General features: G+C 69.3%; 212 protein-coding genes, 3 tRNA genes and 3 pseudogenes (2 of these 218 cut by a window edge). 116 read left to right on the forward strand and 102 right to left on the reverse strand.

The features are described from left to right. The 4 genes from JJ685_RS09790 to JJ685_RS09805 all read right to left on the reverse strand — a co-directional run. On the reverse strand, positions 1-511 hold the 5' portion of the coding sequence (locus JJ685_RS09790) for an ABC transporter ATP-binding protein (RefSeq protein WP_201674061.1). 245 nt of this gene lie to the left of the window's left edge; 511 of the gene's 756 nt are visible here — the first part of the coding sequence; the start codon lies at positions 509-511; its stop codon lies off the left edge, out of view. Next, on the reverse strand, positions 508-1,491 hold the full coding sequence (locus JJ685_RS09795) for a branched-chain amino acid ABC transporter permease (protein ID WP_330901739.1): 984 nt from the start codon (positions 1,489-1,491) through the stop codon (positions 508-510). Before JJ685_RS09795 ends, JJ685_RS09790 begins: the two co-directional genes overlap by 4 nt. Positions 1,492-1,585: 94 nt before the next feature. Further along, positions 1,586-2,440, reverse strand: a complete 855-nt coding sequence (locus JJ685_RS09800; protein WP_201674062.1) for a branched-chain amino acid ABC transporter permease — start codon at positions 2,438-2,440, stop codon at positions 1,586-1,588. 6 nt (positions 2,441-2,446) lie between these two features. Beyond that, positions 2,447-3,703 (reverse strand): ABC transporter substrate-binding protein, encoded by a 1,257-nt coding sequence (locus tag JJ685_RS09805; RefSeq protein ID WP_201674063.1) that lies wholly within the window; start codon positions 3,701-3,703, stop codon positions 2,447-2,449. A 225-nt stretch (positions 3,704-3,928) separates the two neighbouring features. On the opposite strand from JJ685_RS09805, the gene JJ685_RS09810 reads away from it, so the two are divergent. The 9 genes from JJ685_RS09810 to JJ685_RS09850 all read left to right on the forward strand — a co-directional run bounded on the left by JJ685_RS09810 (position 3,929) and on the right by JJ685_RS09850 (position 17,111). Beyond that, positions 3,929-4,396, forward strand: coding sequence for a (2Fe-2S)-binding protein (locus JJ685_RS09810; RefSeq protein WP_201674064.1), 468 nt, complete (start codon positions 3,929-3,931; stop codon positions 4,394-4,396). After that, on the forward strand, positions 4,393-6,750 hold the full coding sequence (locus JJ685_RS09815; protein WP_201674065.1) for a xanthine dehydrogenase family protein molybdopterin-binding subunit: 2,358 nt from the start codon (positions 4,393-4,395) through the stop codon (positions 6,748-6,750). Before JJ685_RS09810 ends, JJ685_RS09815 begins: the two co-directional genes overlap by 4 nt. A gap of 50 nt (positions 6,751-6,800) precedes the next feature. Beyond that, positions 6,801-7,910 (forward strand): MBL fold metallo-hydrolase, encoded by a 1,110-nt coding sequence (locus JJ685_RS09820; protein ID WP_201674066.1) that lies wholly within the window; start codon positions 6,801-6,803, stop codon positions 7,908-7,910. Positions 7,911-8,034: 124 nt separating this feature from the next. Beyond that, positions 8,035-8,286: a hypothetical protein gene (locus tag JJ685_RS09825; protein WP_201674067.1), complete on the forward strand. Its 252-nt coding sequence runs from the start codon at positions 8,035-8,037 to the stop codon at positions 8,284-8,286. A 128-nt stretch (positions 8,287-8,414) separates the two neighbouring features. Further along, complete coding sequence (locus JJ685_RS09830; RefSeq protein WP_201674068.1) at positions 8,415-8,756, forward strand: DUF2946 family protein; 342 nt, start codon at positions 8,415-8,417, stop codon at positions 8,754-8,756. A gap of 66 nt (positions 8,757-8,822) precedes the next feature. Then, complete coding sequence (locus JJ685_RS09835; RefSeq protein WP_201674069.1) at positions 8,823-10,040, forward strand: TolC family protein; 1,218 nt, start codon at positions 8,823-8,825, stop codon at positions 10,038-10,040. Between the two features lie 10 nt (positions 10,041-10,050). Beyond that, entirely contained in the window at positions 10,051-11,325 is a 1,275-nt protein-coding gene (locus JJ685_RS09840) for an efflux RND transporter periplasmic adaptor subunit (protein WP_201674070.1), read from the forward strand. Positions 11,326-11,333: 8 nt separating this feature from the next. Beyond that, positions 11,334-14,510, forward strand: coding sequence for a CusA/CzcA family heavy metal efflux RND transporter (locus JJ685_RS09845; RefSeq protein WP_201674071.1), 3,177 nt, complete (start codon positions 11,334-11,336; stop codon positions 14,508-14,510). Positions 14,511-14,534: 24 nt separating this feature from the next. Continuing rightward, a complete protein-coding gene (locus JJ685_RS09850; RefSeq protein ID WP_201674072.1) occupies positions 14,535-17,111 on the forward strand; it encodes a heavy metal translocating P-type ATPase in 2,577 nt (858 codons plus the stop codon). A 12-nt stretch (positions 17,112-17,123) separates the two neighbouring features. On the opposite strand, the gene hutG is transcribed toward JJ685_RS09850, so the two are convergent. The 10 genes from hutG to JJ685_RS09900 are packed head-to-tail and all read right to left on the reverse strand — an operon-like array spanning position 17,124 to position 27,924. Next, positions 17,124-17,945 (reverse strand): N-formylglutamate deformylase, encoded by an 822-nt coding sequence (gene hutG, locus JJ685_RS09855; RefSeq protein WP_201674073.1) that lies wholly within the window; start codon positions 17,943-17,945, stop codon positions 17,124-17,126. Further along, positions 17,942-19,333, reverse strand: a complete 1,392-nt coding sequence (locus JJ685_RS09860; RefSeq protein ID WP_201674074.1) for a formimidoylglutamate deiminase — start codon at positions 19,331-19,333, stop codon at positions 17,942-17,944. Before JJ685_RS09860 ends, hutG begins: the two co-directional genes overlap by 4 nt. Continuing rightward, positions 19,330-20,547 carry an imidazolonepropionase gene (gene hutI, locus JJ685_RS09865; protein ID WP_201674075.1) on the reverse strand — a complete coding sequence of 406 codons (1,218 nt, stop codon included), beginning with the start codon at positions 20,545-20,547 and terminating at the stop codon, positions 19,330-19,332. The genes JJ685_RS09860 and hutI overlap by 4 nt, the downstream gene beginning before the upstream one ends. A 10-nt stretch (positions 20,548-20,557) precedes the next feature. Continuing rightward, entirely contained in the window at positions 20,558-21,157 is a 600-nt protein-coding gene (locus JJ685_RS09870) for a HutD/Ves family protein (RefSeq protein WP_201674076.1), read from the reverse strand. Beyond that, positions 21,158-22,882: a urocanate hydratase gene (gene hutU, locus JJ685_RS09875; protein WP_201674077.1), complete on the reverse strand. Its 1,725-nt coding sequence runs from the start codon at positions 22,880-22,882 to the stop codon at positions 21,158-21,160. Positions 22,883-22,902: 20 nt separating this feature from the next. Then, positions 22,903-24,456, reverse strand: a complete 1,554-nt coding sequence (hutH, locus tag JJ685_RS09880) for a histidine ammonia-lyase (protein ID WP_201674078.1) — start codon at positions 24,454-24,456, stop codon at positions 22,903-22,905. A gap of 52 nt (positions 24,457-24,508) precedes the next feature. Then, positions 24,509-25,300, reverse strand: coding sequence for a histidine utilization repressor (gene hutC, locus JJ685_RS09885; RefSeq protein WP_201674079.1), 792 nt, complete (start codon positions 25,298-25,300; stop codon positions 24,509-24,511). A gap of 7 nt (positions 25,301-25,307) precedes the next feature. After that, the gene (locus JJ685_RS09890; RefSeq protein WP_201674080.1) at positions 25,308-26,090 is read right to left on the reverse strand and encodes an ABC transporter ATP-binding protein; all 783 of its coding nucleotides are present in this window, start codon (positions 26,088-26,090) and stop codon (positions 25,308-25,310) included. Next, positions 26,087-26,938: an ABC transporter permease gene (locus JJ685_RS09895; RefSeq protein ID WP_236598861.1), complete on the reverse strand. Its 852-nt coding sequence runs from the start codon at positions 26,936-26,938 to the stop codon at positions 26,087-26,089. The genes JJ685_RS09890 and JJ685_RS09895 overlap by 4 nt, the downstream gene beginning before the upstream one ends. Before the next feature lie 20 nt (positions 26,939-26,958). Beyond that, positions 26,959-27,924 carry an ABC transporter substrate-binding protein gene (locus tag JJ685_RS09900; protein ID WP_201674082.1) on the reverse strand — a complete coding sequence of 322 codons (966 nt, stop codon included), beginning with the start codon at positions 27,922-27,924 and terminating at the stop codon, positions 26,959-26,961. A gap of 352 nt (positions 27,925-28,276) precedes the next feature. Here JJ685_RS09900 and JJ685_RS09905 point away from each other — a divergent pair, with 352 nt between their 5' ends. Beyond that, entirely contained in the window at positions 28,277-29,116 is an 840-nt protein-coding gene (locus JJ685_RS09905; RefSeq protein ID WP_201674083.1) for a transporter, read from the forward strand. A gap of 30 nt (positions 29,117-29,146) precedes the next feature. On the opposite strand, the gene JJ685_RS09910 is transcribed toward JJ685_RS09905, so the two are convergent. Genes JJ685_RS09910 through JJ685_RS09920 form a run of 4 tightly spaced genes read right to left on the reverse strand, consistent with a single transcriptional unit; the run spans position 29,147 to position 31,342 of the window. Next, a complete protein-coding gene (locus JJ685_RS09910) occupies positions 29,147-29,812 on the reverse strand; it encodes a DsbA family protein (RefSeq protein WP_201674084.1) in 666 nt (221 codons plus the stop codon). Then, the gene (locus JJ685_RS09915) at positions 29,809-30,279 is read right to left on the reverse strand and encodes a disulfide bond formation protein B (RefSeq protein WP_236598862.1); all 471 of its coding nucleotides are present in this window, start codon (positions 30,277-30,279) and stop codon (positions 29,809-29,811) included. The genes JJ685_RS09910 and JJ685_RS09915 overlap by 4 nt, the downstream gene beginning before the upstream one ends. Positions 30,280-30,323: 44 nt before the next feature. After that, complete coding sequence (locus tag JJ685_RS29755; protein WP_236598863.1) at positions 30,324-30,557, reverse strand: GDCCVxC domain-containing (seleno)protein; 234 nt, start codon at positions 30,555-30,557, stop codon at positions 30,324-30,326. Between the two features lie 5 nt (positions 30,558-30,562). Further along, complete coding sequence (locus JJ685_RS09920; protein ID WP_330901741.1) at positions 30,563-31,342, reverse strand: FCD domain-containing protein; 780 nt, start codon at positions 31,340-31,342, stop codon at positions 30,563-30,565. 227 nt (positions 31,343-31,569) lie between these two features. Between JJ685_RS09920 and JJ685_RS09925 the strand changes: the two genes are divergently transcribed. The 5 genes and pseudogenes from JJ685_RS09925 to JJ685_RS09945 all read left to right on the forward strand — a co-directional run bounded on the left by JJ685_RS09925 (position 31,570) and on the right by JJ685_RS09945 (position 39,144). Beyond that, a complete protein-coding gene (locus JJ685_RS09925) occupies positions 31,570-34,341 on the forward strand; it encodes an FAD-binding and (Fe-S)-binding domain-containing protein (protein ID WP_201674086.1) in 2,772 nt (923 codons plus the stop codon). A gap of 44 nt (positions 34,342-34,385) precedes the next feature. After that, positions 34,386-36,029 (forward strand): annotated as a pseudogene (gene lldP / locus JJ685_RS09930) (L-lactate permease); the annotation flags it as partial. Positions 36,030-36,150: 121 nt separating this feature from the next. Continuing rightward, a complete protein-coding gene (locus JJ685_RS09935; RefSeq protein ID WP_201674088.1) occupies positions 36,151-36,942 on the forward strand; it encodes a (Fe-S)-binding protein in 792 nt (263 codons plus the stop codon). Between the two features lie 16 nt (positions 36,943-36,958). After that, positions 36,959-37,675 (forward strand): LutC/YkgG family protein, encoded by a 717-nt coding sequence (locus JJ685_RS09940; RefSeq protein ID WP_201674089.1) that lies wholly within the window; start codon positions 36,959-36,961, stop codon positions 37,673-37,675. Next, positions 37,672-39,144, forward strand: coding sequence for a LutB/LldF family L-lactate oxidation iron-sulfur protein (locus JJ685_RS09945; RefSeq protein WP_201674090.1), 1,473 nt, complete (start codon positions 37,672-37,674; stop codon positions 39,142-39,144). The genes JJ685_RS09940 and JJ685_RS09945 overlap by 4 nt, the downstream gene beginning before the upstream one ends. A gap of 18 nt (positions 39,145-39,162) precedes the next feature. On the opposite strand, the gene JJ685_RS09950 is transcribed toward JJ685_RS09945, so the two are convergent. Next, complete coding sequence (locus JJ685_RS09950) at positions 39,163-40,542, reverse strand: TAXI family TRAP transporter solute-binding subunit (protein WP_201674091.1); 1,380 nt, start codon at positions 40,540-40,542, stop codon at positions 39,163-39,165. Between the two features lie 216 nt (positions 40,543-40,758). Here JJ685_RS09950 and JJ685_RS09955 point away from each other — a divergent pair, with 216 nt between their 5' ends. The 4 genes from JJ685_RS09955 to JJ685_RS09970 all read left to right on the forward strand — a co-directional run bounded on the left by JJ685_RS09955 (position 40,759) and on the right by JJ685_RS09970 (position 44,439). Continuing rightward, positions 40,759-41,034 carry a hypothetical protein gene (locus tag JJ685_RS09955; protein WP_201674092.1) on the forward strand — a complete coding sequence of 92 codons (276 nt, stop codon included), beginning with the start codon at positions 40,759-40,761 and terminating at the stop codon, positions 41,032-41,034. 130 nt (positions 41,035-41,164) lie between these two features. Further along, positions 41,165-42,316 (forward strand): AI-2E family transporter, encoded by a 1,152-nt coding sequence (locus JJ685_RS09960; RefSeq protein WP_201674093.1) that lies wholly within the window; start codon positions 41,165-41,167, stop codon positions 42,314-42,316. 300 nt (positions 42,317-42,616) lie between these two features. Continuing rightward, entirely contained in the window at positions 42,617-43,123 is a 507-nt protein-coding gene (locus JJ685_RS09965) for a FixH family protein (RefSeq protein ID WP_201674094.1), read from the forward strand. After that, complete coding sequence (locus tag JJ685_RS09970) at positions 43,120-44,439, forward strand: cytochrome-c peroxidase (RefSeq protein ID WP_330901742.1); 1,320 nt, start codon at positions 43,120-43,122, stop codon at positions 44,437-44,439. The genes JJ685_RS09965 and JJ685_RS09970 overlap by 4 nt, the downstream gene beginning before the upstream one ends. Here the strand turns inward: JJ685_RS09970 and JJ685_RS09975 are convergent. Further along, positions 44,390-45,217, reverse strand: coding sequence for a helix-turn-helix domain-containing protein (locus JJ685_RS09975; RefSeq protein ID WP_201674095.1), 828 nt, complete (start codon positions 45,215-45,217; stop codon positions 44,390-44,392). The two genes, JJ685_RS09970 and JJ685_RS09975, sit on opposite strands and share 50 nt — an antisense overlap. 154 nt (positions 45,218-45,371) lie before the next feature. Here JJ685_RS09975 and JJ685_RS09980 point away from each other — a divergent pair, with 154 nt between their 5' ends. Both JJ685_RS09980 and JJ685_RS09985 read left to right on the forward strand, forming a co-directional pair. After that, positions 45,372-47,045: an AMP-binding protein gene (locus JJ685_RS09980; RefSeq protein WP_201674096.1), complete on the forward strand. Its 1,674-nt coding sequence runs from the start codon at positions 45,372-45,374 to the stop codon at positions 47,043-47,045. A 104-nt stretch (positions 47,046-47,149) separates the two neighbouring features. After that, the gene (locus JJ685_RS09985; protein WP_201674097.1) at positions 47,150-48,166 is read left to right on the forward strand and encodes a GNAT family N-acetyltransferase; all 1,017 of its coding nucleotides are present in this window, start codon (positions 47,150-47,152) and stop codon (positions 48,164-48,166) included. A gap of 6 nt (positions 48,167-48,172) precedes the next feature. On the opposite strand, the gene msrA is transcribed toward JJ685_RS09985, so the two are convergent. From msrA to JJ685_RS10010, 5 genes are all read right to left on the reverse strand, one after another. Next, positions 48,173-48,853 (reverse strand): peptide-methionine (S)-S-oxide reductase MsrA, encoded by a 681-nt coding sequence (gene msrA, locus JJ685_RS09990; protein WP_201674098.1) that lies wholly within the window; start codon positions 48,851-48,853, stop codon positions 48,173-48,175. 61 nt (positions 48,854-48,914) lie between these two features. Then, a complete protein-coding gene (locus JJ685_RS09995) occupies positions 48,915-49,376 on the reverse strand; it encodes a hypothetical protein (protein ID WP_201674099.1) in 462 nt (153 codons plus the stop codon). Positions 49,377-49,385: 9 nt separating this feature from the next. Next, entirely contained in the window at positions 49,386-49,754 is a 369-nt protein-coding gene (locus JJ685_RS10000; protein ID WP_201674100.1) for a hypothetical protein, read from the reverse strand. A 268-nt stretch (positions 49,755-50,022) separates the two neighbouring features. Then, positions 50,023-50,715: a potassium channel family protein gene (locus JJ685_RS10005; RefSeq protein ID WP_201674101.1), complete on the reverse strand. Its 693-nt coding sequence runs from the start codon at positions 50,713-50,715 to the stop codon at positions 50,023-50,025. 85 nt (positions 50,716-50,800) lie between these two features. Continuing rightward, positions 50,801-51,172, reverse strand: a complete 372-nt coding sequence (locus tag JJ685_RS10010) for a hypothetical protein (protein WP_201674102.1) — start codon at positions 51,170-51,172, stop codon at positions 50,801-50,803. Positions 51,173-51,275: 103 nt separating this feature from the next. Between JJ685_RS10010 and JJ685_RS10015 the strand changes: the two genes are divergently transcribed. Continuing rightward, on the forward strand, positions 51,276-52,412 hold the full coding sequence (locus JJ685_RS10015) for an MBL fold metallo-hydrolase (RefSeq protein WP_201674103.1): 1,137 nt from the start codon (positions 51,276-51,278) through the stop codon (positions 52,410-52,412). A gap of 21 nt (positions 52,413-52,433) precedes the next feature. Here JJ685_RS10015 and JJ685_RS10020 read toward each other — a convergent pair whose 3' ends face one another. Next, positions 52,434-53,723, reverse strand: a complete 1,290-nt coding sequence (locus JJ685_RS10020; RefSeq protein WP_330901743.1) for a PQQ-dependent sugar dehydrogenase — start codon at positions 53,721-53,723, stop codon at positions 52,434-52,436. Between the two features lie 105 nt (positions 53,724-53,828). On the opposite strand from JJ685_RS10020, the gene JJ685_RS10025 reads away from it, so the two are divergent. Next, positions 53,829-54,584, forward strand: coding sequence for an IclR family transcriptional regulator (locus JJ685_RS10025; protein WP_201674104.1), 756 nt, complete (start codon positions 53,829-53,831; stop codon positions 54,582-54,584). A 63-nt stretch (positions 54,585-54,647) separates the two neighbouring features. Here the strand turns inward: JJ685_RS10025 and JJ685_RS10030 are convergent, their stop codons facing one another. From JJ685_RS10030 to JJ685_RS10040, 3 genes are read right to left on the reverse strand one after another with little or no spacing between them, the layout of a single operon-like run. After that, positions 54,648-55,481 (reverse strand): anti-sigma factor family protein, encoded by an 834-nt coding sequence (locus tag JJ685_RS10030; RefSeq protein WP_201674105.1) that lies wholly within the window; start codon positions 55,479-55,481, stop codon positions 54,648-54,650. A gap of 10 nt (positions 55,482-55,491) precedes the next feature. Next, the gene (locus JJ685_RS10035) at positions 55,492-56,001 is read right to left on the reverse strand and encodes an RNA polymerase sigma factor (RefSeq protein ID WP_201674106.1); all 510 of its coding nucleotides are present in this window, start codon (positions 55,999-56,001) and stop codon (positions 55,492-55,494) included. 35 nt (positions 56,002-56,036) lie between these two features. Then, positions 56,037-56,474, reverse strand: coding sequence for a nuclear transport factor 2 family protein (locus JJ685_RS10040; RefSeq protein ID WP_201674107.1), 438 nt, complete (start codon positions 56,472-56,474; stop codon positions 56,037-56,039). A gap of 447 nt (positions 56,475-56,921) precedes the next feature. Between JJ685_RS10040 and JJ685_RS10045 the strand changes: the two genes are divergently transcribed. After that, positions 56,922-58,007, forward strand: coding sequence for a sensor histidine kinase (locus JJ685_RS10045; protein WP_201674108.1), 1,086 nt, complete (start codon positions 56,922-56,924; stop codon positions 58,005-58,007). Positions 58,008-58,177: 170 nt separating this feature from the next. On the opposite strand, the gene JJ685_RS10050 is transcribed toward JJ685_RS10045, so the two are convergent. Further along, positions 58,178-58,408: an SPFH domain-containing protein gene (locus tag JJ685_RS10050; protein ID WP_201674109.1), complete on the reverse strand. Its 231-nt coding sequence runs from the start codon at positions 58,406-58,408 to the stop codon at positions 58,178-58,180. Positions 58,409-58,796: 388 nt separating this feature from the next. Here JJ685_RS10050 and JJ685_RS10055 point away from each other — a divergent pair, with 388 nt between their 5' ends. After that, positions 58,797-59,015: a cold-shock protein gene (locus JJ685_RS10055; protein ID WP_201674110.1), complete on the forward strand. Its 219-nt coding sequence runs from the start codon at positions 58,797-58,799 to the stop codon at positions 59,013-59,015. Positions 59,016-59,045: 30 nt separating this feature from the next. Here the strand turns inward: JJ685_RS10055 and JJ685_RS10060 are convergent, their stop codons facing one another. The 4 genes from JJ685_RS10060 to JJ685_RS10075 form a co-directional block, all read right to left on the reverse strand. After that, positions 59,046-59,378: a hypothetical protein gene (locus JJ685_RS10060; protein WP_201674111.1), complete on the reverse strand. Its 333-nt coding sequence runs from the start codon at positions 59,376-59,378 to the stop codon at positions 59,046-59,048. A 225-nt stretch (positions 59,379-59,603) separates the two neighbouring features. Beyond that, a complete protein-coding gene (locus JJ685_RS10065) occupies positions 59,604-60,575 on the reverse strand; it encodes a Bug family tripartite tricarboxylate transporter substrate binding protein (RefSeq protein ID WP_201674112.1) in 972 nt (323 codons plus the stop codon). Between the two features lie 25 nt (positions 60,576-60,600). After that, positions 60,601-61,809: an acyl-CoA dehydrogenase family protein gene (locus JJ685_RS10070; RefSeq protein ID WP_201674113.1), complete on the reverse strand. Its 1,209-nt coding sequence runs from the start codon at positions 61,807-61,809 to the stop codon at positions 60,601-60,603. 11 nt (positions 61,810-61,820) lie between these two features. After that, positions 61,821-63,395: an acyl-CoA synthetase gene (locus JJ685_RS10075; protein WP_201674114.1), complete on the reverse strand. Its 1,575-nt coding sequence runs from the start codon at positions 63,393-63,395 to the stop codon at positions 61,821-61,823. Positions 63,396-63,477: 82 nt separating this feature from the next. Between JJ685_RS10075 and JJ685_RS10080 the strand changes: the two genes are divergently transcribed. Continuing rightward, on the forward strand, positions 63,478-64,506 hold the full coding sequence (locus JJ685_RS10080; RefSeq protein ID WP_201674115.1) for a LysR family transcriptional regulator: 1,029 nt from the start codon (positions 63,478-63,480) through the stop codon (positions 64,504-64,506). A 288-nt stretch (positions 64,507-64,794) separates the two neighbouring features. Here the strand turns inward: JJ685_RS10080 and JJ685_RS10085 are convergent, their stop codons facing one another. Continuing rightward, positions 64,795-65,715, reverse strand: a complete 921-nt coding sequence (locus JJ685_RS10085; protein ID WP_201674116.1) for a LysR family transcriptional regulator — start codon at positions 65,713-65,715, stop codon at positions 64,795-64,797. Between the two features lie 131 nt (positions 65,716-65,846). Between JJ685_RS10085 and madL the strand changes: the two genes are divergently transcribed. From madL to JJ685_RS10130, 9 genes are read left to right on the forward strand one after another with little or no spacing between them, the layout of a single operon-like run. Continuing rightward, on the forward strand, positions 65,847-66,263 hold the full coding sequence (madL, locus tag JJ685_RS10090; RefSeq protein ID WP_201674117.1) for a malonate transporter subunit MadL: 417 nt from the start codon (positions 65,847-65,849) through the stop codon (positions 66,261-66,263). 5 nt (positions 66,264-66,268) lie between these two features. Next, complete coding sequence (madM, locus tag JJ685_RS10095) at positions 66,269-67,033, forward strand: malonate transporter subunit MadM (protein WP_201674118.1); 765 nt, start codon at positions 66,269-66,271, stop codon at positions 67,031-67,033. Between the two features lie 8 nt (positions 67,034-67,041). Continuing rightward, the gene (gene mdcA, locus JJ685_RS10100; RefSeq protein WP_201674119.1) at positions 67,042-68,724 is read left to right on the forward strand and encodes a malonate decarboxylase subunit alpha; all 1,683 of its coding nucleotides are present in this window, start codon (positions 67,042-67,044) and stop codon (positions 68,722-68,724) included. Positions 68,725-68,734: 10 nt separating this feature from the next. Then, on the forward strand, positions 68,735-69,067 hold the full coding sequence (gene mdcC / locus JJ685_RS10105; RefSeq protein WP_201674120.1) for a malonate decarboxylase acyl carrier protein: 333 nt from the start codon (positions 68,735-68,737) through the stop codon (positions 69,065-69,067). Beyond that, positions 69,064-69,981, forward strand: a complete 918-nt coding sequence (locus JJ685_RS10110) for a biotin-independent malonate decarboxylase subunit beta (protein WP_236598865.1) — start codon at positions 69,064-69,066, stop codon at positions 69,979-69,981. The genes mdcC and JJ685_RS10110 overlap by 4 nt, the downstream gene beginning before the upstream one ends. A 9-nt stretch (positions 69,982-69,990) precedes the next feature. Then, complete coding sequence (mdcE, locus tag JJ685_RS10115; RefSeq protein ID WP_201674121.1) at positions 69,991-70,689, forward strand: biotin-independent malonate decarboxylase subunit gamma; 699 nt, start codon at positions 69,991-69,993, stop codon at positions 70,687-70,689. 5 nt (positions 70,690-70,694) lie between these two features. Next, the gene (gene mdcG, locus JJ685_RS10120) at positions 70,695-71,363 is read left to right on the forward strand and encodes a malonate decarboxylase holo-[acyl-carrier-protein] synthase (RefSeq protein WP_236598938.1); all 669 of its coding nucleotides are present in this window, start codon (positions 70,695-70,697) and stop codon (positions 71,361-71,363) included. Continuing rightward, positions 71,360-72,274: a triphosphoribosyl-dephospho-CoA synthase MdcB gene (gene mdcB / locus JJ685_RS10125; protein WP_201674123.1), complete on the forward strand. Its 915-nt coding sequence runs from the start codon at positions 71,360-71,362 to the stop codon at positions 72,272-72,274. Before mdcG ends, mdcB begins: the two co-directional genes overlap by 4 nt. Beyond that, positions 72,271-73,182 carry an acyltransferase domain-containing protein gene (locus JJ685_RS10130; RefSeq protein ID WP_201674124.1) on the forward strand — a complete coding sequence of 304 codons (912 nt, stop codon included), beginning with the start codon at positions 72,271-72,273 and terminating at the stop codon, positions 73,180-73,182. Before mdcB ends, JJ685_RS10130 begins: the two co-directional genes overlap by 4 nt. Before the next feature lie 31 nt (positions 73,183-73,213). On the opposite strand, the gene JJ685_RS10135 is transcribed toward JJ685_RS10130, so the two are convergent. Further along, positions 73,214-73,819 (reverse strand): DUF1326 domain-containing protein, encoded by a 606-nt coding sequence (locus JJ685_RS10135; protein ID WP_201674125.1) that lies wholly within the window; start codon positions 73,817-73,819, stop codon positions 73,214-73,216. Positions 73,820-73,926: 107 nt separating this feature from the next. Between JJ685_RS10135 and JJ685_RS10140 the strand changes: the two genes are divergently transcribed. Then, the gene (locus JJ685_RS10140; protein WP_201674126.1) at positions 73,927-74,679 is read left to right on the forward strand and encodes a DUF2182 domain-containing protein; all 753 of its coding nucleotides are present in this window, start codon (positions 73,927-73,929) and stop codon (positions 74,677-74,679) included. Between the two features lie 424 nt (positions 74,680-75,103). Here the strand turns inward: JJ685_RS10140 and JJ685_RS10145 are convergent, their stop codons facing one another. Next, a complete protein-coding gene (locus tag JJ685_RS10145; RefSeq protein WP_201674127.1) occupies positions 75,104-75,259 on the reverse strand; it encodes a hypothetical protein in 156 nt (51 codons plus the stop codon). Positions 75,260-75,426: 167 nt separating this feature from the next. On the opposite strand from JJ685_RS10145, the gene JJ685_RS10150 reads away from it, so the two are divergent. After that, a complete protein-coding gene (locus JJ685_RS10150) occupies positions 75,427-76,137 on the forward strand; it encodes a Bug family tripartite tricarboxylate transporter substrate binding protein (RefSeq protein WP_201674128.1) in 711 nt (236 codons plus the stop codon). Here the strand turns inward: JJ685_RS10150 and JJ685_RS10155 are convergent. After that, positions 76,035-76,244, reverse strand: a pseudogene (locus tag JJ685_RS10155) (hypothetical protein); the annotation flags it as partial. The gene JJ685_RS10150 and the pseudogene JJ685_RS10155 overlap by 103 nt on opposite strands. Positions 76,245-76,386: 142 nt before the next feature. On the opposite strand from JJ685_RS10155, the gene JJ685_RS30260 reads away from it, so the two are divergent. The 5 genes and pseudogenes from JJ685_RS30260 (at position 76,387) to JJ685_RS29770 (ending at position 79,420) form a co-directional block, all read left to right on the forward strand. Next, complete coding sequence (locus JJ685_RS30260) at positions 76,387-76,512, forward strand: hypothetical protein (RefSeq protein ID WP_330901757.1); 126 nt, start codon at positions 76,387-76,389, stop codon at positions 76,510-76,512. Further along, positions 76,509-76,904 (forward strand): hypothetical protein, encoded by a 396-nt coding sequence (locus tag JJ685_RS29765; protein ID WP_236598866.1) that lies wholly within the window; start codon positions 76,509-76,511, stop codon positions 76,902-76,904. The genes JJ685_RS30260 and JJ685_RS29765 overlap by 4 nt, the downstream gene beginning before the upstream one ends. Before the next feature lie 72 nt (positions 76,905-76,976). Next, complete coding sequence (locus JJ685_RS10165; protein ID WP_201674129.1) at positions 76,977-77,630, forward strand: trimeric intracellular cation channel family protein; 654 nt, start codon at positions 76,977-76,979, stop codon at positions 77,628-77,630. A gap of 21 nt (positions 77,631-77,651) precedes the next feature. Continuing rightward, positions 77,652-78,932, forward strand: a complete 1,281-nt coding sequence (locus JJ685_RS10170) for a M20 family metallopeptidase (RefSeq protein ID WP_201674130.1) — start codon at positions 77,652-77,654, stop codon at positions 78,930-78,932. Between the two features lie 21 nt (positions 78,933-78,953). After that, positions 78,954-79,420, forward strand: a pseudogene (locus JJ685_RS29770) (sugar dehydrogenase complex small subunit). Positions 79,421-79,492: 72 nt separating this feature from the next. Here JJ685_RS29770 and JJ685_RS10185 read toward each other — a convergent pair. Together JJ685_RS10185 and JJ685_RS10190 are read right to left on the reverse strand one after the other, a co-directional pair. Beyond that, complete coding sequence (locus JJ685_RS10185) at positions 79,493-80,989, reverse strand: catalase (protein ID WP_201674132.1); 1,497 nt, start codon at positions 80,987-80,989, stop codon at positions 79,493-79,495. 43 nt (positions 80,990-81,032) lie between these two features. After that, the gene (locus tag JJ685_RS10190) at positions 81,033-81,794 is read right to left on the reverse strand and encodes an isochorismatase family protein (RefSeq protein ID WP_201674133.1); all 762 of its coding nucleotides are present in this window, start codon (positions 81,792-81,794) and stop codon (positions 81,033-81,035) included. A gap of 205 nt (positions 81,795-81,999) precedes the next feature. Between JJ685_RS10190 and JJ685_RS30080 the strand changes: the two genes are divergently transcribed. Continuing rightward, the gene (locus JJ685_RS30080; protein WP_269117388.1) at positions 82,000-82,122 is read left to right on the forward strand and encodes a hypothetical protein; all 123 of its coding nucleotides are present in this window, start codon (positions 82,000-82,002) and stop codon (positions 82,120-82,122) included. A 147-nt stretch (positions 82,123-82,269) separates the two neighbouring features. Here the strand turns inward: JJ685_RS30080 and JJ685_RS10195 are convergent, their stop codons facing one another. Genes JJ685_RS10195 through JJ685_RS10210 form a run of 4 tightly spaced genes read right to left on the reverse strand, consistent with a single transcriptional unit; the run spans position 82,270 to position 84,729 of the window. Then, complete coding sequence (locus JJ685_RS10195) at positions 82,270-82,827, reverse strand: hypothetical protein (RefSeq protein ID WP_201674134.1); 558 nt, start codon at positions 82,825-82,827, stop codon at positions 82,270-82,272. Beyond that, on the reverse strand, positions 82,824-83,612 hold the full coding sequence (locus JJ685_RS10200; RefSeq protein WP_201674135.1) for a DODA-type extradiol aromatic ring-opening family dioxygenase: 789 nt from the start codon (positions 83,610-83,612) through the stop codon (positions 82,824-82,826). Before JJ685_RS10200 ends, JJ685_RS10195 begins: the two co-directional genes overlap by 4 nt. Then, complete coding sequence (locus JJ685_RS10205; protein ID WP_201672198.1) at positions 83,612-84,067, reverse strand: DoxX family protein; 456 nt, start codon at positions 84,065-84,067, stop codon at positions 83,612-83,614. Before JJ685_RS10205 ends, JJ685_RS10200 begins: the two co-directional genes overlap by 1 nt. Positions 84,068-84,096: 29 nt before the next feature. Then, the gene (locus JJ685_RS10210) at positions 84,097-84,729 is read right to left on the reverse strand and encodes an NADPH-dependent F420 reductase (RefSeq protein ID WP_201674136.1); all 633 of its coding nucleotides are present in this window, start codon (positions 84,727-84,729) and stop codon (positions 84,097-84,099) included. Positions 84,730-84,854: 125 nt separating this feature from the next. Here JJ685_RS10210 and JJ685_RS10215 point away from each other — a divergent pair, with 125 nt between their 5' ends. Then, positions 84,855-85,754 (forward strand): LysR family transcriptional regulator, encoded by a 900-nt coding sequence (locus tag JJ685_RS10215; RefSeq protein WP_201674137.1) that lies wholly within the window; start codon positions 84,855-84,857, stop codon positions 85,752-85,754. Between the two features lie 147 nt (positions 85,755-85,901). Here JJ685_RS10215 and JJ685_RS10220 read toward each other — a convergent pair whose 3' ends face one another. The 3 genes from JJ685_RS10220 to JJ685_RS10230 all read right to left on the reverse strand — a co-directional run bounded on the left by JJ685_RS10220 (position 85,902) and on the right by JJ685_RS10230 (position 88,381). Further along, positions 85,902-86,066 (reverse strand): hypothetical protein, encoded by a 165-nt coding sequence (locus JJ685_RS10220; RefSeq protein WP_201674138.1) that lies wholly within the window; start codon positions 86,064-86,066, stop codon positions 85,902-85,904. Next, positions 86,056-86,931 carry a hypothetical protein gene (locus JJ685_RS10225; protein WP_201674139.1) on the reverse strand — a complete coding sequence of 292 codons (876 nt, stop codon included), beginning with the start codon at positions 86,929-86,931 and terminating at the stop codon, positions 86,056-86,058. Before JJ685_RS10225 ends, JJ685_RS10220 begins: the two co-directional genes overlap by 11 nt. Positions 86,932-87,397: 466 nt before the next feature. After that, positions 87,398-88,381 carry a universal stress protein gene (locus tag JJ685_RS10230; protein WP_201674140.1) on the reverse strand — a complete coding sequence of 328 codons (984 nt, stop codon included), beginning with the start codon at positions 88,379-88,381 and terminating at the stop codon, positions 87,398-87,400. Positions 88,382-88,936: 555 nt separating this feature from the next. Between JJ685_RS10230 and JJ685_RS29775 the strand changes: the two genes are divergently transcribed. The 4 genes from JJ685_RS29775 to JJ685_RS10250 all read left to right on the forward strand — a co-directional run bounded on the left by JJ685_RS29775 (position 88,937) and on the right by JJ685_RS10250 (position 91,766). Then, on the forward strand, positions 88,937-89,122 hold the full coding sequence (locus JJ685_RS29775; RefSeq protein ID WP_201674141.1) for a DUF2970 domain-containing protein: 186 nt from the start codon (positions 88,937-88,939) through the stop codon (positions 89,120-89,122). A 73-nt stretch (positions 89,123-89,195) separates the two neighbouring features. Next, positions 89,196-90,632, forward strand: a complete 1,437-nt coding sequence (locus tag JJ685_RS10240; RefSeq protein ID WP_201674142.1) for a cytochrome ubiquinol oxidase subunit I — start codon at positions 89,196-89,198, stop codon at positions 90,630-90,632. After that, positions 90,622-91,632 carry a cytochrome d ubiquinol oxidase subunit II gene (gene cydB / locus JJ685_RS10245; protein ID WP_201674143.1) on the forward strand — a complete coding sequence of 337 codons (1,011 nt, stop codon included), beginning with the start codon at positions 90,622-90,624 and terminating at the stop codon, positions 91,630-91,632. The genes JJ685_RS10240 and cydB overlap by 11 nt, the downstream gene beginning before the upstream one ends. Next, positions 91,632-91,766: a DUF2474 domain-containing protein gene (locus tag JJ685_RS10250; RefSeq protein ID WP_201674144.1), complete on the forward strand. Its 135-nt coding sequence runs from the start codon at positions 91,632-91,634 to the stop codon at positions 91,764-91,766. Before cydB ends, JJ685_RS10250 begins: the two co-directional genes overlap by 1 nt. Before the next feature lie 172 nt (positions 91,767-91,938). On the opposite strand, the gene JJ685_RS10255 is transcribed toward JJ685_RS10250, so the two are convergent. The 3 genes from JJ685_RS10255 to JJ685_RS10265 form a co-directional block, all read right to left on the reverse strand. Beyond that, positions 91,939-92,166, reverse strand: coding sequence for a hypothetical protein (locus JJ685_RS10255; protein WP_201674145.1), 228 nt, complete (start codon positions 92,164-92,166; stop codon positions 91,939-91,941). A 2-nt stretch (positions 92,167-92,168) separates the two neighbouring features. Beyond that, positions 92,169-92,762 (reverse strand): N-acetyltransferase, encoded by a 594-nt coding sequence (locus JJ685_RS10260; RefSeq protein ID WP_201674146.1) that lies wholly within the window; start codon positions 92,760-92,762, stop codon positions 92,169-92,171. A 240-nt stretch (positions 92,763-93,002) separates the two neighbouring features. Beyond that, positions 93,003-93,392, reverse strand: a complete 390-nt coding sequence (locus tag JJ685_RS10265) for a GreA/GreB family elongation factor (RefSeq protein WP_201674147.1) — start codon at positions 93,390-93,392, stop codon at positions 93,003-93,005. Between the two features lie 585 nt (positions 93,393-93,977). Between JJ685_RS10265 and JJ685_RS10270 the strand changes: the two genes are divergently transcribed. Continuing rightward, positions 93,978-94,568, forward strand: coding sequence for a hypothetical protein (locus tag JJ685_RS10270; protein WP_201674148.1), 591 nt, complete (start codon positions 93,978-93,980; stop codon positions 94,566-94,568). Positions 94,569-94,843: 275 nt separating this feature from the next. Here JJ685_RS10270 and JJ685_RS10275 read toward each other — a convergent pair whose 3' ends face one another. Continuing rightward, positions 94,844-95,128 (reverse strand): GreA/GreB family elongation factor, encoded by a 285-nt coding sequence (locus tag JJ685_RS10275; protein ID WP_330901744.1) that lies wholly within the window; start codon positions 95,126-95,128, stop codon positions 94,844-94,846. 330 nt (positions 95,129-95,458) lie between these two features. Here JJ685_RS10275 and JJ685_RS29780 point away from each other — a divergent pair, with 330 nt between their 5' ends. The 4 genes from JJ685_RS29780 (at position 95,459) to JJ685_RS10295 (ending at position 97,604) form a co-directional block, all read left to right on the forward strand. Beyond that, positions 95,459-95,860 (forward strand): GreA/GreB family elongation factor, encoded by a 402-nt coding sequence (locus JJ685_RS29780; RefSeq protein ID WP_330901745.1) that lies wholly within the window; start codon positions 95,459-95,461, stop codon positions 95,858-95,860. A gap of 75 nt (positions 95,861-95,935) precedes the next feature. After that, positions 95,936-96,862 (forward strand): universal stress protein, encoded by a 927-nt coding sequence (locus JJ685_RS10285; protein WP_201674150.1) that lies wholly within the window; start codon positions 95,936-95,938, stop codon positions 96,860-96,862. Then, positions 96,859-97,443, forward strand: a complete 585-nt coding sequence (locus JJ685_RS10290; protein WP_201674151.1) for a hypothetical protein — start codon at positions 96,859-96,861, stop codon at positions 97,441-97,443. The genes JJ685_RS10285 and JJ685_RS10290 overlap by 4 nt, the downstream gene beginning before the upstream one ends. Continuing rightward, the gene (locus JJ685_RS10295) at positions 97,440-97,604 is read left to right on the forward strand and encodes a hypothetical protein (protein WP_201674152.1); all 165 of its coding nucleotides are present in this window, start codon (positions 97,440-97,442) and stop codon (positions 97,602-97,604) included. Before JJ685_RS10290 ends, JJ685_RS10295 begins: the two co-directional genes overlap by 4 nt. Before the next feature lie 25 nt (positions 97,605-97,629). On the opposite strand, the gene JJ685_RS10300 is transcribed toward JJ685_RS10295, so the two are convergent. Beyond that, positions 97,630-97,791 carry a hypothetical protein gene (locus tag JJ685_RS10300; protein ID WP_408015464.1) on the reverse strand — a complete coding sequence of 54 codons (162 nt, stop codon included), beginning with the start codon at positions 97,789-97,791 and terminating at the stop codon, positions 97,630-97,632. Positions 97,792-97,920: 129 nt separating this feature from the next. Between JJ685_RS10300 and JJ685_RS10305 the strand changes: the two genes are divergently transcribed. Next, positions 97,921-99,630 carry a SpoIIE family protein phosphatase gene (locus JJ685_RS10305; protein WP_236598867.1) on the forward strand — a complete coding sequence of 570 codons (1,710 nt, stop codon included), beginning with the start codon at positions 97,921-97,923 and terminating at the stop codon, positions 99,628-99,630. Beyond that, entirely contained in the window at positions 99,623-101,737 is a 2,115-nt protein-coding gene (locus JJ685_RS10310) for a PAS domain-containing hybrid sensor histidine kinase/response regulator (protein ID WP_201674154.1), read from the forward strand. Before JJ685_RS10305 ends, JJ685_RS10310 begins: the two co-directional genes overlap by 8 nt. A 309-nt stretch (positions 101,738-102,046) precedes the next feature. Here the strand turns inward: JJ685_RS10310 and JJ685_RS30400 are convergent, their stop codons facing one another. From JJ685_RS30400 to JJ685_RS10385, 14 genes are all read right to left on the reverse strand, one after another. Further along, the gene (locus JJ685_RS30400) at positions 102,047-102,361 is read right to left on the reverse strand and encodes a tyrosine-type recombinase/integrase (protein ID WP_201674155.1); all 315 of its coding nucleotides are present in this window, start codon (positions 102,359-102,361) and stop codon (positions 102,047-102,049) included. Between the two features lie 521 nt (positions 102,362-102,882). Next, positions 102,883-102,959: transfer RNA gene (locus JJ685_RS10325), tRNA-Arg, on the reverse strand. Between the two features lie 57 nt (positions 102,960-103,016). After that, complete coding sequence (locus JJ685_RS10330) at positions 103,017-103,229, reverse strand: hypothetical protein (RefSeq protein ID WP_201674156.1); 213 nt, start codon at positions 103,227-103,229, stop codon at positions 103,017-103,019. A 59-nt stretch (positions 103,230-103,288) separates the two neighbouring features. Next, complete coding sequence (locus JJ685_RS10335) at positions 103,289-104,497, reverse strand: DUF5666 domain-containing protein (RefSeq protein ID WP_201674157.1); 1,209 nt, start codon at positions 104,495-104,497, stop codon at positions 103,289-103,291. A gap of 2 nt (positions 104,498-104,499) precedes the next feature. Beyond that, positions 104,500-105,417, reverse strand: coding sequence for a DUF6502 family protein (locus tag JJ685_RS10340; RefSeq protein ID WP_236598868.1), 918 nt, complete (start codon positions 105,415-105,417; stop codon positions 104,500-104,502). 166 nt (positions 105,418-105,583) lie between these two features. Next, a complete protein-coding gene (locus JJ685_RS10345; RefSeq protein WP_201674158.1) occupies positions 105,584-105,835 on the reverse strand; it encodes a hypothetical protein in 252 nt (83 codons plus the stop codon). Beyond that, positions 105,835-106,647 (reverse strand): HpcH/HpaI aldolase/citrate lyase family protein, encoded by an 813-nt coding sequence (locus JJ685_RS10350; RefSeq protein ID WP_201674159.1) that lies wholly within the window; start codon positions 106,645-106,647, stop codon positions 105,835-105,837. The genes JJ685_RS10345 and JJ685_RS10350 overlap by 1 nt, the downstream gene beginning before the upstream one ends. Next, positions 106,644-107,846, reverse strand: coding sequence for an MFS transporter (locus JJ685_RS10355; RefSeq protein ID WP_201674160.1), 1,203 nt, complete (start codon positions 107,844-107,846; stop codon positions 106,644-106,646). Before JJ685_RS10355 ends, JJ685_RS10350 begins: the two co-directional genes overlap by 4 nt. Further along, entirely contained in the window at positions 107,843-108,643 is an 801-nt protein-coding gene (locus JJ685_RS10360; protein WP_201674161.1) for a GntR family transcriptional regulator, read from the reverse strand. Before JJ685_RS10360 ends, JJ685_RS10355 begins: the two co-directional genes overlap by 4 nt. A gap of 6 nt (positions 108,644-108,649) precedes the next feature. Further along, on the reverse strand, positions 108,650-109,882 hold the full coding sequence (locus JJ685_RS10365) for a CaiB/BaiF CoA transferase family protein (protein WP_201674732.1): 1,233 nt from the start codon (positions 109,880-109,882) through the stop codon (positions 108,650-108,652). Between the two features lie 14 nt (positions 109,883-109,896). Then, positions 109,897-111,072 (reverse strand): acyl-CoA dehydrogenase family protein, encoded by a 1,176-nt coding sequence (locus tag JJ685_RS10370; RefSeq protein ID WP_201674162.1) that lies wholly within the window; start codon positions 111,070-111,072, stop codon positions 109,897-109,899. Beyond that, positions 111,069-112,472 (reverse strand): MmgE/PrpD family protein, encoded by a 1,404-nt coding sequence (locus JJ685_RS10375; protein WP_201674163.1) that lies wholly within the window; start codon positions 112,470-112,472, stop codon positions 111,069-111,071. The genes JJ685_RS10370 and JJ685_RS10375 overlap by 4 nt, the downstream gene beginning before the upstream one ends. Positions 112,473-112,477: 5 nt before the next feature. After that, positions 112,478-113,452, reverse strand: a complete 975-nt coding sequence (locus JJ685_RS10380; RefSeq protein WP_201674164.1) for a Bug family tripartite tricarboxylate transporter substrate binding protein — start codon at positions 113,450-113,452, stop codon at positions 112,478-112,480. Positions 113,453-113,486: 34 nt separating this feature from the next. Next, on the reverse strand, positions 113,487-113,990 hold the full coding sequence (locus tag JJ685_RS10385) for a MaoC family dehydratase (protein ID WP_201674165.1): 504 nt from the start codon (positions 113,988-113,990) through the stop codon (positions 113,487-113,489). Between the two features lie 166 nt (positions 113,991-114,156). Between JJ685_RS10385 and JJ685_RS10390 the strand changes: the two genes are divergently transcribed. Continuing rightward, the gene (locus JJ685_RS10390) at positions 114,157-115,641 is read left to right on the forward strand and encodes a sensor histidine kinase (protein WP_201674166.1); all 1,485 of its coding nucleotides are present in this window, start codon (positions 114,157-114,159) and stop codon (positions 115,639-115,641) included. A 144-nt stretch (positions 115,642-115,785) separates the two neighbouring features. Continuing rightward, positions 115,786-116,058: a hypothetical protein gene (locus JJ685_RS10395; protein ID WP_201674167.1), complete on the forward strand. Its 273-nt coding sequence runs from the start codon at positions 115,786-115,788 to the stop codon at positions 116,056-116,058. Between the two features lie 109 nt (positions 116,059-116,167). Here JJ685_RS10395 and JJ685_RS10400 read toward each other — a convergent pair. After that, positions 116,168-116,244: transfer RNA gene (locus JJ685_RS10400), tRNA-Pro, on the reverse strand. A gap of 275 nt (positions 116,245-116,519) precedes the next feature. Between JJ685_RS10400 and JJ685_RS10405 the strand changes: the two genes are divergently transcribed. Then, positions 116,520-118,091 (forward strand): methyl-accepting chemotaxis protein, encoded by a 1,572-nt coding sequence (locus JJ685_RS10405; protein ID WP_236598869.1) that lies wholly within the window; start codon positions 116,520-116,522, stop codon positions 118,089-118,091. A 47-nt stretch (positions 118,092-118,138) separates the two neighbouring features. Here the strand turns inward: JJ685_RS10405 and boxB are convergent, their stop codons facing one another. Both boxB and JJ685_RS10415 read right to left on the reverse strand, forming a co-directional pair. Then, positions 118,139-119,563, reverse strand: a complete 1,425-nt coding sequence (boxB, locus tag JJ685_RS10410; protein ID WP_201674168.1) for a benzoyl-CoA 2,3-epoxidase subunit BoxB — start codon at positions 119,561-119,563, stop codon at positions 118,139-118,141. A gap of 7 nt (positions 119,564-119,570) precedes the next feature. Next, on the reverse strand, positions 119,571-120,485 hold the full coding sequence (locus tag JJ685_RS10415) for a helix-turn-helix transcriptional regulator (RefSeq protein WP_201674169.1): 915 nt from the start codon (positions 120,483-120,485) through the stop codon (positions 119,571-119,573). A gap of 104 nt (positions 120,486-120,589) precedes the next feature. On the opposite strand from JJ685_RS10415, the gene JJ685_RS10420 reads away from it, so the two are divergent. The 13 genes from JJ685_RS10420 to glgA all read left to right on the forward strand — a co-directional run bounded on the left by JJ685_RS10420 (position 120,590) and on the right by glgA (position 141,622). Beyond that, positions 120,590-121,063, forward strand: a complete 474-nt coding sequence (locus JJ685_RS10420) for a flavodoxin domain-containing protein (protein WP_201674170.1) — start codon at positions 120,590-120,592, stop codon at positions 121,061-121,063. A 120-nt stretch (positions 121,064-121,183) separates the two neighbouring features. Next, complete coding sequence (locus JJ685_RS10425) at positions 121,184-122,758, forward strand: benzoate-CoA ligase family protein (protein WP_201674171.1); 1,575 nt, start codon at positions 121,184-121,186, stop codon at positions 122,756-122,758. A 115-nt stretch (positions 122,759-122,873) separates the two neighbouring features. After that, positions 122,874-124,064, forward strand: coding sequence for an ABC transporter substrate-binding protein (locus tag JJ685_RS10430; RefSeq protein WP_201674172.1), 1,191 nt, complete (start codon positions 122,874-122,876; stop codon positions 124,062-124,064). A 98-nt stretch (positions 124,065-124,162) separates the two neighbouring features. Next, complete coding sequence (locus JJ685_RS10435; protein WP_201674173.1) at positions 124,163-125,026, forward strand: branched-chain amino acid ABC transporter permease; 864 nt, start codon at positions 124,163-124,165, stop codon at positions 125,024-125,026. Further along, the gene (locus tag JJ685_RS10440) at positions 125,023-126,060 is read left to right on the forward strand and encodes a branched-chain amino acid ABC transporter permease (RefSeq protein ID WP_201674174.1); all 1,038 of its coding nucleotides are present in this window, start codon (positions 125,023-125,025) and stop codon (positions 126,058-126,060) included. Before JJ685_RS10435 ends, JJ685_RS10440 begins: the two co-directional genes overlap by 4 nt. Then, complete coding sequence (locus JJ685_RS10445) at positions 126,053-126,808, forward strand: ABC transporter ATP-binding protein (RefSeq protein WP_201674175.1); 756 nt, start codon at positions 126,053-126,055, stop codon at positions 126,806-126,808. The genes JJ685_RS10440 and JJ685_RS10445 overlap by 8 nt, the downstream gene beginning before the upstream one ends. Beyond that, positions 126,801-127,520 (forward strand): ABC transporter ATP-binding protein, encoded by a 720-nt coding sequence (locus JJ685_RS10450; RefSeq protein WP_201674176.1) that lies wholly within the window; start codon positions 126,801-126,803, stop codon positions 127,518-127,520. Before JJ685_RS10445 ends, JJ685_RS10450 begins: the two co-directional genes overlap by 8 nt. A gap of 171 nt (positions 127,521-127,691) precedes the next feature. Then, entirely contained in the window at positions 127,692-129,629 is a 1,938-nt protein-coding gene (gene glgB, locus JJ685_RS10455; RefSeq protein WP_201674177.1) for a 1,4-alpha-glucan branching protein GlgB, read from the forward strand. Continuing rightward, positions 129,616-130,914, forward strand: coding sequence for a glucose-1-phosphate adenylyltransferase (glgC, locus tag JJ685_RS10460; protein ID WP_201674178.1), 1,299 nt, complete (start codon positions 129,616-129,618; stop codon positions 130,912-130,914). Before glgB ends, glgC begins: the two co-directional genes overlap by 14 nt. Further along, on the forward strand, positions 130,911-133,091 hold the full coding sequence (glgX, locus tag JJ685_RS10465; protein WP_201674179.1) for a glycogen debranching protein GlgX: 2,181 nt from the start codon (positions 130,911-130,913) through the stop codon (positions 133,089-133,091). The genes glgC and glgX overlap by 4 nt, the downstream gene beginning before the upstream one ends. A 20-nt stretch (positions 133,092-133,111) precedes the next feature. After that, complete coding sequence (gene treZ / locus JJ685_RS10470; RefSeq protein ID WP_236598870.1) at positions 133,112-134,917, forward strand: malto-oligosyltrehalose trehalohydrolase; 1,806 nt, start codon at positions 133,112-133,114, stop codon at positions 134,915-134,917. A gap of 139 nt (positions 134,918-135,056) precedes the next feature. After that, the gene (locus JJ685_RS10475; protein ID WP_201674181.1) at positions 135,057-140,126 is read left to right on the forward strand and encodes a malto-oligosyltrehalose synthase; all 5,070 of its coding nucleotides are present in this window, start codon (positions 135,057-135,059) and stop codon (positions 140,124-140,126) included. Continuing rightward, positions 140,123-141,622 (forward strand): glycogen synthase GlgA, encoded by a 1,500-nt coding sequence (gene glgA / locus JJ685_RS10480; RefSeq protein ID WP_201674182.1) that lies wholly within the window; start codon positions 140,123-140,125, stop codon positions 141,620-141,622. Before JJ685_RS10475 ends, glgA begins: the two co-directional genes overlap by 4 nt. On the opposite strand, the gene JJ685_RS10485 is transcribed toward glgA, so the two are convergent. Then, positions 141,600-142,067 carry a DM13 domain-containing protein gene (locus tag JJ685_RS10485; RefSeq protein ID WP_201674183.1) on the reverse strand — a complete coding sequence of 156 codons (468 nt, stop codon included), beginning with the start codon at positions 142,065-142,067 and terminating at the stop codon, positions 141,600-141,602. The genes glgA and JJ685_RS10485 overlap by 23 nt on opposite strands. Next, positions 142,064-142,978, reverse strand: coding sequence for a LysR substrate-binding domain-containing protein (locus JJ685_RS10490; protein WP_201674184.1), 915 nt, complete (start codon positions 142,976-142,978; stop codon positions 142,064-142,066). The genes JJ685_RS10485 and JJ685_RS10490 overlap by 4 nt, the downstream gene beginning before the upstream one ends. 117 nt (positions 142,979-143,095) lie before the next feature. On the opposite strand from JJ685_RS10490, the gene JJ685_RS10495 reads away from it, so the two are divergent. The 4 genes from JJ685_RS10495 to mnmC all read left to right on the forward strand — a co-directional run bounded on the left by JJ685_RS10495 (position 143,096) and on the right by mnmC (position 147,225). Further along, a complete protein-coding gene (locus tag JJ685_RS10495; RefSeq protein WP_201674185.1) occupies positions 143,096-143,737 on the forward strand; it encodes an FMN-dependent NADH-azoreductase in 642 nt (213 codons plus the stop codon). Between the two features lie 106 nt (positions 143,738-143,843). Next, complete coding sequence (locus JJ685_RS10500) at positions 143,844-145,031, forward strand: branched-chain amino acid ABC transporter substrate-binding protein (protein WP_201674186.1); 1,188 nt, start codon at positions 143,844-143,846, stop codon at positions 145,029-145,031. Between the two features lie 75 nt (positions 145,032-145,106). After that, positions 145,107-145,379, forward strand: a complete 273-nt coding sequence (locus JJ685_RS10505) for an oxidative damage protection protein (protein ID WP_201674187.1) — start codon at positions 145,107-145,109, stop codon at positions 145,377-145,379. Positions 145,380-145,383: 4 nt separating this feature from the next. Beyond that, on the forward strand, positions 145,384-147,225 hold the full coding sequence (mnmC, locus tag JJ685_RS10510; RefSeq protein ID WP_201674188.1) for an FAD-dependent 5-carboxymethylaminomethyl-2-thiouridine(34) oxidoreductase MnmC: 1,842 nt from the start codon (positions 145,384-145,386) through the stop codon (positions 147,223-147,225). Here the strand turns inward: mnmC and JJ685_RS10515 are convergent. After that, the gene (locus JJ685_RS10515) at positions 147,194-147,934 is read right to left on the reverse strand and encodes a response regulator (RefSeq protein ID WP_201674189.1); all 741 of its coding nucleotides are present in this window, start codon (positions 147,932-147,934) and stop codon (positions 147,194-147,196) included. The two genes, mnmC and JJ685_RS10515, sit on opposite strands and share 32 nt — an antisense overlap. Positions 147,935-148,152: 218 nt before the next feature. Between JJ685_RS10515 and JJ685_RS10520 the strand changes: the two genes are divergently transcribed. The 9 genes from JJ685_RS10520 to JJ685_RS30265 all read left to right on the forward strand — a co-directional run bounded on the left by JJ685_RS10520 (position 148,153) and on the right by JJ685_RS30265 (position 156,873). Continuing rightward, positions 148,153-149,982 (forward strand): nitrite/sulfite reductase, encoded by a 1,830-nt coding sequence (locus JJ685_RS10520; RefSeq protein WP_201674190.1) that lies wholly within the window; start codon positions 148,153-148,155, stop codon positions 149,980-149,982. An 11-nt stretch (positions 149,983-149,993) separates the two neighbouring features. Then, complete coding sequence (locus tag JJ685_RS10525) at positions 149,994-150,368, forward strand: DUF934 domain-containing protein (RefSeq protein ID WP_201674734.1); 375 nt, start codon at positions 149,994-149,996, stop codon at positions 150,366-150,368. A gap of 1 nt (position 150,369) precedes the next feature. Next, positions 150,370-151,152, forward strand: coding sequence for a phosphoadenylyl-sulfate reductase (locus JJ685_RS10530; protein ID WP_201674191.1), 783 nt, complete (start codon positions 150,370-150,372; stop codon positions 151,150-151,152). Between the two features lie 67 nt (positions 151,153-151,219). Next, entirely contained in the window at positions 151,220-152,152 is a 933-nt protein-coding gene (cysD, locus tag JJ685_RS10535; protein WP_201674192.1) for a sulfate adenylyltransferase subunit CysD, read from the forward strand. Next, on the forward strand, positions 152,152-153,423 hold the full coding sequence (locus JJ685_RS10540; RefSeq protein WP_201674193.1) for a sulfate adenylyltransferase subunit 1: 1,272 nt from the start codon (positions 152,152-152,154) through the stop codon (positions 153,421-153,423). Before cysD ends, JJ685_RS10540 begins: the two co-directional genes overlap by 1 nt. A 95-nt stretch (positions 153,424-153,518) precedes the next feature. Continuing rightward, positions 153,519-153,848, forward strand: a complete 330-nt coding sequence (fdxA, locus tag JJ685_RS10545) for a ferredoxin FdxA (RefSeq protein WP_201674194.1) — start codon at positions 153,519-153,521, stop codon at positions 153,846-153,848. Between the two features lie 7 nt (positions 153,849-153,855). Continuing rightward, on the forward strand, positions 153,856-154,971 hold the full coding sequence (locus tag JJ685_RS10550) for an NAD(P)/FAD-dependent oxidoreductase (RefSeq protein ID WP_201674195.1): 1,116 nt from the start codon (positions 153,856-153,858) through the stop codon (positions 154,969-154,971). Between the two features lie 66 nt (positions 154,972-155,037). Beyond that, positions 155,038-155,113 (forward strand) — tRNA-Asn (locus tag JJ685_RS10555). Positions 155,114-155,418: 305 nt separating this feature from the next. After that, complete coding sequence (locus tag JJ685_RS30265; protein ID WP_201674196.1) at positions 155,419-156,873, forward strand: tyrosine-type recombinase/integrase; 1,455 nt, start codon at positions 155,419-155,421, stop codon at positions 156,871-156,873. 226 nt (positions 156,874-157,099) lie between these two features. Here JJ685_RS30265 and JJ685_RS29795 read toward each other — a convergent pair whose 3' ends face one another. From JJ685_RS29795 to JJ685_RS10590, 6 genes are all read right to left on the reverse strand, one after another. Then, positions 157,100-157,549, reverse strand: a complete 450-nt coding sequence (locus tag JJ685_RS29795; protein WP_201674197.1) for a helix-turn-helix transcriptional regulator — start codon at positions 157,547-157,549, stop codon at positions 157,100-157,102. A 133-nt stretch (positions 157,550-157,682) separates the two neighbouring features. Next, positions 157,683-158,264, reverse strand: coding sequence for a hypothetical protein (locus JJ685_RS10570; protein ID WP_201674198.1), 582 nt, complete (start codon positions 158,262-158,264; stop codon positions 157,683-157,685). A gap of 1,174 nt (positions 158,265-159,438) precedes the next feature. Then, positions 159,439-160,470: an AAA family ATPase gene (locus JJ685_RS10575; RefSeq protein ID WP_201674199.1), complete on the reverse strand. Its 1,032-nt coding sequence runs from the start codon at positions 160,468-160,470 to the stop codon at positions 159,439-159,441. Continuing rightward, positions 160,467-160,682, reverse strand: coding sequence for a helix-turn-helix transcriptional regulator (locus tag JJ685_RS30405; RefSeq protein ID WP_201674200.1), 216 nt, complete (start codon positions 160,680-160,682; stop codon positions 160,467-160,469). The genes JJ685_RS10575 and JJ685_RS30405 overlap by 4 nt, the downstream gene beginning before the upstream one ends. A gap of 733 nt (positions 160,683-161,415) precedes the next feature. After that, a complete protein-coding gene (locus JJ685_RS10585; protein WP_201674201.1) occupies positions 161,416-161,640 on the reverse strand; it encodes a hypothetical protein in 225 nt (74 codons plus the stop codon). Between the two features lie 302 nt (positions 161,641-161,942). Then, entirely contained in the window at positions 161,943-162,341 is a 399-nt protein-coding gene (locus tag JJ685_RS10590) for a hypothetical protein (RefSeq protein WP_201674202.1), read from the reverse strand. Between the two features lie 999 nt (positions 162,342-163,340). Between JJ685_RS10590 and JJ685_RS10595 the strand changes: the two genes are divergently transcribed. From JJ685_RS10595 to JJ685_RS10615, 5 genes are all read left to right on the forward strand, one after another. Further along, positions 163,341-164,927 (forward strand): class I SAM-dependent DNA methyltransferase, encoded by a 1,587-nt coding sequence (locus JJ685_RS10595; RefSeq protein ID WP_201674203.1) that lies wholly within the window; start codon positions 163,341-163,343, stop codon positions 164,925-164,927. Beyond that, a complete protein-coding gene (locus JJ685_RS10600) occupies positions 164,917-166,359 on the forward strand; it encodes a restriction endonuclease subunit S (RefSeq protein ID WP_236598871.1) in 1,443 nt (480 codons plus the stop codon). The genes JJ685_RS10595 and JJ685_RS10600 overlap by 11 nt, the downstream gene beginning before the upstream one ends. A 150-nt stretch (positions 166,360-166,509) precedes the next feature. Further along, positions 166,510-167,403: a hypothetical protein gene (locus JJ685_RS10605; protein WP_201674205.1), complete on the forward strand. Its 894-nt coding sequence runs from the start codon at positions 166,510-166,512 to the stop codon at positions 167,401-167,403. A gap of 4 nt (positions 167,404-167,407) precedes the next feature. Further along, positions 167,408-170,611, forward strand: coding sequence for a type I restriction endonuclease subunit R (locus JJ685_RS10610; RefSeq protein ID WP_201674206.1), 3,204 nt, complete (start codon positions 167,408-167,410; stop codon positions 170,609-170,611). 197 nt (positions 170,612-170,808) lie between these two features. Next, on the forward strand, positions 170,809-171,828 hold the full coding sequence (locus JJ685_RS10615) for a chymotrypsin family serine protease (protein WP_201674207.1): 1,020 nt from the start codon (positions 170,809-170,811) through the stop codon (positions 171,826-171,828). 619 nt (positions 171,829-172,447) lie between these two features. Here the strand turns inward: JJ685_RS10615 and JJ685_RS10620 are convergent. Together JJ685_RS10620 and JJ685_RS10625 are read right to left on the reverse strand one after the other, a co-directional pair. Further along, the gene (locus JJ685_RS10620) at positions 172,448-177,610 is read right to left on the reverse strand and encodes a RecQ family ATP-dependent DNA helicase (protein ID WP_330901746.1); all 5,163 of its coding nucleotides are present in this window, start codon (positions 177,608-177,610) and stop codon (positions 172,448-172,450) included. Between the two features lie 862 nt (positions 177,611-178,472). Next, a complete protein-coding gene (locus JJ685_RS10625; RefSeq protein WP_201674208.1) occupies positions 178,473-179,222 on the reverse strand; it encodes a coiled-coil domain-containing protein in 750 nt (249 codons plus the stop codon). Between the two features lie 246 nt (positions 179,223-179,468). Here JJ685_RS10625 and JJ685_RS10630 point away from each other — a divergent pair, with 246 nt between their 5' ends. Together JJ685_RS10630 and JJ685_RS10635 are read left to right on the forward strand one after the other, a co-directional pair. Beyond that, positions 179,469-180,233 carry a pentapeptide repeat-containing protein gene (locus JJ685_RS10630; RefSeq protein WP_201674209.1) on the forward strand — a complete coding sequence of 255 codons (765 nt, stop codon included), beginning with the start codon at positions 179,469-179,471 and terminating at the stop codon, positions 180,231-180,233. 101 nt (positions 180,234-180,334) lie between these two features. Then, entirely contained in the window at positions 180,335-180,784 is a 450-nt protein-coding gene (locus tag JJ685_RS10635) for a hypothetical protein (protein WP_201674210.1), read from the forward strand. 9 nt (positions 180,785-180,793) lie between these two features. Here the strand turns inward: JJ685_RS10635 and JJ685_RS10640 are convergent, their stop codons facing one another. The 6 genes from JJ685_RS10640 to JJ685_RS10665 form a co-directional block, all read right to left on the reverse strand. After that, positions 180,794-181,459: an HAD family hydrolase gene (locus JJ685_RS10640; RefSeq protein ID WP_201674211.1), complete on the reverse strand. Its 666-nt coding sequence runs from the start codon at positions 181,457-181,459 to the stop codon at positions 180,794-180,796. Between the two features lie 7 nt (positions 181,460-181,466). Next, positions 181,467-182,288 (reverse strand): formylmethanofuran dehydrogenase subunit C, encoded by an 822-nt coding sequence (locus JJ685_RS10645; protein ID WP_201674212.1) that lies wholly within the window; start codon positions 182,286-182,288, stop codon positions 181,467-181,469. Continuing rightward, the gene (fhcD, locus tag JJ685_RS10650) at positions 182,285-183,196 is read right to left on the reverse strand and encodes a formylmethanofuran--tetrahydromethanopterin N-formyltransferase (protein ID WP_201674213.1); all 912 of its coding nucleotides are present in this window, start codon (positions 183,194-183,196) and stop codon (positions 182,285-182,287) included. Before fhcD ends, JJ685_RS10645 begins: the two co-directional genes overlap by 4 nt. After that, on the reverse strand, positions 183,196-184,869 hold the full coding sequence (locus JJ685_RS10655; protein ID WP_201674214.1) for a formylmethanofuran dehydrogenase subunit A: 1,674 nt from the start codon (positions 184,867-184,869) through the stop codon (positions 183,196-183,198). The genes fhcD and JJ685_RS10655 overlap by 1 nt, the downstream gene beginning before the upstream one ends. Beyond that, positions 184,866-186,089: a molybdopterin-binding domain-containing protein gene (locus JJ685_RS10660; RefSeq protein ID WP_201674215.1), complete on the reverse strand. Its 1,224-nt coding sequence runs from the start codon at positions 186,087-186,089 to the stop codon at positions 184,866-184,868. The genes JJ685_RS10655 and JJ685_RS10660 overlap by 4 nt, the downstream gene beginning before the upstream one ends. Positions 186,090-186,263: 174 nt before the next feature. Next, a complete protein-coding gene (locus JJ685_RS10665; protein ID WP_330901747.1) occupies positions 186,264-186,974 on the reverse strand; it encodes a HisA/HisF-related TIM barrel protein in 711 nt (236 codons plus the stop codon). Between JJ685_RS10665 and JJ685_RS10670 the strand changes: the two genes are divergently transcribed. From JJ685_RS10670 to JJ685_RS10680, 3 genes are read left to right on the forward strand one after another with little or no spacing between them, the layout of a single operon-like run. Next, positions 186,961-187,965 carry an ATP-grasp domain-containing protein gene (locus tag JJ685_RS10670; RefSeq protein ID WP_236598872.1) on the forward strand — a complete coding sequence of 335 codons (1,005 nt, stop codon included), beginning with the start codon at positions 186,961-186,963 and terminating at the stop codon, positions 187,963-187,965. The genes JJ685_RS10665 and JJ685_RS10670 overlap by 14 nt on opposite strands. Continuing rightward, positions 187,952-189,019 (forward strand): hydantoinase/oxoprolinase family protein, encoded by a 1,068-nt coding sequence (locus tag JJ685_RS10675; protein WP_201674218.1) that lies wholly within the window; start codon positions 187,952-187,954, stop codon positions 189,017-189,019. The genes JJ685_RS10670 and JJ685_RS10675 overlap by 14 nt, the downstream gene beginning before the upstream one ends. A gap of 5 nt (positions 189,020-189,024) precedes the next feature. Next, positions 189,025-189,702, forward strand: coding sequence for an amino acid kinase family protein (locus JJ685_RS10680; RefSeq protein WP_236598873.1), 678 nt, complete (start codon positions 189,025-189,027; stop codon positions 189,700-189,702). On the opposite strand, the gene JJ685_RS10685 is transcribed toward JJ685_RS10680, so the two are convergent. From JJ685_RS10685 to JJ685_RS10705, 5 genes are read right to left on the reverse strand one after another with little or no spacing between them, the layout of a single operon-like run. Continuing rightward, on the reverse strand, positions 189,649-190,371 hold the full coding sequence (locus JJ685_RS10685; protein ID WP_236598874.1) for a (5-formylfuran-3-yl)methyl phosphate synthase: 723 nt from the start codon (positions 190,369-190,371) through the stop codon (positions 189,649-189,651). The genes JJ685_RS10680 and JJ685_RS10685 overlap by 54 nt on opposite strands. Further along, positions 190,371-190,958, reverse strand: coding sequence for a DUF447 domain-containing protein (locus JJ685_RS10690; protein ID WP_201674219.1), 588 nt, complete (start codon positions 190,956-190,958; stop codon positions 190,371-190,373). Before JJ685_RS10690 ends, JJ685_RS10685 begins: the two co-directional genes overlap by 1 nt. Beyond that, on the reverse strand, positions 190,955-192,358 hold the full coding sequence (locus JJ685_RS10695) for a DUF6513 domain-containing protein (protein ID WP_201674220.1): 1,404 nt from the start codon (positions 192,356-192,358) through the stop codon (positions 190,955-190,957). Before JJ685_RS10695 ends, JJ685_RS10690 begins: the two co-directional genes overlap by 4 nt. Further along, positions 192,337-192,912 (reverse strand): flavoprotein, encoded by a 576-nt coding sequence (locus JJ685_RS10700; protein ID WP_201674737.1) that lies wholly within the window; start codon positions 192,910-192,912, stop codon positions 192,337-192,339. The genes JJ685_RS10695 and JJ685_RS10700 overlap by 22 nt, the downstream gene beginning before the upstream one ends. Next, positions 192,909-194,882: a sigma-54-dependent Fis family transcriptional regulator gene (locus tag JJ685_RS10705; protein ID WP_201674221.1), complete on the reverse strand. Its 1,974-nt coding sequence runs from the start codon at positions 194,880-194,882 to the stop codon at positions 192,909-192,911. The genes JJ685_RS10700 and JJ685_RS10705 overlap by 4 nt, the downstream gene beginning before the upstream one ends. Positions 194,883-195,082: 200 nt before the next feature. Between JJ685_RS10705 and JJ685_RS10710 the strand changes: the two genes are divergently transcribed. The 19 genes from JJ685_RS10710 (at position 195,083) to JJ685_RS10800 (ending at position 211,662) form a co-directional block, all read left to right on the forward strand. Then, positions 195,083-195,577, forward strand: a complete 495-nt coding sequence (locus JJ685_RS10710) for a dihydroneopterin aldolase (protein WP_201674222.1) — start codon at positions 195,083-195,085, stop codon at positions 195,575-195,577. A gap of 13 nt (positions 195,578-195,590) precedes the next feature. Then, positions 195,591-196,622, forward strand: a complete 1,032-nt coding sequence (locus JJ685_RS10715) for a beta-ribofuranosylaminobenzene 5'-phosphate synthase family protein (RefSeq protein WP_236598875.1) — start codon at positions 195,591-195,593, stop codon at positions 196,620-196,622. A 4-nt stretch (positions 196,623-196,626) separates the two neighbouring features. Next, positions 196,627-197,532, forward strand: coding sequence for an NAD(P)-dependent methylenetetrahydromethanopterin dehydrogenase (locus JJ685_RS10720; RefSeq protein WP_201674223.1), 906 nt, complete (start codon positions 196,627-196,629; stop codon positions 197,530-197,532). 10 nt (positions 197,533-197,542) lie between these two features. Next, positions 197,543-198,676: an ATP-grasp domain-containing protein gene (locus tag JJ685_RS30085; RefSeq protein WP_201674224.1), complete on the forward strand. Its 1,134-nt coding sequence runs from the start codon at positions 197,543-197,545 to the stop codon at positions 198,674-198,676. Next, positions 198,673-199,653: a methenyltetrahydromethanopterin cyclohydrolase gene (gene mch, locus JJ685_RS10730; RefSeq protein ID WP_201674225.1), complete on the forward strand. Its 981-nt coding sequence runs from the start codon at positions 198,673-198,675 to the stop codon at positions 199,651-199,653. Before JJ685_RS30085 ends, mch begins: the two co-directional genes overlap by 4 nt. 142 nt (positions 199,654-199,795) lie before the next feature. Beyond that, positions 199,796-200,749 (forward strand): ATP-grasp domain-containing protein, encoded by a 954-nt coding sequence (locus JJ685_RS10735; protein WP_201674226.1) that lies wholly within the window; start codon positions 199,796-199,798, stop codon positions 200,747-200,749. A gap of 4 nt (positions 200,750-200,753) precedes the next feature. Continuing rightward, positions 200,754-201,650 (forward strand): triphosphoribosyl-dephospho-CoA synthase, encoded by an 897-nt coding sequence (locus tag JJ685_RS10740; RefSeq protein WP_201674227.1) that lies wholly within the window; start codon positions 200,754-200,756, stop codon positions 201,648-201,650. A 91-nt stretch (positions 201,651-201,741) separates the two neighbouring features. After that, the gene (fae, locus tag JJ685_RS10745; RefSeq protein ID WP_201674228.1) at positions 201,742-202,251 is read left to right on the forward strand and encodes a formaldehyde-activating enzyme; all 510 of its coding nucleotides are present in this window, start codon (positions 201,742-201,744) and stop codon (positions 202,249-202,251) included. 41 nt (positions 202,252-202,292) lie between these two features. Continuing rightward, on the forward strand, positions 202,293-204,110 hold the full coding sequence (xoxF, locus tag JJ685_RS10750; protein ID WP_236598876.1) for a PQQ-dependent ethylene glycol dehydrogenase XoxF: 1,818 nt from the start codon (positions 202,293-202,295) through the stop codon (positions 204,108-204,110). Positions 204,111-204,202: 92 nt separating this feature from the next. Beyond that, on the forward strand, positions 204,203-204,607 hold the full coding sequence (locus tag JJ685_RS10755) for a c-type cytochrome (RefSeq protein WP_201674229.1): 405 nt from the start codon (positions 204,203-204,205) through the stop codon (positions 204,605-204,607). Continuing rightward, positions 204,604-205,467 carry a substrate-binding domain-containing protein gene (locus JJ685_RS10760; protein ID WP_201674230.1) on the forward strand — a complete coding sequence of 288 codons (864 nt, stop codon included), beginning with the start codon at positions 204,604-204,606 and terminating at the stop codon, positions 205,465-205,467. Before JJ685_RS10755 ends, JJ685_RS10760 begins: the two co-directional genes overlap by 4 nt. 2 nt (positions 205,468-205,469) lie before the next feature. Then, positions 205,470-206,144, forward strand: a complete 675-nt coding sequence (locus JJ685_RS10765) for a hypothetical protein (protein WP_201674231.1) — start codon at positions 205,470-205,472, stop codon at positions 206,142-206,144. Between the two features lie 16 nt (positions 206,145-206,160). Further along, positions 206,161-206,514 (forward strand): hypothetical protein, encoded by a 354-nt coding sequence (locus tag JJ685_RS10770; RefSeq protein WP_201674232.1) that lies wholly within the window; start codon positions 206,161-206,163, stop codon positions 206,512-206,514. Beyond that, on the forward strand, positions 206,501-207,526 hold the full coding sequence (locus JJ685_RS10775; RefSeq protein ID WP_201674233.1) for an AAA family ATPase: 1,026 nt from the start codon (positions 206,501-206,503) through the stop codon (positions 207,524-207,526). Before JJ685_RS10770 ends, JJ685_RS10775 begins: the two co-directional genes overlap by 14 nt. 15 nt (positions 207,527-207,541) lie before the next feature. Then, complete coding sequence (locus JJ685_RS10780) at positions 207,542-208,393, forward strand: DUF58 domain-containing protein (RefSeq protein WP_201674234.1); 852 nt, start codon at positions 207,542-207,544, stop codon at positions 208,391-208,393. After that, complete coding sequence (locus JJ685_RS10785) at positions 208,390-209,205, forward strand: calcium incorporation protein MxaA (RefSeq protein ID WP_201674235.1); 816 nt, start codon at positions 208,390-208,392, stop codon at positions 209,203-209,205. Before JJ685_RS10780 ends, JJ685_RS10785 begins: the two co-directional genes overlap by 4 nt. Beyond that, positions 209,202-210,224 (forward strand): vWA domain-containing protein, encoded by a 1,023-nt coding sequence (locus JJ685_RS10790; RefSeq protein WP_201674236.1) that lies wholly within the window; start codon positions 209,202-209,204, stop codon positions 210,222-210,224. Before JJ685_RS10785 ends, JJ685_RS10790 begins: the two co-directional genes overlap by 4 nt. Then, the gene (locus tag JJ685_RS10795; protein WP_201674237.1) at positions 210,221-210,766 is read left to right on the forward strand and encodes an MxaK protein; all 546 of its coding nucleotides are present in this window, start codon (positions 210,221-210,223) and stop codon (positions 210,764-210,766) included. The genes JJ685_RS10790 and JJ685_RS10795 overlap by 4 nt, the downstream gene beginning before the upstream one ends. Next, positions 210,763-211,662 carry a vWA domain-containing protein gene (locus JJ685_RS10800; RefSeq protein ID WP_201674238.1) on the forward strand — a complete coding sequence of 300 codons (900 nt, stop codon included), beginning with the start codon at positions 210,763-210,765 and terminating at the stop codon, positions 211,660-211,662. The genes JJ685_RS10795 and JJ685_RS10800 overlap by 4 nt, the downstream gene beginning before the upstream one ends. Here JJ685_RS10800 and JJ685_RS10805 read toward each other — a convergent pair. The 4 genes from JJ685_RS10805 to JJ685_RS10820 form a co-directional block, all read right to left on the reverse strand. Continuing rightward, positions 211,640-212,029 (reverse strand): 4a-hydroxytetrahydrobiopterin dehydratase, encoded by a 390-nt coding sequence (locus JJ685_RS10805; protein ID WP_201674239.1) that lies wholly within the window; start codon positions 212,027-212,029, stop codon positions 211,640-211,642. The genes JJ685_RS10800 and JJ685_RS10805 overlap by 23 nt on opposite strands. Before the next feature lie 88 nt (positions 212,030-212,117). Beyond that, positions 212,118-213,332, reverse strand: a complete 1,215-nt coding sequence (locus JJ685_RS10810) for an ABC transporter substrate-binding protein (RefSeq protein ID WP_201674240.1) — start codon at positions 213,330-213,332, stop codon at positions 212,118-212,120. Positions 213,333-213,474: 142 nt separating this feature from the next. Next, positions 213,475-213,645: a hypothetical protein gene (locus JJ685_RS10815; RefSeq protein ID WP_201674241.1), complete on the reverse strand. Its 171-nt coding sequence runs from the start codon at positions 213,643-213,645 to the stop codon at positions 213,475-213,477. 146 nt (positions 213,646-213,791) lie between these two features. Next, positions 213,792-213,962 (reverse strand): hypothetical protein, encoded by a 171-nt coding sequence (locus tag JJ685_RS10820; RefSeq protein WP_201674242.1) that lies wholly within the window; start codon positions 213,960-213,962, stop codon positions 213,792-213,794. A 261-nt stretch (positions 213,963-214,223) separates the two neighbouring features. On the opposite strand from JJ685_RS10820, the gene aat reads away from it, so the two are divergent. The 3 genes from aat to JJ685_RS10835 are packed head-to-tail and all read left to right on the forward strand — an operon-like array spanning position 214,224 to position 216,634. Continuing rightward, entirely contained in the window at positions 214,224-214,979 is a 756-nt protein-coding gene (gene aat, locus JJ685_RS10825) for a leucyl/phenylalanyl-tRNA--protein transferase (RefSeq protein WP_201674243.1), read from the forward strand. After that, complete coding sequence (locus JJ685_RS10830; RefSeq protein ID WP_201674244.1) at positions 214,976-215,785, forward strand: arginyltransferase; 810 nt, start codon at positions 214,976-214,978, stop codon at positions 215,783-215,785. Before aat ends, JJ685_RS10830 begins: the two co-directional genes overlap by 4 nt. Before the next feature lie 51 nt (positions 215,786-215,836). Beyond that, on the forward strand, positions 215,837-216,634 hold the full coding sequence (locus tag JJ685_RS10835; protein WP_201674245.1) for an IclR family transcriptional regulator: 798 nt from the start codon (positions 215,837-215,839) through the stop codon (positions 216,632-216,634). 142 nt (positions 216,635-216,776) lie between these two features. Here JJ685_RS10835 and pbpG read toward each other — a convergent pair whose 3' ends face one another. The 7 genes from pbpG to ilvN all read right to left on the reverse strand — a co-directional run. Next, on the reverse strand, positions 216,777-217,823 hold the full coding sequence (pbpG, locus tag JJ685_RS10840; protein WP_408015465.1) for a D-alanyl-D-alanine endopeptidase: 1,047 nt from the start codon (positions 217,821-217,823) through the stop codon (positions 216,777-216,779). Between the two features lie 257 nt (positions 217,824-218,080). Beyond that, positions 218,081-219,631, reverse strand: coding sequence for a 2-isopropylmalate synthase (locus tag JJ685_RS10845; RefSeq protein ID WP_201674246.1), 1,551 nt, complete (start codon positions 219,629-219,631; stop codon positions 218,081-218,083). Next, positions 219,616-221,307, reverse strand: a complete 1,692-nt coding sequence (gene leuA / locus JJ685_RS10850) for a 2-isopropylmalate synthase (RefSeq protein ID WP_201674247.1) — start codon at positions 221,305-221,307, stop codon at positions 219,616-219,618. The genes JJ685_RS10845 and leuA overlap by 16 nt, the downstream gene beginning before the upstream one ends. A 207-nt stretch (positions 221,308-221,514) precedes the next feature. Further along, positions 221,515-222,327 carry a CDP-diacylglycerol--serine O-phosphatidyltransferase gene (gene pssA / locus JJ685_RS10855; RefSeq protein ID WP_201674248.1) on the reverse strand — a complete coding sequence of 271 codons (813 nt, stop codon included), beginning with the start codon at positions 222,325-222,327 and terminating at the stop codon, positions 221,515-221,517. Positions 222,328-222,417: 90 nt separating this feature from the next. Next, positions 222,418-223,764, reverse strand: a complete 1,347-nt coding sequence (locus JJ685_RS10860) for a class I SAM-dependent methyltransferase (protein ID WP_201674249.1) — start codon at positions 223,762-223,764, stop codon at positions 222,418-222,420. A 106-nt stretch (positions 223,765-223,870) separates the two neighbouring features. Next, a complete protein-coding gene (gene ilvC, locus JJ685_RS10865; RefSeq protein ID WP_201674250.1) occupies positions 223,871-224,887 on the reverse strand; it encodes a ketol-acid reductoisomerase in 1,017 nt (338 codons plus the stop codon). A gap of 46 nt (positions 224,888-224,933) precedes the next feature. Then, on the reverse strand, positions 224,934-224,946 hold the end of the coding sequence (gene ilvN / locus JJ685_RS10870) for an acetolactate synthase small subunit (protein WP_201674251.1). It continues 479 nt past the right edge of the window; 13 of the gene's 492 nt are visible here — the last part of the coding sequence; its start codon lies off the right edge, out of view; it ends in the stop codon at positions 224,934-224,936.

Below are 224,946 nucleotides of genomic sequence, written 5' to 3' on the forward strand. Positions count from 1 at the left end.
CCAGGCCGGCGAACGGCTCGTCCAGCAGCAGCAGCCGCGGGCGGGCGGCCAGCGCCCGCGCGATCTCGAGCCGGCGCTGGTCGCCGTAGGAGAGCACGTCGACGCTCACCTGCTCGCGGCCCGCGAGTCCGACGCGCGCCAGCAGTTCGCGCCCGCGCGCCTCCAGGTCGGCGCCGCGCCCGCGTTGCGACCCCAACGCACCCACGACCACATTCTCCAGCACGGTCAGCCCGGCGAAGGGCCGGCACAGCTGGAAGGTGCGCGAGATGCCCCGGGCCGCGATCCGGTGCGGCGCCAGCCCCACGAGGCTCTGGCCGTCGAACACGATGCGGGCGCCGGGGTCCGGCGCGATGAAGCCGGTCAGCAGGTTGTAGAGCGTCGTCTTGCCAGCGCCGTTGGGGCCGAGGATGCCGACGATCTCGCCCTGCTGCACCGTGCAGGCGAAGTCGCGCAGCGCGTGCAGGCCGCCGAAGCGCTTGTTCAAACCCGCGACTTCCAGCAGTGCGCTCATGCCTGCTGCTCCATCACGTCCGGCGCGACCTCCACCCGCGGCGCCTCGCCGCGCCGGCGGAACAGCCCGCGCAGGCGCTGCCACAGCGGCGCCACCAGCCCGTTGGGCAGGTAGAACAGGATCAGGATCAGCGTGCAGCTGTAGACCATCAGCCGCCATTCGCCGAAGCGCCGCAGCAGCTCGGTCATCAGCACCAGCAGCACGGCGCCGCCGACCGGCCCGTAGATCGTGCCCATGCCGCCCACGTAGACCATGGTGATGATGGTGATGGAGGTGACCACCGCGAACAGCTGCGGGCTCACCTGCAGCTGGTAGTGCGCGTACATGGCCCCGGCGGCGCCGGCACAGGCGGCGCTGATCACCAGCGAGGCGATCTTGTAGAAGGTGACGTTGATGCCGGCGGCCTGGCAGGTCGCCTCGTCGCCCCGGATCGCGCGCAGGATCAGCCCCCAGTGCGAGCGCGCCAGCGCCAGCAGCAGCGCCGTCATCGCCACCAGCGTGCCCAGCACGAGATAGTAGAACCCCAGCTGCGAGCGGATCAGCGGCGTCAGGCCGTTGATGCCCTCCTCGCCCCCGGTGTGCTCCCAGAAGATCAGCATCAGGCGCTGCATGATCACGGCCCCGGAGAGCATCGCGAGCGCGAAGTAAGGGCCCTTCAGGCGCAGCGTCGGCACGCCGATCAGCAGCGCGAACAGCACCGCCATGACCATCGCGGCGGGCAGGCTCCACCAGGGATTGGCGCCGAAGCTGGTGTTGAGGAAGCCCGCCGTGTAGGCGCCCACGCCGATGAACAGGCTGTGGCCGAAGTTCTCCCGCCCGGTGAGCCCGGACATGAAGTCCCAGCTCACCGCCCACATCCCGTAGATCGCGCTGACCGTGAGCACCCCGATCAGGTAGTTGCTGGGAAAGACCAGCGGCAGGATCGCCATGGCGGCGACGAAGGCGGCCGCGGCGGCGAGGTCGAGTCGGCTGCGCAGCACGGCCTCAAGCCTCCGACGAGCCGCCTCTAGGAGGCTTGCGCCCCCTCGGGGGGCAGCGACTACACGTAGTGAGGAGCGTGGGGGCACACATTTCTCAGAAGGCCGCGCGCCGGCCGAAGATGCCCGCCGGCCGCACCACGAGCATCAGCAGCGTGGCGAGCACCGAGACGATCTCCGTCCAGGACGTGGAGGCCGCATAGGCCACGATGGTCTCGGCGTAACCGAGCATCAGCGCGGCGACGATGCTGCCCGGGATCGAACCCAGCCCGCCCACCACCACGATGGCGAAGGCCTTCACGATCGGCAGCAGCCACATGGTGGGCTGCACGCTCAGGAAGGGCCCGGCCAGGATGCCCGCCGCCGCGGCCAGCGCCGCCGAGAGGCCCATCACCACCGAGAAGATGCGGTCGCTCGGGATGCCGACGTACTGCGCCGCCTGCGCGTCCTGCGAGATCGCCAGGATGGCCGAGCCGAGCCGCGTGTGCTGGATGAACAGCCACAGCGCCGCGATCAGCACCACGCTCACGCCCAGGGCCAGCAGGCGCGAGCCGGCCACGTCGACGCCGCCGAAGGTGAACTTGGCGTCGACGAAGGACGGCACGTTGCGGTACTCCGAGCCGAAGGTGAGGAACAGGGCCTGCTCCACCACCAGCGCCACCGCCAGCGTGATCATCAGCACCGCGAGCTGCGACTTGCGCATGGGCCGCACGAAGACGCGCTCCACCGCCACGCCGAACAGCGCCACCAGCGCGATGGCCGCCAGCGCCGCGGGCAGCAGGGGCCACTTGAGGGAGGACGTGAGGAAGTAGGCGCCGTAGGCGCCCAGCGCATAGAAGGAGCCATGCGCCAGGTTGAGCACGCGGGCCACGCCGAAGATGAGCGTGAAGCCGACGGCGAGCATCGCGTAGATCGCGCTGCTCACCGCCCCGACGATCAGGATCTCGAGCACGCGGCTTTACTGCTTGATCCAGCTCGGATACTTGAAGTCCGCGGTGCGCTGCGTCTTCGGGTACACGACCTCGCGCTTGCAGCCGTCGCGCCACTGCGCCAGCAGGAAGGACGGGCCCTTGTAGGTGGCCGTGCCCGGCTTCACGTCGTGCATCTCGTCGAACTGGATGATGCCGGGGATGCCCACGTGGTTCGTCTTCTCCAGTTCCTTGATCACCTTGTCGGTTTCGACCGAGCCGGCCCGCTTGACCGCGTCCGCGTAGATATAGACGGCGTCATTGGCGCCGAAGGCGGTGTACACCGGCGAGCGGTTGGTGGCCTTCTTGAAGTCGTCGAAGAACGGGATCGTGCGCGGCGTGAGCGGCGCACGCACCGCGAAATTCGCCGCCAGCTGGCCGACCGACTTGGCGCCGATGCGGTCGCAGAAGTCGCCGTCCATGCTCTTCACGTCGATGCCGCCATAGGGCATGGGGAAGCGCGCGTCGTGCCACTGCTTGGCAAAGGTGTCGCTGGAGGCGTGCGACAGGATCACCACGAGGTACTGCGCGCCCGAGTCCTTCACCTTGGAGAACAGCGGCGAGAAGTCGGCCGTCTGGGTGTCGAAGAACTCGGTGACGCGGATGTCGGCGCCGGCCTCGGTGGCGCCCTTCTTCAGCACCGGCACGAGGTCCTGCACCCACTTGGCGTTCTCGCCCACGATGGCGATCTTGCTGATCCCGAGCTCGCCCTTGACGAAGTTGGAGATGAAGCCGGTGAGCTCGCGCGCCTGGTTGGCCGCGTTGATGGGTCCGACGCGGAACACGTACTTGTAGTTGTCGTAGTCCTGCTTGACCTTCTGCGTGATCGAGGGCGAGGCGGCGCCCACGCCCAGGTAGATCGTCTTCGCGGCGGAGATGTGCGGCAGCTGCGCCAGCGTCACGCCGCTGGTGTAGCCGCCGATGAGCACGTCGACCTTCTCGTCGGCGGTGAGCTTCTTGATCGCGCTGATGCCGGTCTCGGGATTCTCCGTCTCGTCGGCCACCACCATCTCGAGCTTGCGCCCCAGCACGCCGCCTTTGGCGTTGATGTCGTCGATGGCCAGCTTGATCGCATCCTGCGTGTCGCGCCCGACCTGCAGCTGCATCGCGGTGGGCACGCCGATGCGGATGGGCTTTCCCTGCGCGAACGCCGAGGGCGCGGCCAGGGCGAGCACGGCGGTACCGAGCGCGAACAGCGCGGAGCGGGCGAGGGAGCGGGGAAGAAGGCCGGAGTGGTCTGCAGGCATGGCGGAGCTCCTGGACGACGATGGAGCTGCCATTCAAGCGAATTTCATCCCCTCGGGCATACAGGGCTTATCCGGGGGCCGGCGGCCGCCGCGCTCCGGCAAGGGCACGTACGCAGCAGGGTCTCGTCGCCACTTTTTCACGCGCCGCGCACGTCGCCGCATGATGGCCGCCCACCGGGAATCCCCGCGAGCCAGTCCGGCATTCGCGCGAGCAAGGAGGACGACGTGACCACGCTCCAGATCAACGGCAAGTCGACCAGCGTCGACGCTCCCCCCGACACCCCCTTGCTGTGGGTGCTGCGGGACCACGTCGGCCTCACCGGCACCAAGTTCGGCTGCGGCATGGCGCTGTGCGGCGCGTGCACCGTGCACCTGGACGGGCAGCCCGCGCGCGCCTGCAAGACGCCGCTCTCGGCCGCGGTGGGTCGCAGGATCACGACGATCGAGGGCATCGCGTCCACGGCGACCGGCAAGGCGGTGCAGGCGGCCTGGCTCAAGGTGGGCGTGCCGCAGTGCGGCTACTGCCAGGCCGGCCAGATCATGAGCGCCTGCGCGCTGCTGCAACAGAACCGCAAGCCCAGTGACGCGGACATCGACGAGGCCATGAGCGGCAACGTCTGCCGCTGCGGCACCTACACCCGCATCCGCAGTGCGATCAAGCTCGCGGCCGGCATTCCGGAGGAGCGCGCATGAACACCTCCAGCCTGAACCCGGGCGGCATCGCGGCCGCCGCGTCCGTCAGCGCCACGGACATCTCCCACCGCCCCGAAGCCGCCGGCCTGAGGCGCCGCGGCCTGCTCAAGGGCGTTCCCCTGGCCGGCCTGGTGCTCTCCATCGGGCTGCCGATGCAAGGCCAGGCCCAGGAGCCCGCGAAGTACGGCGGCGACGGCATGCCCAACGGGCTGCGCGACAGTCCCCGGGTCTTCGTCTCCATCGCCCCGGACGGCCTGGTGCGCATCGTCTGCCACCGCGCGGAGATGGGACAGGGCGTGCGCACGAGCATCCCGAAGATCGTCGCCGACGAGCTGGAAGCCGACTGGAAGCGCGTGCGCGTGGTGCAGGCCGAAGGCGACGAGGCCAAGTACGGCAACCAGGACACCGATGGCTCCCGGTCCACGCGCCACTGGCTGGACCCGATGCGCCGCTGCGGCGCGGCCGCCCGCCAGATGCTGGAACAGGCCGCTGCCCAGCGCTGGAAGGTGCCGGCAGGCGAGGTCGAGGCGAGGAACCACGAGGTCGTCCACAAGGCCAGCGGGCGCAAGCTGGCCTATGGAGCCCTGGCGGTTGCCGCCGCCAGGCTGGACGTGCCGCCGGCCGCGAGCCTGCGGCTGAAGGACCCCTCCCGCTTCCGCTACATCGGCAAGACCGACACCTTCCTCACCGACGGCGAAGCCATCGTCACCGGCAGGAGCCAGTACGGCATCGACACCCGCCTGCCCGGCATGCTCTACGCCGTGATCGCACGGCCGCCGGTGCTCGGAGGCAAGGTCAAGTCGGTGGACATGGCCGAGGCGCAGAAGGTGCCCGGGGTCGTGAAGATCTTCCAGCTCGAAGGAGCACCTCCGCCTTCGGAATTCCAGCCGGTCGGTGGCGTCGTCGTCGTGGGCAAGGACACCTGGGCCGCGATCAAGGGACGCAGCCTGCTGAAGATCGAGTGGGACGACGGGCCGCACGCGGGCTACGACTCCGCCGCCTACCGCGCCGAACTGGAGCAGGCGGTGCTGAAGCCCGGCGGCAAGGTGGTGCGCAACGACGGTGACGCGATGGCCGCGCTCGCCGGCGCGGCGAAGCGGGTCGACGCGAACTACTACGTTCCCCACTATGCGCACGCCTCCATGGAATGCCCCGCCGCCACCGCGCGCATCACGAACGGCGTGTGCGAGGTCTGGGCGCCCACGCAGTCGCCGCAGGCCGCGCGCGACCGGCTGGTCAAGCGGCTCGGCCTCGCGCCGGACAAGGTCACCGTCAACGTCACGCTGCTCGGAGGCGGCTTCGGCCGCAAGTCCAAGCAGGACTTCGTGCTCGAGGCGGCGCTGGTGTCCCGGGAAATGGGAGGCCAACCGGTGAAGCTGACGTGGACCCGCGAGGACGACCTGCACAACGACTACTTCCATGCGGTCTCGGCCCAGCACGTCGAAGCCGGGCTCGACGCGAACGGCAAGGTCGTGGCGTGGCTGCAGCGCACCGCCGAGCCCACGATCCTCTCGATCTTCGCGCCGGACCCGAAGCAGCTCGCGCCCTTCGAGCTCGGACTGGGCCTGGTCGGCCTGCCCTATGCGATCCCGAACGTGAGGATCGAGAACCCGGCGGCGACCGCGCACACGCGGATCGGCTGGCTGCGCGCCGTCAACAACATCCAGCATGCGTTCGCCTCGCAGTCCTTCATCGCGGAGATCGCGCAGGCGCTGGGCAAGGACCATCGCGACTACCTGCTGGAACTGCTGGGGCCGGACCGGCTGATCAACCCCGCCACCATCGGCGAGGGCTGGAACCATGGCGAGTCGCCGGAGCGCTATCCGATCAACACCGGCCGCCTGCGGCAGGTGGTGCTGAGGGCGACCCAGGAGGGCGGCTGGGGCAGGAAGCTGCCCACGGGACAGGGCCTCGGGCTGGCGGCGCACTACAGCTTCGTGAGCTACATCGCGGCGGTCGTGCACGTCGACGTGAGCCCCAAGGGCGACATCTCCATCCCGCGGGTCGACGTGGCGGTCGATTGCGGGCCGACGGTCAACCCGGATCGGGTGCGCTCGCAGATCGAAGGCGCCTGCGTGATGGGCCTCAGCCAGGCGGTCCTGAGCGAGGTGACCTTCAAGAACGGGCGCGCCGAGCAGGGCAACTTCCACCAGTTCGAGGTCGCCCGCATGAACCTGGCGCCGAAGAAGATCGTCGTGCACATCATGCCCTCCTCCTGGGAGGTGCCGCTGGGCGGCGTCGGCGAGCCGGGCGTGCCGGTGATCGCGCCGGCGCTGATGAATGCGATCCACGCGGCCACGGGCCGGCGCATCCGTGCCTTGCCGCTGCGCAACCAGCTGACGCCGCCGGCGTGAGCCGCAGGCCCGCCGGCCCCGGCGGCCAGCCAGGAGCAGCACGCGGGCTCGTGCGAGCGCTGCTCGCGCTCGCGGCCGTGGCCGGCGTGCTCCTTGCCGCGGGGTGGGTGGTGCTGTCGCAGCCCCAGTTCGGCGCGCCCATGACCGGCGCGCGCCTGGCGCGCGCCCAGGCCAATCCGCAGTACCGCGACGGCCGCTTCGTCAACCTGGAGCCCGAGGCCCCCAGCACGACCTCGCTGGTCGAATACGCCCTGCGGCAGTTCTCCGGCGACGAGGTGCGCCAGCCGCCGGCACCGATCCCCGTGATGACGGTGGACAAGGCGGCACTGGGCACGACCCCGGCGGCCAGCGGCCTGAGGGCGTTCTGGATCGGCCATGCCAGCGCCTACGTGGAGATCGACGGGCTGCGCTTCCTGCTGGACCCGGTGTTCTCCGAGCGGGTGTCGCCGCTGCCGGTGGGACCCCGGCGCTTCCATCCGCCCCCGATCGCGCTGGCCGACCTGCCCCGCATCGACGCCGTGCTCATCTCGCACGACCACTACGACCACCTGGACATGGAGACAGTGCGCCAGCTGGGGCAGCGCGGCTCGCGCTTCTTCGTGCCGCTGGGCATCGGTGCCCACCTGGAGCGGTGGGGCGTTCCGCCCGCGCAGGTCGAGGAACTGGAATGGTGGCAGGAGCGTTCGCTGGGCGGCCTGCGGATCGTGTGCACGCCCACGCGCCACTACTCCGGCCGCGGCTTGCGCAACCGAAGCTCGACCCTGTGGTCGAGCTGGTCCGTCCTCGGGCCGCGGCATCGCTTCTTCTACAGCGGCGACACCGGCTACGGCCAGCTGTTCCGGGACATCGGCGCGCGACTCGGCCCGTTCGACCTGGCCTTCATCAAGATCGGCGCCTACGGGCCCGGCGCCGCGTGGACCGACATCCACATGCCGCCCGAACAGGCCGTGCAGGTGCACCGCGACGTCCGCGCCCGGCGCATGTTCCCCGTCCACTGGTCCACCTTCAACCTCGCCTATCACGCCTGGGACGAGCCGATCCGGCGCACGGTCGAAGAGGCTTCCCGCGCCGGCGTGGAGCTGGTGACGCCCCGCGTGGGCGAGATGGTGGATGCAGACCGCCCGTTCCAGTCGACGCGCTGGTGGGAGGCGGTGCGCTGAACCCGAGAGGTGCAGGGTTCCCGCAACACCTTTCCGGCGACGCGCCCGCGCCCGCCGAGGGGATTTGCCCTGAAGGGGGATTTCGACTAATACTGCTGCACTGCAGCAATTTTCGGGTACACCCATGGACCCACTGGACCAGCCACGAACCTACTTCACCGTGACCGATGAGTTTGGCAACGGCCACCCTGCCATGGAGTACCTTGCAGGAAGCCTGGACGGCCAGCCGGGCGTCCAGGTCATCCCCCTCAAGCGCTTCGTCAAACTGATCGGTTCGGGGGAAGTCCTCGAGCGCATCGGCGAAGGGCAGTTCGTCGGGGCCAGGTCGCGCCGCACCTACTCCATCCACCTGGCGGTCGCTCCGCGGCCGCGCTGACGAACGGCTACAGCGCCGACGGCGCAGTGGGGGCGATGTGGCGGGCGGCTTTTGCGACACAGGGATTAACCCGCGGGCCGGCACGAAGGTCTTGAAGCTTCGGGGCGAACTGTAATAATTTGCATCAAATGCGCCGCCTGGTCCTGCTGTTCCTGACCCTGTTCCTCCCCATGCAGTTGGTGTGGGCCGGCGCGGCCGCGTATTGCCACCACGAATCCGGTGGCGAGCATTTCGGCCACCACGAGCACGTCCACAAGGCGAACCAGGCCACTCTCGCCGACGTCGGCGACCTGGCCCAGGACAACGACTGCGGGACCTGCCACGCGGCCGGCCTGTCCCCGCTGGCGGCCGCGGTCCCCGTGTTCGCCGATCCCCGCCCGGGCGAGGCCCCGGTCCTGCAGCCCGCACGCCGTCCCCCCGCGCCTCCACCGCACGCACCCGAACGCCCCCAGTGGGCGCGTCTCGCCTGACCGGCGAGACGACCGACACCCCCGTCCCTTTCGTCTCGCCGAATCCAAGTTCAACCATGAGATTCGATGAGAAGACTTCCATTGCTGCTTGGGTTGGCAGCCGCATTGCTCAACCCCGGTGCCGCTCCGGCCCAGCCCACCGCCCCTAGCCTGACGCTGGAGCAGGCGCTGGAGCTCGCCACCGCGCGCAGTCCCACGGTCTCCGCCGCGCGGAGGAACGTCGAAGCCGCCGAGGGCGCGGTCCGCCAGGCCGGGACGCCGAGAAACCCGGTCCTGAACGCGACGCTCGAGGACTTCCGGCAGGAGACCCGGACCACCACGGCCACCGTGGACGTGCCGCTGGAGCTTGGCGGCAAGCGGGCCGCCCGCGTCACGGCGGCCGAACGCGCGCGCGACGTGGCGCAAGCCGAAGTGGCGCACGCGCAGGCGCAGGTGCGCGGCACCGTGATCGGCGCCTACTTCCAGGTTCTCGTGGCGCAGGAGCGCGCCCGGATCGCGGGCAGTTCGGTCGAACTCGCCCGGCGCGGCGCCGACGTCGCCGCCAAGCGGGTCGCCGCGGGCAAGGTTTCCCCCGTGGAGGAGACGCGGGCCGCCGTCGACCTCGCCAACGCGCAACTCGAATCGGTCGAGGCGGACGCGGAACTGCAGGCCGCCCGCCAGGCCCTGGCCACGGCGATGGGCGACGTCGAGCCGCGATTCGCCGAGGTCGCCGCGGGAGCCGCGGCGGTGCCCGGTCGCCCTGCCCTGCCCCAGCTCCTCGCCCGCCTGGAGACCGCCCCGGCCCTGCAGGCCGGCCGCATGGAGGTCGAGCGCAGGCGGGCCCTCCTGGAGGTGGAGCGCACGCGCGCGCGCCCGGACCTGACCCTCAGCGTCGGCGCCAAGAGGGACAACGAACTCGGGCGCACCCAGGCCGTCGTGGGCGTCTCCGTTCCCCTGCCCTTCATCGACCGGAACGAGGGGGCCATCTACGAAGCGTCCAGGCTCGCCGAGCGGGCCAGCGACGAAGCCGAGGCCACGCGCCTGCGCCTCGCTTCGGAAGTGCAGCAGGCCTCCAGCCGACTGGCCGCGGCGCGGACCACTGCGTCCACCCTGCAGGGCACCGTCCTTCCGGCAGCCCTCCATGCCTACCAGACGGCCCTCACGGGCTTCGAGGCCGGGAAGTTCAGCTTCATCGAAGTCCTCGACGCGCAGCGCTCGCTGCTCGCCGCGCGCAGCCGCTACCTGAACAGCCTCGCCGCGGCCTACCAGGCCGCCGGCTCCATCGACCGCATCCTCGGCGAGTAAGGAAATTTCCATGAACATCACCAAGAAGCAGCGCCTGCTCATGGCCGCCATCCTGGCCATCGGCCTCGCTGCCGGCGGCGCGGTTCTCATGACCGACAGGCGCGCTCCCGCCGCCGAGGAACACGGGCACGCCCACGGCAAGGACGATCATCACGACGAGGATGAACACCAGGCCGGGCACAAGCACGAGCACGAGGACGAACACCACGCCAACGAACAGCAGGCGGCCGCCGGAACGCACGACAGGACGTCCGAGCGCCGGGTCGTCAAGCTGAACGAGGCCCAGGCACGCGCTGCGGCCGTGGGGGTGGCCCCGGCCGGTCCCGCCACCCTGCAATCGGCGCACGAGTTCCAGGGCGAAATCCGCTTCAACGAGGACCGCACCGCCCACGTGGTGCCGCGGCTCGCGGGCGTGGCCGAGAGCGTTCCGGCGAACCTGGGGCAGTCGGTCCGCCGCGGCCAGGTGCTGGCCGTGCTCGCGAGCACCTCCGTCTCCGACCAGCGCAGCGAATACCTCGCCGCCGAGCGGCGCCTGCAGGCGGCGCGCGTGACCCTGGAGCGCGAACGCAAGCTCTGGGAACAGAAGATCTCCGCCGAACAGGACTACCTGCAGGCGCAGCACGCCGTGCGCGAGGCGGAAATCGCCGTGACCAACGCGCAGCAGAAGCTCTCCGCCGTCGGCGCCTTCGGCAAGACCTCGGCCCTCAACCAGTTCGAGCTGCGCGCACCCTTCGACGGCACCATCGTCGAAAAGCACCTCACGCTCGGGGAATCCGTCAAGGAGGATGCGAGCGTGTTCACGATTTCCGACCTCCGTTCCGTCTGGGCGGAATTCGCCGTCGGCCCGCAGGACCTGGACGTGGTGCGCGTCGGGCAGCGCGTGGTCGTCTCGTCGAGCGCTTCGCAGGCCCGCGCGCAGGGCGTCATCTCCTACGTGGGCGCCCTGCTCGGCGAGCAGACACGGACCGCCCGGGCACGGGTGACCATCGCGAATCCGCAAGGCGCGTGGCGGCCGGGCCTGTTCGTCACCGTGAGCGTCCTGGGCGCCGACGAGCGGGTGCCCCTGTCGGTTCCTTCCGAGGCGATCCAGGGCATCGAGAACCAGGCGATGGTCTTCCGGGCCGTGCCGGGCGGCTTCCAGCCGATCCCCGTCCGGCCCGGACGCTCCGATGGCAGGAACACCGAGATCCTCGGCGGCCTGCAGCCGGGCGACAGGGTGGCGACGACCAACGCGTTCGTGCTCAAGGCCGAAATGGGCAAGGGCAGCACCGAGCACACCCACTGAGGCCGCCCATGTTCGAGAAGATCATCCGTTTCTGCATCGAGCAGCGCTGGCTGGTGATGCTCGGCGTCCTCGGCATGGCGGCCCTCGGGGTCTACAGCTCCACGAAGCTGCCCGTCGACGCCGTGGCCGACATCTCCAACGTGCAGGTCGTCGTCAACACGGAGGCTGCCGGGTATTCGCCGCTCGAAATGGAGCAGCGCGTCACCTACCCCGTCGAAACCGTGATGGCCGGCCTGCCGGGCCTGGACCAGACGCGCTCGCTGTCCCGCTATGGGCTGTCCCAGGTGACGGTCATCTTCCAGGACGGCACCAACATCTACTTCGCCCGGCAGCTGGTGAACCAGCGCATCCAGGAAGCCCGCGACCGGCTGCCGGCCGGCGTCACCCCGGTGATGGGGCCCATTTCGACCGGCCTGGGCGAGATCTACCTGTGGACCGTGGAAGCGGAACCCGGCGCGCACAAGGGCGACGGCACGCCTTACACGCCCATGGACCTGCGCGAGATCCAGGACTGGGTCATCAAGCCCCAGCTGCGCAACGTGCCCGGCGTCACCGAGATCAACTCGATCGGAGGCTACGAGAGGCAGTACGTGGTGGCGCCGAACCTGGAGCGGCTCTCCGCCTACGGCCTCAGCCTGGCCGACGTGGTCTCCGCGCTGGAGCGGAACAACGCCAACCAGGGCGCGGGCTACATCGAACGCCGCGGCGAGCAGTACCTGGTGCGCGCGCCGGGCCAGGTGCGCTCCATCGAGGACATCCGCGAGGTCATCGTCGGCAGGGCCCAGGGCCAGCCGATCCGCATCCGCGACATCGGCGACGTCGACGTCGGACGCGAGCTGCGCACCGGCGCCGCGACCGAGAACGGCGAGGAAGTCGTGCTGGGCACCGTCTTCATGCTGATGGGGGAGAACAGCCGGGCGGTGTCCCGCGCGGTCGACAAGCAGATGGCGCTCATCAACAAGAGCCTGCCCGCCGGCGTCAAGGCGGTCACCGTGTACGACCGCACGATCCTGGTCGACAAGGCGATCGCCACGGTGCAGAAGAACCTCGTGGAGGGCGCCGCGCTCGTGGTCGCCGTGCTGTTCCTGTTCCTCGGGAACATCCGCGCGGCGCTCATCACGGCCCTGGTGATCCCGCTGGCCATGCTGTTCACGTTCACCGGCATGGTGAAGGCGGGCATCAGCGCCAACCTCATGAGCCTGGGCGCGCTGGACTTCGGCATCATCGTCGACGGCGCGGTCGTGATCGTGGAGAACTGCGTCCGCCGGCTGGCGCACGCGCAGGCCCACCGCGGGCGCGCGCTCCACCGGACCGAGCGCCTGCACGAGGTGTTCGCGGCCGCCCAGGAAGCGCGCCGGCCCCTGCTCTTCGGCCAGCTGATCATCATGGTCGTGTACGTTCCCGTCCTGGCGCTGACGGGCGTCGAGGGGAAGATGTTCCACCCCATGGCGTACACCGTGCTGCTGGCGCTGCTCGGCGCCATGCTGCTGTCCGTCACCTTCGTGCCCGCCGCCGTGGCACTCTTCATGGGCGGCAAGGTGTCGGGGAAGGAGAGCCGGGTCATGACGTGGGCGGAGCGCCTTTACCAGCCCCTGCTGAAGGCCACGATGGACAACGTCCCCGTGGTGCTGACGTTCGCCGGCGTGCTGGTCCTGTTCTGCCTCGCGGTGGCGACCAGGCTCGGCAGCGAGTTCGTCCCGAACCTGAACGAGGGCGACTTCGCCATCCAGGCGCTGCGGATTCCGGGCACCAGCCTGACCCAGTCGGTGGAGATGCAGAAGCAGCTGGAAACGAGGCTCAAGACCAGGTTCCCCGAAATCGAGCGGGTATTCGCCCGCACCGGCACGGCCGAAATCGCGGCCGACCCGATGCCGCCGAACATCTCCGACGGCTACATCATGCTCAAGCCGGTGGACCAGTGGCCCGAGCCGCGCAAGACGCGCGACGAGCTCATCGAAGCCATCCGGGACGAGACGGCCAGCATTCCGGGGAACAGCTACGAGTTCTCGCAGCCGATCCAGCTGCGCTTCAACGAACTCATCTCCGGGGTGCGTTCGGACGTCGCGGTCAAGGTGTTCGGCGACGACGAGAACGTCCTCGACTCCACGGCGAACCGCATCGCCGCGGTTCTCCAGCGCGTCCCCGGCGCCACCGAGGTGAAGGTGGAACAGACCACCGGCCTGCCCATGCTCACCGTCCACATCGACCGCGGCAAGGCCACGCGCTACGGCCTGAACATGAGCGACGTGCAGGACGTGGTCGCCACGGCCATCGGCGGTCGCGAGGCCGGCACGGTCTTCCAGGGCGACCGCCGATTCGAGCTGCTGGTGCGGCTGCCGGAATCGGTCCGGGGCGACCTGCAGGCCCTGAGCCGCCTGCCCGTCCCGTTGCCTCGCAGCGCGGAGGCCGGCAGGACGAGCTACATCCCGCTGGCGGAAGTCGCCACCCTGGAGCTCGCCCCAGGGCCGAACCAGGTCTCGCGCGAAAACGGCAAGCGGCGCGTGGTCGTCAGCGCGAACGTGACCGGCCGCGACCTCGGCTCCTTCGTCGCCGATGCGCAAGCCGCGATCGAGGAGCGGGTCAAGGTCCCGGCGGGGTACTGGACCACCTGGGGCGGAACCTTCGAGCAGCTGGAGTCCGCAACCAGGCGGCTGCAGCTGGTGATTCCGCTGGCGCTGCTGCTGGTGTTCGTGCTGCTCTTCGCCATGTTCGGCAACGTGAAGGACGGACTGCTCGTGTTCACCGGCATTCCGTTCGCGCTGACCGGCGGAGTGCTCGCCCTCTGGGCGCGCGGGATCCCCCTGTCGATTTCCGCCGCCGTGGGATTCATCGCGCTTTCGGGGGTGGCCGTGCTCAACGGGCTGGTGATGCTGACCTTCATCCGCAACCTGCGCGAGGAAGGACGACCGCTCGAGCAGGCGATCGACGAAGGCGCATCGACGCGCTTGCGGCCGGTCCTGATGACGGCCCTCGTGGCCTCCCTGGGTTTCGTCCCGATGGCGCTTGCGACCGGCACCGGTGCCGAGGTGCAGCGCCCCCTGGCCACGGTCGTCATCGGCGGCATCCTCTCGTCGACGGCACTGACCCTGCTCGTGCTGCCCGTCCTCTATCGGTGGGCCCACCGGCGCGACGAGGAGGAAGACGCGGCGCTCGCGACGGCGGGGGCCCGAGGCGCGAGTGCGTAGACTGCATCATTGGGGAGAGTGCCTTTGCCAGTCACGGAAAAACTCAGGCTGGACCTGCCGCTGCTGCTGCCGGACGTCTCGGAAGCGCGCGACCGTTGCGTCGGGCTGCTGATCGCCGCATTGAAGGGCAAGCCGGGAATCCGCGATGCGCACGTCAGGGAAGCGCCGGGCAAGCCGCAGCTGTGCATCCACTACGACCCGCACGAGATCTCCCTCGCGCGCGTGCGGGAGATCGCGAGCGCGAACGGAGCCCGGATCACCGACCAGATCGGTCACCTGGCCGTGCGAGCAGCGGCCATGCACGCCCGCGCCGCACGGCGTCTCGGCGCCCAGGTGGAACAGCTCCCCGGCGTCGTCGAGGCGGAGGTGGCCGGCACCGGAGGCATACGGATCGAGTTCGACCGCAGCCGCACGGACGCTGCCAGCCTGCGCGAGCAGCTGAGGGACCTGGGCATCGAGGAGGAAGCCTCCAGCGACGAACACCCGCATGCGGAGCACGGAGCGGAGCCGGCCGCGCACGCGCACGAGGAAGGCGAGGACCACGCGCATGATCACGGCCCCGGGGACCGGCACGAGGGCCACGCCCACGCGGCCCGTGCCCACGCGGCCCATGCCCATGCCCACGGCGGCCCCTTCGGGGAACAGTCCGAACTGATCTTCGCGCTCCTCGCGGGGGTTGCCGTGCTGGCGGGATGGGTGATCGGGCGCTGGAGCGCGGCCGCGCCGGGCGTGAGCCTCGCTTGCTACATCGCCGCGTACCTGCTGGGCGGCTACTTCACCTCGCGCGAGGCGCTGGAGAACACCCGCGCCCGCCGTTTCGAGATCGACACCCTGATGCTGGTGGCGGCGGCGGGCGCCGCGGCGCTGGGCAAGTGGGCCGAAGGCGCACTGCTGCTCTTTCTCTTCAGCCTCGGCCACTCGCTGGAACACTATGCGATGGGCCGGGCCCGCCGCGCCATCGAGGCGCTGGCCACGCTCGCCCCGGAGCGGGCACTGCTGCGCCGGGGCGACGGCACCGTGGAAGTGGAGGTCGCGGAACTCCGGATCGGCGACGTCGTCGTGGTCCGGCCGAACGAGCGCCTGCCCGCCGACGGCTTCGTCGTGCGCGGGCAGACCTGCGTGGACCAGGCTCCCGTCACGGGCGAAAGCGTGCCGGTCGACAAGCGGCCGGTGGGAGATCCCGAGGCCGCCCTGCGTTCCTTCGACCACCTGCCGGCGCAGCACAGGGTGTTCGCAGGAACGATCAACGGGCCGGGCGCCGTGGACGTGATGGTCGCGCGCCGCTCGAGCGAATCCACCATGGCCCGCGTCGTCAAGCTGGTCACGGAAGCCGAGGCCCAGCGCTCGCCCACCCAGAACTTCACCGAACGCTTCGAGCGGATCTTCGTGCCCGTGGTGCTGGTGCTGGTGGTCCTGCTGATGTTCGCCTGGGTGGTCGTCGACGAACCGTTCTCCGCCAGCTTCTATCGCGCCATGGCCGTGCTCGTGGCGGCCAGCCCGTGTGCCCTGGCGATCTCGGTGCCCAGCGCCGTCCTCAGCGGCGTCGCCCGCGCCGGCCGCAGCGGCGTGCTGGTCAAGGGCGGGGCCCCGCTGGAGAACCTCGGCACGCTCACCGCCATTGCCTTCGACAAGACCGGCACCCTGACGGAGGGCAAGCCACGCCTGACGGATGCGGTGGCGGCGGCCGGAGTGGCCCAGGGAGAGCTGCTGCAGGTGGCCCTCGCCCTGGAACGCCACAGCGACCATCCGCTCGCGGCGGCGGTCGTGGCTGGGGCCGGTGACCTGTTGGTCGATGCGCCCCAGTTCGCCGAAGCGCACGACCTGCGGAGCATCACGGGGCGTGGCGTCCGCGGCGTGGTGGGCGGCGAGGCCGCCTACGTCGGCAAGCCCGTACTGTTCGAGGAACTGCCAGGTCCGCGGCCCCCGGCGGACGTGCTGGAGGCGAACGACAGGTTGGTCGGAAGCGGGCGGACCACCATGATCGTGCGGCACGGCGACCGCTACCTCGGGGTCCTCGGGGTGATGGACACGCCGCGGCCGGTTGCCGCCGGCGTGATGAAGGCCCTCCAGGCGCTCGGCATCGAGCGGCTCATCATGATCTCCGGGGACAACCAGAAGGTGGCCGACGCGGTCGCGCGCTCGGTGGGCCTGACCGAAGCGCGCGGGGACCTCCTGCCCGAGGACAAGGTGCAGGCCATCCAGGCGCTGCGCGGCCAGGCCGGGAAGGTCGCGATGGTGGGCGATGGCGTGAACGACGCGCCGGCGATGGCCCATGCCACTGTGGGCATCGCGATGGGGGCCGCCGGTTCGGACGTGGCCCTGGAGACGGCGGACGTCGCCCTGATGGCCGACGACCTCGGCCAGTTGCCCTTCGCGGTCGGCCTCTCGCGCCAGACCAGCCGCATCATCCGGCAGAACCTGTGGGTCAGCCTCGGCGTGGTGGCGGTGCTGATTCCCGCCACCATCCTGGGATTGAACATCGGCGTCGCGGTGCTGTTCCACGAAGGCTCCACCCTGCTGGTGGTCGGCAATGCCCTGCGCCTGCTCGCCTACGGGGCGGGCGATGCCGCTGCAAAGCCACTGGGAGTCGCGCGCGGATAAGGGTGCGCCCCCTCAGGAAGGGGCCCTTGGCGCGAAGTACAGCATGGCCCGCAACATGCGTTGCAGATGCGGCTCGACCCGCATCGCAAGCTCCGGGAGGTAGGTGAACGGCGGCGCCTCCTGCATGTAGCTGCACTGCGTCATCTCCAGTTGCACCGCGTGCACGCCTTCATGCGGTCGACCGTAGTGGCGCGTGATGTAGCCGCCCGTGAAGCGGCCGTTCAGCACGCTCGTGAAGCCGGAAGCGTCGCGCGCGATCTCCAGCAGGCTTTGCGCGAGTGCCGGATCGCAGCTCGTGCCCTTGCCCGTGCCCAGGTTCAGGTCCGGCAGCCGGCCGTCGAAGAAGCGCGGCAGCACGGAGCGGATCGAGTGCGCGTCCCACAGCATGGCCACGCCGTGCTCCGCCTTCAGGCGCGCGAGCTCCTGCCGCAGGCACGCGTGATAGGGTTCCCAGACAGCTTCGCGGCGCGCGGCGATCTCGCTTTCGCCGGGCTGGTCGGCCGGGTCGGCGTAGATGGGCGTGGCGTCGAAGGTGTCGATCGGGCACAGGCCGGTGACGCTCTGGCCCGGATACAGGCTCGCGCCGTCGGGCGGCCGGTTCAGGTCGATCACGTAGCGCGAGTGCGTGGCCACCAGGACCGAGGCCCCGAGCTGTTCGGCGAAGGCATACAGCCGTTCGAGGTGCCAGTCGGTGTCGGGCACCTGCCGCGCCTCGCCCGTGAAGCGGGCGGCCAAGGCAGGCGGCACGTGCGTGCCGACATGCGGCATCGAGACCAGCAAGGGCTGCGTGCCCTGGCGGAGGCGGAATGGCGATTCGGTGGTGGCGAAGCTCAAGGGCGCTCCTGCAAGAGTTGATGGCGCGCGGAAACCAGGCCCTCGACCGCGCGAGCTTGCGCCTCGTGGCGACCCGAGCGCACGCGCAGCCGGCCGCCGACATGAACGCCGTGGATCGCGTTCGACCGGTGGCTGGCGAAGACGTGGGACGAGAGCATGTCCTCCGCGCCCAGGCCCTCCAGGGCCGGGTGCCGGGCATCCAGCGTGACCAGGTCGGCCTGGTGCCCGACCGCCAGCCCGCCCACCGCGCGACCCGCGGCCTGCGCGCCCCCGCGCACGGCGGCGAGCAGCAGGGCCGTGGCCACGTGCGGGTGTGCCTGCGTGGCCATCACGTTGCGCCTGCGGGTGGCCAGGCGCTGCCCGTATTCGAACAGCATCAGCTCCTCGGCCGCGTTGACGCAGACGTGGCTGTCCGAGCCGATGCCCCAGGCCCCGCCCGCCGCCTGCCAGGCGGGGCCGTCGAAGACGCCGTCGCCGAGGTTGGCTTCGGTGCTCGGGCACAGGCCGGCCACCGCGCCGCTGGCGGCGGCGCGCCGGTATTCCCCGGCGTCCATGTGCGTGGCATGCACCAGGCACCACCGCGCATCCACCGGCGCGTGGTCCAGCAGCCACGCCACGGGACGCTGGCCCGAATGGGCGAGGCAGTCCTCGACCTCCTGCATCTGTTCGGCGATGTGGATGTGCACCGGTGCGGTGGCATCCTGCGCCGCCAGGCCGGCCAGCACTTCGCGCAGTGCATCGGGCGGCACGGCGCGCAGGGAATGGGGCGCCAGGCCCAGTCGCGCACCCTGCGCTGCACACACGGGGCGCAGGCGCTCCAGCAGGCGCAGCATGTCGTCGGTGGAGCGGATGAAGCGGCGCTGCCCTTCCCCCGGCGGCTGGCCGCCGAACCCGCTGCTCTGATAGAGCACGGGCAGGAGCGTCAGGCCGATGCCGGCCGCCGCGGCGGCGCGCAGCAGCGCCAGCGCCATCTCGGCGTCGTCGGCATACGGCACGCCGCCCGCGTCGTGGTGCACGTAGTGGAACTCGCAGACGCTGGTGTACCCGGCCTCCAGCATCTCCACGTACAGGCCGAAGGCAATGGCCTCCAGGCTGGCGGGCGTCAGCCGCGCGGCGAAGCGGTACATCAAGGTGCGCCAGCTCCAGAAGCTGTCCTGGGCCTGGCCGCGGAATTCCGCCAGGCCCGCCATGCCGCGCTGGAAGGCGTGCGAATGCAGGTTCGGCAGTCCCGGGAGGACGGGGCCCGCGGCAATCTGAGAGCCGCTGTCCGGCGTGGCGTCGACCTGCACCTGGGTGAAGCGGCCGGCGCCGTCCCATTGCAGCAGCACGTTGCGCGCCCAGCCGGTCGGCAGCAGCGCATCGCGGGCGAACAGGGCATGGGTGTTCATGGGCTTCCTTCGGCGATGCGGCCCTGCCGCACCACGCAGCGCACCGGCCGCTGGCCGAACCAGTAGGCCAGTTCCGCGGGTTCCTGCACGTTCCACAGCACGAAGTTCGCGGCCCGGCCCACCGCCAGCTTGCCATGGCTGTCCTGCAGGCCGAGCGCGCACGCGGCGTGGGTCGTGACGCCGGCGATGGCCTCCGGCACGGTGAGCCGGAACAGCGTGCAGGCCATGTTGACCATCAGCAGGAGGCTCAGCGCGGGCGACGAGCCCGGGTTGTGGTCCGTGGCGACGGCGAGGGGCACGCCGGCGGCACGCAGGCCTTCGATGGGCGGCAGGTGCGTGTCGCGCAAGGTGTAGTACGCGCCAGGCAGCAACACGGCGACGGTGCCGGCGCGGGCCATGGCGGCGATGCCGGCGGGCGACAGGTGTTCGATGTGGTCGCACGACAGCGCATGAAAGCGCGCCGCGAGCTGGGCGCCGCCCATGTCCGACAACTGCTCGGCGTGCAGCTTGACCGGCAGGCCCAGCGCCTGCGCAGCCTGGAACACCCGTTCCGTCTCCTCCAGCGAGAAGGCGATCCGCTCGCAGAACACGTCGACCGCGTCGACCAGGCCTTCGGCGTGCAGCGCGGGCAGCATCTCCCGGCAGACCAGGTCGATGTAGTCCCGGCTGCGACCCGCGTACTCGGGCGGCAAGGCATGCGCGCCCAGGAAGGTGCTGCGCACGGTGACCCCGTGCGCCTGGGCGAGCCGGCGCGCGACGCGCAGCTGCTTGCGCTCGTGGGCCAGCGCCAGCCCGTAGCCGGACTTGACCTCGATGGCGCAGACGCCTTCGGCCAGCAGGCTGCGCAGCCGCGCGGAGGCGCTGTCGAACAGGGCTTCCTCGCTGGCCTCGCGCGTGGCGCGGACCGTGGAAAGGATGCCGCCCCCTGCCCTGGCCAGTTCCTCGTAACTGGCGCCCGCGAGCCGCAGGGCGAATTCGTTCGCGCGATGGCCGCCGTAGACCAGGTGGGTGTGGCAATCCACCAGGCCGGGCGTGACGAGCGCGCCCTGCCCGTCGTGGCGCGGGCCGTTGGCATGGGCCGGCGGCACGCCGTCGGGCGCACCGATCCACGCGATCCGGCCTTGGTCGACCGCGATGGCGCAGGCGGTCCCCTCCGGGCTGCGCAGGCCGGTCCAGAGGCCGTCGGCCAGGGGCAGTTCGTCGAAAGCCGGCATGGGGACTCTCCTAGCGGGTGGGGGTATCGCTGGCTGCAGCCGGCTGCCACTGCACGGCCAGGAGCGCGCCATCGGCCTCCTCGCAGGCCACCGACCAGGCGCAATCGGCGTCGGCCCACCAGAGGCCCTGCCCGGCGCGCAGGACATGGTCGCTGCCCTGCATCGCCGTGGTCGACCAATCGCCCCGCCAGGCCAGCAACAAGCCGTGGGGAGCCACCGGCAGCTCGCTGGCCCCGCGCAGCACGCGGACCTGCGGCCGCACTCGGCCGCGCCGGCTCATGACGTTGAAGTCGCGCGACGCGCCGCCCAGCAGCCTGCAGTCGACGGCGCCGTCGCCCGCGAAGGCGAACGGTTCCAGCGGTGCGGCCAGGCGGTGGGCCACGCCCTCGCCTTGCAGCTGCACGCCCTCGCCTTCGAGCAAGGTGATGCTGCGATCGACGCCGGGAAACACGGAGAAGGGTCCGCTCGCGGCGATCGTGGCGATCGACACGCGCCAATCGAAGTCCTCGATGCCCGCGGCGGCCGGCCAGCGCGCCACCTCGAGGGTGCTGCCGCCGCCGTTCTTCCACGGCGTGGCCGGCAGCGCGGAGACATCGAAGCGCCGCACCACCTACTTCACCATCGGCAGCTTGAGGCCGAACTTCTTCGCCGTCGCGACCGCCAGCTCGTAGCCCGCGTCGGCGTGGCGCATGACGCCGGAGCCGCAGTCGTTCACCAGCACGCGGGCCAGGCGCAGGTCGGCGGCCTCGGTGCCGTCGCAGACGATGACCATGCCCGCATGCTGCGAATAGCCCATGCCCACGCCGCCGCCATGATGCAGGCTGACCCAGGTCGCACCCCCGGCGGTATTGAGCAGCGCATTGAGCAGCGGCCAGTCGGACACCGCGTCGGTGCCGTCGCGCATGCCTTCCGTTTCGCGGTTCGGGCTGGCCACCGAGCCGGTGTCCAGGTGGTCGCGGCCGATCACGATCGGCGCCTTCAGTTCGCCCTTGCGCACCATCTCGTTGAAGGCGAGTCCCGCCAGGTGCCGCTCGCCCAGGCCCAGCCAGCAGATGCGCGCGGGCAGGCCCTGGAAGCTGATGCGCTCGCGGGCCATGTCGAGCCAGCGGTGGGTTTGCTTGTTGGCGGGGAACAGTTCCTTGATCTTCGCGTCCGTCTTGTAGATGTCCTCCGGATCCCCCGACAGCGCGACCCACCGGAACGGACCCTTGCCCTCGCAGAACAGCGGCCGGATGTACGCCGGCACGAAGCCGGGGAAGTCGAAGGCGTTCTTCACGCCTTCATCGAACGCGACCTGGCGGATGTTGTTGCCGTAATCCACCGTGGGAATGCCCATGGCCTGGAAGTCCAGCATGGCCTGCACGTGCACCGCGCAGCTCCTGGCCGCGGCGGCTTTCAGCGCGGCGTGCTGCGCCGGATCGGCCATGGCGGCCTTCCACCGCGCCACGTCCCAGCCGGAAGGCAGGTAGCCGTGGATCAGGTCGTGCGCGGACGTCTGGTCCGTCACCAGGTCTGGCCGGAGCCCGCCGGCTTTCGCCCGCTTCACGAGCTCGGGCAGCACTTCCGCGGCGTTGCCGCGCAGCGCGATGGAGATCGCCTCCTTCGCGGCCGTGTGCTGCCGAAGCAGTTCCAGCGCATGGTCGATGTCCCTGGCCTGCTTGTCGACGTAGCGGGTGCGCAGGCGGAAATCGATGGAGCTCTGCTGGCATTCGACGGTCAGCGAGCAGGCGCCGGCCAGCGTGGCCGCCAGCGGCTGCGCGCCACCCATTCCGCCCAGGCCCGCCGTCAGGATCCACTTGCCGGAGAGGTCATTGGCGTAGTGCTGGCGGCCGGCCTCGACGAAGGTTTCGTAGGTTCCCTGCACGATGCCCTGGCTGCCGATGTAGATCCAGCTACCGGCCGTCATCTGGCCGTACATGAACAGGCCCTTGCGATCCAGTTCGTTGAAGTGGTCCCAGTTGGCCCAGCGCGGCACGAGGTTGGAGTTGGCGAGCAGCACGCGCGGCGCGTCGGGATGCGTCTTGAACACGCCGACCGGCTTGCCGGACTGCACCAGCAGGGTCTCGTCGGCTTCGAGCTCCTTGAGCGAGGCCAGGATCTGGTCGAAGCACTCCCAGTTGCGGGCAGCCCGCCCGATGCCGCCGTAGACCACCAGGTCTTCGGGGCGCTCGGCCACGTCGGGGCTGAGGTTGTTCTGGATCATGCGGAACGGCGCTTCGGTCAGCCAGCTCTTGCAGGACAGGGTGGTGCCGGTGGGCGCCGAGATGCGGCGGCTGGCATCGTGGCGCGGATCGGCGGAGACCGGGGCGTCGAGGAATTTGTCGGTTGCGTTCATGGGGTTCTCCTTCGAGGCGTTCAGGCGTGGCTGGGCAGCATGGGGGTGACGGCGGCAGGCCAGGGACGGCCTTGGGCGCCCAGCGCCCATTGGCGCATGGACTCGACGTCGGGGGCGAGATAGCGGTCCTGGTGGAGGAAGGCGACGCGCTCGCGGATCGCGGCGAGTTCGGCCTCCACGGGTGGACTGCTCTCGAGTTCGCGTTTCAGCTCGATGCCCTGGCAGGCCGCCATCGCCTCGATGCCCACCACGACCGCCGTGTTGTCCACCATGTCCGACAGCCGCCTTGCCGCGAACGTGGCCATGGAGACGTGGTCTTCCTGGTTGGCCGAGGTCGGCAGGCTGTCGACGCTGGCGGGGTGGGCCAGCGACTTGTTTTCGGAGGCCAGCGCCGCAGCGGTGACCTGGGCAATCATGAAGCCGGAGTTCACGCCGCCATCGCGCACGAGGAAGGGCGGCAGCCCGGAGAGGCTCGAGTCCAGCAGCAGCGCCATCCGGCGCTCGGAGATGGCACCGACCTCGGCGACGGCCAGCGCGATGATGTCAGCCGCGAAGGCCACGGGCTCCGCGTGGAAGTTGCCGCCGGAGATGACTTCGCCCGTGTCCGCGAACACCAGGGGGTTATCCGATGCGGCGTTCGCTTCGATGCGCAGCACGCGGGCCGCATGCTGCAGGTTGTCCAGGCAAGCCCCCATGACCTGGGGAATGCATCGGATCGAGTAAGGGTCCTGCACGCGACCGCAGCCGGCATGGCTGGGGACGATCTCGCTGCCCTCCAGCAGCGCGCGCATCGCGGCGGCCACGGAGATCTGCCCCGATTGGCCGCGTGCGTCATGGATGCGCGCATCGAACGGCCTGACCGAGCCGCGGACCGCTTCCAGCGAAAGCGCGCCGGCCATCATGGCCGCGGCGAACACGTTCTCGGCGCCGAACAATCCGGCCAGCGCGAGGGCGGTCGACACCTGGGTTCCGTTCAGCAGCGCCAGGCCCTCCTTGGGTCCCAGGACGAAGGGCGAAAGCCCGATGGACCGCAGGGCTTCGGCCCCCGGCACGACACGGCCGTCCGCGAGCTGCGCTTCCCCCTCGCCGATCAGGACGCAGGCCAGGTGCGCCAGCGGTGCCAGGTCGCCCGAGGCCCCGACCGAGCCCTTGGCAGGGATGCGTGGAAGCACGCCGGCATTGAACAGCGCCAGGAGCGCGTCCACGATTTCGGCCCGCACGCCGGAATGACCGCGCGCCAGGCTCACGGCCTTGGTCGCCAGCACCAGGCGCACCACGCCGTCCGGCAGCGGCGCCCCCGTGCCGACGGCGTGGGACAGGACCAGGTTGCGCTGCAGTTCGGCCAGGCGCTGCACCGGAATCACCGTCTGCGCGAGCTTGCCGAATCCGGTGTTGATGCCATAAGCCACGAGACCCGCATCGAGGATGGACTGCACGGCGGCATGCGCGGCGGCGAGACCTTCGCGGGCCGATCCGGCCAGTGCCAGGCGGACGTCGCCGGCAAAGACGCGGCGCAGCTGCGCGAGGTCCACGTCGCCGGGGGAGAGCTTCAGGGTTTCGGGCTGGACACTCATACGATCATGTCTATACAGGAGGGATTCGAAAAAGGCCGACCGGCGTCGGCAGTTACCCGAGACTCTGGTTGCCGTCCGTGCGCACCCGGCTGCCCAGGCGATAACGCGCAGCGGGATGCAGGCAGCGCACCAGCGTGACGGTCTGGCCGCGGATCCAGGTCCGGCGCGTCAGCAGCAGGCAGGGGTCGGCCCGGTCCATGGCCAGGCGATCGGCTTGCTCCGGCGTGGGAAGCACCGCATCGACGAGATGCTCGATCTGGTCGAACGGCACGTTGCGCACCAGGTATTCGCTGGGCGTGGAGACCGAGAAGTCCTGCTCCAGGAAGGCCGGAACGATCCGCGGATTGACGTAGCGATCTTCCAGTTGCACGGGCAGTCCGTCTTCCAGGTGCAGGCAGACGCAGTGGAACAGCGACTCGCCCATGCGCACGTCCATCCACGCGGCCACGTCGGGCGAAGCCGAGACGCGCTCCGACACGAGAAGCCGGAAACCGTAGTCGTGGCCGCGACCGCGGATCTCGCTGGCGATGTTGGAGATGTTCAGCAGCGTCGACTGCGGCTTTTCTTCCGCCACGAAGCTGCCGACGCCCGCCACGCGCACGATGCGGCCCTGGTCCACCAGTTCGCGCAGCGCCCGGTTGGCCGTCATGCGCGAGATGCCGAACTGGGCCACGAGCTCGTGCTCGGAGGGCAGGCGGTGCCCCGCCGGCCATTCGCCGCTCTGGATGCGGCGCGTGATGTGCTCCTTGACCTGCTCGTACAGGGCCAGCGACGGCTCGGAGGCCGGCGCGGCCGCGTCGGCTCGCCCATGCACGCGGCGGGAGCTGGAGGCACGGGATTTCATAGAGGCTTCAATGCTCCGCGGCCGCCATGGACTCGGCGCGGATCTCCTCCGTGAGGCGGGCCTTGAGTTCCATGAATTCGGGCGTGGTCTTGACGGTGTAGTGCCGGGGGTGCGGCAGGTCGACGGCGATCTCGCTCTTGATCCGCCCGGGCCGCGCGCTGAACACCGCCACGCGGTTGGCCATGAAGATGGCCTCGTCGATGTCGTGCGTCACGAACAGGACGGTCTTCTGTTCGGCCTCCCAGATCCCCAGCAGCAGCTCCTGCATCTGGACGCGCGTCTGGTTGTCGAGGGCACCGAAAGGTTCGTCCATCAGCAGGATCTTGGGGTCGTTGGCCAGCGCCCGCGCGATCGCGGTGCGCTGCTGCATGCCGCCGGACAGCTGCTTGGGATAGTGCTGCTCGAACCCGCGCAGGCCGACTTTCGCGATGAAGTAGTCGACCCGCTCCCTCTGCAGGGACTCGGGCACGCCCCGTTCGCGCAGGCCGAAGCGGATGTTCTGCTCGATGTTCAGCCACGGGAACAGCGTGTAGCTCTGGAACACCATGCCGCGGTCGGCTCCGGGCCCTTCGATGGCCTGGCCGTCCAGCAGCACCTGCCCGCCGGTGGGAGCGTCCAGGCCCGCCACGATCCGCAGCAGCGTGGACTTCCCGCAGCCCGAGGGCCCGAGGATGGTGACGAAGTCGTTCCTGCGGACTTCGAAATCCACCGGCAGCAGCGCCTGGGTGGACTTCCCGCCGGGGCTCTCGAAGGTCCGCGAGACCCCCTGGATGGACAGTTGCTTGCTCATAGGGAAGCCCACGCGAACAACTTCCTGTTGATCGCCTTGAAGATGAAATCGGAGACCAGCCCGATCAGGCCGATGACGATGATGCCGAAGATGATCTGGCCCGTGTTCAGCAGCGCCTGACTGTCGGTGATCATGTGGCCGATCCCGGAGGACGACCCGATCAGTTCGGCCACGATCACGTAGGTCCAGGCCCAACCCAGCACCAGGCGAAGCGTCTCGGCGATGCCCGGCGCGGCGCCCGGGATCAGCACCCGGCGCACGATCCCGCGGCTGTCGGCGCCGAGCGTGTACGCAGCCTCGACCAGGTCCTTGCGGGCCCCGCCCACCGTCACGGCCACCATCAGGATGATCTGGAACACCGAACCGATGAAGATCACCAGCAGCTTCTGCATCTCGCCGATGCCGGCCCACAGGATCAGCAAGGGGATGAAGGCCGACGCCGGCAGGTAGCGGCAGAACGAGACGAAGGGCTCCAGGAAGGCCTCGACCGGCTTGTAGGCGCCCATGGCGATGCCCAATGGCAGGGCGATGGCGGCCGCCAGCAGGAAGCCACCGACCACGCGCCAGACCGTCATCCCGATGTCGCGCAGGAAGCCGTACTCGGTGAACAGCTTCCAAGCTTCCTGCACCATCGTGATGGGGCTGGCCAGGAAGGTCGGCGAAACGTAGCCTCCGAGCGTAAAAGCCGCCCAGACCGCCACGAACAGCACGAAGAAGCCGAACCCCAGCGCCCACCGGGCGGCGGGGCCCACGGGCTCCAGCGGCACCATGCCGCGGGACCGGCGCACCGGCGCCGCGGTGACGGCCGCGGACAGCGCGGTGGGAAGGACGCGGGTTTCACTTGCCATGGCCATGCTCGCGGACGGGGTCACTTGATGTAGCTGGCGTCGTACATGGCCGACCAGTTGTCGGGCATCTTGCGGATCACGCCCGCCTCCAGCAGGATGGCCGCGGACTGCTTCATGAAGGCCTCCAGTTCCCCGGCGAAGAACGCCTGGTTGGCGGACTTGTCCTGCCAGCGCAGGTAGCTCGAGGACCGGGCGAACGCCTCGCCCGTCTGCTTGACCGCCTCGCCCATGATCGCGTTGGACTTTGTCGTGTCCGCCTTGATCATCTCCAGCGCCTGGAAGTAGGAGTCGACCAGGGCCTTGGCGGCGGCCGGGTTGGCCTTGAGCCAGTCGGGGGCGCATCCCAGCGTGTCCTGGATGTGGGGAAGCTCCAGCGTCGTCGCCAGGATCCGGCCCGCGGCGGGATTGCTGCGCACCGTGGACAGGTAGGGCTCGTAAGTCACCGCGGCGTCGTTCTGGCCGGTCACGAAGGACTGCGCCGCCGGCTGCGGGGCCAGCGTGACGGTCTTGACGTCCTTGATGCTCATGCCGTTCTTGCTCAGCATCCAGGCCAGCGTGAAATACGACGCCGTGCCGGGCGCATCCACGGCCACGGTCTTGCCCTTGAGGTCGGCGAAGTTCCTGACCTCGTTGCGCACGGCGATGCCGTCGGCGCCATACGACTTGTCGAGTTGCACGATCTGCACGATCGGCACCCCGTTGGTGTTCCAGGCCACGTGCGTCTCCACCGTGGTCGCCGCGCACTGGATCGACTTGGAGGCCAGGGCAAGGTGCCGGTCCTTCTGCGGAATCATCTTGATCTCCACGTCCAGCCCGTTCTTCTTGAAGATGCCGGCCTTGTCGGCCAGCGTCAGCGGCGCGAAGCCGGTCCAGCCGGACATGCCGATCACGACCTTGGTCTCGGCGCTGGCGGCCTGGGCCAACGCGGCCAGGCAGGCGCCCACGGCCAGCAGCGCTGCCCGCTGGGAAAAAAGTGTCTTGGCCATGCGGCTCTCCTCGGGGGTACGAACGAAAGAAGCGGACGGGACGCACCGGCGAACTGGCCGGCGTCCCTCGTGAAACCAGGCGGAGTCTGAGCTGCTTGACCTATCCTGACTATACAGGTTTACCCACCCCTGATTTTGTCATTTGCCCACGGAGGCGTCGCCGGTGACCGGACCCGGATCGCCGTCTTCACCCTTGTTTGTCTATACAGGATGGATGGGCAAGGTGCGTCGAAAAAGCGACATCGCACCCGCCAGAGCGTTGAAGCCTGGGCCGGGCGCGACCGAATTCACAGGCCGGCGGATCTCTCGCCAGCACAATTGGTTACCACCTGCTGAGCAAGGAAGCGACTGCATGCGCCCCACCTGCCCCACCTCGCTGCGAGCGACCAGAACCGCCGTCAGTGCCCTTGCCTTCCTGGCGGCCATGACGCTCGCCGTCCCGAACGCGTGTGCCGACGACGACGACGCGCTGTCGACCGACCGGCCCGACTTCGTGGAGTCCAGCAACGTGGTGGGCAAAGGTGTCTTCCAGGTGGAGACGAGCCTCGCCTACGAGCGCGACCGCCGCAACGGTGTCGAGACCCGCACCCGCAGCACGCCGACGCTGCTGCGCTATGGCGTCTCCGAGAATTGGGAGCTGCGCATCGAATCCGACGGCCTGCTGCGCCAGACCGTCTCCGCCGCGGGCGCTTCGAGCACGGACAGCGGCACGGCCGACGCGTCGCTGAGCGCCAAGTGGCACATCCGCGACGAGGACGAAGCCAGCGGCCAGGCGGCCCTGGCCGTGATCGCGGGCGTCGATTTCGACTCGGGATCCAGGGCCTTCCGAGGAGCCGGCAAGGTGCCGTCGGTGCGGCTCGTCGCGGAATGGGACCTGCCCCAGGACGCCAGCCTGGGAGTCATGCCCGGGCTCTTCTACGGCAAGGACGACGCCAGTGGCCAACGCTACTGGGGCGGCATCCTGGCGGCGACCTACAGCCGCCCGCTCTGGGCATCGACGCGCGGATTCGTCGAGATCGCCGGCCAGGAACTGCGCAGCGCACGCCACGGCGGCAACACGGTCACCTTCGACACCGGCGTGACCTACGCGATCGATCGCGACACGCAGCTCGATTTCTCGATCAACGTCGGCCTGAACGACCGCACGCCGGACCTGGCGCTGGCCATCGGCTTCTCGCGTCGCTTTCGTTGAACCCCGCGGTCCGGGTGCGACCCTCGCGCCCTACCCTGCCTTCGCGTTCCGGGCCGCACTCAGTTCATCGCCGACCAGCTTGCGCAGCTGCTCGTAGCCGAAGGACGGCAGCGCGCGCCCGTTGACGAAGAACTCGGGCGTCATCTTCACGTTCAGCGCCCTTCCGTCCGCCACGTCCTGGGCGATCGCGGCCGCGACGTCGGGCGCCTGCATGTCCGCCTTGAGGCGCTCGACATCGAGCCCGGCGCGCGCCAGGTGCGGCCAGATCAGCTCGGGGCGGGCCTGGTGGTGCTGCACCCAATCCTGCTGCGACGCGAGCAGCGCCTCGAGGGCCTGCCAGTACTTGGCCTGCTTGCGGGCGGCCTCCAGGACCTTGACGACTTCATCCGATCCGCGATGAAGCGGGGCGTAGCGGACCGTGAGGCGGAGGTCCTCCCGGTTCTCCGCGAGCATCTTCTTGACCAGCGGGTAGAAGGCAGCGCAGGTTTCGCACGCGGGATCGAAGAACTCCACGATCTGCACGGGAGCTTCGGCCCTGCCGAGCGACATGGAATGCATGCGCACCAGCGATTCGCGGTTCTTCGCGGCGGCGGCCGCCGCCTCCCTTTCCTTCTGGCCGTCGTAGAACTGCATGGCACCGACGAAGACAGCGGCAAGGAGGACGAGGGCGGAGATGAAGAGCGTCTTCTGTTTCATGATTTCAACTTGGACCGGGCTCCGAGCAGGGCCAGCCCGATGGCGGTGAAGGACAGCAGGGACAACAGCGGAATGGTCACGAAGCCGAACCACTCGACTTCGACCTGGGAGCACGGGATGCCCTGCACGCAGGGAGACAGGCTGCGCGGGATCACGCCCTCGGTGAGGAGCACGTGGAAGAGCGCGACCAGCCATCCCGCCGCGACCAGCGGAATGGAATAGCGAACGACCTTCGGGTCCAGGGGGAAGAGACCGACTGCGAGCACCACGACGAGCGGGAACATGAAGACCCGCTGGTACCAGCACAGCACGCAAGGCGCGATGCCCACGACCTCGCTCAGGAACAGGGCCCCGAGGACGGAGGTCGCCGCGACGAGCCAGGCTGCGAAGACGAGACCCCAGGCCCCGCGCTCGCGCGGGTCCATGGCGTCCGGCGCGGACGGGACCAGGGACTCTGAAACCGACATCGCGCCATTAGAAAGGTGTCGGCCCCGTGGGCGGCTGACAGGGGTCAAGCTCCGGGCCCGGAGCAACACTTGTTTGCGCTTCCGCCCGCCTGGACCGGCGGGCACCGCACACTGCCGTACGAGCAGAACACGCAGCAATCCCCCGCCTTCGGCCGCAGGACGGTGTGGCACTGCTCGCACTCGTAGAAATACTGGCAGGCGTCGAGGCGCATCGTTTCGGTCTTCGCATGCCCGCAGTTCGGGCACGTGAGCCGCGATTGCAGGACCACCTCGCCCATCGGGCTCAGGCGCGCGCCGGCTGGGTGGCTTGGGCGCTGCGCCGCAGCGCAACCGCGCGCCGCTCTTCGGCCAGCGCGGTCTCCTCCATGCACTCGCGCACGAAATCGATGTGGGCGCGGGTGGCGCGGGCGGCGTCCTCCGGACGGCGCTCGCGGATGGCCAGCCAGATCGCACGGTGCTGCCCCTTGAGCTGGTCCCAGCGATGCGGCCGCGGGTGCAGCGCCCGCAGGTTGTCGGAGATGTGGCCGTGCGCGACCTTCATGAGGCTCGCGCACAGATGGCTGACGAGAACGTTGTGGGAGGCCTCGGCGATCGCCTGGTGGAAGCGCAGGTCGGCGTCGATGCAGTCGTCGAGTGGCGCACCGTCGTACTGCGCCTGCAGCGCCGCGTGCGCCTCGTCCAGCAGCTTGATGTCGACGTCGGTGCAGCGGTCCGCCGCCCAATAAGCCGCCTGGGATTCCAGCAGCGCGCGGAATTCGAGCATGTCGCGATGAACGTCGGGATGGCCGGCCAGCATCTGCACCCAGGGATCGGCGAAGTGGGCGTTGAGGCGGTCGGTAACCTGCGTGCCGCCCCGCTCCTGCGTGTGCAGCAGCCCCTTGGCCGCCAGCTTCTGGATCGCCTCGCGCAGCGACGGCCGAGAGACGCCGAGTTCAGAGGCCAGCTCGCGCTCGGCCGGCAGCCGGTCGCCCGGCCGCAGGGTGCCTTCGAGGATGCGCTGCTCGATCTTCGACGCGATCGCGTCGGCGAGCCGCGGGGTTCGCTGGGCGGATGTCGTGCTCACGGGGTTGGCCTCCTTGGTCTGACCAGTATAGCGCGAAGCGGCGTGCGCGCGGCCCATGGTCTGACCAGCCCCACCGGTTTGCGATAGATCAAGCGCAATACTGGTCTTACCAGTGATGCAAGTTTCGTTAAAGGTTAGCCACGAAGAATGCACACCCAGATTGGTCTGACCAACAAACAGGAGACAAGATGCGCGGCGCAGGAAGATCCCGGGACAGTGAGATCGCGTTGGCCCTGGGGGCCGAACTGCCCGCGCGGCAGGTCGTGACGGATCCCTTGCGGCGCCTCGCCTACGGCACCGACGCGAGCTTCTATCGCCTCACGCCGGAGGTGGTCGCCGTCGTCGAGTCCGAGGCCGAGGTGCAGGCCGTCCTGCGGGCCGCGCGCGCCCACGGCCGCCCGGTCACCTTCCGCGCCGCCGGCACCAGCCTGTCGGGCCAGGCCGTGACCGACGGCGTGCTCGCGCTGATCGGCGAAGGCTTCGCCACCTGCGAGATCCCGCCGGGCGCCGCCAGCGTGCATCTCGGCCCGGGCATGGTGGGCGGCGACGTCAATGCCCGCCTGGCGCCGCATGGCCGCAAGATCGGGCCCGACCCGGCCTCGATCGCCACCTGCAAGATCGGCGGCATCGCCGCCAACAACGCCTCCGGCATGTGCTGCGGCACGGCGCAGAACAGCTACCAGACGGTCGAGGCGATGCGCGTGGTGCTCGCGGACGGCGCGGTCCTGGACACGGCCGACGGCGAGAGCGTCGCCGCGTTCCGCCGCAGCCACGCCGAACTGCTGCAGGCGCTGGCGCGCATGGCGGCCGAAACCCAGGCGGACGCGGCGCTCGCGCAGCGCATCCAGCACAAGTACCGCATCAAGAACACCACCGGCTACAGCCTCAACGCCCTGGTCGATTTCAACGACCCGATCGACATCCTCGCGCACCTGATGATCGGGTCGGAGGGCACCCTCGGCTTCATCTCGCGCATCACCTACCGCACCGTGGCCGACGACCCGTGCAAGGCGAGCGCGCTCGTGTTCTTCCCCACCCTCGAACACGCCTGCCAGGCGGTGCTCGGACTGCGCCGGTTGCAGGTCAGCGCGGTGGAACTGCTGGATCGCGCGTCGCTGCGCTCGGTGCAGGACAAGCCCGGCATGCCGGCCGCGATGCGCACGCTGGGCGAAGACGCGGCGGCGCTGCTGGTCGAGGTGCGTGCGCAGACCGCTCCGGCGCTGCAACTGCGGATCGAGTCGGCGCTGGGCGTGCTCGCGCCCTTCCCCACCGTCGAAGCCGCGTCCTTCTCGACCGACCCCGCCGTCTGCGAAAGCTACTGGAAGGTGCGCAAGGGCACCTTCCCCTCCGTGGGCGCGATGCGCCGCACCGGCACCACGGTGATCATCGAGGACGTCGCGTTCCCGGTGGAGTCGCTGGCGGCGGCGACGCTCGACCTGCAGGCCGCGATGCGCCGGCACGGCTACCCCGAAGGAATCATCTTCGGCCACGCGCTGGAAGGCAACCTGCACTTCGTCTTCACGCAGGACTTCTCCGATGCCGCCGAGATCGAGCGCTATGCCCGCTTCATGGAAGACGTGTGCACGCTGGTCGTCGACGAGTACGACGGCTCGCTGAAGGCGGAACACGGCACGGGCCGCAACATGGCGCCCTTCGTCGAGCGCGAGTGGGGCCCGAAGGCGATGCAGCTGATGCGCCGCATCAAGGCGCTGTTCGACCCCGGGACGCTGCTGAACCCCGGCGTCATCCTCGACGACGACCCGCGCGCGCACCTGAAGAACCTCAAGCCCATGCCGGCGGCCGAGGCGGTCGTGGACCGCTGCATCGAGTGCGGCTTCTGCGAGCCGCTGTGCCCCTCGCACAAGCTGACCCTCTCGCCGCGCCAGCGCATCACCAGCTGGCGCGAGCGCTCGCGCCTGGCGGCGGCCGGCGAGTCCACCGCGGAGATCGACGCCTCCTTCGGCCCGCTGGGCCTGGACACCTGCGCCGCGTGCAGCCTGTGCTCCACCGCCTGCCCGGTCGGCATCGACACCGGCGATCTGGTGCGCCTGCTGCGGGACCGGCGCGCCGCGCCGGTGGAGCGCGCGCTGAACCGCTGGTCCGCGGACCACTTCGGCGCCTTCGCCAGCCTGTCGCGCATGGGCCTGCGCGTCGGCCACGCCGCCGCCCGCCTGGCCGGTGACGAACTGCTCGCGCGCGTCTCGGGCGGCGCCTGGAAGAAGCAGATGCCGCAGGCCAGCCGCCGCGTCGTCGCGCCGCGCCCGCACGCCGGCGATCCGGTGGTCTACTACCCGACCTGCAGCGGCCGCATCTTCGGCGACGGCACGCCGGGGCAGCCCTCCCTGCACGAGGTCGTCACCGAGGTGCTGACGCGGGCCGGCTACGCGGTGCGGCTGCCGGAGGGCGTCGAGCGCCTGTGCTGCGGCCAGATGCTGGCGAGCAAGGGCCGCGCGGAGGAAGCCGAAGCGATGTCCGACACGCTCGCCGACGCCCTGCTGCGCGCCGCCGACGACGGCCAGGGCGGCTACTACCCGGTGGTGATGGATGCCAGCACCTGCGCTCTGCGCATGAAGAAGCACCTCGCCGGCCGGCTGGAGGTGCTGGACTTCCACGAATTCGCGCACGACGCGCTGCTGCCGCGGCTGCGCATCCGCCGCGGCACCGCCCCGGTGGCGCTGCACGTGAACTGCAGCGTGCGCCGCTCGGCCTCCGACGAGAAACTGCGCCAAGTGCTGCGCGCCTGCACCGAGAACGTGGTGGAGCCCGGCAGCGTCACCTGCTGCGGCTTCGGCGGCGACGTCGGCTTCACGGCCCCCGAACTCAACGCGCACGCGCTGCGGCACGTGCCCGCCCAACTGCCCGAAGCCTGCTGTTCGGGCGTGTCCACGAACCGGACGTGCGAGATCGGCCTGACCGACCGCACCGGCCGGACCTACCGCTCGATCGCCTACCTGCTGGAGGAATGCAGCCGTCCCGACGCCGTCGAAGCCGCCTGCTGACCTCCCGCCCCCTTTTCCAACCCCCACCCGAGGAGACCCTCGCCATGCAAACCTGGCAGCAGATCTACGACCCGTTCGGCAACCTCTGGTTGTCGGCACTCGTCGCCGCGATCCCGATCATCTTCTTCTTCATGGCGCTGGCGATCTGGCGCATGAAGGGCTACATCGCGGGCACCATCACCGTCCTGCTGTCCCTCGGGGTGGCGGTGTTCGCCTACGGCATGCCCGCCGACATGGCGCTGGCCTCGGCCGGCTACGGCTTCTTCTACGGCCTGTGGCCGATCGCCTGGATCATCGTGACCGCGGTGTTCCTCTACAAGGTGACCGTGAAGACCGGGCAGTTCGACATCATCCGGGCTTCGGTGGTCTCGCTGACCGAGGACCAGCGGCTGCAGATGCTGCTCGTGGGCTTCTCGTTCGGCGCCTTCCTCGAGGGCGCGGCGGGCTTCGGCGCGCCGGTGGCCATCACCGCGGCATTGCTGGTGGGCCTGGGCTTCAATCCGCTCTACGCGGCCGGCCTGTGCCTGATCACCAACACCGCGCCGGTGGCGTTCGGCGCCATGGGCATCCCGATCATCGTGGCCGGCCAGGTGACCAGCCTCGATCCCTTCCACATCGGGCAGATGGCCGGGCGCCAGCTTCCGCTGCTGTCGGTCATCGTTCCCTTCTGGGTCATCGCGATGATGGACGGCTGGCGCGGCATCCGCGAGACCTATCCCGCGATCCTGGTGTGCGGCGTGTCCTTCGCCGTCACGCAGTACTTCACCGCCAACTACATCGGCCCGGAACTGCCGGACATCACTTCGGCGCTGGTCAGCCTGATCTCGCTGTCCGTGTTCCTGCGCTTCTGGAAGCCCAAGCGCATCTTCCGCTTCGAAGGCCAGGAGACCGTGGCCAAGGCGGAGAGGAAGCACTCCCTGGGTGCCGTGCTGAAGGCCTGGTCGCCGTTCGCCATCCTGACCGTGGTCGTCACGATCTGGTCGCTCAAGCCCTTCAAGGCCCTGTTCGCCAAGGGCGGCGCCCTGGCCTGGACCGTGATCACCACGCCGGTGCCGTTCCTCGACAAGCTCGCCGTCAAGATGCCGCCCATCGTGAAGGCGGCCAGCCCCTACGCCGCCTCCTACTCCTTCAACTGGCTGTCGGCCACCGGCACCGCGATCCTGATCGCCGCGATCATCAGCCTGGTGCTGCTGCGCATGCGGCCGATGGACGCGCTGCGAGCCTTCGCCGGCACGTTCAAGGAACTGGCCCTTCCGATCTACTCGATCGGCATGGTGCTGGGCTTCGCCTTCATCGCCAACTACTCCGGCCTGTCGGCCACCCTCGCCCTGCTGCTCGCCGGCACCGGCGTAGCGTTCACCTTCTTCTCGCCCTTCCTGGGCTGGCTGGGCGTGTTCCTGACCGGCTCGGACACTTCCGCCAACGCGCTGTTCTGCAACCTGCAGGCCACCACCGCGCAGCAGATCGGCGTGCCCGACACCCTGCTGGTCGCCGCCAACACCACCGGCGGCGTGACCGGCAAGATGATCTCGCCGCAATCCATCGCGGTGGCGACGGCGGCCGTGGGCCTGGTGGGCAAGGAGTCCGACCTGTTCCGCTTCACCGTCAAGCACAGCCTGATGCTGGCGACCCTGGTGGGCATCATCACGACGCTGCAGGCCTACGTCTTCCCGTGGATGATCCCCGGTCACACGGGCCAGGGCACGGCGCTGCCGGCCGCGGCTTCGTCGACGCCGCTGTGGATCGCCGCCGCCGCCATCGGCGCGGCGCTGCTGGCGATGGTGCTGCGCCGCCGGCGTGCGTGATGCCATGACCACCCGTCCCTCGACGGTGTACTTCTACTCCACCTGCGCGGTCGACCTGATGGCCCCGCAGGCGGGAGTGGATGCCATCCGCCTCCTGCAGGAGGCGGGCATCGAAGTGGTGTTCCCGCGTGCCCAGAGCTGCTGCGGCCAGCCCGCCTACAGCTCGGGGTTCTTCGACGAGGCGCGCCGCGTCGCCCAGTCCCAGCTGGCCATCTTCCCCGGGCCCTGGCCCATCGTGGTGCCGTCGGGGTCGTGCGCGGGCATGATGAAGCATCACTGGCCGAAGCTGTTCGCCGGCGATGCCGCGCTCGAAGCCCGGGCCCAGGAGGTCGCCGGACGCATCGTCGAGTGGAGCGAATTCGCGCAGGCGATGGGCCTCGCGCAGCCGGCTCCGGCCGCGCGGCCGGCGCCGCCGGTGAAGGTCGCGCTGCACACCTCGTGCAGCGCGCGCCGCGAGATGGGCACGCACGTGCCCGGCGAGGCGCTGCTGCAGGCGCTGCCGGACGTCGAGCTGGTGCAGCAGGCACGCGTCACCGAATGCTGCGGCTTCGGCGGCACCTTCGCGGCGCGCCATCCCGACATCTCCGGCGCGATGGTCACCGACAAGCTCGACGCCCTGCGCGACACGGGCGCCGACGTGGTGGTGAGCGCCGATTGCGGTTGCCTGCTGAACCTGCACCACGCGGCCGAGAAGCGCCGCGCGGCCGGCGAGGCGCTGCCGCGGCTGGTGCACCTGGCCAGCTTCGTGCGCGAACGGCGCGGCGCCGCGGACGCGGCGCAGCAAGTCACCGACTGAACCCGAGGCCACGATCATGTCCCTGCCCGATACCCGCGTCGCCCGCCACGCCATCTTCGCCGCGCTGCGTGGCGTTCCGGCCTCGCCGCTGCCGGCGCCCGATCTCGCGCCCTATCACGCGAGCACTTTCGGCCGCGGGCGCGTCGGTGCGCGCATCGATCCGGCGACGCTGTGCGCGCCCTTCGAAGCGGCCGCGCGCGGGTGGCGGGCGGACGTGCTCCACGCGAGCCCCGAAACCTGGCCCGCCGCCGTGCGGCAGGCGCTCGCGCAGCGCCGCTGCCGCAGCGTCGCCATCGGCGCCGCTTCGCCCTTGCAGCCCGGCCTCGAGGGCGCGCTGCAGGGCCTCGCCGTGCGGCGTTTCGAGCGTCCGCTGGAAGCGTGGAAGGGCGAACTCTTCGACGCGGTGGACGCCGCCGTGACCAGCACCGTGGCGGGCATCGCCGACACGGGCACGCTGGTGCTGCGGCCGGGACGGCACGAGCCGCGCACGCTCTCCCTCGTGCCACCGGTGCACGTCGCCGTGCTGATGGCGAGCCAGCTGCATGCCAGCCTGCCCGCGGCGATGCACGCGCTCTTTCCCGGGGACGGCCCGCCGGAGCTGCCCACCAACCTGCTGCTGGTCACCGGTCCTTCCAAGACGGCCGACATCCAGCAGGTGCTGGCCTACGGCGCGCACGGACCGAAGGAACTGGTGATCGTGCTGGTCGACGACCTGGCGGAGGCGACGCGATGAACCCGACAACCCAGGCGGCCGCGCACGGCCACGCCGCGCCCCTGCACTTCGTCGACCCGCGCCGCTTCAAGGAGAACGCGCGCGAGGCCGTCAACGACGCCCACCTGCGCGCGAGCTTCCGCAGCGCGATGGACTTCCTCCAGGCCAAGCGCGCCGCGCATTTCGGCGCGTCGGAGGTCTTCGATCCGCTGCGCCACGTCGGCGAGGCGATCCGGCGCTACAGCCTGTCGCGGCTGCCCGACCTGCTCGAGATGCTGGAGCGCAACCTGCTCGCCCGCGGGGTGCAGGTGCACTGGGCCGCGACGCCCGAGGATGCGAACGAGATCTTCCTCGCCATCGCGCGCGAGGCCGGCGCACGGCGCCTCGTCAAGGGCAAGTCGATGGTCAGCGAGGAGATCGAGCTGAACCACCGCATGGCCGAACACGGCGTGGACTGTCTCGAGTCCGACATGGGCGAGTACATCGTGCAGCTGGCCGGCGAGCGGCCCAGCCACATCATCATGCCGGCGATCCACAAGACGAAGCAGCAGATCGCCGCGCTCTTCGCCGAGCGCATCCCGGAGACGCCCTACACCGAGGACGTGGACGCGCTCATCGCCATCGGCCGCCGCGTGCTGCGCAACGAATTCCGCGATGCGAAGGTGGGCGTGTCGGGCGTCAACTTCATGGTGGCCGAAACCGGCACGCTGTGCCTCGTCGAGAACGAGGGCAATGGCCGCATGTGCACGACGGTCCCGGACGTGCACGTCGCGATCACCGGCATCGAGAAGGTCGTCGAGCACTTCGAGCATGTGCTGCCGCTGTTCAACCTGCTCACCCGCTCGGCCACCGGCCAGGCCGTCACGACGTACTTCAACGTCATCACCGGCCCGCGCCGCCCCGGCGAGCTCGATGGGCCGCGCGCGGTGCACCTGGTGCTGCTGGACAACGGCCGCACGCAGGCGTGGCGCGACGCCGACTTCCGCCCGACGCTGCAGTGCATCCGATGCGGTGCGTGCATGAACCATTGCCCCGTCTACGCGCGCATCGGCGGGCTGGCCTACGGAACGACCTACCCGGGGCCGATCGGCTCCATCATCTCGCCGCACCTGCTGGGCCTGGAGCCGACGCAGGCGCTGCCGACGGCGAGCAGCCTGTGCGGGGCGTGCGCCGAGGTGTGCCCGGTCGCCATCCCGATCCCCCAACTGCTCATGAAACTGCGCCACGCCGCCCGGCACGACGCCTTGCCCGGCCACCCGCCGCTCGCGGGCCAGGGTGCCGCGAAGGACTGGAAGGAGGCGCTGGCGTGGAAGGCGTGGGCCTGGGTCAGCCAGCGACCTGCCTGGTACCGGCTGGCCGTGCGCGTCGGACGCGCGCTGCGGGAGCTGACCCCCTCGCGCCAGGCCGGGTGGACCGCGCATCGCACGCCGCTGAAGCTGGCCAGTCGCGGGCTGCGGGAGCGGCTGCCGGAAGGCGTGCGCCGGGAGTGAGGGCCGCGGCAGCGGCGACTACGTGCTGCCGCTTCGCGCGATCCGCTCCCGCACATAGTCCACATGCTGGCGCAGCGTGTACACGCGGTCCTGCAGCTCCAGCGGGAACCTCGTTTGCGCGATCTCGCCCTCGATGCGGGCCAGCCGTTCGCTGGCCACGCGCCGCTCTTCCTCGTCCAGCGTGCGTGACGTGAACTCCCGTTCGAGGAACTTGAGCTCGCCGTAGTGGCGGAACAGGCGCGACTGCCGGCGCCAGGCGATGAGCCCCGGCAGCAGCCGCCCCAGCGGCAACAGGATCGCCGCGAGCGGCACCAGCACCAGCACCAGCCGCTGCACGTAGTTGGCCATCCAGAACGGCAGGTAACTCTGCAGGAACGGGGTCCCGTTCTTGAAATAGCGCTCGGCGTTGTCGGACAGCGCGAAGTTGGTGACGCGCGCGTTCGGAAAATCGCTTGGCAGCCGCTCCAGCAGGCCGACCGGATGGTGCACCCGCTGCGCCGCGTCCAGCAGCAGGTACGCCAGCGCGGGATGGAGATCCTCGCGCACGACGAGGTTGGTGTTGGTCGCGAGCAGCGCGATGTCGCGATGCGGCCGGTCGTGCGCCGGGTCGACCGAGCCGCGCTTGAGGCTCACCGGCTGCAGATACCCGAAGCGACGCGAGAGCCCTTCCACGTGGTCGAGCGACGCCAGCTTGATCGCGGGGTCGGCCAGCAACCGCTGCACCACCGGGGCGCCGGGGCCGGCGATGAGAATGACGGCGTCGATCTGGCGGCGCTGCAGCTTGTCGGCGGCTGCCATGCCGGTGTCGTCGGTGAGGACCGGGCCCTTGCGCGCAGCCCTGGGGCCGTCGCCCACGCCGACCTCCATGCCGTAGACCTGCAGCAGGTCGACCGCGAGCTTGAGGTTGCCGCTGCCAGGCAGGCCGGCCGCGACACGCTTGCCGGCAAGCGCTTGCAGGCCGTGCGTCACGTCGATGGTGTGCGTGAAGATCCACACCGGCTCGAACGCGACGTTCGCCAGCGCGCGCAGGGGCATCTTCTCCGGCGCCATTTCGCTCGGCTGCGGGCCGATCCCGCCCTGCACGAAGGCGACCGACACTTCGTCGTTGCGCAGCCGGTCGAGATTCTCGATGCTTCCGGCGCTGGTTCGCAGTTCGAGACGCACGCCCTTGGCCGCCAGGAGGCGCTGGTACTCCAGTCCGGCCAGGTGATAGGCGCCGTCCTCCGCCCCGGTGCTCATCACGAGCGAGCCTGGCGGCAGGGGGCTCAGGCGCCCGACGACCTGGAACAGCGCCAGCACCAGCAGCACCAGCAGGACAGCGCCTCCGCAAATCCAGAGCCACACCCGGCGGCTGTCTCCGGGCGCGCCCTTGATGCGCAGTTTCGGGAGCGGCTTCACGCGCCCATTGTGGGGACCCCATGGAAATCGCAACATTGGACCTGGGGGCATGTTCCGCGCCAGGCTTGATCCCGCGCGGACTTTCACTTCTTGCCCAAGGAGGTTCTCCGATGCTCCTCAGGGGCCTTTCCTTGTGCCCGGGGGTGACCTCCAGTACACCTTGGCTTGCCAACGATGGCAGACCCGTTCCCTTCCTTCCACGACAGGAGCACGCGAATGAGTGATTCGGCCTTCAATTTCTGGCACCGCAGCGTCGCACCCCTGGCGATCGCCGCCGGCCTCGTGGTCCTGTCCGGGGCCGCGTCCGGGCAGACCCAGCAGGCCGACCAGCGCCAGGCCGGCAGGAACGTGAACCAGGCCGCCAAGCAGGAGGCCCGCTCGGCCAAGATCGACTGCCGGCAGGAGAACAACAAGAGCAACGCCGAGTGCCGCCAGGACAAGCGCGAAACCAAGCAAGGCGGCCGCCAGGCCAAGCGGGACATCAAGTACTGATGCCGGCGGGCGTTCCAGGCGCGGACACCGGATCGGCTTCCACCGCCAGGTGGCGGCATCGTCGGACCGTTTTGCGCGCGCCGCGGCCAGCGCGCGAAGATTGCAGACCCTGCATCGACCGGAGCTTCCCGTGAACCTCGACCCCTCCCTCGAACAGCGGATCTCCGCCCGCCTGCTGGACGTCCTGATCCGCGCCGGCCTGGTGCTGGTGCTGGCGTTCCTGTGCTACCGGATCTTCGCGCCCTTCCTGCCCCTGATGGCCTGGGCGATCATCCTCGCCGTCACGCTGTATCCGCTGCAACGGACCCTGGCCGCCAAGATGGGCGGCCACCCTGCCTGGTCGGCGACCGCGATCACCCTGCTCGCCATCGCGCTGATCGTCGTACCGGCGGCGGTGCTCATAGGCTCCGTGGGAGATTCGGTGCAGCGCCTCGTCGCGGGCGTGCAGGACAACTCGCTCCAGGTGCCGCCACCGCGCGAGAGCGTCGCCGCCTGGCCGGTCATCGGCGACAAGGTCTACCTGTACTGGGACCAGGCCCACCGGGACCTGCCGGCGCTGATCCGCAGCATGCAGCCCAAGGTCGGGGAACTGGCCAGGATGGCGCTCGGCATGGTCGCCAGCATCGGGGGCGGCATCCTCAAGTTCATCCTCGCCTTCATCGTGGCCGGCATCGTGATGGCCTTCGGCGAGTCCGGCGCACGCGCCAGCCGCGCGATCTTCGAGCGGGTGTTCGGAGTGCAGCGCGGGGGCGTGTTCACCACGCTGGCGGCCGGCACGATCCGGACCGTCGCCCAGGGCGTGATCGGCATCGCCTTCATCCAGGCGCTGGCCGTGGGGCTTTGCCTGCTCGCCGCGGGGGTGCCGCTGGCGGGCGTGCTGGCGGGTGTCGTGCTCGTGCTCGCGATCGCGCAGGTGCCGGTGCTGATCGTCACGCTGCCCGCGATCGTCTACCTCTGGATGAGCGGCAACTACGCCACTGGCGCGGCCGTGCTCTTCACCGTGCTGCTGTTCCTCGCGGGCATGCTGGACAACGTGCTGAAGCCGCTGTTGCTCGGCCGCGGCGTGGACGCACCCATGCCGGTGATCCTGCTCGGTGCCCTCGGCGGCATGGCCACCGCGGGCATCCTGGGGCTGTTCGTCGGCGCGACGCTGCTCACGCTGGGGTACCAGATCTTCATGGGCTGGGTCGCGTCCAACCCCGAATTCACGCGCCAGCCGGCCGAAGTGGAGCCCCCCGCGAAAACCGCGGACGTGCAGGCGGCGCCGCTCGCGCCGTCCTGAGCCCTCGCAAGGCGCGGGCCCGAAGTCGCGGTCGGTGCGCGAGCTTGAGGGTCACGCCCCCCGCGACGATCAGCGCCGCGCGATGCATGGGCGGGGTCGACCCCCGCAGGGTCGAGCACATGCGAACCACGGCGTGTTCGACGTGAGTCGGTACGTCGCGGCGGCGTGAATCGCATCCGCCTCACCCCCTCCAGCGCCGAGCGACTTGAACGAAACGGCTGCCGCGCCAGCCGCTGCGTTCAAGCCGGCGCCCCTCCGGATCGGAAGAATTCGCTGCATCGAATCTCACCGGAGCACCCCATGATTGCCTTCCCCCCTCGCCTCCGAGCCACCGCGCGGCACGACGATCGTTCCGCCTTCCTGCGGCTCGCCGCCAGGTCCGCACTCGCCGCGGTGACGGCCCTGGGAATCCTGGGCATCGCAGGCTGCGGCACGCCCCCCAAGGACCTGGACCTCTCGCTCGACAAGCCCTCCGCCGCCGGCACCTACCGCGTGACGCTCGTGCCCCCCGCGCAGGCGCCGGCCATCAACCAGATGCACAGCTGGAAGGTGACGCTCGCCAGCGCCGACGGCACGCCCGTGCAGGGTGCGAGGTTCGCCGTCGACGGCGGCATGCCCCAGCACGGTCACGGCCTGCCCACGCAGCCGCGCGTGACGCGCGAACTGGCCGACGGCAGCTACCAGCTCGATGGCATGAAGTTCAGCATGACGGGCTGGTGGGAGCTCAAGCTGGCCATCCAGGGCCCGCAAGGTGCCGACCGGGTGACCTTCAACACCCTCGTGGCCAACCCGCAGGTGCGGCAGTGACCGCGCCCGTCCTCCGTCCCCCCGGATCCTGGCTGGCCAGGGCCATCGCCGCCGTCGCAGCCGTCGCGGTGACCGCCGTCGCCGCGCAGGCGGCGAACAGGGCGAACCTGCGCGATCCCTGGTCGGCGCAGGAAGTCGCCACCCTCGCCTCCATGCGCCTGAAGGAAGCCGGCCCGCGCCCCGCGGACCCGTCCAACGCCTACGAGCAGCGCGCCGAGGCGGCGGCTTTGGGACGCGCCCTCTTCACCGACAAGCGCCTGAGCCGCAACGGGGAGGTGGCGTGTGCGAGCTGCCATGCGGCCGACAAGCAGTTCCAGGATGGCCGGCAGTTCGGCGAAGGCCTGGGCCAGGGCAAGCGCAGGACGATGCCCGTGATGGGCGCGGCGCACGCGCCTTTCCTCTTCTGGGACGGCCGCAAGGACAGTCTGTGGTCCCAGGCCCTGGGCCCCTTCGAGGACGCTGCCGAACACGGCGGCAACCGCGTGCGCCTCGCCAGGCTCGTCCAGGCCCATTACGGCGACAGCTACCAGGCCGTGTTCGGCCCCATGCCGGCGCTCGGCAAGCTGCCGGACGATGCCTCGCCGGCCGGCACCGACGCCGAGCGCGCGGCCTGGGCGACGATGACGCAGGGCAGCCGGGAGGCGGTCAACCGGGTGTTCGCGAACATGGGCAAGGCCATCGCCGCCTTCGAGCGCAAGGTCTCCTATGGCGAGTCGCGCTTCGATCGCTATGCGGAGGCCACCGCGGCCGGTGACGCCCGAGGCCAGGAGGTCCTGTCGCCGCGGGAAGTGCGGGGCTTGCGCCTGTTCCTGGGAAAGGGGCAGTGCGCCACGTGCCACAACGGGCCGCTTCTGACCGACCATGCCTTCCACAACACCGGTGTTCCCCCGATCGCCCGGGCAGTTCCCGACCGCGGCCGGGCCGACGGCGTGCGCAAGCTGCTGCAGGACGAGTTCAACTGCCTCGGACCGTACAGCGATGCCAGGCCCGAGCAATGCGGGGAGCTGCAATTCCTCGCCACGGACGACCCGGGCCAGCTGGCCGCCTTCCGGACCCCCGGCCTGCGCAACGTGGCCGAACGCGCGCCGTACATGCACGCCGGCCAGTTCTCCACGCTGGAGCAGGTGGTGCAGCACTACGCCACCTCCCCGAAGGCGGTGACCGGTCACAGCGAACTGGCGCAGCCGGGCGAAAGGCACGCGGACCGCCAGGCCATCCGGCTATCCGCCGCCGACATCCAGGACCTCGCCGCGTTCCTGCGGACGCTTACCGGCCCGGTCGTCCAGGCCGGGCCTGTTCGCGAGCCTTCGTACTGAGCGGGCCAGCCATCTGCAGGATCGAAGGCGGCAGCCCGAACATGGTCCGGGCTGTCCTCGACAGGTGGGCCGAGTCGGCGAAGCCGGCCGCGTGCGCAGCGGCGGAGAGCGTCTCGCCGCCCATGAGGAGGGTCCACACGTGCAGGAGCCTGCGCCAGAGCAGGTAGGTCCGCAGCGGCATGCCGGTTTCCTCCACGAAGAGATGGCGGAACCGTTCCGGCGAAAGATGGGCGGCGCTGGCCACCTCGGGAAGCGAAACGGCCTGGTCGACTCTCTGCCGGATGTACTCGATCGCCGCGAGCACCCGGGCATCCGAGGGCTCCCGTGGCGCCGTTCCGCTCAGGTCCTGAATGAGCTGCAGGCAGACCGCCTTGACGGCGTCGTAGCTCCCGTCCACGCGCCAGGCTTCTTCCAGGCGCCGGGCGGCCGGGGACACCGCGGCGGGCTCCAGCAGTTCGAGCCGGCCCTGCAGGCGGGCCGCCAGCGCCTTGCCCTGGGGGGTCTCGGGCTCGATGAAGAGGACGGCGCTCATGGCGCACGCGTTCACGTCGATGCTGTGCGTCGCCCTGGAGGGAAACAAGGCCGCCGCGCAGGACTGCCATTCACCGTGCCGGCCGAACTGCACCCGCAAGCCGCCGGGCGCCCCGATCGCCAGCTGGATCGCGTAGTGGGAGTGCGGCGCGATCGGCGTCCCATCCCCGCCCTCTCCGATGAAACCGCACACCCCCGTCCAGGCGACGAAGTCACCCCGGTAGCGCTGGGCCGTCGGCTTGTCCATCTGTCCGTCGTCCGTGTCTGTGGGCGCGAGTCTACTTCCTGGGCGAAGCGGGTGGATCCGCGTGGCCCGTGGCACGATTTGCAACCCGGTGGCCCGCGTGCCCCCGCCTTCCCGGCCTATTCTTGCGGCCTGCACCCAATCCGGAGACCAGGCCATGCTCAGCCAGACGCGAGTCGCCCATGCGCGAGGTGCCACCGGCACACCGCTGATCGAAGAGACCATCCCCACCTTCTTCGCCGCCATGGCGCAACGGCAGGCGGAGCATCCCGCGCTGGTGAGCCGCCACCAGGACCGCCGCTACAGCTACGCCGGCTTGCGGCAGGCCTCGCTCCAGCTCGCGAGCGCGCTGCTCGGACTCGGGCTCCAGAAGGGCGACCGCGTCGGCATCTGGTCGCACAACAACGCCGAGTGGGTGCTGATGCAGCTCGCGACCGCGCAGGTCGGCCTGGTGCTCGTGAACATCAACCCGGCGTACCGCACCGCCGAAGTCGAATACGCGCTGAACAAGGTGGCCTGCAAGACGCTCGTCACGATGGCGCGCTTCAAGACCAGCGACTACCTCGGCATGCTGCGCGAACTGGGTCCGGCGAAGCTGCCGCACCTGCGGCACACCGTGTGGATCGACGAGGCCGGCCGGGGCGACGAGCAGCCGGGCATGCTGCGCTTTTCCGAACTGCTGGCGCGCGGCAACCCGGAGGATCCGCGGCTGCCCGCGATCGCCGCGTCGCTCGCCGCGACCGACGCCATCAACATCCAGTTCACCAGCGGGACGACGGGATTCCCCAAGGGCGCCACGCTGACCCATCGCAACATCCTGAACAACGGCTTCTTCATCGGCGAGGCGATGAAGCTCACGCCGGCCGACCGCCTGTGCATCCCCGTGCCGCTGTACCACTGCTTCGGCATGGTGCTCGGCAACCTCGCCTGCCTGACGCACGGCTCGACCATCGTCTACCCGAACGACGCCTTCGACCCGCTGGCCGTGCTCGAGACGGTGCAGGCGGAACGCTGCACCGGCCTGCACGGCGTGCCGACGATGTTCATCGCCGAACTCGACCACCCGCGCTTCCGCGAGTTCGACCTGTCGACGCTGCGCACCGGCATCATGGCCGGCTCGCCCTGCCCCATCGAGGTCATGAAGCGGGTGGTGAGCGAGATGCACATGGGCGAGGTCACCATCGCCTACGGCATGACCGAGACCAGCCCCGTGAGCTGCCAGAGCAGCACCGACACGCCGCTCGAGCGGCGCGTGTCCACGGTGGGCCAGGTGCAGCCGCACCTGGAGGTGAAGATCGCCGACCCGGAGACGGGTGCCGCGCTGGCGACCGGCGCGACCGGCGAACTGTGTACGCGCGGCTACTCGGTGATGCTCGGCTACTGGGACGATGCCGAGAAGACCCGCGAGGCGATCGACGCCGAGGGCTGGATGCATACCGGCGACCTCGCGACGATGGACGACGAGGGCTACGTCAACATCGTCGGCCGCATCAAGGACATGGTGATCCGCGGCGGCGAGAACATCTACCCGCGCGAGATCGAGGAATTCCTCTACCGCATGCCGCAGGTGCAGGACGTGCAGGTGGTCGGCGTGCCGGATCGCAAGTACGGCGAGGAACTGTGCGCGTGGATCGTCCGCAGGCCCGGGCAGGCGCTCTCCGAGGAGCAGGTGCGCGCGTTCTGCAGCGGCCAGATCGCGCACTACAAGGTCCCGCGCTACATCCGCTTCGTCGACGCCTTCCCGATGACGGTGACCGGCAAGATCCAGAAGTTCAGGATCCGCGAAGCCATGAAGGAGGAACTGGGGCTGCAGGAGGACCGCACGGCCTGAGGCGCCCACGCAAGACTTGAGCTTGCGCAAACCCACGTCCGGCGAGGGTGCCTATTCTGCCTCCGAGCCAGCAGCGGGGGCCCCCGCGGAACGGAGACACAGCGATGAGCGAAACCAAGGAACAGTCCCTGACGATCCGTCCGCTTGCGCCGGACGACCTGCCATCGGTGATTGCCCTCGATGCGGCCATCCAGGGGCATTCGCGCCGCACGTACGTGGAGCGGCGCCTGGCCGCGGCCCTGCGCGATCCGGCGCTGCATGTGCAGTTCGCCGTGCAGCACGCAGGCCGCCTCGCGGGCTACATCCTCGCCAGGGTGCTCCAGGGGGAGTTCGGCCGGACCGAAGCTTCGCTGCGGCTGGAGTTGATCGGCGTCCGGGCCGACGCCCGGCGGCTCGGCGCCGGCGGGAAACTGCTGGAAGCGCTGGCGCAATGGGCCTCGCGCCACGGAATCCACGAGATCCGCACTTCCGCACCCTGGGGCGACGCCCCGATGCTCGGCTGGCTGCGGGCGATGCGGTTCCGGCTCGCGCCCGACATCGTGCTGGGCATGTCCGTGGCGCAGGCCCCGGCCTCGGAGGATCCCGTCGTGACGCTCTCCCAGGGTCGCGGCTTCGGACAGGAGGCCGACTTCGGCGCGCCGGAGGCGAACGATCACGAGCGGATGGCGCGGGGAAGCGCCGAGGTCCGGCCGATGACGGCCGCGGACCTGCAGGAGATCCTGCGGGTGGATCGCGCCATCACCGGCCGGGACCGGAGCGAATACATCCGGGCGCGCTTCGACGAGGCGCTGGAGGATTCGACGATCCACGTCTCGCTCGTGGGCCGCATCGATGGCGCCATCGTCTGCTTCGTCATGGCGCGGGCCGACCTCGGGGACTTCGGCCGGACGCAGCCGGCCGCGGTGCTCGACACCATCGGGGTCGATCCGGAGTACGCGCATCGCGGACTGGGCCGGGCGCTGGTCTCGCGCCTGTTCGAGTACGTGTCGCAACTGCAGGCGACGCGCGTCGAAACGCTCGTCAAGGTGGCCGACCTCGAACTGCTCGGTTTCTTCCAGGGGATCGGCTTCGTGCCGACGCAGCGGCTGGTCTTCGTTCGCGACACCGGGGCCGAGGGTTAGGAACCGTCAGTCCTTCGCCTGCGAAACGAGCGCCGGCGTGTCGCGCCAGACCTGCGGCATCGCCGTCTTCAGGTTCGCGATCTTGGGCAGGTCGAAAGTCGCGATGTACGGCGAATCGGGATGCCGCGTGGCGTAGTCCTGGTGGTAGCCCTCCGCCGGGTAGAAGCCCTTGAGCGGCGCCACCTGCGTCACGATCTTCCTCGGAAAGACCTTCGCGGCCTCGAGCTGCGCGATGTACTTCTCGGTGACTTCCTTCTGCTGCGGCGTCGCATAGAACACCGCCGACCGGTATTGCGTGCCGGCGTCCGGCCCCTGCCGATTGAGCTGCGTCGGATCGTGCGCGACCGAGAGGAAGACCTGCAGCAGCGTGCCGTACGAAACCTGCTTCGGATCGTAGGTCACCTGCACGGATTCCGCATGGCCCGTGACGCCGGAGCCCACGAGACCGTAATGCGCCGTGGCCTTGTCGCCGCCCGCGTAGCCCGAGACCGCGTTGCGCACGCCTTTCGTGTGCTGGAAGACCGCCTGCACGCCCCAGAAGCAGCCGCCTGCGAACACGGCCGTCTCCGTGGGGGCGGCGCTCGCGGCGTCCTGCGCGGGCGGCGGCAGCAAGACCGCCTTTTCCGCGGCGGGTGCGAGGTTCCACAGGGCGGCCAGCGCGACGGCGGCGAAGAGCTTGCGGGTCATGGGGCATCTCCTTTCGCGGTTGGAGTGCCGGCGCGCCTCTTGCGTTCCTTGGCCCGCCCGTTCACATGCCCGTGCTGTCGCCCTCCGGCAGCAGTTCGACGAGCGCGCGCTCCGCTTCGGCCGCCATGCGCCGCGACTGCAGGAGCAGCAGGGTCGTGCTCCCCGACCGGGTGAGCACGAAGCCTCCTTCATCGTCGTGGCAGACCGCGAATCGCTCCTTCGCGGCGCACTGGACCGACGGGTTCTTCGCCACCACGGCCCTGCGGATCCGCTCGAAATCCTGCCCCGCGAAGCAGGCGGAGAACTGCTCCAGCTTCCCGTTCCTGAACTGCACCGCGGGTGGCGCGAACCCACTCCGCGCGTTCGCGCCTGCGATGGCGAACCCGGGCTCCACCCCCTTGGGGTACGCGGCGTCGAACTCCTTCACGGTCATGCCGATGCGGATGTCCCGGATGCGGATGTCGCCCGCATGGCTGGCGCACGCAAGGGCGGCGGCCGCCAGCAGGAGGAGAGTCTTGGTCATCGTCGTCCGTCAGTTCATGTCCAGGGGAAAGCCCGGGAGAGGCAGCCGCTTCGCGCCACCGCTGTCCTTCGCGCGCTGAAGTTCGGCGCGCTGGGCCTGACGGAGGGCGTGGTGCTCGGCGCGGGCTTCCTCGAGGTCGCGCAGGCGCAGTTGCCGACGCCGCTGCGCGTCCAGCACCGCGCCGACCTTGTCGTCCGGATCGTGGAGCAGGTCCAGCTTGGCGCAGCGGGCCAGGAGATGAAGCAGGCGCACGGTCATGAGCTGCTCCGCCCGCACGCGCGCCAGCAGTTCGAGCCCGTCGTCCCCGGCCTGCACCAGGTGCGGCTCGGGGAAATTTCTTTCATGCAGGAATGCGCTTGCCTGGCTTGCGCTCGCCATGGATCCTCCCAACTCGGAAAGCCGCGAGTATCGCGGGCGTCCGGAGGAGAAATGTGTCCGCAGATTTCGAAACATCCGACAGTCTGCGCTGCGCTGGCATCAGCCGCGAAGAGGCTCAGCAAGCGGCGCGCGTTGACGTCACGCGCTCGAATTCGAGCCCGCGAGCGTGACTTTTTTTTTCAATTGGGGGTTCGTCGCGCCTCCGCTCGGGGATTTCGTTGTCACCAAACCACCCCGCAGGGCATCGCGATTTGTCGCTGCGGGCCGATCAGGGGGCCTGGTCGTCGACGTAGCTTTCCCGCGGCGGATACACGCCCGCCAGGCGGGCGATGAGGATCGCGACGAACAGCGCGCCCGAGACCTGCTCGATCATGCAGACGCCGCGCGCCGGCCGCGTGAGCGGCACCACGTCGCCGAACCCCGTGCTGGTCAGCACGGTCATGCTCATGTAAAGCGCATCGGCGTACACGAGTTGCCCCGGCTGCCCGACCACGAGGTAGGACTGCGGATAGAAGAAGCCGACGATCGCGTAGAGGTAGGCCCAAAGCACCCCGATCAGGAGGTACGCGGCCGCCGCGCCGAACAGCTTGTCCTGCGTCATGACCCTCGGCTGGAAGACGTAGCGAAGCAGGTAGCTGGTGCCAATGGCATAGAGCGCGGCGCTGAACATCCACGACCACGCGAGGTCCGCGTCGCTGTCCTGCCAGAGACCGACATACTGGAACCACACCGCAGGGATGGCGAGCATCAATGCGATGACGAACGACAGCGTCGTTCGCCCGACCGCGGCGACCGTGGCGATGAGCACGAACATGTTGACGGTGTTCAGCAGCAGCCGGCCGCCATCGCTGGCCGGGACGAAAGACACCGCGCCGATCAGCAGCAGCAGCACCGCGAACAGCCAGAAGCAGCGCTGATAGAAGATCTGGGAAATGGCTTCGCGCGTGGCACGGATCGTCATGGCGACTCCGGGGTCGGCAGTCGCCGATTTCGCGGGGACGGCGTGAACCCTGCCATGGGACCTTCGTCCCATACCGGGCCGCCGCTCAGGCGATTTCCACGCAATCGGACCCGCAGGCCCCCGGCGCAGCAGGCTGGCGGGGCAGCGAGGGCCGATGCAGGACCGCGCGCGTGGGCGTGATGCGCAGACCGTCGCCCGCCGCGACGGCCCGCCCATCGACGATCAGGGAATAGTCCGACTCCGACTGCGGCGGCCACACCAGCGCCACTTCCGGCCGCTGCAGGGCGTTGTCACGGGTGCGGCGTCCGGTCTCGTCCACGGCCAGTTCGCCCCCTTGCAGCACCGCCGTCACGGCCACCGCATGCGGCGCACCGCGCTCGCTCGACGTCAGCAGGTACGCAAAGCGGTAGCGCACCATGACTTCCGCCAGCTTGGACAGATCAACAGGAATGCTCATGACGAAGTCCCTCGTGGGTGGAACGCGAAGGGAAGGCGTACCCGAGTTCTGCCCTATCCTCCGCGTGTGGGCGCGTCCCGCGCCTCCATTCACGAGGGCACGCATGAAATCGCTCGGCAGCAGGGCCGCGGGTGCGCGGCTGGAACGCATGAAGGCCTCCCCCCTGTGGGCCGGGGATCGCTTCCGCAACGTGCATCCGGTCCTGCCGGGCCTGCGCGATCCCCAGGCCACGATGCCTTCGCTCACCGACTTCCTCTGCGGCGGGGAACGGCGCGTGCCGCTCGCGCCGCTGCCCGCCCTGAACCCGCTGGACACCTGGGGGCGAGCGCCCGCCAGTGGGCTGCGCGTGACCTGGCTCGGCCACTCCACGCTGCTGCTCGAGATCGACGGCCTGCGCGTGCTCACCGACCCGGTGTGGGGGCCGCGCGCTTCGCCCTCCCGCTTCGCCGGCCCGAAGCGCTTCCAGCCCGTGCCGGTGCCGCTGCGCAAGATGCCGCGGCCGGACCTGGTGCTGGTCTCCCACGACCATTACGACCACCTCGACTACTCCACCATCCGCGAGCTGGCCCACGTCGACGTCCCCTTCGTCACCTCGCTCGGCGTCGGCGCGCACCTCGAGGCGTGGGGCGTACCGCCGGAGCGCATCGTGGAACTCGACTGGTGGGAATCGCACCGGCTGCCCGGCACGGACCTCCGCGTGACGGCCGCTCCCTCGCAGCACTTCTCGGGACGCGGACTGAAGGATCGCAACGCGACGCTCTGGTCCTCCTTCGTGCTGCGTTCGGAACGCCACGGCCTCTTCTTCAGCGGCGATACCGGACTGACGACGGAATACGCGTCGATCCGCGAGCGGCTGGGGCCGTTCGACCTGGTGATGCTGGAAGTCGGCGCCTTCCATCCGGCCTGGGGCGACATCCACCTCGGTCCGAAGAACGCCCTGGAGGCGCTGCGGCTGCTGGGGGGCGGGCCCTTCCTGCCGATCCACTGGGGCACCTTCAGCCTGGCGATGCATCCGTGGGACGACCCCGCCGAAACCTTGCTGGAACTCGGGCCGGGCCTGGGCGCGCAGCTCGTCATGCCCCTGCTCGGGGAGCCCGTGGAGCCCGCGCACGCGGCTGACGTGAAGCCCTGGTGGCGCGGCGTCGACCAGCGTGCGCCGCAGGCCGGGCCGCAGGACCGCGAGACAGCGGTGCCGGCGAGCGAAGGCCTGCCCAAGGAGATGCCCTGGCCGATCGACTGAAGCCGACGCTCGCAGCGCCGGCTACTGGAACACGCGCTGGATCCGCAGGACCTCCCCTGCCCCCGTGAGCACGTACAACTCCTTCTGGCCGTCCTCGCCGAAGGACAGGACCGTCCCCATGCTCGCGATGAATTGCCGCGGGTCGCTTGCCGTGCTGCCGCTGAAGACGAAGCTGCGCAGCCAGCCGCCGCAAAGGTCGGAATAGAAGTACCTTCCCTCGAGCTCGGGGAACGCGCTGCCCCGATAGACGAAGCCGCCGATGACGGAGCATCCGCCATCCGCATCGTGCCCGTATTCCAGGACCGGCAGGGTGATCCCCGCCTTGTCGCAGGAGTCGGGGGCAAAGCACTCCGTGCCTTCGGTCACGTTCCAGCCGTAGTCGAGACCCGGGCTGTCGGCGGGGCTCACGTCCACCTCCTCGAGGCGAGCCTGGCCGACGTCGCCGATGTAGAGCCGCCCCGTGGGTGCATCGAACGCGTAGCGCCAGGGGTTGCGCAGGCCGTAGGCCCAGATCTCGGCGCGCCGGTTCGGCTGCCCCGTGAAAGGATTGCCGGAGGGGATCGCGTAAGGTGCCGCAGCGGTGGCGTTGCGCACATCGATGCGAAGAAGCTTGCCCAGCAAGGAGTCGAGGTTCTGTCCGTTGCGCGAGGGATCGCCGCCACCCCCGCCGTCTCCCGTGCCCAAGTAGAGAAAGCCATCCGGGCCGAACCGGACCAGCCCGCCCTTGTGGTTGGAGAACGTGCGGTGGGGGATCGTCAGGATGCGCAGCGGCGCCGGGTCCGCGACGTCCGGATCGGCCGCGGAGACCCGGAAGCGCTCGATGGCGATGTCGCCGCTCGCCTCGGTGAAATAGAGGTAGAAGAATCCGTTGACGGCGTACCGCGGGTCGAACGCCATCGACAGCAGCCCGCCTTCGCCCGTGGTGCCGACCCGTGCCGCGATGTCCAGGAAGGGCCTGGCCGATCTGGCGCCGCCCTGCACGATCACGATGCGGCCCGCGCGTTCGACGACGAACAGGCGCGCATCGCCTTCGGGGGCCGTGGCGAACACGGGCTCTGCCAACCCGGATGCAGCCACCTCTGTCACCAGCGCGAAGGACCGCGGCGCTTGCGGATCGGGCGCTGGTGGCGGTGCCGGTGAGGGCGCCGGACCGGCATCGCCGCCGCCGCCGCCACCGCCGCCGCCGCCACCGCAGGCAGCGAGCATCGCTGTCAAGAACCCAGCGGCCAGCTTCATGACGGGCCTTCCTGTCGCGCGCACTCGAAGCTGGAAGGATACGCATTCTGGCGCCGGATCGCCGCCGAAAGCCACATCGGGTCTTGTCTCCTGGTCCGCGCTCTGCGGCTCAGGGCGCGGGCTGTTAACGTCGGTTGCACTGCCTACAATGCGGTTTCACACAGCGAACCCCGAAGCCGCATGCGCGACCCGAACCAGGATGATGCCGAGGCCACGCAAGGCGGCGTGACGGCCGTGACGCGGGCCCTCTCGCTGATGGAAGCGTTCGAGGTGGGCGAGTCGTCCCTGAGCCTGGCGGAATTGAGCCGGCGCGTCGGCATGCACAAGACCACCACGCTGCGGCTCGCCCGCACCCTGGCCCTGTCGCAGTACATGGTGCAGACCGACGACGGACAGTGGCGCCTGGGCCCTGCCGCCGGCTGGCTGGGGGCACGCTACCAGGCGGGCTTCGACGTCAACAACGTGGTGGAACCGGCACTGCACCAGCTGGTGAAGGAGACCGGCGAAAGCGCCTCCTTCTACGTGCGCGAGGGCGCCATCCGCTCCTGCGTCGCGCGCGTGGAGGGGCCGCAGTCCGTGCGGCACAACGTGCGCATCGGCGAACGCCTGCCGCTGGACAAGGGCGCGCCGGGCCGGGTGATCCTCGCCTTCAGCGGCGCTGCCGGGGCGCCCTACGAGGGCATCCGCGAGCGGGGCTTCCACATCTCGCTGGGCGAGCGGGAGGCCGAGGTCGCGAGCGTGGCCGCGCCGGTGTTCGGATTGAACTGGCGCCTCCTCGGCTCCATGTGCATCTCGGGTCCCAGCTCGCGCCTCACGAAGGCGAGGCTGGAGAAGTACGCGAAGCTGGTGATCCGTGCGGCGAACCAGCTCTCGTATGCGCTGGCGGGAAGCCGCTCGCCGGCGACGCCGGCGGCAGTGTCCCGGTGGCACCCCTGAGCGCTTCCCTCCGATCTCGAAGCACGCACGCAGGCCCGCGCGGGTGGAGGCACCCCGGCGGCTTCAGCGGTGCGCCGTCAGCTGCCGGTAGACCTCCCCCGAAACACGGCCCAGTTCCCCCTTGTCCGCTTCGGTCGACAGCGCATAGCCGAAGGGCCCGTCGACCCAGTAGAAGACGTTGACCTCGCCCTCCCGCGCGAAGCGGAAGGCGGTCTCCCCGTTGGCGGGGCGGGAGGCGGGTCCTCGCGCTTCGGCGATGTCCCCGAGCTGGTTCGACACGTACAGCGTCAGCCGGCGGCCGGCGGGGTCGCGGTACATGAACTGCGCAACCGGTCCCTTGCCTCCCGGCAGAAGCCGGCCGCCTTCGAGCACGTAGCCCTGTTCCTGCAGGTGCGGCGGCCGCATGGGGGTACCCATGCGGTTGGACAGCCAGGTGACCAGCTGGTCCTCGTGCGCGGCATCGACCTCCACCGGCCGGCGCTGGTCCGGCGTGAACACGGCATGCGCGATCGCGGCGCGCTGCGCGAAGGCGGAGACCTGGACGATGCCCGGCGCCGGCGCAGCGCCCGCCGCGGAATGCGCGACGGATTCCCCGCGCAGCCCCCAGCCGGCCGCGCCGCTCACCACGGCGATGGCCACGCCGGCGGCGAGCCGCTCGGCCCACCACGGCCTGCGCGGCCGCGCCTCGCGCAGCAGCTGCGCCGGGATCGGCTCGTCCTGCACCGGATCGAACAGGCCCTTGAGCTCCTGCTTCTGGGCGCGCCAGGTTTCCGCGCGCCGCAGGTCATCGGGATGACTGGCCAGGTACGCCTCGACTTCCCGCGCCCGCTCGGGGGGCAGCTGGCCGTCGACCCAGGCATGCAGGTCGGATTCGGTGATCGGGATGGGAACGGTCATGGCTGGATCCTCATTTCACGACCTTCAGGCGAACCGGCTCGGGGCGCCCTTCCATCAGCGCGCGCAGCCTCTCGCGTCCGCGCGAGAGGCGCGACATCACGGTGCCGATGGGGATGCCCAGGGACTTGGCGACGTCCGCGTAGGCCATGTCCTCGAGCGCGACCAGCAGCAGGATCTCCTTCTGCTCCAGGGGCAGCTGGTCGAGTGCCGCCTGCAGGTCGAGGACCGCCAGCCGGTCGTTGTGCGCGGGCGCCACCGGCACCTCCGGCGTGTCCTCGTCGAGGTCGACCGTCGCCAGGCGCGGGCGGCGCACCCGGTCGACGTGCACGTTGTGCATGATCCCGAACAGCCACGCGCGCATGTCGGCCACGCCGGACCAGAGCGAGGACTTGGTCCAGGCCCGCTCCAGCGTGTCCTGCACCAGGTCGTCGGCATCCTCCCGGTTGCCCGCCAGCGCGCGCGCGTAGCGGCGCAGGCGCGGCACCCAGCTCACCAGTTGCTGATCATCGGCGTGCTGCATCGTTGCGCGTGGGTTGCTCCGGGGAAAGGACGGGATCAGTACGCCGTGGCGACGGCCAGCTTGGGATCGATCTGCCAGGTCTCGCTGACGATCCGGCCGTCGCGGAAGGTGAGCACGTAGCGTACCTTGATCGCGGACTTGCCCTCGAACTGCACGTTGGCCGAGATCGTGGAGCCCTTGGGGTTGGCGGACTCCTCGAGCCGGTCGACGCTCACCTTCAGCGGGCCCTGCGCGCCGGTGAACTTGGTCCACACGCCCCGGATCGCCTCGGGCGTGGTGTAGGTGCCGTCCAGCGGGCCGCCGATCCAGTTGAACTGCGCGTTCTCGGCGTAGCCGCGCATCAGGATCTGCACGTCGCCCGACGCGATGGCCTGGAAGTGCGTGCGGGCGTCGTCGGCGGGGGCGGCAAAGGCACCGAAAGCGGACAGCGCCAGGGCGCCGGCGAACAGGGACGGGAGGGAAGGCTTGTACATGGGAGGCTCCGAAGGTGAAGAGGTTGTGCCAGGCGACAAGGGGGGTCGGTATCGCCTGTCATCCGGGTAGACGGAGGCAGCCGCCGTTTTATTCCGCCCGCCTTCGCATAGCCCAGCCGCCGTTCACGAGTGCGCCCGCTGGTCCGGCGTCGGCACCGCGAAGGTGCAGCGACAAAATACACACCGCCCGGTCCAGCCAGCCTCGCAGTTTCTCCAGGGGGCGAAGTCGCGGCGAAAGGTCTACACTCTGCTCCTCCACTGATTCGGCTTCCGTTGTGCCCCAGCCGATGGGTCTGCCCGGTCAGTCTGCAAGCGCACCCCTGAATCGAGGTGCCCATGCAACTCTCCTCCCTGAACGTTCACCCCCTGGTGGAGCAACCCGCGGACGCTCCCCAGCTACGGCCGCGACTCTCCGATTTCATCGCCTCCCATGCCGAAGAGATCCTGGTGGCCTGGGACGAATTCGCCGCAACGGTCAGCCACGGGGGCAACACGCTCGACGCGATTGCCCTGCGCGACCACGCTTGCGAGATCCTCAGGACGATCGCCGCCGACCTGAGACGGCCCCAGTCCCCCGAGCAGCAGGACGCGAAGGGCAAGGGGCTCGGGCCGCGCGCATCGCTGCCCACCGCAGCGGAGGTCCACGCGGATTTCCGCATGGTTGCAGGTTTCGCGGTCGACGCCATGATCACCGAGTACCGGGCGCTGCGCGCCAGTGTCCTCAAGCTGTGGGCCAGGCACGGCGGCGGCACCCGGGCGGAGGACCTGACGGACCTGACTCGCTTCAACGAAGCCATCGACCAGGCCATCGCGGAGTCCATCGGGCGCTACACGAACCAGACCGGCACGTCGGCGGAACTGTTCATCGGCATCCTCGGCCACGACATACGCAACCCGCTCGGCACGATCCTGATGAGCGTTGCGGGGCTCGTGCGTTCGGGCAAGCTGTCGGAAACGGCAGCGGCGCCCATCAACAACGCGGCAACGCGCATCAAGGCCATCATCGAACAGGTGGTGGACTTCACGCGGGCGCAGGCCGACGGAGTGATGCCCGTGGTCCGCAAGCCGGGCGACCTTGCGCAACAGCTTGCCAAGGTCGTGGAAGAGACACAGGTCCGCCATCCCGAGAGGATGGTGCGCATGGAAGCTTCGGGCGACTTCCAGGGGAGCTGGGACGAAGGCCGGATGGGCCAGCTGCTGTCCAACCTGCTTGGCAACGCGCTGCTCCATGGATCGCTGTGGACCGAGGTCACCGTGCAGATGTGGTCCACGCCGAGCCACGTGTGCGTCTCGGTGCACAACTACGGCGAGCCGATTCCCGACGAAGAACGGGAGCTGATCTTCCAGCCCCTCCAGCGGGGAGCGAGGTATCGCACGCGCGAAGGGCCCCAGGAGGCTGCGGGCGGCCTCGGCCTCGGTCTGTACATCTGCCGCGAGATCGTGCTCTCGCACGGCGGCGAGTTGACGATCGAATCCACGCGAGCGGACGGAACGACGTTTACCGTGAGCCTGCCGCGCCAGGATGCGGCCTGATCGGGCGCGGCAAGCTTCGTGAAGCGCGGGTGCGGGCACGCCCCACGTCGCTGTAGCCACGGCCTGCGCAAGCTTTCAGCGCGCTGCGAACGCGGCTGATCGCGAAATTGGCACCTGAACCGCGGATCGGCGGGAGGCTCCCGGCGTCGCCCGGCCGAGGCGCCGAGCCTTCATTTGCCTGCGTCCCGCTCCGCTCGAAACACGCGTCTGCGTTCCGCGCCGTCGATGTGCGCTCGCGCTGCCTTTTCTGCTTCCGCGAACAGGACCTCTTCCTTCGCAGGCAGGCGAACGTCCTTGCTCGTGTGCATCTCGTCCTCATCGATCCGGTAAGCCCAGCGGCCTTGATCCGGCAGCACCGTGGTCTGCACTCGATGGCCTCTGTAGTCGAATTGGCGATGCATCCTTCACCTGCTAAGAAAAGGCATGGTAGCAGCGGAACGGGGCGCGCCGTATGCTTTTCTCGCGTGCCGCGCATCGCCCATGCTGGAGCTTGGCATCGGTCGGGACGGCCTCGACCCATGTCCATGAAGCGTACCGAACGAAAAATCGACCGGGCAGCCGCTGATGACTTCGCCTCGCGTCCACGACAAAACCTCGCAGCGTTCGAGACAGCCCTTACCTCGATCGCATACACTGATCCGGCCGACGTTTCACAAGAGCCTGCATCTCTAGGTCTCTCCTCCCCTGCTCCCCGTTGCGGCGAGCCGCAGTCGAATCTCCCACCGATGACTTCTTGGCGTCAGCACCGCGCGGCGTTGCGCTGCCGGAACTTCCGCGAAAGACATCGACATGACCCCTCAACAGACCGGCACCGTGAAATGGTTCAACGAGACCAAGGGCTATGGCTTCATCACGCCTGACAACGGCGGCAAGGACTTGTTCGCGCATTCGAGCGAGATCCGCGGCGCGCAAGGTGCGCGTGCGCTGGCCGAAAATGCCCGCGTCCAGTTCACCGTGACGCAGGGTGCCAAAGGCCCACAGGCATCCGATATCTCGCTGCTGTCCTGAGACCGGCACCGCATCCCGGGGGGGAGTTGCTCACGGAGCACCTGGGGGCGCTGCCCCCTTGCGGATTTCGGTGGCGGCCGCGCGCGCCGTGGCGACGGCCGCGCGCAGCTCCCCTTGCGTGAAGTCGGCGAAGGATTCGAGCACCTTCGCCTCCAGGCACCAGCTGTCGGCGATCTCGGCGCAACGTTGCCGTTCCGCTGCCACGGCAGCGGCGACCGCGGACTCGAGTTCGATGACGGTATGGGGCAGCGGTCCTTCCGTCGGCGAGTGGGTTGCGCCCGCTGCCCGTTGCTGCACCTCCAGTGCCCGGCCTTCGTCCGCGAGATGCGCGGCCCACTGCTTGCGTTGCTCACTGGTACTCATGTGGCACTCCTCGGAATGTGCTGCGTCCATTCTCGCCCGAATCAGGAGATCGAGGCCTGCGCAGCCAGTGACGCGGAGATGGGGCCGCGCCGTCGCGGTCGTCAGCCCGTGATCGACTCCTGGGCGTCAGCTGATGGCACTTCGTCCCCCTGGAACGGCTGCCTTCGACGCCGATGCGGTCATCACTGCACAGTGCTCCGCAACGCACCACCGCCATCACGCGGCTCACTGCGGACTGATCCCCGCCACCTTCATCATCTTCTCCGCCAGGGCAATCTCCCCCTGCAGGCTGCGCGAGTATTCCTCGCGCGAACTCGCCACCACCGAGGCGCCGTTGGCCTCCAGCTTCGTCCGCACTGCGGGTTCGGCGAGCGCCTTGCGCAGTGCCTCCTCGATCTTCTGCACGACAGGCGCGGGCGTGCCGGCGGGCACGGACAGTCCGCCGAACGAAACCAGGTCGATGCCGGGAATGCCCGCTTCGGCGAGGGTGGGCACGTCCGGCAGGCGCGGATTGCGCGTCGGCGCCGTGATCGCCAGGGCCTTGATCTTGCCGGCGCGGATGTGGGGCAGCGACACGGAGCTGATGGTCAGGGCGAAGTCCACCTGCTTGCCCAGCACGGCGTTGACGGATTCGGAAGCGCCCTTGTACGGGACATGCAATGCCTTCACGCCCGTGGTCTTCAGGATCAGCTCGGCGCCCATGTGCGCGGGCGTGCCGATGCCGCCCGATGCATAGGACAGCTTGCCCGGCTTCTGGCGCATGCGTTCGACCAGTTCCTTCACGGTGTTGATGCCGGCGTCGGCCGGCACCACGATCACCACGTCCGAGCGCGTGATGCCCCCTACGTGGATGAAGTCCTTCATCACGTCGTAGCCCGGCTTGCGGTACATGCGCATGTTGGTGGCCATCGGGGTGGCCGAATAGATCCAGGTGTAGCCGTCGGCCGCTGCCCGCGCCGCGAGCTGCGCGCCAAGATTGCCCGCCACGCCCCCCTTGTTCTCCACCACGATGGGTTGTTTCAGCACCTCGGACATGGCCTCGGCGGCGATGCGCACGGTGGTATCCGGCGCCGTTCCCGCCAGGTAGGGAACGACCCACTTGATCGCGCGCGAGGGGTACTCGTCGGCCCGGGCGTTCAAGCCGATGGCCACGCCGGCCGTGGCCAGCACGAAAGTGCGTCTGCTGATCCTGTTCATCCGCTTGCCTCCTTGATTCTCGCCGTCAGCGAATCGCATGGCCCAGCAACTCGCGGGCGATGGTGTTGCGCTGGATTTCACTGGTGCCGGTGAGCACGCGGTACATGCGCAGCAGCCGGAACAGGAACTCGACCCGGCTGCCCTGCACGATGCCTTCGCCACCGTGCACCTGCACGGCGCGATCGGCGATGCGGAAGGCGGTCTCCGAGCAGAACAGCTTCGCCATCGAAGCTTCCGCCCGGCCGTCCCCCCCTGCGTCGAGCGTGCGCGCCACGCTCAGCATGAGCGCGCGCGCCGCGGCGAGTTCCGTGGCCATGTCGGCCAGGTGGTGCTGCACCGCCTGGAAGGCGCCGATCGGCTGGCCGAACTGGCGCCGTCGGGTCGCGTGCGCGATCGAGTCCTGCAGCGCGAGGCGCGCCAGCCCCAGCATGGCCGGGCAATGCAGCAGCCGGTTGACCGTGATGCGCCCCAGCGCCAGGCCGAGCCCCCGTCCGCGCTCCCCTATCTGGTTGGCAGCCGGGATGCGGCAGCCGGTGAGCACGATGTTCCCGGTGTGGGACTGGCCCGCCATGGTCTTGTAGCCTGCCTCGATGCGAAAGCCCGGCCGGTCGCGCTCGACGAAGAAGGCGGTGGTCTCGCGCACGGCAGGATCCTCGGAGGTCGAGCAAATGATCACCGCCACATCGCACAAGGGAGCTCCCGAGATGAAGCGCTTCATGCCATCGAGCACGAAGCCGTCCCCGTCCCGCACGGCGCGCGTCTGCACGGCGCCGGCGTCGGAGCCGGCCTCGGGCTCCGTGATGGCGAAGCAGATCGCCTTCTCGGCGCGCGCCACCGGCAGGATGAAGCGCTGCATCTGGTCGGGCGTGGCCACCTTCGCCAGCGCGCCGACACGCGGCGGACCCGTCAGCTCGCCCAGCACGTGGGGCGCGAACGGCGAGCCGCTGGCGTAGATGTGCTCCTTGATCAGCGCGTGGTCCTCCACGCTGAAGCCCGCGCCGCCGAGCGCCTCCGGCAAGGTCATGCCGTAGAAGCCGCGGTCGCGCGAGCGCTTCCAGACCTGCTCCAGCAGCTCGCGCGAGGCTCCGTGCTCGTGGTCGACGCCGTGCTGCGCGGCCAGGGGCTGCAGCTCCTCGCGCAGGAAGGTGTCGAGCCGCGCGATGAAGCCGCGCGCCGCGTCGGAGCCCTCGCAGGGCGCTGTGGCGGCGGGAGCCGCGGTCGTCGAAGTGTTCATGCCGTCCTCGCTCAGTTCACGCGCCGCTCGCGGCCGCGCCAGTAGTGTTCGCGCACGTCCTTGCGCGAGAGCTTGCCGTTGCTGTTCTTCGGCAGCTGGGGCACGAAGTCGACCGAGCGGGGGCGCTTGAAGTCGGCCAGGCGGCCGCGGCAGAACTCCATCAGTTCGCCGTCACTGGCCTTCGCGCCCTCGCGCAGCACCACCACGGCCTTGACCGACTCACCCCAGTGCTCGTCGGGCACGCCGACCACGCACACCTCGTAGATGGCGGGGTGCTGTGCCAGCACCGTCTCGACCTCGGTCGGGTAGATGTTGAAGCCGCCGGAGACCAGCATCTCCTTCTTGCGGTCGACGATGTAGATGTAGCCCTCCTCGTCCACCCGCGCGAGGTCGCCGGTGCGCAGCCAGCCGTTCGCATCGAGCGCCTGCCGGGTCTGTTCCGGAGCGCGCCAGTAGCCGGCGAATACGTCGGGGCCGCGCACGCAGATCTCGCCGATGGTGTCGCCGCTGACCGGACGGCCTTCGTCGTCCAGCACCTGCACGTCGGACTCGGCGATCGGCCGGCCGCAGGCGGCCAGAAGCTCGGGCCGACCGCCCTCGATGGCCAGCGCGTGGTCGGCGATGCCGAGCCCCACCACGCCGCCCGTGGTTTCGCCCGCGCCGTAGCCCTGGGCCAGCACCGGTCCGAATGCCGCCCACGCTTCGCGGATGCGCGCCGGCGACATGGGCGCGGCGCCGTAGCTCAGGAGCCGCAGGCTGGAGAGGTCGCGCGTGCGGATGCCGGGCTCGGCCAACAGCGCGTGGATCATCGCGGGCACCAGGAAGGCCATGGTGACGCGGTGCTTCTCGATCGCCTCCAGGTACTCGGCGGGACGGAAGCCTTCCATCAGCAGGATGGTGGCACCCTGGTAGAGGATCGGCTGGATGAACATGCCGCTCGCGTGCGTGATCGGACCCGACAGCATCAGCAGGTCGCCGGGCTTGGCGTGCATGCGCCCCATGACGTTCTTGCGCAGCGAGGCGAAGCGGTTGCCCACGGTCTGCATCGCGGCCTTGAGCTTTCCGGTGGACCCGGAGGTGTAGTGAAGCACCGCCAGTTCCTCCCCGCGCATCTCCTCGCAGCCGAACGGGGTGTCGGGAGCCGCGGAAAGCAGCTGCTCGTACGATTGCCAGCGTCCTTCCGCGGCCCCAGGCGCAGGATCGAAGGCGATGCGGTGCTGCAGGGCCGGCACGCCGGCGGACGCCTCGTCCACCATCGCGCGGTGCCCGGGACCCGCCAGGCAGGCGGCGGGTTCCGCGTTCGCGAGCGCATCGGCAAGTTCCTGTGGCGCGAGGCGAGAATTCAGCGCCACCTTCACCAGGCCGGCCTTGTAGAGCGCGCATTCGAGCTCCACGATCTCCGGGCGGTTCGGGGACACGACCGCCACGCGGTCCCCGCGCTGCAGGCCCAGCTTGCGCAGCGCGTGCGCCAGGCGGCTCGCGCGCTGCTCCAGCTCGCGGTAGGTGATGGCACGGTCGCGAAACAGGATGGCCGGACGTTGCGGCCAGTGGCGCGCGCTGCGCGCGACGTACATGCCGAGGTTCATGGCCGGATCTCCGGGCGCAGGATGCGGTGCGTCATGCTTGTCTCCTTTGGGAATGGAGGCAGTCTAGGAAAAGGGACGCGGCTTGCGGATAATCCAGCCGCGTTTTCCGATAACGGTTGGTTATCGGTCGGGGGCCCCCTCGCCAAAGGCGGGAAAGTTCACGGAGGCACGGATGGCCGTTCGGCTCGACGACATCGACTACTTCCTCGCGGTGGCGCGGCACGGCCAGGTGCGCCGGGCCGCCTCCGCCCTCGGCCTTTCGCAGCCCGCCCTCACCAAGGGCCTGCACAGGCTGGAAAAGGAACTGGGCTTCCCGCTGTTCATTCGCGGCGCGCGGGGGATGACGCTGACGCCGGTGGCCGAACAGTTCCGGCAGCGCACGCAGATCCTGCGTGCCAGCCTGGGCGACGCCATCAAGGAAGCGGCGGACCTGCATCTGGGCGCCCTGGGGCTGCTGCGGGTGGGCGTCTCGCCGCTTTACGCGCAGCGCCTGTTCGTGCCAGCGTGCGTACAGCTGCACGAACAACGACCAGCCGCGCGCGTGCGCGTCATGATCAACCTGAACGACGCCCTCGTCTCCGCGCTGCGCCTGGGCGACCTGGACCTCAGCATCAGCGCGTTGCCGGGCGTGCTGGCCGAAGACCTCGAAACGATTCCCCTGATCAAGGACGACCTGCGCCTGGTGGTGCGCGAAGACCATCCGCTGCTGTCACGGCGCCGAGTGCGCATCCAGGACCTGGCGAGCGCCGAGTGGATGCTTCCCGGCCCGGACGTGGCGGCACGCCGCAGCGTCGAGGCTCGCCTCGCCGCTGCGGGTCTGCCCCCTCCACGCATCGCGGTGGAGGTGAGCAACACTGCGGTGCAACTGAGCAGCTTGCTGGTGCACAGCGACCTCGTGTCCATCATGAGCGAAGGCATGCTCGATGGTCCGAGCGGAGGAGGCATCGCGCCGCTCCCCTTTGCCGAGGCGCGATTCACGCGCGAGATCGGCGTCATGCTGCGCAAGGGCCATGCCTTGCCGCCGTTGGCGAAGCGCTTCCTCGAAATTCTGCGCGAGTGCTCGCGGGGGAGCCCGGCGCGGAAAAGGTCCCCGTCACGGCATGCCGCGTAACAGGACGCGACCCAGCGAATCTTGCGGATCCAGCCTTGACCGACTCCCCACTCGTGCAGTCGAAGGCAGCCGGGCGCCGTGATGTCCGGCAATCGACAACTTGAGGCCAGCCGTTCGCGAGCTGTGAATGAAGGAAATCCGCAACTATTCCAAGCCCGCCTCAGGGTACCGACTGGTCGCCGTGGCGTCGCGAGTGCTGCCTACGACCTCGACTGCTGGGCCGGAAACGGTCCTGCGCTTCACGGACACGGCTAGGCGCTCTCGCGAAGACGGAGGACACCGCCGCCGTCACCCTGGATCCCGCAGGGTAGCCGCTTCGCCTTCGATCATGTCCACCAGCGCGGCCGCGGCGGCCGACAGCTCCGAGCGGCGCCGCATGGCCAGCAGCAGCACGCGCTCGGTGGCCGCGCCCTTCAGCTCCACTTGCACCAGCCCCAGCGCAGCAGCGTAGAGCGCTGCCGCCAGCCGCGGGAGGATGGCCAGGCCGAGGCCGGAGGCGACCATCCGGCACATCGCATCGAAGCTGCGCACCTGCACGCGGATGCGGGGCGTGCGCTGCACGGCCTCCGCAGCGGCCATCACCTTGCGGGTCAGCGACGCGCTGCGCGCCAGCGTCACCAGGTCGTGGTCGAAGGCCGTCTCCACCGCGATGTGCTCCTGGCCGGCGAGCAGGTGATCCCGCGGCACCAGCAGCACCAGCCGGTCGACGTTGCACACCAGCGTTTCCAGCCCTTCGCAAGGCACGTTGTCGCCGATCACCGCGAGTTCCGCCAGGCCCTTCTGCACGGCGCGGATGCCGTCTTCGCTCAGCGCGTCCTCCAGCTCGATCGTCACCTTCGGATAGCGGACGGCGTAGTCGGCCAGCACGCGCGGCAGGAAGCCGCCGAAGGCGGAGGGGTTGGCGCACAGCCGCAGGTGGCCCGAGGCTCCGGAGTGGAAGTCGTCGACCGCCTGCGCGAGCTGCTCCAGGCGCGCGACGACTTCGATCGCGTGCCGGTGCAGGGTCAAGCCATCCGAGGTGGCAGTCACGCCGCGCTGCGTGCGCTGCAGGAGCGCGACCCCGCAATGCTGCTCGAGCTCCGCGATCCGCTTGCTCGCCGCCGCGAGCGAGATGCCGAAACGCTCGGCGCCCGCCGTGAGGCTGCCGGCGTCCACCACCGCGACGAAGAGGCGCAGCGAGACGAGGTCGAAGCGGCTGAGGTTGATCACGCGCGGCGGCTCCTCAATCCATGGCTAAGGCAGCCTCAATCGAAAGCGAATGGCGCGCGGCAGGCCCATCGCGGAGGATTCGGGCACGGCAGGACATCGAGGCGCCCGCCGCTACTAGGAGACAACTGGACATGATCATATACGGCACGGCCCTGCTGGCAACCTGCCATCTCTTGGGCATCTTCCTGGGCGACCTCCTGGGGCACGCGCTGGGCGTCAAGACCAATGTCGGCGGCGTCGGCATCGCGATGCTGCTGCTCATCGTCGCCCGCCTTTACATGCAACAGCGCCAGATCCTGCCCAAGCTCACCGAGCTGGGCGTCGAGTACTGGGGCGCCCTGTACATCCCGGTGGTGGTCGCCATGGCCGCGCAGCAGGACATGGTCGCCGCGCTGCGGGGCGGCCCGGTGGCCTTGCTGGCCGCGGCCATCACGGTGCTGGTCTGCGCCGGCGTGATCTCCGCGATCAACCGCAGCGAGCGCGGCGAGCACGAGCCCGTCCCGGCCCCGCTGCTGCACGACAACCCCCTGCTGACGGAAGCGGAGTGAACGCCATGATCGAAATCCTGGAAAAAGCAGCCATGAGCAACGGCCTGGTCGCGGCCTTCGCGCTGGTCGGCCTGATCGTCCTGGTCTCCGGCCAGATCTCGCGGCACCTGACCTTCGGTCGGGTCCACGGTTCAGCCATCGCGATCGTGATCGGCCTCGGCCTGGCCTACGTGGGCGGCAAGATGTCCGGCGGCCACAGGGGCCTGGCGGACCTGTCGCTGTTCGGCGGCATCGGGCTGATGGGAGGCGCGATGCTGCGCGACTTCGCGATCGTCGCCACCGCCTTCGAGGTGCAGGCCACCGAGGCGCGCAAGGCCGGCCTGATCGGCGCCGTGTCGCTGCTGCTCGGCACGGTGCTGCCCTTCATCGTGGGTGCCTGCGTGGCGCGCGCCTTCGGCTATTCGGACGCGGTGAGCATGACGACCATCGGCGCCGGTGCGGTCACCTACATCGTCGGTCCCGTCACCGGTGCGGCGATCGGCGCCAGCCCCGACGTGATGGCGCTCAGCATCGCCACCGGGCTGGTCAAGGCCATCATCGTGATGGTCGGCACCCCCATCGCCGCGCGCTTCCTGGTGCTCAAGACGCCGCGGTCCGCGATGGTCTTCGGCGGCCTGGCCGGCACGGTGAGCGGCGTGTCCGCAGGGCTGGCCGCCACCGACCGCAAGCTGGTGCCTTACGGCGCACTGGTCGCCACCTTCCACACCGGGCTGGGCTGCCTGCTGGGCCCTTCCCTCCTCTTCTTCGCCACCAAGGCGCTGGTGGGCTGAGCAAAACCATGGACCGTCTGAACTGGAACACCAAGGCCCTCAACCGGGCCGACCGGCTGGCGCGAGCCCGCCATGCGCTGGGAACGCGCCTGGACGGCAAGCTCGTCGCCACCGATGCGGTCGTGCCGCTGCTCGAATCGACGCTCGAGGCGGGGGACCGGGTCTGCCTGGAAGGCAACAACCAGAAGCAGGCCGACTTCCTGGCGCGCTCGCTGCGCGCCGTGGATCCGCAGCAGGTGCACGACCTGCACATGGTGCAGTCGGTGCTGGCCCTCCCCGAACACCTGGACCTGTTCGAGAGCGGCGTCGCGCGGCGGCTGGACTTCAGCTTCTCCGGGCCGCAAGGCGCGCGGCTGGCCAATCTCGTGTCCGCCCGGCGCATCGAGATCGGCGCCATCCACACCTACCTCGAGCTGTTCGCCCGCTACTTCGTGGACCTCACTCCGAAGGTCGCGCTGGTCGCGGCGCATGCGGCGGACGCGCAGGGCAACCTGTACACCGGGCCGAATACCGAGGACACGCCGGCGATCGTCGAGGCGACCGCGTTCTCGGGCGGCATCGTGATCGCGCAGGTCAACGAGCTGGTGGACGGGGCCACCACGAAGCTGCCGCGCGTCGACATTCCCGCCGACTGGGTCGATTTCGTCGTCAAGGCGCCGCGGCCGAACTTCATCGAGCCGCTGTTCACCCGCGACCCGGCGCAGATCAGCGAAATCCAGGTGCTCATGGCCATGATGGCCATCAAGGGCATCTACGCCGAATACGGCGTGCAGCGCCTGAACCACGGCATCGGCTTCGACACGGCCGCGATCGAATTGCTGCTGCCGACCTATGCCGAGTCGCTGGGCCTGAAGGGAAAGATCTGCCGGCACTGGGCCTTGAATCCGCACCCCGCGCTGATCCCGGCGATCGAGGCAGGCTGGGTGGAATCCATCCACTCCTTCGGATCCGAACTGGGCATGGAGGAATACATCCGCGCGCGCGGCGACGTGTTCTTCACCGGCGCCGACGGCAGCCTGCGCAGCAACCGCGCGTTCTGCCAGGCCGCCGGCCACTACGCCTGCGACCTGTTCATCGGCTCGACGCTGCAGATCGACCTGGACGGCAACAGTTCCACCGCCACGCTGGGCCGCATCACCGGCTTCGGCGGCGCGCCCAACATGGGCGCCGACGCGCGAGGCCGCCGGCACGCCAGCCCCGCGTGGCTGAAGGCGGGCCGCGAGGCCCGCGCCGGCCGCACCGGCGCGGCCGGCACCCCGCGCGGCCAGAAGCTGGTGGTCCAGATGGTGGAGACCTTCCGCGAACACATGCAGCCGGCGTTCGTCGAGCGGCTCGACGCCTGGACGCTGCAGGAGCAGGCCGGCATGGAACTGCCGCCGATCATGATCTACGGCGACGACGTGACGCACATCCTGACAGAGGAAGGCATCGCCAACCTACTGCTGGTGCGCAACGACGAGGAGCGCGAGCAGGCGATCCGCGGCGTGGCCGGCTATACGCCGGTGGGGCTGGCGCGCGACCGCCGCATGGTGGAGAACCTGCGCGACCGCGGCGTCATCCGCCGGCCCGAGGACCTGGGGATCGACCCGCGCATGGCCACCCGCAATCTGCTGGCCGCCCGCTCGATGCGCGACCTCTCCGACGCCTCGGGCGGCCTGTACCGCCCGCCGGCGCGCTTTCGCAACTGGTAGGACACACCCCATGAGCAACATGAAGCCGGGCATCGAAAGCCTGGACTACGAACTCCCCGGCACCCTGCCGGCCGGAACCTTCGCGCCCATCCTGGTGGGCGTGGTCGGCTCGGGGAACCTGGAGGTGCTGCTGGAAACGCTTCCCGGCCCCGGCTGCCGCTTCCACGTGGAGACCTCCGCCCGCGGCTTCGGCGCGATCTGGGAGGCGGTGATCACCGACTTCCACCGGCGCCATCCGCTGGCCGGCGTGCAGGTCTCCATCCACGACATGGGCGCCACGCCCGCCGTCGTCGGCCTGCGGCTGGCGCAGGCGGTTGCGGAGCTGCCGAAGGGAACGCCATGAGGAACATGCTGAAGAATCGCGTGAGCTACGCGGAGTGCACCGCGCGCGAGCGGATTGCACTGGTGCTGGATGCGGACAGCTTCGTGGAATGGCTGCCGCCCTCGGCCCGCGTCACGAGTCCGCACCTGGCGCAGCTGGGGGTGCCGACCTCCTTCGACGATGGCGTGGCCATCGGTCGCGCGCACCTGGACGGGCACGCAGTGTTCGTCGCGGCGCAGGAAGGCGCCTTCATGGGAGGCGGCGTCGGCGAGGTGCACGGGGCCAAGCTGGTCGGCCTGCTGCAACGCGCGCTGCGCGACCGCCCGCAGGCGGTGCTCCTGCTGGCGGAATCGGGCGGCGTGCGCCTGCACGAAGCGAATGCGGGCCTGATCGCGGTGTCCGAGGTGATGCGCGCGGTGCTGGACGTGCGCGCGGCCGGCATTCCGGTGGTCACGCTGATCGGCGGCGCCAACGGATGCTTCGGCGGCATGGGCATCGTGGCGCGTTGCACCGACCACATCGTGATGAGCGACACCGGGCGGCTGGCGATGTCCGGGCCCGAGGTGATCGAGGCCTCGCACGGCGTGGAGGAATTCGATGCGCGCGACCGGGCGCTGGTATGGCGCACGACCGGTGGCAAGCACCGCTACCTCACCGGCGACTGCGATGCGCTGGTGGAGGACGACGTGCAGGCCTTCCGCGCGGCGGCCATCGAGGCGGTGGGGCGCCCGGCTGCGTCGCGGCCGCTCACCCTGCAAGGCCTCGAGCAGGAGCATGCCGCGCTCGCCGCGCGGCTGCAGGCGGCAGGCACCGATCCCGAGGCGCTGTCGCTGTGGGCGCGCCTGGGCATCCTCGAGCCCGCGCGCATTCCCGAAATCGGCGCTGCCGCCGTCCGTCTCTTGCGACCGTCCGTGTCGGCGGCGCTGGCTGCCTGAGGAGGTTCCATGAACTGGCAAACGCTCGTGACCGCGCTGTTCGCGCAGTCCCACCGGATCGAACGCAGCGGCGACCTGCTGGCAGGCGAGGCGGAATTCGAAGGAGATCGCGTCGCAGTCGTCGGAACCACCGACCATGCGCCCATCGGGGTGGCGCTCGCCCTCGCGCAGGCCCGCGTCGTGCTCGATACGATGGCGCAGCACCCGGGTCGGGCCATCCTCCTCCTCATCGACACGCAGGGCCAGCAATTGCGCCGGCAGGACGAGATGCTGGGCATCAATCGCGCGATGGCGCACCTCGGATGCTGCATCGACCTGGCCCGCCGCCGCGGACATCGCGTCGTGGGGCTGGTCTACGACCAGGCCCTGTCCGGCGGCTTCATCACCTCGGGCCTGATGGCGGATGCGTGCCATGCGCTGTCCGAAGCCGAAATCCGCGTGATGCGCATCCCGGCGATGGCGCGCATCACGAAACTGCCGGAGGAGATGCTCACGGAGCTCTCCAGGTCCAACCCGGTGTTCGCGCCCGGCGTGGCGAACTACGTGGCGATGGGCGGCGTGCGCTCGCTGTGGGAGGGCGACCTGCGCGCCTGCCTCGCAGCCGCACTGGCCGCGCCCGCGACCGGTGACCAGCGCGCACGCGAAGGCGCCGAACGGGGCGGCCGGCGTCACGCGCAAGCCGTCATCGACCAGGTGCTCGCGGCGTGAACGCGATGGCGGCGCGCCTGCGGCGGCACGAGTTGGTCTGGCTGTCGCGCGAGGGCTGGCTGCAGCTGCTGGCCGGCCCCCACGACGAGGAGCTGCTGGCCTGCCTTCGCCACTGGTGCGAGGCGCGGCTGCCGCTCGTCATCGGACGCCAGCAGCCGGGTGCGCCGGAACTCGCCTTGGGCCTGCCGACGCCGATCGCCTGGGGCCGCCGCAAGGTGGCGCTGCGGGTGGCGCGGAGCACCGTGCTCTACCACGACGGCTTTCCGCGCGCGGGCGAGGTCGCACGCCTTCTGCCGCTGGCGCTGCGCGCCCGCTGGGCCGGGTTGATCGACGCAGTCGCAGCCTGCAGCACCGAGCCGCGGGTGCATGGCAGCTACGGCTGGCAACGCCTCACGGGCCTGCGTTACCTGCTGCCGGGATCGGACATCGACCTGCTCCTGTCCGTGGCCGATGCACAGGCGGCGGATGCGGTGGCTGGACAACTCGCGCCATTCGCGTGGCTGGGGCCGCGCATCGACGGCGAACTGATCTTCCCCGATGGCAGTGCGGTGGCCTGGCGCGAATGGCTGCAATGGCGCCGCGGCGCAGTGCAGTGCGTGCTGGTCAAGCGCCTCGATGGCGTGCGGCTGGAGCAGGACCTGCAGTGGCTGCAAGCGGGCGCGGTGCCGGCATGAGCGCGCTGCTTCGCTCCGGTGCCCAGCCACGGCCTGCGCCGTCGCGAGTACCTCTGGCGCAAGCGCTGCGCGGCATCGGCCGGCTCGCGACCCTGGCGCTCTATCACGAGCTCTCGCTCGCGCCCAAGCCCGGCCTCGTCTCCTTCGTCGACAACGGCAGCCACGAGGACATGGATGCCTCGACCTTCGTGCGCAGCCTGTTCGGACTGCGCACCTACTTTCCCGCCATCTCGCAGGCGGGCGCGCAAGGCGCCCCCTTCGCGGCGCTCGAGCGGCTGGGCGTTGCCGCCGAAGAGCGCATGCTGGCTGCCACCGGCGGCATCAACACGCACCGGGGCGCGGTGTTCGCGCTGGGGCTGCTGTGCGCAGCAGCGGGGCGGCTCGCAGCGCGCGGGGAAAGCCTCGCTCCCGATGCGCTGCGGGCCTGCCTGCGCGCGCAGTGGGGCAGCGCGCTGCAGGAGCGAGCCGCGCGCGCCGCGCTGGCGCCGGCGCGCAGCAAGGGCCAGCGCGCGGCGCAGGCGCACGGGCTGCGCAGCGCGGGAGAGGAGGCGGCTGCGGGGTTCCCGGTTCTCTTTGATGCCACCCTGCCGGCGCTGCGTGCGGCGCGTGCGGCGGACGCTTCGCCTTCTGCCGCGCTCGTTCACGCGCTGTTCGCGACCATCGCGGTGCTGGACGACACCAACCTCGTGCACCGCGGCGGCATCGAGGGACTGCGCTTCGCACAAGGTGAGGCAAGGAGCTTCCTCGCCTGCGGTGGCGCGCTGCGTGCCGGCTGGGAGGACGCGGCGTGGGAGGTGCACCGCCGCTTCGTGGCGCGCCGGCTCTCGCCCGGCGGCGCGGCTGACGTGATCGCCTGCGCCTGGTGGGTCGAGCAACTGCGCAGCGCCAGCGCCATCTGGCACGACACATGACCTACGGCGTCCTGTTTTCGGGCCAGGGAACGCAGCACGCCCAGATGCTGCCGTGGCTCGATGCCGCACCGGCCGCACAGGCGCTGCTGGCGGCCGTGACGGGATGCCTTGGCGGGGACTGGCGCGCGCTGCTGGCTTGCGAAGCCTGCCGGCCGACCAATTCGTTGGCACAGCCGCTGATCGTCGGCACCGCGCTAGCGGCGTGGGCCGCGCTGCGTGCCCTGCTGCCGCAGGCGCCGGAGGTCGTCGCCGGCTACAGCGTGGGCGAAGTGGCGGCGCTGGCGGCGGCGGGCGCATGCGAACCGGGTCAGGCGCTGCAACTGGCGGTGCGCCGCGCATCGCTGATGGATGCGGCCGTGGAGGGAATCGACACCGGGATGCTGGCCATCAGCGCGGTCCAGGAAGGGGAGGTCCTGGCGGCCTGCCCCGGGCTCGAATGCGCCATTCGCATCGATCCGGACAACAACATCTTCGGCGGCCGGCGCAACGCCCTCGAGGAAGCGCAGCGTGTGCTCCAGCATCGCGCGCAATTCAAGCACATCTGCGTCGCCCTGGCGTCGCACACGTCCTGGATGCGCAGCGCAGCGCAGGCCTTCCTGCCGGCGCTGCAAGCCGCAGACCTGCGCGCGCCCTCCGCGCCGATTGCGCTGAACGCACTGGGCACGACGAGCCGAAGTGCACCCGTGATCGCCTCCGCCTTGGCGTCGCAGCTCGAATCCTGCGTGCAGTGGGGCGCCTGCATGGCGGCCATCGCCGAAAGGCGGCCGGCCTGCGTCATCGAGATCGGCGGCGGCAATGCGCTCGCGCGCATGTGGTCGGCACGCCATCCCGACATTCCCGCCCGTTCGCTGGACGAATTCCGCAGTGCCGAAAGCGCTGCCGCCTGGATTGCCCGCCACGTCCGATAAGTGGGCGAGGTGACGGCCAGATCGGCGCGGCCTACCCAGACCACGAGAACGGCGCGTAATGGCCGTTGCGGTTGCCGGTGTCATCCTTCCACTGGATGCCGAAAACGTCGAACACGCTGCGTACTGCCTTGGCCAGCGCAAGACGCGAGTTGACCGGATGCGATGCGTTGTCCAGGACAAGGGGCTGGCCAGCCATGTTCAGCACGCCTTCGCACGTTTCATCGATGAACGCGCCTGCCAGCGTTGTCCACCTCTCACCCTCGCGGCTGATGGACACCTTCGCGCGTTCCACCCCCGCGAAACGGCCGACGAGCGGCGCCATCATCGCCATTGGCCCGCCGGCTGCTCCGCTCGCGATGGCGGTGATCGCTTCGACCTGCGCGTCGCTCGCGGCGGAATCGATGACGAGGCCGACGGTCATGTTGCCCGCGCCCATGGGGCCCTGCGATTGCAGGATCGCAATGAAGTCCACGCCGTCGAGGGAAACGCCATCCTTGTTGCCGGTCTCGATGTGCATGCCGAGAGCGGCCTTGCAGTCGCCCTCGGTAGGGCGGCCCTGCAGGTTGGTGACGATGCAGGGACAGAGGAAGGCGCAGTTGCACGTCTCCATGTACTCACCGGAAATCTGCCAGGCCATGCGAACCCTCCTCACGAACGTGGGGCGACGGCTCAGAATAGTCCGGCAACTGGTCGATTTCAAGACCCGCTTGACATGCGCGGCGGGCGCGTGGATCGTTCATTCCGATGCACAAGGATCCTCGCCAGATCGCCGGCGCCGCACTGGTCGTCGGCTTGAGCGTGGCCGGCTGGGCGCTGCTCACCTGGATGTCGCTGGACATGGGCGACCCGATGGTGCAGCTCGCCATGCCTGCCGGCCCCGACTGGTCGTCGATGAACGTCGCAGCGCTGTTCGGGATGTGGGCGATCATGATGGCCGCGATGATGCTGCCCTCCGCCCTGCCGATGGTGCTCACATTCGTGCGCCTGAACGTGCTGCAGGGAGAGCCCGGCCGCGCACGTGCCTTCGTCGCGGCCTACCTGCTGGTGTGGAGCACGTACGCCGGGCTCGCGACCGCGCTGCAATGGGTGCTGCAATCGCTGAACTGGGTGGATCCGATGATCGTCAGCACCTCCATGGCGCTCAACGTCGGCTTGCTGCTGATCGCGGGTGCCTACCAGTTTTCGCCGCTCAAGCGCGTGTGCCTGGCCCAGTGCCGGTCGCCCCTGGGCTTCCTGCTCGCCGACTGGAAACCGCGGGCTGGCGGCGCATTCGCCATGGGACTTCGCCACGGCGCGTCCTGCACCGGCTGCTGCTGGGCGCTGATGCTGCTGGCGTTCGTCGGCGGGGTGATGAACATCGCCTGGATCGCGGCGCTTTCCCTGGCGGTCGCCATCGAGAAGCTCGCGCCCCGGGGCGAGCTGCTGGGGAAGTTGCTGGGCCTCGTGCTGATCGCAGTCGGCGTCAGCAAGATCGGGATGTTCGTGTCGGCAGGGTGAGCGGCCGATGCCTGCTCCCCTGAACGGGCCGGCCAGTTGAACTCAGTGCGAAGCGATTGCGAGTCGGCAAGCGCGCCGCTACCGGTCCTGGCCAGCTGCAACTACTGGTTCAATGATCGTCTGTAGGCGCAACTCCACCCGCTCGCCGATTGGTCCCACGCAAATGGCCATTCAAACTTGATGACCATGGCAGCCTTCCTTCGCAAGCCGTTCCGAAACCTGAACGGCAACGGATTGGTGGAAACGGGACTTCGCCCAGCCTTGCCCGCCCCACTCATCCATGGCAAACCTTGGCCCCGGAGGGAGTCGAAAAGCAGCCGCCAAGGCGCGCCAATACTGAATCTCCGATCGGCAGGTCCGTCAGGTACCGTCAGAAGTACCGCCATCAGGGGATGCTGGCTTCGACACGGTCCAGGGTGTCTGCCTACGGCGTCCCCAGCAGGAAGTAAAGCGCATGGTGCCCGCTGCCGCCCCAGCCGAATCCGAGGTACGCCGGACCGAGGAACGTATCGGCCGCGGCAAACAGGGTCACCGACCATAGCGGCAGTTGGGTGAGCGCACGCGCGCCCTGCAGGTTCACCCGGTGAATCGTTTCCGATCGATATCTCTTCGCCGCAGCGCGTTCTTTCGCTTCCGGCGAAGACTGTATTAAGTGCTTTCGCATTGTTCCGGCGGGGCCGCACGCGAATACTCCGGCTGCCGTCCCACGCTCAGGGGCGCCATCGATCCCACCGGAGACACCCCCCAATGCGCGCCACAGCAGTCCTCGTCGCGGCCTTCGCCGCCTTCCTCGGCCTTGCCGGAACCCCCGGCGAAGCCCGCGCGGAGTATCCGGAGAAGCCGGTCCGCCTCGTCGTGCCCTGGCCGGCCGGCGGCGGCAGCGACGTCGTCGCCCGCGCCGTCGCGCAAGCCATGGGCGAGGAGCTCAAGCAGGCGATGGTGATCGACAACCGCCCGGGCGCCAACGGCGGCATCGGCAGCGCCACGGTGGCACGCGCGCCCGCAGACGGCTACACGCTGGTCTGGGTGACGGCGGACACGCACGCCATGAACCCCCACGTCTATCCCAAGCTGGGCTACGACCCGCGCACGGACTTCGCGCCAGTCGGCCTGGTCGGCTACTTCCCGTACGCGCTGATCGTCAACGCGAACTTCCCGGCCGCCACCTTCGCCGATTTCGTGCAGCGGGCCAGGCAGAACCCGGGCAAGGTCACCTTCGCGTCCTGGGGCGTCGGCGGCTCCGCCCACGTCGCGATGGAGATGGTCCGCTCGCAGGCCGGCTTCGACGTGCTGCACGTGCCGTACCAGCACGTCGCAACGGCCCTGACCTTCCGGCGGCCGCAAGCGGCTCGGTCGACGCGCATCGTGCGCAAGCGCAGCGCATTGGCGATGACGCTCACGGACGACAGCGCCATCGCCGCGGCAGCCACGACCGGGGACAGCAGGAGGCCGAAGTAGGGGTAGAGCACGCCGGCGGCAAGCGGAATGCCGGCGACGTTCTACGCGAAGCTCAGGAACAGGTTCTGCCGGATGTGCCTCATGGTTGCGTGCGACAGCCGCCGCGCGTGGACGGTCGGCTTGATCGGGTCGGCGATGGCCACGAAGCCTGCGAGCTTCCGGTCGAAGGCCACGAAGATGACGGTGGCCGATGCGGCCCGCTGCTTTTGCGCGGCTGCGTCCTTCGGCTTGACGGACGACGTGTTCATCGTGTTCACTGCGACGGCGTTTTCGCTCCTGGGCCTGCGCCAGCTGTTCTTCCTGGTGGAAGGACTGCTGGAGCGGCTGCTGTACCTCTCCTATGGGCTGGCGGCGTCCTCGCCTTCATCGGCGTGAAGCTGGTCCTGCATGCGCTGCACGAGAACAACGTTCCCCTCATCAACGATGGCGAGCCGGTGCGCGTGATCGAGATTTCCACCCTGCAGTCGCTGGTCGTCATCATCGGGATCTTGACGGTGACCGTGCTGCTGTCGCTGCTCAGCCCCAAGGGCAAGGCCAGGACGGCCGTGGGCCGGCTGCGGCAGGCCCTCGCGGACTGGCAGGACCTGAATGCAGCCGGCGCCCCCGCGGCCGAGCGCGCCGCAGCCTATGCGACCCTGGTCGCTGCGGAGCAGACCGTGCGCGCCCTGCCGGAGGAATACCGCGCCCTCATCCAGGAACGGCAAACCCTGCGCGAAATGCTCGCCGAAGCGCATGCGCGGCAGGCAGCAGCCGCCGCCAATGCTTAGCGATGCGGCAAGCCGTCACCCGGGGTGTGGGCGCACCGATCGCCTGCTCAATCCCAGGAAGACAATGCACCGATGCCGCACCAGGACCTCATTGTTTCGTGGCTCCACACGATCGTGGAAGCCACCGCCAACGTCGCCTTCGCCCTGTCGGGATTGCTGGCGGGTGTCCGCAAGCGACTGGACATGGTCGGGCTTTGCGTGGTCATGGGCCTGGCCGCGTTCGGGGGCGGGACCCTGCGCGACGTGCTGCTCGACCGCAGGCCCTTCTTCTGGGTCGACCATCCGGCCTGGCTGTGGGTCCTGATCGCGGCGGGGGTGGGCGCGATCTTCGTGCTGCGCTCCAGTCACTTCGAGTTCACCGAGCGGGCGATCCAGTGGCCCGATGCGCTGGGCCTGGGCCTGTTCGCGGCCAGCGGCACGCAGCTCGCGCTGGCACAGGACATGCCCTCGATCGTCGCGGTGCTGATGGGCGTGGTCAGCGCCACGTTCGGTGGCATCCTGCGCGATGTGGTGTGCAACGACATCCCGACCGCCTTGCGGGACCGGCGTCCGTACGCGGTGTGCGCGTTCGTGGGCGGCTGGGTGTACGTGCTGGCCATGCAGCTCGCGTGGACGCAGGGGGCCGCTTTCCTGCTCGCGGCGGGCACCGCCACGGGCCTGCGGGCCTGGGCGCTGCTGAGCGGCTATTCGCTGCCCGGAGGGCAGACAGCGGCGTCCGGCGATTGATTGCTTCGCAAGGAGAAGCGCATGAGCAGCTTGACAGACGCACTGAAGCAGCTCGGGCAGCCGCTGCTGGACGAACTCGAGGCGATCTACACCGACGTGCACCGCCATCCGGAGTTGTCGATGCAGGAAACCCGCACCGCGAAGATCGTCGCCGACTTCTTGCAGGCGCTCGGCTACGAGGTGACGCGGGAAGTGGGCGTCACCGGCGTGGTCGCGGTGCTGCGCAACGGCGCCGGTGCCACGGTCATGCTGCGGGCGGACATGGACGCCCTCCCCATGCAGGAGAAGACCGGCCTGCCGTACGCGAGCACGGTCGTGGCGAAGGACGAGGAGGGTGCCACCGTCGGCGTGGCGCATTCCTGCGGCCACGACATGCACGTGACCTGGCTGCTGGGTGCCGCACGCGTGCTGGCGCAGAACCGCAGGGCTTGGTCCGGTACGGCGATGCTGGTCTTCCAGCCGGGAGAGGAGACCGCGCAAGGCGCCGCCAGCATGGTGCGCGACTGGGGCGAAGGCCGGTTCCCGCGGCCCGACATCATCCTGGGTCAGCACGTGATGGTCGGAGCGGCCGGCACGGTGAACTTCCGCCCGGGCGTCGCCCTCTCGGCCGGCGACAGCCTCAAGATCCGGCTCTTCGGGCGCGGTTCGCACGGCTCGCAACCGCAGACGTCGATCGACCCGGTGATCATGGCCGCGGCCACCACCTTGCGGTTGCAGACCATCGTCTCGCGCGAGATCGCGCCTTCGGAGCCCGCGGTGCTCACCATCGGCGCGCTGCAGGCCGGGACCAAGGAAAACATCATCCCCGACGACGCGACGATCAAGCTGAACATGCGCACATTCAGCGACGACACGCGCGAGTACATGCTCAAGGCCATCCGCCGCATCTGCTGCGCCGAGTGCGAGGCGTCGGGCGCCGAGCGGCCGCCGGAGTTCACGACGATCAACAGCTACCCGCTCACGGAGAACGACGCGCAGGCCACGCGCACGCTGGCCGACGCCTTCCACGCGGAGTTCGGCGCCGATGCCTCGCTGGCTCCGAACCCGGCGTCGGCCAGCGAGGACTTCAGCGTGTTCGGCCGGACCTGGGGCGTGCCCTACGTGTTCTGGTTCGTGGGCGGCACCGATGCCGGGCAGTACGCGAAGGCGGTGCGCGAGAAGGCGCTCAACCGGATCCCCAGCAACCACTCTCCGATGTTCGCGCCCGTGATCCATCCCACCCTGGAAACGGGCTTGCGTGCGATGCTCGCGGCAGCGTCGGCCTGGCTGGGACCGCAGGCAACCGCCACCAGTGGATCCTGAACCGACGCGGGGAGATCTCGCATGCACGCCTGTCCGCCAGAGGGACCTTCACCGCCCGCTTGCGGCCCTGCACGGCGCCTGCTGCTCGGCGCACTGGCCGGCAGCTACGTGTCCGCACTGATCCCCTGGGCCCTCGCGCAGCCGGTGCGCAATGCGGACACCGGCGCCTTCATGGCCCTGTCCGCCCTCCTGGTCGGCCGCCCGTCGCTCGACACGGCGCTGGCGCAGCGCCTCCACGACGCGCTGGCCGCCGAGGACGCGGGCTTCGCGGCTTCGGCGCAGGCGCTGCTCGCGTTCATCAACGAGCGCAAGGTCGATCCCCGCAACTGCAGCGGGCGCTCGACGACGCGAAGTCCCCCCAGGCGGCCTTGCCGCGCAGGATCATGACTGCGTGGTGCCTCGGCATCGTCGGCAGCGGCGACAAGGCCCGGTGCCTTGCTTACGAGGACGCGCTGAATGCGCGCATGGTGGCCGACGTGCGCCGGTAACGCCGCGGCCGCGGGCGCCCGGGCGCTCACTGGCCATGGAGGGAGCGCACGGGCCCTTCGGCGCTTGCCGGATCAGCCCTCGCCCATCCCTTCGGCGGGCTTGCCGGCACGGCCCTCCCGCACCTTCTGCTCGATGCGCCGGCCGACGTCGGCATCGACGTTCTTCCAGTAGTCGAAGGCGCGCTCCAGCACCGGGCTGCGCACGCCGCCCAGCAGGCTGCCCGCCACCTGGTCGACCAGCGCCGCGCGCTGCGCATCGTTGAAGACCTGCCGCACCAGCGTTCCGGCCTGGCCGAAGTCGTCATCCTCCTCGTGCAGCGTGTAGGCACTGCGCACCATCGCGCCGTCGGCCTCCCAGCCATCGGGGGCCGGGCCAGTGGCATCCGACCACGGCCGCTCCCCGCTGTTGCTCGCGTAGACCGGAGCGGCGCCGCTGTGGTGGTAGGCCATGGGGCCGTCGAACATGTACGTGTTGACGGGCACCTTGGGCTGGTTCACCGGCAGCTGGTGGAAGTTGGCACCGATGCGGTTGCGCTGCGCGTCGTTGTACGCGAAGGCGCGCCCCAGCAGCATCTTGTCCGGCGACAGGCCGATGCCGGGCACCGTGTTGCCCGGCGAGAACGCCGCCTGTTCGATCTGGGCGAAGAAGTTCTCGGGATTGCGGTTCAGCGTCATGAGGCCCACCGGGATCAGCGGGTAGTCCTTGTGCGACCAGGTCTTGGTCAGGTCGAAGGGGTTGAAGCGGTAGCTCTTCGCGTCGCCGTACGGCATCACCTGCACCGAGAGCTGCCAGCTCGGGAAGTCGCCGCGGGCGATGGCCTCGAACAGGTCGCGCCGGTGATGGTCCGCGTCGGCGCCGGCCATCGCCGCGGCTTCGGCGTTGCTGAAGAACGCCATGCCCTGGCGGGTGTGGAAGTGGTACTTCACCCAGAACTTCTCGCCTGCCGCATTGATCCACATGTAGGTGTGCGAGCCATAGCCGTTCATGTGGCGCCAGTTGCGCGGCAGGCCGCGCTCGCCCATCAGGTAGGTCACCTGGTGCGCGCTCTCCGGATTGTGGGTCCAGAAGTCCCACTGCATGTGGTTGTCGCGCAGCCCCGAGTCCGGCAGGCGCTTCTGGCTGCGGATGAAGTGCGGGAACTTCATCGGATCGCGCACGAAGAACACCGGCGTGTTGTTGCCCACCAGGTCGTAATTGCCCTCCGTGGTGTAGAACTTGAGCGAGAAGCCGCGCACGTCGCGCCAGGTGTCGGGACTGCCCTGCTCCCCGGCGACGGTGGAGAAGCGCGCCAGCATCTCCGTTTTCGCCCCGGGCTGGAACAGGGCGGCCCGCGTGTAGCGCGAAACGTCGGCGGTCGTCTCGAACACGCCGAAGGCGCCGCTGCCCTTGGCATGCGGCTGGCGCTCGATCACCTTCTCCCGGTTGAAGTGGGCCATCTGCTCCAGGAAATGCACGTCGTGGAGGAGGACGGGCCCGTCGGCGCCGAGGGTGAGCGAGTTGCGGTCGCTCGCGGCGGGCGCGCCGGATCCGGTGGTCGCGCCACCCGCGGTCTTGTCGTTGAGCTTCATCAGGGACTCCTTGGCTTTCGGCGAGCGGGGACAAGTGTGCGCCCTACTTCACCATTCCGAACGGATCCGGCACGGCGTGCTGGTTGGCGTTGTTCCAGAAGTTCTCCAGCACGAAGCCATACTCGGGCAGGTTGTTCTTGAACGGCGCCAGCATGTCGTTGGCGGTGGGCAGCTTCCAGTCCGCCTGCAGTTCGCAGCCCAGCGCGAAGGTCGTCACGGGCTGCGCGCCGGCGTTGGCCATGCGCAGCATGGCCGCCTGCGCTTCGTAGGCATTCCACGCCCCGCAGGCATCGATCACCGGATACACCGCGTAGCCGTCCTGCAGCATCGACAAGGTCGGCATCGCGCAGCAGGTGGCGGTGGTCACGCCGGCGATGATGACGTGCCTGCGGCCGCTGCGCTGCACCAGTTCCTCGAAGGCCTTGCGGAAGACCGGGTCCTCGTAGCAGTTGATGATCCCGGTGCGGCGGTAGATCGGCTGGTCCGCGAACAGTTCCTTCAACTCCGGCAACGTATCGCCGTTCTGCCACTGGGCATTGGAGGAGGACAGCAGCACGGGAATCTTCAGCGCCTTGGCGATGCGCGCGAGCCCGACGACGTTGCTGCGGTATTCCGCCAGCGAGCCGAAGTCCCGCACGCCGGCCATGAGGCCGATCTGGTGGTCGATGAGCAGCATGACGGCGTTGTCGGGCGTCGGCTTGTCGTAGGCCTTGCGCCCGGCACGCACCGCTTCTTCGGCGGAAACGCGCGGCGGCTGGATCGTGTCCTTCAGGCCACTGACGATGTCGGCAGGGCGATTGCTCATGGCGGGCCTCCTTGCGATCGAACGGGCCGAGTCGCTTCATCCCCTTCGTGTGCATCGCTGCTCGCACCTGCACGGGTGATGACGTGATCGACGCGGCATCGTACTGCCACTCCCGGTGGACCGGCAGACCCTTCTTGCGTACGGCGTAACGCTGCAATACTTGGCGCGGCGCGACGCTGATCTGCTGCACTCCTAGACTCCCACCTTGTGCCGCGACGAAACCGGACGGCGCACCCTCAACGAGCGCATGCCCAGCCGGCAGGAGCTGGGCATGGCGCGTTACCAGGGCAAGCACGTGACCGGAATCGCGACCAAGCTGTTCGGGTGATGCGCATGGGGCCGAGGCGCAGCCATGCCTTGGCCCGCGCACGCTTCGTCTCACGCCTTTTGCTGACGAAGGAGTCAAGTCGGCTTTGATGCCTCGCTCGTGCCACGAACGGGACGAACAACCGCCCGAGTTCGCCGACACACCTGGTCAGCTGGGCATCGTGCCGACGTGCTCGAAGCCCAGGTGATGCATGCATTCCCGCAGCACCAGCAGGACGGCCGCGATCTCCCGTCCCTCGGGCAACTCGGCGAGCGCCACCGGCGTACCGAGCGCGCGGGACGCCAGGCGCTGGAACAGGGCCTCGACCGCTGCGAGCGGCAGGAGCGCCTCCGGTGCCTCCAGGCCGGGCAGTGCACGCAGCGCAGGAGCACTGGTCACGAGGGTGCCGCGCTCGGCCTTGGGCAGGCGCGCCGCCGCCAGAGCATCCTCGACGAGGTCGATCCCCCGCTCCAGTTCCGACGGCGTCGGAGGGTCGTGCCGCAGCACGTCGCGTGCGAGGTCACCGACACCGACCGGCAGCGTCACGACGCCCCCGTCGGCGAATTCCAGCACCGTATTGCGGGCGTGCAGGCGCACCTGCGCCCGTGGCCGGGGCACCGTGCCACGCTGCGCGGAGGGCCCGCCTGAACCCAGGTACAACTCCTCCGGGAGATCACCCGGCTGCGGCGGCGCGGTGTCGTGGCGCATCTGCATGGCGGGCCTCATTGTGCCGCCGCGGCGAAGACAAAGGCGTCCATCGACAGCACCCCGTGCACGATGCCGCCGTCCAGCGCTCTCCACTCGCCGTCTGCGGAGGCCGCGCCGGCTGCGACCAGCAGGGGCAGGAAATGCTCGTGGCTCGGGTGGGCGCGCGCGGCATGCGGCGCGTCCTCGAGCGTGCGGCGCAGGCGTTCGCCGTCACGGGCAGTGACCGCAGCGCGCACCCAGCCCGCGAACTCGCGTGCATACGCCGCCTCCGCGCCATCGCGGGCGCGGAATTCGGCCAGGTTGTGGGTCAGGCTGCCCGAGCCGATGATCAGCACGCCTTCGCTGGCGAGTGGCGCCAGCGCTGCACCGAAGGCACAGGCCGCCTCGGCGTTCTGGCGAGCCGGCAGCGACACCTGGAAGACCGGCACGTCGGCTCGCGGGAACAGGTACAGCAAGGGCACCCAGGCGCCGTGGTCCAGACCGCGGCGTTCGTCGGCCTGCGCCGGCCAACCGGCCTTGCGCAGCACCTCGAGCGCCCGGCGCGCGAGCCGCGGGTGGCCCGCTGCGGGATAGTCGATGCGATAGAGCGCGGGATCGAAGCCGCCGAAGTCGTGGATCGTCTCCGGTTGCGCGACGACGCCCACGCGCGGCGCGGGCGTCGTCCAGTGCGGCGAGACCACGAGCACCGCTTCGGGCCGGGGCAGCGAGCGGCCCAGGGCCTTCAGCCGCGGGCCGGCCAGCCCGGGCTCCACGGCAAAGGTGGGTGCGCCGTGCGAGACGAACAGGCTGGGCAGGCGGGCCATCAGCGGGCTCCAGCGGGCCGCGGCGTGAGCGCCTGGTCCACCGAGTAACCGCCAGCGCCGCTGAACAGCAGCGCGACCGAGGCCGCGAACAGCGCGAGGGCGTATTCGTAGCCGCCCTTGTCGGCGAAGAAGCCCTTGCCGATGTGGACGCCGAAGATGGCGATCAGCATGGCGGCGGCGAGCGCCGCGGCCGCCGGGCGCACGAGCAAGCCGAACACCAGCGCGAGTCCACCGAAGAATTCGACCAGGCCGGCCAGCAGCGCCATCAGGTAGCCGGGGTTCAGGCCGATCGAGCCGAAGAACTGGCCGGTGCCTTCGAGGCCGTAGCCGCCGAACCAGCCGAACAGCTTCTGCGCGCCGTGCGCGGCGAAGATGATGCCGACCGGTACGCGCAGCGCCAGGGCGCCAGGGCCCGCACCGGTGGCCAGCACGCGTTGGAAGAAAGACGTGTTCATGGAAGTCTCCTGCGATGGGTTTCGGGGGGTCAGGCCTTGCGGATCCAGACGGGGGCGATGCTCGTGCCCTGCCCGGCGCCGTAGCCGAGGTAGATGTTCAGTCCGGCCACTGGCTCGAGGTAGCGCGCGTTCTTCAGCGGGCCGGCGTCGACCACGTGGAAGCCGATGCTCTCTGCGATCGCGCCCGCCGTCTGCTTGGCACGCTCGCTGTCGCTGGCCACGAACACGTCGGCCTTGCGGCCGTTGCCGAAGTCCGCGCCTTCCGCGAGGACCTGGGCGAACACGGTGTTGAAGGCCTTCACGAGCTCGGCGCCGGGCACCGCCTTCGCGATCTCTTCCGCCGCGGAAGTGCCGTGGCCGAGGGTCAGGCCCATGTAGTCGGCCGTCAGCGGGTTGGTGATGTCGATGACGACCTTGCCGGCCAGATCGCCCGCACCGCGCAGCGCAGCCGCCGCCTCGGCGTAGCCGGTGGCCAGCACGACGGCATCGGCGCCTTCGGCCGCGCCGGCGGCGCGGACCGCACGGGCGCCGGGGTTCGCCGCCGCGACCTGTTCCGCCTTGGCGGCGTCGCGCGCCGTGACGCTGACCTGGTGGCCCGCGCGGGTGAGTTGCTTGACGAAGGCCGAGCCCATATTGCCGGCGCCGATGACAGTGATCTTCATGAGAGGTTCTCCTGGTGGGTGGAGCAGCGCTTGGCTGCGATGGAGACAACTCTAAAGTTGCGAGCGCAATAGATAAATCCGTCTAACTTGGTTTGTTAGTGCCGGATTTCGGGATAATCCACCCCATGGACCGCTTCGAGGAAATGCGCGCCTTCGCTGCCGTCGTCGACGCCGGCAGCTTCGTGCGCGCGGCCGAGGCACTGCGGCTGTCCAAGACGGCCGTGTCACGCCTGGTGAGCGACCTGGAGGCGCGCCTGGGCGTGCGGCTGCTGCATCGCACTACGCGCAAGCTCTCGCTCACGGTCGAAGGCGAGGTGTTCCACGCCCGCTGCAAGGAGTTGCTGTCGAACGTGGAGGAAGCGGAAGCGGAGGTCACCGCACGGGCCGACGAGGCCGTCGGACAGCTGAGGCTCAACGTGCCGGTCAGCTTCGGCCTGCTGCACCTGGCCCCCTTGTGGCCGGCCTTCATGCAGCAGCACCCGCAGGTGGACCTGGACGTCACGCTGTCGGACCGCGTCGTCGACCTCGTGGACGAGGGCTATGACCTCGCGGTTCGCATCGCGCAGCTGCCCAGTTCGTCGCTGGTGAGCCGCAAGCTCGCATCGACCCGCATGGTGCTGTGCGCATCGCCCGAGTACCTGCGGCGCCACGGCAAGCCTGCGCACCCTTCGGAGATCGCCGCGCACACCGTCTTCGCCTACACGCTGCTGGCGACGGGCGAGCAATGGGCCTTCGAGGGACCCGAGGGCCCCGTCAGCGTGAAGGTCGCGCCGCGCATGCGGACCAACAGCGGCGACACCTGCGTGGCCGCCGCGTTGCAGCACCAGGGCATCGTGCTGCAGCCCTCGTTCATGGTGGGCCACCACCTGCGCGCCGGCACGCTCGTGGAGGTGCTGCCGCAGTACCGGTCCCGCGAGCTGGGGATCTACGCCGTGTACGCGAGCCGCAAGCACCTCACGCCCAAGGTGCGCGTGCTGATCGATTTCCTGCTGGAGGCCTTCCGCATCCAGGCGTGGGGCGATTGATCCGACGCGCGGGCCTTTGCAAGACCCGCGGCATCGATCAGGCGGGCGTCGTATTCGGCCGCCAGCATGGCGGCGCGGCGCGCGGCGTGGGTGGCGCCGGCGGAGAAGTCCGTGGCGGCGAGGACGGTGCGGACGGAACGCATGTGTTCATCTCCTTTCTGGATAGTGGGAATAGCGGAAGACGAAATCGCGCAGCGAGGTGGCGATCGCCGGCAGCCCGTGCAGCACGTGGCCGGGGCGCTGCATGCGCTCGTGCAGCGCCGCGAGCTCGGCGTCGATCTCGCGCTGGACCAGCGCCACGTCAATCCGCATGGCCCGCCTCCGCAGCCACCCAGAAGCCGCTGAGCAGGTCTTCCGGTTTGCGGCGAGCCGACACCCGCGCGCTGGACTCCCAGTTCTGGCGCTGCACGCACAGGCCGGCGAACACGCCGTACCCTCGCCCGGCGCGGATCTCACCCGCGGCGTCGAGGCCCTCGCCAGCACGGATCGCCCCACCAGCGCGGACGTCGCCGCGCGAGCGGATGCCCAAGCCTGCCTCGAGGTGCGCGCCGCAATCCACCCCGCCATCCGAGACCAGACCCTGGCAGACCCGCAAAGAACCGGAGACCTGGAGCCGACCGCGCACGCTCAGCGCGCGGGCAGTGCAATCGCCCCCGACCAGCAGGTCGCCCTGCACTGAGGCCTGGCCCTGGGTGCAGAGCAGGCCCACGCAGTCGACGCTCGCCGCCACCTTCATGTCACCGGCGCGAAGGTCTCCGCCCACGCGCACCTGCCAGTCGGCCAGAATCGAGCCTTCGCATCGGACCGCGCCCCCGCAGTCCAGGCCGCCCGCGGCGCGGATGTCGCCGCCCGCACTGACGGCGCGGCCGGCACGAATGGGGCCGCCGCAGCGAATGGAGCCACCGGCGCGGAGCACGCTGCCCACTTCGATGCTGCCGTGCACATCGAGCGAGCCGGCGAAGACGAGCGCGTCGCATTCGAGCCGGTCCACTGCGAGAACCGCGTTGGTGGCACCCAGTTTCTCCAGCAGCCAGCACGCGTCGTCCACCCTTCCGTCTTCGACGAGCGCATCGAGGACTTGCTGATAGTCCGCTCCGTCGCGGTGATGGCGCAGGTACCAGCGAAAGCCGTCCGCGCACGGGTTTTTCGCCCTGACAAAACTTTTCGTGAAATCCATGGCCGTCCGCGCGTGCCCCGACGAGCACGCAATCTTTCGTGTTTCTCAAAGTCCATCCGACTGGAACCTCACGAGGGGCCCAGGCTGGCGCGGAGTGGGCCCGACGGTCGAGAAGTGCGCTTTGGGAGGGAAAGTGCGGACCGCCGGGCTCAGGTAGGTGCGGCGGTGCGATGCAGCCCCAGCCTGCGCAACGCGGCGGAGCACGCACGAACCCTCTGCCGCAGCAGCGGCAGGCGGGCGCATGTGCAGCGCGAATGCGTGATGAACCTGGCCACCATGCGACGAGTATAGGCAGCGCACCGCGCGGAGCAGTCCCGCCGCGCCTATTCTGGCAAGCCTTGCCGGGTCTTGTGACGGAGAGCGCGAAACTGGCACCGCACTGATCGAGGAGGTGCATCTCGGGATTCGGAGACGCGGTCGAATGTCGACCGCGCCCTGACCTGGTCCGGCTCGATCCGCCCTCGCGTCACGAGGACCACACGTTCGCGCCATGTGCGCCGAGCGGGGTTGGCGCGTCGCCCAGGCTCGAGGTTGCCGGTACCGGCCGAATTGCCTGGAGAATCAGCGTGTCGGCCCTCGTATGCGCCAGCAGGCGGCGCGGTAGCGAGGGCGCAATCCACGGCGGCAGCTTGCCGGCCGCGCGGGGGACCACCACCAGGTCGGGAAAGAGCACTTCTTCCTTTTCCAGGAGCACATCCAGCGATCGCGTGAAGATCACGCATGGTGCTTCCTTCATGCGCGCACCGGGCGTGGCCTGCGCCAGGTGGTGGATGCGCGCCTCAACCTGTCCCGCACGGCTTTCGAATCCGTGATGCTCCCGCGGCAGGAGCTCGATGTCCTTGCCGAACTCGCGCAACATCTGCACGTGAGGCCCCCCTGCCATTCCGGAGGCCACCGCGATGCTGGTCGGAGCACCCAGCCCATGCTGCACCCCGGCAATGACGCGCTGATATGGCTGGGTGGCTGCCTTGCGCACGACGAGAGTCGGAAGTCCGCAATGTTGCGCCAGCGTGTCCGGATGAATGTCGGCGATCCAGGAGCGTGTCCACCGCCCCGCCGACCCACCCGTGACAAGCAAGTCGGCACCGCTCGCGGCGGCAGCGATTTCGCGGCGCAGGCTCCCACGCAGCGACTGGGCGACCACCGCGATGCGCAGGTGCTCCTGCAAGCGCCACGCCAATGTCTCGAGGATGCGTTGTGCCCGGACGGCGCCTTCATGCCAGGGGCGCACGTGCACAATGCGCAGCCATGCTCCGTGTTCCCGCGCGAGCAATCCGGCGCGCCAGGCGGCATTGTCCGCCACGTCCGTGAGGTCGCTGAGCACCAGGATCCGCTTCAGCGGGAAGGGTCCGGCGCGGAGTCTCGAATCCGCACCAGGTGCGGTGAGTTTCCCGGGTCGGGTGAAGTCAGGCTGGGCGAGCTTCGGCTCGCCAAAGTTCGAGGCACGCATCAAGGCACTCCATTCAAGTGCGAGCCAAAGCTAGTGATTGGGCTCGCGACGCGCCGGTGGTTTGCCCGGCGGTGGATGGATAGCGCTGGATGTGAAAGTAGCGACCGCCGGGCTCAGGAATGTGCGGGCGTGCACTGCAAGCCCGCCCTGGAGCGCGCAAACGACCGCGCGGCCCAGCCCTCTGCTGCAAAGGCAAAGGTGGCCAGAACGATTCGATGCGACCAGGCGAGCCGTGTCATGGGCGCAAGTATACGGGACCGCCCACGAAGCGCTTGACGCATTCTGGCAAGGAGTACAGGGGCATTGGGTGAACGCGTTGCGGTGTTCTGCGCCGGGAATAGACTTGCAGGCGTGCCATCTGCTTTCTTCTCGCTCGCTTCCTCGCGGTATCGCAGCACAACGCCAGGACTTTCCTGAGCCCGGCGATGCCAGCCACTGCAGGGCCGACTTGCCGGGCACTGCAAGCGCAAATCCTATCCACCTCCGCCTCCGTTCATGCGCGGCGCACTCGTGCGACGCATTCGCGTGCAGCGGTTTCGATGAAAGGCCTACGCCGTGAACGTGATTCGCCAGATCAAGACCGTCCTGTGGGGCTTTGTCGGCCTGGGTCGCCGCAAGGACATGGCGGATATTCCCCTGCGCGGCAACCCACTGGTGCTGATCCTGGTCGCCTTCGTGCTGCTCCTGATCTTCATCGGTACGCTGGCGGTCATCGCAAACTCCGTGGCAACCTTTGCCTGACACAGGTGAAGCGCACGTCCGCGAGTACCCGCTACTTCCCTTGACTCGCTGAACTGGAGAAGAAAGGACAGGCATGGATGCACTGCTGCTGGCGCGTGTGCAGTTTGCGTTCACGATTTCCTTCCACATCGTCTTTCCAGCCTTGACCATCGGACTGGCCAGCTACCTGGCCGTGCTCGAGGGGCTGTGGCTGAAATCGGGAAACGCGATCTATCGCGACTTGTTCCACTTCTGGAAGAAAGTGTTCGCGGTCGCATTCGGGATGGGCGTGGTGTCCGGACTGGTGATGGCTTACCAGTTCGGCACGAACTGGGCGGAGTTCTCCAGGTTTGCGGGTGGCGTGACAGGGCCGCTCCTGACCTACGAGGTGCTGACCGCATTTTTTCTGGAAGCCGGGTTCCTGGGCGTCATGCTCTTCGGCATGCACCGCGTCGGCCCTGGACTGCACTTCTTCGCCACCATCATGGTGGCGCTAGGGACCCTGATCTCAGCCACCTGGATCCTGGCGTCCAACAGCTGGATGCAGACTCCCCAGGGGCACGAGATCATCGACGGGCGTGTCGTGCCAGTCGATTGGCTGGCGATCATCTTCAACCCGTCGTTCCCTTATCGCCTCGTCCACATGGTGTTTGCGGCCTTCCTTGCCACCGCCTTGCTCGTGGTGGCGAGCGCTGCCTGGCACCTCTTGCGTGGCCGCGATGACGCACCCGTGCGCAAGATGCTCGCGATGGGGCTGGGCATGCTGCTCGTCGTCGCGCCGCTGCAAGCCTTCGTTGGCGACCTGCACGGCCTGAACACGCTGGAACACCAACCGGCCAAGCTGGCAGCCATCGAAGGCCACTGGGAGAACAAGCCGGGGGAGGCCGTTCCGCTGATCCTCTTCGGGCTCCCCGACATGGATGCGGAGAAGACACGCTACGCCGTCGAAATACCGCGGCTCGGCAGCATGCTGCTCACGCACACGTGGGACGGCCAGTTCCCGGGATTGAAGGAATTCCCGAAGGAGGACCGGCCGGATTCCCTGGTGGTGTTCTGGAGCTTCCGGCTGATGGTGGGACTGGGATTCCTGATGATCGTCCTGGCCGTCCTCGGCGCGTGGCTGCACCGCCGCAACCGAATCTATGCGTCACGCGCGTACTTGCAGTTCGCGCTCGCCATGGGGCCAGCAGGCCTGCTGGCCATCCTGGCAGGCTGGGTGACCACGGAAATTGGACGGCAGCCTTGGGTGATCTACGGGGTCATGCGAACGGCCGATGCAGTGTCTGCGCACGATGCGTCGCAAGTGGGGTTCACGCTCGCGCTTTTCGTCCTTGTGTACACGCTCGTGTTCGGTACCGGGACGGTTTACCTGCTGCGGATCATCGGCAAGGGCCCGGAAAGCGGCGAGCCGACTCCGCAAGGGGGGGCGGGGCAGATGCGCCAGCCCATGCGGCCACTGTCCGGTGCGCCGGAAACCTTCGATGATCTCGAGGCGGTGACCGTTGCGAGGAGCGAGCATCATGGCCATTGACCTGCCGCTGGTCTGGGCGATCCTCATCCTGTTCAGCGTGATGATGTACGTCGTCATGGACGGCTTCGATCTCGGCATCGGGATCCTGTATCCGTTCTTCCGGGACAGGAAGGACCGGGACGTCATGATGAACACCGTCGCGCCCGTGTGGGACGGCAACGAAACCTGGCTCGTGCTGGGCGGAGCAGGCCTGTTCGTGGCCTTCCCGATTGCCTATGCGGCGATCCTGACTGCGTTGTACCTGCCGCTCGTGTTCATGCTGGTCGGCCTGATCTTCCGGGGCGTGGCGTTCGAGTTCAGGTTCAAGGCTCCCGAAGCAAAGCGGCACTATTGGGACAAGGCGTTCACCCTCGGCTCCTATGCTGCCACCTACTTCCAGGGTGTCACCTTGGGGGCGTTCCTCCAGGGCATCCCCGTTCTCGATGGAAAATTCGTCGCGGGTGCGTTCACCTGGCTCACGCCTTTCCCGCTCTTCGTGGGATGCGGGCTCATCGCGGCGTATGCCCTGCTGGGGGCAACATGGCTCGTGATGAAGACCGAGGGCAGGCTGCAGGAGCGGCTGCGCGCTCTCGCCACGCCCCTCACCTGGATCCTGCTGCTGGTGATCGCCACCATCAGTGTGTGGACGCCCCTGGCACAACCCGCCATCGCGCAAAAGTGGTTCACCTGGCCCAACATCGCCTGGTTCTCCCCCGTCCCGGCCCTCGTCCTCGTTTGCGGCGTGCTGTTGCAGCGCAAGTTGCGCGATCACCGCAGCCATGCCATGCCCTTCCTGCTCACGCTGGGGCTGGTCTTCCTTGGCTATTCAGGCCTGGGCATCAGTCTCTGGCCGAATGTGGTGCCACCGTCCGTGACCCTCTGGCAGGCAGCCGGACCGCCCCGAAGCCTGGGTTTCACGCTGGTTGGAGCATTGCTGATCGTTCCCATGATCCTCGGCTATACGGCCTGGGGCTACTGGGTGTTCAGGGGCAAGGTTCACCATGGAGAGGGCTACCATTGATGAGGCACGATACCGGGGCATGGCTGCGGCGGGCAGGCTGGTTCATGTTGTTCTGGTGCGTCGGCGTGCTGGCCCTTGGGGCCGTGGCCGCCATTCTTCGCGCTGCGATGCGCGCTGCCGGCTTATCCACTTGATCGGGAGAACTTCGACGCGCTGTTCGCGGCCCAACCGAAGAAGCTCTCGATGGATCGAGCCTCGCCCGGGAAGGGCGAGAGCGTCAGGTCAGCGTGGCTCCTTCGCGGCCACGCAGCCCTACCGCTCACGCAGCGGCCGGGCGCTTGATCCGTGACTCGGCATCCGGATGCGTCAGGCGCGGTTCAGGATGACGCCCGACCCCGCCAGGCGCATCGCATCGTCCTTGGAGACCTCCACGTGCCGGCCATCCTCGAGCCGGTACTCGGCGACCCCGGTGGGTTCCCACTGATCGGCGCTTCCGGGCACGAGACCGAGGCGTTCGTACGCGCAGACCTTGTAGCGGCATCCGTCGGAACCGGTAGCCGCGAACGATTCCAGCAGGTGGAGGCGAATTTCCATGGTCATTTCCTTTCATCAACTTGTTGAATTTGACGGGATGCGAGCTGCCTTGCGAGCCGGTCGGGGCTCCACCCCGCGCCGAGCAGGACCATGCGGGTGTCGAGATCCTGGAACATGGCAGGCTCGATGGGGGAGCCGATGCAGTGAAGCTGCCTGTCGCGCATCTGGACGAACAGCAATTCATGGGATCTGGCCAGTGACATCCAGAGGCGGTGCGCGGCCACGGATTGCCGCGGCCCGCTCATCAGGCACATGCCGGCGTGCAGCGCCCATCGGTAGACGGCGGAGCCGAGGCCGCGTCGGGTGTAGGCCGACGCGTACCTGGAGTGCGGGCTGCGCAGATAGCGCTCCGCTTGGCGATCGATCTCGAAAACCCTGTGGAACACCGTGCTGCCGGCCAAGCGGTTGCGCGCCGTGTCTTCGACGTACACGTAGAACTGACCGTCGGCTTCGCGGTAGCGAAGGACGAAGTCGTGCCACGTGGTGGCGATCGCCGGCAGCCCGTGAAGCGCGTCTCCGGGACGCTGCATGCGCCCGTGCAGCATCCCCAGTTCAGCGTCGATATCGCGATGGGCCAGCGCCACATCAATCCGCATGCATCGCCCCCTGGCCAACCCGGAATCCACTGAGCAGCCCTTCCGGTCCGTGGCCAGCCGACATGCACGCACTGGACTCCCGGTTCGCTTGCTGGTAGTCCGCGCCGTGCCGGTAATGCCCCGCGTACCCGCGGAAACCTTCCGCGCACGGGTTCTTCAATCTGACAAGACTCTTGGTGAAATCCATGGCCGTACGCGCGTGCCGCGCCGGGCACGCTCTTGCGTGTTGCTCCTCCCAATTCAGGCGCTGAACTGCGCGATCCGCGAGACCGCCATCACGCGTGCCTTGCATGGCTGTCCGGAGGGCGAGTGCCACTGCGCGACAGCGCCCACCCGCAGCCCGATCAGGGCCATGCCGACAGGCGATAGCACGGAGATATAGCCCTCCCTCGGCTCCGTCTGCCCGGGGTAGCAGAGCACGAACCGGTGGCGGCGTCCCGTGGCGACGTCTTCGAGATCCACCTGCGCGTACATCGTCACGACATCGCACGGTGCGAGCAAAGGCTCCACCACGTCTGCTCGGTCCAGGAGCGTCGAGAACTGGAAGGAGGTCTGGACCTCGCGCAGTTGGCTGAGGCGGCCGAAATCAAGTTCGGTGAGCGTGCGCTCGCCGAGGTTCACTGCATCCATGAACGAACTCCATCGGACTGGAGCCCTGCAAGGGGCTCGGGTTGGCGCGGAGTTGGCCCGACGGTCGTGAGGTGCGCTGGGGGAAAGTGCGGACCGCCGGGCTCAGGAATGTGCGGCCGTTGGATGCAACCCAAGCCTGCGCAACGCGGCGGAGCACGCGCGAACCCTCACCCGCAGCAGAAGCAGTGAAGCACATGTGCAGCGCGAATGGGAAAGGACCGAGGACATCACGTCGCAAGTATAGGCACTGCATGGTCCGGAGCAAGGCTTGCGCGTATTCTGGCAAGCTTTGCTGGGTCTTGTGCCGAGCCGCAAGCAACCGGCCTACACTGCGTGATCCATTCCACCGCCAGCCATGCTGCATTACGCCTTCGTCCATCGCCATCCATGCGCCGCGCCATCAGCGCAGGGTGCTGGCGCGGCGCTGCCGACGCGAACGCGCAGTTCGAATCATCGAAGCACGCCAGCAGATTCCTGAGCCCGGCGGCCCCTTTCTCCGATCAGCGCTGACTATCGACCGCCGGGCAAGCCCAGGCGCGTCTGCGAGCCGCCGCAGCGGTACTCGCACTCGATGGGAGTGCTTCCATGCATACGACACCTGAGGGTGGGCGCAAGCCTACTGATTTTTTCGTTCTGCGCGGCGACGATCTGGCTCACGCGCGGATGCCGCTGCGGCAGCAATGGCGCGTTCTCTCCGGAGCGGCAGGGCCGCTGGACGCAGTCGGAGCGGCAGGCAACGGCGGCAGCTTCGCCATCCTCGCCCGGGGCGACTCCGGTGAGATCAGGGCCTTGCACGAGCGCGCACTGGTCCAGGGACGCGTTGCGGTCCGGGACGCGCACCGCGGTGCGGTCCGCTTCGCCGAGCCGGTGGTCCACACGTATGTCGATCCTCTTCGCGGCGTCTCACTGGAGCCACTGATGTTCGTGAAGGTGAATGGCCGGCGCGAGCGCCTGGACCCGTTGACGCAGATGCTGCGTTCCCGCGGGGCGCGCGTGCAGGACGTGGAACTGCAGAAACGCCGCGCCATCGTGCGCGCCGAAATCCCGCTCGCGTCCCTTCTCGGTTTCGAGGAAGCGCTCCTCTCCGGCACCGACCACTCCGCGCAGGTCTTCACGTGGCTGGTCCGCTATGACCTGGCTTCGGGCGCCCCTTCCAGCGCCTGGCGGAAGGATTGATCGATGGAAGGATTGCACCTCACCGCCGACCTTTGCGACTGCGAATGCCCGGACCTCGTCTTGACGAGCGCGGCCGCGCCGCCGTAGTCCGCCTCGTCCATCGCGCTGCGCCGGATCGCCTGGCGCAGTGCTTGTCTGCCATCCACCGCGCCGCGCTGGACGATCCGCGGGTGCGGGTGCTCTGCGAGGACGGGGCGGACTTCGTCCGTTCCACACGAGAGCGATACGACCTGGTGTTGCTGGACCTGACGACGGCTCGATCGCCTTCTGCTGCGTCATGGCGCCACCCCGCGCGCGTTGGCGTGCTTCGCGAGCACGGACACGATGCGGGCGGAGTGGACGCGGCCGAACGCGCGCCAGCTCGCCGTCTCGCCCACGGACAGGCCGAACAGGCTCGCCCCGAGCGGCGACAGCACCGAGATGCGGCCGCTGGCGCTGTCGGCGTCCTGCGGGTAGACGAGCGTCACCTGCGTCGGCGGCTCCCCGGCGTCGCCGACGAGGAACACCTGCGCGCCCATGGTGACGACACCCGGCGCGACGCTGAAGCGAGCGCGTGTCACGGCCCAAGTCTATGGGTCCCGCCGGCGCGGCCAGGCGCCTGCGCAATGCCCCTCGATCCCTTGCCAGAATGGGCCGCATGCGCGGTGGCGCGCCTATACTGCCTGCATGACACGCCTCACCTGCCACACCGGGATCGCCGATGCGACGCGCCTCGAGCGCGCGCTCGCGCCCATGCTGGCGGGCCTGCAGCGAACGCCCGCACATTCCTGAGCCCGGCGGTCGCCCCCTTCTCCCCTTCAGCGCATCCATCGACCACCGGGCCAAGCCCGCCGCGCGCCTGCGGACCGCTTTCGCCCAGCGACGGTCCGCGTTCGAATGGAGTGCCAACCGTGCGTGCCCCGCATTCCGGTGAGCGCAAGCTCACCGAGCTCGATTCCGTCCGCCTGCGCAAGCTCACCGCTGCGGGCGCGTTCCCGCAGCTCGCCGACATCCTGGACGACGCGCAGGTGCTGCCGTCCCACGCGATCCCGCCCGACGTGGTGACGATGTACGCGCGCTTCGTGATCCGCGACCTCAAGCTGCAGCGGCGCCAGATCCTGGCCGTGTGCTATCCCGCCGATGCCGATCCCTCCACCGGATCGATCTCCGTGCTGTCGCCGGCGGGCATGGGCCTGATCGGCCGCACCGTCGGCGCGCTCGCCCAATGGACCGGCCCGGGTGGCGAAGAGACCGTGGCCCAGATCGAAGGGATCCTGTTCCAGCCGGAGGCGACCGGTGACTACGTGACGTAGTCGCCGCGCTCCTCGCTTCCGCTCCCCTGCCCGACCGGGGCGTCACGCCCGGCGCGGCCTCACCTGGAACACGCCATGAGCATCAAGTCCATCCTTGCCCTCACCGATCTTTCCGCGCGGGAAGATGTCGCCGTGCAGCGGGCCGGCCAGCTCGCCGCGATGCACCGCGCCGCCATCAAGCTGCTGTACGTGCCCACGCACGGGCAGCCCGCACAACCCGGCGCCCCTGCGCGCCTGGCCGACATGGCCCGCCGGCTCGAGGACCGCCTCGGGCTGCGGGTCAGGACGGCGAGCGCGAGGGCCTTCGAGCTGGAGGAGCTCGCCGCGGAAGCGCGCGGGGCGGACCTCGTGGTTCTGCCGCATCGCCACGAGCGCACCACGGCGGCCTTCTTTCGCGGCCAGCCGGTGCTGCGCCTTCTGCGGCGCTGCCGGTGTCCCGTGCTCGTCGCGCGCCAGCCGCTCGCCGGGCCTTATCGGCACATCCTGGTGGCGGTCGACTTCTCCGCGGCATCGCAGGCACTGGTGAAGCTGGCCGGCGAGTTCGATCCGCAAGCGGGACTGGAGCTGTTCCACGCCGTCGGCATGATGGACGAATCGAAGCTGCGCTCCGCCGAGGCGCCCGAAGTCGCCGTGCGTGCCTATCGGCAGAAGCGCCTGCGCGACGCGCGGCAGCGGATCGTGGCGCTCACCGATTCCTTCGATGCGCGCAGGAACCGCGTGCTCACCGCGATCGGACGGGGCGACCCGGGGCGGCAGACCGTGATCCAGCAGGAGCACTCGGGTGCGGACCTCGTCGTGCTGGGCAAGAAGCGCAGCAGCGCGTGGGAGGACTTCCTCTGTGGCAGCGTCGCGCACCGCGTCCTGAGCTGGGGCTCCAGCGACGTGCTGCTGGTGCCGCAGACCTGGCTGCAGGCGACCGCGCCGGTCGCCGCGCGCCGCATCGGCAGCGGCATCGCACGCCCCGCGCTGCCCATGCGCCCCGCCGAAAGGAGTGCGTCATGAGCTTTCCCGCAGTGTTGACCCGCGACGACATGGAGGCCCTGGACACGCGGGAGCTGGACCTGCTGCCGCTTCGCCAGAAGGTGGGCGCGACCCATGGAAAGCCGCTCGCGTTGGGCGGCCAGAACCTTCTGGACGCGCTCTCGCGGCCGGATCGCTTCCGCATCCTGCGCCACGGCGCCGGCGGGCAGATCCTGGCTCGCAACGGCCTCGCTTTGGCCGAAGCGCAGCACCTGCTGCGGCAAGCGTACGGCGGAGTGGTCGCGTTCGAATGCCCGACAGTCCACACCGTGATGGATCGCGCGACGGGAAAGCTGCTGGTCCCCCTGATGTTCCTGCGCATCGACGCGCCGCGCGCGTACCGGCTGGACCTGCTGCGATTGCTAGCGCCATGCTCTCTGAAGCCGGATGCGACCACCCTCGAGCGCGGCCGGATCGTCGTGCGTGCGGAGCTGCCCCTGGCACGCCTGATCGGACTGGAGCGACAGGTCATCGACCGCACCGACGGCGCGGCGCACGTGCTGTGCTGGCTCGCGCGCTACGGCCCCGTTTCGGGCGTTGCATGGGAGGGCTTGCAGGCATGACCCAGGAAGACATCGCCCTGATCCTGGCCGTGATCGGCGGCGCCTGTCTGGCGACGGCCTGGATCGGCCGACTCACGGGGGACGCGGTCCGGGATGTCTGGCTGGCGCTCGGCACTGGCAGCGTCGTGCTGGCGTTCGGTGCCCTGGTGCTGGTCGCGTAGGGCTCGCGAGCCGCGGCCAGGGCGCTCAGAATTCCAGGCTGTCGACCAGGCGCGTGGTCCCGAGCCGGGCGGCGCCGAGCGCAACCAGTGCATCGCCTGCGGACGGAGGCTGCAGTTCGGCCCTGCCCCGCACCGTCAGGTAATCGACCTTCCAGCCACGTTCGCGCAGCGTGCGCGCGGCCTCCATTTCGGCCTGCTCGACTCCCGCTCCATCCTGGACGCTGCGCTTGCTCGCCTGAGCGCACAAGACCGCGGCGCTTGCCAGCGGCCGCACGCGCCCCCAGAATGAATTCGGCATCCTTGCGAGGGCCGACTGATGAGCCGCGCACCTGTTTCCCCCGTCGCGTTGGTCGTGGAAGATGAACCGGCGACGCGCCTGTTGGTGAAGCGGGCGCTTGAGAAGCTGGGTTGCGCGCCTGTGCTGGAGGCGGCGGACGGCATCGCGGCCCAGGAAGTGCTGTGCCGGCACGCGGACGTCGCCCTCGTGCTGACCGACATCACCATGCCGCGCATGGACGGCCTCGAGTTGCTGCGCTGGGGACGCGAGGCCGTGCCCGGCGCCGTGTGGATCGTCCTCTCCGGCGTGGAAACCTTCGACTCCGCGGTCGCGGCCATCCGGCTGGGCGCGTTCGACTTCCTGCCGAAGTCGCCGCATTCCGAGGAGCTGGCGGTGGCCGTGCGCAACGCGCTCGAGCGGCGCCAGTTGCTGGCCGAGCGCGAACGGCTGTACCTCGAACTCCAGCGCAAGGTGCACGAGCTCGAGCAGACCTCCGAGGCACTGCGCCGCGACTTGCAGCGGGCCGAGGTGATCCAGCGCGCCTTGCTGCCGCACAGCCCGCCCCCCATGGAAGGCTACTGCATCCAGGCGGTCTACCGGCCGGGCCAGCACGTGGGCGGCGACCTCTACGACGTGGTCCGGCTCGGCGAGCGGCACCTTGCGTTCTACCTTGCCGACGCGACCGGCCATGGCGTGACTTCGGCCATGCTGTCGGTGCTGTTCAAGCAGCGGCTGGTGCTGGTCGATGCAACGAGCGGCCTGCCGCTGTCGCCGGCCGCCGTCCTGGACGCCGTCAACCGTTCGATCTGCGAGGCGCACGCGGCACCGGGACTGTTCCTCACCGCGGTATTCGGCCTCCTCGACACCTCGAATGCGAGCCTCACCGTGGCGTCGGCAGGCCATCCGCCGGTCTTGCACCTGCGCGCCGGGCGCGAAACGCGCCTGGTGCGCCGCACCGGGCCCGCCCTCGGCCTGGCGCACGACGCGCAGTACCACGAGGAGCACCTCCAGATCGCCGCGGGTGACCGGATCCTGCTTTATACCGACGGCCTGGTGCCCTCGGGCACGGAACGCGACCTGCACCGGCTGCAGCAGGTGCTCGCCGAACAGCGTTCCAGCGTGCAGGACATCCTGGCCCAATTGCACGATGCCGCCCAGGGTGCGGAGCGGGACGACGTCACCGTCCTCCTGCTCGACGCGCATGCCGGCGCGTCCTGGTTCGACAACGGTGCCGAAGGCAGGGCCGCCGCCGCGTCCCGCGCCCCGCGCACGGAGCAGGACGTCGTGTTCTACGGGGAGGCCGACGAGGCAGCCTGGCTTGCACTGCGCGGCCGCGCGACCTGGATGCAGTCCGACGTATTCCACGAGACCGGCCAGGCCGTGCTCGCCGCGCAGCGCCCGCTGGTGCTGGACCTCTCCGCCTGCGAGTTCATGGACAGCACCTGCCTCGGCACCGTGCACGAGCTCGTCGCCCGCGGCGGGGTCACGCTGGTGGGCGTGGCCCCGGGCGTGCACGCCTTGTTCGAGGAGCTGAGCATGGGCGACGTGCTGGCCACCGTCCGCCGGGATGCCCCCGCGGCACCGGAGCTGTACGCGATCGGCGCCGGCAGCAGCCAGGCCGCAGTGCAGCAGCGCATCCTGCAGGCGCACGAAGCCCTCTCCTCGCTCAGCACCCGCAACCGCGAGGAATTCCGCGACGTGGTCGAATCGCTGCGCGGAGACCAGCAAGCGGGCGGCGGCCATGGATGAAGCAAGGGAGCTGCGGGCGCGGGCCACCGAACTGGAGGAACGGGTGCGTGCCCGCACCGCCGACCTGCAGACCGCCAACGCCTTCCTGAACTCGCTGATCCAGCACATCCCGTACATGGTGATGGTCAAGCGCGCGAGCGACCTGACGATCGTGCGGGCCAATCACAAGGTGGAGGAACTGCTGGGGCTCAGCGAGCAGGAGTTGCTCGGTCGATCCGCCCACGAGATCCACAGCGCGCAAGAGGCGGACTTCTTCACCACGAAGGACCGGGAAGCACTCACGTTGCGCCGCGAAGTCGACGTCCAGGAGGAGACCATCCAGACGCCGCACGGGGAGCGCATCCTGCACGTCAAGAAGATCCCGATCCTCGACGAGGAAGGCCAGCCGCGCTACCTGCTGTCCATGGCGGAGGACGTGACCGAAAGAAGGCAGCGGGAACGGGAGATCCAGCGGCTGAACGCCGCACTCGCGCAGCGCAGCACCGAGCTCGAGGCCGCCACCCGGGCCAAGAGCATCTTCCTGGCGACCATGAGCCACGAGATCCGCACCCCCATGAACGGGATGCTCGGCATGCTGGAGCTCCTGGGCCTCACGCCGCTGGACCCGGAGCAGCGCGAGACGCTGTCGCTCGTGCGCGAATCGAGCCGTTCGCTGCTGCGCCTCATCGACGACATCCTGGATTTCTCCAAGATCGAAGCCGGCAAGCTCGACCTCCGGCCCGAAACCGTGTCCATCAAGCGGATCATCGAGGAGGTGCAGAGCATCTACTCGGGCACCGCCAGCTGCAAGGGCCTGGCCGTCCACCGCACGGTCGATCCGCGCATCAGCCCGGCGCTGCGGGTGGACCCGGTGCGCCTGCGCCAGATTCTCAACAACTTCGTCAGCAATGCCACCAAGTTCACCGCCGCGGGCTCCGTGGAGATCGGCGCGGAGTGGCTGGGGCGGTCCGATGGCCATGAAAACCTGCGCTTCGTCGTGCGGGACACCGGGATCGGGATCTCGCCAGGGGATCAGCAGCGGCTGTTCCAGCCCTTCAGCCAGGCCCTGGGGGAGGAAGGGCGGCGCAACTCCGGCGGCAGCGGCCTCGGCCTGGTGATCTGCCGGCAGCTGGCGCAGATGATGGGCGGCAGCATCACCCTGGAGAGCGTGCCGGGCCAGGGAACGACCGTCATGCTGACCCTTTCGCTGCCGATCGTGGAAGCTTCGCCGGCCGCCGACACGGGCACGCCGCCCGAATCCGCGCCAACCGGGCCTGCCCGCCGCGCCGCCCCTTCCGTCGACGAAGCCGAGGCGGAAGGGACGCTGCTGCTGCTGGTGGACGACCACCCGGTCAACCGCACCCTCCTGCTGCGCCAGGTCCGAATGCTCGGCTACGCGGCCAAGGCCGCGGAAGACGGGGTGCAGGCGCTGGAAACCTGGAAAGCCGGCCGCTTCGGCCTGGTCGTCACCGACTGCCACATGCCGCACATGGACGGCTACGAGCTGGCGCGGAGCATCCGCGCGCACGAATCAAGCACGGGCCGAAGGCGCGTCCCGATCATCGCCTGTACGGCGAACGCGCTGCCGGGCGAGTCCGCCAACTGCTTTGCCGCCGGCATGGACGACTTCCTGGTCAAGCCCTTGGAACTGTCGGCCCTGACCGAGAAGCTCGATCGCTGGTTGCCGATACCGGATGCGAAGGGCGCGCGCGCCGAGGCCCGTGACGCCGCCCCCGTGGAGGAGGCGGACAGCCCCCTCGACGCCGACCTGCTCGCGAAGAACTGCGGCGACGACCCGGCCACGGTGGCCGAAGTGCTGGCCGCCTTCCGTCGCACCTGCGAAGAGGACTCGGCCGCGCTGCAGCAGGCCGTGCAGGTGCGGGACGCCACCGCGGCAAGGCAGCTGGCCCATCGCATGGGCGGCGCCAGCACCGTCGTCGGCGCGCTCGCGTTCGCCGCGGCATGCGCACGCATCGAACGCACCAGCCGGGCCGGGGACTGGGAGGCGCTGGCGCAGGAAACGCCGGCGTTCGCGCAGCAGCAGGAGAGCCTGATGCGTTGGCTGGACTCGCGCACGGCCCCTGGAACGACGAAGGCGATCGATGAGACAAGCTCCGCGGATCGATGACCTGCGGGGGCTTGCCAAGCGACGGGGACAGGCTGGCCGTGACGTAGCGCACGCGATCGGACAGCAGCCAAACGACCACGATCAGGGGAATGCGAAGCCGGGGATGTGAGGGGACGGCTGACCCGTTCGGGTCTCCTCCCGGAACCTGAAGAACGGCTACGGAAGCACCGGCCTTTCCATTCTTCTTCCACACCAGAAAGCACTTACGCCACCCGAAGGTGGCGTAAGTGCTTGATGTCTATGGTGGGTGATACATGGATCGAACATGTGACCCCTGCCGTGTGAAGGCCACACGGTGAGGCCAAGACCTCATACGGCGGCGCGCTTCCGTGGAATAGCAGGGCGAAGCTTGACCACGTCCGCGCCGCGCCGGAGCCGGTCCAGGTAGATCGCCCATTCACGCATCATCTTGCGCCGCTGCTCCAGATAATCGGCACGATCGTAGGCAGCGCCAAGCGGCCCCGACTTGCCATGGGCCAATTGAGCCTCGATGGCCTCAGGATCGATCCCAGGCAAAAGCTCCACCATCAAGGTGCGGGCCATCGCGAGAAAGCCGTGCGCCGACATCTCGTCGGAAGTGAACCCCATGCGTCGAAGCGCTGCGTTCACGGTGTTGTCGGACATCGGGCGCTCCCCCGTACGCAGCGAGGGGAACACGTAGCGGCCGTGCCCTGTGAGTGGATGCAGTTCACGAAGGATTGCAACCGCCTGCAAAGCCAGGGGGACGAGATGGGGCCGGCCATTGAGTTTCTGAATGCAGCCGCCGCTTCATCGCCTGCGAGGGAACCGTCAGCATCCCGCTTTCGAAGTTCACCCAAGCCCACTCCATCTGCCGGATGTTTCCAGGGCGCTGGAACTACTTCCCGGCCGCCTTCACCAGCAGGTACATGCCGGCCCCATCCGTGTGCTTGTCGCCAGTGGGTTTGCCGGTGTGCTTGACCTGCCGAACGAAGACGTCAGTGAGTGCCATTGGAGTTCCCGTGACGGTACTTGGCCAGCCGGAGGCGCCAGATACCGTCAAAAGTACCGTCAAAGTGACGGTATCTCATGGCGCGAGGCGGGAGCAGCCGGGACAACCCCATCCACGGATTTCCCTGTGCTGACGCGGGTTCCGAGACGATCTGGGATTCTGTGGGACGCCAATTTGGCCTGCCCGGAGGGACTCGAACCCCCGACCTGCTGCTTAGAAGGCAGCTGCTCTATCCAGTTGAGCTACGGGCAGAATGCCCGTGGATTATGTCAGGGGTGGCGGGACGCTACTGCCTGCCCGCGCCACCCCTCACGCTTCCTCCCCCACCTCTTCGCCCACCCGGCTGATGATGGCCATGACCTGTTCGCTCAGCACGCGCACCTCCTGGCACAGCCGCTCCTGCCGCGGCTGGTCCGCCGCGACCGCCCGCAGCAGCTGCCGCTGCCGCTCGGTCAGGATCGCCTGCGCCACCCGCAGTTGCTCCAGCAAGGCAGCGATGCGCTCGGCATGCTCGTTCTGCATGACACCTCCTCTGGGTGGATCCAGGCGGTCATGGGAAACGTTACGGGGCGGCCCGCCCCTCAGGGCTGGAAGTCGATCCGCGTCGCCTCGATGTTGCCGGCGCCTCCGGCGGGCAGAGTGCCCCGCACCCGGACGGCAGCGCCGTTGACGAGGTTGGCGGCGATGGTGCCGTCGTCCTCGCGCACGGAGCCCGGGGTGTAGTGGAAGGTCAGCCCGCGCACGACGAAGGTCTGCGCGGTGGTGTTGACCGCCGATGCCGTGCCGCGCACGTCGACCTGGCTGTCCTCCGCCTCGTTCTCCACGTCGATCTTGCGGGCCACGAGCACGCCGTTGACGAGCGCGCCTTCCACTTCGACCCGCTGTCCCACCGCGGGGACCGCGCCGGCCGCCAGGCGGGAGGTGTCGATCGTCACGCCATTGACCTGCAGCAGCGTGCCGTTGCGCACCAGGATGCCTTCGACTCTCGCCTCGTTGCGGTCCTCCACGGCGTCGCGCAGGTCGATGCGGGTCACGACCCATTGGCCGGCCGCATTGCGCGCGGTCTGCGTGCGCACCCGTACGAACAGGCCGTTGGCCAGCGGCGTGGCGGGCAGGCGCGTGGCACCCGAGAAGTTGAAGGTGGCGGAGCCGATCTGGAAGCTCGTTCCGACCAGGTTGGAGATCACGCCGCGCACCTTGAATTCGTTCGCGTTGTCCTCGCGCTCGATGCGCGTGGCCGTGACCACGCCGGCGGCGTCCGCGAATCCGGACACCTCCAGGATCTGGCCCACCGCGATGGCGGCGAAGCTCGTGCCCTCGAACACGGTCGCGGTGTTCACCTTGACCGTCTGCCCGAAGACCACCAGCGTATCGGTTCCCGTCTTGGACTCCACGGGCCCCTTGATCTGGCTCTCGACCGAGATGGTCGTGGCGCTTGCGCTCGGCAGGACGTCGCCGCTGCCGGCCGTGACCGCGCCGCCCTGCACGCTGACCACCATTCCGAGCCGGAGGTCGTCCGCGCCGATCTGCGCGCCGTCGTCGTCGTTGATGCGGGCGGCGTTGTCTTCGAAGCGCACGCCATTGACGATCACGGAGCCGAAGCCGGTGATGCGGCCGGTGGAGAAGGAGCCGGTGCCGCCGGTGTCCACGCCGCCGACCGCCCCGCCTGCGCCTCCGCCGCCGCCGCCGCAACCGGGCAGGACGATCACGCCGGCAGCGGCGAGCAGGCCGACGAGGGCGCGCCGCCTCGGAATGCGCGGCACGGCGGGGTAGTTGTTCAGGTCGGACATGGCTAGTGCTCCTTGATGTGTGGGGTAATGGGCAATGCGGTGGTCGGGGGGCGCGTCATCGCGTCCGTGTAGGCAAACAGGCCGATGCGCAGGCGCTGGCCGGCCGGGCGCGCGGCGGCCTTGTCGGCGTCGATCAGCGCCTGCAGCGCCGGGGCCAGCCCGTGCAGCAGTTGCTGCCACGTGTCGCTGATCAGGCCCCGGGCGGCGTCCAGGGAATCGTCGGAGAGTTCGTCGGCGAAGAGCGCCTGTTCGAAATGCCGGCTGCCGTCGCTCAGCACGTTGGCGACGGCGGCGGCGAGGTGGTCGCCGACGTTGGCGCCGAGGAAGGCGAGCATGCGATCGAGGTCCTCACGCGGCACGAACGCCGTGTTCAGGAGGTGGACGCGGCCGTCGGCGTCGTCCAGCTGTGCCAAGCCGAGCCGCGTCAGCTCCTCCAGCAGCGTGCGCGGATGCACGTCGCGCGTGATCGAATGCGCCAGGGTTTCGAAGCTCGGCGCCGGCCCCTGCGGGGACAGCGGCACCGGGGCGCCGTCGGGGCCGAGGAAGGCCGGGTCCGACAGCCAGCGCGTGAAGGCCTGCGTGGCGGGCGACGAACGCGCAGTCGCCTCGCCGCTGGACCGCTGCATGAGGCGGGTCACCTCGCGGCGGTTCAGGCCCGTGGTGGTGCTGATCCGGCTGACCGCGCGGTGCGGCGCCACGCCCGGGTGGGCCGCGCGGGCCTCCTCGACGAAGCATTGCTTGAGCAGCTCCGCCACCTCACCGAACGGCAGGCCGCGCCCCACGGCCAGGCGCGCCATCGGGCGCAACACGGCCCGGCAGGCCTGCAGCAGCGCCCTCTGCTCGAGCGGCGAATAGGGCTCGGTCGCGGGGTCCGCCGCGTCGGCGGCGATGGAGAGGGGGTCGTGCAGGTCCATGGTCATGGTGAAGCTGCGTCAACTCTAAATGTGCAAAACGCACAGTCAAGAAAAAATGTGCAATCTGCACATTAACAATGTGTCGATTTGACGAACGGGAGTGCCCAATGTCGGGCGTAGTGCTATGCCGAGGACATTGCACGGTCCAGCGAAGCTGCCGGACCGCGGGAGATCAGGCGAAGGCGGGCTCTTCGAGCAGGTCCGCCCAGGCTTCGACGGCGCTTCGCATGCGCCGGTAGTCCGGCTCGGGCAAGGTACGCAGCACCGCCTCGCAGTAGCTGCGACAGTCTTCCGGGATCGCGCAACCGCAGGCCTGCAGGCGCAGGAAGCGCTGCACGGCGACACGCCGGTGCCGCCGCCGGATGCTTTCGCGCGTGAGGCGCAGCAGCGCCTCGGCATCGACCCCGGCGCGCGCGGCGTGCATCACGCGGCGCCCGCTTCGGCCAGGATCGCCTCGGCGCGCAGCGCGACCGGGCGGTCCACCAGCTTGCCGTCGACCGCGATGGCGCCGAGGGGACCGCTTGCCAGCGCATCGAGCACGCGGCGCGCCCAGGCCACCTCCTCCGGCGTGGGCGCGAAGCCCGCATGCACGATGGCGACCTGCTTCGGATGGATGCACAGCTTGGCCCCCATGCCGAAGCGGCGCGAGCGCCGCACGTCGCGTTCGAGCTGCGCCGCATCGTCGATGGCGAGCGAGACGCCGTCGATGGGCGCGCGCAGGCCGGCGTGGCGCGACACCAGCACGAGGTTCGTGCGGACGGCGTCGAGCTCCTCGGCGTCGGCCTGGATGCCCGAGTCGGCCATGAAGTCGAAGGAGCCGAAGGCGAGCCGGCTCACGCGCGGCACGCGCGCCAGCGCGCCGGCCTCGAAGTGCCCCGCGACCGTTTCCACCAGCGGGATGATCTCCTGCCCGTCGCCGAGACGGCGCGTCAGCCGCGCGATGCTGGTCGCCTCTTCCGCCTTCGGCACCATCACGCCGGCCACCGCCGGCGACTCGAGCAGCTCGCAATCCTCGTGGTGCCACGGCGTGCCTTCCGGGTTGATGCGGACGAAGACGCGGGCCGCGGTCTTCCCCAGCCAGTCGGCCATCGCTGCCCGCGCCTGCTCCTTGCGCTCCGGCGTGACGGCGTCTTCCAGGTCCAGGATCACCGCGTGCGCGCCGGTGGCCAGTGCCTTCTCGAAGCGCTCGGGGCGGTCGCCGGGCACGAACAGGTAGCTGCGGTGGGAGGGATTCATCCGATGCTCCGGAGGGACGCCGCGCCCTTGCGCAAGGGCCGCAGCAGTGCGATGAGGCACAGGACCAGCGCCGCGGCGACCGCGACGAAGCCGATGCGGTAACTGCCCGTCGCGCCCGACAGCGCGCCGAACGCCGGCGGGCCCATGACCACGCCGAGGAAAGTGATGGCCAGCGTGCCTCCGGTGGCGATGCTGGCCTGTCCGGCCGGCGCCTCGCGCGCGACTTCGGCGAGGTAGACGCCGTTCCAGCCGATGGCGGAGGCCCCGAACAGCGCGAGCACGGCCAGCACCACGAGGCCGGGCAAGGTCGCATGCAGCGCCGCCGTGAGCAAGGCGCAGACGGCGACCATCGCCGCCAGGACCGCCAGCATGCGGCGCGCGCCCAGCCAGCGGTCGGACACGTAGCCCCACAGCACGCGCCCGACCACGCCGGCGGCCTGCGATACCGACAGCGCCAGGCCGGCCGCGACCAGCCCGTAGGCGAGCACGTCGTGCAGGTAGGTCACGAGGTAGGTCGTCAGCGAGAGCTGCGCGATCGAGAACAGGAAGGAGCAGCCCGCCAGCAGGCGCAGCGGAGGATGCGCCAGCACCATGCGGATCGGCTGCGCGAGGTTGCCCAGCACCAGCGGCCGCTGCGGCTCGCGGTCGGCATCGAGCGCGGAGCGCAGCGGCTGCGCGACGAAGATGCAGGCGATGTTGGCGGCGGCGACGGCCAGCAAGGCGCCGCGCCACCCCAGCACCAGCAGCGGCGGGACCAGCGCGCCCGCCAGCACGCCGCCCAGCGGCACGCCGGTCTGCTTGATCGAGAACACCAGCGACATGCGGTCGGGCGGCGTGGTGCGCGCCAGCAGGTGCGAGCTGGCCGGCGTCACCGGGCCGTAGCCGAGGCCCACCAGCACGGCGCCGATGGCCATCGCCGGAAGGGATCCCAGCGCCGACAGCGCGATGCCCGAGGCGCACAGCAGCAGTCCCCCCTGGCTCACGCGGATGGCGCCGAAGCGCGCCACCATCGCGCCGGCGGAAAGGCTGGCCAGCATGGCGGCGGCATACACGACGCCGACGTAGATGCCCACGTAGGCGCTGGAGATCCCCAGGTCCTGCGCCAGCACGGGCGCCATCACGGGAACGGTGATCAGGGCCATGGCCACCAGGGCCTGGATGGCCAGCGTCACGGCCAGGGGCCGCCAGGTATTCGTCATCGCTTCGGGGGGTTGGCCGCGCCCCACTCGCGCCGCAGCACCGTGCTGTAGCTGAAGCGGTCGGCCGGATGCGTGCTGATCGCGAGCTCCACGAGCTGGCCCAGGCGGTTGCGGTACTTGCGGCAGACCCACAGCGCCGGGCTCTTCGCCGGCGCATCCAGCGCCTGCGCCTCGGCCCGGCTGAGCGCCACGGCGCGGATCTCCTGTTCCACCTCGGTGATCACCTCGCCGAACTGCTGCTCGATCGCCAGGTGCACCGCGCCCTGCAGGGCGCCCTCCATGCCCTGGATGGAGCGGAAGGCCGGATGCAGCCACAGCTCGGTCGTGCAGATCGGCTTGGGCTGCCCCTCGTCATGGCGGCGGCCTTTCAGGTGCAGCCAGGTCTCGCCGGCGGAACCCTCCAGCATGCCGGCCTCGCCGGCGTCGATCTGCCGGGTCTCGCGCGCCTCGATCACCAGCGTGGTGTCGGTGGCGTACTGAAGCAGGTCGCCCACGTCCGTCGTGCTCTGGCGGTAGCCGGTGCTGGCGCTGCGCGCGCGCACCGTGGTGCCTACGCGCGGCTGCCGCACCACCAGCCCCATCTGCACCAGGCGCTTCACCGCCTCGCGCGCCGTCGCGCGGCTGACGCCGAACTGCTCGCACAGCGCGAACTCGGTCGGCAGCAGCGAACCGATCGGGTACTTGCCGCCTTCGATCTCGTTCAGCAGCGTCTGGGCCAGCTGCAGGTAGCGCGGCTGGCTCGCGGCCAGCGCCAGCGAGCGCGGCGCGACGGCGGGGACGGTGGGACTCTCGGTCATGGACTGCTAGATGACGCCGCCCGATTTCATGGCGGCGACCTGCTCCGCACTGTAGCCGACGCCCTGCAGCACCGTCGCGGTGTCCGCGCCCATGGCGGGGGCGGGACGCACCGGGTGCTCGCCCGCGCGCACCGGGGAGGCGATCATGCGGATCGGCCCCGTCTCGTGCGGAAACTCCAGCAGGCGCTCCTGCTCGGCGACGAAGTCGTTGTCGAGCGCCTGCGCCACGTCGTACACCGGGGCGGCGGGCACCTTGCCGGCGAAGCGCTTCATCCACGCGTCCGTGGTCTGCGTCTGCAGCACGGCGTCGAGTTCCACCGTCAGCCGGTCCCGGTTCGCCAGCCGGTCCTTGAAGGTCTTGTAGTGCGGCGCCTCGGCCCATTCGGGCTTGCCGATGGACTGGCACAGCACGCCCCAGAACTTCTCCTTGTTGCACATGATGAAGATCCAGCCGTCCTGCGTGCGATAGAGCTGGCTGGGCGTCAGCGAAGGATGGGCGGAGCGCTTCTCGCGGCCGACCTGCTGGCCGCCATTGAGGTACCAGGTGCCCACGTAGCACAGGTTGTGCAGCGCCACGTCGAACAGGCTGACGTCGATGTCGCGGCCGACGCCCGTGGTCCGCGCGCCGATCACGCCGGCGAGGATGCCCATCGCGGCGGTCGTGCCCGTCATCAGGTCGATGATGGACAGGCCCATGCGCGCGGGCGGGCCGTCGGGCTCGCCGGTCACGGACAGGTAGCCGGCCTCGGCCTGCATCAGGTAGTCGTAGCCGGGCCAGGCGGCGCGCGAACCGGTCCGACCGTAGGCGGAGAGGTGGCCGCAGACGATCGCCGGGTTCACGTCCTTCAGCTGCTCGTAGGTCACGCCCAGCTTGCCCGGCAGGTCCCCGCGCAGGTTGTTGAACACCACGTCGGCCTCCTTCGCCAGCCGCCGGAGCGCCTCGCGCCCTTCCGGCTTCTTCAGGTCCAGCGTGATGCTCTTCTTGTTGCGGTTGAAGGACTGGTAGAAGTGGCTGTCGCCCTCGCCGAAGAAATGCGGGCCCACGACGCGGCCGACGTCGCCGCCCTCGTTCGGGTTCTCGATCTTGATCACCTCGGCGCCCAGGTCGGCGAGGTGCTGCGTGCCGAAGGGGCCGGCGCCGTACTGTTCGACGGCGATGATGCGCACGCCGGCCAGCGGCAGGTTGGCGGGGGCGGCGCCCCCGGCGGCAGCGGCGGTGACGGCGGTGACGGCGGCCATCGGGTCGCGCGCGTTCACGCCGGGTTCCTCTCGATCAGCTGCTTGGCGATGATGATGCGCTGCAGCTCGTTGGTGCCTTCGCCGATCAGCAGCAGCGGTGCGTCGCGGTACAGCCGCTCCACGTTGTATTCCTTGGAGTAGCCGTAGCCGCCGAAGATGCGCATGGCTTCCAGGGCGTTCTCCTGGCCGGCCTCGGTCGCGAAGTACTTGGCCATGCCGGCTTCCATGTCGCAGCGCTCGCCGCGGTCGTAGGCGGCGGCAGCCGCGTACACCAGCAGGCGCGCGGCCTCGGTGCGGGTGGCCATCTCGCCCAGCTTCAGCTGGATCGCCTGGTGCTCGCAGATCGGCTTGCCGAAGGTCTTGCGCACCTGCGAATACTGCACCGCCTCCGTCAGCGCGGCCTGCGCCACGCCGAGGCCGCGCGCGGCCACGTTGATGCGACCCAGTTCCAGGCCGCCCAGGATGTGCTGCAGGCCCTTGCCTTCCACGCCGCCGATCAGGCAGTCGACCGGCACGCGGTAGTTTTCGAAGGCCAGCGCGCAGGTGTCGATGCCCTTGTAGCCCAGCTTCTCCAGCTTCTTGCTGACGATGAAGCCCTCGCCCTTCTCGGCGATCAGCAGGCTCATGCCCTTGTGGCGCGGCTCCGCCTTCGGGTCGGTCTTCACCAGCAGCGCCAGGCAGTTGCCGTACATGCTGTTGGTGATCCACATCTTGGTGCCGTTGACGACGTAGTGGTCGCCCTCGCGCTTGGCGACCGTGCGGATCGCCTGCAGGTCGGTGCCGGCATCGGGCTCGGTGAGGCCCACGCCGCCGCGCAGTTCGCCGGTGGCGAAGCGGGGTAGGAACTTCTTCTTCTGCTCCTCGGTGCCGTTGCGCTGCACCGTCATGGCCATGATCAGGTGCGAGTTGACGATGCCGGAGATCGACATCCACACCGAGGACATGCGCTCGATGATCTTGGCGTAGGTGGTGGTGGACAGGCCGAGGCCGCCGTATTCGGTGGCTATGATGCAGCCGAACAGGCCCATCTCCTTCATCTTCTCGACGATCTCGGCCGGGTAGATGTCGTCGTGCTCCAGCTTGTGCACATAGGGCTTGACTTCGACCGCCAGGAAGCGATCGAGCATGTCCAGGATGAGGCCTTCCTGTTCGGCGTCGTGTTCCACGGCGGGATGGTGGCGGGCGTTCATTGCTTGTTCTCCAGACGGGCGGGCGTGCCCAGAAGTTGCGCCAGGTCGCGGGCGCTGCCCTGCTCCACCGAGAGCACGGCTTCGAGGATGCGGTCGGCCTGCGCGCGATTCACTGCGCGGGCGGCGTTGTCGTGGAACTTGGCCACGATGTCGGCGTTGCTGATCGGGCGGGTGGCGGCGCCGCGGTTGACAGGCTCGCTGTGCTTCAGGGTGCGGCCGTCGGCCAGCTCCACGAGCACCTCGCCGCCGTAGTAGCGCGGGAAGTCCGCCTTCGGGTCGGCCTCGCACTCCACCAGCGCGGCCAGCGCCAGGGTCTGCGGGTCCTGGAAGGCGGCGGGCTCCAGCGCGTCGAGCGTGAAGCGGCCGAAGCGCAGGCCGGTGGCGACCGAGTACGGGATGCTGAACTGCGCCTCGTAGGCGTTGGCCGGGCGGCGCTTGTTGTCGATCGGCTCGCAGACGGTCTTCATCACGCCGGCGGGCACGCGGGCGACGATGCGCTTCACGGGCGCGCCCTTCCAGTCGCCATGCAGGATGCTGGCGGCGTCGGCGCAGGCATGCGTGAAGTGGCAGGCCGGCACCGGCTTGATGGCGACGTTGTTGGTTTCCCAGGTTTCGCCCAGGCCGCTCGTGATCAGCCCCAGGTCGCACTGCTCGGCCAGCGCGCCGAGATGGCTGTTGTACAGGCCGAAGCGGCCCTCGTAGGCGGCGCGGGTGCCGACGAAGCCGTTCTTCGCCAGCGTCGCGGCCGTGATGCCGGCGGCGCCGGCCCATCCCGGGTGCAGGCGCTTGGTCCAGGCGCCGTCGTTGAGGAACTCCAGGCTGCCGGAGGCGAAGGACAGTGCGATGCCCTGGGCCTGCACGATGCGTTCGGCGTCGAGTCCGAGCAGGCGCGCGGCGGCCAGCGTGCAGCCGAAGGTGCCGATCAGGCCGGTGGGATGGAAGCCGACCTGGTGGAAGCCGCCCTTGGCCGCGGCGCCGAGGCGCGTGGTGGTCTCCATGCCCAGGATGTAGGCGGCCAGCAGGTCGCGGCCGGAGCTGCCCAGGCGGGTGGCGAAGCCCAGCGCGGCCGGCAGGATGGAGGTGGTGGCGTGGATCACGCCGGCCGGATGCGTGTCGTCGTAGTCGAGGCCGTGCACCAGCAGCGCGTTCATGGCCACCGCGTCGCGCAGCGGCAGCGATTCGCCGTGGCCGATCACCGGCACGTCGCCGCCGGGGCCGGCCAGCTCGCGCAGGCCGGCCAGCGTGACGCGGGCGAAGTCCCACTGCGTGCAGGCGATCGCGATGCCCACGGCATCGAGGATCAGGTGCTTGGCCCGGGTGCGCACCTCTGCGGGCACGCGCTCGAGGCGGAAATCGGCGGAGAAGTCGGCCAGGCGGGAGGAGATCTGCGGTTGCGTCATGGCCTTCAGTCCACCTTGGCGCCGGACAGCTTCACGGCCACGGCCCACTTGTCCATTTCGGACTGGATGTACTTGGTGAATTCCGCCACGGTCATCGCGGCGGGCTCGGCGCCGACGCCCGTGAGTTGCTCGCGCACCTCGGGCGCGTCGCGCCAGCTCGTCATCGCCTTCTGCAGGGCGTCCACGACTTCCTTCGGCGTGCCCTTGGGCGCGGCCAGGCCGATCCAGGCCGGTGCCTCGAAATTGCCGAGACCGGCTTCGGCGATGGTGGGCACGTTGGGCGCGGCGGCGTTGCGGTGCTTGCTGGCCACCGCCAGGATGCGCACCTTGCCCGAGCGCATGTGCGGCAGCAGCGCGGGGCCGGTGTCGATCATCACGCTGACCTGCCCGCCGATCAGGTCGGTGACGGCCGCGGGGCTCCCCTTGTACGGCACATGGGTCAGCTCGATGCCTTGCGCGTTCTTGAACAGCTCCATGGTCAAGTGGCTGGTCACGCCGCTGCCGGCGGAGCCGTAGTTGATCTTGCCCGGCGTGGCCTTGGCCAGCTTCACCAGGTCGCCGGCGTTCTGCGCCGGAAACTGCGGGTTCACGGCCAGGAACAGCGGCACCACCGCCAGCAGGCTCACCGGCTGGAAGTCCTTCAGCGGGTGGTAGGGCAGCTTCGAGTACAGGCTGGGGTTGATCGCCATCGTGCCGCTGGAACCCACCAGCAGCGTGTAGCCGTCCGCGGGCGCCTTGGCCACCAGCTCGGAGCCGATGATGCCGGCCGCGCCCGCCTTGTTGTCCACGATCACCGGCTGGCCCAGGACGTCCTGCAGCTTCTTGGCGAAGGCGCGGGCGACCAGGTCGGTCGCCTGGCCGGGCGGGAAGCCCACCACCAGCTTGATCGGCTTGTCGGGATAGGCCGCCTGGGCCGCGCTCGCGGCCACCACGCCCAGCGCGAGCAGCGCGCTGCGCAAGAGGCTGAGGGTTCTGTTCATGGCTTGTCTCCTGGAGTAGGTGTGCGGTGGCAGCTCAGTCGCCGACGGCGTGGCCGCTCTTCGGGATCAGCGACATGCGGGTGAACTCCATGACCTGCGTGCCGTCCTGCTTGAAGGCGCGGGTGCGGGTGGTCACGATGCCCTGCGTGGGACGGCTCTTCGATTCGCGCACGGCCAGCACCTCGGACTCGGCGTACAGGGTGTCGCCGCAGAAGACCGGCGCGGTCAGCTTGATCTCGGTCCAGCCCAGGTTGGCGATGGCCTTGGCGCTGACGTCGTTGACCGTCATGCCCAGCACGATCGCCAGCGACAGGCCGCTGTTCACCAGCAGCTGGCCGAATTCGCTCTTCGAGGCGAACTCCTTGTCGCAGTGCATCGGATGGGCGTTCATCGTCAGCAGCGAGAACTGGATGTTGTCCGATTCCGTGATCGTCCGGCCGGGGCGGTGTTCGTAGATGTCGCCCACCTCGAACTCCTCGAGGTAGCGGCCGTAGGTGGCGCGGATGCGGCGGTCGGTCTTGCGCACGGGAGTCAGCATGGGTGGGTCCTTTTGTCCGTTTCACACATTTGTACGTACAAATGAAATGTAGCAGCGTCCCGCCGGTGGCGTCAAGCGGGACGGGACACCTATCATCTCGGCTGTTCATTCCCCGCCTTGCCTCTGCCACGCCCGCCGTATGGGACCCACGGAATTTGTCCGGCGCGTGAGCGCGCTGAGGATTCGAGAAACGGAGCTCGTCACCGCGATCGTCACGGGCGTGACGATCCTCGCGGTCTCCTTCTCGCTCGCGAATACGATCCGGCGCGCCGAAACCGCCGAGGAACAGCACGAGCTGAGCTCGCTCATCCTCACCGGCGTGCTCGAACAGCGCTCGGTCGCCTACGAATACGCCACCAGCGGCGACGGGCAGCGGGTCCTCCGCTGGCGCGCGCTGCAGGACGAGATCGACCGCGTCACCGGCACGCTGGCTCCCGCCAGCCCCGAGGAATCCCTTCTCGTGGCCAACCTGAAGGAAGAGAACGAGCGCGCCAGCCGGGCTTTCGCCGCCCTGGTCGCCGCCGGTCCCGCCGACGGCAAACCCGCCGCCACGCCGGCGGCGCATGCGGGCGCGCTCGAAGCCCTGGCCCTCATCTCCCGGCGCAAGGCGGACGCCGCGCGGCGGCTGCAAACCCTCAGCCTGGACCGGGAGCACGCGGCGCGCGAGCAGGCCGCATGGGGAACGGGCGCCTCCCTGCTGCTGCTGGGACTGGTCTCGTTCGCCGGACTGGCGTTCACCCTCTTCCGGGTGGTGCGGCCGCTGCAGCAGCTCAAGGAAGGCGCCGCCAGCATTGGGGGCGGCGACCTCGACCACCGCACCCGGCTCGCGACCTCCGACGAAATCGGCGAACTCTCGCGCACCCTCGACACCATGGCGGCCCGGCTGCAGGCCCAGATCGCCGAGTCGCAGCGGGTGAGCACGCGGCTACGGGAGGCGAACTCGGACCTCGAGGGCTTTTCGCACGCCGTGGCGCACGACCTGCGCGCGCCTCTCGATGCCATCGATGCCTATTCTTCGCGGATCCTGGAGATCGACGGGGAGCGCCTGTCGCCGAAGGCCCGGGGCTACCTCGAGAAGCTCCAGACGGCCGGCCGGAAGATGAACGGGCTGATCGGCGCCCTGCTCGAAATGGCGCAGACCGGCCGCGCGGAAGTGCGGTGGGAACGCGTGGACACCGCCTCCCTGCTGCGGGAATGCCTGGAACTGGTGGAACACCAGTTCCAGGGCCGCCGCATCGATGTGGGGTTCGGCGAGTTGCCCCCCTGCCACGGCGACCGCCTATTGCTGAAGCAGGTCTGGATGAACCTCCTCGGAAACGCCGTCAAGTACACGGCGGGCCGCGACGTGGCCCGGATCCGCATCCAGGGCAGCGAGGCGGACCGCTTCAGCTGCTACGAGATCGAGGACAACGGCGCCGGCTTCGACATGCAGTACGCGGGCAAGCTGTTCCACCTGTTCCAGCGCCTGCACACCGAGGCGGAGTTCCCCGGCACGGGGGTCGGGCTCGCGCTGGTGCAGCGGATCGTGCAGCGGCACGGCGGCCGGATCAGCGGCAGGTCCGAGCCGGGGCGGGGAGCGACTTTCCGGGTCGAACTTCCGCGGGCGGAACCCCCGGCGGGGGAAGGCACCGTCGCAGCGGCGCGGACCTGAGGGAATCCGCCCGCAACGGCGGGCTGCCGCATTCGTCACATTCTCCTCCGGTCGCCGCGGCCAGGGAGGGCGGCGCATTAGCATCGACCGGCAGGTGGCTCGCACGCAGGTTCGGCGGCCCCTGATGTCGGGGGAATGGGAAGAATGAAGAACGAGCTGGACGATGCGTACGACGCATGGAAGGCAGCGGATGCTGCCGCGCGCGGCATCGAAAGGGAACTCGATGCGGCCTGGGAACGCTACGACTGCGCCCTGGGCGACCCTCCGCCGCACGAGTGGAGGCAAGAAGCCCTGCGCCGCCGCGCCTTCGCCAACGAAAGGCTCAACGTCGCCATCGAGCTGATGATGGAACTGACGAACATCGAGAGCTATCCGAGCGAGCGCCGCTCCATCCGCCTCGAGCTGGAACTGGAGTAGCGAGCGCTTCAGGGCGGCCGGGCCGCGCAGTGGGCTGTTCGGACGCTTGGTGGGATCCTTCCGACGGTGTTGGCTCCGCGGAGTTGACGTCCTCATGCGGACGATTGGATGGTCGGAGCGACAGGATTCGAACCTGCGACCCTCTGCTCCCAAAGCAGATGCGCTACCAGACTGCGCTACGCTCCGACGGCCCGCATTCTACGATGCGCACTCCTTCCCGCCCGCGGCGGCGCGCATTCGCAGGCACGGTTCCTCCTCCTTCGTCGGCCCCGCGCGACGCCGCTCATCCCCCATCGCCGACCGCCTGGACGCTTTCCCCCCGTTCCGGGCCGCCTCGGCACGCTCGTGCCGTCGCCCCACCCCCGGCACCGTGATACGTTCGAGCTCGCCTTACCTTTTCTTACAAGGCAAAGTCAAGCCTGTCGATCAAACAAATGCATTCGAGAGAGGGGAAAAAACTCATGGGGTTCCAGCTCACCATCGCACGCAAGCTCACGGGCTTGGCGCTGCTGGCGCTGATCTTCGTCGTCACGGTGGGCGCCACCGGCTTCGTCGCCACCAGCTACCAGGAGGCGAGCTCCGCCCAGATGCTGCAGGCGGAAGCGGCCCTCAAGAGCCAGATGGAGGTGGACATGGGGCACGACGCCCTGCGGGCGGACGTGCTGGCCGCCCTCATGGCCAGCCAGGAAGGCAAGAGCGGTGCCGCGGAGGCGATCCGCGGCGACCTGCACGACCACGCGAAGGTGTTCGAGGAGGCCCTGAACCGGCTGGCAGCGATGGACCTGGATCCGAAATCGCGCGCCGCCCTGGCCAAGGCGAAGCCGTCGCTGGAGCAGTACCTCGCACGCTCGAAGGCGCTGGTGGCGCTGGCCTTCAGCGACCGCGCCGCGGCGGTTGCGCAGCTGGGCGATTTCATGGTCGCCTTCAAGAGCCTGGAAAAGGAGATGGAGGCGTTCAGCACCCTGATCGAGGAGCGTTCCCGCGCCGCGCACGAAGACAGCACGGGGTCCTCCCAGTTCGCCAAGGTGGCCATCTCCGTCTCCATCCTCCTGTCGGCCGTGGTGCTGACCGTCCTCAGCTGGCTGCTCAGTCGCAGCATCGTGCAGCGCCTGCGCCGCGCGGTGGAGGTCGCGCGCACGGTGGCCAAGGGCGACCTCAGTTCGCAGATCGACGTGCATGGCAGCGACGAGGCGGCCCAGCTGCTGGAAGCGCTGGCGCAGATGAACTCCAGCCTGACGGCGCTGGTGGCGACCGTGCGCCAGTCCAGCGAGAGCATCGCCACCGGGACCAGCCAGATCGCCACCGGCAACCAGGACCTGAGCCAGCGCACCGAAACGCAGGCCAGCAACCTGCAGCAGACCGCGGCCTCGATGGAGCAGATCAGCGCCACCGTCCGCGCCAACGCCGACACGACCCGCGCCGTGAGCGAGATGGCGTCCACCGCGAGCCGCTCGGCCGCGGCCAGCGGCGACGCGGTCAGCCAGCTGGTGGGCACGATGGCGGGCATCACCGAATCCAGCCGCCGCATCACCGACATCATCGGCGTGATCGACGGCATCGCCTTCCAGACCAACATCCTGGCGTTGAACGCCGCGGTGGAAGCAGCCCGGGCGGGCGACCAGGGACGCGGCTTCGCGGTGGTGGCCAGCGAGGTGCGCAGCCTGGCGCAGCGCAGCGCCGCCGCGGCCAAGGAGATCAAGACGCTGATCGAGGCCAGCGTGCACAAGGTGCAGGCCGGCGAACAGCAGGCGGTGCACGCCGGCGACAGCATGAAGGAAGTCGTGGAGCAGGTGCAGCAGATGACGCTGCTGCTGGCCGAGATCAGCAGCGCGACGCAGGAGCAGACGAAGGGCATCGCGGAGGTGAGCCAGGCGGTGACGCAGATCGACCGCGTGACGCAGAGCAATGCCTCGCTGGTGGAGGAAGCGGCCGCCGCCGCCGAGAGCCTGAGCCGGCAGGCGGAGCGGCTGGTGCACGCGGTCTCGCTGTTCCGGGTGCATCACGAACACGAGCCGCGGCTGCTGGCGGCCTGAGGCTTCGGGAACGACGGGAAAGGGCGGCCGCGGCCGCCCTTTCCCGTCTACAGCTTCACGTATTCGTATTCGACCGGCTGCGCATTGATGCCGCGGTCGGGCGGTGCGATCCAGGCGGCCATCCTGCCGGGCTCCGTCACGCGCTGCATCAGGCTCTTGACGAAGGCGACGTCCGCCTCGGTCGGCAGCCAGTCCCCCTTGCGCGCCTCGAATTCGGCGGCGGCGATCGGCCGGCCCTGCGGGTCGGTGGGCCGGCCCGCCCAGGCGCCCACCTGGCGGCGGAAGCGCGTGGACGGCAGCTGGAACTCGAAGGGAATGCCGGCCCGCTTGACGGCCATGTTCCAGCGCGTCACCCCGATGTTGCAGTCCTTGGCGTACTCCAGCCGCGTGATCTCGTTGATTCCGTTGCGGACCGTGATCGTTTCGTCCTTCACGCCGCCCTGCCCGTCCGGCACCTGGAGGGTCATGGTGGTCTCGGCCTCGACGTGGTCGGCGAAGCGGCCCTCGTCCGGCCGGGCCTTGATGCCGTTGCTGAAGTAGTTGGCGGCGTTGGACGAAGCCTCGGAGCCGAAGAGGTCCAGCGAGCTGGTGAACCAGAAGTTCATGAACTTCTGGATGGTGGGCAGGTCGATCGCGCCCGCATTGCGCACCTTCTGCCAGTCGTCGGTGCCCAGTTCCTTCATCACCTCCAGCGTGCGCCGGATCACGCGGCCGACGCCGGTCTCGCCCACGAACATGTGGTGGGCTTCCTCCGTCAGCATGAATTGGCAGGTGCGCGCCAGCGGGTCGAACGCGCTCTCCGCAAAGCTCTTGAGCTGGAACTTGCCGTCGCGGTCCGTGAAATAGGTGAACATGAAGAAGGACAGCCAGTTGTCCATGGGCTCGTTGAAAGTGCCCAGGATGCGCGGCTTGTCGGGGTCGCCGGAGTGCCGCGCCAGCAGTTCCTCGGCCTCCTCGCGGCCGTCGCGGCCGAAGTGCGCGTGCAGCAGGTAGACCATGGCCCACAGGTGGCGGCCCTCTTCCACGTTCACCTGGAACAGGTTGCGCAGGTCGTAGAGCGAGGGCGCCGTGTGCCCCAGCAGGCGCTGCTGTTCGACCGAGGCCGGCTCGGTGTCGCCCTGCGTCACGATCAGGCGGCGGAAGGTGGAGCGGAATTCGCCCGGCACTTCCTGCCAGGCCTCCTGGCCCATGAAGTCGCCGAAGCCGATCCTGCGGCCTTCCTGCCGGTCGGCGAGGAAGATGCCCCAGCGGTACTCGGGCATCGCGGTGTAGCCGTACTGGGCCCAGCCCTGCGCGTCCACGCCCACGGCGGTGCGCAGGTAGACGTCGCTCACGCGGAAATCGCTGGGCCCCATCTCGTCCCACCAGCGCAGGAAGGCGGGCTGCCAGTGCTCGAGCGCGCGCTGCAGCTGGCGGTTGCCGGCCAGGTTGACGTTGTTGGGGATCCTGGCCTGCAGGTCGATGGTGGTCATGCTCGGCTCAACGCTCCACGCTCAGGCCCTGGTCCGCGGGCACGGCCCGCTCCAGGTCCTTCAGGGATTGCTTGATGGTGCGCGCCGCGGTGTCCACCACCGCGTCGGCGCGCGCGTAGAGGGGTTCGCGGCTGGCGAGGATGCGGCGCAGGTCCTCCAGCGCCTCGTGCATCGCGGCGCGCGAGACGTCGCCCTCCTCGCCGCGCGCGGCCTTGAAGGGGCGCATGTCGCCCTGCGCCACCACGCGGCTCATGTGTTCCTCGGGGCTGGCCTTCACCCACACGCAGTAGAAGTGGGTCTGCAGCAGGTCGAAGGTCTCGCGCTCGCTGACGATGCTGCCGCCGGTGGTCATCACCACGCCCTCGGCGTGTTCCTCGGCGATGCGCAGCAGGGCGCGGCGCTCGTAGCGGCGGTAGCCCGCCTGGCCGTGCAGCAGCAGGATCTCCGCCATGCTGGTGCCCGCCTCGCGCTCGATCTCGCGATCGAGTTCGACGAAGGGCACGCCGCGCTGGGCCGCGAGCTGCCCGCCCAGCGTCGTCTTGCCGGCGCCGCGCAGGCCCACGAGGGCGATGCGCTGTTCGCGCCCGTGCACGTCGGCCAGGCCGAAGGACGAGGCCAGCAGCGAATAGGCCTGCTCCAGCTGGTATTCGTCGAGCCGGCCCAGCAGGGCCTGCACGCGCGCCACGGGGGGACGCGGCGGGTCCTGCAGCAGGTCGAGGATGGTGATGTTGAGGGCGCCCGCCGCGGCTTCGAGCGAGTTGATCGACACGTTGCCCTTGCCGGTTTCGACGTCGGCGAGGAAACGCTCGGACAGGCCGGAGTCGGCGGCGAGCTGCTTGCGCGTCATGCCCCGGCGGGCGCGCCAGGCCCGCACGCGCGCGCCGAGCTCGGCCAGGGTGGCGCGGGGTTCGGTTTCTGTCATGGGCTACGCAGGTTGATCGACAAAGGCATTGCGCTGGATCAATATTGCAGTATGCTTCCTCCAGAGAGGCTGTCAAGCAATTTACTGCATCTGAACGGACGCGCATGAAACTCAAGATCCTGGTCGGCACGATGACCAGCACCGCCGATTACGTCGCCCAAGCCATACAGATGGACTGCGCAGATCTGACGCAGGACATTGAAGTTGTCCTCATGGACGGTCTGGACATTGACGTCTTCGATGAAGATGCGTTATATCTCATCTGCGCGTCCACCTACGGTTCGGGCGACGTCCCGGACAACGCCCGGGCGCTGTACGAATCGCTGGACAGCCGGCCGAAGTTCCTGGGCCATGTGCGTTACGGCGTGATCGCCCTGGGCGATCGCACCTACGCACAGACCTTCTGCTTCGGCGGCCGCAAGTTCGACGAGCGCCTGCAGGGCCTGGGGGCCCGGCGCATCGGCGAGGTGTGGTGCCACGACGCGAGCGCGGGCACGATGCCGGAGGAACTGGGCACGGCGTGGTGTCGCGAGTGGCTGAAGGAAGCCCTCGCGGCAACGCAGAAGGTGGATGCGTAGCAGTTGCCAGCGTAGCGCCACGGGGAGCGCCGGCACGACAAGAACACGCGGGAGCCGTCGGCATCCCGGCGACCAGAGACAAGGGCCGCGACCGGCTTCGCGGCCCATGAGGAGACAAGCATGCACCTGAGCCACGCCGACCACAGCACCAGCCCGCCCCGGCTGGAGATCCCGCGCGACTACAACGCCGCGCACGACCTGCTCCAGCGCAACGCCGCACGTCCCGACAAGGTCGCGTACATCGACGCGGCCACCGGCCAGCAGCTCACTTACGGCGAGCTGGCCGACCAGGCGCATCGCTTCGCCAGCACCCTGCGCCAGCGCGGCATCGCTCCGGAGACGCGCGTGATGGTCGCGATGCTGGACACGCTGGAGTGGCCGGTCGTGTTCCTCGGCAGCATCCTGGCCGGCGTGGTGCCGATCGCGGCGAACACGCTGCTCACCACGAAGGATTTCGACTTCATGCTGCGCGATTCGCGCGCGCAGGTGCTGTTCGTGTCGAAGCCGCTGCTGCCCACCTTCGAACCCCTGATCGGCCGGATCTCCACGCTGCAGCAGATGGTGATCGCCGGCGAGACGGGCCCGAACTCCGTCGCCCACATGATCGCCTCGGGCCAGCCGGACGCGGAAGTCGCGGGCACCTGCAGCGACGACACCTGCTTCTGGCTCTATTCCAGCGGCTCCACCGGCATGCCCAAGGGCACGGTGCACCTGCACAGCCACCTGGTCCAGACCGCCGAACTCTATGGGCGCGCCATCCTGGGCATCCGCGAGGACGACGTCGTGTATTCGGCCGCCAAGCTGTTCTTCGCCTACGGCCTCGGCAACGCGCTCACCTTTCCCATGAGTGTCGGGGCGACGACGGTGCTGCTCCCGAACCGCCCCACGCCGGCCGACGTGTTCGGCGTGCTGAAGAAATACCAGCCCACCATCTTCTACGGCGTGCCCACGCTCTATGCGGCGCTGCTGGCCGACCCGAACCGGCCGAAGAAGTCCGAGCTCAAGGTGCGCGTGTGCACCAGCGCCGGCGAGGCCCTGCCCGAGGAGATCGGCAAGCGCTGGACCTCCGAGTACGGCACCGAGATCCTGGACGGCATCGGCTCCACCGAGATGCTGCACATCTTCCTGTCCAACCGTCCCGGCCAGGTGCGCTACGGCACGACGGGCCAGGCCGTGCCGGGCTACGAACTGCGCATCGTCGGCGACGACGGCCGCGAGTGCGGCGCCGGCGAGATCGGCGAACTGCAGATCCACGGCCCGAGCGCCGCCATCATGTACTGGAACAACCGGGCGAAGACCAAGAGCACCTTCGCCGGCGACTGGACGCGCAGCGGCGACAAGTACACCCGCGACGCCGATGGCTACTACACCTACGGCGGCCGCAGCGACGACATGCTGAAGGTGGGCGGCATCTACGTGTCGCCCTTCGAGGTGGAGGCCTGCCTCATGACGCACGACGCGGTGCTCGAGGTCGCGGTGATCGGCGTGTCGGACCAGGACGGACTCGTGAAGCCCAAGGCGTACGTCGTGCTGAAGTCCGGCCGGCAGGCTTCCGCGGACGACCTGCAGGCGCACGTGAAGACGCGGCTCGCGCCCTACAAGTACCCGCGTTGGATCGCTTTCGTCCCCGAGCTGCCGAAGACGGCGACCGGCAAGATCCAGCGCTTCAAGCTGCGCGCGCAAGCGGCTGCGTGAGGGAAAGCCATGTGGCGCAGGCGCGCCGCATGCATCCACAATTTCTCCGGCAACGAATCCACAAGACCCGGCGCGCTCTCTCCCTCTCGCACGCCGCTCTAACGAAGGAGCTTTCATGACGACCCGCCGCCTCGTACTCTCCCGCGGTGCCGCCCTTGTCGGCGCAGCCTCCACCGGACTGCTGCTGCCGCAGATCGTGCGAGCGCAGTCGAACAAGATCCGGGTGGGCTTCATGCTGCCCTACACCGGCACGTATGCCGCCCTGGGTGTCGCCATCGAGAACGGCGTGCGCATGGCCATCAGCGAGAAGGGCGGCAAGCTGGGCGGCCGCGAGATCGAGTGGTTCAAGGTCGACGATGAATCGGAGCCGTCCAAGGGCGTGGAGAACGCCAACCGCCTGGTGCAGCGGGACAAGGTGGATGTCCTGATCGGCACCGTGCACTCCGGCGTGCAGATGGGCATCCAGCGCGTCGCGCGTGAAAGCGGCGTGCTGAGCATCATCCCGAACGCCGGCGCGCACGCGGCGACGCGCGCGCTGTGCGCGCCCAACGTGTTCCGCACGTCGTTCACCAACAGCCAGCCCACGCTGGCCCTCGGCAAGCCGATGTTCGACAAGGGCATCCGCAAGGCCGTGTGGATCACGCACAAGTACGCGGCCGGCGACGAGGCCTTCGAAGGCTTCCGCGAGAGCTTCACCAAGGCCGGAGGCACGGTCGTCAAGGAACTCGGCCTGCCCTTCCCGCAGGTGGAGTTCCAGGCACTGCTCACCGAGATCGCCTCGCTGCGTCCCGACGCGGTGGCGTGCTTCTTCGCCGGCGGCGCGGCCGCGAAGTTCATGAAGGACTACGCAGCGGCCGGCCTGAAGGACAAGATCCCGCTGTGGGGCTCCGGCTTCCTGACCGAAGGCGTGCTGGATGCCGCCGGCCCCGCCGCCGAGGGCGTGATGACCGCCCTGCACTACAGCGATTCGCTGGACACGCCGCGCAACAAGCAGTTCCGCACAGCCTATGCGACGAACTTCAAGCTGCAGCCGGACGTGTACGCGGTGCAGGGGTACGACGCGGGCCAACTGCTGGCGCAGGGCCTGGCGGCGGTGAAGGGCGACATCGGCAGCAAGGAGGCGCTGTACAAGGCGCTCGAGAGCGCCACCATCGACAGCCCGCGCGGCAAGTGGACCATGAGCAAGGCCCACAACCCCGTGCAGGACATCTACCTGCGCCGCGCCGAAAAGGGCGAGAACAAGGTGGTCGGCGTGGCGGCGAAGGCCTTGTCCGATTCGGGCGCGGGGTGCAAGCTGGCCGCCTGAGCCAGCCCGCGCAATCTGAAGAAGTCGTGCCGGGCGCAGCCCGGCATCCAGGGAGCACTGGATCCCCGCCTGCGCGGGGATGACGAATTTGTTGCCCAATGGATTTCGCCAACTTCTTCATCCAGCTCCTGAACAGCGTGCAGTACGGCCTGCTGCTGTTCATGCTGGCCGCCGGCCTCACGCTGATCTTCGGGATCATGGGCGTGGTCAACCTCGCCCACGGCAGCTTCTACATGCTGGGCGCCTACCTCGCCTGGTCGCTCTCCGCGAAGACCGGCAGCCTGGTGCTCGCCATCGTGCTCGGCACGGCGCTGTCGGTGCTGTTCGGGCTGGTGCTCGAACGCATCCTGTTCCGCCACTTCTACCACCGCGACCACCTCGACCAGGTGCTGCTCACCTTCGGCCTGATCTACATCTTCGAGGAGATGCGCTCCATCCTGTGGGGCGACGACGTGCACGGGGCGCCGATCCCGCAGTTGCTCTCGGCATCGATCCCGTTGACGGACAACCTGTCCTATCCGGTGTACCGGCTGTTCATGTCCGCGGTCTGCGTCGTGCTGGCGATCGGGCTGTACTTCCTGATCTCGAAGACGCGCCTGGGCATGAAGATCCGCGCCGGCGCCTTCAACCACGGGATGACGGAAGCGCTGGGCATCAACGTGAAGCTGATCCACGCGGTGGTCTTCGCGCTGGGCGTCGGGCTCGCCAGCATCGCCGGCATGATCGCCGCGCCGATCTCCAGCGTCTATCCCAACATGGGCTCGCAGGTGCTGATCATGTGCTTCGTGGTGGTGGTGATCGGCGGCATCGGCTCGGTGCGCGGCGCGCTCATCTCCGCCCTGCTGGTCGGCCTGGTGGACACCTTCGGCAAGGTGCTGCTGCCGTCGCTCGCGGGCATGCTGGTCTACATGCTGATGGCCGCCGTGCTGCTCTGGAAACCCGAAGGACTCTTCAAGCAGTGAGCGCAGTCAAAGCAAACCTCGAAACCCTGCCGCGCAGCCTGCAGGTGGTGGTGGTGCTGGGCCTGATCGCCCTGCTCGCCTTCCCCTTCGTCGGGACGGATTTCTACACCCAGATGGTCGCGCGGATGATGATCCTAGCGATCTTCGCGATGAGCCTGGATCTGCTGCAGGGCGTGACCGGCCTCGTTTCGCTGGGGCACGCCGCCTACTTCGGGCTCGCCGGCTACGCCCTCGCCTTCCTCACGCCGCAGGATGGGCCGGTGAGCCTGTGGTGGACGCTGCCGCTGGCGGTCGCCGCGTCGGGTCTCGGCGCCCTGGTGATCGGCTTCTTCGTGGTCCGCACCCGGGGCATCTACTTCATCATGGTCACCATGGCCTTCGCGCAGATGGTGTTCTTCCTGTTCTTCGACAACAAGGCGCTGGGCGGCTCCGACGGCATCTACATCAACTTCAAGCCGAATGCGCACCTGTTCGACCTGGAGAGCAAGCGCGTCTTCTACTACTTCACGCTCGCCGTGCTGGCGCTGGTCTACCTGTTCCTGCGCCGGCTGCTGTTCAGCCCCTTCGGCCGCGCGCTCGCCGGCATCCGCGTCAACGAGCACCGCATGCGCGCGATGGGCTTCAGCACCTTCGGCTACAAGCTCGCCGCCTTCACGCTCTCGGGCGCGCTGGCCGGGCTCGCGGGCTACCTGTGGGGCGCGCAGACCGGCTTCGTCAACCCGGAGCTCATGGGCTTCCACATGAGCGCGCACGCCATCATGATGGTGATCCTGGGCGGCATGGGCAACTTCGCGGGCGCCATCGCCGGCGCCTTCGCCTTCGAGTACCTGCTGCATGCCTTCAAGGACCTGCCCAGCGTCGGCGGCTTCGATGCCGGCAAGCACTGGCAGTTGTGGATGGGCCTCTTCATCGTGCTGGTGGTGGCCTTCGCGCCGCGCGGCCTGCTGGGCGTGCTGGAGCACCTGCTGCGCCGGCGCGAGCCGCGCGCCACGCCCGTCGCGGCGCCGCTCGGCGAGGAGGTGCCCGATGCCTGAGACCCTGCTCGCCGCCCGCAACATCACCAAGCGCTTCGGCGGCCTCGCCGCCGTGCACGACGTGACGGTGGAGCTCTGGCGCGACCGCATCCACGCGGTGATCGGCCCCAACGGTGCCGGCAAGTCGACCCTGACCAACCTGCTGTCCGGCGACATCGCGCCCACCACCGGCACGGTGACGCTCGCGGGTCGGGACGTGACCGGCTGGAACCCGGAGCGCATCTCGCGCGCGGGCCTGGGCCGCAGCTATCAGAAGACCAACATCTTCCTGCCCTTCACCGTGTGGGAGAACATCCGGCTCGCGGCGCAGTCGCGCACGCCGAACGCGGCGCGCTGGTTGAAGCTGGCGAGCAGCGTGGGCGAGGCCAACGAACGCGCCGAGCGCGCGCTCGAACTCGCGGGCCTGCAGCAGCGCCGCCACCAGGTCGCCGCCGCCACCAGCCACGGCGAGCAGCGCCAGTTGGAGATCGCGATGACGCTCGCCACCGATCCCCAGGTCCTGCTGCTCGACGAGCCGCTGGCCGGGATGGGCACGGCGGAGGCCGAGCGCATGGTCGAACTGCTGCTGCGCCTGAAGAAGGACCACGCGATGATGCTGGTGGAACACGACATGGACGCGGTGTTCACGCTGGCCGACCACCTGACGGTGATGGTCAACGGCCAGGTGATCGCGAGCGGCACGCCGGCGCAGGTGCGCGCCGACCCGCAAGTGCAGTCCGCGTATTTGGGCGAGGAAGAACATGGCTGAACGCGAACGCCTGATCGCGGCGCGCGGCGTGCACACGTATTACGGCGCCAGCCACATCCTGCGCGGCATCGACTTCCACGTGGACCGCGGCGAGACCATCGGCCTCATGGGCCGCAACGGCATGGGCAAGACCACCCTGCTGAAGTCCCTGATGGGAATCGTCCCGCCGCGCGGCGGGACCGTCGAGGTCAAGGGCCGCGACATGGTCGGCCGGCCCCCCTACGAGGTGGCGCAGCGTGGCATCGCCTACGTGCCGGAAGGCCGCGGCATCTTCGGCAATCTCAGCGTGAGGGAGAACCTCGTGATGGCCGCGCGGCCCGGCACGCGCGGCCAGCGCGACTGGACCTACGAGCGCGTGCTCGACACCTTCCCCCGGCTCAGCGAACGCCTCAACCATGGCGGCCAGCAGCTGTCCGGCGGCGAACAGCAGATGCTCACGATCGGCCGCGCGCTGATGACCAATCCCGACGTGCTCATCCTCGACGAGGCCACGGAAGGGCTCGCGCCGAAGATCGCGCGAGAGATCTGGCGCATCTGCGGGCTGATCCGCGCCAGCGGCATCTCGAGCGTCATCGTCGACAAGGCCTGGAAGCAGGTCACCCAGGTCACCGACCGCAACGTGATCCTGGTGAAGGGCACGGTCGCCTTCGAAGGCACCTCGGCCGAACTGCACGCCCAGCCGCAACTGCTAGAGCACTACCTCGGCGTCTGAGTCGAGCCTGGCGTCCGCGCCGAACTCGACGTCGGTAACGCGCCGACGCCGGACCGACGATTCCCTTCTGGTCCGTATGTAGGTTCCGGCCTACGCCGCTTGGTCGGTGCTTCCTTCATCGCGCGCGGCTGCGCAATTCCAGAATGGCCTGCTGACAAAGCGACGAAGGCCATGAAGCCCCACTTGCAGCAAGAGGAGAAGAGCACCCCATCCATTCAGCGCGGGGACCTGCAGGTCCACCGCCGCGCCAGCCATCACCATCGACAGTTCGAGGTGATGGGGGCGCACTGCACCGAGAAAGGGACGTGGTTCACCGTTTGGGCGCCCACCGCACGGAATGTGGGCGTGATCGGCAGCTTCAACCACTGGAATAGTCAGCCGCTGCAGCGCGTCGACGACGGCAGTGGCCGCTGGAGCGGCTTCATCGCGGGCGTGCGCAGCGGCGACTGCTACAAGTTCCGGATCCAGAACGCCTGGGGCCACTGGATGGACAAGGCCGACCCCTACGCATTCCGCATGGAGCCGGCGCCTGGCACGGCCTCGCAGGTGTGGGACCTGTCGCACCACTGGACCGACCAGGAGTGGATGCAGACGCGCTGGCAGCGCCAGGCGCACACCGCGCCGATCTCCATCTACGAGGTGCACCTCGGCTCGTGGCAGCGCGAGGAGGACGGCCGCTTCCTCAACTACCGCGAGCTCGCCAACCGGCTCGCCACGCACTGCCACAACATGGGCTTCACGCACGTGGAGCTGATGCCGGTCACGGAGCATCCCTTCTACGGCTCCTGGGGCTACCAGACCACCGGCTACTACGCACCCACCTCGCGCTACGGCACGCCGCAGGACCTGATGGCCTTCGTCGACACGCTGCACCAGCAGGGCATCGGCGTCTTCCTCGACTGGGTGCCCTCCCACTTCCCGGCCGACCCGCACGCGCTGGCGCGCTTCGACGGCACGGCGCTGTACGAGCACGAGGATCCGCGGCGCGGCTTCCACCCGGAGTGGAACAGCCTGATCTTCAACTACGGCCGCTACGAGGTGCGCGACTTCCTGATCTCCAACGCGCTGTTCTGGCTGGAGAAGTACCACTTCGACGGCCTGCGCGTGGACGCGGTCGCGTCCATGCTCTATCTCGACTATGCGCGCCGCCAGGGGGAGTGGATCCCCAACCAGCACGGCGGTCGCGAGAACCACGACGCGGTGCGCTTCTTGCAAGACCTGAACACCACCGTCTACTCCCACTTCCCCGACGTGCACATGATCGCGGAGGAATCGACCGCCTGGCCGGCCGTGTCGCGTCCGGTGGAATGGGGCGGCCTGGGCTTCGGCATGAAGTGGAACATGGGCTGGATGAACGACACGCTGCGCTACATGTCGCGGCCGCACTTCTACCGGCACTGGCACAACGACGACGTCCGCTTCTCGATGGTCTACGCTTTCCACGAGAACTTCATCCTGCCGCTGTCGCACGACGAGGTCGTCTACGGCAAGGGCAGCATGATCGGCAAGCAGCCCGGCGACGAATGGCAGCGTTTCGCCGGCCTGCGCAACCTGTACGGCTACATGTGGTCCCATCCGGGCAAGAAGCTGCTCTTCATGGGCTGCGAGTTCGGCCAGCTCGACGAGTGGCACCACGACCGCACCCTCGACTGGCACCTCTGGGCGCGCCCCTACCACGCGGGCCTCGCGCGCTGGGTCGCCGACCTCAACGCGGCCTACCGCGGCCTGAACGCCCTGCACTGCACCGACTTCGACGGCCACGGCTTCAGCTGGCTGCCCTGCGAGCGCCACGAGACCACGGTCCTCACCTTCCTGCGGCGCGGCCGGTCCGAACAGGACATGGCGGTCGTGATCTGCAACATGACCCCGGAGCCGCGCCACGCGCTGCGCGTCGCGATGCCCGAGCCCGGGACCTGGCACGAGATCCTGAACAGCGACGCCGCCTTCTACGGCGGAAGCGGCGTCGGCAACATGGGGCGCGTGCACGCCACCGCCCACCCGGTGGGCGGCTGGCCGGCCAGCGCCCTTGTCACCGTGCCGCCACTGGGCACCGTGATCCTCTCCAGCCGTCCCCTCTCCAACCAGGAAGTTCCCCATGCCCGCCAATAGAAACGTACTGGCCTTCGTCATGGCCGGCGGTGAAGGCTCCCGCCTGCACCCCCTGACCGCCAACCGTTGCAAGCCGGCCGTCCCCTTCAACGGCAAGCACCGCATCGTGGACTTCGTGCTGTCCAACCTGGTGAATTCGGAAATCTATTCGATCTACCTGCTGGTGCAGTACAAGTCGCAGTCCCTGATCGAGCACGTGCGCCATTCGTGGACCATGGCGCGCTTCATCCCGCAGCAGTTCATCACGGTGGTGCCGCCGCAGATGCGCCACGGCCCGGCGTGGTTCCAGGGCACGGCGGACGCGGTGTACCAGAACCTGCACCTGATCGAGAGCATGCAGCCCGACATCGTGGCGGTGTTCGGCGCTGACCACATCTACCGCATGGACGTGCGGCAGATGATCGACTTCCACGTCAAGAGCAATGCCCACGCGAGCGTCGCGACCATTCCGGTGCCGCTGGACGAATGCAACCAGTTCGGCATCGTCCACGTCGATGACGACCACCGCATCATCGACTTCAAGGAAAAGCCGGCTACCACCCAGCCGATGCCCGGCAGCCGCACCCATGCCCTGGCGTCGATGGGCAACTACATCTTCAATGCGGACGTGCTGCTGCGCCAGCTCAAGCGCATGCACGAGAGCGGCGAAACCGACTTCGGCAAGCACATCCTGCCGGCCATGGTGAACAGCCACAAGCTGGTGGCCTACGACTTCGCCACCAACGAGATCCCGGGCACCGAGCCCTACGAGGAGCACGCCTACTGGCGCGACGTCGGCACCATCGACGCCTACTACCAGGCGCACTTCGACACGCTGGGGGCCCAGCCTCGCTTCCGCATGACCAACCGCCGCTGGCCGATCTACGCCAGCCCCGACCAGGCCGAATCGGCGCAGATCGAGAACGGCGTGATCAACCGCTCGGTGGTCGGCTCGGGCAGCATCATCGACGGCGCCGAGCTGGACCATGCGATGCTGCGCCGCTCGGTGCTGGTGGAGCGCGGCGCCCGGCTGGAGCACTGCATCGTGATGGAGCGCTCGCGCATCGGCCGCGGTGCCCGGATCCGGCGCGCCATCATCGACCAGGACAACGACATCCCGCCCGACGAGAGGATCGGCTTCGACCTCGAGCAGGACCGCCGCCGCTTCCCGATCACGCCCTCGGGCATCGTCGTGGTGCCGGCCGGCGCCTATCCCGCCATCAGCATCCATCCGCCCTTCCTGGCGCCGATGGACGAAGACGCGCAGTTCGGTGAAGCGGTGCCGAGGATGGAGCTGGCTGCATGACGGCGCGAGCCGTCGGCAAGTCCCGCGCGCATCGCGTCAGCAGTCAACCGGCCGAAGCCGGGGCCAACGCCGCCTGTCCCAGCGGCAGCGCATGGCCATTGGGCGCCACCCTCCACGAGGACGGCGTCAATTTCGCCGTCCATGCCGGCGCCGCCGAGCGGGTGGAGATCTGCCTGTTCGACCGCAGCGGCACCCGGGAGGAACGGCGCATCGCCCTGCCCGCGCGCACGGACGACATCTGGCACGGCTTCGTGCCGGGCCTGCAGGCGGGCCAGCTCTACGGGCTGCGCGTGCACGGGCGCTACGACCCGCACCACGGCTGGCGCTGCAATCCGCACAAGCTGCTGCTCGACCCTTACGCGAAGGCGATCGACCGCCCGCTGCGCGGCGCGGCCTGGCAGTACGCCTATCCGCTCGGCAACGAGAAGCGCGACCTGCTGATGGACACCACCGACAACGCGCCCGGCGCGGCCAAGTGCATCGTGGTGGATCCGCACTTCGACTGGGGCGACGACCGCCACCCGGCCATCCTCATGGAGGACACGGTCTTCTACGAAGTGCACGTCCGCGGCTTCACCCGCCAGATGCCGGAAGTGCCCGAAAACCTGCGCGGCACCTTCGCCGGCCTCGCGACCGAGCCGGCCATCGCGCACCTGAAGCACCTGGGCGTGACCTCCGTGCAACTGCTGCCGGTGCAGACCTTCAACGACGAACGGCGCCTGATCGACCTGGGCCTGGCCAACTACTGGGGGTACAACTCCATCGGATTCTTCGCGCCGGAGCCGCGCTACCTCTCCGGCGGCGATCCGCACGAGTTCCGACGGATGGTGAAGGCCCTGCACGCCGAGGGGCTGGAAGTCATCCTCGACGTGGTCTACAACCACACCTGCGAGGGCAACCACCTGGGGCCGACGCTCTGCTTCAAGGGCATCGACAACCGCAGCTACTACCGGCTGACGGAGGGGCACCGCCACTACATGGACTTCACGGGCACCGGCAACACCCTGAATGCCAGCCATCCCGCCATGCTGCGGCTGATCATGGACAGCCTGCGCTACTGGGTGGAGGAGATGCACGTCGACGGTTTCCGCTTCGACCTGGCGCCGGCGCTGGGGCGCAACGCCCACGGTGGCTTCGACCACCGCGGCCCCTTCCTGTCGGCCGTCGCGCAGGACCCGGTCCTCAAGCGGGTGAAGCTGGTGGCCGAACCCTGGGACCTGGGCGACCACGGCTACCAGGTCGGCGGCTTCCCCCAGGGCTGGAGCGAATGGAACGGGCAGTACCGCGACCGCATGCGCGACTACTGGCGCGGCAGCGAGGGCAGCCTGGGCGACTTCGCCGCCGCCCTGTGCGGCTCCGCGGACATCTACTCGCATTCGCGCCGTTCGCCGCGCGCCAGCGTCAACATCGTGACGGTGCACGACGGCTTCACGCTGCACGACCTCGTGAGCTACAACGACAAGCACAACGAGGCGAACGCCGAGGACAACCGCGATGGCGAGAGCCACAACCGCAGCTGGAACTGCGGCGTCGAGGGGCCCACCGACGATCCCGGGATCCTCGCCTTCCGCGAGCGGCAGAAGCGCAACTTCCTCGCCACCCTGTTCGCCTCGCGCGGGGTCCCCCTCCTGCTCGCCGGCGACGAGATGAGCCGCACCCAGGGCGGCAACAACAACGCCTACTGCCAGGACAACCCGGTGAGCTGGTTCGACTGGAGCGGGGAGCGCCGCCAGGACCCGCTGATCGACTTCACCGCGGGCATGATCCGCCTGCGCCGCGAACTCCCCGTGCTGCGCCAGCCCGCCTGGCTCAGTGGCGTGCCGGACGCCGAGGGCCGCCGCGACGTGGTCTGGTACAGCGTCTGGGGCACCGAGATGACGGGCGAGGAGTGGACCAATCCGGCGGTGCGCTGCGTGGCGGCGGTGCTGGACGCCCGCTTCGCGTCGCCGTGCGCCGACGGCACGCGCTGCTCGGTGCTGCTGGTGTTCAACGCCACCGGCGAGGACGTGACCTTCACCCTGCCCGAGTCGGCCGGCCATCCCGGCGACTGGTCCCTGCGCGTGCACACCCCCGAAGGTCTCGTCGGCGAAGCCGGCGCTCCCAGCTTCGGCGCCGGCGACAAGCTGGAACTCCCGGCCCATTCGATGGCGCTGCTGACGCAGGTGGTGGAGGACTGATCTTGCGCTGCCAACACGACATGCCTTTCGGCGTCCGCCTGGACAAGGGAGGCGTCACCTTCCGGCTGTGGGCGCCCGCCGCGCGCATGGCCGACGTGGCGCTGGACCGGGGCAGCGCGCCGCCCGAGATCCATCCCGCCGAGGCGGATGCGGAAGGCTGGTGGGAATGCCACGTCGCGCACGCCACGGCCGGCACCATGTACCGCTGGCGCATCGACGACAGGCAGCTGGTGCCCGACCCGGCCTCGCGGCAGAACCCGGAAGGCCCGCACGGCCCCAGCTGCGTGGTGGACCCGCGCCAGTTCGAGTGGGAGGCCGGCTGGACCGGCCGGCCCTGGAACGAAGCCGTGCTCTACGAACTGCACGTGGGCACCTTCACGCCGGAGGGCACCTTCGAAGCCGCCGCCGGGCGGCTGCAGCACCTCGTGGAACTCGGCATCACCGCGGTCGAACTCATGCCGGTCGCCAATTTCGGCGGGCGCTTCGGCTGGGGCTACGACGGCGTGCTGCCCTACGCGCCGCACGACGCCTACGGCACGCCCGACGAACTGAAGCGCTTCGTGCAGCAGGCGCACCGCCTCGGCCTCATGGTGTTGCTGGACGTGGTCTACAACCACTTCGGGCCGGACGGCAACTACCTGCCGCTCTACGCCCCCGAGTTCTTCTCGAAGACCAAGACCAGCCCCTGGGGCGCGGCGCTCAACTTCGACGGGCCCGACAGCCACCAGGTGCGCGAGTTCTTCCTCCACAACGCGCTCTACTGGCTGCAGGAATACCGCTTCGACGGCCTGCGGCTGGACGCCGTGCACGCCATCCACGACGAGGGCAGCGCGAAGCACATCCTGCAGGAGCTGTCCGAGCGCGTGCGCCAGGCCACCCACGGCCGCCACGTGCACCTGGTGCTGGAGAACGAGGACAACGGCCATGCCAGCCTCGCGCCCGCGGCGCAGCCCGGGCGCTTCGACGCCCAGTGGAACGACGATTTCCACCACGCGCTGCACGTGGCGCTCACGGGCGAGACGCAGCGCTACTACCACGACTACGGCGCCGCGCCCCTGGACCTGCTGGGGCGCGCCTTCACGCACGGCATGCTGTTCGAGGGCTCGCCGCGCAAGGAAGGCGGCCGGCGCGTGCACATCGAACCCGCGGCGCCGCAGCCGCTGTGCACGCTGGTGAACTTCGCGCACAACCACGACCAGATCGGCAACCGCGCGCGCGGCGAACGGCTCGCCCAGCTGGTGCCGCCCGAGGCCGCGGCGCTGCCGACCCTGCTGTCGCTGCTGACGCCGGCCATCCCCATGCTGTTCTTCGGCGAGGAATGGGGCGCGCGCGAGCCCTTCCTCTATTTCGCGGACTGGGAAGGCGAGCTGCGCGAGGCCGTGCGGGAAGGACGCAAGCGCGAATTCGGCCACGGGGACGGCCGCGACCTGCCGGATCCCTGCAGCAGCGACACCTTCGACGCCAGCCGGCCCGATCCCGCCCACGCGCGCACGCCGGAGGGCCGCGAGCGGCTGGAGCTGGTCCGCGCCGCGCTGGCCGCGCGCCGCAAGTGGATCACGCCGCGGCAGCAGCAGCTGCTCACGGGCCGGCATTCGTCCCAGCGCATCGGCGCGCGCGGCCTCGCGGTGCAATGGCGCTACGACGACGGCCGCATGCTGTCGCTGGAACTGAACCTCGGCCCCGAGCCGCTGCAGGTGGAGCCGCAGCAGCTCGGGCCGGTGGAGGCGCAGCCGGTCTTCGCCCACCGCTGCCCGGCCGACACGCCGCGCGGCACCTGGCCGGCGTGGTCGGCGCGCTGGACGCTGGGAGAGGAAATCACGCTATGAGCGCCGCACGGCCGCCCGAAGGCGCTCGCCCCCTCCGCTTGCGGAGGGGGGCCTCTCACCCCACAAAAATGCTTCAGCATTTTTGTGGGGTGAGAGGTGTGGCGGAGTACGCAGTGCGGAGCCTGGGGGAGGTTACCCAGTGAGCGCCGTCGTGGAGGCCGACTCGGCCTCCTTGAGGGAACGGGCACGCCGCCTCGGCGTCACCGACCGCTACCACGGCTTCTGGGGCAAGGAGGAAGTCGTCCCCGACCTGGTCCTGGAGCGTGCCGTGGCGGCGATGACCGGCGACGGCGCCCCGCCCGCCGTGCAGTTCCTGGGCCTGCCTCCCGTGCACGTCACCCGCGAGGGCGAGCGGGTGGAACTGCGCTGGAGCAGCCACGAGGACGTCCCCTGCCGCTGGCGGCTCGCCTCCGAGGACAACGGCATCGAGGCCGCCACCGGCGAGCTGCAGCGCAGCTACCAGCAGGCGGCCATCGCGCTGCCCGAAGGCCTGGCGACCGGCTACTACCGCCTCACGCTGGAAGGCGCGCCGGCCCCGGAGTTCTGCCGCGTCGTCGTCGCCCCGCGGGCCTGCCACGTCGCCCCCGAACTGCAGCAGGGCGAACGGTGGTGGGGCTGCACGATCCAGCTCTATGCCCTGCGCTCCTCGCGCGACTGGGGCGTCGGCGACTTCGGCGACCTGCGGCGGCTCTGCGACGCCGCGGCGCACCAGGGCGCGTCGTTCATCGGCCTGAGCCCGCTGCACGCCCTGTTCCCGCACAACCCCGCCGCCGCCAGTCCCTACAGCCCGTCCAGCCGCCTGGCGCTCAACCCGATCTACGTCGACGTCCAGACGCTGGTGGACCTGAGCGGCTGCGAGGAAGCCGTGCAGAAGGTGCAGTCCGAGCCCTTCCAGGACCGGCTGAGGCTGCTGCGCGAGGCGGAGATGGTCGACTACCCCGGGGTGGCCGCCGCGAAGGACGAGATCCTGCGCATCCTGTGGCGCCACTTCGAGCGCCACGAACTGGACAAGGACCGCTCGCGCGGCGCGCACTTCCTCGCCTACATGCGCGAGCGCGAGCAGACGATCGGCCGGCACGCGCTGTTCGAAGCGCTGCAGGAACACCTGCATGCGCAGGATCCCCACGTGTGGGGCTGGCCCGCCTGGCCACCGGCCTACCGCGACCCCGATGGCGAGCCGGTTCGCACCTTCGCGCAGGAGCGCGCCTCGGACGTGCGCTACCGCTTCTGGCTGCAGTGGCTGGCCGAGGTGCAGCTCGAGTCCTGCCAGCGCTACGCGCGCACCCGCGGCATGGGGATCGGCCTCTACTGCGATCTCGCAGTGGGCGTCAACGGCGGCGGCGCCGAGACCTGGGGGGAGCACGGCATGTACGCGCTGGGCATGCATGCCGGCGCTCCGCCCGATCCGCTCGCGCCCACGGGGCAGGACTGGGGCCTGCCGCCGTGGAGCCCGCAGCGGCTGAAGGAGGCCCGCTACCAGCCCTTCATCGACACGCTGCGCGCCAACATGCGGCACAGCGGCGCCCTGCGGCTCGACCACGTGATGGCGCTGATGCGCCTGTTCTGGACCGGCCCCGACGGCGGCACCTACGTGGAGTACCCGCTGGAAGACCTGATGGGGGTGCTGGCGCTGGAAAGCCAGCGCCACCAGTGCATGGTGATCGGCGAGGACCTCGGCAACGTGGCGCCGCGCATGCGGGAGCACATGCGCGAGGGCAACCTGCTGTCGTACAAGCCGCTGCTGTTCGAGCGCGACGAGGACGGCGGCTTCCGCCGGCCCGCGCAGTGGCAGCCCAAGGCGCTGGCGGTGGTCAGCACGCACGACCTGCCGACGCTGCGCGGCTTCTGGCTCGGCGAGGACATCGAGCTCGCCGCGAAGCTGAAGCTCTATCCCGACGAATCCGCCCACGAGTCCCAGGTGCTGGCGCGCGCGCAGGACCGCGCGCGCGTGCTGCTCGCCTTGCAGCGCGAGGAGCTGCTGCCGACCGGCGCCAGCGTGCAGCCGACCTCGCTGCCCGATGCGACGCCGGCCCTGGTCGATGCGGTCTATGCCTTCCTCGCCCGCACGCCCTGCTGGCTGGTGGGCGTGCAGCTGGAGGACGTGACCGGGCAGCTGCTGCAGGTCAACGTGCCGGGCACCACCGAGGACCGCTTCCCCAACTGGCGGCGCAAGCTCTCCGTCACCGTCGAGGGGTTGTCCAGCGACGCGCGCTGGGCCTCGCTGGCCTCGGTGCTGCGCGCGGAACGCAGCGGCCCGCGGCCGCTCGACGAAGGCGCGCTGGAGCTCCCCGCCCTCGACACCGCCAGCATCCCCTGCGGCACCTACCGCGTGCAGTTCCACAAGGACTGCACCTTCGAGGACATCACCCGCGCCATCCCCTACCTGAAGGCGCTGGGGGTGAGCCACCTGTACAGCTCGCCCTACCTGCGCGCCCGCCCGGGCAGCACCCACGGCTACGACATCGTGGACCACGGCGAGCTCAATCCCGAGGTCGGCGACGAGCGCGCCCACGCCCGGATGTGCGGCGCGCTGCGGCGCCACGGCATGGGGCAGGTGCTGGACATCGTGCCCAACCACATGGGCGTGCTGGAGGCCGACAACGCGTGGTGGCTCGACGTGCTGGAACACGGCCGGGCCTCGCCGCACGCGGAGACCTTCGACATCGAGTGGAAGCCCGCCCAGCCGGAGATGGCCGGGCGCGTGCTGCTGCCGGTGCTGGGCGACCAGTTCGGCAAGGTGCTGGAGGCCGGCGAGATCCAGCTGCACTTCGAGGCCGCGGACGGCGAGTTCGGCCTGCGCTACTGGGGCCACCGCTTCCCCATCGACCCGAGCAGCTATCCCGAGATCTTCGGTGCCCTGCCCGCGCCGCCGGCCCGCGACGACAGCGAAGGCGACAGCCATGCGGTGGTGGCGGCCCTGCTCGATGCCTTGCGCCACCTGCCCTCGCGCGACGACCCCGATCCCGAGGTGCGCCGGGCCCGCGTGCGCGACAGCGGCGTCTACAAGCGCCAGCTCGCCCGGCTGGCCGCGCGCCACGAATGGCTGGCGCGCTGGATCGATGCGTGCGTGCTGCGCCTGAATGGCCAGGCCGGCGACGCCGCCAGCTTCGATGCGCTGGCGCAGCTGATCGAGACCCAGGCCTACCGGCTGGCGGACTGGCGCGTCGCCAGCGACGACGTCAACTACCGCCGCTTCTTCGACGTCAACACGCTGGCGGCCTTGCGCATGGAGCGGCCCGAAGTCTTCGCGGCGACGCACCGCAAGGTGCTGCACTGGCTGCAGGACGGCCTGCTGTCCGGCCTGCGCATCGACCACCCCGACGGCCTGCGGGACCCGCAGGCCTACTTCGAGCAACTGCAGGCGCGCTACGCGGCGCAGGCCGAGGTCGGCGGGCAGCCGCCGCGCGCGCTGTACCTGGTGGTGGAGAAGATCCAGGCCGAGCACGAATCGCTGCCGGAGACCTGGCCCGTGCACGGCGACACGGGCTACCGCTTCGGCAGCCTGGTCAACGGAGTCTTCGTCCAGGCGCGCAACGAGAACGCGATCCTCGCGGCGTACCACGCCTTCACCGGGCAGGCCACGGACTTCGACGAGGTCCTGTACCAGTGCAAGAAGCTGATCATCGAGACCTCCCTGTACTCCGAGCTGAACTGGCTGGCCCACGCGCTGCACCGCCTGACCCGCGGCAACCGCCGGCGCTGCGACTTCACGCGCAACCGCCTGCGTTGGGCGATGGCCGAGGTCGCGGCGGCCTTCCCGGTCTACCGCACCTACCTGCGCGTGGACGATCCGGCCAGCGAGATGGACCGGCGCCACCTGGACTGGGCGATCGCCGCGGCGCAGCGCCGCCTGGGCGCCTCCGAGGCGACCGTGCTGGAGCACCTGCGCGAGGTGCTGCTCGGCGAAGGCGAAGCCGTCCACATGCCGCGCCGGGAGCGCCGGCGCTTCCAGGCGCGCTGGCAGCAGTTCACCGCGCCGGTGATGGCCAAGGCGATGGAGGACACGGCCTTCTACCGCTGCGTGCCGCTGCTGTCGCTCAACGAGGTGGGCGGCGATCCGCGCAGCTTCGGCGTGTCGGTGCCGGCCTTCCATTTCGCCAACCAGAAGCGGCAGCGGGAACGCCCGCATTGCCTGCTCGGGACCTCGACGCACGACAGCAAGCGCGGCGAGGACCTGCGCGCCCGGATCAACGTGCTGTCCGAGATCCCGGCGCAGTGGGAGGACTGCCTGCTGCGCCTGTCGGTGTGGGCGCAGCTGTACGTGACGCGCACGCCCAAGGGAACCTGGCCCTCAACCAACGACATCTGGCTGCTGTTCCAGACCCTGGCCGGCCTGTGGCCCGCCACCCCGCCGGACGACGCCGCGCGCGCGGACCTGCGCGACCGGGTGCAGGCCTACATGAGGAAGGCGGTGCGGGAGGCCAAGCTGCACACGACCTGGGTCTGCCCCGACGAGGAGTACGAGACCGCGCTGGACCGCTACGTGGTGGGCGTGCTGCGCGCCGGCCCCAACCCCTTCGCCGACGAACTGCAGAAGTTCACCGAGCGCATCGCGCCCTTCGGCTTCCGCAACAGCCTGGCGCAGCTGGCGCTGAAGCTCACGTGCCCGGGCGTGCCGGACGTGTACCAGGGCTGCGAGCAGTGGAACTTCAGCCTGGTGGACCCGGACAACCGGCGGCCGGTGGATTACGAGGCGCTGGCCCGCTCGCTGGAATCGGCCCGGGCCCTGTACGCCCAGGGCTGGCCGCGCGCGGAGGACTGGCAGGCCTTGCAGGCGCAGGCGGCTGATGGCCGCATCAAGCAGCTGGTGACCTGGCGCCTGCTCGCCCTGCGCGGCGAGCGCAGCAAGCTGTTCCGCCAGGGCAGCTACTGCCAGCTCGCGGTGGAGGGTCCGGCCGGGGAGCATGCCCTCGCCTTCGCGCGCATCTGCGACGGCGAGGCGGTGCTGGTCGTGGCGGCGCGACTGACCTGCACGCTGTGCGGCGGCGACGACGCCCGGTGGTCGCCGCCGCTGTGGCAGGACACCTGGCTGCGTTGCGGCGGCGACGGCGGCATCCGCCGCTTCCGCCGCTGGCGCAACTGGCTGACCGGCCAGGAATGCACCCTGGCCGGCGAGGACGAATCCACCTTGCACCTGCCGGGCCTGTTCGCCGGCGCGGGCGGACTGCCGTTCGCGGTGCTGGTGGCCGATGCGGAGGACGGTGCATGAAGATCCTGTTCGCCACCCCCGAATGCGCGCCCTACGTGAAGACCGGCGGGCTCGGCGACGTGAGCGCCGCCCTGCCGGCGACGCTGGCCCGGCTGGGGCACGAGGTCCACATCCTGATGCCGGCCTACCGCGGCATGAAGGTGAGCGGCGAGATCGGCGACGGCGTGGAGCTGCCGCCCTACAGCCACTGGCCGGCCGCGCAGCTCGTGCCGGTGAAGGTGGCCACGGGGGTCACGCTGCTGCTGCTGGCGTGCCCCGGACTCTACCAGCGCCCCGGCGGGCCCTACGTGGATGCGCAGGGGCGCGACTACCCCGACAACGCCATGCGCTTCGGGCTGCTCTCGCGGGTGGCGGCGCAGATCGGCACGGTGCATTCGCCCGTGCGCGGCTGGGTGGCGGACGTGGTGCATGCCAACGACTGGCCCTGCGGGCTGGCGCCGCTGTACCTGGCGCAATCGCGCATGATCGCGCCGCACGAGCCGACCGCGGCCAGCATCCTCACGATCCACAACCTGGCCTTCCAGGGCGTGTTCCCCATGGCCCAGGCCGACCCGCTCGGGATCCCGCACCACTGGCGCGGCATCGACGGCGTCGAGTTCTGGGGCGACCTGTCGATGCTGAAGGCCGGCATCCAGTTCGCCGACGCGATCACCACCGTCAGCCCGAGCTATGCGCGCGAGATCCAGACCCGGGAACACGGCGTCGGCTTCGACGGCATCCTGCGCGCGCGTTCCTCGCGCCTGCGCGGCATCCTCAATGGCGTGGACCGCCGACTGTGGGACCCGGCGCAGGACGCGCTGCTGCCCCACCGCTTCACGCGCGAGGACCTCGCGGGCAAGGCCCGCTGCAAGGCGGCGCTGCAGAAGCGCCTGCACCTGCCGGCCGACCGCGACGCGCCGCTGTTCGCCGTGGTGAGCCGCCTCACGGCGCAGAAGGGGATCGACCTCGTCCTCGACGTGCTGCCGGGGCTGCTGAAGGCCGGCGCGCAGCTGGCGGTGCTGGGCCAGGGCGCGCCGGAGCTGCAGGCGGCGCTTTCGGAAGCCGCGCGCAGTCACCCCCGGCAGGTGGCGGTGACGCTCGGCTTCGACGAGGGCCTGGCGCACCTGATCGAGGCCGGCGCCGACGTCTTCCTGATGCCTTCGCGCTTCGAGCCCTGCGGACTGAACCAGATGTACAGCCAGGCCTACGGCACGCCGCCGGTGGTGGCGCCGGTGGGCGGCCTGCTCGATTCGGTGACCGACGCCGGCGCCGATCCCGCGCACGGCACCGGCTTCGTGATGAAGTCCTGCGATGCCGCGGGGCTGGAAGACGCGCTGGTGCGGGCGCTGGAGGCCTGGCGGCAAGCGCCGCTGTGGCGCCGCCTGCAGTCCAACGGCATGGCGCGCGACTTCGGCTGGGAGGACAGCGCGACGCAGTACCTGGACGTCTACCAGGCCGCCATGCTGCTGGCCGACGGCGGTGCCGCCAGCGAGCTCACCGGTACTTCGCAGCAGTGATGAAGCGCGAGAAGGCCTCGCACCAGATCACCGCGGTGTCGTAGTCCTGCGGTGCGGCGCCGGCCGGCAGCGGCACGATGAAGCCGTCGAAGGTCTTGATGTCGCCGACGGCGAGCGACTGGGCCTTCGCGCGCCGGAAGCCGTCCTCGTCCTCGACGAAGCCATGCACCAGGTACAGCTTGTAGGCGGGGCCCGGCGCCAGCCTGCCGGTGAAGGTGGCCGCCCGCGGTGTCAGGACGATCTGGCCCTCGCCCCAGTGGAAGGCGTCGCTGCCCTTGAGGTCGCGCCGGAAGGTGCCGCTGAACATGCGGCCCTGCGACGCGGCCTGCACCTCGGCCACCGTGGGCGGCGGCGGAGCGGCCAGGATCGGCAACAGGTACACCCCGAGCCCGAAGCCGAAGCCGAACACCAGCAGGTACGACAGCGACAGCAGCAGGATCTTCATTGCCGGGTCACGATGCGCTCCCCGATGATGTTCTCGCCGAGGAAATCCAGCAAGCGGCGCACCGCCGGCACCATGCCGCGGCGCGAGGGATAGGCCGCCAGCACCATGGACACGGGCGGCGCCCACCCCGGAAGCACCGCCACCAGCTCGCCGCGCTGCATCTCCTCGCGGCAGAGGTAGTCCGGCAGCGCGCTCATGCCCGTGCCGCGCAGCACCGCGTACTTCAGCGTCACGAGGTCGTCCGCCGTGTAGACCGGCTGGTGCGACAGTTCGTGGACGGCGCCGCGCGGGCCCAGCAGGTGCCAGTTGGCCCGGCCGTCGGCGGCCGACATCGCCACGGTCGGAAGGTTGCGCAGGTGCTCCACGTCCGGCGGGGCGCCGAAGCGCTCCAGCAGCTGCGGGCTCGCCACCAGCACGCCGTGCGTCTCGCCCAGGTTCTTGATCACCAGGGTGCCGCTGTCGTCGAGGCGGGCGCGCACCCGCAGCGCCACGTCCACGCCTTCCTGCACCAGGTCGATCACGCGGTTGGTGACCTGCATGTCGATGCGCACCTGCGGATGCGCGGCCAGGAAGCGGGGCATCAGCGGGCCGACGGTGGTCTGCGCCAGGGTCACGGGGCAGGTCATGCGCACGGTGCCGCGCGGCTCGGTCTGCACGTGCAGCACGGCTTCCTCCGCGGCCTCGGCCTGTTCGCGCATGGCGACGCAGTGGCGGTGGTAGATCTCGCCCGCCGGGGTCAGGGACAGCTTGCGGGTCGTCCGGTGCAGCAGGCGCACCCCGAGCCGGCTTTCCAGGTCGGCGACGCGGCGCGACAGGGTGGACTTCGGCAGGCTCAGCGCCCGGCCGGCCGCCGCGAAGCCGCCCCGGTCCACCACCTCGGCGAAGAACAGCATGTCGTTCAGGTCCTGCATTGATCGTCCTATGGATGGAACAATCTAACCCGAAATTACTGTCTTATCAAACCATCGATCCATCCGCACAATCTTCTCTCACGGGCCGATCCGGCCCTCCTCAACCGGAGAAGCGACTTGAAACTGCTGCACATCGATTCCAGCCCGCTGGGCACCAACTCCGTCTCCCGCGACCTGACGCGCCGGATCGTGGCCCAGTGGCAGTCCGCCCATCCCGCCACCACGGTCGACTACCTCGACCTGGCCGTGGCGGCGCCGAGCCACCTGGACGGCGACTCGCTGGGCTTCCGCCTCGGCCTGGCCGAAGCGACGCTGACCGAGGCCCAGAAGCGCGAGAACGCGGTGTCCGAACGGCTGGTGAGCCAGTTCCTCGCCGCGGACGTGGTGGTGCTGGGCGCGCCCATGTACAACTTCAGCGTCCCGAGCCAGCTGAAGGCCTGGATCGACCGCGTCGCGCAGGCCGGCCGCACCTTCAAGTACACCGAGAGCGGCCCGGTCGGCCTGGCCGGCGGCAAGACCGTGATCGTGGCGTCCACGCGCGGCGGTGCCTACGGCGCCGCGCCGCAGATGGACCACCAGGAAAGCTACCTGCGCACGGTGTTCGGCTTCCTCGGCATCACCGACGTGCGCTTCGTGCGCGCCGAGGGCCTGGCGATGGGCGATGCGGCGAAGGCCGCGGGCCTGGCCGCCGCCGAAGCGGACATCCGCGGCCACGTGACGGAAGCCGCCAACGAGGGCAAGGCCGCGATCCGCGCCTGATTCCCCCTTCCCCTTCGCGTCATGGAAGCCACCTTCGGGTGGCTTCCTTTTTGGAGGCGGCGTTTGCCGCGGGGGCACAATTCCGCCATTTCGAGCGGAGCTTCCAATGAATGCGAACCTGTCCCTGGGCATCCTCGTGACCGCGACCCTGCTGGCCACCGCCGGCTGCGGCAAGAAGGAAGTCAGCGCGCAGGCGCCGGCGAACGCGCCGGGCGCAGCCGGATCCGGCGACGCGCAGGTGGTGCGGATCGGCCACGTCGGCCCGCTCTCGGGACCGCAGGCGCACTACGGCCGCGACACCGAGAACGGCGTGCGCCTGGCGATCGAGGACCTCAACGCGCAGAAGGTCGTCATCGGCGGCAAGCCGGTGCGCTTCGAGATCCAGGCCGAGGACGACGCCAGCGACCCCAAGCAGGGCACCGCCGCGGCGCAGAAACTGTGCGACTCCAAGGTCGCCGGCGTGGTAGGCCACCAGAACTCCGGCACGACCCTTCCCGCTTCCAAGGTCTACCACGACTGCGGCATCCCCCACATCACCGGCTCGGCCACCAACCCGGCGCTGACCAAGGCGGGCTACAACACGAGCTACCGGCTGATCGCCAACGACAACACGCTGGGCGCCGCCGTGGCCGCCTACGCGGTCGACACGCTGAAGCTCAAGACGGTGGCGGTCGTCGACGACCGCAGCGCCTACGGCCAGGGCGTGGCCGCGGTGTTCAAGCAGACCGCGCAGGCCAAGGGCCTGCAGGTGGTGGACGAACAGTTCACCAACGACAAGGCCACGGACTTCATGGCCATCCTCACGGCCATCAAGGCCAAGAACCCCGACGCCATCTTCTATGGCGGCATGGATCCCCAGGCCGGCCCCATGTTGCGCCAGATGGAGCAGCTGGGCATGGGCAAGGCCCGGTACCTGGGCGGCGACGGCATCTGCACGCCCACGCTCGGCAAGCTGTCGGGCAATGCGAAGACGCTGGAAAACGTGGTCTGCGCCGTGGGCGGCGCCTCCCTCGCCAAGATGCCGGGGGGCACGGCGTGGAAGCAGAAATACGACCAGAAGTTTCCCGGCCAGTTCCAGACCTACAGCCCGTACACCTACGACGCGGTGTTCGTGCTGGTGGACGCGATGAAGCGCGCGGGCTCCTGGGACCCGAAGGCCTACGTTCCCGAGCTGCTCAAGACGAGTTACCAGGGCGTGACGGCCAACATCCGGTTCGAGCCCAACGGCGAACTGAAGGACGCCGCGACCACGCTGTTCACGTACAAGGACGGCGCCCTGTCGCTGCTGGAGTGAGGTCACGCCGGGGTCCCTGCGGAAACTTGCTACAGTCCCGCACATCCGCACAAGCAATTCAAAGGAAGGCGTGACATGCCACGCACCGTCCACTGCATCAAGCTGGGCCGCGAGGCCGAAGGCCTCGATTTCCCGCCCTACCCGGGCGAACTGGGCAAGCGCATTTACGAGAACGTCAGCAGGCAGGCCTGGGGCGACTGGCTGAAGCACCAGACGATGCTGGTCAACGAGAACCGCCTGAACCTGGCGGACCAGCGCGCCCGCGAGTACCTGAAGCGCCAGATGGAGAACCACTTCTTCGGCGCCGGCGCCGACCAGGCGGCGGGCTACGTGCCCCCGAGCCAGTAGGTTCATGAGCGAAGTCGTCGCCTGGGACGACGACGGCACTCCCCGCAGCCCGCGCTTCGGCGACCGCTACCGTTCCGCGAGCGGCGGCCTGGCGCAGGCCCGCCACGTGTTCCTGCAAGGCTGCGGCCTGCCCGCGGCCTGGGCCGGGCGCGCCCGCTGGCGCGTGCTGGAGACCGGATTCGGCCTCGGACTCAACTTCCTCGCGACCTGGCTGGCCTGGCTGCAGGACCCGCAGCGACCGGGGATGCTGCATTTCGCTTCGATCGAGGCCTTCCCGGTCGCGGCCGACGACCTGCTGCGCAGCGCCGAAAACGAGCCGGGCCTGCTGCCCCTGGCGCGGGAACTGGCCGCGCGCTGGGAGGGCCTGACGCCCGGATTCCACCGCCTGGCCTTCGCCGAAGGCCGGGTGCTGCTCACGCTGTGTGTGGGCGACGTCGCGTCCATGCTGCGGGAGCAGGCGTTCCGCGCCGACGCGGTCTTCCTCGACGGCTTCGACCCCGAACTCAATCCGGAGATGTGGAGCCTCGACACGCTCAAGGGCGTCACGCGCCTGTGCGGCCGCGGCACCGCACTGGCGACCTGGTCGGTCGCCGGCCAGCTGCGGCGCGACCTGCAGTCCTGCGGCTGGCAGCTGGAGCGACGCGCCGGGCTGCCGCCCAAGCGCGAATGCCTGGCGGGCCGCTACGACCCCGCGTGGGAGGTGAAGGGCCTGGAGACGGAAGTCGAGGCCGGGGCGCGCGACTGCATCGTCATCGGCGGCGGACTCGCCGGGTCGGCCGTCGCCGCCAGCCTGGCCCGGCGCGGCTGGTCGGTGCGCGTGTTCGACACCGCCGCCGGCCCCGCGACGGGTGCCTCGGACCTGCCGGCCGGCCTGCTCGCGCCGCACCAGTCGCCCGACGACAACCCTCTGTCGCGCCTGTCGCGCGCCGGCGTGCGGATCACGCTGCAGGAAGCCCAGGCGCGGCTGGCGGACGGCCTCGAATGGCGTCGCACCGGCGCGCTGGAGTGGCGCGGCGACGATCGCCGGCCGCTGCCCGCCCTGGGCGAGCCGCTGGCCGTGTGGAGCCGCGAAGCGAGCGCGGCGCAGAAGCAGGCCGCCGGGATCGCGCCCGACCAGCCCGCCTGGTGGCACGAGAACGCCGCCTGGATCGAGCCGGCCGCCCTGGTGCGTGCCTGGCTGCGCACGCCGGGCGTGCGCTTCTGCGGCGGCCGCAAGGTGGCGCGCCTGGCGCGCCAGGGCGAAGGCTGGCGGCTGGAAGACGCCGCGGGGGCGACCCTGGCGCAGGCGAGCCTCGTGGTGGTGGCCGCCGCCCACGAGAGCGCGCCGCTGCTGGAACAGCGCCTGCAGCTGAACCCCGTGCGGGGACAGGTCACCTGGGGCCCGCATGCCGACGACGCCGCGCAGCTTCCCCCCTTCCCGGTCAACGGCAACGGCCACTTCCTGCCGCGCGTGCCGCTGCTGGAGCGCGATGCCTGGATCACCGGCTCGACCTACGGCCGGGGCGACGCCGACGAAACGCTGCGCCGCGAGGACGACGCCGCCAACCTCGAACGGGTGCGCCAGATGCTTCCGAAGGCCGCGCAGGCGGTGGAAAGCGCGATGCAGCGGCGCGAGACCCGTTCCTGGAGCGGCGTGCGCTGCGCCTCCACGGACCGCCGCCCGCTGGCGGGCGAACTGGAGCCGGGGCTCTGGGTGAGCACCGCGATGGGCTCGCGCGGGCTGACCTTCGCGGCCCTGTGCGGGGAATGGATCGCGGCCCGCCTGCACCGCGAGCCGCTGCCGGTCGAACACCGGCTGGCGCAGGCGATCGACCTCAGGCGGCAGGACCGAGCTCGATCCGGCTGAGCCACGCGTCCAGCCGTCCCGGATGCGGCGGGTCCTCCAGCAGCTCGTCCACTCCGGCCAGCCAGGCGCGTGCGCGCTCCGAGGCCGTGCGCTGGGCTTGCGTCATGGCCAGGTGCCGGATCGCGTTCGCTCCCTGGCGCAACTGCCGCACGAGGCCCCAGGGATCGCAATCGACCAGCCGGCCGTCGACCAGCGCCAGGTCGTAGTGGCGGCCCCGGGCCAGTTCCAGCGCCTGGGCCGCGGTCTCGGCTTCGTCGGCCTGGGTGAGCCGGGCCAGCGCCAGGCGCGCCCTCAGATAGAGGCGCTGCTCGCGATCGGCGCTGACGATCAGCGCCTGCTTCTGGGACATGACCGAGTCGGGGCCCGGGTCGACGTCCCCGTCCGGGCCGGAATCCTGGGCGAACAGCTGGTCCAGCGCCTCGATCACGTCGGGCCAGGCCAGCGGCCGGGGAAGGGCCCGCCACACGGAATCCGGCGGGCTGGCGCCGATCCACAGGATGCGCAGGTCGCGGTGCAGGGGCGACTCCGCTTCGACCCGCGCCTCCCAGCTCTGGGCGTCCATCAGGGCCACCCGCGGCGGCTCGGGCGCGGTCGGCGTCCAGAGCTGGTACATGGTGAGGCACTGCTCGGAGAGCCGGAACACGGTGTTGAGGGCGTGGCGCTCCTCGTCCGAGAAACCGACCACCTTGATGTAGACGCGCTGGGCCATGGGGCTTGGAAGTGAGGCCTCCATTATCCTTCGCTCGACAGTTCCCTCGAACGGGGCTTATCCGGACATCGAGGAAAATGCCGCGCCAGCCCGCATCGCGAGGGCTGCATAAGCTTATCCGCATAAGAGGCTAAGAAAAAAATAGTTCGGTTTCATATGGCCGTTTCCTAAAGTCACGGCTCCGGTGCCCTCCAGGGGACCGTCCACGTCCCGCCCTCATGTACCAATACACAGAATTCGATCGGCAGTTCGTGCGCAACCGCGCCGCCCAGTTCCGCGACCAACTCGAGCGCTGGCAGGCAGGCAAGCTCACGGACGAAGAGCTGCGTCCGCTGCGCTTGCAGAACGGCTGGTACATCCAGCGCTACGCGCCCATGACGCGCATCTCCGTGCCGTACGGCGAGATCTCCAGCCTGCAGCTGCGCACGCTGGCCCGGGTGGCGCGGGAATACGACCAGCCCACGCCGGAGCTGCTGGCCGAGGCGCAGGAAAAGCAGCTCGGGCTGGGCCCGGTGCCGATCCCGGGCACGGACCGGCAGGTCGTGACGAAACTGAAGTACGGCTACGGCCACTTCAGCACGCGCACCAACGTGCAGTTCAACTGGATCCCGATCACCCGGGCGGCCGAGGTCATGGAGCTGCTGGCCGGCGTGAACATGCACGGCATCCAGACCAGCGGCAACGCGATCCGCAACATCACCACCGAGGCGCTCGCCGGCATCGCCGTCGACGAGTACGCGGATCCGCGCCCGTTCGCGGAGATCATCCGCCAGTGGGCCGCGCTGCACCCGGAATTCGTGTTCCTGCCGCGCAAGTTCAAGATCGCCCTCAACGGCGCGAAGGAAGACCGCGCCGCGCTGGGCTGGTACGACATCAGCCTGCAGCTGCTGAAGAACGAAGCCGGCGAGCTGGGCTTCAAGGTGATGGTGGGCGGCGGCATGGGCCGCACCCCGATCATCGGCACGGTGGTACGCGAGTTCGTCGAGTGGAAGCACCTGCTGTCCTACCTCGAGGCCTGCATCCGCGTCTACAACCAGTACGGCCGCCGCGACAACGTCTGGAAGGCCCGCATCAAGATCCTGGTGAAGGCCGAGGGCCAGAAGTACATCGACAAGGTGGAAGAGGAATTCCGCCAGATCGTCGAGATCGACGGCGCACCGCACACGATCACGCAGGCCGAACTCGATCGCGTCTCGGCGTACTTCGTCGCGCCCGAGATCCGGCGGGCGCAGCGCGACGCCGCCGCCCAGCGCGTGCACGAGATCATCCGCGCCGACGCCGAGGCCGACCCGCAGTACGACCGCTGGCTGCAGCGCAACGTGCTGCCGCACCGCAACCCCGAGCTGCGCGCGGTGGTGCTGTCGTTCAAGCGCCTGGGCCAGAACCCCGGCGACTGCAACGCCGAACAGTTCGACGCGGTCGCCGAACTGGCCGACCGCTTCTCGTACGGCGAGGCGCGCCTCACGCACGAACAGAACCTGCTGCTGCCCTGGGTGCACCAGGAAGACCTGCCGGAGCTGTGGGCCGCGGCCCGCAAGCTGGGCCTGGCGCGTGCCAACATCGGCCTGCTGACCGACATGATCGCCTGCCCGGGCGGCGACTTCTGCTCGCTGGCCAACGCGCGCTCGCTGCCGATCGCCGAGGCGATCACCGAGCGCTTCCAGGACCTCGACGAGGAATGGGACATCGGCGAGATCGACCTGAACTTCTCGGGCTGCATCAATTCCTGCGGGCACCACCACGCCGGCCACATCGGCATCCTCGGCGTCGACAAGGACGGCCAGGAGTGGTACCAGATCACGCTGGGCGGCTCCAACGGCTCGCACCTGTCCGGCCCCGCCGGCCCCGGCAAGATCATCGGCCCCTCCTTCGCCAAGGAGGAAGTGCCGGCCGTGATCGAGGCCCTGATCGACACCTACCGCCAGCTGCGCCAGGGCGCCGGCGACGGCAGGCACGAACCCTTCATCGCCACCCTGCGCCGCGTCGGCCACGAGCCTTTCAAGGCTGCCGCCAACGCCTGCCGCCTCGTGGAAAAGGAAACCGCGTGACCCAACGACTGATCCAGATCCTGCAGGCCGGCGAGGTCCGGCCGGAAGAGAACGTGAACGTGCTGAGCGTCACCAACGACGCCGACGTGCTGGAGGTGCCGCTGGAAGGCGTGGACCGCATCGAGCTGAACTTCCCGAAGTTCAGCGACGGGCGCGCCTTCAGCCAGGCCTACCTGCTGCGCCGCCGCCGCAAGTTCGCCGGCGACATCCGCGCCACCGGCGACGTGCTGGTCGACCAGGTCGTGCAGATGCAGCGCACCGGTTTTTCCAGCGCCGTGCTGAAGGAAGGCAAGGACGTCGCCGACGTGCAGCGCCAGTTCGAGCGCTACGCCGAGTTCTACCAGGCGGACGTGGTCGAGCAGGCGCCCCATTTCGCACGGAGCTGAGATGGGAGCGATCGACCTGCACGCGCGGCCTTCGAAGGACTACGAGGCCAGGCTCGCCGAGACGCAGAAGCTGCTGATCCAGGCGGCTTCGGAGTTCACGCCCCTCAAGCAGGCTTCCAGCCTGGGCGCCGAAGACGTCGTGATCACGCACCTGATCAACGCGCTGGAACTGGACATCCCGGTGTTCGTGCTGGAGACCGGCGCGCTGCACCAGGAGACGCTGGACCTGCTGGCGCGCACCCAGGCCGCGTCGCGCGCGCCGGTGGAGGTCTACCGCCCGGTGCAGGAAGCGGTCGTCCAGTTCGTCGAGCGCGAAGGCAAGGACGCCATGTACCGGAGCATCGAACTGCGCAAGGGCTGCTGCCACATCCGCAAGCTGGAGCCGCTGGAGCGCGCCCTGGCGGGGCAGAAGGCCTGGATCACGGGCCTGCGCCGCGAGCAGTCCGCCGCGCGCGCCGAGGTGCCGCTGGTCGACACGGCGGACGTGGCGAAGAACGGCCGCACCAAGCTCAATCCCCTGGCCAACTGGACCTGGGGCGACGTGTGGCACTACATCGCCACCAACGGGGTCGACTACAACCCGCTGCACGACCAGTTCTTCCCCAGCATCGGCTGCGCGCCCTGCACGCGCGCGATCAGCCTGGGCGAGGACTTCCGGGCCGGGCGCTGGTGGTGGGAAGGCGGCGAAACGACGAAGGAGTGCGGCTTGCATGTCCAGCCGCAGGCGAGCGAGAGCTCGCCGATCGCCGCTTCGGCGCAGGGTCGCTTTGCGGAGGCAAGGTGAGCCGAAGCCAGAACGAGGCCGCCAAAGAGCGCGGCTTGCACGTGAACAAGGAAGAAAAGGTCGCCGCATGAATGCACGCACGGAACCCCAGCTGCTGGGCCGCATCAGCAACCGGCATCTCGACGCGCTCGAGGAAGAAGCGATCTTCGTGCTGCGCGAGGTGGCCGGCGCCTTCGAGCGGCCGACGCTGCTGTTCTCGGGCGGCAAGGATTCGCTGGTCCTGCTGAAGTGCGCCGAGAAGGCCTTCGGCGCGGGCCGCATCCCCTACCCGCTGCTGATGATCGACACCGGCCACAACTTCCGGGAGGTCACGGAGTTCCGCGACCACCGCGCGCAGGAACTGGGCGCCGAACTGATCGTGCGCAGCGTGGAGGATTCGATGCGGCGCGGCACGGTGCGGCTGGCGCGCCCCGACGAGAGCCGCAACGCGCACCAGTCGGTGACGCTGCTGGAGGCGATCGAGGAATTCCGCTTCGACGCGCTGATCGGCGGCGCCCGCCGCGACGAGGAAAAGGCCCGCGCCAAGGAGCGCATCTTCTCCCACCGCGACAGCTTCGGGCAGTGGCAGCCGAAGGCCCAGCGGCCGGAACTGTGGACGCTGTTCAACACGCGCCTGCAGCCCGGCGAGCACTTCCGCGTGTTCCCGATCTCCAACTGGACCGAGCTGGACGTGTGGCAGTACATCGAGCGGGAGCACATCGAGCTGCCCTCGATCTACTACGCGCACCAGCGCCAGGTGGTCGAGCGCCGGGGCCTGCTGGTGCCGGTGACCGAGATCACGCCGCCCCGGGCCGGCGAAGAGGTCGTGACCCGCACCGTGCGCTTCCGCACGGTGGGCGACATCACCTGCACCTGCCCGGTGCCCAGCCCCGCCGCCAATGCCGGCGAGGTGGTGGCCGAGACCCTGGCCGCCGAAGTGAGCGAGCGGGGCGCGACCCGGATGGACGACAAGACCTCCGACGCCTCCATGGAAAAGCGCAAGAAGGACGGGTATTTCTGATGACCGTGACCGTAACCGACCACGACGCCGCGCTGCGCTTCATCACCTGCGGCAGCGTCGACGACGGCAAGAGCACCCTGATCGGCCGCCTGCTGGTGGACAGCCGCGCCGTGCTGCAGGACCAGCTCGCCTCCGTTTCGAAATCCGGCGAGACCGACCTCGCGCTGCTGACCGACGGCTTGTCGGCCGAGCGCGAACAGGGCATCACCATCGACGTGGCCTACCGCTACTTCGCCACCCCGGCACGCAAGTTCATCATCGGCGACGCGCCCGGCCACGAGCAGTACACGCGCAACATGGTGACGGCCGCTTCCGGCGCCGACGCCGCCGTGGTGCTGGTGGACGCCACCAAGCTGAAATGGCAGAACCCCGGCCTGGAACTGCTGCCGCAGACGCGCCGCCACACCCTGCTGTGCAAGCTGCTGCGCGTGCCCGCGATCGTGTTCACGATCAACAAGCTCGATGCGGTGGAGGATCCGACTGTCGCCTTCACCAACATCCGGGATGCGCTGGAGCGCTTCACCGAAGCCGCCGGCATCCATGCCCGCGCCATCGTGCCGATCTCCGCGCTCAAGGGCCACAACGTGGTCGAGGCGGTGGCGGGCTGGTGCGGCTACCAGGGCCCGTCGCTGCTGACGCTGCTGGAGCAGCTCGATGTGACGCCGGCCGAAACGACCGAGGCCTTCGCCTTCCCGGTGCAGTGGGTGGAGAAGTTCTCCGCCTCGTCGGACACCTCGCAGGGCCGCCGCGTGTTCTGGGGCCGCGTGGCGACCGGCAGCGTGCAGCCGGGCCAGGAGATCACCGTGCTCCCGAGCGGCCAGACCGCGAAGGTGGCGCAGGTGCTGGACCACGCCCGCCAGCCGACCGAGATCGGCGCCCGCCACAGCGCCGGCATCATCCTGGACCGCGAAGTCGACGTGTCCCGCGGCGACTGGCTGCTGGCCCCCGGCGCCTTCGCGCCGGCGCGCGAGATCCGCGCCACCATCGCGTGGCTCGATGACGAACCGCTCGTCGCCGGGCGCGTCTATTGGGCCTTGCACGGTCACCGGTGGGTCAAGACAAAAGTCAAACGCATCATCCACAAGCTGGACGTGAACACCCTGGCGGAAGAGGATGCGGACCACCTGGAACCGAACGGCATCGGCCACGTCGAACTGGCCCTGCAGGAGCCGCTGGCCACCCTGCCCTATGCCCGCTCGCGCACGCTGGGGGCGCTGGTGCTGGTCGACACGGCCTCGCACAAGACCTCCGGCGCAGTGTTGGTTGGTTGACAAAAGGCAAATCCCCGGAGCCGTAGGGCCTCGCAGCAGGAATCCGTCCAAGACCCAGTAAAATCAAGGGTTTCCCCGAACCCTGCCGTAGAACAATGACTCACGTCGTCACCGAATCCTGTATCCGCTGCAAGTACACCGATTGCGTGGACGTCTGCCCCGTGGACTGCTTCCGCGAGGGCCCGAACATGCTGGTGATCGACCCGGACGAGTGCATCGACTGCGCGGTGTGCATCCCCGAGTGCCCCGTGAACGCGATCTTCGCGGAAGAGGACGTGCCGGCCAACCAGGTGGCGTTCACCAAGCTGAACGCGGACCTGTCGCACGCCCCGGGGTGGAAGAGCATCACGAAACGCAAGCCGGCGCTGCCGGATGCGGAGGAATGGAAAGACAAGACGGACAAGCTCAAGGAGCTGGTCCGCTGAAGGAATCATGGAACCGAAACTCAACGAAGAAGTGATCAAGACCGCTGCCGCCCACGACGGCCCGATCGAGACGGACGCCGTGATCATCGGCGCGGGTCCGGTGGGCCTGTTCCAGGTGTTCGAACTCGGCCTCCTCGAGATCAAGGCCCACGTCATCGACTCGCTCGGCTACCCCGGTGGCCAGCCGATCGAGCTGTATCCCGACAAGCCGATCTACGACATCCCGGCGATCCCGGTGTGCACCGGCAAGGAGCTGACGGACGCGCTGCTCAAGCAGATCGAGCCCTTCGGCGCCACCTTCCACCTGGGCCAGACCGTGAGCGTGGTCCAGAAGCAGGGCGACGGCCGCTTCTTCGTCGAGACCTCCAAGGGCACGAAATTCCTGACCAAGACCATCTTCATCGCGGCGGGCGTGGGCGCCTTCGAGCCGCGCACCCTGAAGGTGGACGGCCTCGACAAGTTCGAGGGCAAGCAGCTGTTCTACCGGGTGAGGAACCCGGCCGATTTCGCCGGCAAGAACCTGCTGGTCGTCGGCGGCGGCGACTCCGCGCTCGACTGGGCGCTGAACTTCACCCCCGGCAACGAGGACGGCAACACCAACAAGGCCGAGAGCGTGATCCTGGTCCACCGCCGCGACGGCTTCCGTGCCGCCCCCGCCTCCGTGGCGCGGATGCACGAGCTGTGCGACCAGATGGAGATGCAGTTCATCGTCGGCCAGGTGACCGCGCATGAAGAGAAGGACGGCAAGCTCACCGCGGTGAAGGTCACCGGCGGCGACGGCGTCACCCGCACGGTGCCGCTGGACATGCTGCTGGTCTTCTTCGGCCTGTCGCCCAAGCTCGGCCCGATCGCCGACTGGGGCCTGGACATCGAGCGCAAGCAACTGAAGGTGGACACCGAGAAGTTCTCGACCAACGTGCCGGGCATCTTCGCGGTGGGCGACATCAACACCTACCCGGGCAAGAAGAAGTTGATCCTCTCCGGCTTCCACGAGTGCGCGCTGGCCGCCTTCGGCGCCGCGCCCATCGTCTTCCCCGAGAAGGGCAAGATCCACCTGCAGTACACGACCACCAGCCCGAAGCTGCACAAGGTGCTGGGCGTCGAGACGCCGGTGTTCGACTGACGATTTGCTGAATAACGGCCGAGCTTCCGGGTTCGGCCCGGAATCGCCCTATAATCGAAGGCTTGTTCCCCGATAGCTCAGTCGGTAGAGCGCCGGACTGTTAATCCGTAGGTCCCTGGTTCGAGCCCAGGTCGGGGAGCCACCCAACAAGTGGCGTAAGTGCTTGATTTCAAAGGCCTTCTTCGGAAGGCCTTTGTCTTTTCCGGCTCTCGCAAGCGGGTCTGATAGCTTGGTTGATAGCTTGACGCATTGCCCTTGAATGCGCCCCGGTGCGCTGAGGAAGCGAAATTCCTCGAAAAACTGCGCCGGCAGGTCGTGATCAGGGGCAAAAGCGTCACACCGTCAGACAAGTGTCAGCGTGCGACGCCGTGGTATACGGAATGAACATTTCGCGCCACTTGCGTTCGCTTTAGGGCTTCGTCTCCCACCTACATGGAAACGAAGCCTGTGAGCAACAAACTCGCGTTCGAACAAACCCCCGTCGCCGCCCTCGTGGCCGCTAGGCACTCGCCCAGCTCAGGGGAGATCAGCGGCAAGCAGCAGACTGCCAAGAAGAAGCTTCGTCGCCGCAAGGGCACCGGCAGCATCTTCCAATACCGCGGCGGCTACCGCGCCGAGATCACCTTGCCCAACGGCGAGCACCGGTTCAAGGACAGCTTCCCGAGCGAAGCGGCCGCAGACGAATGGCTGCGGGAACTGCTCGCGCAGGCCAAGGACGCCGCACGACCGGAGCTCGGCGGCCCGACGCAGTGCACCCTGGCGGAGATGATGTGGCACTACGCGCACATCTACACCATCAACAAGGGGGGCGCCGCCGCCGAGCTGAACCGGATCGGCCACTATCTCCAAGGCGCCGGCTTTGCCCTGCTCAAGGTGGTGAAGAATGCAGGGCGCAAGGAACTGGTCCAAGTGGACTGGCGGCAGGAGCAGGACCTGCCCTGCGGGTTCGAAGAGCACCGAGGCAAACGGCTCGCCCTTCGCGAGGGAACGTACAAGGCCATCGCCGAACTGGCGAACACCCGCGTGAGCCAGATCACAAAGGCGAAGCTCGAGTCCTTCGACTCGTTGATGAAGCAGGAGGGGCTGTCCGGCAGCACGGTCCAGAAGGAGATCGCCCTGCTCAAGGCGATGTTCAACAAAGCCATTGCCAAGTGGAACTGGATTGGCTTCACCAATCCGGCCGTGGGCATCAAGCTGGCGACGCCCATAATGAAGTTCGTCAAATTCACGAAGAAGGACGAGGAGGCCCTTCAGGCCTCACTCGCCAGATGCGACAACCCGCTTTTCCCCCTGCTGGTAGAGGCGGCGATTTCCACCCTGGCAAGGCGCGAATCCCTGCTGAGGCTTCGGGAGGAGGACGTGGACCTGGATGCGCGCACGGCCCACCTGCGCAGCAAGACGGGGGACGTGGTCATCCACCTGAGCCACCGCGGCGTAGAGATCCTTCGGCGGGTTCCTGTCAGCGAGGACGGCCGATATTTCCCGATGACACCCAGTGCCGTGGACAACGCCTGGGATGCCGCCCGCGCTCGTGCGGGCCTTCCGCACCTTACGTTCCAGGATCTGCGGCACATCGGCGCCACCTACTACGTCCGAAAGGGCATCACCGCGCACGTCCTTCAGCAGCTCCTGGGGCATAAGTCGCCCCGCCAGGCTCAGGTTTATGTGAACCTCGTAGGCAAAGACGTGCTGGAGGCCCTCGATCGTGCGGAGTCGTCGGCCACTCAGCGCGGCGACCTGCCGCCACCGATCCAGGGCAGCGCGAAGGAGGAAATGAACCGGCGGCGCGCGCAACGGCTGAACGCCGTTCGTGCCGACAGCCGGGCGACCGATCAAGCCATCCAGAAGGCGCAGGAGACCGTCGACATGCTCATTCGGCGCATGCGGCTGAGCCCGACGTAAGCGAGCGAGCCTTGCACTTCGAGCGGCAGTGAGGCAGCGCCCCACAACTTCAGGTCCAAGGTGATGCCCCTTCGCCACGAAGGTGTAAGCCGCTAGCTCGGCTCTTCGGCGAGATCGGCACTTGATTTCTCACGAGGCCCCAGCCCCGATCAGCGCGCGCCTTCTTTTGCTGGTCGCCGTCAGCACGGCAGCGGCCGGTGGTTCACCGGCCGCCATTACCCCTATGTCAGACGAGGCGAACCGGAGCGGGTACGCCGGCCGCACTGAGCGCCGTGGTGATAACCCGTGCGCCTGAATTCACCGCCTCGACCGCGGCAGTCGGCGCCTGAGGTGTCACCGGCGCGAGTCCAGGCGCGCATTCGGCCGTCCCCCCCTCTGACACCACGGACCCGTTGCGCATCCATTCCCGCTGGGGCGCAAAGGCCCTCTCCAGCCAAGCGTCCACAACCTCTTCCAGCCACTGCAGGCTCTTGCCGATCTGCACCCCTGGAGGGAACTCGCCCTCGCGGATCATGTACTCCAGCTTCCGGATCTTCACCCCGATCTTCTTGGCGACTTCCGACTTTCCAATACATCCCACAATTTGCTCCATTGGTTTGAATGGAATATGTAGAACCCGGTAGTTCAGGCCGCGAGCCATCAGTGGCAGCAGACGGTCGACAAGATGAGCTCGCACCAGCGCATCCGCCTGCCGGATCGGTCAGGGCGCACCTCTGACAGCAAAAAAAAGCCCCCGCCGCACGGCGAGGGCTGGGAGCAGAAAGGACTTAGAACACTGGCACCGGGCAACCACGTCGCCCTGTCGGGTGCTACCAGGGCCGACAGAGTGTCAAGGTGACCGACGTGAGCTTCTGCCCAGGGGGCAGCATCAGGAGGGACCACGCATCCGGCCCGCGCAAAGCGTCCTGCAGCTTCGCCATCGTGTCCTCCAGTTCCCTGGCGGCGAGCCTGCGCAGCCCCGCGAGCTCGGACAGGAGGTCCTTGAACCCGCGCACAGGCACGATCGGCGCCATGCGAGGCGTGTGCTCGTTCACCAACTGGGCGTACAGCCGGCAATCCGCGGTCGCGATCTTCAGCGTCTCAAGTTCCGAGCGGCCAGCGAAGTCAAGGACCGTCAAGACGACGTGATCCGGTACGTACAAGACCAACATGCCAATTGCGCTGCTGTCGCCCACCCGCATCGAATCCGCCGAGAAAGCTGCCGGATAGCGCATGCGTCCCACCAGGTCGAGGACGGCAGGGGGAACAGGCTGGATCAGCGCCTCAAGAGAAGCCAGTTCAGTGGCAGTGGACACCAGAGTCGACCAGCACGATTGGCCAACCCAGACTTCGTCAGAAATCAAGCTCGGATTTTCGTTCCTGTCATCGGGCCACAACTTTCGAAGCGTCATCTAGTTTCCTCTTACGCGACAAATCGTCGCAGTACGTGTAGATGCGCAGGTGGAAAAGAGTGACTCCCCCGATGTCGCTTGCCCGGAACAGAGCGAAAAGAAGGCCGTGCTCGGGGACAAGGCCACAGCAGCCTTACTTTGAACTGGACGCTATTTTACGATTTTCGCCATCTAAGCGCTGGGCGCGTCCGCGATAACCGACTTCAACGCACCGGCTTCAAGCGTGAGGCGAATTGGCCTTTGTATACTGAAACTGTCGCGTCGCCTCCCGCCAATGAAATCAAGCGCTGAACTTGTCGCATGGGTCCAGAACCTCTATTTGGTCATGCTTTATCCGGAGTTCGATCAGCACTGGCAAGAAACTTTTGGAGACCGAAACGATGACAACGAGTAATCTGCTGGCGCAGGCGCTGCGAGATGTCGGGCTGGTATGCCTCACCATCGCGGTCGCACTTCTTCTAGACAATCAGGACGAGTAGTCCCCACCCCCGGCCGTTGGCAACGAGGCGCGGTCGGCTCCCTGCCTCCCGGAACGGGAGATCGGAAATCAAACGCTTTCTGGAAAGATCAACATGTACACACCCTTCTGGGAATTCATCATGACCGACAACCCCGATCTCGGACGCTGCCTTGACCACGCGGGGCATTCCACTTGGGATGCACCGTGCGGCGGCACCTGGTCCTCGTCGGATCCGTTCGGGATTTAAGACCTTCGTTCGGGATCTCTGGGTCCTGAGGCAGTACCTGCCTCGGGACCCTTTTCTTTGGCGCCGCGCGCGTCCGGTGGTGCACCTGTGTTGCTGCGCTGAGATCCTGAGCCCTCGCACAACACTGCCGTGAATACCCCATCCGGTGACTCCGCATCATCACCTCGATAGGGGCTGCTCTGCCTAATGGCTGGGGCCGCGATAAGGGGGCGATCCCCCATTTCGCGAAGCCACTAAGCAGGTACGTTCGCACACTCCGCTGGCGCCCTCTGGTGAAGCGAATTACCAGCAGACTCGGCAAACGTGAAAACCTGAAAAACCGCAGGACCGCTCGCCTGCAGGCACGATACGTAGTACCGAGACAGCTACAAACCTCGCGCTGAAGCTGGGTTTTCCGACTTTTCCACCTTTTCCCGGTTTACTGCGCTGGTTAGCTTTTTGTGTTTAGAGGGGGCGGCCTGGAGATCCTAGGACTCTGCGTGAACTGACGCGCCGCTTGGTCTTACTGAGATGTAGCGGGTGTTGTTCACGCGCAGCCTGGTCTCTAGCCACAACGCTCGCTCGTCGCTCGGATCGCTGCCCATGTACCGATCGACCACCTTGCGAACGGCGTTGCGAGACTCTCCAGTGGCCTCGCTGACCCGATCCAGTAGCACCGTGTGATTCAGGCCACCGGCCGAAAGTGCTCGCTCGACCTGGTCGATGATCGGCCGATCGGACTCCAGGCGTTGTCGAGTCTCCAGCAGCGAAGCGACGTCGACGAGCGCGTCGAGTGCGCACACTTCCATGTTGATGATGTCGAGCTGGAAGCTGCGCTTCTGCGCATTGCAGCGCACCTTGTCCGGGGTAAGGGTGATCGTCACCCTTCCGCCGGCGTCCTTATCGGTAGCGTGCGCATAGATCAGTTCGTCCACGTCGTTGCGGACATCACCCACGCCCTCGAAGATGCGTTTGCCATCCATGCCAGCATGCTTGTTCGTATGCCCCAGCAGGACCACCGTGCCCCCGAGCTGGGTGAGCGAACGCATCAGCATGAAGAACTCGCGCGAGCCGCGCTTGGACATCAAGTCCAAGTACTTCTTCAACGTGTCGAAGAACATGACTACGTTGTTCAAGGGCGCGGCCGCCTTGACCATGCTCCGGAGAACCTTTATTTGGTCTTCAGGCGCCGCGCTCGCCAACGTCGAGTTCAGCAGGACGTAGCCATGCTTCTTCGCGTGCTGGTGAAGGCGCGGGACGTCTCCGGCGCCGGCGTCTTCCTGGAAATAGAAGACCTGCAGGCCTGCGTTCGCCAGCTCACTAGCAGCAAACGTCGCCACTGCCGTCTTCCCGGAGCCGCCTTCGCCGGCGAGCACCACCAGGTGGCTGCGCGCGATGACCTCGCGCCAAATGAACTCAGTCGCTTGCATCTTCTCTACCTGCGAATCCGTTACTGCGAAAACGCTAAGGGCGTCCGCGACATCCATGTGCGGCTGCAATGGCGTCTGCGCTGTGCTCATGCCGCACGCCCCTCAGAACTCCGGACCTCCCGGTGTTTGGCGAGCCAGTCCTCGACATCGGCGAGGCACCACCGGAGGTGGCGACCGCCAGGAATGCGCACACGAGGCGGAACGGCAGCGGGATTACGCGTGAGGTCCTTTCGGATCGTTTCCGGACTGCGCGCCAGGAGCTGAGCGAGTTGCTCAAGCGTTAGCAGCTGAAGATGTGTCATTGACGACTCCGTGCCGGTGGTTCAGGGCACGGGCGACCGACAGCGCCTGATCGTGTCCGCCAGCGGAACAACTTGTCCGTAGCGGTCCGTATAGGCGCTGCTAGTTCGCGCGATCGCGAAGAGGCGCCCAAGCACAGGGGAGGCAAATACACAAGGAAACCCTCTCCTCTTGGGCCACTACGGGGCAGCACGTCGGGATGCAACCTGGAACAGCCCCCCTGGGCAACTGGTCTTCATGACATGCGCCCGCCAGTTAACACTCGTTCACGCGAGCTGAAAAGGGCCGCCGCCACTTGCGTGAAGTGCTTAGGCCGTTGGGCCTTGAGTGTGCGGCAGCTTGACTAAAGTCAAGCCATGCCGGAGGGGTGTTCTGGCATGCCAAAAAACGCGGCCTAACTGGCGCCCTCGCGTAGCAAGGCCGCCCCTGCCTTGTGTTCGGGCGAGACGGCCGCAGCAAGGTCTACGTGAGTTGGATTTCAATGCCGTCCGCGGCGGCAAAGATGTGTACGTCCTCCGAGCGGTACTGCCCACCGCGACCGCCGCGGAAGACGTACCCCCACGCGTGCTCCTGCAGCATGACGAGAAACCTTGTGCCTGGAGCGGCTTGGCGGTAGTACTTGCTTGACTCCCTGATCTGCACAAACAACTGCACGCGCACCCTCGATCACGCGCGCTTTCTGCGCCGATTCAGCGCGAAGCATGGCGGGCGTCACCACTTCCATCTCGGGCTGCCTCATGCCGCCACCGCGCTCAGGAGAACGGCCTTCTGGATTTCCGCAATCTCATGCGCTGGTAGCCGACGCCAAGCATCCTGGGGCTGTTCGTAGCCAGGCGGCAGAAGCGAAGCGTCGCACATCGCAATTGCGAGCAGGATGCGCTCTCCGGTGCTGAGCACGCCGGCAATGCGCGGGTTCCGCTGGTACGAGCGGATAATTTGAGAAAGTTCAGATGCCGTCACGGATTCTCCTTAGTCAAGTGGATGGAACCCGAGGGGCAATCAGAGCGCCCAGCCCGGGTCCGTTGATCTAAGTACCGCAACCGTGAGGTCGTTTCAGTATACCTTGCGGGCCGTGGAAAGGGCCCACAGAGTTGGGCGTGAACAGGGCACGCAGTAGTTCTGGGAATCTGCGGCGCTCCTTGCGGCCGCGCATCCCGCGATCACGTACGTCGCTGCGCCCATTCGATCACCGCGTACGATGTTCCAGATCTCAGGTGCTGCATGCGGATCTCGACCGAGGTCTTCAGTCGTCGCACATTTCTCTAGACGCCTCCCTTTGCAGCCGGCGGCTGCATGATGCAAGCACGGTGAAGCTGGGCGCGGTCCAACGCGTACCCTTGACCATCCGACTCGACGACCTCCGCCCAGGTTCGGGCATACCGCTCGCGCGTAGTCTCCCCTTCCGAAATGACCCACAGCCACACCGTCCTAGGGGTCAGCAACGGAAGGATGGATCGCATCTTGTCCCTGAGCTCCCGGCTTCCCTTGGAGGTGATCTCCACCTCGATGCACACCGTTGTCTCCACCCCGCTCTGGTCAACGTGCCGCAATAAGATGTCTGGCCGTGCAGCAACATTGATGCTGCGCAACTCGCGGTCGCCCTTAATCCGGCGCAGGCCGGCGAGGTCGGTTGGCAGGCGCGCCACGACTTCACGCTGCACTGCCATCTCGTGGACAAGCCGGGACAACGTAAGCCGCTCGGGATGGCTCAAATAGGTGACTCCCCGTCTCAGAGCGAACTCTCCCAGTCTCAGGCCGGCAGTTGTGAGCGCCCAGACGGAAACTGCAGACATTGGCACTGCAACGCGTCGGATAAGCCCTGCGGATTCCAGCCGCCGGCAGATCCCCCTGGCCTGCACCCGCAGTACCTCACGCAACATAGATTCCGTGCTGTGGGGCGACACGGTCGCGAGCCAGGCACACGCCAGTTGCGCCTTTTCTTGCCATCTTTGTTGTGGCGTCTGGTTGTTGAGGCTGTCGCGGGGGCACTTAGGGCGCATGGCGTGTTTGAGCTTGGTTGTTGTGACCACCCGTGTAGCGCCGTCAGGGCCGATCGCGCTACATACGCTGTACATGCGCGCGTACATACGTCGTACATACGTGCTGGCGCCCGCGTCTCCGGATTGGACTCGGGATCCCCGGGGTACCGCCGACTCGCCGCAAAGCGGCGACCGCGCTAGGGCGCGGCGGGGTCGGCTCGGGCCTGGACGGCCCGCCCCCTGCATGCGCGGCCTGCCGCTTCGCGGCCGGGTCCCCGCCGCGTTGCGGTGTCGCGCCCTGAACGGGCAGCGAGCGCTCCGCTCACCCGCCGCTGCGGGGACCCGGCCGCAGGCCGGGGCCGGGGCTTCGCCCCCGCGGCGCCGACCCGCGGTGGGCCGCGGGCCACTCCGCCCTACGGGCTCCGTTTCGTGCACCGCGGCGCCCCCACGCTCCGGGACCGTGGGCGGTCCCGGAGTGGTCCGCTGTCGCGGCCCACCGCTTCGCGGCTTTACGCCGGCCTGTCGGCCCGCGTTTGGGTCCGGCCTTGGGGCCGGACGCATGCCCGCTCCTGTCCCCAGGAGCGGGCATCTACCAGACGGTGATTTTGCATCTGCCGGTTATCCTGTCGAGCTACATTTGCCGGTGTTCTGTCCGGACAAGATCTAGAAAAGTTTGCAGGGATGAACCAGGACCTGAAAAAGACCCTTTGGGCGGCCGCCGACAAGCTGCGATCCTCGATGGACGCCGCCGAGTACAAGCACATCGTCCTCGGCCTCATCTTCCTCAAGTACATCTCCGACGCTTTCGACGAGCGACGGGCCCAACTCCGGTCCGCCTTCGCGGACCATTCCAGCGACCTCCACCTGCCTGACGCGGCGGACCACGCCGAGGCCCTGGAGGAGCGGGACTACTACACGATGGCCAACGTCTTCTGGGTGCCGGCGCCGGCCCGCTGGGAGGCCATTCGCGCCCAGGCCAAGCAGGCCGACATTGGCGTGCGCATCGACGCCGCGCTGGAGTCCATCGAGGCGGACAACCCGCGCCTGAAGGGCATCCTGGACAAGCGCTTCGGTCGCACGCAGCTCGAGCCCGGGCGCCTGGGCGAGCTGGTGGACCTGATTTCGACCATAGGCTTCGGCGAAGGACACCACGCCAAAGACTTGCTGGGCGAGGTCTACGAGTACTTCCTGGGCCAGTTCGCCAGTGCCGAGGGCAAGAAGGGCGGGCAGTTCTACACGCCGGCCTCGGTGGTCAAGGTGTTGGTCGAAGTGCTGGCCCCGCACCAGGGCCGCGTCTACGACCCGTGCTGCGGCTCCGGCGGCATGTTCGTGCAGAGCGAGAAGTTCATCGAAGCCCACGGCGGCAGGGCCGAGGACATCAGCATCTACGGACAGGAGGCCAACCCGACCACCTGGCGATTGGTGGCGATGAACCTGGCAATCCGAGGCTTCGCGGCCGACCTGGGCAAAGAGCCGGCTGACACCTTCCACCGCGACCAGCATCCCGACCTGCGCGCCGACTACGTGCTGGCCAACCCGCCTTTCAACATCAGCGACTGGGGCGGCGAGCGCCTCGCTGTGGACAAGCGCTGGGTCTACGGCGTACCGCCCGCCGGTAACGCCAACTACGCATGGTTGCAGCACATTCTGCATCACCTGAGTCCGCGCGGGCAGGCCGGGGTTGTGCTGGCCAACGGCAGCATGTCATCAGGCCAAAGCGGCGAGGGCGACATCCGCCGGGCGATGGTCGAGGCAGACGCGGTGGATGTAATGGTCGCGCTGCCACCGCAGCTCTTCTTCAACACACAGATTCCGGCCTGCCTGTGGTTCCTGACCAAGGACAAGACCGGTGCGGCGGTGCCGGGCGGCGAGAAGGGGCGCGACCGGCGCGGCGAAGTGCTGTTCATCGACGCGCGCAAGCTCGGCCGCATGGACACCCGCGTGACCCGCGTCTTCGATGACTCGGATGTGGCGCGCATCGCCGTCACCGTGCACCGCTGGCGCGCAGATGGCGAGGACGGAACCGACGAGCCCTATGCCGACGTGCCCGGCTTCTGCCGCGCGGTAAAACTGGTCGAAGTCGCCGAGCACGGCCATGTCCTGACGCCTGGGCGCTACGTCGGGGCTGAGGAAGCTGCGGACAACGACGAGGCGTTCAGCGAGACGATGGAGCGGCTGACAGCACAGCTCGCCGAGCAAATGGCGAAGGGAACTGAGCTGGATGCTGTGATTCGGGGAAAGCTCGGGAGCCTCGGGTATGCGGTCTGAGCGCCCTCTTGAAACACGGACAGGAGGGCGCGCGGCTACGACCGGAGTCATTCCGGGAGACGTTGCTCTTTCTGTCGGCAACCCCGAGTCCGCCTTGCCAGCTGATTGGCGCTGGCGCCTGTTGACTGACGTGGCTCGTCTCGAGACCGGTCATACGCCTAGTCGGCGACATCCAGAGTGGTGGGGAGGCTCGGTGCCGTGGATCGGAATTCGCGATGCGACTGGTAATCACGGCAGCACCATTCACAAGACGCAGCAGTACACCAACGAACTAGGTATCCGCAACTCCTCTGCGCGAGTCCTGCCGGCAAACACGGTTTGCCTATCTCGGACGGCCTCGGTTGGGTACGTCGTGGTCATGGGCGTTCCCATGGCAACGAGCCAAGACTTCGTGAACTGGGTTTGCGGTGTAGAACTCGACTATCGCTACCTGAAGTATGTGCTGCTCGCAGAACGTCGGGCGTTTCTCAGATTTGCATCGGGAACTACCCATCAGACCATCTACTTTCCAGAGGTGAAGGCGTTCCACATCGCCACACCTCCGCTGAAGACCCAGAGGGGAATCGCTGAATTCCTTGGCGCGCTCGACGACCGCATCGACATCCTGCGCCAAACCAACGCCACCCTCGAATCCATCGCCCAAGCCCTATTCAAGAGCTGGTTCATCGACTTCGACCCGGTGCGCGCCAAGGGCGAGGGCCGCGAGCCCGAAGGCATGCATGCCGTCACGGCGGCGCTGTTCCCCGGAGAGTTCGATGAGTCCGCGTTGGGGATGATCCCCAAGGGCTGGGCAGTACGGAGCATAGATGACGTCGCGCAGCGAGTCGGAATGGGGCCTTTCGGCTCCAACATCAAAGTCTCCACCTTTGTTGACTCTGGTGTTCCGGTTCTGACCGGGGCATGCCTAAGAAGCACTCTGCTGGAAGATGACGAATTCCGCTTTATCACTAGAGAACACGCCGACCGTCTTTCTGGTTCCCTGGTCGGCGAAGGCGATATCGTCATCACGCACCGGGGGACACTTGGTCAGGTTTCATTGATTCCCGCGGCCAGCACCTATGAGACGTATGTGCTCTCGCAAAGCCAGTTTTTTGTACGCGCGAATCCACATGCGACCACGCCGGAGTTCCTGACCTACTTCTTGCGGTGCCCATCTGGTCAGCATTTGCTGCTGGCGAATGCGTCCCAGGTTGGGGTTCCATCAATATCCAGGCCGGTCTCCTACCTGAGGTCTCTTCAGATCGTAGTGCCACCGGTCGCCGTAGCTAATGCCTTCAGCTCAGTCGCAACGGCGCTCCATGAACGCATAGTCGCCGGCAGGCGCCAAAGCGGGATGCTGACTGAACTTCGCGATTCGCTACTCCCTCGCCTCATCTCCGGCAAGCTCCGCCTCCCCGAAGCGCAAGCCCAACTCGAAGAGGTCATCGCGTGAGCAGAATCTTTCGAAATGGCGCCCGGCCGGCTCCCCTCGGCGCCCAAACGGCCAAGTGCGCGATGGTGGAGTCTGCACAGCATGACCCGCGTGAGATGCATCTGGCGACCGATCCGCGGCGTAGCACGAACGCAGACAAGAGAGCGCTCGATGACAGCACCTAAGCGGATCAGTGAGCTTGCCAGGTTCAAGTCGGCCATCGTGGTGTCGGCGGTCTGGTCCAACATGGCCGGCTCGGGTGCGACCGAGCTCGCCATGACCGGTAGCGTGCATGGCACCGTTGATCTCTGGAGTTGGGCCGACGACTGCGGACCCGCCGAAAGAATGGATGTCGGCGATCTCGGCTCGTGGCGTGATGCGGTCACGACGCTGGGGGATTGCAGTGAGATGGCTGCATGCATTGAGTGGGACACGGTCGAGATCCGAGGCTCGCCCCGCTATGTGGGACGCTTGCTCGCACTCGCCTGGAGTGATGATGAGGATGGCCGCCGAGCGGCCTACCTGCTTTGCAAGTTCAGCGATCGCGTGCTGGCAGCCCTAGATGCAAGAGGGCGCGGAGTGTGGTCGGAGGGCGTCAGTGCCGCACTGTACAGGGCTCGGCAGCGCATGGAGGAGCTCAACATCGAGATCGAGGACCTTCCAGATGATCTGGATGCTCAGCCCCCGACGTCGGCCGCTCTCCATGCGGCGCTAGAGGCGGCTATCGAAAGCGTGCAGAGGGAACAGGAGGCGACAGAGGCTGCGGTCTCAGAACAGCGGCGCTCGCATGCTGTCTGGGCGCCAATGATGGAGGAGTTGCAACGGCGCTGGCAGCGCGATCATCCACCGCGCAGAGCCGGAGGTTCTCAGTATCCGTCGGTCGGCTGGATCCAATTGCGTGCGTACGTCGAGCGGCACATCCTCGACTACGAGGAATTGCCGAGCGGTGTTCACCACATCGGAAGCTCGCCAGACGCCATGGCCGGCCGCATGGCTGATCTCGAGGTGAATTTCGACGAACTATTGCAGGGCGTCGCGGCTCCGGTCGTTGCTAAGAAGGAATGAATCCATGGTGAGCGAAGACGATGTCGAACAGGCCATGCTCGAATGGCTTGCCGGCCTGGGCTGGCACACCACTCATGGCCCCGACATCTCTCCGACTGATGCCAAGTCGCCCGGCACTGAGCGCGCGAGCTATCGCGAGGTGGCGCTGGCCGGCCGGCTGCGCGGGGCCATCGCCCGGCTGAACCCGCACATCCCGCCCGGGGCCCGCGAAGACGCGCTGCGCCGCGTGCTCACTCCCAACGTGCCGGGCCTGGTCAATGCGAATCGCCAGGTGCACCGCTGGCTGGTAGACGGCGTGCCGGTGGAGTTCCAGAAAGATGGCGAGACGCGCGGCGACCGTGTGCGGTTGCTGGACTTCGCCGACGTGGAGGCCAACGACTGGCTGGCCGTCAACCAGTTCAGTGTCCAGGGGCCCAAGCTCACGCGCCGGCCCGACGTGGTGCTGTTCGTCAACGGCCTGCCGCTGGTGCTCTTCGAGCTGAAGAACCCCGGCGACGAGGACGCCGACCTCTGGGCTGCGTGGAACCAGCTCCAGGCCTACCAGCAGGACATTCCCGACCTTTTCCACGCCAACGCAGTGCAGGTCATCAGCGACGGCATCCAGGCGCGAATGGGCTCGCTCACCAGCGACCGCGAGCGCTTCATGGCCTGGCGCACCATCGATGGCGTGACCACCGACCCGCTAGGCGCCATGCGCGAGCTGGAGACGCTGGTGCTGGGACTGTGCCGACGCGACTTGCTGCTGGAGTACCTGCGCCACTTCGTGCTGTTCGAGGACGACGGGCGCTTGGTCAAGAAGGTCGCCGGCTACCACCAGTTCCACGCGGTTCGGGCCGTGGTGCAGAGCGTGCTGAAGGCCTCGGCGCCTGGCGGCACTCGCAAGGGCGGCGTGGTGTGGCACACCCAGGGCGCCGGCAAGAGCATCGAGATGACCTGCCTGGCCGGCGCGCTGATGGCGCACCCCGACATGGGCAACCCGACGCTTCTGGTGGTGACCGACCGCAACGACTTGGACAACCAGCTTTTCGGCGTATTCGCGGCGGCCAGCGAAATGCTGCGCGAAACGCCGGCCCAGGCGGACACCCGGCCCGAACTGCGCCGGTTGCTGGCCAACCGGCCCTCGGGCGGCATCATCTTCACCACCATCCAGAAGTTTTCGCCGGGCGAGGACGAGGACACCTTTCCCGTACTCTCCGATCGGCGCAATATCGTCGTCATCTGCGACGAGGCGCACCGCAGCCAGTATGGCTTCGAAGCTCGCCTGACGAAGACCGCGGGCGCCAACGCGCAGGCGCAGTTCGACCCTCGTTCCCGCACCGAGCTGAGGACGGGCGACGAAGGAACTGTCGCGGCCGCTGCCTATGGTCATGCGGCGCAGTCGACGGTTCGGTATGGCTATGCCCAGCATCTGCGAGACGCACTCCCTGGCGCCACCTTCGTCGCCTTCACCGGCACGCCGGTGAGTCTGGACGATCGCGACACGCGCGCCGTGTTCGGCGACTACGTCCACATTTACGACATCGAACAGGCGGTGCGCGATGGAGCCACAGTTCCCATTTACTACGAGAGCCGCTTGGCCCGGCTGGAGCTGAAGGACGCCGACGTCACACTGCTCGATAACGAGGTGGACGAGCTGACTGAGGACGAAGAGGGCGACGCCGCCAAGGTGGCCAAGTTGCGGCGGTGGGCTGCGCTGGAGCAACTGGTAGGTGCTCCGCCGCGCATCCAAAAGGTGGCGGCGGACATCGTCGCGCACTTCGAGAATCGGCTCACAGCCATGGACGGCAAGGCGATGGTGGTGGCGATGAGCCGCGACATCTGCGTGCACTTATACAACGCCATCGTCGCACTGCGTCCAGATTGGCACAGCGAAGACCCGATGCAGGGCGCCGTCAAAGTGGTCATGACTGGCTCCGCCTCCGACAAGGCGCTGCTGAAGCCGCACATCTACCCCAAGGAAGTGCGCAAGCGCCTGGAGACGCGCTTCAAGAACCCGGCCGACCCGTTCAAGCTGGTGATCGTCCGCGACATGTGGCTCACGGGCTTCGACGCGCCTTGCCTGCACACGATGTATGCGGACAAGCCGATGCGCGGGCACAACCTGATGCAGGCCATCGCGCGGGTGAACCGAGTCTTCAAGGACAAGCCGGGCGGCCTGGTGGTGGACTACATCGGCATCGCCAACGAGCTGAAGGCAGCGCTGGCCGCATACACCCAGGCGCATGGCCGCGGCAAGCCGACCATCGACGCGCACGAGGCGCTGGCCGTGCTGCAGGAGCAGATGGACGTGCTGCACGACATGCTGCACGGAGTCGAATACGGTGAGTTCCGGAACAAGGCTTGGCAATTTTTGCCCGCAGTGGCCAACCACGTGTTGGGCCTGGACGACGGCAAGAAGCGCTTCGCCGACGGGGTGCTGGCCGCGAGCAAGGCCTTTGCCCTGTGCTGCACGCTGGACGAGGCGCTGGTCTGGCGCGACGAACTGGCCTTCCTGCAAGCGGTGAAGGCGGCACTGACCAAGCACGCCGGCACCGACAAGAAACTGACCGACGAACAGAAAGAACACGCGCTGCGGCAGATCATCAGCCGCGCCGTTGTCAGCGACGAGGTCATCGACATCTTCTCCGCCGCCGGCCTGAAGCGGCCGGACATCGGGGTGCTGTCGGAGGAGTTCCTGGAGGACGTGCGCCACATGAAAGAGCGCAACCTGGCCGTCGAACTCCTAGAGCGGCTGCTGAAGGGCGAGATCAAGGCGCGCTTCAAGACGAACGTGGTACAGAGCGCCAAGTTCTCCGAGCTGCTGCAACAGAGCCTGACCCGCTACCGCAACCGAGCCGTCGAGACGGCGCAGGTCATCGAAGAGCTGATCGAGATGGCTAAGAAGTTCCAAGAGGCCGCTCAGCGCGGCGAGAACTTGGGACTGAACCACGACGAACTGGCCTTCTACGACGCCTTGGCAACCAACGAGGCGGCGGTGCGCGACTTGGGCGACGAGACTCTGAAGAAGATCGCGATCGAACTGACCCAGAACCTGCGCAAGTCGGTCACGGTGGACTGGGCGAAGCGGGAGACGGTCCGGGCCAAGCTTCGGGTGATGGTCAAGACACTGCTGCGCCGGTACAAGTATCCCCCGGACCGGCAAGAAGAAGCCACAGAGACTGTACTCAGGCAGGCAGAGTCGCTCTCGGCTGACTGGGTGACTGTTTGAAGCGGGCCATCTCACGGTTTCCCTGTACATGCCACCTTGATCCCCGTCAGGTAAATACGCCTGTAGCGCGAGGTAGTCTTCGTGCGCTGTCAAATTAGCAATGTGTGGAGGGCGGAATGACGGTATTTGATGCCGCAGCAGCGGTGAGGGTTTGGTCGGCGCGGCATGGGTTGGCCCCTTCGCGCGCAGCAGCGCAGGTGTCCGATCTCGCGGACGTTGACGAGCAGCTGGTCGAGGAATTCGACGAAGTTTTCGAGGCGGTCGCCGAAGACTCGCCGGCTCTGGCGAAAGCGGTGAACGCCCGTAAGGTGCACTGCGTCGCCGCCAATCAGACTGCTGACACCATCTTGGTGTACCTGAGTCGAGGATTCACAGCGAAGCAGCTGGAGAAACTCCCCGATCACTTCGATGGTCACGGAATCGAATATCGACACGGAGTGATCGGGCAAGTGGGGGGAATCCCTCCATCGGGAATCGGCTCTCCAAGTCACTACCTGCACAACGGCCGGATAACGTGCGGCAGCTCTACTGGCCTGGGCGGTTCAATGGGTACCGGGACCCTAGGTGCGCTGGTGCGAATCAACGGGGATCTGTACGGTCTTTCCAATAATCACGTCATCGGGCGGTGCAGTTACGGAGACGCCGGTCATCCAGTCCTATCCCCAGGAAACCTGGACATCAACGCGAACGTTCACGTTCAGCCCTTTACTGTCGGCGTCTATCACAACTGCGCACAGCTGACGACCGGCAATCCGGCCCTCGTGAACGTCCACGGGAACTTGGACGCTGCCGTCATGCGCATCGTCGCTGAAAATGCAGTCTCAGCAATGCAAGGAAATGCATATCAGACGCCGGCCACCGTCGCGTCCCCCGCAGACTTCATGCAGGTACAGAAGGTCGGCAGGACTACGGGTCTCACCATCGGGACCGTGACTGGCAAGATTGCCGGCTTCCAACCGGTCAGCTACGAGGTGAACGAGCTTGGGATGCAATTCACGGTGTACTTCAGCGAAGCGTGGGTCGTCGAAGGGACCCCCGGCCTTCCGTTCTCGCTAGGCGGTGACTCCGGGTCACTCGTGGTTGGAACGATGCCAGATGGCACCAGATCAGCTGTGGGGCTCGTTTTCGCGGGTGACGGGACGATTTCCTTGATTGTGCCCTTGCCCCCTATACTGACAGCGTTCAACGCCGTTCTCGACTCCACCCACGGAGTTTGAAATGAGCCCTTCCGCCGCTGCATCAAAGCTCCTCCTTCACTTGGCCGCTCCCGCGGGCAAAGTGACCGTCTGGCCGGCTACTCGGGCGGGTCGGATGGCGCTGGTAGTACGGCTGGGCGGCGGCGTCCATGTTGTCGCCCCGGCGACCTTTGAAGGGTATCCGGTGGTAGTGGAACGCGGAGGGCCCGTTCCAGCCCAAAGCTTTAGCGGTCGCCTCCGCTGCGCGTAATCGGGCCCTGATAGGCTAAGTGATAGCTTGAGGTCGTGCGGAACGAAGCGTGGCGGTGCGCTCTAGTGCGGCCCAATGCGTGTAAACTGTTGATTTTCAACGGGTAAAGACAGGTCCTATACCCGCTGAGAGGCCGAAGCATTCCTCTGTTAATCCGTAGGTCCCTGGTTCGAGCCCAGGTCGGGGAGCCACCCAACAAGTGGCGTAAATGCTTGATTTCAAAGGCCTTCTTCGGAAGGCCTTTGTTTTTTTCGGCTCTCGCAAGCGGGGTTGGCGGCGGGACTGATCGCTCAGACGCCTGGCGCTCGAACGCGCGTGGGTTGGCGGCCAGCGTCGGGGAGCCACTGCTCGTCACAGGCCGGTTTCACAAGCGACTGGTGCCTTGAGCATTCAAGGCACTACCACTTCCGCCAGCGGCACTTCCCACCAGTCCACCTTGACGCTTTGCTGGAAGTCAGCCGACGACTGCGTTCGCGTGCGGACCATGACGGCGAAGACCTTGCCGGACAAAGGGCGCGTCGGCAACTCGCACTTCTTCGCCAGCCGGCCTACGACCTCGCCGCTTCGGTCGTGCAACTGCCGGTGGTCGACTCTAACTTCGTCGCCAACGCGAACGCCGGCAATCGCGGCGTGGACGGGGTCGCCGACAGCCAGGCGGCCAGCGTAGCCCAGATCCACATCTGCGGGGCCGAGTATCACGTAGCGACGGTCCAGCTCGCTGCGATGGGTCGGCCGGGTCGCGGGCAGCACGTCCGCAACTCCCTCGACCGATCCGAGGTCCGAAAGGCAGGGGTTCGCCCCATCTTCTGCCCGCATGACCACGAGCGTCAGGCGCGCGCGGGTCATGGCCACGTACAGCAGGCGCCGGTCGTCGTCGCCGTGCCAATGCCAGTCCCCGCAGTCCATCACGATGACGTGATCGAATTCCAGTCCCTTCGCGCCATGCGCGGTGACCAGGCGCAGCGCATCGGGACGCCCGCCACGGCGGGCGTCGTTCGCCGCCTCGTGCAGCACGTCCAGCACTTCCTGCGCAGGGACTTGCTCCACCTGCGAGGCCTGGGCGCACTCGTCTAGCGCCGAGGCGATGTCGCGCCAGTACGGATTGTCAGGCTCTTCGCGCACGCGCCCTGCCAGCCAGTGCCGCAGCGCGGGTAGGCGGACCAGCTCCGAGCGCCGCTCGGGTAGTTGCTGCGTGGTCTGCCGGCCTTCTCTTAGTTGCATGAAGCCCACCCGCGACCGTGCCCCCTCGTTGCTGATCAGGTCGAAGTGTGTCCCGCTGTCCTCGCACAACGCACGCAGCGGCTCCAGCGCGCGGTGCGTGCGCGCCAGCACGGCGATGCGGCTCAGCGAGGTTTCGGGCGCGGCGGCAAGGATGCGCTGGATCTCCTGCATCACCACTTGTGCCTGCAGGTTGGAGTTCCCCGGGGCCGCCATCGACCGAACCAGGCCGCCGTGCAAGGGGTCCAGGCTCTCCCAGCGCCCGCCGGCCGGATCCTGCGAGCGCGCCTGATCGATGCGGATCGGGTGGTCCACTTTCATCCGGTCGGCGGCGCGCTGGATGACGTGGTTGGCGGCAGCGATGATGTTCTGGGTAGAGCGGAAGTTCTCCACCAGGTACGTCACCTCGCCCGCGTAGTCCGATCGGAAACGCCGGATGAACTCGACGCTGGCGCCCTTGAACGAATAGATGTTCTGATCGTCGTCGCCGACGGCCATGATGTTGAGCTTGGCGTCCGGATCGTTCGCGCGCCGACCCGCAAGTGCGCCCACCAGCTGGTACTGCTTCTCGTCGATGTCCTGGTATTCGTCGACGAAGATGTGCTCATAGCCTTGCAGCAACCGGTCGCGCGCTTCATCCGCATCCATGAAAGCGTCGGACGTGCCGTTCAGAAGATCGATGGCGTCCTGGATCAACTGGTCGAAGTCTATCCTGGCGTCCAAGCGTGCGGCGGCTTCTAGGCTGGTGCCGGTGAGGCGCAGCGCCATCGCGTGGTAGGTGAGCACGGTGACGCGCCGGGCGTCTTCTCCCGCCAGGTCGAGCAGCCGGCGCCGCAGTTCGGCCGCGGCGTTACGATTGAACGCAAGCGCGATGATGCTTTCGGGCGAGACCCGGCGCACACGCAGCAGGTAGGCGATGCGGTGAACGATGACCCGAGTCTTGCCCGAACCCGGTCCCGCGAGGACGAGGTGGTTGCCGCGCTCCGGGCTTTCCACCAACCGTTGCTGCACCGGCTGCTTCAGCTCGTCGACGATGCGGCGGAACGACTCGTCCGTGGTAGCCAGTTCCAGCAAATCGGCGCGCCCCCTAAAGTATTCGCGCACGAATCGGCGCCGCGGCAGCGTGAAGTACGCGTCGACCAGGGCAAGCGCACGGTCCGGATCTTCGGCGCTCAGACGGGCGTACTCGTGCATCACGTGGGTCTGCAGGGTGCGCTCGCGGTAGAACTCTTCCAGCGGGGCGAAGTCTTCCTTGGTGAAGCGGGGCGCCGCATCGGGATTTAATGCGATCGTCATCGCCGAGCGGAAGACCGAGCGGCCGCGATCCAGTTGCAGCACGCCGTTGTCGTGCAGGTACAGCAGGGCGTGTTCGAGCGCGGCCGCCGGCTCCTTGACCACGTGCTGCAGTTCCATGTCGGACTCGATGGCGTCCAGCAGGTCCTTGGCCTTGCATTCGACGACCAGGTCGGCGCCCCGCGCGCCAGCCGGGAGTCCCTCCAGCAGGCGATGCAGCACTACCTGGGCGACGGAGCGCCGGCGCTCGCAGACGTCCCGGATCCAGCGCCAGGCACGGTGCAGCACGATGTTGACGGCCTCGCGACCGCGCATGCGCAGCAGGCTGCGTTTCTGCGTGCTCGAACCGAAGCTCTCTGACATCGAGCGCAGGCAGGCCAGAATTCTGTCCGGGGTCACATGGGCATCCCCCGCATTCAGCCCCATGCGTCGGCGCAGTTCAGTGCAGACGGGTCGGATGTTGAGCACCTGCGGCTCGCCGGCGGCGTCGGCGTCCGGAGCCTCCTGCGCCATTAACGCCAGCAACTCCTGCTCGAGCACGTTCAGGCGCTCCAGCGCCTTGTCGGCGGCGCCTTTCACGCCTTTGGCCAGGCGCACGCTGACGCCCAGGTCGTTGGTGATGATGCCCAGTGCTTCCAGCTGGTGGAGGATGCGGAAGCACTCCTGCGGCTCGATGCCCGAATCGAGCATCAGTTCATCGGTGCTGACGCCGGCCGGGTCGGCGCTTCTGAACAGCGTCGTGGCGACGGCGACGTACCTCGCCCGTGCAGCGCCCGCAAGCTGAGCCTTTTCGATGCGCTGGATGGCCTCGTCCAGCGAGACGACGCGCAGGCTGGCCGGGAAGACGCGGGTGTTGTTCTCGTTGCGCCGCAGGAAGCCGCCGCGCTCCAGCCAGGCGACGGCAGTTGTCACCTTTGTCGTCGCATCGGGGGAATCGATGTCGATGTCGGTGGCGTCGCTGGCGGCGAGTAGCTCCTTGGCCGACACGACCACTTCCTGGCTCTTCACGCGCCTTGCCTGCTGTCGTACCCCCGCCAGCAGGCTGGTGAAGTCCTTCTGCGTCAGCTTTGACGAAGCCGACAGGCGGAACTGGGTCTCCACGTCCTCCGGGTCGAACAGCAGGACGCAGCGCGCTGGCGCGCCGTCGCGTCCCGCTCGCCCGGCCTCCTGCAGGTAGTTCTCAAGCGAGCCCGGAATCTGGGCGTGGACGACGACGCGGATGTCGGGTTTGTCCACGCCCATGCCGAAGGCGTTGGTTGCGGCAATCACGGCCAGTTCGCCGTCCAGGAATCGCTGCTGCACGGTCTTCTTGGCATCCGCTTCGAGGCCGCCGTGGAAGCATCCGCAGGACATTCCCTGGGCGGTGACGAGTTCCGCCATGGTCTCGGCGGCTTTCTTGGTGGCGCAGAAGATGACGCCGGCGCCGCCGTCCCGCAGCTCGTGCTGCAGGATTTCGACGATGCGCAGGGACTTTTCGGCCTTGGTGGCCGGGATCACCTGGTACGTTAGGTTCGACCGTTCATGCCCGCCGAGGAAGCGCTCCAGTTCGAGGCCCAGCGCGTCGCGGAAGTGTCCGCACAGGTCGTCGATGACGTCCGGCTTGGCCGTGGCCGTGAAGCACGCGACCGGGGCGGGACGCCCACCGGAGGATTCGCGGACGAAGCGCGCAACGTACAGATAGTCGGTGCGGAAGTCGTGTCCCCACTTGGACAGGCAGTGCGCCTCGTCGAATACCCAGGCCGCGATTTCCCGCATGCCGATCGCCTCGACGAAGGCGCGGCTGCGGAACTGTTCCGGCGAGACGAGCACGATGCCGGCATCGCCGAGGCGGATCTTGTCCAGCGCCGCCCGCCGCTCGATCGGCGTCAGCAGGCCATTGATCGTCACCGCGCAGCTCACGCCGGCCTTGACCAGGTTGTCCACCTGGTCCTTCATCAGGGACTGCAGCGGCGAAACGATGACCGTGAGCTGGCCGCAGCGCCAGTAGTGAGCCAGTGCCGGGAGCTGGTAGCAGATCGACTTGCCGCCGCCTGTGGGCAGCACGGCTAGCAGGCTCCTGTGAGCCAATCCGGCGGCGACGATGGCGCGCTGGAGGGAGGTGCCATCAGGCGCCGCGGGCAAGGGGCGAAAGCCGGCGTGGCCGAAGTGCAGCTTCAGCAGGCGTTCGGGATTGTGCTGCTCGCGGCAGTAGCCGCAGGCCGAATCGCCGCAGTCTTGCTCTCGCAGTTGGCCGATCAGCCCGCGCACCTGCGGAAGCGACTTGTGGACCCAGACCGGCAAGACCGAGTTGCCCCCGGACACCCGAATCCAGCCCAGCGCCAGCGCGAGCGCGTTGCGATGGTCAGGCGCATCGACGAGGTCGCGCTCCGCAATGCGCGCCAGGCGCGTCGCACAGCATTTCGACGCAAACCGCTGCGAAGCGAGGCGGTTGGCGACGGCCGGCTCGGGCGCGGGAGCCCCGCGCACGGCGAGCAGACACTGATCGAGTGGGCCGTCACGCGCGACGAGGAAATGCAGCAAGGCCACCCATCCGGAGTCGCTGGCGTGCATGGCAGCGAAGGCTTCGACCTCTTCACGCAGCAGGTCCAGCGTGATGCGGGCGTCCTTGAGCGGGTCGTTGCGTGTGTCGGAGACGAGCTTGTAGCCCTTGACCAGCCGGTGGTACGGGTTGGTCGGGAAGGCCAGGGCCGACCATTCCAGGGTGTCGATGACGGGCAGGTCCAGGCAGGCCAGACCGGGGTACTGCCGGCGCAATTGCGGCAGGTCGTGGCGGAGCAGGTTGTGGCCCACGAGTACCCGGGCGCCGCCTGCCACGGCGTTCACTCGCGAAGCGACCACAGCGGCGGGCTGCGCTCCTGTTGCCAGACACAGGTGATCCGCCATGTCTGAGCGCGCGGCGCCGATCTTGAAGATGCGGTTGCCGTCGCCCGGATGAGTCTCTACATCGATAGACAGCGCCGCCCACTCGGCCAGGAGCAGGCGGCTATCGAAGTGCGGCGCTGCATCAGAGGGCTCGTGAATGCCTGCCTTGGTGGAGTTCACATGTCGACCAGCGCCTTGGCTCGCTGCCTTGCACAAGGCATGGAATACGGACCCGCTGGTTTGTGCTGCGGGATCCCAGTGTGCCGTGGTCCCTGGATGCTGTTCAACACAACAGTAGCGAATTGTGCCAGAGGGACAGGAAAGCTCTGCCCTCGACAGGAGTTTTGGAGCTTTCGACGGCTACGAAGAAGTCGGCAGCGCGAGCCGATGTCGACCGCGAGCGCTGGACAGCAGGAAGCGCGACTTCAGGCCGCCACTGGCCGGGCGCACTGTCTTGCACCCGACCAGGGACGCGCAAGAGCTACCAGTGCTTCGAGAAGTCGCCCAAGTTCGTCGTCCGCACGAACTTGGCTACATTGGGGCTTTTGTTGGCCGCGAAGTGCTCGCACTCGCATGCGATCTTGGCCGCCTAGCCGTCGCGCAGCGCGTCTTCGAGCAGCGTGCGCGCTTGGGATCGAACAACGAAGTACCACCTGTTGGAACGCTTCGGCGGCGTGCTCAAGCAACTCCCACTCCACGCGACGACCTACATCGGATTGCAGTTCCATGTTTGGCCACGGGATTTCGATAGCTTCAGTGATGGCTTAGGCCCTTGCGAAACCCTGCGTTTCGGTGCACTCTGGTGCGGACGAGTGCGCTGTAAACTGTTGATTTTCAACGGGTAAGGACGATGCCTATACCCGTTGAGAGGCCGAAGCATTCCTCTGTTAATCCGTGGTCCCTGGTTCGAGCCCAGGTCGGGGAGCCACCCAAGAGGTGGCAAGGATGCTCGATTTCAAAGGCCTTCCTCGGAAGGCCTTTGCTTTTCCTGCTCTCGCAAGCGGAGACGGGCGGGGAGCCAAGTTGCTCCAGATGCAGCCTGCTACTGCCTCCACCACTGCGGCGTCACCCCGTCCTTCGCGATCAGATAGGAATACGCGTCAGCCTTGAACGTCCCGGCGCCCCCCGCCCGTACCCATCCGAATTGATCGGGCTTGACTCCACTCCGTGGTTCCCCAAGCGCATCGCGAAGCTTGCGCTGAAGAAATTCGCTCGCGTAGTCCGGACCCTTCTTGATTTCGAATGCGATGTGCGTGATCTGCCTGTTGGCGTCGCTTTCGTCGAAGAAGAAGCTGACCGTCGAGAAGGTCGGGTGATAGTCCTTGAGAACCAGGACGCCGTTCGTTGACCGATCTATTGTTGCCTTGGGGTACATCTTCGGGACGGCGTCGATACGCTCACCGACGCGGACGGCGCGCAGGCCATTGGGATACGGATCATTGGCGTTGAACAACTGGGAGGTAAGCGCCACGCGAAGCTCCGCTTGCAAGGAGTCGGCGCGCGCCTTGGTCGCGACAAGGTTCGCTTGCACGGATTTCAACTCCGAGTCTTTCTCATCCAGCTTGGCTTGAACCCGCGTCTGCGCCTTCGTCAGCTCCGTGATCTCGTTCTTGAGCTCGGCCTCCCGCGTGGGAAGAACGACTTGGAGAAAGACCGCGATCGTGGCAGTGAGCTTTCCACTCACCGCAGCAGTGGCGACCACCAGGGGGCTTTCTTTCCAGCTTCCCTTGTTGGCTGCGCTCTCTGCCTTCGGTCGGAACCCAGGGGGGATGGGCTTGTTCTTTGTCGCCATCGCCTGTCTCCTAATTCAGGGTGCGCCAACATAGCAATCCGGATCCCGGAAGGCCATCCGCCAAGTCGGCGAGAGGCTGTGCCGCGCTTGGCGGCCTGCGGTGCGCGGATGCTTTTCTCGATAGTGCGCTCGCGCTGGCGATCCCGCCGGAGATGCCCTGGCCGATCAGGGGTCTACCTGCGTTCCGTGTCGGGGCGCCACGCCCGGGGCCTTTTCCTTTCCGGCCGCTGCGCGTAGTCTCCGCGCATGCGCACCCGCCCCCACCTCGCGGTCCTCCTGCTCGCCTTGGCCGGCGCCGCGGCCGCGGCCGATCTCTCGCGCGAGCAGGTGGTGCAGGCCACGCAGGCGGCCGACGCGCCGGACTTCAGCGGCAAGGACCTGTCGGACCTGGACCTCAGTGGCGCCGACCTGCGCCGCGCGAAGCTGCGCGGCGCCAACCTGTTCGCCAGCAAGCTGGTCTCGGCGGACCTGCGCGGGGTGGACCTGAGCGGCGCCAATCTGAACGGCGCCTGGTTGATGGGCACGGATTTCACCGGCGCCGCGCTGCGCGAGGCCAGCCTGCTGTCGGTCGTCGTGCTCGGGGGCGCGGTGAAGAAGATGCCCGTGTTCCGCAACGCGGACCTGCGCGGGGCGAAGATCATCGCCGACCTGCCGGGTGCGGACCTGAGCGGCGCCGACCTGCGCCAGGCGCGCATCGGCGTCAACATCCGCAACCAGGGCATGGGCCAGATGCGCACCGACCTCACCAACGCCAACCTGGCCGGCGCGAACCTGGAAGACGCGGACCTGAACCGCACGCTGATGCCCTTCGCCAACCTGCGCAACAGCAATCTGCGCGGGGCGAACCTGTTTCGCGTCAAGCTCGCGGGGGCGGACCTCACCGGCGCTGACGTGACGGGCGCCGACTTCACGGAGGCCGACCTGTCCGGGACGGTCCTCCTGGGCGTCAAGGGCCTCGCGCAGGCCAAGGGCCTGGAGCGGGCGGAGAACCTGGAGAAGGCCGTCCGTTGATCGGATTCCGGCCATCGCGGCGCCGTCCGTCGTGGACTACGCCATTTGGCTGACAGGCGTAAGCGTACTCAACATGGGTTTACCCTATAGAGTGGGTTCCCATGAGTGCCGATCTCTTCGCCGCCCTGCTCTCCTGGGCTGTCACGCTCTCCGGCTACCCGGCTCCTGCGGAGCCGCCCGTGGTCGTCACGAAGCCCCACGCCTTCTTCGTCGAGCAGGCATGCAACGGCCAGCAGTGCAAGGTGCTGGGCTGGTATGCCGGCGGCAGGAACATCTACGTCGACGACACGCTGGATCCGCAGGACAGCCTGTTCGCCAGCTCGATCGTGGTCCACGAGATGGTCCATTACCTGCAGGGCGTCGCGCGCGGCGACGACGTGCTGAAGCCGGGGGCGGCCTTCAGCGTCACGCCCTCGTGCGAGCAGTCGATCCAGTGGGAACACGAAGCCTACGCGGTGCAGCGCGAGTACATCCTGCGCTACGGCGCCTTCCTGCCGGTCGGCTCGTCCATGCTGCACGTGCACTGCGAGGCGAACAACGCGCAGCGCTGAACGCGCGGCTCATGGGTCGCGCAGGCTGAGCACGGGCCAGTGGCGCGAAGCGGCGAAGTCCCGCAGCCGCGCGTCCGGATCCACGGCCACCGGGTCCGACACGGCCTGCAGCAAGGGCAGGTCGTTCCAGGAATCCGAATAGAACCAGCTGCGGCGAACCTCGCTCCAGGTCTTGCCGCGCTGCGCCAGCCAAGCCTGCACGTGCGCGAGCTTGTGTTCGCGAAAACAGGCGTGGCCGACGACTCCGCCCGTATAGCGCCCATCGGGGCCGAGCTCCGGCTGCGTGGCCAGCACCTCCTCCAGTCCCAGCACGGCGCCGAAGGACTCGGCCACGAAGCGCGTCGTCGCCGTGACCAGGGCGCACGCGTGGCCGGCCGCCTGGTGCTGCCGCACGAGTTCGCGCGCACGCCGCGGGACCTGCGGCGCGACGACCTCCCGGAACTCCTCCAGCCAGCGCGCCAGCGTGGCCGGCTCGTGCACGGCGAGGGCCCCCACGGTGAAGCGGTGCATCTCCACCATGTCCACCGTGCCGGCGGCGTAACGCTGGCAGTACTCCAGGTACTGCGCCTCGAACTCCGGCGGAAGCTCGCCGCGTGCGGCGAGATGGCGGGTGAACGCCGAGCCGCTGTCGAAGGGGATCAGGGTGTGGTCGAGGTCGAACAGCGCGATGTCCATGGGCAAGTCAGCGCGGCACCAGCCATTCGCCCTTGCCCTGCACTGCGAGGTCGCCGGCCCAGCGCGTGACATCGCGCGCGGGGAGGCCTGCGAAGCGGCCGCCGAAGCGCGCGAGATCGCGGGCCAGCAGCTGCCAGATCACCTCGAACGCGGAATGCACCGGCACGAAGGTGGCGGGCGGCGGCGGGGCGGCGCCCGCGAAGACGAGGGTGCCCCGGCGCATCGCCCAGCCCGCGTGCTTGCCGCAAGCGCCGCCGATGGCGATCGTGCCGGCCACCATGCGCGCACCGAGGAAATCGCCCGCTTCGCCGTGGACCAGCACCGTGCCGCGCCGCATGCGGTCGGCCAGGCGCGCACCGGCGCTCCCGTGCACGAGCAGCGTGCCTCCCGTCATGCCGTCGATCTCGCCGGGCAGCGCCGAGGCGGCGCAGTCGCCGACGTCGCCCCGCACCTCCAGCAGGCCCCCGCGCATCGCACATCCGGCGAGGTCGCCCGCGCTGCCCTGCACGCGCAGCTCGCCGCCGGACAGGCCGGTGCCGACGCTGTCGCCCACGGGGCCCCGCACCTCCAGGCTGCCCGTGTCCATGCCGGCGCCGATGGCGTCGAAGCGCGCGAGCTCGCCTTCGAGCCGCAGTTGCGGCCGTGGGTCGTCTGCCGCCTCGGACTGGACGTCGAACCACTCGCCCACCGGCACGCGCTCGCGCCCGTGCGGCAAGGCGAGGCGCAGCACCTCTTCGCGCCCCAGGGTGCACAAGGCCGCGGGCAGCAGCGCGCGGGCATCGACGCGCAACGGCGGCTGCGCCCGCAGCACCAGCGTATGCCGCATCATGCCCCGCCTCCCGGCGCCAGCGCGTGCAGCCGGAAATGGAAGGGCCCCAGCCGGCCGCCATAGTTGCCCGCCGAGATCCGCGAGACGCCCGCCTGGGCCCCGCGCTCGACGACGGTCGCGAGGCCGGCGCGCATGGAGGCCGCGACATCGGCTTCGGTCAGGCCGTCGACGACGATCTCCAGCACGCAGCGCACCTCCTCGCCCAGCTCGCTGCGCGGGCTCAGGCGCGACAGCGAAGGACAGAACGCATCGTTGGTGGATGCCGGCAGCGCGGCGTACTTGCTGCCCACCTTGGAGCCGGAGCGCACCACGCCGCCCGGGAAGGGCAGGATCACGCCCGGCACGGCGCGCATCGCCTGGGCGGCCGCCGTGGCCGCGGCCAGCGCGGCGTCCGTGTCGCGCGCCAGCAGCAGCAGGTTGCCGCCGCCGACGCCCTTCACCACGGGCGTGCTTTCCTGGGCGACGAACTCGCCGTCCATGACCGGCACCCGCCAGTAGCGCACGCCCTGGATCACCTTGGAGGCCTGCCAGCCGTCGCCGAAGAAGCGCAGGTTGCGCCCGAGCGGCACCGGCTCGCCTTCCTGCAGGCCGGCGAAGACGGCGGTCGTGGGGCAGGTCATCACGCACTGGCCGACGCGGCGCTCCACCTGCTTCGCGAGTTCCTTGCCGGAGACCGCGAACAGCAGGATGGCCACGCCCGGGCGGCCGTCCGGCGTTTCCTCGCGCGGGAGTTCGCGTTCGATGCCCGCCTCGCAGCCGCAGGCGATCACCGAGGTCGCCATGCCGGTGGCACTGACGGCCGCATGCATCGCCCAGGCACGCTCGTGCGCCGTGATCACCAGGCGCGTGGCCTTCATCGGAAAGGCTTCGGCGAAGCCGTCGTCGATCTCGATGCCGTTGAGCCGCATCACACGCTCCGCGCCTCGCAGGCCGAGGGCAGCAGCCGGCCGCCGTTGCAGCAGGCGCAGAGCTCGTCGTGGCCGATCACCGCGTAGCGCTTGTGCACGCCCAGCGGGCTGTCGTCCAGCAGGCCCTCCACGCCGGGATCGAATACCGGCTGCGCGAAGTGCGTGGCGCCCACCGGCGTGGCCACCACGCGGCCCTCGCGCACCACCGGCTCTCCGTCCTTGAACACCCAGGCGGCGCTCGTGAACATCGCTTCGGCGTTCGCCTGCTCGCGGTACACGGCGACATCGGCGGCGGCGCCGGCGCCGAGATGGCCGCGATCGCGCAGGCCCAGCAGCCTCGCCGGCGCGGCCCGCGTCATGATCGCGATCTCGTACAGCGTGAGTTCGCGCGCGATGTCCTTCAGCGCCGACTGCGCCGCCACCTCCGGGTGCAGGCGAGCGAGCTGCTCGTCGCGGAAGCCCTTGTCCATCAGCAGGCGCATGAGGTGCGGATAGCTGGTGAAGGGCGCACCGTTCGGGTGGTCGGTGGTCAGCACCACGCGCCAGGGGTCGCGTACCCGCAGGAACAGCTCCAGCCCGATGCTCCACTGCAGCGCGTTCACGTAGCTCTGCTCGCGGTAGCGGAAGGGCAGCACGCCGCAGCCCGAGTCGCACTCGATGTCGGCGAGCACGCCCTTGCGCGGGCTGGCCAGGTCGGCGTTGGGATGCTGGCGCATGGTGTCCCCCGAGGCCGTGACCGTCTGGCCGAACAGGACCTGGCCGACGTCGATCGAGCAGTTCGGGTGGGCGTCCAGGGCCTCGGCGAGCGCGAGCGCGGCGGACGAGAACTTCTTCGGCCCCTCCGTGCCGTAGCAGTGGAACTGCACGTGCGTGAGGTGGCCCGGCAGGCCTTCCAGCGCCTCCATCGTCGCGAGCGTCGACGCGATGTTGCCAGGGACGCCCAGGTTGCTCGCGTGGATGTGCAGCGGGTGCGCAAGACCGAGTTCGTGCACCGCCCGCGCGAGCGAGGCGACCACCTGGCGCGGCGTGACCTGCCAGTGCGCGTGCCGCTCGTCCACGTCGAGCTTGCGCTGGTTGAACTTGAAGGCGGAGATGCCGGCCGGGTTCACGACCTTCACGCCCAGCGCCTTGGTCGCGTGCACCACCCAGCCCACGTAGTCGCGCAGGCGCCCGGGATCGCAGCCCTGCGAGAGCAGCGCGAGGAAGCGCTCGTCGTTGCCCAGCATCACGTAGGCGCCGTGGTCCACGATCGGCACGTCGCCCATCTCCATGTGGGCGTGCCGCGCGTTGCTGGCCGCCATCGCCGGCTCGAACACGGAGGTGTAGCCCATCTCGGCATAGCGGTAGCCGGTGGCCAGCGTGCCCGGCGCGCAGTGACCGCACGAGGCGAGCTCCAGGGGATTGGCGGAAGCAGGCAGGGGCTCGAAGCCCCGGCGATGGTCCTGCGGCAGCAGCAGGCGGGCGAGGTTGACCTTGCCGCCGCCGATGTGGCTGTGCAGGTCGATGCCGCCCGCCAGCACGATGCAGCCGCCGGCACCGATCTCCTCGTCCACCGGCTCGCGCGGATCGAGCGCGACGATGCGGCCGTCGCGCATCGCGATGTCGCGCACCTCGCCATCGACGCCGTTCACCGGATCGAACACCCTGCCCCCGCGCAGCCGCCGCGTGCTCATGCCGGCACCATCCCTTCGAGCAGGCGCGCGGCCACGTCGGCCACGCCCGGCAGCTGGTCGTCGCGGACCGGCACCAGGGGCACCACGACGCCGTCGGTGCGGAACAGGTGCCCCGCCGCGTTCAGCCCCGGCGTGGCCACGGGCAGGAAGACGCAGCGCCGCGCCGCATCGGCCTGCTGCAACCGCGGCCCCATGCCGGCGGGACCGAGTACGATGCGCGGCAGCTCCGTGGGCGGCGGCAGCCGGTCGGGCGCGAAGCTCCAGACCCAGAGGAGGCCGTCGACGCCGTGGTTCTCCAGCAGCCGCATCGCGCCGAAGCGCAGCGGCTCGTGTTCGAGCCCGGCCGGGCCGGCGCGCGTGCGCAGCGGCAGCCCCGAGAGCCACGTGAACACCTGCTGCACGGCGTAGGCACCGTCGCTGCCGCCCAGTGCGAAGGTCGCGGCCCGCGTCTCGCGGTTGAGGGTGGCGGCGATGCCGTTCAGGATCTCGACCGCCAGCGCGCCGTGCGGCGGCAGCATCGCGGCCTCCCAGGCCAGGACCGCGTAGCGCGCAGCCCGCAGCGCTGCCGCCAGTTCGGCCAGTTCGGGATTCGCGTCGCGCAGCGTGGGCGACGCCAGCAGGGCCGCAAGCTGCCGCAGGTCCGCGAACAGTTCGCCCGAGCCGGCGATCCGCTGCACCGGCACGTGCGCCGGCAGCCCGTTCGGAGGCTCGACGCCCAGGAAGACCAGGCGCCGGCAGGGCGTCTCCGGCCGGTCCAGCCCGCAGCGCCGGAAGAACTCGGGGTAGTGCGCCGCCGCCTGGGTGCCCACGCACACCAGCAGGTCGGCCCGGGCGCGGACCTCGGCCAGCGTGGTGTAGGACTGCCCGCGATCCTGCAGGGCGCGCAGGCCGTGCATCAGCGCCTCGCCGTCCGCGTGGTCGCAGACGGCGCCGGTGCGCGCCGCCAGCCGGAACAGCGTGCGGGCCCCCGCCATGTCGGTCCCCAGCCCGCCGAACAGCGGCTGGCGCCATTGCCCCAGGCGGCGCGCCGCTTCGGCGAGCGCCTCGTCCGCCGGGACCGCAGTCCCATCGACCAGGGCGGTGGGCGCTTCCCGCGGCGCGTGGGCGGCCAGCCCGGCCCGCGCGCGCGGACAGTCGCTTCCGCGCAGCGCCAGCCCGCCCTCCAGCGCGAAGCCGTCGCACAGGAGCGAGCAGAAGGGGCAGGTCCAGTCGGGTTCCACGGACGCTCCGTCCGCAAGCCGTGTGCCAAGCTGGCCTGCCGGGCAGCGCGCCCTCTGAAGAGCGCACTCTGCCCCGCGGAAGTGGAACAGTGTGTGGCGGCCTGCACCGGGAATGGCAGACCGGCAGGATGGCACGGTTCCTGAATCGCCGCGGTCATGGCCGGGCGTTCGGGATCAGGTCGCGTGCAGGGTGCCGTCGTGCAGGGCGCTGGCGACGAGCCAGCCGTCCGCACCGGCGGCCGCGGCGGCGCGCAGGTCGGCCGCATCGCGGACGCCGCCGGCGCCGATCCATGCGCGGTCCGGCGCGAGTTCGCGCAGCCGCGCGAAGGTGCCGAGGTCGGGCCCGCTGCCGGCGCCCACCCGGTCGAGCGTCATCACGATCACCGTGCGCGGCCACGCCTGCGGCCGCTGCCAGCTGCCGGAAGGATCGATGGGCCGCTCGAGCCGCGAGTCGAGCGACAGGATGGCGGACGGGTCCTGCGCCAGTTCGTCGAGGGCGGCGGCACTGGCGAGCGACTCGCTGCCGTACACCGGCCGCACCCGTCCCGCCACGGGGCCGAGGGCGTCCCGCAGCGCCCGCACCGAGGCCGGCGCGGCAAAGCCCGCATCGAGCCACAGGCACAGGTCCGCCTGGGCTTCAAGCAGTTCCCGCAGCGCCGCCACCTGCGCCGGGCCGCCCTGGATCGCATCGAGGTCGGCCACGTACAGCACGGGCTCGCGCCCGGCCGGCGGCGGCGCGACGCGGCGCAGGCCGCGGGCGATATCGCACGGCGCGCTGCCGTCGGCCAGCCGCGACACGATGGGACGGTAGGCGTGGCGCTCGCCGCGCACGCCGCGCACCACCTGGCCGTGCATGAGATCGATCACCGGAATGACCTGGACCATGGTTCGCATCTTCGTGTATGAGCCGCTGAGCGCGGACGATCCGGAAACCACCGCGGCGCTGGGACGCGGCAGCCCCGCGCACCAGGAGATGCTGGCCGCCGGCCGCGCGATGCGCGACGCGATCGTCCACGATCTCGCGCGCATCCCCGGCGTCGCCGCGACCCTCGCGGTCGGCGAGCAAGAGGCAGGCCATCCGTGGCCGCAGGTGAGCACGGCGAGCGCGCTGCCGGGCGAAGGCGCCGTCGATTTCGTGCGGCGCCAGTCGCCCTTGCACGACCTGTGCTGGGTCGTCGCCCCGGAAACGGACGGGCTGCTGCTGGGCCTGCACGAAGCGGTGGGCGAGGCGCGCTGGATCGGCTGCAGCCCGGCGGCGATCCGGCTCGCCTCCAGCAAGCGCGCGACCTGCGCCGCGCTCGCGGCGGCGGGCGTACGAACTCCGCTGGCCTTCGTCGCCAAGCATGACGGTCCCTGGATCGTGAAGCCCGACGATGGCGCGGGGACCATGGAGACCCGCCTGCACCTCTCGCGCGGCAACGCCGAACTCGACCTGCAGCGGCGACGGCGCGCCGGGCGGACCCCGGTGATGGAGCCGTTCGTCGCCGGCGAGCCCCTGTCCCTGGCCCTGGTCGTCGGTCCGGATCTTGCACAGGCGCTCGCGTTCAACCGGCAGCACCTGGAGCTCGATGCCGCCGGCTGGCTGCACGATCTCGGCGTGCAAGCCGCCGCGATCCCCGCGGCCGACCCGCGCGCCGCGGCCCTGCATGCGCTGGCCTCTCGGGTCGCCGCCGCCATCCCGGGGCTGCGGGGCTACGTCGGCATCGACCTGGTGTGGAATGAAAGGGAAGGACCGGTGGTCATCGAAGTCAATCCGCGCGTGACCTGCGCGTATGCCGGCCTCTCCGCGCTCCTGCAGCGCAACCTCGCGGCCGACATCCTCGCCGCGCACGCGCGCGACCCTGCGCCGGAGGTCGCAGCCGATGTCGCCGCGTGAGCCCCGGCTGCAGGCCGGCTGGGACATCGGCGGCGCCCACGTCAAGGCCTGCCTGCTCGCCGACGGCGCCCTGCGCGACGTCGCGCAGTGGCCCTGTCCCCTGTGGCAGGGCATGGAGCACCTGGACGCCGCGCTGGACGCCGCCCGCTCCCGCTGGGGCGGGGCCTGGGGTCCGGAGCTGGCGCACGCCGCCACCATGACGGGCGAGATGGTCGACCTGTTCCCGGACCGCGAACAAGGCGTGGCGCGCATCGCCGACCGGCTGGCGCAGTCGCTCGGGGCGTCGCTGCGCCTGTTCGATGGCGAAGGCGACTGGCGCGCACCGCACGAAGCGCCTGCGCGCTGGCGCGGCATCGCGTCGGCCAACTGGCGCGCCACCGCCCGCGTGGTCGCGCAGCGCCTGGGCGAAGCGGTGCTGGTGGACATCGGCAGCACCACCACCGACCTGATCCCGCTGCGCGCCGGCCGGGTGGCCGCTCTGGGCACGAGCGACGCCGAGCGGCTGGCCACCGGCGAGCTGGTCTACCAGGGCGTGGTGCGCACGCCGCTGTGCGCCCTGGGGCCGCGGGTGCACTGGCGCGGCGACACGGTCAACGTCATGAACGAGTTCTTCGCCACCACCGCCGACGTCTACCGGCTCACCGGCGAACTCGAACCCGCGCACGACCAGGCCGACACCGCCGACGGCCGCGGCAAGGACGCCGGGGCTTGCCGCCAGCGGCTCGCGCGCATGGTGGGGCGCGATGCGGCCGAGGCGGGCCCCGCCGACTGGCTGGCGCTGGCGGACTGCTGGAAGCACGCCCAGCTGGCCGAACTCGCGTCGCAGTTGCAGCGCGTGTGCGCCGGCGCGGGTGTGCCCGGCGGCGTGCCCCTGGTCGGGGCGGGCTGCGGCGCCTTCCTGGCGGAGCAACTGGCGCGGCGCACCGGCCGGCCGTTCTTCCGCTATGCCGAGGTCGCCCTGCCGGCCGCGTCGCCTGCGGCGGCGCTCGCTTCCTGGGCGGATGTCTGCGCGCCGGCGGTGTCGGTGGCGCTGCTCGCCTGCCGGCGGGAGTGACGCGCATGTGGATCGTCAAGCTCGGTGGCAGCCTGGCGCACGACCTGCGCCTCGTGCCCTGGCTCGCCATGCTGGCCGAACTGGGCGGCGGCCGGGTCACCATCGTGCCGGGCGGCGGCATGTTCGCGGACGCGGTGCGGGCCTCGCAGCGGCACTGGCATTTCGCCGACCTCCCGGCCCACAACATGGCGGTGCTCGCAATGGCGCAGACCGCGCACCTGTTCCACGCGATGGAGCCGCGACTGACGCTCGCCACCGACGAAGCCGGCATCCGCCGCGCGCTGCACGCGGGCCAGCCGGCCCTGTGGCTGCCCTTCATGCTGCTGCGCGACGCGCCGGACCTGCTGACCAGCTGGGAGGTGACGAGCGACAGCCTGGCCCTGTGGCTGGCGCGCCTGCTCAACGCGGAACGGCTGGTGGTCGTGAAGGCCTGCAGCGTGCCGGAAGGCAGCACCTTCGCGCAGCTCGGCGCGCAAGGCGTTCTCGACAACCGCTTCGAGGAGTGGTCCCGCGAGGCCCCCTTCCCGATCGAGGTGGTGGCCTGCGAGGCGCTGCAGCACGTGCGCGACGCCCTGCTAGGCGGCTCCTCCTCGTTCGTGCCTCCCGTGGCGCTGGCGCGGGTGATCGCCTCACGCAGCGGCGGCCAGGGGGGCCCCCGCCCCCGCCGCAAGCCGGCGACGTAGCAGCCGCACCAGCCTCGGGTCGAGCGCGTCCGCGCGCCCGCCGCGCGTCACGGCGCCGCGGAAGCCGGCAAAGTCCGGGGCCAGGCCCCGCAGCGCGTCGCTGTCCTCGGCGCGCAGGGAGCCGGCCAGGCCCGCCATCGCGCCGCGCGCGCGCACCGTCGCCACGAAAGCCGCCAGGGTCGCGAGCGGCACGCGCTGCAGCAGGCTGCCGCGGCGCTTGTCGGCGGTGTCCACCATCAGCGCGGGAAAGGCGCCGCTGGCGAGGGCGTGCTCCACCAGGGCCAGGTCGATGCCTTGGTCGGCGACGAACACCGGCACGATGCGCGCCGCGCACGCCGCCAGCGCGTCCACCAGGGTGGAGGCGAGCCCCGGCTCGGACGGCTCCGGCCACAGGCCGACCTTCACGTAGTCGACCCCGCAGGCGGCCACGCGCTCGACGCGCCGCAGGATCTCGTCGGCCTGCTGCAGCGACAGGTCGCCGACGGTGGCGCTGATGCGCAGGCCGGGCTGCCGCCCGCGCAGCACCGACACGATGTGCGCGACGTCCGGGAGCGCCAGCGCGCCCAGCGCCCCGTTGGCGGGCTCCTTGAGGTCGATGAAATCGGCGCCGGCCTCGGCCGCGAGCAGCGCCTCGCCGGCATCGCGCACGCTCACCAGCATCTTCACCATCACGCGGCCTCCGCGGCGCGCGCCTGGTGCCGCGCGACAGCCTCCCGCAACCAGGCCCAGGCCTCCAGCTCCTGCGGGCCGGCGGTCTTGTCGATCGCGATCTGCAGGTAGGCCAGTTCGCCCTCGATCTTCTCGCGCGGCAGCAGGTGCAGCCGGCTCACCAGCACGGCGCCCTCGATGACGGCCGCCTGGGCGCGATTGAAGCCCGGGAAGGCGGAGTGCTGCGCCTCGTGCATGCGGCCCAGCCGCAGGGTGGGCCGCTGCGCGTCCTCGCGGACCTCGGACAGGCGCAGCAAGGTGTGCCCATGGGCGCAGGCCAGGCGCGCGGCGACGGTGCCGTCAGGCGCGTTGACGGGGAGCGTGGGCCACGCCTTGCGCCCGGTCACGCAGCCGGCGAACACGCGCACGTCGGTCAGCACGTTGAGGACGGCCCGGCGCGTGGCCAGGATGTTGTCCAGCGTCTGCGAGGGCCGGAAGGGCCTGAGCACCACCTCGCCCTCGACGTAGCGCACGCCCATGGGCGCAACGTGCACGGTGCCCTCCGGCGAGCAGGTCGTGACCACGGTCTCGAAGATGTAGTCGTTCATGGCTTGTCCCTGTGCGTCATGGTGGTGCCTGGCGCCTGCCAGCGCTGCAGGTCCTGCGCCTCGCGGTCGACCGCGCAGCCCCAGTCCAGCGGCTGGTCCTGCACGTAGCGCTTGCCGAGCTGCCAGGCGATCTGCGCCCGCGCGACCTCCACCCCGATGTAGAAGGCGTGGCTGGCGTCGTTCTCCAGCCGCAGCTGCGGCCACAATGCGAAAGGGTCCTGGGCGACGCGCAGTCCCTCCCGGTTGTAGACGTGCACGCCCTGCTGCGAGACCTGGACCCGGTAGTTCGGGTCGCGCACCTCGCGCGCGATCGCCTCGATCTCCTCCGGCGCATCGGGGAAGGGGCTCTTGGCGTGCACCGTCATCAGCTGGTCGCTCAGGCCCTTGGGCAGCACCTGCTGCGACACCGCGGCATGCATGATGCGCCGCGCCCAGTCCGCCTCGCGCACCGCCCGGCGCGCGTGCGGGCTGACCTGCGTGGTCAGCACGGCGCTCGCGCCCAGTTCCGCGGCGATGCCCATCATCACGGCGTTGATCCCGCTGGTGTCCGCCTCCACCAGCTCGGTGAGGTTGCCCACGCCCATCATGATCTGCACCTGCGGGAAGCGTTCGCGCAGGCGCTGGTAGCGCACCAGCGAGGCCAGCAGGCCGTAGGGGATGGGGTCGAGGATGGCATCGGCCAGGAAGGGGCGGCCGCGGGCCTGCATGCGCTCCACCGCCTCCCACAGCGAGGCCTCGTCCTGCGGCTGGCGGGCGATGACGACCGGCGTGGCGGCGACCTCGTCGGCGATCCACAGCGTGTCGGGCGTCAGGCTCAGGAGGTAGTCCGCGCCGGCGCGGCCGCCGCGCAGCAGTTCGTCCGTGTCCTGCGAGTCGACGCTGACGCGCAGCCCGCAGTCCTTCACGGCGAGCACGGCCTCCTCCAGGTGCGGGAAAGGCGTGTCGGGCAGGCCGCCGAGGTCGATCACGTTGGCGCCGTCGGCCGCATAAGCCCGCGCCCGGTCCACGATCGCTTCCACCGGCAGCCGCGGCGCATCGACGATCTCCGCGAAGATCGCGATCGTGTACGCGTCGAGGTCGACCGGGCGCGCCTCGCGGCGGAAGAACTGCGGCAGGTCCTTCAACTCCTCGGGGCCGCGCTGCACCGGCACGCCGAAGTGCGCGGCCAGGGCGTCCACGTCGCCGCGGCAGCGCCCCGGCAGCAGGATGCGGTCGGCCGCGACCGGTGGCGCCACGCGCCGCTGCACCATGTCGGCCGTCATCAGCGCCGCAACCTGCAGCCCGATCTCGCGCACTTCCCAGCTGAAGGGCGCGTCGGCTTCCGGGGGCGCGAGGTGCGCCAGCACGCGCCGCAGGGACGGCTCGGCCAGCCGGCCGGTCAGGAAGACGATGTGTTCCATGCGAGGGACAGCGCCTCCAGGCGTTCCTGCAGCACGGCTTCCAGCTCCGGCACCGAGCAGACCACCGTGCAGTGGTCGATGGCGCGCAGCCGCTCCACGTTCTCGAATTCGATGCGGCGCGGCCGCAGCGTCACCCAGTCGTGCGGGGCGCGGGTGAGCACCACCGGTTCGGTATCGCAGGCAAACACGATGCCGGGGATGCCCAGCTTGCCCGCCTGCGCGAACATGTTGGTCGGCAGGGTGTCGCTGATGCCCAGCGCGCACTTGGCCACCGTGTTGCTGGTGGCCGGCGCGACGATGACGGTGTGGTAGTGCTCGTAGTAGAGCGCGCCCACCGGGACCGAGCTCGCGCTCTTGTCGCGAAAGATCCGGAAGCGATCGCGCAGCGTCTCCAGCCGCAGGCCGTACATGGGCAGCACTTCCTCGGCCGCTGCGGAGAGGAACAGGTCGACGTCGGGCAGGCGGTGGGCGACCGCCAGCGACTCCAGCAGGTTGTGGCCGGAACCCGTGAGGGCCCAGGCGAAGCGGCCGCCGGAGGCGCCTTCCCTGCTCAGCCGCTGTGCGTCACCGGGATGCGCAGCTTGTGCATCCGGCGGTACAGAGTGTTGCGGCTCACCCCCAGCGACTTCGCCACGTGGCTCACGTTCCAGCGTTGTGCCTCCAGCAGGTTCAGCAGCGACTGGCGCTCCTTCGCCTGGTGCGGCGACAGGAGTTCCCCGTCGGCCACCGGCGGAGCGCTGCTGGCCGGCGCCAGCGCCGCCGGCGCGCCCAGCGAGGGAAAGTGCTCCAGGCCCAGCGGCGCCCCGGCCGCCAGGGCCACGGCGCTGCGCAGCACGTGATGCAGTTGGCGGAGATTGCCAGGCCATGGATGACGCAACAGCAAATCCCAGGCCGCGGGGGTGAGCGCCGCGTCGGGGCGGCCCTCGTCCACCAGCAGGTTGCGGATGATCTCGGCCCGGTCGGTCCGCTCCCGCAAGGGCGGCAGCTGCAGCTCGATCCCGGCGAGGCGGTAGAAGAGATCCTCGCGGAACGTGCCCTCGGCCACCATCTCCGCCAGGTTGCGGTGGCTCGCACTGATCAGCTGGAAATCCACCGGCCGCACTTCGTCCGTGCCCAGCGGCGTGACCATGCGCTCGTCCAGCACGCGCAGTAGCCGCGCCTGCAGCGGCAGCGGCATGTCGCCGATCTCGTCGAGGAACAGCGTGCCGCCGTCCGACTGCACGATCTTGCCGCGGCGGCCGCCCTTCTCCGCGCCCGTGAAGGCACCGGCGCGGTAGCCGAACAGCTCCGCCTCGATCAGCGTCTCGGGCAGGCTGGCGCAATTGATGGCCACGAAGGGCCCGTCGGCGCGGTTGCCGGCGGCGTGCACGGCGCGGGCGAACACCTCCTTGCCGGCGCCGGTCTCGGCGCGCAGCAGCAGGGGCGTGCGGCCTGCGATCACGCGCTGGGCCGTGGCCAGGTGGGACGCCAGACGCGGGTCGCCGAAGGTGGGCGCGGGCGTGCCCAGGGCGGAACGCGTGCGCGGCAACGCCGATACGACGGGTGGCGGCACGATGCGGTTGCGCGCCGGGATTGCGATCCGGGCAGCGCCGGCCGCGTTCTCCTCGCGGGCGGGCAGGCGCGCCACCGCGAAGAAACGGTTGGCCGCATGGGCGCGGTAGGTGACGATGGGGTGGAAGCCGGCGCGGTGGCTGCGTTCCAGCATGTCGTCCAGCGTGGTCTGGAAGATCTGCTCCAGCCGGGCGCCGCGCAGTTCGGCGTGCGTCATCTCCAGCTGCATCGCCGCGCTGTGGTTGGCAGCCAGGATGCGGCCGCCCTCGTCGACCACCAGCCGGCCTTCGTGCAGCGTGTAGACGAACTCCGGCCGGCTGTGGAAGTGGATCGGGTGGGCGTCCCTGAAGCGTATGTCGATCAGCCGGTTCTCGATCATGCGGGCCGTCATGCCCAGGAGCAGCAGCAGGTGCTTCTGCGGCTGCACCGAGCTGCTGCTCACGTCCAGCACCGCGGTCATCTGGCCGGCCGGGTCGTAGATGGGCACGGCGGAACAGGTCAGGCCCGTGTACTGGCTCAGGAAGTGGTCGGCCTGCTGCACCACCACCGGGGCGGCCTCGGCCACGCAGGTGCCCATGCCGTTGGTGCCGACCTCGGCCTCGCTCCACACGGCGCCGACCTCCAGCCCCAGGGGCTGGGCCAGGCGCTCGAATTCCTGCGAGGTGACCATGTGCAGGATCACGCCGTCGGTGTCGGTGAGGACCACCGCCAGCTCGGGATCCCCCAGCTGCTGGTACAGGGTGGTCATTTCGTAGCGCGCGCAGTCGATCACCGCCGCCATGCGGCGCTGGCGGGTCGGCAGGTCGCCGCTGCCCACCACCGGCGGCCGGCGGGACTGGCTCGGGTCCAGCCCGTGCTGCTGGATGCAACGCGCCCAGGAGTGCGCAACGGCATCGCTCGTGGCGTGGACCAGGCCCCCGCGCACGACGTCGATGATCCGATGCGCGTGCTCCAGCGGATCGGCAATCGCCATGGGTTTGTCTCCCCCTGTTCTTGCTGCCGCGGACGGACCGGGCAGTGCGTCATCATTCTGGAACAGAGTGTCGCGCACCGCATTAGGGAATTTGTGAACTTCCGTACCGGGCGCCGCGTCGATCCCGCAATTGTCGCAAGGGCAATGGCGCGCAAGTTGCTATCCGGCTCCGCAGCACGACACGAATCCGGGGGGTCTCCATGTTCCAAGCCCTTGACCATGCCGCCGCGGGCGAGCGCCTTCCGGCCGCGGCCGGCCAGGAGCAGCCGCTGGACCTGGTCTTCATCGAAGGCTTCCACGGCCAGACCGTGATCGGCATCCACGACAGCGAGCTGCACCGGCCGCAGCCCGTCACCATCGACGTGTGCGCCGGCGTGCCCCGCGCGCCGGCCTGCGACACCGACTGCATCGCCGACACCATCGACTACGGCGAGCTGCGCCTGCGGCTGCAGCGCCTGCTGCAGGAGCACCGCGTGCGCCTGCTGGAGGCGCTGGCCGAACAGGTGGCCCGCATCGCCATCGACGAATTCCAGGCGCACTGGGTGCGCGTGCGGATCGCCAAGCCGCGCAAGTTCGAGGACACGGCCGCCGTCGGCGTGATGATCGAGCGCCGGCGCGACGAACCGCCGCCCCCGCCGCCCCGCAGCGCGACCCTGCGCCTGATCGCCCAGGGGCTGGTTCCGGGCAGCCGCTGAACCGGGCGGCCCGATGCACACCGACTACGAGATGGCGCTTCCGGCCGGGGCGCGCCGCGGGCCCCTCGCCGGCGTGCGCGTGCGGGCGCCGGCCCGGCTGCACCTCGGCTTCCTCGATCCGGCCGGCACCCTGGGGCGGCGCTTCGGCAGCCTGGGGCTGGTGATCGACGGGCCCGAGTGCGTGCTCGACCTCGGCCGTGGTGCCACCGACAGCTTCGAGGCCGACGTCCCCGCCTCCGCGGCGCTGGCCCGGGCACGCGGCCACGTCGAGACGCTGCGGCGCGCCACCGGCTGCACGGCGCCGGTCACGCTGCGCCTGCGCAGCACCCTGCCCGCCCATGCGGGGCTGGGCTCCGGCACGCAGCTCGCGCTGGCGGTCGGCCGCGCCTTCAGCGTCGCCTTCGGGCTGGGCCTCGGCACCGCGCAACTGGCCGCGCTGCTGGGACGCGGCGCGCGCTCCGGCGTCGGGATCGCCGGCTTCGACCACGGCGGGTTGCTGCTCGATGGCGGCCCCCGCGCGGACGGCGCGCCGGCCGCGCTGCTGGCGCGCATCGCGCTGCCGGCGGCGTGGCGGGCGATCCTGGTGCTCGATCCGCACGCCCGCGGCCTCAGCGGAGCCGACGAGAAGGCCGCACTGGCGCGCCTGGCCCCCCTGCCCCGCGAAGCCGCGGCGGAGATCTGCCACGAGGTCCTGATGCGCGTCCTGCCCGGCGCGGCCGGCGGCGAGTTCGCGCCCTTCGCCGCCGGCGTGAGCCGCATGCAGCAGGTGCTCGGGGCGCACTTCGCCCCGGCGCAGGACGGCCGCGCCTTCACCAGCGCGGCGGCCGGCCGGCTGCTGGATTGGATAGCCGCGCACACGGAAGCCGGTATCGGCCAGAGCTCCTGGGGACCCGCCGGCTTCGCCTTCCTGCCGTCCGAGGAGCGGGCCCAGGCGGCGCTGGCGGCCGCCCGCGCCGCCGGGGTCGTGGCCCCCGCCCTCGACATCCTCGTGGTCCGCGCGCGCAACCACGGCGCCCTGGTCGCCGACGAGCGCGCTGGAGGTTGAACCCATGGAACGCCCCTACATCCTGCACATGTTCACGCCCGGGCCGCAGATGAGCCCCTTCGACGTCAACATGGCCGCCGACGCCGGCTACCAGATCCTCGTGCCCTATTGCCAGGTGACGCTGGAGGGCATCGCCGGGCTCACCCAGGACGCGATCTTCTCGCGCGGTCCCAAGGGCGCGGTGCGCACGGGCCTGTTCATCGGCGGGCGCGACGTGATGCTCGCCGACGAAATGCTGGAGCACGCCCGCAAGTCCATGTTCCCGCCTTTCACCGTCTCCCTCTGCGCCGACCCGAGCGGGGCGTACACGACGGCCGCGGCGATGGTGGCATGCACCGAGGCGGCGCTGCGGCGCGCCGGCCGCGACGGCCTGAAGGACGCGCAGGTGCTGCTGCTGGGCGGCACCGGCCCGGTGGGACGCGTGGCCGGGGTGCTGTGCGCGCGCGAGGGCGCCCGGGTGACGCTGGGCAGCCGCAAGGCCGCCGATGCGGAGCAGGCGGCGCGCGACACCGGGGCGCGCTTCGGCGTGTCGCTGCAGGGCGCTTCGACGGGAAAGGCCGAGGAACTGCGCGCCGCGCTGGCGCCGGCGGACGTCGTGCTGGCGGTGGCGGCCGCGGGCATCCAGGTGGCCGGCGAGGCCGACCTGGCGGCGGCGAAGAACCTGCGCGTCGCGGCCGACATCAATGCCGTGCCGCCTTCGGGCCTGGCCGGCGTCGGCGCGCAGGACGACGCCAGGCCGCTGGCCGGCACGTCGGCGGTCGCCATCGGCGCGCTGGCCGTCGGCAACGTCAAGTACCAGGTGCAGCACCGCCTGCTCACACGCATGCGCGAAGCGGAGCGGGCCGTGGTGTTCGGCTTCGCCGAGGCCTTCGCCACCGCGCGCGAAGTGGTGGCGGAAAAGAGCCGCTGACGCCCCTTCCATGAGCGGCACCGTCGTCGTCGCAGGGCTTTGCGCGCGGCCGCTCGCCGAATCGGCGCGCGCCGCCGGCTGGCGGGCGATCGCGCTCGACCTGTTCGGCGATGCCGACACGCGCCGCGCCAGCCTGCGCTGGCACCGCATCGGCGACCCGGCGGCCGGCGCCATCGACCCGGCGCTGCTGCGCCACGCGCTGCAGCGCGCCGCGCGCGAGCCGGGGGTCCTCGGCTGGGTCGCCGGCAGCGGCTTCGAGGCGATCCCGGACCTGCTGGCGACGCGCATCCCGGGCCTGCCCCTGCGAGGCATGGAAGCGGCGGCGGTGCGGCAGGTGCGCGAGCCGGCGGCGTTCTTTGCCCGGCTCGACGCCCTCGGCCTCCCCCATCCCGAAGTGTCCTTCGATCCGCCCCTGGCGGACGAAGGCTGGCTGGTGAAGCGCGCGGCCGGCTCGGGCGGCTGGCACATCCGCCACGCGGGCGAGGCTGCAGGCGGCGGCTGCTACTGGCAGCGGATCCAGCCCGGGGAACCGATGTCCGCGCTGTTCCTCGCCGACGGCAGCCGCGCGCGCGTGGTGGCGCTCAACCGCCTGGTCGTGCGCCCGCTCGGCAAGCTCCCCTATGTCTACATGGGCGCGATCGGCCCGATCCGCGACGAGGCGCTGGCGCCGCGGCTGGAACAGGCCCTCGCCGCCCTCGTGCCCGCCTTCGGCCTGCGCGGGCTCGCCAGCCTCGACTTCGTGGCGCGCCAGGGGCATCCGTGCTTGCTGGAGATCAACCCGCGTCCCTCCGCCAGCATGGTCCTGCACGGGGACGCCTGGCCGGGCGGCCTGTTGCGTGCCCACGTGCGGGCGGTGGACGGCGAGCTGCCGCGGGATGCGCCCTCGCCGGCGCCCGGCGTACGCGGCTGCCTGACCGTGTTCGCGACGCGCCCCTGCCGCGTGGGGCTGGCGCTGTCCGGCGAACTCGCGCAGTCGCCGCACTGCCACGACCTGCCGGCCCCGGGGGCGTACTTCACGCCCGGCGAGCCGGTCTGCACCGTGAGCACCGCGGCCGGCAGCGCCGACGCGGTGCTGGTCGACCTCGACGTGCGGGCCGGCCAGGTCCTGCACCGCCTCAGTCCCTGCGAGGAGCTCGTCGCATGACCCCCGAACTTCCCAGCGTCAACGGACTCGCGGCGCCGCTGCTGAAGCGCCTTGTGCACGAAGCCGGCCGCCTGCGCATCGCCGTGAGCCGCGACCCGTCCGGCGTGACCGTGATCGATGCGGGCATCGGCGTGCCCGGCAGCATCGCGGCCGGCTTGCAGATCGCCGAGGTGTGCCTGGGCGGCCTGGGCGAGGTGCGCCTGGCCGCGCTGGCGCGCGAGGGCTGGCCGACCTGGCTGCACGTGCGCAGCTCGCAGCCGGTGCTGGCCTGCCTGGCCAGCCAGTACGCCGGCTGGAGCCTCGCCGCGAGCAAGGAGGAAACCGGCGGGAAGAAGTTCTTCGCCCTGGGCTCCGGGCCGGCCCGCGCGCTGGCCTGCAAGGAGCCCCTGTTCGGCGAGCTGGGCTACCGCGACCGCAGCGACAGCGGCGCGCTCGTGCTGGAGGTGGACCGCCCGCCGCCGCCGGTGGTCCTGGAGAAGGTGCTGCGCGACTGCGCGCTGCAGCCGGTCGGGCTGGGCATCGTACTCACGCCCACGGCCAGCCTCGCCGGCACCACGCAGGTGGTCGCGCGCGTGCTCGAAGTGGCCCTGCACCGCGCCCACGCGCTGGGCTTCGCGCTGCACGACGTGCTGGAAGGCGCGGCCTGCGCGCCGCTGCCGGGCGTCGGTGCCGACACGCTGCAGGCGATGGCGCGCACCAACGACGCGATCCTGTACGGCGGCCAGGTCCACCTGACCGTGGCCGGCGACGCCGACGCGGCCCGCGAGCTCGCGCTCAAGCTGCCTTCCGAGAACTCGCGCGACTACGGCCGCTCCTTCGGCGAGCTGTTCGAGGCGGCCGGCTACGACTTCTACAAGCTCGACGGCGCCCTGTTCGCGCCGGCCGAGGTCTGGGTGAGCCACATGCCATCCGGCCGCACCTGGCACGCCGGCAGCCTGCGCATGAGCCTGCTGCGCGAGCTGTGGCAGACGCCATGAGCACCGCCCGGCCGCCCGGAGGCGCTCGCCCCCTCCGCTTGCGCAGGGGGGCCGGCGGCGTCCCCGGGAAAAAGCTTCAGCTTTTTTTCGGAGTGGCCGGTGAGCAGTCCGCGCAGCGAACGAATCCTGGGGGAGCTTGCCCATGACCCCGGTCGTGCCGCTGCGCGCCGGCCTGCGCGTCGCCATCATGGCCGACGAGACCGGTTGGCACACGCGGCAGTTGCTGCGGGCCCTGCGCGAGCGCGGCTGCGTGGGGCGCTGCATCGACCTGGCGCAGTGCCGCATCGCCACGCCCCACGCCTGGCATGGCCTGGTGCTCCCCGGCTTCGGCGAGAGCCTGCCCGACGCCGTGCTGGTGCGCGGCATCGCCGGCGGCACCTTCGAGCAGGTGACGAAGCGTCTCGGGGTGCTGCACGCCTTGCGCGAATTCGGCGTGCCGGTCTACAACGACGCCCGCGCCATCGAGCGCAGTGTCGACAAGTCCATGACCAGCCTGCTGCTGCACGCCGCCGGCGTGCCGACCCCGCCGACCTGGGCGACCGAATCGGCCGCCGCCGCGCAGCAGCTCGTGACGCGCGAGAGCGCCGCCGGCCGCTCGCTCGTGCTGAAGCCCCTCTTCGGCTCGCAGGGCCAGGGACTGCAGCGCGTCGGCTGGGTGGACGGCGCCCACGTGCCGCTGCCCCCGCTGGACGAGGGCTTCGGCGGGCTGGCCTACCTGCAGCGCTTCGTGGAGGCGCCGACCCACGACTACCGGGTGCTGGTGGTCGGCGGCACCGCGCTGGCGGCGATGCGGCGCGTCAGCGCGCACTGGGTGCACAACGTGGCCCGCGGCGCGCGCTGCGAGCCGCAGTCGCTGCAGGAGGGCATCGGGCCGGAGCTGGCGCGTCTGGCCGAGGCCGCGGCGCGGGCGCTGGACATGGACTACGCCGGCGTCGACCTGCTGCCCACGCGCGACGGCGCCACGGTGATCGAGGTCAACGGCGTGGCGGCCTGGCAGGGCCTGCAGCGGGTCACGCCCTTCAACATCGCGCAGGCCCTCGTGCGCGACCTGCTCGACCGCAAGTGCGCGGGCCGCCTGCAGCGCCGGCAGGCGTGAAGCCATGGACGCCGTACCGGCCGCCCTCCGCGCCGAGTTCGGGCGCCGCGCCTTCCTGCGCGCCTGCGCGCTCGACGTGCAGGTGCGCAAGCCGGGCAACGTGAGCGTGGCGTCGCCGGGGCACGGGATGCGCGCCTGGCACTTCAAGGCGAGCGCGGCGGCGGCCGCCGGCCCCATCAGCTCGGCAGGGGCCCCGGTGGGCGAGCGCATCGAGGTGGCCGTGCGCGCCACCTGGCAGGCCGCCCGCTGCAATACCAACCTGGGCATCGTGCTGCTCTGCGCGCCGCTGCTGGCGGCCTACGAGCGAAGCGGCGGCACCGGCGGGGTCGAGGCGCTGCGGGCGGCGGTGCGGGAGGTGCTGGAGTCGCTCACGGTGCACGATGCCCGCGCCGCCTACCGCGCGATCGCCCTGGCCCGGCCCGGCGGACTCGGCCGCGCGCCCGAGCAGGACGTGGCCGAAGCGCCCACCGTGAACCTGCGCGAGGCGATGGCGCTGGCGGCGGACCGCGACCGCATCGCCTTCCAGTACCTGCACGCCTATCCCGACGTCTTCGACCTGGGCCTGCCGGCCTTCCTCGCCGCCCGCGACGGAGGCGCCGCGCGCGCCATGCAGGCCGCCTTCCTGGAATTCGTGGCCGCCCTGCCCGACTCACACATTGTGCGAAAGCACGGGGACGCGGTGGCGCAATGTGTCATCGTGGAGGCGCTGCCCTGGCGCACCCGCTCGCAGCGCGGCGAGCTGCTCGACCAGGATCCGGGCTTCGCCCGCTGGGACGAAGACCTCAAGGCCAGGGGGCTCAATCCGGGGACGAGCGCCGATCTCAGCGTGGCGGTCGCGCTGGCCGCCGCGCTGGCCCAGCCGCAACAGGCCACGGCCGGGGCGCCCCCTCGTTTCTACTGAGTCGATCCGGCATGGAATATGTGAGCGCGCTGCTGCGTCGCGGCATGTGCCGCGCGTGTCCATCTCCACAACGGACCGGAGGAACAAGCTCATGGCCAAGATCGATCGCATGCTGGTTGGAGAATCACTCATCGGTGAGGGCAACGAGGTTGCCCACATCGACCTCATCATCGGACCGCGCGGATCGCCCGCCGAGACCGCCTTCGCCAACGCCCTCACCAACAACAAGGACGGCTTCACATCGCTGCTGGCCGTGGTGGCCCCCAACCTGATCGCCAAGCCGGCGACGGTGATGTTCAACAAGGTAACCATCAAGGGCGCCAAGCAGGCGGTCCAGATGTTCGGCCCGGCCCAGCATGCCGTCGCCATGGCCGTCGCCGACTGCGTCGAGGACGAGACCATCCCGAAGAACGAGGCCGACGACATCTTCATCTGCGTCGGCGTGTTCATCCACTGGCAGGCCGAGGACGACAAGAAGATCCAGGACTTCAACTACCGCGCGACCAAGGAAGCGATCAAGCGCGCGGTGAGCCGCGACCCGTCGGCCGCCGACGTGGTGGCTCGCAAGGCGACGGCCGCGCACCCGTTCCAGGCGAACTGAACCGTATTCCCCCGCTGTCCGCAACAATCACAGGAGGCAATATGCAAGACTCGAGACGCCGTCTCCCCTGGCGGCAGTTCGTCGCTGCGGCGCTATTCGTCCTGCCCGCGCTGGCGCAAGCCAACGCGGACGTGGAGAAGAACATCGCCGATCCCAAGAACTGGGCGATGCAGGCCGGCGACATGTACAACCAGCGCTACAGCAAGCTGAAGCAGATCAACACGACCAACGTCGGCAAGCTGCAGGTGGCATGGACATTCTCGACCGGCGTGCTGCGCGGCCATGAAGGCTCGCCGCTGGTGATCGGCGACACGATGTACCTGCATTCGCCGTTCCCCAACAAGGTGTTCGCGATGGACCTGAACACCCAGAAGATCAAGTGGAAGTACGAGCCCAAGCAGGACCCGGCGGTGATCCCGCAGATGTGCTGCGACACGGTCAACCGCGGGCTGGCCTATGCCGAAGGCAAGGTGTTCCTGCAGCAGGCCGACAGCATGCTGGTGGCGCTGGACGCCAACACGGGCAAGGTGGTGTGGTCGGTGAAGAACGGCGACCCGAAGCTCGGGGCCGTGAACACCAACGCGCCGCACGTCTTCAAGGACAAGGTCATCACCGGCATCAGCGGCGGCGAGTGGGGCGTGCGCGGCTTCATCAACGCGTACGACATCAACTCCGGCAAGCAGGTCTGGAAGGCCTACAGCGTGGGCCCGGACGCCGAGATGCTGATCGACCCCGACAAGACCATGACCTGGACCGACGGCAAGATGGCGCCGGTAGGCAAGGACTCGTCGCTCAAGACCTGGCAGGGCGACCAGTGGAAGATCGGCGGCGGCACCACCTGGGGCTGGTACAGCTATGACAAGGCCACCAACCTCATGTACTACGGCAGCGGCAACCCGTCGACCTGGAACCCGGCGCAGCGCCCGGGCGACAACAAGTGGTCGATGACCATCTTCGCCCGTGACGTCGACACCGGCCAGGCGAAGTGGGTCTACCAGATGACGCCCTACGACGAGTGGGACTTCGACGGGATCAACGAGATGATCCTGGCGGACATCAACGTCAAGGGCCAGCCGCGCAAGGCGCTGGTGCACTTCGACCGCAACGGCTTCGGCTACACGCTCGACCGCGTGACGGGCGAACTGCTGGTGGCCGAGAAGTACGACCCGAAGGTGAACTGGGCGACCCACGTCGACATGAAGACCGGGCGGCCGCAGGTGGTGAAGCGCTATTCGACGGCGGCGAACGGTCCGGACGTGAACACCAAGGGGGTCTGCCCCGCGGCGCTCGGCTCCAAGGACCAGCAGCCGGCCTCGTTCGACCCGAACACCAAGCTGTTCTACGTGCCCACCAACCACGTGTGCATGGACTACGAGCCGTTCAAGGTCGAGTACACGGCGGGCCAGCCCTATGTCGGCGCCACCCTCTCGATGTATCCGGCACCGGGCAGCCACGGCGGCCTGGGCAACTACATCACCTGGGACGCGGGCACCGGCAAGATCGTGCAGAGCAAGGCGGAGAAGTTCTCGGTGTGGAGCGGCTCGCTCAACACCGCGGGCGGACTCTCCTGCTACGGCACGCTCGAAGGCTACCTGAAGTGCGTCGACGCGAAGAACATCACCAAGGAACTCTTCAAGTTCAAGACGCCCTCCGGGATCATCGGCAACGTGTTCACGTATGAGCACAAGGGCAAGCAGTACCTCGGGGTGTTCTCGGGCATCGGTGGCTGGGCCGGCATCGGCATGGCCGCGGGCCTCGAGAAGGACACCGACGGCCTGGGCGCCGTGGGTGGCTACCGCGAACTGAACCAGTACACGGAACTGGGCGGCTCGCTGACCATCTTCACGCTCCCGAACTGAGTTCGGCCCGACTGGCGATCGCGCGACCGAGGCCGCGCGATCGCCTTTCTCTCAACTTGGAGCCAGTTTTTCCGGACGCGGGGAGTCGAAAAATGAAGTCCAACATCGCACGCGGCACGGTGCTCGCGCTGCTCCTGCTGGCGGCCAGCGCCGTGGCGCAGGACCAGGACAAGCCCTACAAGGTCGTCGAAGGCTACAAGGTGGATGCGTTCACCATGACGGGTTTCCGCACCTGGCGCGCCGCGGCCTGCGACCGCTGCCACGGGGCCAACCAGGAAGGCATGGTCGGGCCGTCCCTGATCAACAGCCTCAAGACCCTCACCAAGGAAGAATTCGTCAAGACGGTGCGCGACGGCCGGCTCGAGAAGGGCATGGTCAGCTTCAGCACCAACGAGCAGGTGATGAAGAACATCGACGCGCTGTACGCCTACCTCAAGGGCCGCTCGGACGGGGCCATCACGCGCGCGCGCGTGGAGCCGATGGAATCCGGATCATGAGCGTGCTCCGCTGCATGTTCCTGCTGCTGGCCGCGCTGGCCTGCGGCGGCGGCGCGGCGTGGGCGCAGGCCGCGCCCGACGCGCCCCCGCGCAAGGCGTTCCGGGTCTGCCAGGATCCCAACAACCTGCCCTTCTCGAACGTGGCGGGCGACGGCTTCGAGAACAAGATCGCGGAACTGTTCGCGCGCGACCTCGGGCTGCCGCTCACCTACTACTCGTTCCCGAACCGGCTGGCCTTCATCCGGAATACGCTGCGCTACAAGCTGCCGGACGAAGACTATCGCTGCGACGTGGTGCTCGGCGTGCCGGCCGGCTTCGACCAGGTCTCCGCCACCAAGCCCTATTACCGTTCGACCTACGCGCTGGTCTTTCCCAAGGGCAAGGGCCTGGATGCGGTGAGGAACTCCGACGACCTGCTCGCCCTGCCGCCGGAGCAGCTGCGCGCCCTGCGCATCGGCGTGTACGACCGTTCGCCGGCCTCGCTGTGGTTGGCGCGCCATGAGCTGGTGGACCGCGGGGTGCCCTACGCCATGATGAGCCCGGACCCGGAGCAGTACCCCGGCCAGATCATCGAGCGGGACCTGGCGCAGGGCAAGATCGACGCGGCCATCGTGTGGGGGCCCATCGCCGGCTACTTCGCCCGGCGCGTGCGCTCGCCCGAGCTGCAGGTGGCGCCCATGAAGTCCGAGCCGGGGCTGCCGTTCGAGTACGCCATGGCCATGGGCGTGCGCTACGGCGAGCCGGCCTGGAAGAAGCAGATCGAGGACCTGATCGAGCGGCACCGCGGCGCAATCCTCGCCATCCTGCGCGAGTACGGCGTGCCGCTGGTGGACGAAGGCGCCGCCACGGCCGCCAAGTGAGCATGCGGCAGGCCCTGCTCCTCCTCGCCGCGACCCTGCCGCTGCCGGCCCTGGCGCAGGCCCCGGCCGCCGGCGCCGAGCCGCCCGCTTCGGCCGCGTCCGCGCAGCCCTCCGAAGCCGAGCGGCTCGTCTTCACGCACGACCACCTCGCCAACAGCCGCCGTCCGGGCTCGCTGCGCTACGGCTACGTGGAGGAGGCGGAAGGCAAGCCGCGCGTGACCGACCGCGCCGTGCTCACGTTCAGCGCGCCGCAGGGCGGCGCCTGCTGCGACGTGCATGGCGACTACCTCTCCGGCCCCATGGCGGTCAACCTGCCCGACATCCCGCAGGCGCGCGGCAATCCCGTGCTGCTGTACTTCCTCGAAGGCGAGGTGCGGCGGCTGCAGCGCACCACCACCGGCCAGGCGGCGCACTTCCGCCGGCGCATCCGGCAGTCGCTGGCGGACACGGCGACGGTCTCCGACACCACGATTCCCTGGGGCACGCAATCGGTGCCGGCGCGGATGGTGCGGGTCGTTCCCTTCGTGGACGATCCCTTCCGCGCGCGCTTCCAGGACCAGGCAGCGACCGAGTACGTGTTCGTGCTGTCGGATGCGGTGCCCGGCGGCGTCTACCAGATGCGGGCCACCCTGCCGGGCAAGGCGACGCGCACGCTCACCCTGGCCGAATCCAACTAGTGCGCGGAGGAATGGCATGACACGCGCCCCCTGGATCGCCGCCGCGCTGCTGCTGGCCCTGCCCGCAGCGGCCCGGGCGCACGACTACCCGACGTCGGAACGCGTCACCTACGTCGAGGCCTGCATGCACGACCATCCCGGCGGCCACTACGAGATGCTGAACAAGTGCTCCTGTGTCATCGACACGATCGCGCGCGACCTGCCCTACGACGACTTCGTCACCATGAGCACGGCCGCCAACGCGGTCACCATCGGTGGCGAGCGCGGCTCCTACATCCGCGACGTCGAGCCGCTGCAGGTGCAGATCCGCAAGTTCCGCCAGCTGCAGGCGCAGGCGCGCAAGAGCTGCCTCCTCGATGCGGCGCGCTGACGAACTGCTGCAGGACTGGCGGCAACGCGCGCTGCGCATCGAGGAGAACGTCGCGCGCGCGGTGATCGGCCAGCCGGACATCGTGCGCATGATCAACGTGGCCCTGTTCGCGCGCGGCCACGTGCTGCTCGAAGGCGACGTCGGCGTCGGCAAGACGACGGTGCTGCGGGCCTTCGCCCGGGCGGTGGGCGGTGCCTTCGAGCGCATCGAAGGCACCGTGGACCTGATGCCGGGCGACCTGGTCTTCCACACCTCCATCGACGCGGACGGCAAGCCCCGCATCGAGCCCGGCCCCCTGCTGCGGCACGGCGACGCGCTCGCCACCTTCTTCTTCAACGAGATCAACCGCGCCCGGCCGCAGGTGCAGGCGCTGCTGCTGCGCGCGATGGCGGAGCGCAGCGTGTCCGCCTTCAACCGGGAGTTCCGCTTCGCCGACCTCACGGTCTTCGCGGACCGCAACCGGCTGGAGCGCGAGGAGACCTTCGAGCTGCCGGCCGCCGCGCGCGACCGCTTCATGTTCGAACTGGAGATGACGGCCCCGGCCGACGACGCGGCGCGCAAGGCGATCGTGTTCGATCCGGCCTTCCACGACGTGGAAGCCCTGCTGGAGCGCGTCGAACCGGGCATCGTCGCGGCCAGCGAGCTCAACGACATCGCCGCGGCCATCCAGGCCGGCGTCGCGGCCAGCGAATCGCTGCAGCGCTACGTGATGGACCTGTGGGACGCCACGCACGCGCCCCAGCGCTTCGACGTGCGCATCGAGGGCGTGGACATGGACCGGCTGATGCAGGCCGGCGCCAGCCCCCGCGGCGCCATGGCCCTGGTGCGCGCCGCCCGCGTGCTGGCCTGGCGCGAAGGCCGCGACCACGTGCGGCCCGAGGACGTGGCCGCGGTCTTCCCGGCGGTGATGCGCCACCGCGTGTTCTTCTCCCCGATGTACGAGATGCGGCACGCGCAGATCGCCGAGGCGCTGACGGCGCAGGTGCTGCGGCGCGTGGCGACGCCGCGCTGACGGCAGGGGCCTGGCGTGACCGAGGCGCAGGAATTCCGCTACCGCTTGCCGCGGCGCGTGCCGGGCCAGCGCGCGGGCAGCCACGCCGCGACGGCGCTGGGCGCCGGCCTCGAATTCGTCGCGCACCAGAGCCTCTACGCCCGCCCCGACCCGCGCCGGCTGGACGTGCGCGCGAGCCTCGCCAGCCAGCCGCCCGAATGGCTGGTGCGCGTGCACCGGCAGCGGGCGGCCTTGACCGTGCAGCTGCTGGTCGACGTCTCGGCGTCGATGCGCTTCGGCACGCCGTCCAAGCTGGAGGTGGTGGCCCGGTTCGCCGAGGCCCTGGCCGCCAGCGCCTTCCGCGTCGACGATGCGCTCGGCATGGTGGCCTTCGACGCCGTGGAGCGCGCCGACCTGCGCGTGCCGCCGCGTCGGCATCGCGGCCTCGGCGGGATGCTCTCGGCCCTGCTGCGGCAGTCGCAGGGCGGCCGGGGCGGCATCGAGGGCCTGCGCGAGGCCGCCACGCTGCTGGCCGGGCGCAGCGGCATGGTGTTCCTCGTCTCCGATTTCCACTGGCCCCTGGCCGGCCTGCCCGAGCTGCTGGATTCGCTGCTCCCCGCGCACGTGGTGCCGCTCGTGGTGTGGGACCCGGCCGAGACCGAGCCGCCGGAGCGCGACGGCCTGGCCGTGCTGCGCGACGCGGAGAGCCGCGCGAGCCGCACCCTGTGGCTGCGTCCGGCCTTGCGTTCGCGCTGGCGCGAAGCCGTGCGCGCGCGGCGGGCCGAACTCGACGGCCTGTTCGCCTCCCGCGACCTGCGCCCCTTCCACCTGCACGGCGGCTTCGACGCCGAGGCGCTGTCGCAGCACCTGTGGGAGGAGACGGCGTGAAGGCCTGGCTGCTCGCCGCGGCCTTGTGCGCCGGCGGGGCCGCCGCCGCCGACGCGGTGGTGCAGCAGCCCCGTCCCTTCGGCTACACCGTCGGCGATCTCGTCACGCAGCGCATCCTGCTCGCGCCCGGTGTCGAACCGGCCCTGCCGGAGCCCCTGCGCGCCAACGCCTGGCTGGAGCGCCGCGTCGCGCGCTTCGAGACGACCCCCGACGGCCGGCGCTGGCTGGCGGTGGACTACCAGGTCGTCAATGCGCCGCGCTCGCTCGCCAGCGTCACCATCCCGGCCTGGGACCTCGGTCCGGCGCTGCGCGTGCCGGCGGCGACGATCGGCGTCGCCCCGTTGACCGCGCCCCCCGCGCCGGGCGAGGCCCTGCCGCTGCGCCCCGAACGCGCCGCCCCCGCGATTCCCACGGGGGAAATGCAGCGCCGGCTGGGGGCGTGGCTGGCCGCCCTCGCGGCCACCGTCTTCTGCTGGCTGGGCTGGGTTGGCTGGAATGCCTGGCGCGACCGCCGTACCCTGCCCTTTGCCATCGCCCTGCGCGAACTGCGTGCGACCGCCGCCGACCCGGCCGCGGCGCACCGCACGCTGCACCACGCCTTCGACCGCACCGCGGGCGCAGTGCTGCACGGCGGCAGGCTGGTGCCCCTGTTCGAGCGCGCGCCCTGGCTGCAGCCGCTGCAGCCGCAGATCGCGCGCTTCTATGCCGACTCGGCGGCGCTCTTCTTCGGCGCCGGCCTGCCGCCGGACGCCCCTTCACCGCAGGCCCTGTGCCGGCAACTGCGCCGCCTCGAACGGCGGCACGCCCCATGAGCGCCGACCTGCCGCTTGCCTTCCTGCAGCCCTGGGCGCTGCTGCTGTTGCCGCTGTCCCTGCTGCCCCTGCTTCCGCGCCGCCACGACACGCTGGTGTACCCCCACCTCGGCTGGCTGCCGCGCGACCGCGCGGGTGAAGCGCTCGGCTGGGCCCTGCGCCTGCTGGCCGTCGCCGCCCTGCTCGCCGTGGTGCTCGCCCTGGCGCAGCCGGTCCGCCCCGAAGCCTTCGTGCCGCGCATCGGGCGCGGCGCCGAGATCGTGCTGCTGATCGACCGCAGCCGCAGCATGGACGAACGCATGCTGCCCGCCGACTGGCGCACCATCGACCCGCTGAACCTGCGCTACCAGGCCGCCTCGCGCGGCGAGCGCAAGGGCCAGGCCGCGCGCGACCTGCTCTCGCGCTTCGTCCGCGAGCGCACCGACGACCGCTTCTCGCTGATGTTCTTCAGCACGAGCCCGATCCGGATCGTGCCGTTCACGCAGCATTCCCCCGTGGTGCAGGCCGGCATCGCCGCCGGCGGCATCGGGCGCGGACTGGCCGAGACCGACGTGGGCCGCGCGCTCGCCGGCGCCATCGCGCAATTCGACCAGCGCGCGTACACCGGCAGCCGCATCGTGCTGCTGGTCTCGGACGGCGGCGCGCGCCTCGATGCGCCGACGAAGCGGCGGCTGCACGAGGCGGCGCTGCGCAACCGCGTGTCGGTCAACTGGATCTACCTGCGCTCGGTGAACAGCCCGCGCCTCGACACGCCCGGCGAAGCCAGCGAAGCGGTGCCGGAGATCGCGCTGCACCGCTTCTTCCAGACCCTGCCCGGCACCTACCGCGCCTACGAGGCGGAGGATCCGGAAAGCCTGGCGCGCGCCGTGGCGGACGTCGGCCGGCAGCAGAACTTCCCGCGCGAGGACGTCGAGCGCGTGCCGCGGCGCGATTTCGGCGGCGCCGCGCTGGCCGTGGCGATCACCTGCTGCGCGCTGCTGCTCGCCCTGCGCGCGGTCACGATGAGGGCGTGGCGATGAGGCGGCGGGCCGTCGTGCACCTCGTGTTCACGGCCGCGGCGCTGGCCTTCGCCGTCCCGGCGGCGTGGCAGGCCTGGCGCCTCGTGCAGGCGCAGCGCGTCAACCGCGCCATCGCCCAGGCCGCCGACCCGGCGGCCGCCGCGGACGACTTCGCCGAGGCGCGCTTCGCGCACGCGATCGCACTGGCCCGCGCGGGTCGCTACGACGCCGCGCTGGCCGCCTACCGGAAGTTCGTGCAGCGCGAGCGCGGGCCGCTGGCGCCGGCTGCCTTCTACAACCTCGGCAACCTGCACCTGAACGAGGCGCTGAAGAACGGGCCGGCCCGGGCGGCCGAGTCCCTGCCGCTGGTGGAACTCGCGAAGCAGGCCTATCGCGACGCCCTGCGCGCCGACCCGGCCGACTGGGACGCCCGCTACAACCTCGAACGGGCGCTGGCGCTCGCGCCCGAGGTCGACGTCCAGGCCGCCGAAGCGAACGAACCCGACGCCCTGCGCGAACGCGCGATCACCACCGCGCCGCTGTCGCGCATCGACCTGCCGTGAAGCTGCCCGGCCGCGATTCCCCCCTGCTGCTCGCCGCGACGCTGCTGCTGGTCCTCGCCCTGGTGCTGCCGCCGGTGCCGCTGTCGAGGCCCCGCACCGAGGCGGTCCTCGTGTTCGACATCACGCAAAGCATGGACGTGGAGGACGCGCAGCTCGATGGCGCGCCCGCGAGCCGCCTCGACTTCGCGCGCGAGTCGGCGCGGCGGGCGCTGCGCGAGCTGCCCTGCGGCTCGCGCGTGGGCTGGGCGGTGTTCACGGAATACCGCACGCTGCTGCTGCTGGCGCCGGTGGAGGTCTGCGACAACTACGAGGACCTGCTCGCGACGCTGGCCGGCATCGACGGCCGCATCCGCTGGGCCAACGCCAGCGAGGTGGCCAAGGGGGTGTTCTGGGCGGTGCGCGCCGCCCGGGAACTGGCCTCGCACCCGTCGCTGGTGTTCTTCACGGACGGCCACGAGTCGCCGCCGATGAACGCCTTCCCGAACTTCGAGGACGTGAAGCCGGGCCAGGTGCCGGGCTGGCTGCTGGGCGTCGGCGGCAGCGTGCCGCAGCCGATCCCGCGCACCGATGCCGAGGGGCAGCGCGTGGGCTACTGGCGCGCCGGCGAAGTGATGCAGCGTCCTTCCCAGGAGGGGCAGGCGCCCTCGCGCGAGCACCTGTCGGAGTTGCGCGAGGCGCACCTGCGGCGGATCGCCGCGCGCACCGGCCTGGGCTACGCCCACCTGCGCGATCCGGCGGCGCTCGTCGAACTGCTGCGCGACCCGCGGCTCGCGCATCCCGTGGAGGTGGCGACCGACCTGCGCGTGGTCCCCGCGGCGCTGGCGCTGCTGCTCCTGTGCCTGCACTTCCGGCCGGACGTGCTGCGCCGGCGCTTCAGTCGTACTTCAGGTACTTGAAGCGCGGGTCGTCGGGCGTGCCTTCCAGCGGCGAGGCTTCCTCCTGCCCTGGCCGCCACATCAGGACCTCCTCGATCTTGCGCGCGAGGGCGAAGTCCTTGTCCGTCACGCCCTTGGCGGCGTGGTTCACCAGCTTGACGACGACGAAGGCGTAGGAGACGGTGAGGTCCGGGTGGTGCCAGGCCGCCTCGGCCAGGTGGCCCACGGTGTTCACCACCATCAGCGTGGCCTTCCAGCCCGTCGTCTTGTACTTGCGGCGGATCCAGCCGTCCTCGTAGTACCAGGCGGGAAGCTCCGCTTCCAGCCTCTGCCGGATCTCTTCTTCGGAATAGACCTCGTCGGGGGAACCCTTGCGCCATTGAGCCATGCGACCCTCCATGGACAGTGCGCCGATCATGCGCCCGAACCAGGGGCAAGGGCCGCCGCCGCGGGCCTTTCCTTCGAGGGCGGCGCGGTTACCTGGCCGCGGTCTGCGTCGCCTTCTCCTTGCGCCGGATGATGCTGGCCTTGCGCTCGTCGTCCTTGTAGTAGTAGGCCCGCTCGTTGTTGCGCCAGGTGCCGAGCCACAGCATGTTGGCGCTGATCGCGTCGTGGTCGGCCGGGGAGAACGGGCGGTCGTATACCGTCACCACGCCGCGGTAGGGACCGGAGGGGTTTTCCAGCGCCTTCTTCAGCGCGGCGCTGCCCAGGTCTCCCTTGGAGTCGAACATGGCGCGCAGCAGCAGGTGGATCGCGTCGTAGGTCTGGGCCGCCGACATCATCGAGCCGACCGGCGCCTCCTTGCTGATCTTCGCGTAGCCGCGCAGGAAGGAGCTGTTGCGCTCGAGGAAAGGGTTGGGCAGCACGGTCTGCACCATCGCCGCCCCGTCGACCTTGCCGCCCGAGGTGGCGAAAGCCGACGCATGGGAAAGGCCCCAAGGCCCGAACTGCGGCACCTTCCAGCCCGCGTTCACGCGGCTGGCCGAGATCACGCCCTCCTCCGGCCCCACGGTCCATCCGATCAGGGCGTCGGCGCCGCTCGCCTTGAGCTGCTTCATCTCCTCGTCCAGCGTCTTCACGCCGACCTTGAAGCGCGCGACGGCGTGCGGCTTCAGGTTGGCGCGGCCCAGCGCCGCCTCCAGGTCCTTCAGGCCGGCGTCGCCGTAGCCGCTGGTGTCCACCAGCAGCGCCACCCTGGTCAGGCCGCGCCTGACGATCTCGTCGACCAGGAACTGCGTCTGGATCTGGTCGCGCGCCGAGGTGCGGAAGATGTAGCTGTCGGCCGGCGGGTGCTTCGCCGTGATGCCGGTGCCGGTGGCGCAGGTGACCATCAGGATGGCCTTGTTCGCCTGGAACACGTCGAGCGCCTTCATCGCCACGCCCGTGTTGCAGAAGCCGAAGGTGGCGGTGACCTTCTCCTTCAGCACGAGTTCCTGCGCGAGCTGCAGGCCCGTGTCGGGATCGGCCTTGTCGTCGCGGATCACCAGCTCGAGCGGCCGGCCCAGGTAGCCGCCGACCTCGTTGATCTCGCGCACGGCGACCTCCGCGCCGACGCGCGCGCTGTTGCCCATGTCGGACGAGCCGCCGGTGAGCGGGAAGATCAGGCCGATGCGGATCGGCTGGACAGCCTGCGCCCAGGCGGGCGCAGACAGGACGGCAGCCAGGATGGCCGCGGACGCGACACGCTTCATCTCACCTCCTCGTGGAATCACGGGAAGTTACGAGTGGCCGGTTCGCCCCGGCCTCCGGGACTCCCCGGAGGGCGTGCGCAATTTGCCGCAGGTAATGCGGAAAGATTAGGGAATCGACGGAAGAGCGAACGGGGACGCCGGCTCAGTGCCGCCGCCGCAGCTTTCGCAAGGTGGTTTCCATCTGGGGAAACACGGGGTTGCGGATCGCTGCGTCTTCCGGCGCGTCCGGACGCGCCTGCAGCGCGAGCACCAGGTAGGGCAGCACGCTGTGCGCGCCGAAACCCCAGCGCTGGCCGGCTGGCAGCAGGTGCACGTGGGGGTCGGGGACGGGTGGGCGGCGCATTGGCGGGGCGGGCGACCTCGAGTGTGGCACAGGCGCGCCTGCACGGTCCCCGGTTCTTGGCACGGTCGCGTGGGAATTTCCAGCGCGTGACGCCGTGCGCGCCCGGGGGGCCGACGTCAGACGGCGGTGAGCAGCAGTGCCACGCCGGTCCAGAGCAGCAGCGACGCGCCCCCGGCCATCCAGAACACGGCCCTGCCGAGGCCGTCGTCCCGCTCCGCCAGGGGCGTGCCCCAGGGCAGGAGGAACTGGATGCTTTCGGCGCGTGCTTCTTGGGGCTGGTTGCGCATGGCGGTTCCTTGCGGCGACGAACGGCATGCTCCGACGATGCCCGCGCGAGCCTTGTGGGAAATATCCTTCGCGGCGCGTAGTCGGGGCTGAAGCCGCGCTAGGAGTCGCCGCCGTCCGACACGCCCGGCGGCAGGCCGCCTACGGGGCATTTCCCGGCCGCTGCATGCCTCTGCGGGAAGATCGCGACCGGCCCCGTCGGCGTGGCGTCGCGCGCCGTCGGACGGGACGGGCACAATCGGGCTCCAGCCTGCCCGCGCACGATGAAAACGATGCACCTGCCCTGGCTCCAACCCGGCGACCCGTTCCCCGACCCGGCCGAGGCTTGGGATCAACGGCAGCCGGCCCCCGGCCTGCTGGCCGCCGGCGGCGCGCTGGACGTCGAGAGTCTGCAGCGCGCGTACGCCCGCGGCATCTTCCCCTGGTTCAGCGAGGGCCAGCCGATCCTGTGGTGGAGCACCGACCCGCGCATGGTGCTGTACACGAACGAGTTCAGGCTGCACCGCTCGCTGCGCAAGACCGTCGCGAAATTCGTGGCCGACCCGCGCTGCGAGATCCGCTTCGACAGCGACTTCGACGCCGTGATCCGGGCCTGCGCCTCCAGCCAGCGCCCGGGCCAGTCGGGCACCTGGATCGTGCCGGCCATGGTGGCGGCCTACCAGGCCTTCCACCGCGCCGGCTTCGCCCACAGCGTGGAGACCTGGATCGACGGCCAGCTCGCGGGCGGCCTGTACTGCGTGGTGATCGGGCGCGCGGTCTTCGGGGAATCCATGTTCACGCGCGTCCCGGATGCGTCCAAGATCGCACTCGGTGCGCTGGTGGCCTGGTGCCGGCAGGCGCAGGTGGGCGTGATCGACTGCCAGCAGAACACCCGCCATCTCGCGTCCCTGGGCGCCCGCGAGATCCCGCGGTCGGAATTTGTGCAACAAGTGTCCGTGCAGGCCCGCCGCCGCGGCGCACCGTGGCATTTCGAACCCGTATACTGGAACGCAGTCTTGCCGCACCCGACCCCCGCGTGACGCACCTCAAGGACCTCCCGCTCCAGACGCTGCAGTTCTACGCCACGGCGCCGTATCCGTGCAGCTACCTGCCGGGCCGGCAGGCGCGATCGCAGGTGGCCACGCCCAGCCACCTGATCCACAACGACGCCTACTCGGACCTCGTGACCAGCGGGTTCCGCCGCAGCGGCATGTTCACCTACCGGCCCTACTGCGACGGCTGCCGCGCCTGCGTGCCGCTGCGCGTGCTGGTGGACCAGTTCCAGCCGGCCCGCACCCAGCGCCGCGCGTGGACGCGCCATGCCGGCCTGCAGGCGCGGGTGCTGAAGCTGTGCTTCGTGCCGGAGCACTACCACCTGTACCTGCGCTACCAGACCGGCCGCCACGCGGGCGGTGGCATGGACCACGACAGCATCGACCAGTACACGCAGTTCCTGCTGCAGAGCCGCGTCAATTCGCGCCTGGTCGAATTCCGCGAGAAGCTGCCGGACGGCAGCATCGGGGCGCTGCGGATGGTGTCCATCCTCGACGTGCTGAATGACGGCATCTCCGCGGTCTACACCTTCTACGACCCCGACCCGAGCGCCAGCTACGGCACCTACAGCGTGCTGTGGCAGATCGACCAGGCGCGGCGCCTGCGCCTGCCGCACGTCTACCTGGGCTACTGGATCCAGGAGAGCGCGAAGATGAACTACAAGTCGCGCTTCCACCCGCACGAGGTGCTGGTGGAAGGCGAGTGGAAGCGCGGGGACGGCTCGCCGGCCACCGCCGGTGCGCTGCGCCCGATCGCCCCGCCCGCTCCTTTGCGCCGCGACAAGACCCGCTAGCGACAGGCTGCGGTTTCACAAGATAAAATGCCGGGGCAACCTACAGCCCCAATGAGAAAAACCGACGCCCAGGCCCCCGCCACGCCGACCATCCAGGTCATCGAGCGCATGTTCGCGCTGATCGACGTGCTCGCCTCGCGGGAAGAAGCCATCTCCCTCAAGGAAATCAGCGAGAAGACGGGCCTGCACCCGTCGACCACGCACCGCATCCTGAACGACCTGGCGACCGGCCGCTTCGTGGACCGGCCGGAAGCGGGCAGCTATCGGCTGGGCATGCGCCTGCTGGAGCTGGGCAACCTGGTCAAGGCGCGCCTGAACGTGCGCGACGCGGCCCTGACGCCCATGCGCGAACTGCACAAGCAGATCCAGCAGCCGGTGAACCTGAGCGTGCGCCAGGGCGACGAGATCGTCTACGTGGAGCGCGCCTACAGCGAGCGCTCCGGCATGCAGGTGGTCCGCGCCATCGGCGGCCGGGCCCCGCTGCACCTCACCTCCACCGGCAAGCTGTTCCTGGCCGTGGACGACCCGCAGCGCGTGCGCGCCTACGCCACCCGCACCGGCCTGGCAGGGCACACCAAGAACAGCATCACCCAGCTCCCGGTGCTGGAGCGGGAACTGGCCAAGGCGCGCCAGTACGGCATCGCGCGGGACAACGAGGAACTCGAGCTGGGCGTGCGCTGCATGGCCGCCGGCATCTACGACGACCAGGCGCGCCTGGTGGCGGGCCTGTCGATCTCCGCCCCGGCCGACCGCCTGGACGAGAGCTGGCTGGGCAAGCTGCAGTCGACCGCGCAGGAGATCTCGGCGGCCCTGGGCTACAAGCCGCCGACGCAGCGAATGGCGGCGTAAGAGGGAAACAAGACAGCCGAACGCAGAGGGCGCAAAGGATACGCAGAGGACGCAGAAAACCCTCAATTCCTGAGGATGTCTTCTGCGTCTTTTGCGTGTCCTTTGCGCCCTCTGCGTTCGGCTGTCGGGTTTTCGAGCGTGGTTAGCCGTTCACCTGCCGGATCAGCGTGTTTCCCGTGGGCAGCGGCACGCCGCTCGGCGAGTGCGTCTCGACCCACTTGCGCACCCGCTCGGCGTCCGCGATCCGGCTCAGCTTGCCGGCGGAATCCAGGAACACCATGATCAGCTTGCGGCCGGCGACCTTCGCCTGCATCACCAGGCACTGCCCCGCCTCGGAGATGTAGCCGGTCTTCTGCAGGTCGATCTCCCAGGCCGGGTTCTTCACCAGGCGGTTGGTGGTGTGGAACTGCATCGTGCGGTTGCCGACTTCCACCTGGCGTTCCGCCGAAGTGGAGAACTCGCGCAGGATCGGGTCGTTGGAGGCGAAGGCCACCAGGCGCGCCAGGTCCTGGGCGCTCGACTGGTTGCGGCTGGACAAGCCCGTGGGCTCGACGTAGCGCGTGTCGTTCATCCCCAGCAGCTTGGCGCGCTGGTTCATCGCCTCGACGAAGGCGTTCAAGCCGCCCGGATAGGTGCGGCCCAGCGCGTGCGCGGCGCGGTTTTCGCTGGACATCAGGGCCAGGTGCATCAGCTCGCTGCGACTGAGCGTGGCGCCCACCCGCAGGCGCGAGCCGGTGAACTTCTCGGTGTCGACGTCTTCCTGGCTGATGGTGATGGCTTCGTCCATCGGCAGCTTGGCCTCGCTGACGACCAGGCCCGTCATCAGCTTGGTGATCGAGGCGATCGGCAGCACGGCGGAATCGTTCTTGCTCAGGAGCACCTCACGCGTGTCCTGGTCGATCACCAGGGCGACGCTGGAACGCAGGTCGAGTTCGTCCTGGGTGGAGTGCAGGCCGGCCATCTGGCCGAAGGACGGCTTCGAAGGCGCCAGGCGCACGATGGAACGGGACTGCCTGGCCACCAGGGTCTGGCGACCGACGGCGTAGGTCTTGGTCACCCGCGCGCGCTTCACCACGCTCACCGAAGCTTCCTTCTTGACCACACGCTTCTGGGGAGTCGCTTGCACCGCCGCGGGTGCGAGCGACAGGGCCAGGACACTCAGGGCAATGGCATGTAGGAAGCGCTTCAAGATCGGTACTCCGGCAACGACGTCTCGGGTGTAGGAAACAACTGACACCGCAGGTACGAGAGTGTACTTCTGCAGCGGGCTCGTTGTGGCAAACGTTACAAAAATCAATGACTTAGGAAGGTAACCTAATGGTAAAGCTCGGCCGTGGGGGATTTCCCGGAGCTGGACGGTCGCGTTTCGGTCCCCGGCGGTTGCGATCGCGCAAAAAGAAAGGCCGTGGCCCAAGGCCACGGCCTTTACCCGACCAGCCGATTCGGCTATAGCGGCCCGCCGCCCTGCGCCGGGACCTTGTCGACCTTGCTGGACAACTTGTTCAGCGCGCTCAGGTAGGCCTTGGCCGAGGCGACCACGATGTCCGGGTCCGCGCCGACGCCGTTGACGATGCGGCCGGAGTTCTGCAGCCGCACCGTGACCTCGCCCTGGCTTTCCGTCGATCCGCTGATGGCATTGACCGAATAGAGCACCATCTCGGCGCCGCTCTTCACGTGGCTCTCGATCGCCTTCAGCGAGGCATCCACCGGGCCGTTGCCGTCGGATTCGCCGCGCACCTCCCTGCCGTCGACCGTGAACACGACCTCGGCGTGCGGCCGCTCGCCGGTCTCGCTGTGCTGGCGCAGGGAGACCAGGCGGTAGGTCTCCTGCTCGTGCGTCACCGACTCGTCGCTCACCAGCGCGAGGATGTCCTCGTCGAAGATCTCGCTCTTGCGGTCGGCCAGTTCCTTGAACTTGGCGAAGGCCGTGTTGATGTCGGCCTCGCTTTCGAGCTGCACGCCCAGTTCCTGCAGGCGCGCCTTGAAGGCGTTGCGGCCCGAGAGCTTGCCCAGCACGATCTTGTTGGCCGTCCAGCCCACGTCCTCGGCCCGCATGATCTCGTAGGTGTCGCGCGCCTTCAGCACGCCGTCCTGGTGGATGCCGCTGGCGTGGGCGAAGGCATTGGCGCCCACGACCGCCTTGTTCGGCTGCACCACGAAGCCGGTGGTCTGGCTGACCATGCGGCTGGCGGGCACGATGTGCTGGGTGTCGATGTTGACCTCGAGGCCGAAGTAGTCCTTGCGGGTCTTCACGGCCATCACGATCTCTTCCAGCGAGCAGTTGCCGGCCCGCTCGCCCAGGCCGTTGATCGTGCACTCGACCTGGCGCGCGCCGCCGATCTTCACCCCGGCCAGCGAGTTCGCCACCGCCATGCCCAGGTCGTTGTGGCAGTGCACCGACCAGACGGCCTTGTCCGAGTTCGGGATGCGTTCGCGCAGCTGCTTCAGGAAGCTGCCGTACAGCTCCGGCACCGCGTAGCCCACGGTATCGGGCACGTTGATCGTGGTGGCCCCCTCCCGGATCACGGTCTCCAGGACGCGGCACAGGAAATCGATGTCGCTGCGGTAGCCATCCTCGGGCGAGAACTCGACGTCGGCGCAGAGGTTGCGCGCGAAACGCACCGACTGCTTCGCCTGCTCCAGCACCTGGTCGGGCGTCATCCGCAGCTTCTTCTCCATGTGCAGCGGCGAGGTCGCGATGAAGGTATGGATGCGGGCGCGGGCCGCGCCCTTGAGCGCCTCCGCGGCGCGCGATATGTCGCGGTCGTTGGCGCGCGACAGCGAGCAGATGGTCGACTCCCTGATCGCGTTGGCGATGGCCTGCACGGCCTCGAAGTCGCCGTTGGAGCTGGCGGCGAAGCCGGCCTCGATCACGTCCACGCGCAGGCGCTCGAGCTGGCGCGCGATGCGCAGCTTCTCGTCCTTGGTCATGGAGGCGCCGGGCGATTGCTCGCCATCGCGCAGCGTCGTGTCGAAGATGATCAGTTGGTCTGCCATGTGGATTCCTCTTGTTCGGTCGCGAGGCCGGCGCGCTGCAGGCCCGAGACGATCGCCTTCAGCGAGGCCGAGACGATGTTGCCGTCCATGCCCACGCCGAACAGCGTCCGCTCGCCCACCCGCAGCTCCAGGTAGGCCACGGCCCGCGCGTCGGCGCCCGAGGCGATCGCATGCTCATGGTAGTCCAGCACGCGCAGGGGTTCGCCCAAGGCCTGGCTCAGCCCTTCGACGAAGGCGTCGATCGGCCCGTTGCCGGCGCCGGTGACGCTGAGCGTACGGCCGCCGCCCATGCGCACTTGCGCTTCCAGCGTGACCAACTCGCCCGGCGCGCCCGACTCCAGCACCTGGTGCGCCACCGTGGCGCGGCCGATGCGGTACTCGTTGCCGAACAGGGTCCACAGGTCCTGCGCCGACAGCTCCTTGCCGCTGGCGTCCATCACGCCCTGCACCACCTGGCTGAACTCGATCTGCAGGCGGCGCGGCAGCTCCAGCCCGTACTCGGCCTCCAGCAGGTAGGAGATGCCGCCCTTGCCGGACTGGCTGTTGACGCGGATCACGGCCTCGTAGCTGCGGCCCAGGTCCTTGGGGTCGATCGGCAGGTAGGGCATGTCCCAGAGGTCGCCCTCCCTGCGCGCGGAGAAGGCCTTCTTGATCGCGTCCTGGTGCGAACCGGAGAAGGAGGTGTAGACCAGGTCGCCCACATAGGGATGGCGCGGATGCACCGGCAGCTGGTTGCAGTGCTCCACGGTGCGGCGGATCTCGTCGATGTCCGAGAAATCCAGGCCCGGGTCGACGCCCTGGCTGTACAGGTTCAGCGCCACGTTCACGAGGTCCAGGTTGCCGGTGCGCTCGCCGTTGCCGAACAGGCAGCCTTCGAGGCGGTCCGCGCCGGCCATCACGGCGAATTCGCCGGCGGCGGTGCCGGTGCCGCGGTCGTTGTGCGGGTGCACCGAGAGCACGATGGCGTCGCGCCGCGCCAGGTGGCGGTGCATCCACTCGATCATGTCGGCGAAGATGTTGGGCGTGGAGTGCTCCACGGTGGAAGGCAGGTTGACGATGCACTTGCGCGCCGGCGTCGGTTGCCACACCCCGGTGACCGCATCGACGACCCGCTTGGCGAAGGCGAGCTCGGTGCCGGAGAACATCTCGGGCGAGTACTGGAACACCCAGTCGGTTTCGGGCTGCTGCGCGGCCAGTTCCCTGAACAGCTTCGCCTGGGAGGTGGCGAGATCGACGATGCCGTCCTCGTCCAGCCCCAGGACCACCTTGCGCATCACCGGCGCGGTGGCGTTGTACAGGTGGACGATGGCGCGGCGCGCGCCCTTGAGCGACTCGAAGGTGCGGCGAATGAGCGGCTCGCGGGCCTGCGTCAGCACCTGGATCGTGACGTCGTCCGGGATCAGGTCGTCCTCGATCAGCCTGCGCACGAAGTCCCATTCCACCTGCGAGGCCGAGGGGAAGCCGACCTCGATCTCCTTGAAGCCGATCGCCACCAGGGCCTCGAACATGCGCAGCTTGCGCGGGATGTCCATGGGTTCGATCAGCGCCTGGTTGCCGTCGCGCAGGTCCACGCTGCACCACACGGGGGGCTTCGCCAGCACCGCGTCGGGCCAGGTGCGGTCGGCCAGGCGCACGGGGGCGAAGGGGCGGTACTTGCTCGCGGGGTTCTTCAGCATGGGCATCGGTGTTCTCGCTTCGTGGTTTCGTGGAACCAGCAGCCCCAATGAAAAACGGCCCGCTGCTGGTGCATACGGGCCGTCAGTCCGGGAATACGCGTGCGCGCTACCGTCTCCGCCCGTGGGGGATGAGTAGTAGGGCCAGCGCGATACGGTTCATGTTCTCGACTTTAGCACAGGACCTCGCGCAGGCCCCATCAGGGTTTTCTACCGGTGCAATCCGCTCTCTTCCGGCTCGTCGGTGGAGGTGCTGATCACGCTCGCGCGCTCGCCGCGGGCCTTGCGCCAGAAGTACATGGCGTAGCCGGAGAGGCCGTAGACGATGAACACGCCGAACAGCACCGCGGGCGGATAGATGTTGATGACGGCGATGCCCAGGGCGATCAGCACGATCACCGCGAAGGGCACGCTCTTCTTCATCTGGATGTCCTTGAAGCTGTAGAAGGGGACGTTAGTCACCATGGTGAGCCCCGCGTACAGCGCCACGCCGAACATGATCCAGGCGGCATCGAAGCCCTTCACGCCGTACTCGGTCATGAGCCAGATGAAGCCGGTGACCAGCGCGGCGGCGGCCGGCGACGGCAGGCCCTGGAAGTAGCGCTTGTCGACCACGGCCGTGTTGACGTTGAAGCGGGCGAGCCGCAGGGCGGCGCAGGCGCAGTAGACGAAGGCGGCGATCCAGCCCCAGCGGCCCAGGCCCCTCAGGGCCCACTCGTAGGCGATCAGCGCCGGGGCGGCGCCGAAGGAGACCATGTCGGAGAGCGAGTCCATCTGCTCGCCGAAGGCGCTCTGCGTGTTGGTCATGCGGGCCACGCGGCCGTCGAGGCTGTCCAGCACCATGGCGCAGAACACGCCGGCGGCCGCCAGGTCGAAGCGGCCGTTCATGGCCATCACGATGGCGTAGAAGCCGCCGAACAGGGCCGCGAGCGTGAAGAGGTTGGGCAGGATGTAGATGCCCTTGCGCCGCTTGCGCACCACCACCCCTTCGGTCGCTAGCTCGTCTTCGTGTCCGTCGTGCATGGGAGGGAGTGTACGGCGGGCGGTGGGGGGGAAATACAACGCGCCCTTCGCGCCGTGGCCGCCTCCGGGGACAACGCCCGTGCGGGCGGACTAGGAGCCCGCCCCGGCCGCGGCACCCGGCAGCGCCAGGGCAGCGGCGTCGCCGCGAAACGGATACGCCAGCATGGGCGGCGGCGGAGTGTCCTTGTGCCGCAGGCACACCCAGTTGAGGGCGTTGAAGCGCTCCAGGTCCGGCGCGGCCGACGCGGCAAGCTCCTGCGCCGGGACATGCAGCGCGCGTGCGGCATCGCCCCAGATCTCGGCCAGGGTCCGCGCCGAATTCACGCGGGAGAGGCACGCCAGGGCGCCCGTCGAGGGGGCCAGGCTGAAGGGACGGCGACTGGACAGCGGCACCTCCCCGGCGCCCTGCGCGACCAGCTGCTGCGAGGCTTCCGCCGCGGCGCCCGTCAGGAAGAAAGGCACCATGTCCGGATCGAGGAAGCTGGCCGCCGCGCGGCCCGGACGCGCGGCATAGAGTCCGTGCACGTACATGTGCCCGTGGAGCAGTTCGCCGATCGCCTGCCGCTCGGGCGTCGCTCGGGCGGAGAGCCTCGTGTTCAATGGCGCCCCGCCGAAATACACCTCGGGCTCGTATTCCAGGCGCAGGGTCCGGAAGAAGTTGGTGAAGTTGACGATGGACAGCCCCGCGCCCTCGACGAACCGGTACAGCTCCGGCACGGTGTACGCGCGATCCTGCGCATGCAGGAAGGTGTCGACGATGTTCGCATCGTCCCCGACCATCGATCCGATCACCTCGGGACTGCGCCCTCGCAGCATGAGGTGGGAAGGAGACAGGGCGCGCAGCGAGTCCTTGAAGTTCGCAACCTGGGCGTGCAGGTCCGGTTCGTCGCGGTTGACCAGCCGCATCAGGTCCTGCATGGCGTAGACATCCGCGCGTCCGTAGCGCCCATAGACCATCAAGCCCATGGCGCCGTCTTCCGCCAGGACTTGCGTCAGGGCGCGCAGCCCTGCATCGGGATCCGCCAGGTGGTGCAGCACGCCCAGGCAGCTGACGTAGTCGAACTCGCCCAGGCCCAATCGCGGCGCATCCACCAGCGAGGCATGGATCCAGCGGATGCGGTCTTCCAGGCCGCGCGCCCGCGCGCGTTGCCGGGCGACGGCCAGGCTCGCCTCGCTGATGTCGACGCAGACGATCTCCGCATCGGTGTCGCGCAGCTGCGCGGCCAGGAAGATCGGCGAGTCACCGGTGCCGCCGCCGGCGACCAGGGCCCTGAAGCCCCGCGAGAAGTCGCGTCGCCCGCCGAATGCGTGGTGATTGACCTTGCCCAGGATGTCCGTGCGCGTGAGCGGCAGGCTGCCCGGCTTTTCGGCAGCGGGCGTGCGCGCGGGAAAGGGGTAGGTCTCGTACAGGTCCCGAACCTTGGGGTTATCCGCCATGCACGCAGTCTAGGGAGACCGCGGGTCCAAGTACACCCCTTCCATGACGAAGGCCGCCCGAGGGCGGCCTTCCCGGGCCCCCCGCCTGCGCGGGGGTGACGGCTGCTTAGTTGCGGCTCTGGTCCACCAGCTTGTTCTTCTTGATCCAGGGCATCATCGCGCGCAGCTGCTCGCCCACCACCTCGATGGAGTGCTCGGCGTTCAGGCGGCGGCGCGACTGCAGGGTCGGGGCACCGGCGCGGTTTTCCAGGATGAAGCTCTTGGCGTATTCGCCGGTCTGGATGTCCTTCAGCACCTTCTTCATGACCTGCTTGGTCTCGTCGGTGATGACGCGCGGGCCCGTGACGTACTCGCCGTACTCCGCGTTGTTGGAGATCGAGTAGTTCATGTTCGCGATGCCGCCTTCGTAGATCAGGTCCACGATCAGCTTCAGCTCGTGCAGGCACTCGAAGTAGGCCATCTCGGGCGCGTAGCCGGCTTCCACCAGCGTCTCGTAGCCGGCCTTGATCAGTTCCACGGTGCCGCCGCACAGCACGGCCTGCTCGCCGAACAGGTCGGTCTCGGTCTCCTCGCGGAAGTTGGTCTCGATGATGCCGGCCTTGCCGCCGCCGTTGGCCATGGCGTAGGACAGCGCCAGGTCGCGCGCGCGGCCCGACTTGTCGGCATGCACGGCCACCAGGTGGGGCACGCCGCCGCCCTGGGTGTAGGTGTTGCGCACGGTGTGGCCCGGGGCCTTGGGCGCGACCATCCACACGTCGAGGTCGGCACGCGGCACGACCTGGCCGTAATGCACGTTGAAGCCGTGGGCGAACGCCAGCGAGGCGCCCTGCTTGATATTCGGCTCGACGTCGTTCTTGTACACGGTGGCGATCTGCTCGTCGGGCAGCAGGATCATCACGACGTCGGCGGACTTCACGGCCTCGCCCACTTCGGCGACCTTCAGGCCGGCCTTCTCCACCTTGGGCCAGCTGGCGCCGCCCTTGCGCAGGCCCACGATGACCTTGACGCCGCTGTCGTTCAGGTTCTGCGCATGCGCGTGGCCTTGCGAGCCGTAGCCGATGATGGCAACCGTCTTGCCCTTGATCAGGCTCAGGTCACAGTCCTTGTCGTAATAAACCTTCATGGTCTCTCCAGGTGAATCTTGTGGGGGTGATGAAATGGCTCGGGGCTCAGACGCGCAGA

Source organism: Ramlibacter monticola, from assembly GCF_016722785.1.
Classification (GTDB): Bacteria; Pseudomonadota; Gammaproteobacteria; order Burkholderiales; family Burkholderiaceae_C; genus Ramlibacter; species Ramlibacter monticola.

Coding starts and splice junctions, on each gene's coding strand:
- JJ685_RS10070 (WP_201674113.1), bottom strand. CDS start 61,809: ATGAACACTTCGACGACCGCGGCTCCCGCCGCCACAGCGCCCTGCGAG.
- JJ685_RS10250 (WP_201674144.1), top strand. CDS start 91,632: ATGAGGCACGATACCGGGGCATGGCTGCGGCGGGCAGGCTGGTTCATG.
- hutU (WP_201674077.1), bottom strand. CDS start 22,882: ATGAACGCAACCGACAAATTCCTCGACGCCCCGGTCTCCGCCGATCCG.
- JJ685_RS10430 (WP_201674172.1), top strand. CDS start 122,874: ATGACGACCCGCCGCCTCGTACTCTCCCGCGGTGCCGCCCTTGTCGGC.
- JJ685_RS10705 (WP_201674221.1), bottom strand. CDS start 194,882: ATGGCGATTGCCGATCCGCTGGAGCACGCGCATCGGATCATCGACGTC.
- JJ685_RS10200 (WP_201674135.1), bottom strand. CDS start 83,612: ATGGCCCGCCTGCCCAGCCTGTTCGTCTCGCACGGCGCACCCACCTTT.
- hutH (WP_201674078.1), bottom strand. CDS start 24,456: ATGAGTGTCCAGCCCGAAACCCTGAAGCTCTCCCCCGGCGACGTGGAC.
- JJ685_RS10035 (WP_201674106.1), bottom strand. CDS start 56,001: ATGCAGCACGCCGATGATCAGCAACTGGTGAGCTGGGTGCCGCGCCTG.
- JJ685_RS09835 (WP_201674069.1), top strand. CDS start 8,823: ATGAGAAGACTTCCATTGCTGCTTGGGTTGGCAGCCGCATTGCTCAAC.
- JJ685_RS10330 (WP_201674156.1), bottom strand. CDS start 103,229: ATGCAGAACGAGCATGCCGAGCGCATCGCTGCCTTGCTGGAGCAACTG.
- JJ685_RS10335 (WP_201674157.1), bottom strand. CDS start 104,497: ATGTCCGACCTGAACAACTACCCCGCCGTGCCGCGCATTCCGAGGCGG.
- JJ685_RS10130 (WP_201674124.1), top strand. CDS start 72,271: ATGACCTACGGCGTCCTGTTTTCGGGCCAGGGAACGCAGCACGCCCAG.
- JJ685_RS10505 (WP_201674187.1), top strand. CDS start 145,107: ATGCCACGCACCGTCCACTGCATCAAGCTGGGCCGCGAGGCCGAAGGC.
- JJ685_RS10350 (WP_201674159.1), bottom strand. CDS start 106,647: ATGAATCCCTCCCACCGCAGCTACCTGTTCGTGCCCGGCGACCGCCCC.
- JJ685_RS10770 (WP_201674232.1), top strand. CDS start 206,161: ATGACACGCGCCCCCTGGATCGCCGCCGCGCTGCTGCTGGCCCTGCCC.
- JJ685_RS09980 (WP_201674096.1), top strand. CDS start 45,372: ATGCTCAGCCAGACGCGAGTCGCCCATGCGCGAGGTGCCACCGGCACA.
- JJ685_RS10775 (WP_201674233.1), top strand. CDS start 206,501: ATGCGGCGCGCTGACGAACTGCTGCAGGACTGGCGGCAACGCGCGCTG.
- JJ685_RS09915 (WP_236598862.1), bottom strand. CDS start 30,279: ATGTCGGTTTCAGAGTCCCTGGTCCCGTCCGCGCCGGACGCCATGGAC.
- JJ685_RS09945 (WP_201674090.1), top strand. CDS start 37,672: ATGAACCCGACAACCCAGGCGGCCGCGCACGGCCACGCCGCGCCCCTG.
- JJ685_RS10490 (WP_201674184.1), bottom strand. CDS start 142,978: ATGCAGGACCTGAACGACATGCTGTTCTTCGCCGAGGTGGTGGACCGG.
- JJ685_RS10450 (WP_201674176.1), top strand. CDS start 126,801: ATGGCTGAACGCGAACGCCTGATCGCGGCGCGCGGCGTGCACACGTAT.
- JJ685_RS10760 (WP_201674230.1), top strand. CDS start 204,604: ATGAGCGTGCTCCGCTGCATGTTCCTGCTGCTGGCCGCGCTGGCCTGC.
- JJ685_RS10190 (WP_201674133.1), bottom strand. CDS start 81,794: ATGAGCAATCGCCCTGCCGACATCGTCAGTGGCCTGAAGGACACGATC.
- JJ685_RS10050 (WP_201674109.1), bottom strand. CDS start 58,408: ATGCATCGCCAATTCGACTACAGAGGCCATCGAGTGCAGACCACGGTG.
- JJ685_RS10845 (WP_201674246.1), bottom strand. CDS start 219,631: ATGGCAGACCAACTGATCATCTTCGACACGACGCTGCGCGATGGCGAG.
- madL (WP_201674117.1), top strand. CDS start 65,847: ATGATCATATACGGCACGGCCCTGCTGGCAACCTGCCATCTCTTGGGC.
- JJ685_RS10040 (WP_201674107.1), bottom strand. CDS start 56,474: ATGTACAAGCCTTCCCTCCCGTCCCTGTTCGCCGGCGCCCTGGCGCTG.
- JJ685_RS10640 (WP_201674211.1), bottom strand. CDS start 181,459: ATGGACATCGCGCTGTTCGACCTCGACCACACCCTGATCCCCTTCGAC.
- JJ685_RS09975 (WP_201674095.1), bottom strand. CDS start 45,217: ATGGACAAGCCGACGGCCCAGCGCTACCGGGGTGACTTCGTCGCCTGG.
- JJ685_RS10380 (WP_201674164.1), bottom strand. CDS start 113,452: ATGAACAGAACCCTCAGCCTCTTGCGCAGCGCGCTGCTCGCGCTGGGC.
- cysD (WP_201674192.1), top strand. CDS start 151,220: ATGAATGCACGCACGGAACCCCAGCTGCTGGGCCGCATCAGCAACCGG.
- JJ685_RS10140 (WP_201674126.1), top strand. CDS start 73,927: ATGCACAAGGATCCTCGCCAGATCGCCGGCGCCGCACTGGTCGTCGGC.
- JJ685_RS10060 (WP_201674111.1), bottom strand. CDS start 59,378: ATGAGTACCAGTGAGCAACGCAAGCAGTGGGCCGCGCATCTCGCGGAC.
- JJ685_RS09910 (WP_201674084.1), bottom strand. CDS start 29,812: ATGAAACAGAAGACGCTCTTCATCTCCGCCCTCGTCCTCCTTGCCGCT.
- JJ685_RS10370 (WP_201674162.1), bottom strand. CDS start 111,072: ATGAACGCCCGCCACCATCCCGCCGTGGAACACGACGCCGAACAGGAA.
- boxB (WP_201674168.1), bottom strand. CDS start 119,563: ATGACCACCATCGACCTGCAGGCCAGGATCCCCAACAACGTCAACCTG.
- JJ685_RS10365 (WP_201674732.1), bottom strand. CDS start 109,882: ATGGCCGCCGTCACCGCCGTCACCGCCGCTGCCGCCGGGGGCGCCGCC.
- JJ685_RS10635 (WP_201674210.1), top strand. CDS start 180,335: ATGAGTGCCGATCTCTTCGCCGCCCTGCTCTCCTGGGCTGTCACGCTC.
- JJ685_RS10630 (WP_201674209.1), top strand. CDS start 179,469: ATGCGCACCCGCCCCCACCTCGCGGTCCTCCTGCTCGCCTTGGCCGGC.
- JJ685_RS10610 (WP_201674206.1), top strand. CDS start 167,408: ATGGTGAGCGAAGACGATGTCGAACAGGCCATGCTCGAATGGCTTGCC.
- JJ685_RS30400 (WP_201674155.1), bottom strand. CDS start 102,361: ATGTCCGACAACACCGTGAACGCAGCGCTTCGACGCATGGGGTTCACT.
- JJ685_RS09840 (WP_201674070.1), top strand. CDS start 10,051: ATGAACATCACCAAGAAGCAGCGCCTGCTCATGGCCGCCATCCTGGCC.
- JJ685_RS10605 (WP_201674205.1), top strand. CDS start 166,510: ATGACAGCACCTAAGCGGATCAGTGAGCTTGCCAGGTTCAAGTCGGCC.
- JJ685_RS10075 (WP_201674114.1), bottom strand. CDS start 63,395: ATGAACCTCGGCATGTACGTCGCGCGCAGCGCGCGCCACTGGCCGCAA.
- JJ685_RS09985 (WP_201674097.1), top strand. CDS start 47,150: ATGAGCGAAACCAAGGAACAGTCCCTGACGATCCGTCCGCTTGCGCCG.
- mch (WP_201674225.1), top strand. CDS start 198,673: ATGACCCCCGAACTTCCCAGCGTCAACGGACTCGCGGCGCCGCTGCTG.
- JJ685_RS10210 (WP_201674136.1), bottom strand. CDS start 84,729: ATGAAGATCACTGTCATCGGCGCCGGCAATATGGGCTCGGCCTTCGTC.
- JJ685_RS10225 (WP_201674139.1), bottom strand. CDS start 86,931: ATGGATTTCACGAAAAGTTTTGTCAGGGCGAAAAACCCGTGCGCGGAC.
- JJ685_RS10025 (WP_201674104.1), top strand. CDS start 53,829: ATGCGCGACCCGAACCAGGATGATGCCGAGGCCACGCAAGGCGGCGTG.
- JJ685_RS10065 (WP_201674112.1), bottom strand. CDS start 60,575: ATGAACAGGATCAGCAGACGCACTTTCGTGCTGGCCACGGCCGGCGTG.
- pssA (WP_201674248.1), bottom strand. CDS start 222,327: ATGCACGACGGACACGAAGACGAGCTAGCGACCGAAGGGGTGGTGGTG.
- JJ685_RS10485 (WP_201674183.1), bottom strand. CDS start 142,067: ATGAAGATCCTGCTGCTGTCGCTGTCGTACCTGCTGGTGTTCGGCTTC.
- JJ685_RS10030 (WP_201674105.1), bottom strand. CDS start 55,481: ATGACCGTTCCCATCCCGATCACCGAATCCGACCTGCATGCCTGGGTC.
- JJ685_RS09845 (WP_201674071.1), top strand. CDS start 11,334: ATGTTCGAGAAGATCATCCGTTTCTGCATCGAGCAGCGCTGGCTGGTG.
- JJ685_RS09890 (WP_201674080.1), bottom strand. CDS start 26,090: ATGAGCAAGCAACTGTCCATCCAGGGGGTCTCGCGGACCTTCGAGAGC.
- glgC (WP_201674178.1), top strand. CDS start 129,616: ATGCCCGCCAATAGAAACGTACTGGCCTTCGTCATGGCCGGCGGTGAA.
- mnmC (WP_201674188.1), top strand. CDS start 145,384: ATGAGCGAAGTCGTCGCCTGGGACGACGACGGCACTCCCCGCAGCCCG.
- JJ685_RS10595 (WP_201674203.1), top strand. CDS start 163,341: ATGAACCAGGACCTGAAAAAGACCCTTTGGGCGGCCGCCGACAAGCTG.
- JJ685_RS10305 (WP_236598867.1), top strand. CDS start 97,921: ATGAGCCGCGCACCTGTTTCCCCCGTCGCGTTGGTCGTGGAAGATGAA.
- JJ685_RS10205 (WP_201672198.1), bottom strand. CDS start 84,067: ATGAACACGTCTTTCTTCCAACGCGTGCTGGCCACCGGTGCGGGCCCT.
- JJ685_RS10015 (WP_201674103.1), top strand. CDS start 51,276: ATGAAATCGCTCGGCAGCAGGGCCGCGGGTGCGCGGCTGGAACGCATG.
- JJ685_RS09860 (WP_201674074.1), bottom strand. CDS start 19,333: ATGAACACCCATGCCCTGTTCGCCCGCGATGCGCTGCTGCCGACCGGC.
- JJ685_RS10675 (WP_201674218.1), top strand. CDS start 187,952: ATGTCGCCGCGTGAGCCCCGGCTGCAGGCCGGCTGGGACATCGGCGGC.
- JJ685_RS09995 (WP_201674099.1), bottom strand. CDS start 49,376: ATGACCAAGACTCTCCTCCTGCTGGCGGCCGCCGCCCTTGCGTGCGCC.
- JJ685_RS30085 (WP_201674224.1), top strand. CDS start 197,543: ATGAGCGGCACCGTCGTCGTCGCAGGGCTTTGCGCGCGGCCGCTCGCC.
- JJ685_RS10600 (WP_236598871.1), top strand. CDS start 164,917: ATGCGGTCTGAGCGCCCTCTTGAAACACGGACAGGAGGGCGCGCGGCT.
- JJ685_RS10765 (WP_201674231.1), top strand. CDS start 205,470: ATGCGGCAGGCCCTGCTCCTCCTCGCCGCGACCCTGCCGCTGCCGGCC.
- JJ685_RS10445 (WP_201674175.1), top strand. CDS start 126,053: ATGCCTGAGACCCTGCTCGCCGCCCGCAACATCACCAAGCGCTTCGGC.
- JJ685_RS10550 (WP_201674195.1), top strand. CDS start 153,856: ATGGAACCGAAACTCAACGAAGAAGTGATCAAGACCGCTGCCGCCCAC.
- JJ685_RS10295 (WP_201674152.1), top strand. CDS start 97,440: ATGACCCAGGAAGACATCGCCCTGATCCTGGCCGTGATCGGCGGCGCC.
- JJ685_RS10540 (WP_201674193.1), top strand. CDS start 152,152: ATGACCGTGACCGTAACCGACCACGACGCCGCGCTGCGCTTCATCACC.
- mdcB (WP_201674123.1), top strand. CDS start 71,360: ATGAGCGCGCTGCTTCGCTCCGGTGCCCAGCCACGGCCTGCGCCGTCG.
- msrA (WP_201674098.1), bottom strand. CDS start 48,853: ATGACCCGCAAGCTCTTCGCCGCCGTCGCGCTGGCCGCCCTGTGGAAC.
- mdcC (WP_201674120.1), top strand. CDS start 68,735: ATGAGCAACATGAAGCCGGGCATCGAAAGCCTGGACTACGAACTCCCC.
- JJ685_RS10000 (WP_201674100.1), bottom strand. CDS start 49,754: ATGGCGAGCGCAAGCCAGGCAAGCGCATTCCTGCATGAAAGAAATTTC.
- ilvC (WP_201674250.1), bottom strand. CDS start 224,887: ATGAAGGTTTATTACGACAAGGACTGTGACCTGAGCCTGATCAAGGGC.
- JJ685_RS10405 (WP_236598869.1), top strand. CDS start 116,520: ATGGGGTTCCAGCTCACCATCGCACGCAAGCTCACGGGCTTGGCGCTG.
- JJ685_RS10300 (WP_408015464.1), bottom strand. CDS start 97,791: ATGGAGGCCGCGCGCACGCTGCGCGAACGTGGCTGGAAGGTCGATTAC.
- hutC (WP_201674079.1), bottom strand. CDS start 25,300: ATGAAATCCCGTGCCTCCAGCTCCCGCCGCGTGCATGGGCGAGCCGAC.
- JJ685_RS10230 (WP_201674140.1), bottom strand. CDS start 88,381: ATGCGTGCCTCGAACTTTGGCGAGCCGAAGCTCGCCCAGCCTGACTTC.
- JJ685_RS09935 (WP_201674088.1), top strand. CDS start 36,151: ATGACCACCCGTCCCTCGACGGTGTACTTCTACTCCACCTGCGCGGTC.
- JJ685_RS10310 (WP_201674154.1), top strand. CDS start 99,623: ATGGATGAAGCAAGGGAGCTGCGGGCGCGGGCCACCGAACTGGAGGAA.
- JJ685_RS10255 (WP_201674145.1), bottom strand. CDS start 92,166: ATGGAAATTCGCCTCCACCTGCTGGAATCGTTCGCGGCTACCGGTTCC.
- mdcG (WP_236598938.1), top strand. CDS start 70,695: ATGGCGGCGCGCCTGCGGCGGCACGAGTTGGTCTGGCTGTCGCGCGAG.
- JJ685_RS10860 (WP_201674249.1), bottom strand. CDS start 223,764: ATGGCGGATAACCCCAAGGTTCGGGACCTGTACGAGACCTACCCCTTT.
- JJ685_RS09955 (WP_201674092.1), top strand. CDS start 40,759: ATGAGTGATTCGGCCTTCAATTTCTGGCACCGCAGCGTCGCACCCCTG.
- JJ685_RS10820 (WP_201674242.1), bottom strand. CDS start 213,962: ATGCGCAACCAGCCCCAAGAAGCACGCGCCGAAAGCATCCAGTTCCTC.
- JJ685_RS10290 (WP_201674151.1), top strand. CDS start 96,859: ATGAGCTTTCCCGCAGTGTTGACCCGCGACGACATGGAGGCCCTGGAC.
- JJ685_RS10005 (WP_201674101.1), bottom strand. CDS start 50,715: ATGACGATCCGTGCCACGCGCGAAGCCATTTCCCAGATCTTCTATCAG.
- JJ685_RS10665 (WP_330901747.1), bottom strand. CDS start 186,974: ATGGTCCAGGTCATTCCGGTGATCGATCTCATGCACGGCCAGGTGGTG.
- JJ685_RS10795 (WP_201674237.1), top strand. CDS start 210,221: ATGAGGCGGCGGGCCGTCGTGCACCTCGTGTTCACGGCCGCGGCGCTG.
- JJ685_RS10260 (WP_201674146.1), bottom strand. CDS start 92,762: ATGCGGATTGATGTGGCGCTGGCCCATCGCGATATCGACGCTGAACTG.
- JJ685_RS10530 (WP_201674191.1), top strand. CDS start 150,370: ATGGGAGCGATCGACCTGCACGCGCGGCCTTCGAAGGACTACGAGGCC.
- JJ685_RS10645 (WP_201674212.1), bottom strand. CDS start 182,288: ATGATGCGGCATACGCTGGTGCTGCGGGCGCAGCCGCCGTTGCGCGTC.
- JJ685_RS10575 (WP_201674199.1), bottom strand. CDS start 160,470: ATGAGCACAGCGCAGACGCCATTGCAGCCGCACATGGATGTCGCGGAC.
- JJ685_RS10740 (WP_201674227.1), top strand. CDS start 200,754: ATGGACGCCGTACCGGCCGCCCTCCGCGCCGAGTTCGGGCGCCGCGCC.
- leuA (WP_201674247.1), bottom strand. CDS start 221,307: ATGCTGAAGAACCCCGCGAGCAAGTACCGCCCCTTCGCCCCCGTGCGC.
- JJ685_RS10680 (WP_236598873.1), top strand. CDS start 189,025: ATGTGGATCGTCAAGCTCGGTGGCAGCCTGGCGCACGACCTGCGCCTC.
- JJ685_RS10500 (WP_201674186.1), top strand. CDS start 143,844: ATGAATGCGAACCTGTCCCTGGGCATCCTCGTGACCGCGACCCTGCTG.
- JJ685_RS10265 (WP_201674147.1), bottom strand. CDS start 93,392: ATGGATGCAGTGAACCTCGGCGAGCGCACGCTCACCGAACTTGATTTC.
- JJ685_RS10360 (WP_201674161.1), bottom strand. CDS start 108,643: ATGACCGAGAGTCCCACCGTCCCCGCCGTCGCGCCGCGCTCGCTGGCG.
- JJ685_RS09965 (WP_201674094.1), top strand. CDS start 42,617: ATGATTGCCTTCCCCCCTCGCCTCCGAGCCACCGCGCGGCACGACGAT.
- xoxF (WP_236598876.1), top strand. CDS start 202,293: ATGCAAGACTCGAGACGCCGTCTCCCCTGGCGGCAGTTCGTCGCTGCG.
- mdcA (WP_201674119.1), top strand. CDS start 67,042: ATGGACCGTCTGAACTGGAACACCAAGGCCCTCAACCGGGCCGACCGG.
- JJ685_RS10810 (WP_201674240.1), bottom strand. CDS start 213,332: ATGAAGCGTGTCGCGTCCGCGGCCATCCTGGCTGCCGTCCTGTCTGCG.
- JJ685_RS10420 (WP_201674170.1), top strand. CDS start 120,590: ATGAAACTCAAGATCCTGGTCGGCACGATGACCAGCACCGCCGATTAC.
- JJ685_RS30405 (WP_201674200.1), bottom strand. CDS start 160,682: ATGACACATCTTCAGCTGCTAACGCTTGAGCAACTCGCTCAGCTCCTG.
- JJ685_RS10240 (WP_201674142.1), top strand. CDS start 89,196: ATGGATGCACTGCTGCTGGCGCGTGTGCAGTTTGCGTTCACGATTTCC.
- JJ685_RS09805 (WP_201674063.1), bottom strand. CDS start 3,703: ATGCCTGCAGACCACTCCGGCCTTCTTCCCCGCTCCCTCGCCCGCTCC.
- JJ685_RS10720 (WP_201674223.1), top strand. CDS start 196,627: ATGGAACGCCCCTACATCCTGCACATGTTCACGCCCGGGCCGCAGATG.
- hutI (WP_201674075.1), bottom strand. CDS start 20,547: ATGCCGGCTTTCGACGAACTGCCCCTGGCCGACGGCCTCTGGACCGGC.
- JJ685_RS09815 (WP_201674065.1), top strand. CDS start 4,393: ATGAACACCTCCAGCCTGAACCCGGGCGGCATCGCGGCCGCCGCGTCC.
- JJ685_RS09900 (WP_201674082.1), bottom strand. CDS start 27,924: ATGGCCAAGACACTTTTTTCCCAGCGGGCAGCGCTGCTGGCCGTGGGC.
- JJ685_RS10835 (WP_201674245.1), top strand. CDS start 215,837: ATGAGAAAAACCGACGCCCAGGCCCCCGCCACGCCGACCATCCAGGTC.
- JJ685_RS10215 (WP_201674137.1), top strand. CDS start 84,855: ATGGACCGCTTCGAGGAAATGCGCGCCTTCGCTGCCGTCGTCGACGCC.
- JJ685_RS10515 (WP_201674189.1), bottom strand. CDS start 147,934: ATGGCCCAGCGCGTCTACATCAAGGTGGTCGGTTTCTCGGACGAGGAG.
- JJ685_RS09825 (WP_201674067.1), top strand. CDS start 8,035: ATGGACCCACTGGACCAGCCACGAACCTACTTCACCGTGACCGATGAG.
- JJ685_RS10355 (WP_201674160.1), bottom strand. CDS start 107,846: ATGACGAATACCTGGCGGCCCCTGGCCGTGACGCTGGCCATCCAGGCC.
- JJ685_RS10670 (WP_236598872.1), top strand. CDS start 186,961: ATGACCTGGACCATGGTTCGCATCTTCGTGTATGAGCCGCTGAGCGCG.
- JJ685_RS10385 (WP_201674165.1), bottom strand. CDS start 113,990: ATGCTGACTCCCGTGCGCAAGACCGACCGCCGCATCCGCGCCACCTAC.
- JJ685_RS10375 (WP_201674163.1), bottom strand. CDS start 112,472: ATGACGCAACCGCAGATCTCCTCCCGCCTGGCCGACTTCTCCGCCGAT.
- JJ685_RS10435 (WP_201674173.1), top strand. CDS start 124,163: ATGGATTTCGCCAACTTCTTCATCCAGCTCCTGAACAGCGTGCAGTAC.
- JJ685_RS10170 (WP_201674130.1), top strand. CDS start 77,652: ATGAGCAGCTTGACAGACGCACTGAAGCAGCTCGGGCAGCCGCTGCTG.
- JJ685_RS10345 (WP_201674158.1), bottom strand. CDS start 105,835: ATGCACGCCGCGCGCGCCGGGGTCGATGCCGAGGCGCTGCTGCGCCTC.
- glgB (WP_201674177.1), top strand. CDS start 127,692: ATGAAGCCCCACTTGCAGCAAGAGGAGAAGAGCACCCCATCCATTCAG.
- JJ685_RS10220 (WP_201674138.1), bottom strand. CDS start 86,066: ATGCGGATTGACGTGGCGCTGGTCCAGCGCGAGATCGACGCCGAGCTC.
- JJ685_RS10415 (WP_201674169.1), bottom strand. CDS start 120,485: ATGACAGAAACCGAACCCCGCGCCACCCTGGCCGAGCTCGGCGCGCGC.
- JJ685_RS10655 (WP_201674214.1), bottom strand. CDS start 184,869: ATGAGCACGCGGCGGCTGCGCGGGGGCAGGGTGTTCGATCCGGTGAAC.
- JJ685_RS10570 (WP_201674198.1), bottom strand. CDS start 158,264: ATGACGCTTCGAAAGTTGTGGCCCGATGACAGGAACGAAAATCCGAGC.
- JJ685_RS10270 (WP_201674148.1), top strand. CDS start 93,978: ATGCATACGACACCTGAGGGTGGGCGCAAGCCTACTGATTTTTTCGTT.
- cydB (WP_201674143.1), top strand. CDS start 90,622: ATGGCCATTGACCTGCCGCTGGTCTGGGCGATCCTCATCCTGTTCAGC.
- JJ685_RS10695 (WP_201674220.1), bottom strand. CDS start 192,358: ATGGAACACATCGTCTTCCTGACCGGCCGGCTGGCCGAGCCGTCCCTG.
- JJ685_RS10755 (WP_201674229.1), top strand. CDS start 204,203: ATGAAGTCCAACATCGCACGCGGCACGGTGCTCGCGCTGCTCCTGCTG.
- aat (WP_201674243.1), top strand. CDS start 214,224: ATGAAAACGATGCACCTGCCCTGGCTCCAACCCGGCGACCCGTTCCCC.
- JJ685_RS09830 (WP_201674068.1), top strand. CDS start 8,415: ATGCGCCGCCTGGTCCTGCTGTTCCTGACCCTGTTCCTCCCCATGCAG.
- treZ (WP_236598870.1), top strand. CDS start 133,112: ATGCCTTTCGGCGTCCGCCTGGACAAGGGAGGCGTCACCTTCCGGCTG.
- JJ685_RS10425 (WP_201674171.1), top strand. CDS start 121,184: ATGCACCTGAGCCACGCCGACCACAGCACCAGCCCGCCCCGGCTGGAG.
- madM (WP_201674118.1), top strand. CDS start 66,269: ATGATCGAAATCCTGGAAAAAGCAGCCATGAGCAACGGCCTGGTCGCG.
- fhcD (WP_201674213.1), bottom strand. CDS start 183,196: ATGCGGCTCAACGGCATCGAGATCGACGACGGCTTCGCCGAAGCCTTT.
- JJ685_RS10055 (WP_201674110.1), top strand. CDS start 58,797: ATGACCCCTCAACAGACCGGCACCGTGAAATGGTTCAACGAGACCAAG.
- fae (WP_201674228.1), top strand. CDS start 201,742: ATGGCCAAGATCGATCGCATGCTGGTTGGAGAATCACTCATCGGTGAG.
- JJ685_RS10520 (WP_201674190.1), top strand. CDS start 148,153: ATGTACCAATACACAGAATTCGATCGGCAGTTCGTGCGCAACCGCGCC.
- JJ685_RS10150 (WP_201674128.1), top strand. CDS start 75,427: ATGCGCGCCACAGCAGTCCTCGTCGCGGCCTTCGCCGCCTTCCTCGGC.
- JJ685_RS10715 (WP_236598875.1), top strand. CDS start 195,591: ATGCACACCGACTACGAGATGGCGCTTCCGGCCGGGGCGCGCCGCGGG.
- JJ685_RS10195 (WP_201674134.1), bottom strand. CDS start 82,827: ATGAGGCCCGCCATGCAGATGCGCCACGACACCGCGCCGCCGCAGCCG.
- JJ685_RS29755 (WP_236598863.1), bottom strand. CDS start 30,557: ATGGGCGAGGTGGTCCTGCAATCGCGGCTCACGTGCCCGAACTGCGGG.
- fdxA (WP_201674194.1), top strand. CDS start 153,519: ATGACTCACGTCGTCACCGAATCCTGTATCCGCTGCAAGTACACCGAT.
- JJ685_RS10805 (WP_201674239.1), bottom strand. CDS start 212,029: ATGGCTCAATGGCGCAAGGGTTCCCCCGACGAGGTCTATTCCGAAGAA.
- JJ685_RS10790 (WP_201674236.1), top strand. CDS start 209,202: ATGAGCGCCGACCTGCCGCTTGCCTTCCTGCAGCCCTGGGCGCTGCTG.
- JJ685_RS10165 (WP_201674129.1), top strand. CDS start 76,977: ATGCCGCACCAGGACCTCATTGTTTCGTGGCTCCACACGATCGTGGAA.
- JJ685_RS10340 (WP_236598868.1), bottom strand. CDS start 105,417: ATGACCATGGACCTGCACGACCCCCTCTCCATCGCCGCCGACGCGGCG.
- JJ685_RS10185 (WP_201674132.1), bottom strand. CDS start 80,989: ATGAAGCTCAACGACAAGACCGCGGGTGGCGCGACCACCGGATCCGGC.
- JJ685_RS10010 (WP_201674102.1), bottom strand. CDS start 51,172: ATGAGCATTCCTGTTGATCTGTCCAAGCTGGCGGAAGTCATGGTGCGC.
- JJ685_RS10135 (WP_201674125.1), bottom strand. CDS start 73,819: ATGGCCTGGCAGATTTCCGGTGAGTACATGGAGACGTGCAACTGCGCC.
- JJ685_RS09940 (WP_201674089.1), top strand. CDS start 36,959: ATGTCCCTGCCCGATACCCGCGTCGCCCGCCACGCCATCTTCGCCGCG.
- glgA (WP_201674182.1), top strand. CDS start 140,123: ATGAAGATCCTGTTCGCCACCCCCGAATGCGCGCCCTACGTGAAGACC.
- JJ685_RS10690 (WP_201674219.1), bottom strand. CDS start 190,958: ATGAACGACTACATCTTCGAGACCGTGGTCACGACCTGCTCGCCGGAG.
- JJ685_RS10735 (WP_201674226.1), top strand. CDS start 199,796: ATGACCCCGGTCGTGCCGCTGCGCGCCGGCCTGCGCGTCGCCATCATG.
- glgX (WP_201674179.1), top strand. CDS start 130,911: ATGACGGCGCGAGCCGTCGGCAAGTCCCGCGCGCATCGCGTCAGCAGT.
- JJ685_RS09895 (WP_236598861.1), bottom strand. CDS start 26,938: ATGGCAAGTGAAACCCGCGTCCTTCCCACCGCGCTGTCCGCGGCCGTC.
- JJ685_RS10285 (WP_201674150.1), top strand. CDS start 95,936: ATGAGCATCAAGTCCATCCTTGCCCTCACCGATCTTTCCGCGCGGGAA.
- JJ685_RS10710 (WP_201674222.1), top strand. CDS start 195,083: ATGTTCCAAGCCCTTGACCATGCCGCCGCGGGCGAGCGCCTTCCGGCC.
- JJ685_RS10685 (WP_236598874.1), bottom strand. CDS start 190,371: ATGGTGAAGATGCTGGTGAGCGTGCGCGATGCCGGCGAGGCGCTGCTC.
- JJ685_RS09905 (WP_201674083.1), top strand. CDS start 28,277: ATGCGCCCCACCTGCCCCACCTCGCTGCGAGCGACCAGAACCGCCGTC.
- JJ685_RS10625 (WP_201674208.1), bottom strand. CDS start 179,222: ATGGCGACAAAGAACAAGCCCATCCCCCCTGGGTTCCGACCGAAGGCA.
- JJ685_RS10395 (WP_201674167.1), top strand. CDS start 115,786: ATGAAGAACGAGCTGGACGATGCGTACGACGCATGGAAGGCAGCGGAT.
- JJ685_RS10110 (WP_236598865.1), top strand. CDS start 69,064: ATGAGGAACATGCTGAAGAATCGCGTGAGCTACGCGGAGTGCACCGCG.
- mdcE (WP_201674121.1), top strand. CDS start 69,991: ATGAACTGGCAAACGCTCGTGACCGCGCTGTTCGCGCAGTCCCACCGG.